Below are 184,529 nucleotides of genomic sequence, written 5' to 3' on the forward strand. Positions count from 1 at the left end.
CCGCAGGCTCTCAGAAATCGATTTCTCGGGCAAGGGTCGGGCGCCGGTGCGATCCGGGTCCGGCTCCGGTGGTGATGCCGCGGCGGGAGGTGGCTACTGTGGGTGAGGTGACACCGACGCCGACGATCAAAACCGTTGCCGAGGCGGCGGGGGTTTCCCCGGCCTCCGTTTCCCGGGCGCTCAACGGCAATCCGACCATCGCGCCGGAGATCGTCGAGCGGGTGATGCGGGCCGCCGACGCGGTGGGATACCGGCCGAACGGAATCGCCAGGAGCCTGCGCACCCGCACCACCAAGGTCATCGCGCTGCTCATCCCCGACATCGGCAACCCGTTCTTCACCGCGGTCGCGCGCGGCGTCACGGACGCCGCAGAGGCGGAGGGCTATACGGTCCTGCTCTGCAACACCGACGAGGACCCCGAGAAGGAGCGCCGCCACCTCGCCGTGGCCGAGCAGGCCCGGGTGGCCGGGGTCGTGCTGTCCCCGCAGGGCCGGGACACCGACATCTCACGGCTGCGGCAGAGCCGGATCCCGGTCGTGGTGATCGACCGCCCGCTGCGCGAGAAGACCGACGCCGTTGTGGTGCCCTCCTTCGTGGGCGCCCGGGACGCCACCCGCCATCTCATCGAGCAGGGCTGGTCCCGCCCGGCCTGCATCACCGGCCCGGCGTCCGCCGACACCGCCCGGGCCCGGCTGCGCGGCTACCGCGCGGCCGTCCGGGAGCACGAGGGCATGCCGGAGATCGTCGCGCACGCCGACTTCCGGCAGGACGGTGCGATGCTCGCCGCCCGTGAGCTGCTGGCCCGGGCCGATCCGCCCGACGCGTTCTTCGTCGCCAACGCCCCGATGGCGCTCGGCACCCTGGCCGCGCTCGCCGAACGGGGCCTGCGCGTCGGCTCCGACATCGGCTTCGTCTCCTTCGACGACGCCCCCTGGGCGCCGTACATGACGCCGCCCATCTCGGTCGTCGCCCAGCCCGCCCACCCCCTGGGGGAGCGCTCGGCGCGGCTGCTGCTGGAATCGCTCCGCGCCCCCGTGGAGCGGCGCCCGCGCCGCGTCACGCTGTCGCCCACCCTCATCGTCCGCGCCAGCTCGCTGCGGCCGGAACCGCCGCAGGCGTGAGCCTCAGGGCGTGGGGATCCCGGCCGGGCGGGCCGGACGGCCGAGCCGGACCGGAACGCCCGGCGAGTACAACACGCTGACGGGATCCCCGGCCGGGGCGGGCAGCCCGGCCGCCGTGACGAGGTCCTCCTCGCAGGAGACGAGCCGCGCCCGGTGGAGCGGCCACCGGGGGTGATGGTTCGGCAGATACGTCACCCCGCCGAAGAAGGCGTTGTGCATGCCCCACCGGGCGGTCAGAAAGTGTTCCAGCGCCGTCGGCTCCCCGACGCGCTCCCCGGGCCGCAGGGTGATCCGGCAGCGCGCCCCGCGCGGCCCCGGCCACCGCCGTGAGCTGGTGTACGTGAGGGTGTCGCCCTCGGCGCGGACGGCCATCTTCGACCACACGTAGGGCAGCCGGAAGAGGCCCCGCCCCATGATCACCGGCACCAGCCGGGAGGCGTCCAGCGAGCGGAACGCCACCCCGCGCCGCCCGTGCGCGTCCACCGTGTACAACCGCACATTGGTCTCCGGAAACGTGCCGAAGTACGGGATCCCGGGCAGCCGTAGCCAGCCCACCCGATGCATCCGGAACGCCACCAGGCCCACATAGGTGGCCCCGTCGAAGAGGTCCGGCACGGTCCCGGCCGGGAGCAGCCCCGCCACCTCCGACGGGTCCACGGCCCAGTGGAGGAAGGCGAGGTCCAGCCACCCCTGGGTGAGCAGCGGATCGGATATGGCCGCCGGGGCGTCGGGGGTGACGGGCTCCGGGGTCGTGGGCGTGAACGTCACGGTCGCCAGCATCGCAGACCCCCGGCATGCCGATGCGCCGCCCGCGCACCGGAACAACTACTAGGGAATTTCGCAGTTTGGTACGGACCAAAACGAGCAGGCGCGCCGGGTACGGGCCGAGAGGGCCCATCACACCAAGGAGGTGTCCGTATGGCATTACGGACGACACCCAGCCGGCTCGCCGGGGCCACCGTCGCCGCCGTCACCGGGCTGCTGTGCGGCCCGTGGGCGCAGACCGCCTCGGCCGCCGCGCCCGACGCGACCTCGGCCGCGCGCCACTGCGTGGTCGACGCGCGCACCGGGCAGCAGAACTGCTTCGGTACGTTCACCGAGGCGGTCGGGAGCGCCACCGGCGGCCGGATCACCGACGCCCCCGCCACCCCGCAGGCGGCCGCCGCCTCGAAGTCCTTCCGGACCGAGGCGGCGGAGGCCGACGTGGGTGCGCAGGGGGACGTCATCCAGGGGACGTTCTTCGACGAAAAGGGCTTCACCGGCGCCTCGCTCACCGTGACCGGACCCGAGCTGTGCGAGAAGGACGGCTGGGTCAACTGGCAGTTCGACCTCGGCGACGACTGGAAGAACCGCATCTCCTCGGTACAGCCGTGGGGCAACTGCGCCATCTGGCTCTACCCGGAGCCGAACCTCGGCGGCGACCGTGACGGTCCGTTCGACGAGAACACCGACGACGTGGGTCAGGCGCTGAACGACCGCACCCAGTCGATCGGCTTCAGCTGATCCCCCTTCCGCCGCGGTCCGCACGGACCGTGGAATTCCCCCCACAGAAAGCACTCGACATGAGTCGTATCCGCACGTCCCGGACCCGTAGCGCCGCCTTACTGGCGGCGCTGGTCACCGTGGGCGGCATGGCCCTCGCCGCGCCCGCGCAGGCCGAGGAGACCCCCACCAACCGCGAACTGCTCGACAAGTGCGACAACGGCACCGACTCCTGCGTCTTCCACCCCGAGGGCGCGCCCACGGACACCGTGGGGGAGTCGCACCAGGTCGGCGACAGCGCCTACAACTGCACCCAGGACCTCCAGCGCTCCAGCATCGCCTGGGCCGACACGACCGGGGAGACCAACAGCCTCGGGGTCTCGCTCAGCGCCGAGTACGGCTTCTCGGAGGTCTTCAAGGTGAGCGTCGAGACGTCGTACGGGCACACCTGGGAGAGCTCCCACACCGAGACCGACACCACCAACGTGGACGTCCGCCCCGGTGAGGTGGGCTGGGTCACCCGCGCGCCCCAGATGCAGCGCGTGAAGGGCACGTACGAACTGCACTTCGAGGACAAGTTCTACGGCCACTACATCTGGTACGTGCCGTTCGACGCGACCGGCCCCAAGCCGGACGCGCCCAGCACCAAGACCCAGCACACCCGTCCCATGACGGACCAGGAGAAGGCCGAGCACTGCGGCTAGCCTGTGCTCCCCGGGCTCGTGGCCACCCCCGGGCCCGGGGTCAGGTCCGGCTCGCCGGTGCGCTGGGCGGGCAGCGGCGCCTGGCCCGGCTGGTGGAGGACGACGGTACGCATCGGCAGCGGGATCTCGATGCCCTCGGCCTGGTAGCGCCGGTGCAGCCGCTTCATGAACTCGTGCTTGATCAGGTACTGGTCGCTGAACTCCAGCGCCCCCAGGAAGACCGAGAAGTCGATGCCGGACTCGCCGAAGGTGTGAAAGCGGATACTCGGCTCGAAATCGACCACGCCGCCCGAGACATCGGCCATCACCTTCGCGCCCACCTCGGTCGTCACCCGCTCCACATGTTCGAGATCACTGCGGTAGCCGACCCGCACCTGCACCATCACCGACATCTCCTGCCCCGGCTGGTGGTAGTTGGTGGTGATGGTGCCGGCCAGCTTGGCGTTGGGGATGATGACGAGGTTGTCGGACAGCTGACGGATCGTGGTGTTACGCCAGTTGATGTCCACGACGTACCCCTCCTCCCCGCTGCTGAGCCGGATGTAGTGCCCGGGCTGCACCGTCTTGGACGCCAGGATGTGCACGCCCGCGAACAGGTTGGCCAGGGTGTCCTGAAGGGCCAGCGCGACCGCCAGACCGCCCACGCCCAGCGCGGTGAGCAGCGGCGCGATCGAGATGCCGAGCGTCTGGAGCAGGATCAGCACGCCCATCATCAGCACCGCGATACGGGTGATGTTGACGAAGATGGTGGCCGTGCCCGCGACCCCGGACCGGGACAGCGCCAGCGTCTGCACCAGACCGGCGACGACCCGCGCCGCCGTGACCGTGGTCGCCAGGATCAGCGCCGCGATCACCAGCTGGTTGACGGTGTGACCGGCGGTACGGGTCAGCGGCAGCGCCGCGGCCGCTGACGACACGCCGACGGACATGGCCGCCCAGGGGGCCAGGGTGCGCAGGGTGGCGACGATGACGTCGTCCCCGCTCCACCGGGTCCGGCGGGCCCGCTCGCCCAGCCAGCGCAGCGCTATCCGTGCCAGCAGTCCGGCCGCCGCGGCGGCGAGGAGCGCGGCGCCCACGACGAGGACGTCGTGCAGCGTCAGTGCCCGGTTCACCGCCCACCTCCCGAAGTGCCGCCCGCCGCCCTCGGGGCGGCGGCCCGCGTCGTCGCCGGAGCGGAGTCCTGTCTGCTGCTCACCTGGTCACCTGTTCGTGGGGAGGATGTGCCGATGTCGTCGCGGCACATACACATGGCCTCGACGTGACCTGCCATCTTGCCGTATCCCGTCAACCTCCTGATGACCGCCCGGCCATGACCGTGAAGCGGCGATTGGCCCATCGTCACAGCTCGGAGCGCATGGAGCACGTGGGGCACATGGACAACACAGTCGATGTGGGGACCATGGATGACATGGATCTCACTCCACACCGCCCGGCCGACGACGACCCCAACCCGCTGAACCGGCTCACCCTCGACCAACTGCGGCTCCGGACCAGCATGAAGTGGCGCACCTACCCCGACGACGTGCTGCCGCTGTGGGTGGCCGAGATGGACGTACCCCTCGCCGAGCCGGTGGTGCGGGCGGTCACGGACGCGATCGCCCTCGGCGACACCGGCTATCCGGCCGGTACGGCGTACGCCGAGGCGCTGGCGGGCTTCGCCCGGGAGCGCTGGGGCTGGGACGGGCTCGCCGTGGAACGGACGGCGATCGTGCCCGATGTGATGCTGGGCGTCGTCGAGATGCTCAAGCTGGTCAGCGGCCCGGGTGACGCGGTGGTGGTCAACCCTCCGGTCTATCCGCCCTTCTGCCCGTTCGTGGAGCACATGGACCGCCGGGTCGTGGAGGCGCCGCTCGGCACGGACCTGCGGCTCGACCTCGACGCGCTGGAGGACGCCTTCCGGCGTGCCGTCGCGGGCGGCCGACGGGCCGCCTATCTGCTGTGCAGCCCGCACAATCCGACCGGAACCGTGCACACCGCCGACGAACTGGCCGCCGTCGCCGCGCTCGCCGACCGCCATGGCGTACGGGTCGTGGCCGACGAGATCCACGCTCCCCTGGTCGCCCCGGGGACCGTCTTCACTCCGTATCTCAGCGTGCCCGGCGCGGAGGGCGGGCTGTCGCTGATGTCGGCCTCCAAGGGCTGGAACCTCGCGGGACTCAAGGCCGCGCTGGCCATCGCCGGTCCCGCGGCCGCCGACGACCTGGCGCGCCTGCCCGAAGAGGTCGGCCACGGTCCCAGCCACATCGGCGTCATCGCCCACACCGCCGCGCTGCGCGACGGCGGGGACTGGCTGGACGCCCTGCTGGGCGGGCTCGACGACAACCGGGCGCTGCTCGCCGGGCTATTGGCCCGGGACCTGCCCGGGGTCCGCTACCGGCCGGGCCCGGCGACCTTCCTCGCCTGGCTCGACTGCCGCGCCCTGGGCCTGGGGGACGACCCCGCCGCCGTCTTCCTCGACCGCGGCCGGGTGGCCCTCAACTCCGGACTGCCCTTCGGTACGGGCGGGGTGGGCCATGTGCGGCTCAACCTGGGCACCTCGCCTGAGGTGCTCGCCGAGGCGGTACGGCGGATGTCCGCCGCCCTCACCTGACACGCGCCCCCGGGCTGGGGGCCCGGGGGGCAGGGGGGGAGACCTGTCGGCGTCAGCCGGTCAGATCGGTGATCCACCAGGCCGCGGCGCTGCCCGGCAGCGTCCCGGGCGGGCAGGAGGTGCTGGCCAGGATGGGCGCACCGGTGACCGGGGCCGGGACCGGGTGGTCGCTGAAGTTGATCGCGCACACCAGCCCGTCGCCGCGCAGGAACGCCAGCACCTCGGGCGGCGACTCCATCCACACCAGCGGGCCCTCACCCATCTGCGGGAGGCTGCGCCGCAGATACAGCCCCTCGCGGTACAGGTGCCAGAACGAGTCGGTGTCGGCCAGCGCCCGGTCGGTGGCGTGCTCGGCGAACCACTCGGGCTGCGGCAGCCACGGCTGGGCCACCGCCTCGCCGGTGGTGAAGCCGAACGGCGAGGCGTGCCCCGACCACGGCAGCGGCACCCGGCAGCCGTCGCGGATGTGCTGACGGCTGCCGGTGCGGTGGAAGATGGGGTCGGTCAGCACCTCGTCCGGCAGGTCGACCACCTCGGGCAGGCCCAGTTCCTCGCCCTGGTAGACGTACGCGGCGCCGGGCAGGGCCAGCATCAGCAGGGCGGCGGCGCGGGCCCGGGCCGGGCCGAGGCACGCCACCTCGCCGGTGGCCGGCTCGCCCGCGTACCGGGTCACCGTGCGGACCTGGTCGTGGTTGTTGAGGACCCAGGTGACGGTGGAGCCGGTGTCGGCGATGTCCCGCATCGCCTCGCTGATCACCTTGCGGAAGACGTCCGGGTTCCAGGGCGCGGTCAGCAGGTGGAAGAAGAACGCCTGGTGGAGTTCGTCGGACCGCACGTACTTGGCCTGCTCCAGCGGCGTCGGCACGGAGACCTCGCCGACGAGCAGCCGGTCGTTCCCGTCGCGGGCCGCGTACTCGTCGCAGATCGCGCGCCAGCGGCGCCACTCCTCGTGGATCTCCGGCTGGTTCCAGGCCAGGGGGTTGACGGAGTCGCGGGTGCGCTCGTCGATGGTGGGGTCGTCGGAGTCGGGCAGTTCGGGGTGCTTGAACAGGCCCGCCGCCACATCGATGCGGAACCCGTCGACGCCCCGGTCGAGCCAGAACCGCAGCACCTCGTGGAAGTGCTCGCCGACCGACGGCTCGCGCCAGTTGAGGTCGGGCTGTTCGGGGGTGAACAGGTGCAGGTACCACTGGCCGGGGGTGCCGTCGGGCTCGGTGACCCGGCTCCAGGCGGGGCCGCCGAACATGGCGTGCCAGTTGTTGGGCGGCAGCTCACCGTCCGCACCCCGGCCGTCCGCGAAGTGGAAGCGGGCCCGGGCCGGTCCGCCGGGTCCCTCGGCGAGGGCCGCCTTGAACCAGGCGTGTTCGCTGGAGCAGTGGTTGGGGACGATGTCCATGAGGACCTTCAGCCCGAGCCGGTGGGCGTCGTGCACCAGCCGGTCGAACTCTTCCAGGTCGCCGAAGATCGGGTCGACGTCGAGGTAGTCGGCGACGTCGTACCCGTGGTCGTGCTGCGGCGACGGGTAGAACGGGCTGAGCCAGATCCCGTCCACGCCCAGCTTCTTGAGGTACGGCAGCCCCAGCCGGGCCCCGGCGAGGTCGCCGATGCCGTCCCCGGTGCTGTCGAGGAAGCTGCGCAGGTAGATCTGGTAGATCACCGCGTCGCGCCACCAGGCGTGCGGCGAGCCCTCCGTGCGGTGCGCGGAGGGGCGGGGCGCCGTGGTGGCCGTGGCGAGGCCCGATGCCTCGTCACTCGCCGGTATCGAGGTCGTCCGGCGCTCATCCGGGGCTGTCATGCGTCCATCCCAGTGCTGGTTCGTGCTGGCTTGCTGATGCGATTGCTGGCTTGAGGAGTCGGCCGGGCAGGGGCGGTCCGGCGCCATGCGACAGGTGGTCGCGGGTCGGCGCGTTCGCCGGTGAGGGGCGGTGCGGACGGCGCTCGTGGCGCCCCGGGCCGTGTGGTGCGTTTTCAGATGCCGCGCGGGGCGGGGGCCTTGCGGTGGAAGGCCGGGCCCTCGAGGGGCGTACGGCTGAGGTGCCTACGGCCGGGGGCCGTGGCCGGGCGCGGCGCGTCGGCGGCGGGGGCGGCGTACGGCTCCCCGGCGAGCATGCGATGCCTCTGACTGCTCACGGACAGGCCCTCTCGTGCGGCACATCACCGTTGATGTATCGATAAAGCACAGTGGCATAAGATGGGGGTGAGCGGCAAGCGATCACGAGAAGCCGGAGCAAACCGGGGAGAGCGGATGGCGACGCTGAAGGATGTGGCCCGCACGGCGGGGGTCTCGGTGATGAGCGTCTCCAACGTCCTCAACGACACCGGCCGTTTCTCCGCCACGATGCGCGAACGCGTGCTCCGGGCCGCCGAGGAGGTCGGTTACGCGGGCCCCGACCCGGCCGCCGCCTCGCTCCGGCGCGGCCGCACCGGCACCGTCGGGGTGGTGCTGCCCCTCCCGCTGGCGACGGCCTTCGCCGACCCGGCGGCCACCGCCTTCCTGGAGGGCGTGGCCCGTGAGTTCCAGCGGCGCCGCACCACCATGACCCTGCTCGCCCTGCCGCCCGCCGTCGGGCCGCTCGCCCGGCACGCCACCGCCCCCGTCCAGCAGGTGGCCGACGCGCCGCTCGCGGCGCTGGAGAAGGCGGTGATCGACGCGGCCCTGCTGTACAGCGTGGAGGAGGACCACCCCGGTCTCGACATCCTGGTCAAGCGCGAACTGCCGGTGCTGGCCGTGGACTCGCCCGGCCATGGCACCGGGCGGGACCGCTTCGGCGACGCCTGGGCGGGCTTCGTCACCGTCGACGACTTCGGCGGCGCCCGGCGCGCCGCCCGCCATCTGATCGGCCTCGGCCACCGGCGGGCCGTGATCCTGGTGGACAAGCTCGCCGTCCAGCCCCGGCTGGGCCCGGCCACCTGGCCGCAGGCGCTCGCCACCACCAGCGCGATCCTGCGCCGCCGGCTGCTGGGCTACCGCGACGCGTGGGCCGAGGCGGGGCTGCCGTTCACGGACCTGACCGTCATCGAATGCGGCAGGAACGACCTCGCGGCGATCCGCACCGCCGTGCACACCCTGCTCACCGCGCCGGGCCCGCGCCCCACCGCGCTGCTCGCCGTCTCCGACACCCTCGCGCTCGGCGCGTGCGCGGCCGTCCGGGACCATGGCCTCGCCGTGCCCGGTGACCTGGCCGTCATCGGATACGACGACATTCCCGCGGCCGCCACCGCCGTCGTCCCCCTCACCACGGTCCATCAGCCCACCGTGGAGAAGGGTGAATCGGCGGCGCGGCTGCTCCTCGACCACACCGACCACCACATCGACCACCGCTCCGACCACGGCGCGTCCACCGCCCCGCCCGCCCCGGTGGCCGGGGCGGCACCGCCGGAACTCCCCACCCGTCTGGTCATCCGCGCCAGCACACCGGCCTGACGCTTCGCAGGCTCCGTACGTAGTCGTCGAGGGTCCACCGGGGTACCCAGCCCTGTTCCCGGGCCCGGGTGGTGTCGAGGACGACGGTGTGTGCGAGCTGGTCCACCGCGTGGCGGGTCAGCACCGGCCGGGCGGCCGTCCGGTGGCGCGCGGCGGCCTCCAGCGCCCGGGCCGCTAGGTGGCCTGCGGGGCGAGCCGGGCGAGCCGCCGGGCGAGGACGCGCGGCGTACGGGCGGGCAGCGCGACCGGGGCGCCCTGCGCCGGCGAGGGCAGCAGCACGAAGAACGTGCCGCCGAGCACGGGCGCGTCCGGCCGGAGCCGGACCAGGCCACCGACCGCATCCCGGCGGCGAGCCCGGCCCGGGAGTGCACCACGGCGCGCGGCCGGGACGTCGTACCGGAGGTGAACACGATGACCGCGTCCGCCGCCGCGTCGTCGTCGCCCGCCTCGGGCAGCGCCACCCGCGAGGCGGACAGGTCCAGCGCCGGGGCGCACCCCGGCAGCCGCCGCCCCAGCGTGGCCACCGGCCCCAGCGTGGCGAGGTCGGGCGATGGGCCCGCAGCGTGTGCGCGAGACGGTCCAGCATCAGCGCGGATCCTCCCCGTGGCGCCCGCTGCCCTTGTCGAGGTACCAGCGGGCGGTGCCGACGACGCCGTAGGCGCGCAGCCGTCGCGTGGAGTTCTCCACGATCATCCCTTCGCAGCGGGTGATGGCGGTGGTGTGGCGGCGCACCCGGTTGAGGAACGCCCGGTCGGTGGGGGAAGGGCGCCGTGGCATGCGCTGTTGATCCCCGCAGATTCCCGTACAACCATCCTGGGCCTCCACATGTCACCTAGACGACGCAAAAAGCGTTCTAGGGTTACAAGGGGGAAATATGAAGATTTCGCGCTATGTTGCCGCGACCGCGGTCCTGGCGTCCGCCGTCGCGGGTTCCGTGGTCCTCGCGCCGTCCGCCTCGGCGGCGGCCAGGGCCGCGTACAATGGGGCCTGCGGCAGCGGGTACAAGGTGGTGAACTCGGCGCCGATCGGCACCCAGGGCACCGTCTTCCTGACGTACAACTCCGCCAAGGGCAAGAACTGTGTCGTCACCGTCCGCAACTCGACGGGCGCGGCGAAGAACATGTTCGCCTACCTCTACGTGAACGGATCGGAAGAGTCGCAGCTGGACGAAGGCCTGTACACGTCCTACGCCGGCCCGATCTACGACTACGGGCGCGGGAAGTGCGTCGACTGGGCCGGGGGCATCGACAACCAGTCGACCTTCACCTACGGGTCGAACTGCGCGTCCCTCAAGGAGCACCGGGTGACCAAGGGCTGGTAATCCACACGGCCCTGCTCACCGCATCACCTGACGTACCACCCCCCCCACGGGTCGCCGCCGCTGCCCTTCAGCGGCGGCGACGCCGTGTCACGAACACCCCGGCGGCCGTCAGGACCGCGGCCGCCGACCCGCCCGCGACCAGCGGCATCGCGGTGCCACCGCCCTCGGCCTCATCGGCACGGTCGGCTGCGGAGGCCGTGTCAGCCGAGCCGTCAGTGGTGTCGGCGGGCATCCGCACGCCTCTGTCCTTCGCCCCGGCGGAGAGCACCACGTCCGAGCAGGAGTAATACGTGTCCGGCGTACTGGAGTTGCGCCAGATCGTGTACAGCAGCTGACGGCCGGTGCGGTCCGACGGCAGCTTCGCCTTGAGGTGGTACGCACCGTCGGTCAGCTCCGGGTCCTTGATCTTCGCGAACGGCTTCGCGTCGAGATCGGACCACTTCAGCGGCCGGGTCGGATCGTAGCCCGGCTTGGTGAGATACAGCTCGAACGTCCCGGTGTGCGGAATCGTCGAGCTGTAGTCGAGCGTGAGCTCGGCCCCGGGGGCGAGGCGTGTCGAGGGCCAGTCCGCACGCGGCAGATCCAGCCCCCGGTAACCGTCGAGGCCCGCGCTGCACAGCTTTCCGTCCGGGATCCGCTGCCGGTCCTTGCCGTTCACATCGGCGATGCGCAGGTTGTCCCACTCCTCGAACGCCGCGCCCCCGGCCGCCTTCGCCGCCTTGCAGGCCGCCGACCGCGCCTCCCGCCCGCCCTCCGGTGAGCACGCCGCCGTCCGGCTGATCGGATCCACCGGCGCCCCGTGGGCCAGAGCGGGTCCGGCGCCCACCGCGGTGAGCAGCAGCGAGACGGTTCCGGCGAAGGCGGCCGAGGCGGCGATGCGATGCACGGTCATGCCGGGGAGTACGAGGGGGAGGGGCGGTGTGTTCAACCGGTCTTCAGCCGGCCGCCGGTGGGAGTGTCACTTCCCCAGCGTGCGCTCGAAGAGCGCCAGCAGCTCCCGCCAGTGCCGGTCCTCCGCCGCGGCGTCGTACATGGCGGTGTCGACCTGCGTGAACCCGTGGTGGGCGCCCTCGTACACCTCGCTGCGGTAGCGCACCCCGGCCGCGTCCAGCGCCCGCTCCAGCACGGCGATCTGATCCGCCGGAATCGACGGGTCCTGGTCGGCGTGGCCGAAGTACAGCTCCGCCGACACCCGGTCGACGAGCCGGTGCGGGCTGTCCGGGGCATCCGTGACCAGATGGCCGCCGTGGAAGCTGGCCGCGGCCGCGACCCGCTCGGGGTGGGCCGCCGCGGTGCGCACCGCCAGCACGCCGCCCATGCAGTAACCGACGCTGCCCACGGGGCCGTCCGTGACCAGGGGAGAGGCGGCCAGCCAGTCGAGGTACGCTCCGGCGTCCCGCGTCGCCAGCTCCGGCGTGTGGGCCTTCATCAGCGGGCCGAGTTGGTCGAAGAGGTCCGAGCGCTGCGAGGGGTCGATGAACTCCGGCAGATCCACCACGGGCGCGCGCCCCGCCCGGTAGAGGACGTTGGGCACCAGCACGGTGTAGCCGTGTCCGGCGAGGCGCTTCGCCGCGTCCTCGACCGAGGCGCGCGGCCCGAAGGCGTCCGGGTACAGCAGGACGCCGGGGTGCGGATGACCGTCGTCGGGGTGGGCCAGGTAGGCGTCGGCGACCCCGTCGGGGGTGGGGACGTCCAGGGAGGTGCCGTGCGCGGAAGCCATTGCCGCACCTTTCTCTCGCGTCGTGGGGGCGGCCCCACCGTATCGCTGGTGAATTGTCCGAAGGACACCGACCAGGCGGTATGCCGATGATGCAATAGCGGGAGAGGTCTGGCCCCCGAGCGGACCGGGCCTCATGATGCCGCGTTGAGCGGCACATCGCACGTCAGAGGTGGAGGAACGTCATGCACCCAGTCACCGGCTCCCGCGCCGCCGGCCCCGCCGCCGCGCGCTCCGCCAGCCGACTGTCTGCCGACAGGGCCCGGGGGCTGCCCCGGATGCCCGCCGCCCGCCCGCCCATACGCTCGCGGGCCGACCCCGAGGCCATCGCGCTGCTGCACCGGACCGCCCGCGTCCTCATCGACGAACTGCCGCGGCTGACCGATGAGGTGGTCGCCCTGATGCGGGAGCGAGAACCCGTCTACAACTCGGCCTCCATCGATCCGCAGGAGTTGTGGCGGGACGTCAACGACTCGCTGTCCAACAACGTCCGCTCCCTGCTGTACCCGAAGGAGACCAGGGAGCCCGCCCGCTCCGTCTCCTGGCGGATCGGCGCCGACCGCGCGGCCCAGGGCCTCCCGCTGGACGCGCTGCTGCACGGCTTCCGCATCGGATGCACCGTCGTCTGGGACGAACTGGTCGAGACCGCCTCGCGCGAGGACCCGGTCGGCGCCCGGGGGCTGGTGCACGTGGCGTCCGACATCTGGCACTTCGTCGACGAGCACTGCACGCTCGTCTCCGAGGCGTACCACGAGGTCGGACGGCAGCTCGCCTGGCACCGCGAGAACCGGTTCCGGATCATCATCGAGGCGCTGCTGGACGGCACCGCCCGGGTGAGCGACTTCCCCGAGGCGGAGGAGGTGCTGGGCCTTCCCGAGCAGGGTCGTTACGCGGTCGTCGCGCTGGACCACACGGGCTCCGGCCCCGGCGCGCCGCGCCCGCCGGAGATCCACGGCGGCGGCCGTACGGTGTGGCACACGGGGGAGACCACCGCCCACGCGATCGTCCTCCTCGGGGACGTCCACCCCCGGGAGATGGCCCGGGCCCTCACCGTCCCGCCCGGCGCCCGGGCCGGAGTCAGCCCCGCCGTCACCGGCCTGGCCTCGGTGAACGCGGCCCGCCTGCTCGCCGATACGGCGCTGCGCGCATGCCCCGCCACCGGCGAGGCGGCGCTGCTGGAGGAGCACTACCCGGAGGCCCTGGTGGTGTCCTCCCCGGACCTGGCCACCGCGCTCGCCGACCGGATGCTCGGCCCCGTCCTGGCCCTCGAACCCGCCGACCGGGACGTCCTGCTGACGACCCTGACGGCCTGGCTGGACGCCGACGGATCGGCGCGCGAGGCGGGGCGGGCGCTGTTCTGCCACCGCAATACGGTGCTCAACCGGCTGCGCCGCTACGAGCAGCTGACCGGGCATACGCTGCACCGCCCGCGCGACGTCGTCGAGTTGTCGCTCGCCCTCGCGGCGCACGGGCTGCTGTCCTCCTGACCGGGGCCGCGAAGGACCCGGCGCGAAGGACCCGGCGCGAAGGATCCGGTATGGACCTTTGCGGCGCCGGAAGCCGGTGACGGATCCTCACGGCCAGGAAGAGTGTGGGCGTGCACAACGGCCGCGAGTGGATCATGTGCCTCTGCCACGCGGTCCCCCGACGGGCTGTACGGGGGTCCCGGTGAGCTGCTGTCGTGGCGGTCCCGTCCCACCCGTACCGGACGGTTCCGCCACGAGGAGCACGACATGTCCGAACACGCATGGGGGCAGACCACGCATCCGCGCCCGGTGCGCACCGCCGAGGTCATGCCACCGCGGCCGCCGGAGACGAGGGGCCCGCGCCCCGGCCCGAGCCCCGACTCCCCTCCGGACCACCGGGGGGAGCGCCGGGCGCGGCGCTCGTCGCCGTGGCGGCGGCCGTGGCCGTGGACGGCACGGGCCGCGTGCGCCGCGCTGGCCTGCCACTTGGCCGCCGTGGTGGTCAACTGCACGGCCGGCGGGGGGATCGACCTCGGAGCGGGCGGCGGATTCACGGTGGGCGCCCTGCTGGTGGGCGCCGACGCGGCGGTCCTGGTCACCGTCCTCGTCAGAGCCGAGCGGCGCGCCCCCGCCGAGGACGCCTCGGAGAGAGAGCGATGAGCGACTTCGAGCCGAGAACCCTGGCGTTCGTGCTGTTCGCCTGCTTCATCGCCGTATCGTTCCTGCTCTGCATCCTCGCGGCCACCGACAGCGACGACCCCTCCGAGTTCTACATCGGCACCGGTGCGCTCGGCCCGATGCAGAACGGCCTGGCCATCGCGGGCGACTACATCTCGGCCGCCACCGTCCTCAGCACCACCGGCACCATCGCCATCGCCGGACTCGACGGTGTCCTCATCACCCTGTCCACCGTGGTCTCGATCCTGGTGTTCATGCTGGTGATGGCGGGACCCCTGTGCGGACGCGGCCGCTACACCCTGGGCGACGTGCTGTCCGAGCGGCTGAGCGAGCGCCCGGCCCGGATCGGCACCGCCGTCCTGGTGCTGGTGGTCACCATGCCGCTGCTCACCGTCCAGCTCAACGGCGCGGGCGACATGATGTCCCTGCTGATCGGCATTCCCGGCACCGCGTCGGTCACCGGCTGCACCATCTTCATCGGCTCCCTCATGGTCTGCTACGCCGCCCTCGGCGGGATGAAGGGCACCGGCTTCATCCAGATCCTCAAGACCGTCATCCTGCTCGGCGCGTTCATCCTGCTCGCCGTGCTGGTCGTCAAGCGCTTCGACTGGAACCCGGCGAGCCTGTTCGGAGCGGCGGCCGACAAGAGCGGCTACGGTGACGCCTTCTGGGAGTCCGGCCGCCAGTTCGGCGATTCGTTCACCGGCAAGCTGGAGGTCATCAGCGTCCAGCTCACCCTGGCCGTGGGCGCGGCGTGTCTGCCGCACATCACCATGCGGCTCCACCCGATCCGCGGTGCGCGGGCCGCCCGCGCCGCGACCACCTGGGCCGTCGGGGCGGTCGCCGTGCTGGGCGGGCTGATCGTGATCGTCGGCGCGGGCGCCACGGCCATCGTCGGCGTCCCGGCGCTGCGCGCCGCCGACCCCACCGGCACCAACTCCCTGCTGCTGCTCACCCGCGCGCTCGACCCGGGGGCCGAGGCGGCCCACCGCAGCCTGCTGTTCACCCTCGTCGCCTGCGCGGTCGTCGTCACCACGCTCGCGGCCGTCGCGGGGCTCACCCTCGCCGCCGCGGCCTCCCTCGCCCACGATGTGCTGGCCAAGGTCGTGCTCCCGGAACGGCTCACCCCGGCCCGCGAACTCGCCGCGGCCCGCGCGGCGATCGTGTGCGTCGGCGTGGTGGCCGTCAGCGTCGCCATGGTGACCCAGCACTGGAACCGCCAGATCCTGATCTCCTTCACCTTCACGGCCGCCGCCTCCGCGCTGCTGCCGGTCCTGCTGTACGGGACGATGTGGCGCGGCTTCACGGTGACCGGAATGCGCTGGGCGATGTACGGCGGCCTCGGCCTCACCTTCCTCACGATCGTCTTCTCCCCGGCCGTCTCGGGCGGGGCCCTCGCCGTCTTCCCCGACCGTGACTTCCACTGGTTCCCGCTGCGCAATCCGGGCCTGATCACCATCCCGGTGGGCTTCCTGCTGGGCTGGGCGGGCTCCCGCCTCGGCGGGCGAACGCAACCCCAGGACCCCTCGCCACCTGGGGCGCAGGGCGAGGATGCGAAGATTTCGCGCCATGGACGAACTGATAGATCTGCTACCGGTCGCGTGCGTGCGGCTCGACGCGAGGGCGGCGGACTGGCGTGAGGCGATCGCGGTCGCCGGCGGACTCATGGTGGACGCGGGTTTCACCACCGCCGAGTACACCGCCGAGATGATCGCGGGCGTCGAGGAGAACGGGCCGTACATCGTCGTCGCCCCCGGTGTGGCGTTCGCCCACGCCCGGCCCTCTCCCGCCGTCCGCGCGACCGGCATGTCCTGGGTGCGCCTGGCCGAGCCCGTCGCGTTCGGCCACGAGACCAACGATCCGGTCACCCTGGTCGTGGCCCTCGCCGCCCGGGACTCCGGCGCGCACACCTCCGCCATGGCGAGCCTGGCCCGTCTGCTCGGCGACCCCGGCGCCGCGGCGGCCCTCGCCGCGGCGCCCACCCCCGAGGCGCTGCGCGCCGTGCTGAGCGGCGACGAAGAACAGCCGGGCCCCGCCGCAGCGAAGCCGCGGGCGGCCGGGCCGTCCCTGCACAAGATCCTCACGGTGTGCGGCAACGGCGTGGGCACGAGCCTCTTCCTCAAGAACACCCTGGAGCAGGTCCTCGACCGCTGGGGGTGGTCGGCGTACGTCACCGTGGAAGCCACCGACACCATCTCCGCGAAGGGCAAGGCGTCCGAGGCCGTCGCCCTGCTCACCTCCCGTGAGATCGCCAGGACCCTGGGCGATGTGGGACGGCCGGTGAAGGTGGTTCAGGACTTCACGAGCACCGCCGAGATCGACGCGGTGCTCCGGGACACGTACGACGTCTGACGACGGGAACAGAAGTACATCATGGGCTGGCTGGTAACTCCCGCGAAGTTTCTCGTGAACGAGATCCTGAGCGAACCCGCGTATCTGATCGGCATCATCACCGCCATCGGGCTCATCGCGATGAAGAAGACCGCCGGGCAGATCATCGGCGGTGCCATCAAGGCGACCCTGGGCTTTCTGCTCATCGGGGCGGGCGCGGGGTTGGTCACCAACTCCCTCGCCCCGCTGGGCACGATGATCCAGGGCGTCACGGGCGCGCACGGCGTCATCCCGACGAACGAGGCCATCGTCGGCATCGCCCAGGCGCAGTTCGGGTCGCGCGTCGCCTGGCTGATGATCCTGGGCTTCACGGTCAGCCTGCTGCTGGCCCGGTTCACCCCGCTGCGCTATGTGTTCCTGACCGGACACCACATGCTGTTCATGGCCACGCTGCTGACCGTGGTGCTGGCGGGCGCCGGTCACTCCACCGTCGTCGTGGTGGCGGTCGGCGGTGTGCTGCTCGGCATCATGCTGGTGGCGAGCCCTGCGTTCGCCCACCCCTGGACCAAGCGGGTCACGGGGAGCGACACCGTCGCCATCGGCCACTTCGGCACGGCCGGTTACGTGGTGGCGGGCGCGGCCGGGAAGGTGGTCGGCAAGCGCAGCCGCAGCACCGAGGAGATGAAGCTCCCCGAGGGGCTGCGCTTCCTGCGCGACTCGATGGTGGCCACGGCCCTGTCCATGCTGGCCATCTATGTGGTGATGGCGGTGCTCTTCCTCCTCAAGGCGGGCGAACGGACGGCCTTCAAGGCGTTCGCCACCGGCACCGGGGCCACGACCGCGGCCACCGACACCGGCAACTACGTGATGCAGTCGGTGATGCAGGGCCTCCAGTTCGGCATCGCGGTCGCGGTCATCCTCTTCGGTGTGCGGACGATCCTCGGCGAACTCGTGCCCGCCTTCCAGGGCATCGCGAGCAAGGTCGTGCCGGGCGCGCTGCCCGCGCTGGACGCGCCGATCGTCTTCCCGTACGCGCAGAATGCCGTGCTCATCGGCTTCCTCTCCAGCTTCACCGGCGGCCTGGTCAGCCTCGCCCTGCTCACCTGGGGGTTCAACCCGGCGTTCGGTCTCGCGCTGGTCCTGCCGGGCCTGGTGCCGCACTTCTTCACCGGTGGCGCGGCGGGCGTCTACGGCAACGCGACCGGCGGCCGGCGCGGCGCCGCCGTGGGCGCGTTCCTCAACGGTGTGCTCATCACCTTCCTGCCCGCCCTGCTGCTCAAGGTGCTCGGCGCGTTCGGGGAGCAGAACACCACCTTCGGCGACGCCGACTTCGGCTGGTTCGGCGCGCTCGTCGGCAACGCGGGCAAGGCCGGTGGCGGGGTCGGCGTCGCCCTCATCCTGCTCATCGGCCTGGCCGTCCTGGGCGCCGCCGTCCTGGTGCAGAAGCGCGTGGTCGACACGGGCTGGGACCCCGGCGCGGCTCGCGACGCCCTGATGCCCAGGGACGACACGGCAGCGGGGGCAGCGGAGGCCGGGGACGCGGCGGGGCCGGACGACCCGGGCCGTACCGCGTCGTACCCGAAGATCGCCCCGCCCGCGGGCGCCCCCGCACCCCCGCCACCGCCCCGGTGACACACCCGCCTACGCGCCGACGTACTCCCGCAGATGCGTGGCCGTCAGCGACGTACCCGAGGCCACCAGGTCGGCCGGTGTCCCGGTGAACACCACCCGGCCGCCGTCATGGCCCGCCCCCGGGCCCATGTCGACGAGCCAGTCCGCGTGAGCCATCACCGCCTGGTGGTGCTCGATGACGACGACCGTGTTGCCGTCGTCCACCAGCCGGTCGAGCAGCGCGAGCAACTGGTCCACATCGGCCAGATGCAGCCCGGTCGTCGGCTCGTCCAGCACGTACGTCGTACCGTTCCTCGCCATGTGGATGGCGAGCTTGAGCCGCTGCCGCTCACCGCCCGAGAGGGTGGTGAGCGGCTGGCCGAGCCCCAGATAGCCGAGGCCCACCGCCATCAGCCGGTCGAGGATCACCCGTGGCTGACCGGTGGTGAAGAACTCCCGGGCCTCGGCCACCGGCATGGCGAGCACCTCGCCGATGCTGCGCCCGCGCAGCCGGTACGCCAGCACCTCCGCCTTGAACCGCCTCCCCTCGCACTCCTCGCACACCGACGCCACCTCGGCCATCATCGCGAGATCGGTGTAGGTCAGCCCGATGCCCTTGCAACGGGGGCACGCCCCCTCCGAGTTGGCGCTGAACAGCCCCGGCTTCACCCCGTTGGCCTTCGCGAACGCCGACCGGATCGGGTCCAGCAGCCCCGTATAGGTGGCCGGGTTGCTGCGGCGCGAGCCACGGATCGCCGACTGGTCGGCGACGATCACCCCATCCCGTCCGCCGAGCGAGCCATGGATCAGGGAACTCTTGCCGGACCCGGCGACCCCGGTGACGACGGTGAGCACCCCGAGGGGGATGTCCACGCTGACGTCCCGCAGATTGTGCAGCCGGGCGCCGGTGATCGGCAGCCGGCCGCGGGGCTCGCGCACCTTGTCGCGCAGGCTCACCCGGTGGCCGAGACAGTCGCCCGTCAGGGTGCCGGACGCGCGCAGCCCGGCCAGATCGCCCGCGTAGACGATCCGCCCGCCCGCCGCACCGGCGCCGGGCCCCAGGTCCACCACATGGTCGGCGATACCGATCGTCTCCGGCTTGTGCTCCACCACCAGCACCGTGTTGCCCTTGTCGCGCAGCTGGAGCAGCAGGGTGTTCATGCGCCGGATGTCATGCGGATGCAAGCCCACCGTGGGTTCGTCGAAGACGTACGTCACATCCGACAGACTCGAACCGAGGTGGCGGACCATCCGCACACGCTGCGCCTCGCCACCGGAGAGCGTGCCGGACTCCCGGTCCAGGCTCAGATACCCGAGACCGATCTCCACCAGCGATTCCAGCGTGCCGCGGAGGGTCTCCAGGACCGGCCCGACCGTGTCGTCCCGGATGCCCCGGACGAACGCGGCCAGGTCGCTGATCTGCATCGCCGAGCACTCCGCGAGGGTGCGCCCTTCGACCGTGCAGGACCGGGCGACCTCGTTCAGCCGGGAGCCGTCACAGTCGGGGCAGCGGGCGAGCGCGACCGCCCGGTCCGCGAACGCGCGCACCTGGGACTGCATCGCCTCCCGGTCCTTGGCCAGGTACAGCCGCCGGACCTTGGTGACCAGCCCCTCGTAGGTCAGGTTGTTCTTGCCCACCTTGATCTTGGTCGGGGGCTTGTGCAGGAAGTCCTCCCACTGCTCGGGGGTATAGTCCCTCAGCCGGGCATCGGGGTCGAAAAGGCCGGAGTGCGCAAAGAGCTGCCAGTACCACGTGTCCACCCCGAATCCGGGAACGGTGATCGCCCCCTCGTTCAACGACCGCTCCCGGTCGACCAGTTGGCCGACGTCGATCTCCGACACCCGGCCCAGCCCCTCACACCGCGGGCACATGCCCTCGGCCGTGTTGAAGCTGAAGGCGAGCGGCGGCCCCACATACGGGGTGCCGATCCGGCTGAACAGGATCCGCAGCAGGGTGTGGGCGTCCGTGGCGGTGCCCACGGTGGAACGGGAGTTGGCTCCCATCCGCTCCTGGTCGACGATGATCGCCGCGCTGAGGTTGCGCAGCGCGTCGACATCCGGGCGGCCGAGCGTCGGCATGAAGTTCTGGACGAACGCCGTGTAGGTCTCGTTGATCAGCCGCTGCGACTCCGCGGCGACCGTGTCGAAGACGAGCGAGGACTTGCCGGATCCGGAGACTCCGGTGAAGACGGTGAGCCGCCGCTTGGGTATGTCGAGAGAAACCTCCCGCAGATTGTTCTCCCTGGCCCCGCGGACCTGAATCACATCGTGGCCGTCCGCGGCATGGTGGTGCCGTACGTCGTCCCTGTCACTGACATCCATGCCTTCAAGTGTTTCATTGAAGTACCGCGTAGAGACTTTTCTCCATCACGGCCCAGCTCGACGGGACATGGGGGCGGAAAACCCTCAACTCGCCGTGAACACCATCCGGGTAGGGTCTCCCCATGAGCCGTCCCACGAGCAGCCCCGAGACACCGCTGCGCCCCATCGACCTGGCACGCTCGGCCGGAATCTCGACCCAGCAGATCCGCAACTACGTCGACGCGGGCATCCTGCCCCCGGCGTCCCGCACCCCGGCCGGTTACCGCAGGCTCGACACCCGCCACCGCCGGGCGCTGGCCACGTACGACGCGCTCGTCCCGGGGTACGGGCAGCACACCGCCCGGGCGGTCATGCGGGCCGTGCACGCCGGGGACGTACCGCTGGCGCTCAGCCTCGTGGACGCCGCCCACGCGGCCCTGCACGAACAGCGGCTGTCCCTGCGGGCCGCGGGCGAGGCGCTCGAAGCGGTCGCCGGGCAGACCCCCGAGACCCTGGACGTGCCGCGGGCGGCCTTGCGCATCGGCGAAGTGGCCGCGTACCTCGGCGTCCGCACCTCCGCGCTCAGGGTGTGGGAGTCGGCCGGGCTGCTGGTCCCGAAGCGGGAACGCGGCACCAGGTACCGCACCTTCGGCCCGGCCGACGTCCGGGACGCCCGGATGATCCACATGCTGCGGCAGGACCGCTACCCGCTGGACCGGATCCGGCCCGTCCTGGAGGGGCTGCGCCGCACGGGCAGCAGCGCCGCGCTGCGCGAGGTCATCGCCGAGCGCCGGGAGGGGCTGACCCGGCGCACCATGGCCATGCTCGAAGGCGCCGGGCAGCTGCACGGATATCTCACCGGACATCGGTGTGCCGAGGAGCGATGAGTTTGCCGCGCGGCGCCGGTCGGTACAGGTAAACACTCCCATCTCCAGGAGGCACCGATGGCCAGCGACGGATTCACCACCTGCCTGTGGTTCGACGGCCAGGCCGAAGAGGCGGCGCAGCACTACGTCTCGATCTTCAAGGACGGCAAGCTCGGCCGTACCGTCCGCCACACCGAGGCCGGCCCCGGCACCCCCGGCTCGGTGCTGACCGTGGACTTCGAGATCAACGGCCAGAAGTTCGTCGGACTCAACGGCGGGCCGGAGTTCACCTTCAACGAGGCCATCTCGTTCCAGATCCACTGCGCGGACCAGGCGGAGGTCGACTACTACTGGAACCGGCTCCTGGAGGGCGGTGGCCAGGAGATCCAGTGCGGCTGGGTGAAGGACAAGTTCGGGGTGTCCTGGCAGGTCGTCCCCGAGGTGCTCATGGAGATGATCGCCGACTCCGATACGGCGAAGGCGAAGCGCGCCATGGATGCCATGATGCAGATGGTCAAGCTCGACATCGCCGCACTTCAGAAGGCGTACGCGGGGGAGTAGACGACCGCCGGTCCCACCCGCCAGGGGGAGTCGACGACAGCCGGTCCCACCCGCCCCTCCCCGCGTCGGAGAGAGGGGCGGGCCGGGCGTTCACCGGGGGCGCGTCAGGTCGCCCGGGTCGGTGTTGGCCCCGCACAGCAGCACCGCCACCTTCTCGCCCGGCCGGGTCTCGTACGCCCCCGACCGCACCGCCGCGAGCGCCGTCGCCGCCGCGTGCTCCACCGCGATCCGGCGGTCGTCCCACAGGGCCTGCCGCGCCGAGACGATCTCCTGGTCGGACACGAGCACCGACCGCACCCCGTCCTTGCGCGCCCACTCCAGCGCCATCGGCGCCGCACGGCGCGCCCCCAGCGAGTCCGCCGCCACCGAATCCACCGGCACGTCGACCACCGCCCCGGCCTCCAGCGCCGCGTTCAGCGCGCGCGAGCCGTGCGGCTCCACGGCCACCACCCGGACGCCGTGCTCCAGTGCGGACACCGCGACCCCGGTGAACAGCCCGCCGCCCCCGACCGACACCACCACCGTGTCCAGGTCCGGGCGGCACCGCAGGATCTCCTCCATCACCGTCCCGGCACCGGCCGCGATCAGCGGATGGTCGTAGGCGTGCGACTCCAGCGCACCGGTCTCGGCGGCGTGCTTGCGCGAGGCGTCCAGCGCCTCGGCGTACTCCCGGCCGGCCTGGCGCACGTCCGCCCCGAGCGCCCGCAGCCTGTCGACCTTGACCGCGGGAGCCGTCTCGGGCACGAACACCGTGGCGGTCACGGAGTGCCGGGCCGCCGCCCAGGCGCAGGCCAGCCCGGCGTTGCCGCCCGAGGCGATGACGACACCCGCGTCCGGAACGGTGCCCGCCTCGACATGGCTGCCGATGAAGTTGAACGCCCCGCGCGCCTTGAAGGAGCCGGTGTGCTGGAGGAATTCCAGCGCCAGCCATCCCTCGGCCCCGCCGAAGGCCCCCTCGTCCACCGGGGCGAGCGCGACGGGCCGGATATGCCCCGCGGAGCGCCGCGCGGCGGCCTGTACGTCTTGATGAGTAACCACGTGAAACACTGTATCAACCACTGTTACGCTGTGCCTGTGAGAAAGGCTGCGTCCATGAGAAAGAATGCGGCCGTGAGGAAGAAGCGGACCGCGGCCGAACCACCCGCCCTGGACACCATCGCGGTGGCAGCGCTGTCGGTCATCGACGAGGAGGGCCCCGAGGCCCTGAGCTTCCGGGCGGTGGCACAGCGGCTCGACGTCTCGCACGCCACGGTCTTCCGCCGCTGCGGCGACTTCGACGGCCTGCTCAACGCCTGCGCCGACCACCTGGCCACGCTGCTGCCCCGCGTACCGCAGGACACCGACTGGGCCGCCGCCACCGAGGCCCGCTTCACCGCGCTCTACGAGGTGCTCGTCCGGCACCCGGGTCTGGCGGCGCTGCGCGCGGGCCACGCCTGGTGGGGCCCGCAGCTGCTGAGCCGTCTGGTGGAGCCGCAGCTCGCCCAGAGCATCGCCGCCGGGATGGCACCGGCGGCGGCTGTCCGGGTATACCGCCGGCTGTACCTGCTCACCCTCGGCGCCGTCGCCTTCGTCGACCACCGTGACGAGCAGCGGGCCCTGACCACGGCGCGCACGGCGCTCGCCGCGCTGGACCCCGAGGAGTTCCCGGTGCTGACGGGGCAGTGGGACGTGGTGCTGCCCGCCCTGACCGACCACCGTGTCTACCACGACGCGCTGCGCCAGCTGATCCGCGCCGCGGCCGCCGAACACCTCAGCTGAAGCACGCCTATGCGGAGGTGCCTCGGTCGAGCGCCCGCAGCCATGCGATCAGCAGCCGGTTGACCTCCTCGGGACGCTCCTGCTGCACCCAGTGGCCACAGCCGTCGAGGAGGTGCGAGGACACCAGGCCGGGCAGGGTGGTGGGGTACGCCGCGACGGCGTCGGCCAGCCAGCCGAGCGAGGCGTCACGCTCCCCGGCCAGGAACAGCGAGGGCTGGGTGAGCGGCGCCCCGTCCCACGCCGCGAGATCCTCCCAGTCGCGGTCGGCGTTGCGGTAGCGGTTCAGCGCCCCGGTCAGCCCGGTCCGCTCGAACTCCGCGGCGCAGACGTCCAGATCCGCCTCGGTGAGCCAGGACGGCAGCGGGCCGTCCGGGAAGCGGTCGCGCATCCGCCCGCCGCGGGGGACGAAGAACGGGCTGCCGCCGTCGGGGGAGGGCTTCGCGTCGCCCGAGAGCGCGGCGTAGAACCCCGCGAGCCAGCCGCGCACATCGGGTTCGATCTCTGCCTCGGCCCGGCCGGGCTGCTGGAAGTAGCCGACGTAGAACTCCTCGTCCCCGCCGATCCGCGCGAAGACCTCGCTGGGCCGCGGACCGCCCCGGGGCGCGTACGGCACGCCGAGCAGCCCGGCGGCGGTGAAGACATCGGGCCGGAGCAGCGCGGAGTTCGCGGCGATGGGGGAGCCCCAGTCGTGGCCCACGACCACCGCGGTCTCCTCACCGAGGGCGCGGACCACGCCCACGTTGTCGGCGACATGGGCGAGCATGCGGTACGCCGCCACGTCGCGGGGCTTGGAGGAGCGGCCGTAGCCGCGGACGTCGATGGCCGCCGCGCGGTATCCGGCCGCGGCGAGCGCGGGGAGCTGGTGACGCCAGGAGTGCCACGTCTCGGGGAAGCCGTGGAGCAGGAGGACCAGCGGGCCGGAGCCCTCCTCCACCACATGGATACGGGCATCCGGAACGTCGACCAGCCGGTGGTGCATGGATCCTCCCTGAGCAGCCGGGGCCGCGCGGTCCACAACGCCACGCGGCCGACAACGCCACGATCATGCGGCAGCGGCCCGGGGGAGGGGGAGGGAAGTTGCCGGTTCGGCAAAAACCCCCGGGCGGGCCGTGGCGCGGGCCCGCCCGGGGGCGCGGATCACAGCGTCTGCTCCAGGCGGCCCGCCATCAGCTTGATGAAGCGCGACGGGTCGCTCAGTTCCCCGCCCTCGGCGAGCAGCGCCATCCCGTAGAGCAGTTCGGCCGTCTCCGCGAGGCCCGAGTCCAACGGGCGCTCACCATGGGCCGTGCGCAGGCCGCTGACCAGCGGATGCGTGGGATTCAGCTCCAGGATGCGCTTGATCTGGGGCACGTTCTGCCCCATCGCGCGGTAGATGTTCTCCAGGGCCGGAGTGACATCGTGGGTGTCGCCGACGATGCAGGCGGGGGAGGTGGTGAGGCGGGAGGACAGCCGCACCTCCTTGACCTGCTCGCTCAGCGTCGTGGTCATCCAGGACAGCAGATCGGCGAAGTCCTTCTTCTGCTGCTCGCGCTCGGGCTCGCCCTCGCTCGACTCGTCCTCGCCGTCGAGGTCGACCTGCCCCTTGGCGACCGACCGCAGCTGCTTGCCCTCGAACTCGGGGACGGCGTCGACCCACAGCTCGTCGATGGGGTCGGTGAGGACCAGCACCTCGTACCCCTTGGCCTGGAAGGCCTCCATGTGGGGCGAGTTCTCCACGATCGAGCGCGACTCGCCCGTGGCGTAGTAGATGTGCTCCTGCCCCTCCTTCATGCGCTCCACGTAACTCCGGAGCGTGGTCGGCTGCTCCGCGTCGTGCGTCGAGGCGAAGGAGGAGACCTCCAGGATCGCGTCCCGGTTCTCGAAGTCGCCCAGCAGCCCTTCCTTGAGGACGCGGCCGAACTCCTTCCAGAACGTCGCGTACCGCTCGGCGTTGTCGGACATCATGTCCTTGACCGTCGACAGCACCTTCTTGACCAGCCGACGGCGCATCAACTGGATCTGACGGTCCTGCTGAAGGGCCTCGCGCGAGACATTCAGCGAAAGGTCCGCGGCGTCCACGACACCCTTGACGAAGCGCAGATATTCCGGCATGAGCGCTTCGCAGTCGTCCATGATGAAGACGCGCTTGACGTAGAGCTGCACGCCCCGCTTACGGTCCTGCATATACAGGTCCTGCGGCGCCCGGGACGGAATGAACAGCAGCGACTGGTATTCGAACGTGCCCTCCGCCTGCATGCGGATGGTCTCGAGCGGGTCGGTCCAGTCGTGGCTGATGTGCTTGTAGAACTCGCTGTATTCCTCGTCGGTGACCTCGCCCCGCGGGCGGGCCCACAACGCCTTCATCGAGTTGATGGTCTCGAGTTCGGGGGTGCCGCCGTCTTCCGGAGTGCTGTCGTCATCCGAAGAGCTGGTGGCGCCTTCCCCGGCCATCCGGATCGGCCACGTGATGAAGTCCGAGTACCGCTTGACGATTTCCCGGATCTTCCACGGGGAGCTGTAGTCGAAGAGATGGTCCTCGGCGTCCTCGGGCTTGAGCCGCAGCGTGACCGCGGTGCCCTGGGGCGCGTCCTCGACCTGCTCGATGGTGTAGGTGCCCTCGCCGCTGGACACCCAGCGGGTGCCCTGGCCCTCGCCCGCGCGCCGGGTCAGCAGCGTCACCTCGTCGGCGACCATGAAGCTGGAGTAGAAACCGACCCCGAACTGCCCGATGAGGTCCTGGGAGGCGGCCGCGTCCTGCGACTCCTTCAGCTCCTTGAGGAATTTCGCGGTGCCGGAGTTCGCGATCGTCCCGATGAGCTGCACCACGTCATCGTGCGACATCCCGATGCCGTTGTCGCGCACGGTCAGCGTGCGCTGCTCCTTGTCGACCTCCAACGCGATATGGAGATCCGAGGTGTCCGCCTCCAGATCCCCGTCCCGGAGGGCTTCCAGCCGCAGCTTGTCCAGGGCATCGGAGGAGTTGGAGATGAGCTCCCGCAGAAAGACATCCTTGTTCGAGTAGATCGAATGGATCATCAGCTGCAAGAGCTGGCGCGCCTCGACCTGAAACTCGAATGTCTCTACCCCTGTAGTCACCTGATTCCCCTCATGCGATAAGTGTTCGACGCCATCAAATCCGGTGCGTCGCCGGGATCTTATCGAAGAGGGAGGTCACTGCGCGGGGTGGTCCGGCGGCTTCGCGCGGTTTGCGTGGCCCGACGGCCGGAGCCCCGGGCCGCGCTTGGTGTCGTTGTCGTATCCGGAGAACCCGCTGGGGGTGAGGCGATACGGACCCCGCGTCACTCGCCCTGCTGGTGCGGGTGGGAGCCCTGGGCGGGACGGATCCGGCTCCAGTCGAGGGCCTCGGCGGCCTCCCGCTGAATCTCTTCGGCCGCTTCCCGTGCCTCGGCGGGAACGTCGCCCTGTTCCGCTATGAGACTGTCGTAGATCGGGGACAGGTCGCCCTTGTTCGCGGTGGTCATGCTGAGGTACTTCCTTCGTGCCGTGGTGCAGGTGTGCCACCCGAGCCTAACCTTCGGTTTCCCTTGTCGCGAGGACACATATCACCATGATCCCGCGGGGCCCGGTTCCGTGAAGGTTGTGTGAGGCCCGGGTGGAGGCCGTCACGTGATGAGCGGCTCGGCCGCCGGGCCGGGCCGCTCATCGCGTCAGGGGGTTCAGTGCGGCGCGGCCGCGGGCTCCAGGACGAAGACGGGGATCTCGCGCGTGGTCTTCTCCTGGTAGTCGGCGTAGTCCGGGTACGCCTCGACCGCGCGCCGCCACCACTGCGCCTTCTCCTCGCCGGTGACCTCGCGGGCGTTCATGTCCCGCAGCTCCGTCCCGTCGCGCAGCTCGACGCGGGGGTCGGCCAGCACGTTGAAGTACCAGACGGGGTGCTTGGGGGCGCCGCCGAGCGAGGCCACCGCCGCGTACCTGCCCTCGTGCTCCACCCGCATCAGCGGAGTCTTGCGGATCTTCCCGCTCTTCGCCCCGCGCGTGGTCAGCAGGATGACGGGCATGCCCCGCATCGTCGTGCCCTTGGTGCCTCCGGAACTCTCGATCAGTTCGACCTGATTGCGCACCCACTGGGTCGGGCTCGGCTCGTACTCGCCCTGAAGAGGCATGTCATCCGTTCCCATCGTCGTCGACAACGCTTACCGCACCGCATAACGCGCCGGGCCCGCCCGATCATCCCGGGGAATCAGGCGGGCAGCAGGGCGGCGATCAGGAGACGGTGTGCAAGCGGTGGAGGGCGTGCTGACGTGCCCTCGGCACCGCCACCGCCGGAAGCGGCGGCATGCCGAGCGCGGCCAGCCGGTCCAGCAGGACCCCCTCGCGCAGCGCCCAGGGGCAGATGGTGACCCGCTGCACGTCCAGCAGCTCCATGGCGGCCTCCGCCACGATCGCCCCGGCGAGCGACTGATGGGCCCGGGACCGGGAGATGCCCGACAGCCGGGCGCGCTCGGCATCGGATCTGGCCGCCAGCCGGGGAATCCACTTCCGCAGATCGGAGCGGGTGAGGGTGCTGCGGCCGGGTGCCCCGGCCGTCGGCTTGGGCGCGCCGGTGAGCCGTGCCAGCTGGGTGAAGGTCTTCGACGTGGCGATCGCGGACACGGGGACCGGCTGGTCGCGCAGCTCGGCCGTGGCCTCCGTGAGGACGGAACGCACGTACGTGCGCAGCCGCGCCACGTCCCGCTTGTGCACCGGCGCCTCGTCGGGCAGGTGGTGGCGGGTGAGCCGACCGGCCCCGAGCGGCAGTGAGAGCGCCACCGCGGGTTCCGTACGGCTGCCGCAGGCCAGCTCCATCGAGCCGCCGCCGATGTCGAGCAGCAGCATCTGCCCGGCCGACCAGCCGTGCCAGCCGCGCGCGGCCAGGAAGGTCAGACGCGCCTCTTCCTCGCCGCTGAAGAAGCGCACGCGCAGGCCGGTGGCGTCCTCGATCGCGGCGAGGACGGTCTTCCGGTTGGCTGCGTCGCGCACCGCGGAGGTCGCCAGGGGCACCAGGTCGTCGACCTGGTGTGCGGCCACGACCGCTTCGCTCTCGGTCACGGCACCGACCAGGCGCCGGATGGCGTCCTGGCTGATCACCCCGTGGCGATCGGTCGCCTCGGCCAGATGGACCGACCGCTTGAGCGTGGCCACCGGCTCGGGCGGTCCGCCCGGAACGAGGTCGGCAATCTTCAGGTGAACGGAACGTGAACCTATGTCGAGCACTGCGAGACGCATGCCTGCTGAGTGCCCGAGTTGCCGGGCTTTACGCCGCGAGAGGCCGCTGCTGGGGGGTGGAGGAGGGCGCGGGGGATTCCTTTTCGCCGTTCCGCTCCGCCGGGCCCGGGGACTTCTCGGTGCGACGTCCGCTGGGGAACGTCAGATCCGGCACGTCGACCACGGGCGGCAGATCGGGCGTGAGCAAGGGCTGCTCGTTTGTGTCCATGACCCGATGGGTACCCTCGCGCATCGCACTCATCCGTGGTGGGACGGATTCTTCCCTGCGATACCGGTCACACCTGGACCATATCGGGCGATGAGCGATCGGAATCGTGCGAAAAAGTGTGCCAAGCGGTCCCGGGCACAACGGCCGGATTGCGCCGGTGCCGCGCCCGAAGCTGTTAGGGGAATGTCCGCGCGATCGGCGAGACATCCCCTGGGTGGTTGATGCCGGTATGCGGCTAATCAGCCGGAGACGTTTCCCTGGCCGTCGGGCTGCCGGTGGCCACGACCGCCGAGCGCGCCGGGCGCGGACGGCGACGGGAGACCGCGACCCCGGCCAGGCACAACGCGCCGCCTGCGAGCGTCAGCGCGCCCGGCACCTCGTCCAGCACCAGCCAGGACATCAGCACCACCAGGGCCGGAACCACATAGGTGGTGGCTCCCATCCGGCCCGCGGTGGTGCGGGCCAGGGCGAAGGCCCAGGTGGTGAAGGCGAGCGCGGTCGGGAACAGGCCCAGGTAGACCATGTTGAGCGTCGCGGACAGCGGGGCGTGCGCGGCCTCCGACACCAGCGTCCCGGCGAAGGGAAGACAGGTCACCGTCCCGATCAGACAGCCGAACGTGGTCACCTGGAGCGCGCCGCCGTGCCGCAGCGCGGGTTTCTGGGAGACGACACCGCTCGCGTACGTCACCGCGGCCACCACGCACAGCAGTACACCGAGCACGGAGGAGCGGCCCGAGCCGGACATCGAGAGCCCGACGACCACCGCGCCGCCGAAGGACACCGCCATCCCCCACAGCAGCGGACGCGGCAGCCCCTCGCCCAGCAGCCTGCTGCTCAGCAGCGCGATGAGGATCGGGCCGATGTTGACGACCATCGCGGCCGTACCCGCGTCGACCTGCTGCTCACCCCAGTTGAGCGCCACCATGTAGACGCCGAACCACAGAAAACCCGAGCAGGCGATTCCCGGCCAGGCCGCGCGGGGTGGCCACCCCACCCGCCGTATCAGGCTGATCGCGCCCAGTGCCAGCGTCCCGGCGGCCAGCCGCCCGAGGGCCAGGGCGCCGGGTGAATAGGCCGAGCCCGCACTGCGGATGGAGACGAAGGCCGAGGCCCACAGCACGACGGTGACGGCTGCCGCCGCCACGGCGGGCCATTCCTTTTGGTAACCGGTGTCCGGCGCTTTGGTCATGACGCCGACACTATGCCGCGCTCATTTCGCTGATCAACGAAGTTTCGGCGCGCGGTCAGCCACGGACCGCGGGCTGCCCGAACCGGCCGACATAGCGGCGCTGCCAGGGCGTTTCCACGGCGCGCGCCGCGTAGTGCTCACGTACGTACCGCACCGCGTCCCCGGGCGGTACGCCGTCCAGCACCGCGACGCAGGCCAGCGCCGTGCCGGTCCGGCCCCGGCCACCGCCGCAGGCGACCTCGACCCTCTCGCCCGCGGCCCGCTCCCACACCTCGCGCAGCGCGGCGGCGGCCTCAGCGCGGTCGGACGGCAGCCGGAAGTCGGGCCAGCGCAGCCAGCGGGCCTCCCACGCGACCGAGGGCGGCTCATGGCCCAGCAGATACAGCGCGAAAGCGGGCGCGGGCCCCTCCGGAAGGGGGTGGCGCAACCCCCGGCCGCGGATGAGCCGTCCCGACGGCAGTCGCATCACTCCTGGCGCGGAAGCGTTCCACGTGGCGTCCATGGAGCGAGAGTAGCGGCGCGCGCGGCATGCGCGGCAGGGAACCGGCCGATGTACCTCGGCATCATGATCACTGCCTAGGGTGATCCCATGGAAATAGGAGTCAACGTCCCGAACTTCGGCCCGGGCGCCCGGCCGGATGTGCTGCGCCAGTGGGCACGGACCGTGGAGGGGCTGGGGTTCGACCTGCTGATGGTCTCGGACCACGTCGCGGTCACCCCCGATGTGGCGGAGCAGTACCCCGCCCCGTTCTACGAGCCCTTCACCACCCTGTCCTGGCTGGCCGGGATCACCGAGCGGGTGCGGCTGGGCACCACCGTGCTGGTCGTCCCGTACCGTCATCCGCTGCTCATCGCCCGCATGGCCGCCAACCTCAACCAGCTCAGCGGGGGACGCCTGGTCCTCGGCGTCGGCGTGGGATGGGCGAAGCAGGAGTACGAGGCGCTCGGCGTGGAGTTCGAGCAGCGCGGAAAGCTGGCCGACGAACACCTCCACGCGATCCGCACCGCCTGGGAGGACGACGCGGACTACCGCAGTGGCGACATCCCGGTCTGGGTGGGCGGCATGAGCGACGCCGCGCTGCGCCGGGCGGTACGGCACGGCCAGGCGTGGCATCCCATCTGGTTCACCCTCGACTGGCTGCGGGAGGCGCTGGACCGGTTGAAGGGCATCGCGGAGGAGCTGGGCCGACCGGTGCCCGGGCTCGCCCCGCGCGTGGTGCTGAAGCTCACCGACGAGCCGGTCACCGGCCCCGAACGCCCGGCCGGTGAGGGCACGATCGACCAGGTCATGGACGACATCGAGGAACTGCGCCGACTGGGCGCGGAGTCCGTGCTGCTCGATCCGTTCAACGGCGACCCGGAGGAGACCCTCCACCCGGAGGCCGCCTGGCAGGCGCTCGCGGCCGTGGCCGCCCGCCGGGGCAAGGCCACCGACCAGGCGGGTTGACCAGTCGCCGGGGGCCGGTGGCTTCGTTTCCCGGCCCCCGGTGCGTCGTCCGCTCAGCCCACGCGCTCGATGCGCGCGTTGCGGATCAGGTTCTTGCCGGGCTCCCGGACCTGCTCGAAGGCGGCGTTGTTGAGCAGGGCGCAACTGCCCGAGGTCGAGGTCACGGAGACGGTCGTGGACTTGTCGTTGTCCAGGTTGGTCACCTTGAGCTCGGTGCCGACCGGGAACTGGTTGCTGGACGCGGCCGGTGCCCCGTCCTCGCCCGACAGGGTGACCGTCGAGCCCGCGCAGACGACTTCGCCGCCGGCGGCGTCCCCGGAGGCCGCCGTGTCATCGGCCGCCGCGGTGTCCTCGGCCGCGCCTCCGCCCTCCGGGGCGGAAGAGGCGGCGGGGGAGGCCGCGGTGTCCTCGGAGCCCACCGCACAGCCGGACGCCTGCTGCTTCCGCTTGATCTCCTCGATGACCGCCTCCCGGTTCGCTATCCGGGCGTCCGACTGGGCATCCGGATTCGCTCGCTGGTCGGCGATGAACTTCTCGTTGTTGGCCAGTGCCTGAGCCAGTCCGTCGCACGCGGTGGACTCCGCCTTGACCGTGTTCGGGGAACCGGGGGTGCCGGCGTTGCTGCTGGTCGCCATCACTCCGGCCCCGGTACCGGCCAGCGCCACCGCGCCGACCAGCAGCATCAGCTTCTTCGGACCGCCGAGGGTTCTTCTGCGCGCCATGTGTGACTCCTTCGCTGGGTTCATGAACCCATACGCGCCGGAGCCCCGCTCGTCTCATGGATTCTCACACCGCGTGGCACGCAGTTCGTGGCCGTCGGCCGTCAGACAGCGCCCGGTGGTCAGGTCGTAGCGCCAGCCGTGGAGCGTGCAGGTGAGCACATCGCCCTCGATCTTCCCGAACCGGCCCAGGTCGGCCCGGAGATGGGGGCAGCGGCGCTGGATCCGCCAGCCGTCGAGTTCGATGTCCTGGCCGTCGTCCTCGCCGGAGGCGTAGTAGTTCTCGACGTACTCGATGCGCTCCATGGACAGGCACTTGAAGAACACGTACAGGAACTCGTTGTACGGCCCGATGCGGCTCGCGGTGAACCGCATCGACAGCAGCAGGCTGTTGGACCAGTCGACCTCGCGCTTGGCGACGTTGGTGGCCACCAGGTCGCCCGTGGTGGACAGCGTGTAGCGGCAGCGCTCGCCGTTCCACTCCCGCACCTCCCGTGCCGGGAAGTCGATCACGATCGGGACCTCGCCCACATCCAGTCGGGCGGGGCCGCCGACGCCCGCGCAGATGTGGTCCGCGCGCGCCAGCAGCGGTTCCCACCACCGCTTCAGCTCACTCAGCAGCCGGTGTCGCGGCAATTGGGGGGAGCGCGAGGCGCGTTCGGCGGCCAGGGCGGGGCGCTGGCGGCGGGCGAAGTCGCGCAGATAGGCGCGCTTGTCGCCGAAGATGTGGTCGATCTCCCTGTCGGTGTGGCGGTGGGTGAGTTTGCAGGCCGTGCCCTCCGGCTCCGCGACCGTGCCCGGCAGCAGCAGATGCGCCGAGACGTCCGGCCGCGCCTCCGCGAGCTGGGCCAGGAACTCCCGCTGGTCGGTGAAGATGGACTCGCCGTCGCGACCGGTGCCGTTGAACTCGAAGAGCGCGTCGTCGAGGAAGCACGGCGGTCCCGCGTTGGGGAACACGTGCGCCGCTTCGACCGCGTCGATGTAGCGCAGCGCGCGGTCGAACTGGCCCTGCCGCTTGCGGGCGGCGAACTCACGCTTCGCGGAGTCCGGCAGCTGGTAGACCATCGGGTACCAGATCGCCCCGGAGAACTGCACGAAGTACGCGTCGACCTCGCCGAACGCACGGATCGCCGGGATGTCCAGCGGATGCGCGTCGTTCTGGTTGAGCAGCACGGTCCTGCCGTCGTCCAGGGAGAGCGCCGAGTCGCCGATGGGGCCGTCGCCGGGGCCGGTGAGCGCGGTGATCATGATGCGCAGGCCGTCCCGCTCGACCGGCTTGCCGCTCTCGGTGCGCAGGAACCGGGTGAACCCGAGCGCCCGCAGCGCGCGCTCCAGTTCATCGGTGGCGAAGGCGGGCAGCAGGACCGTGATGTCCTTGCGCACGTTGCGGCGCAGATTCTGCGCGTCGAAGTGGTCCCGGTGCAGATGGGAGACGTACAGATAGTCGGCGGACCGCCCGTAGTGCGCCCAGTCCAGGTCCGTGTTGTCCGGGAACGGAAACCACGAGCCGAAGAAGGCGGGGTTCACCCAGGGGTCGCACAGGACCGATCCCGCCTCGGTTTCGATGAAGAGTCCCGCATGTCCAAGTCCGGTGATACGCATACCGCAGCACCCCAACCAGCTTGTCGGGTATGTCGGACACGTCCGACTCTCCCGGTGATGCGCGGGGACTGCATCCGCAGGTGCGCTTGGCGGGTGATGCCGCGGCTTCCGGTCACCCGGTTCCGGTCACCTGGTGAGGAAGCGGATGTGCGGGCGCCCGTCGGGGCCGTCCGGGGTGACGGCCGTGCGCACCCCGTAGACGTCGGCGATCAGCTCCTCGGTGAGGACGTCGCCCGGCGTGCCCGCCGCGGCCACCCGCCCTTCCCGCAGCACCAGCAGCGCGTCGCAGTACATCGCCGCCAGGTTGAGATCGTGCAGCGCGATCACGGTGGTGACCGGCAGGTCCGCGACGAGTGCCAGCAGATCGAGCTGGTGCTGGATGTCGAGGTGGTTGGTCGGCTCGTCCAGCAGCAGCTCCCGGGGCGCCTGCGCGAGGGCGCGGGCGATCTGGGCGCGCTGGCGCTCACCGCCGGAGAGGGTGTGCCACGACTGCTCGGCCCGGTCCGCGAGCCCGGTCCGCTCCAAGGCGTGGCGTACGGCCTCCTCGTCCGCCGCCGAGGTGCCCGACCAGGGGCGGCGGTGCGGGATGCGGCCCAGGCCCACCACCTCGCGCACGGTCAGCTCGGACTGGGTGGCGGCATTCTGCTCGACCACCGCGATCCGGCGCGCGACCGCCCTGCGGTGCAGCTCCGGAAGCGGGCGGCCGTCGAGCGTGACCACGCCCGAGGCGGGGGCCAGCACCCCGGCCAGCAGCCGCAGCAGCGTCGACTTGCCCGAGCCGTTCGGCCCGAGCAGCCCGACGCACGACCCCGGCTCCGGGGCGAGGCTCACCCCGTCCACGATCAGCCGCCCGCCCGCGGCGCGCGCCACGCGCCCGGCGCGCAGCCCGACCCCCGCGTCCCCGTCGGTCATGCCGTGCCCGCCTTCCGGGTGCGGTAGAGGACCAGGACGAAGGCCGGTACGCCGATCAGCGAGGTGACCACGCCCACCGGCACCTCCTGCGGGTCGAGCACGGTGCGGGCCAGCGTGTCGACCCACACCAGGAACACCGCCCCGGTCAGCGCCGTCACCGGCAGCAGCCGGGCGTGCCCGGAGCCCACCAGGGCGCGGGCGGCGTGCGGGAGCACCAGCCCGACGAAGCCGATCGCACCCGCCGAGCTGACCAGCGCCGCGGTCAGCAGCGCGGTGACGGTCAGCAGCACGATCCGGGTGCGGGCCACCCGTACGCCCAGCGTGGCCGCCGCGTCCTGCCCGAACGCGAACGCGTCCAGCGCGTGGGCGTGCACCCCGCACACCAGCAGCGTCACGGCCAGCACCGCGAGCCCGGCCCACACCTCGGCCCAGCCGACGCCTCCGAGCGAGCCGAGCAGCCAGAACAGCACGCCGCGGGTCTGCTCCGCGTCCGCCGCCGTCATGACGACGAATGAGGTCAGCGCCGAGAACAGCTGCATCGCGGCCACCCCGGACAGCACCACCCGGTCCGTCGTGGCGCCCAGCACCTGGCTGAGCACCAGCACCAGCGCGAACGAGACCACCGCACCCACGAAGGCGCCGGCCGAGACGGACACCGCCCCGCCACCGGCCCCCAGCACCACCACCGCGACCGCTCCGGTGGACGCGCCCGAGGAGACACCCAGGACGAACGGGTCGGCGAGCGGGTTGCGCAGCAGCGACTGCATCACCACCCCGCACACCGCGAGCCCGGCCCCGCACACCGCGGCGAGCAGGGTCCGCGGCAGCCGCAGATCCCACACGATGCCGTCGCGGATCGGCGTCAGCCCGGTCGCGCCCCAGCCCAGGTGGGACGCGACCGAGGCCCACACGTCGCCGACCCGGATGTCGGCCGGGCCGATGGTGATGGCGAACGCGATCGACAGCGGCAGCACCACCGCCCCGGCCGCCCACAGCGCCGGGTACCGCAGCCGTCGTACGCGTACCGCGGCCGTACGGGGCCCATCGGTCATCGGTCGAGACCGAAGCGGCGCAGCGCGGCGGCCACCTTCTCGATGCCGTCGACCGTACGGATCGACGGATTCATGGCCTGCCCGCTGAGCAGGACGTACCGCTTGTGGCGCACGGCGTCCATCGACCGGGTGACCGGGTTGGACTCCAGGAACGCGATCTTCTTCGCGGCGGTCTCGGCCGACTCCTGCTTCCGGGTGAGGTCGCCGATCACCAGGACGTCGGGGTTCCGCTCCACCACCGTCTCCCAGTTGATCTGCGGCCATTCCTCATGGGCGTCGTCGAAGACGTTCTTCGCGCCCACCGCGTGGGTGATGGCGCCGGGGGCACCGCAACAGCCCGCCATATAGGGGGATTCGGAGTTGGCGAACCAGTAGAGCACCGAGGTGCCGGACGCGTCGACGCCCTGGGTGGCCTTCCCGACCCGGGCCTTGAGCTTGCCGACGAGCGCGTCGCCGCGCTTCTCCACGCCGAAGACCCGGGCCAGGTCGCGGATCTCGCCGTAGACGTCGTCCATGGTCAGCGGGGTGGTGCGGCTGCCGTCGCCGTCCCCGCTGTTGTCCTTCGTGCAGTCGGCGGGGGAGACGTACGTGGGCACGCCGAGCTTCTCGAACTGCTCACGGGTGGCCACCCCGCCCTTGCCCAGCGTGGATTCGAAGGACGCGGACACGAAGTCCGGCTCCTTGTCGAGCACCTTCTCGAAGGAGGGCGCGTTGTCGGCGAGCCGGGGCACGGTGGCGTTCGCCTTGCGCAGCCCGGGCAGGACGGGGTCGGTCCAGGTGGCGGTGGCCGCCATCCGGTCGGCGAGCCCCAGCGAGAGCAGGATCTCCGTCGACCCCTGGTTGAGGGACACCGCTTGCCGGGGCGGTGCGGTGATGCGGACCTTCTGGCCGCAGTTGCCGTACGTTCGCGGATACCCGGGGGCGTCCTCGGAGGATTCGGAGGACGCCCCCGGGCCACCGCCGCATCCGGTCAGCAACAGGGCGCCGGTCAGGGCGCCGGTCAGCCACAGGGTGGCGTAGCGGGCAGGACGTGCTATCGGCACGGGTGGTGTTTCCTCTGGCGACAGGTGCGGATCGGGCGGGCGGGACGGTCAGTGGGCGACGCCCGCCTTCGCCCGGGCGCTCGGCGCCACGGCCGGGCGCGGGACGAGCAGCCGCTCGGCCAGATACCCGAAGAACAGCCCGAAGGATCCCCACAGGGTCGCCTGGACGGCCAGCGCCGACAGCCGGAACTGCCACAGCAGGGTGGCCGGGAAGCCGTGGGGCACCTCGTTGAACGAGGGCAGGAACGCGTACGCGAGCCCGATCGCGGCGAGGAAGGCGACCGAAGCGGCCACGGTGGCGTTCCAGTTGCCCAGCCGCGGCGCCAGCCGCTTGCCGAGGATCACCGCGGCGACCGTCAGCAGCACACTCAGCACCACCATCAGGAAGTACAGCGTGGTGCGCTGGTCGAGGGTCGACGGATCGCCCACGGCCGGAGGATTGGCCGGGTACTTCAGGAACGGCACCACATAGACGGACACCAGCGCGCCGAGCGACATCAGCGCGGCGGTGGCCCGCGGGCCGAACCGGCCGACGCGCCCGAGGGCGTAGGCGATGACGAGGGCGGCGATGCCGCCGAGGGCGACGCCGTAGATCAGCACTCCGGTGGCCAGACCGGCGGTGGACTGCATGGTGCGGCTGACGAGTTCGACGCCGCCGTGTTCATGGCTGTGCGCTTCCTCGTACCCGATGGCCGCGTCCACGCGCGGCTCGCCCAGCAGATACGCCACGACCAGCGCGAGCAGCCCGGCGGCGAGACCCGCGAGCATGCCCCGGACGAGCAGCGCCCGGACGGATATGGAGTTCATGGTGTGTCGATTCCCCTGATGTGCAGCTGAAGCCGAGGCGGTGAGTGCGGTCGGTGTCAGTGGCAGGGGAAACCGAGCAGATGGCGCCCGTCGTGCACCCACTCGTGCACGTTCTCACCGGAGAGGACCGCGGTGGCGCCCTGCTCGGCGCCGACGAAGTACAGGAGGATCAGCATGAGGACGCCGAAGAACAGCGCCCACGGGGCGATCGCCTTCAGCGAGACGGGGGTGATCTCCGGCACCGGCTGCGAGCTGGGTGCGGGAACGGCGGACTGAGCCATGGCGACCTCCTGGGAACACGCGTCCCGTTTGTTGGTACTCGTACGACGGCGCCGGGTCTGACTCGCCCGCCGGGCGGCCCGCTCTCACGGGACGTATCCGCCGGACACACAGTGGCGCGACCGTGCCGGGTTCTCACCGGACTTCCGTCACGCCGTCGTTTTCCATGAGACCGTAGCGCGCGACACCCGGCCAGCGCTACGGCGCGGTCGCCCGAATCGGAGTCCCCACGGGGGCGGATGCCACGGAATAGGGGGACAAGGCGGTGCGTATCACCCTGCTGGCGCCCGCGGTCAACGCGGCCTTGCGGCTGGTGCGTTTCGACGACGCCCCGCCGGACGCGGCCGCCGCGCGGCGGGCCCGGGACGCCGCGGGCGCCCTGCCGCACCACGATGTGACGTTCACCTCACCGTCCGCGCGCTGCCGCGGCACCGCGGAGGCCCTCGCCCTGGACGCGGCGGTGGCGCCCGAGCTGCGCGACCTCGACGTGGGCCGCTGGCGCGGCCGGTCGCTGGACGAGGTGGGACGGGAGGCGCCCGACGACGTCGCCGCCTGGCTGGCCGATCCGGCGGCGGCGCCGCACGGCGGTGAGTCGCTGCGGGAGCTGATCGAACGGACCGGCACCTGGCTGGAGTCGAGGGCCGGGCAGGAGGCGCGGGTGCTGGCCGTCGCCGACCCCGCCGTGATCCGCGCCGCCCTGGTCCACGCACTCGACCTGCCCCCGCGGACCTTCTGGCGGCTGGACGTCGCCCCGCTCACCGCGACCGAGCTGAGCGGCCGGTCCGGCCGGTGGAACCTGCGCTGCGGACTGCCCCTGACGCCCCCGGAGTAGACACGCCGTACGCCGATTCCCCACCGCGTCAAACAGCCGCGCTCCGCGGTGAGCGCGACGCCGATCCCGCCCGTATGAAGAGGGAGGGCCCTCGCCGGCCGAGCCCTGGCTCTGGTTGTCGGCGACGCGCTGGATCGACGTAAGGAGACGTGGTGGTGAAGCACACGCGGCGAGGCGTGCGCCATGCAGTACGGTACGCGGCCGTCGGTGCCATGGTCTGTGGCGGACTGCTGGTCGCCCAGTCCTCACCGGGCGGATCGGCGCACGGGGCGGAGAGCGGCGGCTCCTCGCAGGTACTGGACGGGAAGAACGCTGAAGGAGCCGCGAGAACGGACCTCGGGAGCCGCCTGGTGAACGAGCTGGGGACGTCCCGTACGGCCGGGAACTGGACGGCCGCGGACGGTAAGCCGGTCGTCGCGGTGACCGACGACGAGGCGGCCGACGCGGTCAGCCGGGCCGGGGCACGGGCCAAACGGGTGCGGTTCAGCATGGAGCAGCTGCAATCCGCCACCGAGATGCTGCGTTCGGCGCCCCGGGTGGCCGGCACCGCCTGGATGGTCGACCCGAAGTCCAACAAGGTGATGGTGATGGGCGACAGCACCGTCTCCAGCTCGGACTGGTCGAAGCTGAAGCACATGGCCGAGCCGATGGCCGACGAGGTGAACATGCAGCGCACCACGGGGACGTTCACCACCAAGACCAACGGCGCCGCCCCGATCTTCACCAACGGCAGCCGCTGCTCGGCCGGTTTCAACGTCACCAACGGCCAGACCGGCTTCATCCTGACGGCCGGGCACTGCGGCCCGCCCGGAACGCCCTGGTTCCAGGACACCTCGGGCAGGACGAGCATCGGCACCACCGTGCAGACCAACTTCCCCGGCAACGACTTCTCCCTGGTGCGCTACGACAACACCAAGCTGTCCCGGAACAGCGTCCTGGACGTGGGCAGCAGCCAGCAGGTGAAGATCACGAACGCCGCCGACCCGACCGTGGGCCAGGAGGTGTTCCGCAGCGGCGCCACGTCCGGACTGCGCTCCGGCAAGGTGACGGGGCTGAACGCGACGGTGAACTACCCCGAGGGCAGCGTCAGCGGGCTGATCCAGACCACCGTGTGCGCCGAGCCCGGGGACAGCGGCGGTCCGCTCTTCGTCGGGAACACGGCGCTCGGCGTGACCTCGGGCGGCAGCGGCGACTGCACCAAGGGCGGGGTGACCTTCTTCCAGCCCGTGACCAAGGCGATGACGGCGCTCGGCGTGACCATCCCGGGCACCAGGATCGGTGACGCGGGCGGCTCGGCCGACAACTCCGCCATCGCCTCGGGCACCCAGGCCGCCCAGGACGACGCGACCTCGCTCGACGGCATCATGGAGCGGGTGCGGGCGTTCGGCCCCGGCCTGTGGATCATCGCCGGTGGCGTCGTCGGCTTCGCCATCAGCCTGCGCCCGCGCCGTCGCCGGTACAACAGCTACTACTCCCCGGGCTGGTGAGCCGGGCCCCCGGGGAGGCGGGTCAGGCCTCGGGGACGTCCAGCAGGACGATCCGCTGGGCGCCCTTGGCCTCCCCGGGGTACCGGCTGACCAGGTCCAGACGGAGCCGGGTGGTGCGCACCGGGTCGAAGGTGACGACGGTCGGGGTGTCGGACGCGTCGGCCCAGGTGATGTCCGCCCCGCGGACCGGGGTGAAGCGGTGTCCGTCCCAGGCGGAGACCGTGATCGAGGCGGGGAGGGTGTGGGTCGCGTCGAGGGTGAAGGACACCTCGACGCGGTGCATTCGGCGTTTCCCGGCCCAGGTCACCGAGACCCAGTCGGTCTTCCTGGCCCCGTTGAAGGCGGGCAGCAGTGCCGTGGCGGGCTTGGTGAAGGCGTTGGACCAGCCGGTGGCCGGGTCGCCGTCCAGCATGGCCGCGGGCAGCGTCTGGGGCGATCCCGAGTAGCTGGCGTCGGCCAGCGGGTACGCGGGCGCGGTCGGACCCGGGTCGGGCGCGAACGGCCGGGTGGGGGTGACCCTCGCGGATGTGCCTCCGGTGGCGCGGACGGTGGTGGTGGCCCTGCGCAGCCCCGCCGAGCGGGCGGTGATGGTGAGGTGCCCTGGCTTGGTGCCGGAGCGGACGATGGCCAGGGCCTTGCCGTGGTAGGCGGTGCGGGTGCTGGCCTGGTAGCGCTCGGCGCTTTCCTGGCGTCCGTTGTCGACGCCCGCGAGGGCGCCTCCGGAGACGTCGAAGGAGATCAGGTGGTCCGCGGAGGGCACCAGCACGCCGTGGGCGTCGACGATTTCGGCGGTGATGAAGCACAGTGACCGGCCGTCGGCGTCGACGGTGGTGCGGTCGGGGGTGAGGCGGATGGTGTGGGGGCGTCCGGCGGTGCGGAGTGTGTCGGTGGCGACGACGCGGCCGTTGCGGCGGGCTACGGCTTTGAGCTCTCCGGGGGCGTAGGGGACTTTCCAGGTGAGGTGGAGTTTGCCCGCGCTGTTGTAGGGGCTGGTGTAGCTGCCGGGGTAGGGGCCGGTGGTGACGGTTTTGTCGTCGCCGGTGACTTCGGTGGTTTCCAGGTAGGTGCGGCCGTCGGTGGTCTTCTTGGTGTCGAAGCGGCGAACACCGAGCGAGTCGCCGTTGAGGAAGAGTTCGACGGCGTCCACGTTGGCGTAGGCCCAGACCTCGACCGTCTCGCCCGGCCGGTGGCCGGTCCAGTCCATGGGCAGCAGATGGACCATCGGCTCGTCGGTCCACTGGCTCTTGAACAGGTGGTACATGTCCTTGGGAAACCCGGCCGTGTCGACCGCGCCGAAGAAGGACGCCTTCACCGGGAACACGTCGTACGGGGTGGGCTCGCCGATGTAGTCGATGCCCGACCACAGGAACTGCCCGGTGAAGAACTTCCGGTCGCGGTCCTTCTTCAGCCCGTACTCGCCGCTCATCGTCCACGAGGCGAGGTTGTTGTCGTAGGAGGAGGGCTCGCGCTTGCCGGGCGTGTGGTTCTCCCCGGTGTTGAGGTGCTCGGGCTCCTGGTAGGCCCCGCGGGAGGACGTTTCGGAGGAGGACTCGGACTCGAACAGGAACAGATGCGGATAGCGGGCGTGCAGGGCGTCCACCGAGGCGGCGGTGTTGTAGTTGAGGCCCAGCCCGTCCAGCTTGGCCAACATCAGGTCGGCGGCGGAGCCGGGGGAGGGGAGGGAACGGTACTTGTCGGAGCCGATCACCACCGGCCGGGTGGCGTCGGCCTTCTTGACGGCGTCGATGAGCCGCTCCGCCATGCCGAGCCCGGCGGTGCTGGTGGAATCCGGGATCTCGTTGCCGATGGACCACATGATGACCGCGGGGGAGTTACGGGCGGCCCGCACCATCTCGGTGATGTCCGCCTCGCTGTGCTCGTCGAAGAAGCGCCCGTAGTCATACGGGTTCTTGCCGGTGCGCCAGCAGTCGAACGCCTCCACCAGCATGACGATGCCGAGCCGCTCGCAGATCTCGATCAGCTCTGGTGCGGGCGGATTGTGCGAGGTGCGCAGGGCGTTGACGCCCATGCTCTTCATGATGGTCATCTGGCGCAGCGCGGCATCGGCGTTGAACGCGGCGCCGAGTGCTCCGAGGTCATGGTGGAGGTCGACGCCCTGAAGCTTGGCGTACTCGCCGTTGAGGGTGAGTCCGTGGTCGGGGTCGATGGTGATGTGGCGGATGCCGAAGGAGGTGCGGTAGCGGTCGGTGGTCCTGTCCCCGACCCGTAGTTCGGTTTCCAGGGTGTAGAGCCGGGGTGTGTCGAAGGACCACAGCCGTGGCTTGTCGACGGTGAGTTCCTGGGTGGCGTCGCGGGTGGTGTCCGCGCCGACGGTGACGGTGGTGCGGGCGCGGGTGACCGTCTTCCCGTCGGGGTCCTTGAGGGTGGAGACGATGGTGACGGACTGGTCGTCGCCGGTGGTGTTGACGACGCTGGTGCGGGCCCGCACGGTGGCGTGGCTTTCGTTCGGGGTGGGGGTGGTGATGTAGGTGCCCCAGCGGGCCACGTGGACGGGGTCGGTGATGACGAGGCGGGCGTGGCGGTAGATGCCGCTGCCGGAGTACCAGCGGCTGCTGGGCAGTTGGTTGCGGACCCGGACGGCGAGGACGTTGGGGGTGGTGCCGTCGGTGTGGGCCACGTCGGTGAGGTCGAGGGCGAAGCCGGTGTAGCCGTAGGGGTGGTTGCCGACGAGCTTGCCGTTGCAGTACACGTACGCGTCCATGTACACGCCGTCGAACTCGACGGAGATCCGCTGGCCCGCGAGCGAGGACGGCAGGGTGAAGGACTTGCGGTACCAGCCGAGCCCACCCGGTAAGTAGCCGGTGCCACCGTGGGTGCCGTGGTCGGTGGTCGGCGTGAGTTCGATGCTCCAGTCGTGCGGAATGGCGACCTCGCGCCATGTGGAGTCGTCGTAACCGGGTGCCTGGGCGTCCTCGAAGTCACCGGTCGGGTCGGTGATCCCGCCGGGGTTGACCAGGGCGAAGCGCCAGCCGTCGTCGAGCGGGATGCTCCGCCCGCCGGTCGCCCGGGATGCGGTGGCGGCCGGTGCGGCCGCCTGTGCGGGGATGCCGGTGGCGAGCGTCCCCGCCATGGGCGCGGCGCTGCCGGCGATCAGCAACGATCTACGAGTGACCGCCATGGCGATCCCCTTCTCTTCGATTATGTTGCTTCTTGGGAGGGTTGACGGGCGTCAACTCCTCTTGAGGGAACAGATTCTGACAGTTTCGAACAGGTCGATGTCAAGAGTCCTGCTTCAGTCGCACGTCATCCGTCGAGCAGATCTCGACGTTCATGTTCCGCTCCATCATCCGCAGGGCGGCGTCCGCCAGATCGCCGTGGATGTGTGCCACCGCGTCGTGTGGCACCGCCACGGTCAGATGGCGGATATGGGCGTCGAGGGCGGAGTAGAGCACACACTGCTCGGTGACCTGACCGCACAGGATGATGCGGCTGATGCCGTGCTGCCCCAGCAGATACTCCAGCGGTGTCTGGTAGAAGATCGAGTGCCGGGCCTTGACCACGAAGAGGGAGTCGTCGTCGGGCCTGATGGGCTCCACCAGATCGGCGTGCGGCGACCGCAGCGCGGTGTCCAGGAGTTCATCGTGATGGGAGCGCCAGCGGCCGAAGTTGTCATTGACGTAGATGACCTCGATCCCCGCCTCCCGGGCCCGTGTCACCAGCCGCCGCACCGCGGGCAGCGTCTCGCGGACGGAGGGGAGCAGCAATTCGGCGTCCGCGTGGTCATACGTGTTGATCATGTCGATGACGATGAGCGCGGTGTCGTGCATGCCAGTGCCCCAATGGTGCGTTGATCAGGCCAGCAGGCTTTCGTCGAGGTGGGCCAGCAGGTCCGCCGGACTCTCCCGGATCTCGGCAGCTCCGGCGTCCGCCAGCGCCTCCCGGGGGACGCCACCGGACAGCAGCGCCACACAGGGCACCCCGGCCACTCGGCACGCTTCCACGTCCCAGACGCTGTCGCCGACGAAGACCGCGTCCCCGGGTGGCACCCCGGCGCGCTCCAGGGCCCGTTCGACCAGGTCCGGCGCGGGCTTGCCCTCGCCGACGTCGTCCGAGCTGAGCGCGTCGCGCGTCATGTCGTCGGCACCGATCGCCGCGCGCATGGCCGCCAGTTCGTCCTGACCGGCGGAGCTGGCCAGCACCACATGACGCCCGCGGGCCGCCACCGCGCGCAGCAGCTCCCCGGCGCCTTCGAAGGCGGGCAGCCGGGTGAAGTACGTGGCGTACAGGGTCTTGTGCGCGGAGCTGATGGTCCCGTCCCGCGACCGGTCCCGGTCCTCGCCCAGCAGATGGTCGAGAAGCCGGTCGGAACTCCTGCCGATGGCGAGGTGGATCTGCCGCATCGGCACCGCGTGCCCCGCCTGCCGGAACGCCTCCCACCAGGCCACGGTGTGCAGGTAGTTGGTGTCCACGAGCGTGCCGTCCACGTCGAACAGCGCGGCCTTCCGTACGGTGGCCATCGTCACCTCCCGGGGGTGGGAAAGGGAAGGTGGCCCCCACCCGTGGCGGGGGCCACCTCGTGTGGCAGGGGGTTTTCCGGCCTCAGATCTGGAGCTGGCCTCAGATCTCGTAGTGGTGCCGGTGGTGGTGCGGGTCGGGATCCTCGACCACCGGGGGCGTCGCGGCCGTCGGCGGGATCATCCGGCGGCGCTTGTAGACACTGACGTACGCGGCCATGCCGATGAAGCCGACGGCCATGAGGATCAGGCCCACCAAATGCACATTGAATCCACTGCTGTTCCAGTCCGTCGCGAAGGTGAGGATGCCTCCGATCGCGACCATGAGGATGCAACCGCCCAAGCCCATGAGTATTGCCTCCGAACATCAATTAGCTCTCTTCCGGGCCGGTCCGATCCCGAGTACCCATCAAGGGCACCTCCAATCTCACGGGCGGCCGCCCTCGGCGCCGGTGCCCGCGTCGGCGGCCACGGCCCGGTCGAGCGCCCGGAGGTCCTGGCGGGCCCGGGCGCGGTCCTTGGCGGACGCGTCCGTGACGTCCAGGAAGATCTGGTCGGCGTGCGGCCAGACCTCCGTCATCTTGGCCTTGACCCGCATCAGGACCTCCTCGACCTCTTCGCTGTCGAGCCCGGCGACAAGGTCGATCCGGGCCGCGACCAGCGTGGACTCGGTGCCCAGCCGCATCGTCAGCAGCGTGGTCACCATGTCGATCTCCGGCTGCTCGTCGAGGAAGCGCCGTATCTCCCGCCGCTGCGCCGGATCGATCGCCTCACCGATCAGCCGCCCCCGCGACTCCTTGGCCAGCCGGTAGGCCACGTAGACGAGCAGCGCCCCGATCAGGAACGACGCCACCGCCTCGTACATCCCGTCGCCGGTGAGCATGTGCAGCCACATGCCGAGGAGGGCGAACACCACGCCGAGGCAGGCGGTGGAGTCCTCGGCCAGCACGGTGCGCAGCGTGGGGTCGTCCCCGGCGCGGACCTCGGCGAACATGCCGCGCCCCGCCTTCCGGGCCTTGCCCCGGACCTGGACCAGGGCGCGGACCAGCGAGGAGCCCTCCGCGACGAGGGCCACCCCCAGAACCGCGAGGCCGACCAGATAGCCGGTGTGGTCCTCCGAGCTGCCCGAGTGCAGCGCCTCGGCGCCCTGGAAGAACGAGAAGCAGCCGCCCATGACGAAGATGCCGACGGCGGCGAGCAGCGCCCAGAAGTAGCGCTCCTTGCCGTAGCCGAAGGGGTGCTGGGCGTCCGGGGCGCGTTTGCTGCGTTTGAGGGAGGCGAGCAGGAACACCTCGTTGAGGCTGTCGGCCACCGAGTGGGCGGCCTCCGAGAGCAGCGCGGGGGAGCCCGTGAAGACCCCGCCGATCGCCTTGGCGAGGGCGATGACGAGGTTGGCCCCGAGCGCGACGAGCACGGTGACCGCGGTTCTGGTGTCCTCGCCGGGCCGGGGGCCGGGGGTGCGTGCCGCGGTTTCGCTCATCGTGGGACTCCGATCGGGGGACTCCGTAAACGTCGACTGGTCTGTGTCCCCTCTGGTGTCCCGATACGGCGGTCCTAAGCGTCACGCCCGCCTTCGCGCCCGCGCTCGCGCCCGCCTTCGTGCATGCCCGGAACGCGGCACGCCCCGGGGAGAATCACTCCCTCGGGGCGTGCCGGGTTGTCTCGGTCGGTCGGATCAGCCGGTGGGCGCGCCACCGGGGCTGGCCGGGACCTTGGGCATCGGGGTGAACACGTCCAGCCCCATCACGGCCGCGATCAGCAGGCCGATGACGCCGAGCGCCACCGCGCCCCAGGCCACGGCCGAGACCCAGGTGGTGCCCGAGGCCGACGCGGCGGTGCGCTGCCGCAGCAGCACCACGGCGGCGATGACCACGGCGGCGAGGCCGAACAGCCCGTTGAAGAAGGCCGTGGTGTGCCACGGCGTGCCGTAGACCGCCTCGATCTGGTTGGCGGCGGCTCCGGACTGGGCCTTGATCTGCCCGGTCAGCTGCTCACGCTCCTGGAGCATGGTGCCCAGCCAGGTGCCGGTGAGCGATGCGAGCCCCAGGCCCGCGGCGGCCACCGCGGCCGCGCCGGAGAACACCCCGGAGGAGGCCGCCGGGGCGGCGGCCGGAGCGGTCGCGGGCTCGTCGAGGCGGTCCGCGGAAGAGTCCGTGGCGGTCTCCTCGGCGGGGGCCTCGGTGTGCGATTCCTTTTCGGAAACAGCGTTCGGGACACCCTCCGCCGTTGCTTCTTCGGCTTCTGCGGGCTGCGCTGTGCGGTCGGTCGGTCGGTCCGTCTTGGTGGTGTCCATGGGGCGGACCGTAGGTGCCGAAAATGAGAGTCCGCTGAGAATGGCCGCGGCCTCCGGCCGGGTGCCGCCGACCGGTGCGCGCGGGCCGCTGCGCATACGCTGGCCAGGCAGCCTCACGATGGCTGGAACTCTTCGCCGCATCGAGCCGCCCCGAGCCGCACTGACAGGAGCACACATCGTGACCGGCTCTCCTCACCGCCGGTCCGCCCCCCGGGGCGGACCGCGGCACCGGCTGCGCGCCTGGCTGCTGGAGGGCCTGACCGACATCGCCAAGCGGCAGCCCGGGCCGCACGCCGAACCGGAGAGCCCACACCACGGCCGCCCGTGGTGGCGGGTCATGTGCCTGACCGGCCTCGACTACTTCTCGACCCTCGGCTATCAGCCCGGAATCGCCGCCCTGGCCGCCGGGCTGCTCTCCCCGCTGGCCACGGTCGTGCTGGTGGTGGTGACCCTCGTGGGCGCGCTGCCGGTCTACCGGCGGGTGGCCGCCGAGAGCCCCCACGGACAGGGTTCGGTCGCGATGCTGGAGCGGCTGCTGACGTTCTGGAAGGGCAAGCTCTTCGTCCTCACCCTGCTCGGCTTCGCCGCGACCGACTTCCTGATCACCATCACCCTCTCGGCCGCCGACGCCACCGCCCACCTGGTGGAGAACCCGCACTTCACCGACCTGCTGCACGGCCATGAGGTGGCCATCACCCTCGTCCTCATCGGACTCCTCGGCGCGGTCTTCCTCAAGGGCTTCACCGAGGCCATCGGGCTGGCCGTCGTCCTGGTCGGCGCCTATCTGCTGCTCAACGCCGTGGTGGTGGCGGTGGGGCTGTGGCACGTCTTCACCGCACCGCAGGTGATCACCGACTGGACGGCCGCGCTCACCGCCCAGCGCGGCAACCCCCTGGTCATGGTCGCCGTATCCCTGGTGATCTTCCCCAAGCTGGCGCTCGGGCTCTCCGGGTTCGAGACCGGTGTCGCCGTCATGCCGCACATCGAGGGCAAGCCCGGCGACACCGAGGAGCGCCCCACCGGCCGTATCAAGGGCGCCCGGAAGCTGCTCACCACCGCGGCAGTGATCATGAGCGTGTTTCTGATCACCTCCAGCCTGATCACCACTCTGCTGATCCCGCAGCACGCGTTCCAGCCGGGCGGCGTGGCCAACGGGCGCGCCCTGGCCCACCTCGCCCACGTGTACCTGGGCTCCGCCTTCGGCAGCGTCTACGACGCCGCCACCATCGCCATCCTCTGGTTCGCGGGCGCCTCCGCCATGGCCGGACTGCTCAACCTCATGCCCCGCTACCTTCCGCGCTACGGCATGGCGCCCCACTGGGCGCGCGCCGTGCGGCCGATGGTGCTCGTCTTCACCCTGATCGCGTTCCTGGTGACCTGGCTGTTCAAGGCCGATGTGGACGCCCAGGGCGGGGCGTACGCCACCGGCGTCCTCGTCCTCATCACCTCCGCCGCCATCGCCGTCACCATCGCCGCGCGGCGCGCCCGGCAGCGCGGCTGGACCATCGGCTTCGGGACCATCGCGGTCGTCTTCCTCTACACCACGGCCGCCAACGTCATCGAGCGGCCCGACGGCGTCAAGATCGGCGCCTGCTTCATCGGCGGCATCATGGCGGTGTCCCTGCTGTCCCGGGCGGCCCGCGCCTTCGAGCTGCGGGTGACCAGCGTCACCTTCGACGACATGGCCCAGCGCTTCATCCGCGACACCGCCCATCGCAAGATCCGCTTCATCGCCAATAAGCCGCAGGCCTGTGACCTGGTCGAATACCGCGACAAGCAGCAGCAGATCCGGGCCGACAACGACATCCCGCCCGAGGACGACATCATCTTCGTCGAGGTCACCGTCGCCGACCCGTCCGAGTTCGAAAGCGAGCTGCGGGTGCGCGGAAAGGTGATGCACGACCGCTACCGGGTGCTCACCATGGAGAGCGCCACCGTCGCCAACGCGCTCGCCGCGATGCTGCTGGCGGTGCGCGACGAGGCCGGTCAGCGGCCGCACATCCACTTCGAATGGACCGAGGGCAACCCCCTGGCCCACTTCCTCCGCTTCTTCCTCTTCGGCCAGGGCGAGGTGGCGCCCGTCACCCGCGAGGTCCTCCGCGAGGCCGAACCCGACCGCGACCGGCGCCCCCACATCCACGTCGGCTGATCCGCGCCCCGCGCGGGCCTTTCACACCACGACCGCCCGCCAGCGGACCTCGCCGTCCTGCCGGTGGCCGGTGGGCGCGAGCCCGGCGGTGCGAGCGACGCCCGCCGAGGCCCGGTGGTCGGGGTGGAGGTGCGCGATGACCTGGTTCACGGAACCGCCCGATAGCCACGCCACCAGCGCCCGGGCCGCCTCCGTGGCGTACCCCCGCCCCTGCCACGGCGTGCCCACCACCCAGGCGACCTCGGCGGTGCGGTCGGCCGCGGGGCCGCTCACGGTGGCCTGGACCGTGCCCACCAGGCACCGTTCGGCGCGGGCGTGGGCCACCCAGTTGCACCAGGTCACCTCCGGATCGGGCGAGCCCGCGACCAGGCGTTCGTAGCGGGCGCGCAGGGCCGTGGCGTCCAGCGGGGCGCCGCCGATGAAGGTGTGCAGGCCGGGGTCGGACAGCACCCCGGCCATCTCCGCGGCGTGCTCGATCCGCAGCGGCCGCAGCTCCAGCCGCGCGGTGGGGATGACCGCCGCGCGATCGGGGTGGCTCACTCCGACGCCGCGGCCACGGGCTCGTCGGCCGACAGGCTGTCCATGAACGAGCTGACCGAGAACACCGCCCGCCCGGGCCCGGCCGGGCCGTACCCCGGGGGCGAGGTCAGGCCGTATTCCTCCAGCGTCGCCCGGTAGGTCTCCAGCAGCCGGATGTGGTACTCCAGCGGCGCGCCCTGCGGATTGGCCTTGCCCAGCGGCGTGGTCGGCTCCGGGCACCAGGTGGTGAAGCGGGGGACGACGCCGTTGGACATGAAGAACCGCAGCCCCTCGGCGGTCGAGTCGATGGCCTCGTCCACGCTGGTGAAGCCGAACGGTTCGGCCATCTCCACGCCCGCCACGAAGTTGGGGATCACATTGCGGGCGCCGAACACCTCGGTCGAGTCCAGGATCCGCCGGTGCCACTCGTCCCGGCCGACGTAGCGCTCCTTGCCCGGGCAGTACAGCTCGAACAGCCGCCGGTCCCACACCTCGAAGTTGGGGTGGTAGATGCTGATGCCGTAGTCGTGGAACCGCTGGACGTCGTCGCGCGGCAGCGCCTGCGCCACCACCTTGCCGATCCAGCGGCCCGGGAAGCGCTCCTCGATGGCCTTCGCGTAGTGGCCGTAGAAGTCGGCCTCGTCGCGGCCGCCGACCTGCGAGGTGATCGAGCCGCCGGTGAGGGTGTACGCCTTCGAGGCGCCGGCGGTGTCATGACGGTCGATGATCTCCAGCGCCTCCAGCACCTCCTCGACCGGCTTGACCCCGGTGTACGGGCGGCCCGCCGCCTTGTGCTGGCGCCAGTTGTGGTTGATGTCGCAGTACTGGCACTCCTCCTTGGCACCGAAGTACTGGCACACCCGGAACACCGTCAGATAGACCAGGTAGCCCCACTGGATGGTCGGGGCGACCTCCATCACCGACTTGCCGTTCGACAGCGTGTGCCGGTAGTAGTCCGGCATCGGCGGCAGGCCGACGTCCGCGATCCGGGCCCCGTCCAGATACAGGCCCAGCGCGCCGTCCTCCCCGGCCCGGACCCGGTACGGCGAGTCCGGGTTGACGCGCACCGACACCACGGTGCGCCGCATCCCGTACGGCCCGCCGGTGAGCACGATCTCCTCCGGCGGCCGGTTGAGCGCGGCCGCGCCCAGCTCGGGAAGGGTGCGGTGGTCGAAGGAGAAGATGAAGTACGACTTCGGCTTGACGTCCCCGTCGTCGCCGCCGCTGAGCGCGGAGTCGTCGAAGGCCATGCCGCCGCGCAGCAGGTCCTCCTTGATCACCGCCTCCGGCGGCACCTGCGGGAAGCGCCCCATCAGCTCCTCGACCAGCGCGGTACGGTTCGGGCTCGTCATCTGCTGCACCATCCCTGATTCGATGAGACTCGTCGGCTCCCCCGCAGCTCCGTCATCCCCGCCACCCTAGATCAGCCGCGTGGCCCGCCCGCGGCCGGGCGCCGCGCGCCGGGGCGCTCTACGGTGGGGAGAAGGATGCCTGTCAACCGGCTCGGCCTGGTCGTCCACCAGGCCCGCCCCGCCGCCGTCGCGGCGGCCCGCGCCGCGCATGCCTGGGCCGCCGCGCGGGACATCTCCTGCACCGAGATCGACGTATGGCGCGGGGATCATCCGCGGCGCAGCGCGCAGGAGGAGTCCGCGGCGGCCGGGCATCCCGATCTGATCGTCACCTTCGGTGGTGACGGCACGTTCCTGCGCGGGGCCCGGATCGCCGCCAGGAACGGCGCCGCGGCGCTGGGCGTGAACGTGGGCCGGGTCGGCTTCCTCACCGAGATCACCCCCGACGACGTACGGACGGCCCTGGACGCCGTGCAGGCGGGCCGCACCACCGTCGAGGAGCGCATGATGCTCACGCTCCGGGCGTCGCGGCCGCTGGACATGCCCGCCGGGATGGACGCGCTGCTGCGGTACGGACGCGGGCCGGTGCTGCCCGCGCCGAAGATCCGGCCCGGCAGCCCCGAAGAGCTCGGCTGGGGCGTCGCGCTGGACGTCACCGCCCTCAACGACGTGGTGTTCGAAAAGCTGGCCCGCGACCGCCAGGCCGGACTGGCGGTCTACGTGGCCGGGCAGTTGCTCGCCTCGTACTCGGCCGACGCCATCATCGTGGCCACCCCCACCGGCTCCACCGCCTACAGCTTCGCCGCGGGCGGCCCGGTCGTCTCCCCGCACATGGACGCGGTCGTCTTCACCCCCGTCGCCCCGCACATCGCCTTCGACCGCACCGTGGTGGCCGCGGTGGACGAGGCCGTCGCGATCCGGGTGCTGCCGCACTCCGGGCGGGTGGCCGTCTCCATCGACGGGCAGCGTCGCGGGGTGCTGGACCCGGGCGACTGGGTGGCGGCGTACCGGGCCCCGGCCCGGCTGCGGCTGGTACGGATGCGGCCCACCGAGTTCTACCACCGGCTGCGCGACCGCTTCCGGCTCGCCGACTCGCCCGCCGCCGACCAGGCCCCGCCGTTCTACCGGCCGAGCAGCCCGGTCCCCGACGACCTCGCCCATCTGCGGCTGCCCCCGCCGCAGGACGCGCCCTGAAGGCCCCTACGGAAGATGCGGGGCCTTGAAGATGCGGGGCCCTGAACCCGGTGCCATGGTGAGGGTTGTGACAGCTCAGAGGTTTCACACCGATCTCACGCTGCGTGTCAACGGCACCGACCGGCCCCTCACCCTCGACAACCGGGTGACCCTGCTGGACGCCCTGCGCGAACACCTCGCGCTGACCGGCACCAAGAAGGGCTGCGACCACGGCCAGTGCGGCGCCTGCACCGTCCTGATCGACGGCGAACGGGTGAACAGCTGCCTGGTGTTCGCCGTGACCGCGGCCGGGCACGACATCACCACCATCGAGGGCGTCGCGGACCTCGCCGCCACCGGCGATCTGCACCCGCTCCAGCGGGCGTTCCTGGAACACGACGGCTTCCAGTGCGGCTACTGCACCCCGGGCCAGATCTGCTCCGCCATCGGCGCGCTCGCCGAGGCGGCCCGCGGCTGGCCCAGCCACGTCACGGAGGACGTGGCCGCCGGGGTCCGCGCGCCCGACGCCCTGGACGACGACGAGATCCGGGAGCGGATGAGCGGCAACCTGTGCCGCTGCGCCGCCTACCGGGGCATCGTGGACGCCATCCGCGAGACCGCCGGGGCGAACGGCCAAGGCGTGCCGGGCGTACCGGTCCGGGGAGGTGTGCGATGAAGCCCTTCGCCTTTGAGCGCGCCACCCGCCCCGAGGCCGCCGCCTCCCTCGTCGCGGACTCCACCGAAGCGGTGTACCTGGCCGGGGGAACCAATCTGGTCGACCTGATGAAGCTCGGCGTCACCGAGCCCGCCCTGCTCGTCGACATCACCGGACTGCCGTACGACCGCATCGAGCACCGCGCGGACGGCGGGGTGCTCATCGGGGCCCTGGTGCCGGGCAGCGAACTCTCCGGCGACCGCGGTATCCGGACACGCTTCCCGGCCCTCGCGCAGGCGCTGCTGGCCGGGGCCTCCGGGCAGCTGAGGAACCGCGCGACCACCGGTGGCAATCTGCTCCAGCGGACCCGCTGCGTGTACTTCCAGGACGTCACCAAGCCCTGCAACAAGCGGTCCCCGGGCACGGGTTGCTCGGCCATCCAGGGCAGCCACCGCGACCTCGCCGTCATCGGTACCTCCGACGCCTGCGTGGCCACCAACCCCTCCGACATGGCGGTGGCCCTGGCCGCGCTCGACGCCGTCGTCCATCTGCGGCGCGTCGACGGCACCGCCCGCACCGTGCCGCTCGCCGACTTCTACCTGCTGCCCGGCGACACCCCGCACCGGGAGACGGTGCTCCAGCCCGGCGACCTCATCACCGGCGTCGAACTGCCCCCGCCCCCGCCCGGCGCCACGCACTACCGCAAGGTGCGCGACCGCTGGTCGTACGCGTTCGCCGTGGTGTCCCTCGCCGCCGTGGCCGCCACCGACGGCAGGGGAGCGCTGCGGGAGATCCGGCTCGCGCTCGGCGGAGTGGCGCCCAAGCCGTGGCGCGCGCACAAGGCCGAGCAGCTCTTGGCCGGGCAGCGGCCGACCGAGGACGCGCTGCGGACCGCGGCCCTTGCCGAATTCGCCTCGGCACGCCCGCTGCCGCACAACGCCTTCAAGATCGGCCTCGCCGTGGACCTCATCACGGCCACCGTGCGCGACCTCGTGGCAGGGGAGGGGCGATGACCACACTGGAACGCGCCGTGGGCGCCGAGGTGACCCGGATCGAGGGCCACGACAAGGTCACCGGCACCGCGCTCTACGCGTACGAGTACCCCGTACCGGACGCCCTGTACGGGGTGGCCGTGCAGTCCACCATCGCCCGTGGCCGGGTGCGTTCCGTCGGTGCCGATGCCGCCTTGGCCCTCCCCGGGGTCGTCGCCGTCCTGGACAGCGGCAGCGGCGGTGTGCCGCGGCTGCACCCGACCGACGACCCGGAGCTGTCCGTCCTCCAGTCCGCCGACATCGCCTACCGCGGGCAGATCGTGGCGGCCGTGGTCGCGGACACCTACGAGACGGCGTGTCAGGCCGCGGCCGCGCTGCGCGTCACCTACGAGGAGGAGGCGTACGAGGTCTCACTGCGCGACGGCGATCCGAACATCTTCGTCCCCGACACGGTCAACGCCGGCTACCCGGGCCGCGCGGAGACCGGCGACGTGGACACCGCCCTGGCCACGGCGCCGGTCACCATCGATGCCACGTACACCACACCGCCCGAGCACACCAGCGCCATGGAGCCGCACGCCACCATCGCCGTGTGGGACGGCGACACGCTGACCCTCTACAACGGCGACCAGGGGCCCTGGATGACGGCGAACACGCTCGCCGCCCTGTTCGGGCTCCCCGAGGGCGCGGTGCGGATCGTGGCGGACCACGTGGGCGGTGGCTTCGGCTCCAAGGCGGTGCCCCGGCCGCCCACGGTGCTCGCCGCGCTGGCCGCGCGCGCCGTCGGCCGCCCGGTGAAGGTGGCGGTGACCCGGCAGCAGATGTTCACCATGGTCTCGTACCGGACCCCCACCGTGCAGCGCGTCCGGCTGGGCGCCGAACGCGACGGGCAGCTCACCGCGATCTCGCACAACGCGCTCCAGCAGAGCTCCCGGCTCACCCCGTACTGCGAGCAGACGGTCGCCGCCACCCGCATCATGTACGCGGCGCCCCACCGCCGCACCATCCACCGCCTCTCGCAGCTGGATGTGCCCACGCCGTCGTGGATGCGGGCGCCCGGCGAGGCGCCGGGGATGTTCGCGCTGGAGAGCGCGATGGACGAGCTGGCGTACGCGCTGGACATGGACCCCATCGAGCTGAGGGTGGTCAACGAACCGTCCGTGGACCCCGAGTCGGGGAACCCCTTCAGCAGCCGCAATCTGGTCGCCTGTCTGCGCGAGGGCGCGGCCCGGTTCGGCTGGGCGGGGCGCGACCCCCGGCCCGGGAGCCGCCGCGAGGGGCGGTGGCTGGTGGGCACCGGCGTCGCGGCGGGCAACTATCCCGCCATCACCTGGCCCGCCTCCGCGACCGCCCGCGCGGAACCGGACGGGAGCTTCACGGTACGGATCGCCGCGGTCGACATCGGCACCGGCGCCCGTACCGCGCTGACCCAGGTGGCCGCGGACGAACTCGGCGTGGCCCTGGACCGGGTCACCCTGGAGATCGGCCGCAGCGCTTACGGCTCGGCCCCGTTCGCCGGTGGCTCCATGGGCACCAGCTCATGGGGGTGGGCGGTGAGCAAGGGGTGCCGGGCGCTGGCCAAGCGGCTCGACGAGGTGGCGGGCCAGGTCCCGCCCGGCGGACTGGAGGCCCACGCGGACACCACCGAGGACGTCCGGGCGCGGAAGGACCTCGCGCGCCACGCCTTCGGCGCCCAGTTCGCGGAGGTGCGGGTGGACGCGGACACCGGGCAGGTACGGGTCGACCGGATGCTGGGGATGTTCGCCGCCGGGCGCATCATCAACGCCCGTACGGCCCGCTCGCAGCTGCGCGGCGGCATGTGCATGGGGCTGTCGACGGCGCTGTACGAGAACCTCGAACTCGACCCCAACTTCGGCGACTTCGCCAACCACGACCTGGCCAGTTACCACGTGGCGGCACACGCCGATGTGCGCGATGTCGAGGCGCACTGGATCGAGGAGGAGGACGACCAGCTCAGCCCGATCGGCGCCAAGGGCGTCGGAGAGCTGGGCATCGTCGGGGCGGCCGCGGCCATCGCCAACGCCGTCCATCACGCGACGGGAGTACGGGTGCGCGACCTGCCCATCACCCTGGAGCGGGTGCGCACGGGTCTGAAGCGCTGACCTGCCACAATGAGCGGGGCCCGAAATGGCCCCGCCCGGGTGTCCCGCGGTAACGGCGCGGGACACCCGGAGCGTGAGGGGCAAACGCTCGACGGCGTGACCTTACTGGGCCGCACCGCCACCGGCTCCGCCGTCGCCGATCGTGGCGCCGACCGCCTCCAGCGCGGTGGTCACCGGCTGGAAGAACGTCTCACCGCCCGAGGTGCAGTCGCCACTGCCACCGGAGGTCAGGCCGATGGCCTGGCCGCCCTCGGTGAAGAGGGCGCCGCCGCTGTCGCCCGGCTCGGCGCAGACGTCGGTCTGGATGAGCCCGCTGACCGAGCCCTCCGCGTAGTTGACGGTCGCGTTCAGCCCGGTCACCGAGCCGCCGTTCAGCCCGGTGGTGCTGCCCATGCGCTGGACTTCCTGGCCCACCGACGCCTCGGCCGCCTCGGTGATGTTCACCTTGTTGCCGTCGCCGGTGTTCACCGTGCTCGGGGCTTCGGTGGCGGCGTCGTCGTACGTGGCGAGCGCGAAGTCGCCGGTGCCCGGGAAGGTGGCGTCCTGGACCGTGGCGACCGGGGCGCCGTCCTGGGTCTCCGACCACTCCTTGGCCGCGACACCGCAGTGGCCGGCGGTCAGGAAGCCGGGGTCGCCGCTCTCGGTGGTGACGTTGAAGCCGAGGGAGCAGCGCGAACCGCCGCCGAAGATGGCGTCACCGCCCTCGGCGAAGGTCTTGAACGTGCCCGCGGAACGCTTGACGCTGGCCATGTCCGCACCCAGCGACTTCACGGTGGACTCGAGGGTGTCCCACTTCGCGCCCTTGACGGTGCTGTCCGCCGTGACCTGGAGCTTGTTGGTCTTGGGGTTGATGGCCCAGGCGGTGCCCGCCATGGTGGCCTTCTTCTTGAGCGTCGCCTCGGCGGCCATCAGCGACTTCATGCTGTTCTTGGCGGCCTTGGGGACGGCCCCGGCGCTCTTGACCGCGGCGACCTCGACGTTGTTGTTGTCGCCGATGACATTGACGATGACCTGCTGCTGGTCCTTGTCGTACCAGGCACCGCCGAACGCCTCGCCCAGGCTCGACGCCAGCTGCGCGATCGCGTCCGAGGCGGAATCGGAGTTGAACGCCTTGGGCTTGGCATCGATGGCCTCGGACTTCTTGTCCTGCGAGGCATTGGCGTTGGGCAGCACAATGGCGGCACCCACGACGGCGGCAGCCGCGGCAGCCCCAATGATGATCTTTGTCTTGGGGGCGCGCTTGTGACTCCGGCTCAACTTGTGACCTCCTGTGGGGCGCACGGGGTCGTACGCGGGGGACGGGTTCGCTACGGCAGTGGGTACGCATGGGGCGCCGGTTGTGTTCACACCAATTTCACGGCCGTGCGGTGACAGGTCTCACACCTGGGACGAGGGGCGACAACGTCTGCATCGGTGTCCGTGTGCGGGGTACCGGCCGTTCTGTGTCCCTTTCCGTCCACGGGACCCGCCTACGAGAGAGGAGCGCATCGTGAGTGAGGACAAGCTGCCGGAGGCCCCCGGGGAGCACAGCCCCGCCATCCCCAGGGACCTGCCCGACCAGCAGGCGCAGGGCGGCCCTGACCCCCTGGACATCGACGGCGACACACCGCGGACCGACCCGCCCCACCACCCGGAGGACGTCCCCGACCTGGACGAACCCGGCACCCGTCGGCGCGGAAAGCCACACAGCGGAGGTGTGCACCCCGAGCAGCCGGTGCCGGATGAGCCCTCCGGATGACGATTGATCCGGCACGGCCGGGTACTCGGGCCGGGATACCGATGCCCCCGCTGACCGCTAGATGAGGACGACGAGGACGGTGTTCACGATGGCCATTCCGGAACGGTCCGCCGCGCAGGTCGTGGTGGCCCTCAGCGGACACTCCAGGGAGGACGCCGACGCCGTGTTCGGCGTGCTCCACGCCTGCTACCCCTCCGGCCCGGCCTCCGACGCCCCGCCGCGGGAGGAGGCCGAGGGACACCCCACGGTGTGGAGCGCGACCTTCGAGGTGTCCGGGGCGCGGCAGGAGCCCGCTCCCACCCCCCTGGGAGCGCCCCTCACCGCCGATCTCCAGGGCGGCCCCCGCCAGGTGGAACAGCTGCGCGACGCCCTGGCCACCGCCTTCGCCGTACGGGACGAGGGCCGGGCGGCCGGTGACCAGGAGCGTGAACTGCACCTGCGGCTGGAGAGCCGCTAGGGCTGCTTACTTCCCGTAGGGCTCGCTACTTCGTGTTCCCGGCGCGCCGGAACGCCCACTCCATGCGCGGCTCGACCACTCCGCGGAGGGCCCGCCGCACCGGCGCCGTGCACAGCACCGTGATCATGGCGACGGCCGCGGCGGTCACCGTCAGCTCGCCGAGCGGCGTGTGCAGCCACGGGTAGTCGTACCACCGGCCGAAGCGGGACGCCTTGATGATGAAGCCGTGCAGCAGATAGCCGTACATCGTCCCCGCGCCGAGCACCGTGAACCAGGTGCGCCGCCCCGGCACCCAAGCCAGGAAGCAGGCCGTCAGCACCAGCGCCCCCACGAAGAGGACGGGCGTGGACAGCAGTCCGGCCCACTCCGGTACGCCGTCCAGGGCCGCGACGCTCTTGCGGTGGTAGAACCACTCCGAGTTGAACCACGGCGCCACCACGTACGCCGTGGCCAGCGCCACGAGTGCGACCGGCAGCGCGATCCACCGCGCCCGCCAGGTGCGCAGCCGGGCGAAGTGCTCCTGGCGGAGGGTGAGTCCGAGCACGAAGAACGGCAGGAACGCCAGGGTCCGCTGGAGCGAGAGATCGCCGCCGGTCTCCGGCGAGAGCGAGCCGAGCACGGCCACGGCCAGCGCGACCGGTACCGGATGGCGCAGCGCCAGCCACAGCGGGGTGGTGATCCGCCAGATGAACAGCGCGACCAGGAACCACATCACGTACCACGGGTCGAGCAGGCTGAACGGCTCGTCCGGGTTGTCCTGCGCCCAGCGGGAGAAGAGGGTGTACGCGACCTCGAAGACGACGTACGGCACGACCACCCCGGTGACCAGCCGCTGGAGCCGTTTGGGCGCCATGTCGAAGGTGCGCGAGAAGTAGCCCGATATCAGCGCGAAGGCGGGCATGTGGAACGCATACACCAGGAGGTAGACCGCCATGGAGGCCCGGCTGCCGTACGTCAGTGGTTCCCATGCGTGGCCACAGGCCACGAGGACGATGGTGAGGTACTTCGCGTTGTCGAAGTAAGCGTCGCGGGCCTTGCCTTGGGCCGCGCCCTCACCCCGTGCCGGTCGTTCCGCGGGAACTGGCGGGTTTGTCACACGGGTGGGGGTGTCCTGGTGCACTGCTTCTCCCGGTCACCTTCGATCGAGCCAGCGAGGTTTCCTTTTCGCCTGCCCGACGTGGCCCCGCTCATGACCAGTCACGGTAGTGGCAAAAGACACCGCTTCCGCGCGGAACCGTCCGAATTCGATGAACATTCCTAAAGCCTCAGTATTCTGCGCCCCGATGCTCCGGAAGTTTGCTAACGGTGGTCAGTTCACCATCGGCGGAGGCGAACAGCAGCGCCACCGCCAGGGCACCCGGGTCGGGGACGCCGACCGCGTGGTCCCCGGTGTAGCTGGCCCGCCCGCGCCGGGCGCGCAGATAGGCGGTGGCCCGGGCGCCGCGGTGGGCGGCCACCGCCGCGAGCCGCAGCGAGCGGGACGGGTCGGCGGTCGGCGGGCAGTCGGCGAGCGCCTTCGCGGCCGGGAGAAGGGCGTCGATCATGGTCTTGTCGCCGACCTCGGCCTCGCCGACCCGCTGGATCGCGGCCGTCCCGGCGGCGATCCCGGCGGCCAGTTCGCCGGTGCCGGGCGGGGTGGGGGCGGCCGCGGCGACCGCGTCGGCCAGCTCCTGGAAGAGCAGGCCGAACAGTGGGCCGCTGGTGCCGCCGACCTCGTCGAGGAAGACCCCGGCGGCCGCGGCGAGCGGTGTCGCCGCGGTGTCCTCGCCGACCGTCGGGGTGGCGGACAGGCTCTCCAGGGCGCGGCGCACCCCGTCCATCCCGGTGGCGAGGTTGGCGCCGAAGTCACCGTCGCCCGCCTGCTGGTCGAGGGCGGTCAGCTCGGGCTCGACGGACCGTACGGTGGCGCCGAAGCGCATCAGCCAGGCGGTGACGGTGGCGCGGGTCAGGGTGCGCGGGGCGTGGTTCACGGACATGGCTGCGGAGGCTCCTCGGGGCTCAGGGCGGGCGGGGTCACAGGGGCCAGGCCGGGGTGCGGGCGGGGGCGTCCCACAGCCGCAGGGCCTCGTCGTCGGTGGCGAGCAGGGTCAGCGAGAAGCCACGCATGTCGAGGGCGCTGACGAAGGTGCCGGTCAGCGACCGGTCGAGGGCGGTGCCCCGGGCGTCGAGGGCTTTGGCGAGGATGTGGTGGATCCCGTACAGCTCCAGCGAGGTGACCGACCCCAGCCCGTTGACCAGCGCGAGTACCCGGGGCCGCGGGCCATGGGGGAGGGCGGCCAGCAGCCGGTCCGTCATGGTCTCGACCAGCTTGCTGAGCGGCGCGTGCGGCACCGTCTTGTCGGCGCGCTCACCGTGGATGCCGACGCCGAACTCCAGCACGTCCTCGGGCAGGTCGAACGCCGGGGTCCCGGAGGCCGGGGTGGTGTGCGCGGCCGACGCGACGGCGAGGCTGCGGGAGCGGCGGGTCAGATCGACACCGAGCGCCACCAGCTCGTCCAGGCCGCGCCCCTCGTCCGCGGCGGCGCCGAGGATCTTCTCCACGAGCAGGGTGGCGCCGGTGCCGCGGCGGCCGACGGCGATCTCGTCGGAGTCGGTGGCGAGGTCGTCGTCGATCAGCACCCGCTCGCAGCGGATTCCCTCGTGATGGAGGCGCTCGGCGGCGATGCCGAAGTTGATGCGGTCGCCGGTGTAGTTCTTCACCAGATGCAGCACGCCGTCGTCCCCGGCGACGGCGCGGCTGGCCTCGAAGATCTGCCGGTTGTGCGGCGAGGCGAAGATCCGCCCGGGACACGCGGCGTCCAGCATCCCGGCGCCGACGAATCCGGCGTGCAGTGGTTCATGGCCGGACCCGCCGCCCGAGACCAGCCCGACCCGGCGGGTGGGCGAGGTGACGCGGGAGCGGAAGTACCCGTGGCCGGGATGGTGCTCCACGAGGGCGGCGTGGGCGGTGGCGAAACCGGCGTGCGCGTCCGGCACCAGTGATTCGGACGAGTCGGCGAAGTACAGCGGCATGGTCGCGGCTTCCCTGGAGGAGTGGGGCGGACAGGGACACTGGCTTCGATGGTCCGCCGCGACCCGTGGACCGGGCGCGCCGACCGACCCCGAACGGCCTACACGCATGGGCCGGTCGGGCGACGGGCGGCCACCTGGGCGGGCCCGCCGGCGTCTCCGACCATCCGCTGGGCGGGGCCGGCCACCGCCGAAGGAGGTACGGGAGCGGCGGCCGGGCGATCGACGGCCGCGGAGCGGGTACCCGAGCCCCTGGACAGCACTCGCAGCACCAGGGAGTACAGGTGACGGATCCGAACACCGGCCACGGCGGCGCGCCGCTCGCCGGTTGCGTGGCGCTGGTGACCGGCGCGTCCAGCGGGATCGGGGCGGCCACCGCCCGCCTCCTGGCCCGGCAGGGGGCCGACCTTGCGCTGGTCGCCCGCCGTACCGACCGGCTGGAGGAGCTGGCCTCCGGAATCCGGGACCTGGGCCGCGCCTGTGTGCCGCTGACCGCCGACCTGCGGGACGCGGCCCAGGCGCGGGCTTGCGCCGACGAGGCGGCCGAGCGGTTCGGGCGGCTGGACGTGCTGGTGAACAGCGTGGGGTTCGTGGCGGTCGCCGGGGTCGAGGAGGGCGACCCCGAGAACTGGGAGCGCATGGTCGACCTCAACCTCAAGGCCGTCCTCCACACCTCGCAGCAGGCGCTGCCGCATCTGCTGCGCGCGGCGGCGGAGGGCCCGCGCGGGGTCGCCGACCTGGTGTCCCTCAGCTCGGTCGCGGGCCGGGTCGCGCGGCCGCGCAACAGCATCTACTCGGCGACCAAGCACGCGGTCGGCGCGTTCAGCGAGGCGCTGCGCCAGGAGGTGACCGGGCGCTCCGTACGGGTGGGGCTGGTCGAGCCCGGCATGACCACCACCGAGATGACCGACAACCCCACGACCGGGGCCGTCGCCGCCGGGATGCCACGGCAGGACTGGCTGCACGCCGAGGACGTGGCCCGCTGCATCGGCTTCATGGTCACCCAGCCCGCGCACGCGGCCGTCAACGAGATCCTGGTGCGCCCCACGGCCCAGGAACACTGACGGATCGGTGTTCCCGGGCCGGTGTTTCCCGGGGCTACTTCCCCAGGGCCTTCTTCAGCTGGGACTTGTTCATCTGGGACCGGCCCTCGATGTTCCGGCGCTTGGCCTCGGCGTAGAGCTGGTCCCGCGTGGGGCCCTGCGCCCCGCTGTGCGACCGCTTGCCGCCGCGCCGCGAGGGCGACATGTCCTCGGTGGAGATACGGCTCGCCTGACGGGCCTCCCCGGAGCGGGCGCGCTCCTTGTTCACCGTCCGGGCTGCCATCTCCTCTGCCCGGCGCGCACTCGCGCCGCGCTCCTTCGCGCTCTCCTTGATGTGTTCGTACTGTCTCTCCCGCTTCGGGCTCGATCCCCTGGGCATGGTGTGCACCTTCTCTCCGGAGACACGCACAACAGAGACAAGCACCACCATTTTCGCTCCGGACACCCGGTCCGCAACAGCGCTGCTGCCGCCGTGCGCGAGCGATTGGGCCCATCAGGTGAGATGTGCTCCGGGGGCGGTCGGACCGCCCTGCTGGTGCTCGACCTGCCCCGCCTCTGATGACAGCGTGGGCCGACATGGAGCACAGCCCTGGACCGCAAAACGTGCGCGCGAGGCTGCTGCTGGCCAGCGCCACCATGCTCTTCGTCGAGCTGGCGCTGATCCGGTGGACCGGCGCCAATATCGTCCATCTGAGCTATTTCTCGAACTTCATCCTCCTGGGCTCGTTCCTCGGAATCGGCCTCGGATTCCTCCTCCCCGCCGGCCGCGGGCAGTGGCTCACCCGCTGGGCGCCCCTCCCGCTGGCGGTCCTGGTCGTCCTGGTCCGGGAGTTTCCCGTCCAGGTGCGGCAGAGCAGCGGCGAGGTCATCTACTTCACCGCCGTGAAGACCACCGGCCTGCCGCAGTGGGTCACCCTGCCCGTGCTGTTCGGGCTGACGGCGCTCATCATGATGGCGATCGGCAAGATGACGGCCGACCAGTTCCGGCGGCTGCCGTCGCTGGAGGCGTACCGCTTCGACCTGCTCGGCTCGCTCACCGGCTCGGTGTCCTTCGCGCTGCTGTCCTGGCTGCGCGCCCCGTCGGTGGTGTGGGGTGTGCTCGCGGCGCTGGCGATGCTGGTCCTGGTCGGGCGGCGCAACATCCTCCGGTCCGCGATTCCGCTGGCCGTGATGGTGGCGGTGCTGGCGCTGGAGTCGGCGGCCACCGGCATCTCCTGGTCCCCGTACTACAAGATCGAGGTCAAGAAGTCGCCCTCGGCCGCCCGCGACTACAACATCGCCGCCAACGGTGTTCCGCATCAGTCCATCGCCCCGCTGAAGGCACTGACGAAGCCCGGTTCACCGTACGACCAGCCCTACCGCGAGACCCCGCGCAACTCCCACCGCCGGGTGCTGGTCATCGGCGCGGGCAACGGCAACGACGTCGCCCTCGCCCTCGCCCACGGGGCCCGGCGCGTGGACGCCGTGGAGATCGACCCGAGGCTCCAGGAGATCGGCGCGTCCCTGCACCCGGCCCGGCCGTACGACGACCCCCGGGTGCACGTCCACATCAACGACGGGCGGGCCTTCCTGGAGCAGACCGACGCCCGCTACGACCTGATCGTCCTCGCGCTGCCGGACTCCCTGACCCTGGTGTCCGGGGCCAGCAACCTGCGCCTGGAGAGCTACCTGTTCACCCGGCAGGCGTTCGAGGCGGCCCATCGCCATCTCGCCCCCGGCGGCGCGTTCGCCATGTACAACTACTACCGGCAGAACTGGCTCATCGACCGCTTCGCCGGCACCCTCACCTCCGTCTTCGGGCACGCGCCCTGCATCACCCACTACGGCAACAAGAGGGCCGCGATCCTCGTCGCGGGCACCACCCCGGCCGCCCAGTCCTGCGACGCCACGTGGAAGGCGTCCGGGCCGGTGCCGAAGGCGGCGAGCGACGACCACCCGTTCCCGTACCTGCTGCACCGCACCATCCCCACCTTCTACCTCGGCGTGCTGGGCGCGATCCTGCTGGTGACCCTGGCGTCGGTGCGGCTGACCGGGGTACGGCTGCGGCGGACCTTCGGTTACGCGGACATGTTCCTGCTCGGCGCCGCGTTCATGCTGCTCGAAACCAAGAACGTGATCGGCTTCGCGCTGTACTTCGGCACCACCTGGCTGGTCAACGCCATGGTCTTCGCCGGTGTCCTGCTGGCCGTCCTGTCCGCGGTCGAGGTACGGCGCCGGATCCGCAAGCTCAACCAGGTGGCGCTCCAGCTCCTGCTGTTCGCGACCCTGGCCGTCTCCTGGCTCATTCCGGCCCATCTGGTGCTCGGGCTGCCCTTCGCGGGGCGTCTCGCCGCCGCGATCGCGCTGGCCTTCGCCCCCATCTTCTGCGCCAACCTCATCTTCTCCGACCGGCTGGCCGTGGCCTCCGACCCCACGGCGGCCTTCGGCGCCAACCTGCTCGGCTCGCTGGTCGGCGGCACCCTCGAATACCTCGCGCTGGTCACCGGCTACCAGGCCCTGCTGCTCGTGGTGGCGGTGCTGTACGCGGGCGCCTGCGTCCTGATGCGCTTCGCCCGGCCCGGTGCGGGCGAGCGCGCCGAACACGAGCCGATCACCGTGGCCACCGCGCCCCGCACCTGACCGGTGTCGCCGTCGGGCGCCATGAGGCCGCCCCCGATCTCTCGGACCGGGGGCGGCCTCATGGGTGTCACTCGAACATGACGTACTCCGGGCGCGGCCGCAGGGCCAGCACCTCCTTCGGGGTCATCAGCCGGCTGGTCTCGGCGTCCTCCTCGTAGAACAGCTTGAAGCCGGTGCGCAGCCCCTCCGGCTGGTCCCTGACCAGCTGCCGCCAGGTGTCCCGCTTCATGCCCGGCGAGCCGATGCCGTCCGCGCTCTTGATCATGACGACGCCGGGCTGCTGGCGCAGCGCGGACTGGTCGCGGACCACGGACACCGCCACCTGGTGGAACACGAGCGGCTTCTCCGGCAGATCGTGTTCCTCCACGATCCCGGACAGATAGCGCGCCACGTCGGTCAGCTCCTGTCCGCTGGTGTGGCCGTAGGTGTCGCCCGGCACCTCTCCCGGGCCCATGTCCCACTCGGGGTCCAGCGCTATGCCCACGTCGGGCTTGACGAGCCACTTGCGCAGCGCCTTGACCTCGTCCAGCGCCGATGCCCGGCCGGGCTGGATGTTGAGCAGCAGCAGCGCCTCATGGCGCCGGGCCGCGTCGTGGAAACGGCGGATGGTGTCGTCCGGGACCCGGGTGCGATAGGTGCCGTCCGATCCCGCGGAGCTGTTGGTGACGGTCGCGAGCAGTTCGAGGACCGGCAGTGGCTCCCGGTCGGCGGCGTAGTCGCGCGCGGTCTTCTCGATCTCCTTGACCCGCTGGTTCAGGTCACCGGTACCGAGCCGGCCGAGTGCGGCGGCGCCGGGCAGTCCGCAGTACCCCACCAGGCGGTACCGGGACAGATCGCGGCCTCCGCGCGGGAGTTCGGGCCGTCGCTTCGTCGGCCGCGGTGACGGGGAGCGGCCGGCCTTGTTGTCGGAGCCCGCGGCGGCGGTCTTGCCGTCCTTGGAGGGCGTGGGGCTCCTGGACTGCTTGGCCCACTCGGTGTTCTGCTCGCCGCATCCGGCGAGCAGACCGAGACCGGCCGCCGCCGTCACCGAGAGCACACCCCGCCGGGTCGGCGGGGTGCCCTGCCCTCTGGTGTTCTCCCGGATCCGCTCGGCGTCCGTGCCCTGACCTGGTGTGGTGTGCGCCACGTTCCCCTCCGTCTGCGGTCCGATGGTCTTTCCCCGTCCCTTGCGGCTTTCCGGCCGGAGGGACAGTAAACGGAGCGGTTGCCACCACTTACCTGACGTAACCCAGCTCCTTGTCGACCACGTTGCGCAGCGGACGGCCCTCGGCCCGGCGGAGCAGGTTGTCCAGGAACAGCTCGGCCAGGTCCTGGCGCCAGTGGACCACCTCGCCCGCGGTGTGCGGGGACACGATGACGCCCGGCAGCTCCCACAGCGGGGAGGCGGCGGGCAGCGGCTCCCGGGCGAACACGTCCAGCGCGGCACCCGCCAGCCTGCCGCTGCACAGGGCGTCGACCAGGGCCGGTTCGTCCACGAGCTGGCCGCGCCCCACGTTGACCAGCCGGGCGCCGGGCTTCATGGCCGCCAGCGCCGAGGCGTCCACCATGCCGCGGGTGGCCGGGGTGAGCGGGGCGGCCAGCACCACGTAGTCGGCCTCGCCCAGCCCGGTGCGCAGGGTCGCCGGGCCGTGCACGGGGCCGAAGTCGGGGTCGTCGGCGCGCGGGGTGCGGCCCGCGCCGCTCACCCGCATGCCGACCGCGCGCAGCAGCCGGGCCACGGCCCGGCCGATGGACCCGGTGCCCCACACCAGCACGGTCCGGCCGCCGATCCGCTCGCTGTCGCGCGGCCGCCACTGACGGCCGCGCTGGTGGTCCCACATACCGGGGAAGTCCTTGGCGAGGGACAGGATGAGCCCGAGGACGTATTCGGCGATGGGCTGGTCGTACACGCCGCGCGAGTTGGTGAGCACCACATCCGGGTTGCCGGTCAGCGCGGGGAACAGATACGGGTCCACCCCCGCGGCGGCCACATGCACCCAACGGGGCGCCTTCGCGGGGTCGTCGGGCCACGAGGCGGCCACGGCCGGGCTCAGCGGCCACCACGCGAGCAGGGTGTCCGCCCCGGGGAGTAGCGCGGGCAGCTCCTCCTCGGTCGCGTACACCGTCCGCGCCAGGGACTCGATCCGCTCGCGGTTGTACGGCAGGTGGTCGTTGTACAAGACGATGAGCGGGGCACGCCGGTCACCCACGGCCGCCTCCCGACGGCTCGCTCACGCCGCCCGGAGGCTCACACCGGAGTGTCATGACGGTTCTCCCGAGGTCAGGCAGGGTGCGCAACGGATGCCCACACCCTGACCGCACCCGCGCGGCGGGGCAACGGGCACAGTGTCCGCTCCGGCGGGCCGTTGTGGACGCTGTGTCCCGGCCGACCCACCGCTCCGGGACCAAAGTCCTGCGCATCCCCGGTGCGGAACCGGCATACACAGTGTCCACCACGGGCCCGGCGATGGAACAGGATGGCCGTTGACGGTACCGGACCGCTGAACCATGGTGATGGCCATCCGTCATCCCGTCACCTGCCCGTTCCCGGCAGCGCAGCCCGCGGCCCCCACCGCGCCCCGCACGAATGCTTGACGCCCGATGCCGCACCGATGGGTCGCATCGTCCCGCGCCTCAGCGCCTCCTCCTCGTCCCCAGGAGTCTCAAGCATGTCCTTGTCCAACGCATCGCAGTCCAACGCATCGCAAGAATCCACCGCCAGAGTCCACAGCCTCGACGAAGCCCCCGTCACCGGCTTTCACCGCAGGATGGTCGCCGTCGCCATGGGCGGCCCGTTCTGCGACGGCTACCTGCTGGGCATCATGGGCGTCGCCCTCAGCCTGATCACCCCGGCCCTCAGCCTGAACACCATGTGGGAGGGGCTGATCGCCGCCTCCGTCCTGGTCGGCGTCTTCATCGGAGGCGCGGTCTTCGGCCCGATCACGGACCGCGTCGGCCGCCATCTGATGTATGTGCTCAACCTGATCACCTTCGTGGTCTTCTCGGCCCTCCAGTTCTTCGTCACCGAGGCGTGGCAGCTGCTGGTGCTGAGGCTGCTGATCGGCATCGCGATCGGCGCCGACTACCCGATCGCGTCCGCCCTGACCACCGAGCTGGTGCCGCGCAAGATCCGCGGCCCCGCCCTGTCCGGCCTGGTCCTGGCCTGGTGGGCCGGCTACGGCGTCAGCTTCTGGGCCGGCTGGCTGCTGATGGGCACCGGCGACGACGCCTGGCGCTGGATGCTGGCCTCCGGCGCGGTCCCCGCCGTGATCTTCATCTTCTTCCGGGCCGGAGTGCCCGAGTCGCCCCGCTGGCTCGCCTCCCGCGGCCGGGTGGAGGAGGCCAAGGCGGTCGTACGCCGCCACCTCCACCAGGAGGTCAGTACGGAGGAACTCGTCGCGGAGAGCGGATCGAAGCGCGGCGGCTCGGGCCTGGGCAACCTCGCGGAGATCTTCCGCCGCGGCTATGCGATCCCCGCCCTGTTCTGTTCGGTGTTCTGGATCTGTCAGGTGGCGCCCGCCTTCGCCGTACGGTCCTTCCAGCCGCAGATGCTGGAGTCGTTCGGGGTGGGCAGCACCTTCGGCGCCAGCGCGCTCATCACCACGATCGCGGTGGCGGGCACGGCCGTCGGGCTGCTCGTGGTCAACCGGATCGGCCGGCGGCCGCTGCTCGTCGGCAGCTTCGCCTGCATCAACATCTGCCTCATCGCCCTGATCGTGCTGCCGCTGCACTACGCGTTCCTGGTGGTCGCCCTCTTCGCCGGGTTCCAGTTCTTCGAGGCCGCGGGCAGCGGACTCCAGTTCGTGTATCCGAGCGAGCTGTTCCCCACCGACCTGCGTGCCACCGGCGTCGGCGTGGCCACTGCCATGAGCCGCGTCGGCTCCGCCTCCAGCACCTTCCTGCTGCCGATGCTCACCGCCGACTTCGGCGTGCGCGGCACCCTCGCGATGGGCGTGGGCATCACCCTCATCGGCCTCGTGGCCTCCATCGTCCTCGCCCCCGAAACCAAGGACCTGGGGCTGGCGGAAGCCAGCCGCCGCGCCTGACCCCGCTGAACCCGTCCGCACCCGTCTCGTCCAGACAAGGACCCCTCCATGCGCAAGCTCGTCTCCTTCGACTGTTACCGCACCCTCATCAACTTCGACACCCGCACCGCCACCCACGAGATCGTCAAGGACCGCCTCGCCGCGCTCGGCGTCGACCCCGACCAGTTCCACCACGACGCGTACGTGATGCGGTTCCAGGGCGTCGTGGACCACTACCGCCCGTACCGGGAGACCGTCCGCCGCACCCTCCACAACGTCATGCTGCTGCACGGCCTGGAATACCGCGACGAGGACGGCGAGGCCCTCATCGAGGCCATCAAGAAGTTCAAGCCGTTCCGCGAGGTCCCCGACGCGCTGCGCCGCCTCAAGGGCGAGTACGACATCGCCATCCTCTCCAACAGCGAGGACGACCTGATCTCCTACGCCGTCGACGAGCTGGGCGTGGAGTGGGACTACGTCCTCACCGCCGAGCAGGCCGGGGCGTTCAAGCCGCTGCCGCAGGCCTTCGAATACCTGATGAAGGCCACCGGCCGCGGCCCGGAGGACATCATCCACACCGCCCAGGGCTGGGAGTACGACATCATGCCGACCAAGCGGTACGAGGGCATGCGGCGGATCTGGGTCAACCGGTACGGCTTCCCCGGTTCGGCCGCCTTCCAGCCGTACGAGGAGATCAGGGACCTGTCCGAGCTGCCCGGTCTGCTCGGCGTCTGACCCGGTTCCCCGGCCACCCCCACACCGCGAGAGGACCCCATGTCCGCCACCACGGCACCGGTCAACGGGCGCGTCGCCCACTGGTTCGCCGAACTGCCCTCCCCACGCCCGGCGTTGCCCGGCGACCGCGACGCCGATGTGTGCGTCGTGGGCGCCGGAATGACCGGACTGTGGACCGCCTACTACCTCAAGAAGTCCGACCCGTCCCTGCGGGTCACGGTCCTGGAAGCCGAATTCGCGGGCTTCGGAGCCTCCGGCCGCAACGGCGGCTGGGCCTCCGGACTGATCCCCGGCGCCCGGGACCGGCTGGCCCGCACATACGGCCGCGACGCCGTCCTCGACTGGCAGCAGGCCATGAACGAGGCCGTGGACGAGATCATCGCCGTCGCCGCGCGCGAGGGCATCGACGCCGACATCGTCAAGGGCGGCACCCTGCGGGTCGCCCGCACCCCCGCCCAGGCCACCCGGCTGCGGCACAAGATCGAGCAGGACCACGAGTGGGGCGTGCCGGAGTCCGTCCTGCTCACCCCCGCCGAGTCCGCCCGGCACATCGCCATCGACGGCGTCACCGCCGGGGCGTACACCCCGCACTGCGCCCGGCTCCAGCCCGCCGCCCTGGTCCGGGGGCTCGCCGAGACGGTGGAGCGGCTCGGCGTCACGATCTACGAGAAGTCACCCGTCACCGCCATCGAACCGGGCCGCGCGCTCACCGCACACGGCACGGTCCGCGCCCCCGTGGTGCTCCGCGCCACCGAGGGCTTCACCTCCTCCCTCAAGGGGCTGCGGCGGGCCTGGCTCCCGATGAACAGCTCGATGATCGTCACCGAGCCGCTGCCCGAGGACATCTGGAAGGAGATCGGCTGGGAGGGCCGGGAGACCCTCGGCGACACCGCACACGGCCACATGTACGCCCAGCGCACCCCGGACGACCGGATCGCCATCGGCGGGCGCGGTGTGCCGTACCGCTTCGGCTCCCGCACCGACGACTCGGGCCGGGTCAGCGACCGTACGATCGGCCAGCTCACCCAGACCCTCCAGCGGATGCTGCCGCAGACCACCGGCGTCCGCGTCGACCACGCCTGGTGCGGGGTCCTCGCCGTGCCCCGCGACTGGTCGGCCACCGTCGGCCTGGACCGGGCCACCGGCACCGGCTGGGCCGGGGGCTACGTCGGCCACGGGGTGACCTCCACCAACCTGGCCGCCCGCACCCTCACCGACCTGGTGCTGAAGCGGGACACCCGGCTGACCCGGCTGCCGTGGACCGGACACCGCCCGGGCACCTGGGAGCCGGAGCCGTTCCGCTGGCTCGGGGTGCGCGGACTGTACGTCGCCTACCGGCTGGCGGACCGGCACGAGGCGGGCGGGCGCACCCGTACCTCGCCGATCGCCACCGTCGCCGACCTCATTGCCCGGCGACCCTGAGATCCTGGAGTCCCGGCGCCCCGCCTCCCCGCGCGCCGCCGGGGCTCCGGAGATCCGTCCGCCACGGCGGGCACAGTGCAGGGAGGAACCGGGCCGGATGGCATTGCTCACCGTCGCCGACGTTCTGCGGCTGCCCGTGATCGCCGCGGGACTGCCCCGGGTCATGGCGGGCGAGGACCAGCTGAACCGCCCCGTCCGGTGGGTCCACGTCACCGAACTGCTGGACCCGGCGTCGTTCCTGGAGGGCGGCGAGCTGGTGCTCACCACCGGCATGCCGCAGCCCAACGACCCCACCCGGCTGCGCGGCTACGCCGACCAGCTCGCCGACGTCGGCGCGGCCGGGCTGGTCGTGGAGCTGGGCCGCCGGTACCAGCAGGTGCCCCCGGACCTGGTGGCCGCCTGCCGGGCCCGGGACCTCCCGCTGATCGTGCTCTCCCACGGCATCCGCTTCATCGAGGTCACCCAGACCGTCCACGCGCTGATCCTGGACGCCCAGGGCGAACTGCTGCGCCGCTCCCACCAGGTCCACGAACTCTTCACCGACCTGACGCTGCGCGGCGCCCGGCCGGAAGAGCTGGTCCAGGTCGCGGCCGACCTGATGGGACGGTCGGTGGTGCTGGAGAACCTGGTGCACCACGCCGTGATCGTCTGTACGGCGGGGCGTCCCGGCGGCCCGATCCTGGTGGCGTGGCAGCGCCGCTCCCGCGCCACCCCGACCCCCGACCACGCGGCGCCCAGCGGGCCGGAGGGCTGGCTGGTGGCCCCCGTCGAACACGACGGGCAGCGCTGGGGGCGCCTCGTCGCGCTGCCCGGCCAGACCGGCCCGGCCTCCGGCCCCGAACACACCCTGATCCTCCGGCGCGCCGCGACCGCCCTCACCCTGGCCCGGATGACCGGCCACACCCAGTGGGACCGGGAGGCCCGCGCGTCGGCGCTGCTGGAGCTGCGGCACGGAAAGACCCTCAGCCGCACCGAGTCCCGCATCCGGGTCGAGGCCCTCGGCCTGCCGACCGTCGGCCACCTCTTCATCGCCGTGGCCCTCTGCCACCGGCCCGACGCCGCCGACCGCGCCGACCTGGACAGCCGGGTCGGCGATGACCTGCGCGGCGCCGGGATCCACGCCCTGGTCGGCAGGCTTTCCCCGGACCGCACCGGCGTCCTGCTCACCCTGCCGCTCGCCGCCGCGTGGCAGCCCGTCGTGGAGCGCATCGGCCGGGTCACCGAGGAGACGCTCGGCGAGGAGGCCGTCCTCGCGGTCGGTCCCGGCGTGACCGCGCTCGACCAGGTTCCGCGGTCGTTCCGGCAGGCCGAGGAGGTCGCGGACGCCATCGGCCCCGCCACCCCGCGGCGGCCGTTCCACGTGTCCGCCGACCTCGGGCTGCCGGAACTGCTGTACACGCTGCGCGACGACGTCCGCGTCCAGAACTACGTGGAACGGCAGCTGGGCCGGCTGATGCAGCACGACGAACGGCACGGCGGCGACCTGCTGACCATCCTGCGCCAGTACCTCGACGCGGCGGGCAACAAGTCGGTCGCCGCCAAACAGGCCGGACTGTCGCGGCAGGCCTTCTACCAGCGGCTGCACACCATCGAGCGGCTGGTCGGCGGCAACCTGGAGTCCGGCGCCCAGCGGTCCCGGCTCCATGTCGCCGTCATGGCCCTGGACACCCTGAGCGATGCCCCCTACTGAGCGGTGACCTTTACGGAGCGGTGATCCCTACGGAGCGGTGAGGACACGGACCGGCTCGCCCGCGAGATAGGCGCGGATGTCCTCCACCGCGTCGCGGTAGTAGCCCTCGTAGTTGCCCCGGGTCACATAGCCCAGGTGCGGGGTGCCGAGCAGATTCGGCAGCGTACGGAACGGGTGCTCCGGACCCAGCGGCTCCTCCTCGAACACATCGACCCCCGCGCCCGCGATCCAGCCGCCCCGCAGGGCGTCCGCGAGCGCCGCCTGATCCACGATGGCCGCGCGGGAGGTGTTCACCAGGTACGCCGTGGGGCGCATCCGCCGCAGCTCCGGCGCGCCGAGCAGCCCCCGGGTGCGGTCGCTCAGCACCAGATGCACCGAGACCACATCGCTGGTCTCCAGCAACTCCTCCTTGGAGGAGATGAATCCGACGCCCTCCGCCGCCGCCCGCTCGGGTGTCAGGTTCCGGCTCCAGGCGGCCACGTCCATCCCGAACGCCTGGCCGACCCGCGCCACCTTGGTGCCGATCTTGCCAAGACCCAGCAGGCCGAGCCGACGGCCGTGCAGATCCATGCCGACCGTGCTCTGCCACGGCCCGCCGTCCCGCAGCGCCGTGCTCTCCGCCACCAGGTTGCGGGCGAGACCGAGGATCAGCGCCCAGGTCAGCTCGACGGGCGGCTCGGAGGAGCTGGCCGTGCCGCACACGGTGACCCCGTGCCGGGCGGCCGCCTCCAGATCGACGGACGCGTTGCGCATCCCGGTGGTGATGAGCAGCCTCAGCCGGGGCAGCCGGGCGAACACCTCGGCGGGGAACGGGGTGCGCTCCCGCATGATGACCACGATCTCGCAGTCCCCGATCGCCTCGACCAGCGCGTCCCGGTCGGGGAAGTGGCGCTGGTGCGACACCACGTCCACCGCGTCGCGGACCCCCGACCAGTCGGCCGAGGACAGGGCCACGTCCTGGTAGTCGTCGAGCACGGCACAGCGCAGTTTCATCGTATCCCCTCGGGCTCTTCCAACAGGTCCGTGCAGGTACGTTGTTTCTACCACCCACGGGGAAAGGGTCCTGGTGCGATACATCATCATCGGAGCGGGCGCGGTCGGCGGCACGATCGGCGCCCGGCTCCATCTCGCCGGTCATGACGTCGTCCTGGTGGCGCGCGGCGCGCACTACGAGGCGCTGCGCGACCGTGGACTGCGCTTCACGGCGCCCGAGTCCGTCCACGAGGTCCCGGTGTCCGTCGTCACGGGACCCGAGGACGTCGAACTCGGCCCCGACGACGTGCTCGTCCTCGCCGTGAAGACCCAGGACGGCGCGGCGGCGCTGGACGCGTGGGCCCCGCGCCCGGTCACCGGCGGCGGCACCGCGGGAGAGCGGCTGCCGCTGCTCTGCGCCCAGAACGGGGTGGAGAACGAGCGGTTGGCGCTGCGGCGCTTCCGCCGGGTGTACGGCGTCTGCGTCTGGCTGCCCTCGACCCACCTGGAGCCGGGGGCGGTCGCCGCGCCGTGCGCCCCGTACACCGGGATCCTGAGCCTGGGCCGCTATCCGTCGGGCGCGGACGACACCATCCGGCGGGTGGCCGCGGACCTGGAGGAGTCCGTGTTCCTCGCCCCGGTCGTAGCGGACGTGATGCGCTGGAAGTACGCCAAGCTCATCAACAACCTCGTCAACGCCGTCGAGGCGATCTGCGGGCCCCTCACCGGGGACGAGGCCCAGGCCCTCGCCGCACGGGCGAAGGCGGAGGGGATCGCGGTCCTCGACGCCGCGGGCATCGCCCACGCCGACGCCGCCGAACAGGCCGCACTCCGCTCCGGGAAGGTGGAGATACGGCCGCCCGACGGCGTGGAGCGCGGCGGCGGCTCCTCGTGGCAGAGCCTGACCCGGGGGACCGGCACGATCGAGACGGACTATCTCAACGGGGAGATCGTGCTGCTCGGACGCGAACACGGCGTCCCGACACCGGTCAACGAGACGCTGGGACGGATCGCGGGCGACTGCGCCCGGGAACGCCGCGCACCGGGCAGCATGACCCCCGGCCGGCTCACCGCCCTCATCGACGCGGCAGAATCCCCCTCAACACCTCGGTGAACTCCGCCGGGTGCTCGCTGAGCCCCGTGTGACCGCCGGGGAAGTCCACGACCTCGGTGCCCAGCCGCTCGGCGAGCGCCACCGCCGGGCGGTACAGCAGCAGCCCGTGCGACTCCCGCCCGCCCGCCGGGACCAGCCGCTCCGATACGGCCGCCAGCGCCTCCAGATCCGGGGTGTGGCCGGTGAACGGGCACAGGATGTGCTCCAGGAAGACGGGGAAGTTGGCCATCATCCGGTCGATCACCTCGGCCGGACGCGGCGGGGGCTCCGGCGCGCGAACCTGCTTCTCCGCGGCATCCTCCGCCGGGCCGGTGCCCGCGGACATCACGGCCACCGCCGCCCCGATCCCCTCGCGGCGGTACGCCGCGCGAACCTCGGCGAAGAACGCCCGCTGCTTCTCGGCGTCGGGCAGCAGTTCCACCAGGGGCGGTTCGTGTGCGATCGCCAGCCGCACCCGCTCCGGGTGACGCGCGAGCAGGTCCACCGCGACGATGGCCCCCGAGCTACAGCCGAACACGTATGCCGGTTCGCCGTCCGGTGCCACCGCGTCCAGCAGCAGGAACGCGTCCTCGCTGTGTACGCCTACCCGCTGGTCGCCGGGCGGGCCGTCGAGCGGACTGCGCGACAGGCCGCGCGGATCGTAGGACACCACCGTGTACCGGTCGGCGAGGGCCGACGCCGCGTGGTCGTAGGCGGCGGCGTCACCGGCCCCGCCCGGGATCAGCAGCAGCACCGGGCCGGTGCCGCGCACCTCGTAATGCAGCGTCGCGCCGGGCACCTTCAGGGCGCCGGTCTTCGGTTCGGTCATGGTGTGCACGGTATCCAGGTGGCATGGGGCGCGCGCGGTGTTTTTCGCGCCTGATGCGTCGTCATCACGACGCGCGCCACCACTCCTGCGGATGACACGGCCGGTCTGACAAGGGGGTTCGTGCCACGTGACTTCATGGAAAGTTGGCTGCTCCGTAGCCGTCAAGGCGGGCCGAGTTGTTTTGCGTGGTGGCACACAGGGCACCGCACACACCTAACAGCAGGCATAATCGCAGCAACGATGGGCGCAGACGCCCAGAAAGGGGACGAAGTGATGGTGAACGCGCTGAGTGCCGACAACAGTGTGGGCTCGACGATCGAGGCACTGAAGGCGGAGCTTCCGCAGCTGGAGAAGCAACAGGAGGCCCTCAAGGGTGATTTGGACGCCGTCACCCAGCGGCTGGAGGTGGTCAGCACCGCTCTGAGCAGCCTTCAGGCCCTCTCGGGAGGCTCGCTCCCGCAGTCCGGAAACGGTGACATCGCGGAGGCGAAGGCCGCCGGGAACACTGCCACGGAGGCCGCCACCGAGGCCGAGCCGAAGCTGGCCGCCGAGGCCGCCCCGGCGACCCGGACGCCCGCCGCCACGCGCAAGGCCGCCATCGGCCGCCAGCGCAGCAAGGCCAAGTCCACCACCAGTGGCCGGGCCACGAAGACCGCCACCAAGGCCGCGGGCAAGAAGACCGCCGCGAAGAAGCCCGCCAAGAAGGCGGCGGCCAAGGACACCGCCAAGACCGCCAAGACCGCCACCAAGGCCATCTCGAAGGCCACCACCAAGGCGGCCAAGCCCACCGAGAAGAGCGCCCAGACGAGCGAGAAGGCCACCGCCAAGGGCACCGAGAAGACGGCCAAGGCGGCGGGCACCTCCTCCGAGCGCTCCACCGGGCTGGCCGAGTCGGTGCTCGGCGCCCTGAAGAAGGCGGGCCGTCCGATGCGCGCGTCCGAGGTCAACGACGCCCTGGGCCGCGACGAGACGCGCACCAACGTGAACTCGGTGCGCAACACGCTGGAGCGGTTGCGCACGACGGACCGGGCCAAGCGCTCCGGGCGTGGCCTGTACGAGGCCGCGGCCACCAGCTGACCGCCGCTCTCCCGTCAGTGCGCCGCCACCTCAGCGGTAGCGGGGCGGAAGTGGCGTTTGGGGAGGGTGGGCCCGGATGCGTCGGCGGCTGTGCACGCGCCGAAGCTGTGGTCCACCCACTCCGTTACGAGAAGGGCGTCATGACGCCCGCACCGCCGTCGGCCACCATCTCGGCCAGCCGGGCGGCGACATCGGCGGGGTCGGTGGCGAACAGCCGCCGGCCCGCGGCGATACGGCGTTCCCGCAGCGCCGAGGGCGCGGTGAGCGCGTCGAGCAGGCGCAGCAGCTCCCATGAGTCCGCCGCGTGGTCCGTCAGGCCGAGGGCGGCCATCCGGCGGACCCCTTCGCGACCATGGCCCGGGATGGGGCGGTAGCCCACCACCGGGACTCCGGTGGCCAGTGCTTCCAGTGCGGTCTGTCCGGCCGCGTTGTCCACCAGCGCCCGCGCGGCGGCCAGCAGTCCGGGCAGATTCGGTTCCCAGCCGAGGGCCACCACCCGCGGCCACCGGGACAGCCGGTCGCGCAGCCGTTCGTCCCGGCCGCACAGCGCCACCGGCAGATAGCCCGCGGCGGACAGCATCCGTGCGGTGGCCGTCAGCCGCGTACCGGCGCCCCAGGCCCCGGCGGACAGGACCACCGGCAGTCGGCCGGGGGCGTGCCGGTCGAAGCGGCGCCGCCAGTCCGCCGCCCCGGGCGCCGGGCCGAGGAAGCGCTCCGCCACCAGCGGGCCGGTGGCCACCGCGGGCCGCCCGAGGTCCTGCCGCACCCGTTCGGCGGCCTCCTCGGTGACACACAGGTGCAGATCGTTGCCCGGGTGCAGCCACTGGCGGTGCACCGCGAAATCGGTGACCACCACCGCGCTCGGCACCGTCAGCGCCCCGCGCGCCCGCAACCGGCCGGTGAGCTGCGCGGCGAGGTGGAAGACGGGCACCACCGCGGTCGGCCGCAGCCGCCCGGCCAGTGCCAGCAGCCGATCCTCCGCGAGCGCCGCCAGCGGGGCGGTGCCGGGCCGCGGCCCCACGGCGGGGCCGGGCCGGAAGAACGCCCGGTAGATGCCCGCGTACACCACCGGGGCCCGGCGGACCGCCGTCCGGTAGAAGGCGCGCAGCCCGGGGCCGATCCCGGCGGGCAGCAGCTCCAGCACATCCACCCGGTCCGCCCGGTACCCCGCGCGCTCCAGTCTGCGCACCAGCTCCCCGGCCACCGCGTCATGACCGGCCCCCATGCTGGCGCTCACCACGAGAAAGCGCTGTGACGGCTGGCGCATGCTCACCTCCGATGGTGCGAGGCACGGCCGCTCATGGCTCACTGGAGGTATCCGCTCCGCGTGCCGTCAAACCGCGCGCTCGACGGCCGGTGGCCTCCGGTGCCGCCCGTCGGCAGCGAGACAGGAAGGTGTCATGGCCCGCCCTCTGCCGGACGCACAGCCTCAAGCCGGCGCCGCGCACGCGACGGCCGGTCCCGCCGCCACCGGGGCCGCCCCCACCGAAACCGGGGTCGCGCTGGTGACCGGCGCGTCCTCGGGTATCGGCGCCGCCGTCGCGCACCGGTTCGCGGCGGGCGGCGGATGGCGGCTGCTGGTCAGCGGCCGCCACCGGGAACGTCTCGACCAGGTGGCCGCGCGCACCGCGGCCACCGCCCTACCGGCCGATCTGGCCACCCCCGAGGGCGGCCGTGGCCTGGTCGAGGACGCCTTCCGTACCGCCGGACGGGTGGATCTGCTGGTCGCGGGGGCGGGCATCGGCTGGGCGGGCCCCTTCAGCGCGATGCCGCCCGCCGCCATCGACCGCGTCGTGGGCGTCGACCTGCTCGCCACCATGCGGCTGGTACGGCTGGTCCTGCCGCACATGCTGGCCGAGCGGCGCGGCCACATCGTGCTCGTCGGATCGGTCGCGGGCAGCGTCGGGGTGCGGGGCGAGGCGGTGTACTCCGCGGCCAAGGCGGCGCTCGGCGTCTTCGCCGACGCCCTGCGCCAGGAGCTGCGCCGGGGCGGCGTACGCGTCACCCATGTGGTCCCCGGTGTGGTGGACACCCCGTTCTTCGCCCGCCGCGGCGTCCCGTACACCCGCCGGGTGCCGCGCCCGCTGCCGCCCGAGCGGGTCGCCGACGCCGTGTGGGACGCCGTCGCCCGCGGCAGGGACGAGGTCTACGTACCGGCCTGGCTGCGGCTGCCCGTGCTGGTGCGCGGCGCGGCCCCGGGGCTGTACCACCGGCTGGCCGCCCGCTTCGGGTGAGGGCGGGGGTGACATGGGCGCCCTGACCGTCCTCCTCGCGCTGCTGTCCGCCCTGGGCAACGGCGCTGCGTCGGTACTCCAGCGGCGCGCCGCGATGGACCAGGAGAGGGAGCTTCCGGAGGCCGGACGCGGCGGGGTGGGGCAGGCGCTGCGGCATCTGCTGCGGCTGCTGCGGCGCCCGTACTGGCTGGCCGGGGGCGCGGCGATGGTGGTCTCGGCGGTGGCCCAGGTGGGGGCGCTGGCGGTGGGGCGGCTCTCCGTCGTGCAGCCGCTGCTGGTCAGCGAGCTGCTGTTCACGCTGGTGGTGGGGAGTCTGGTGTTCCGCCGGAGGCCCGGCGGACGGACCTGGCTGGCGTTCGTGATGCTCGCCGCCGGGCTCGCGCTCTTCCTCGGCGCGGCCGACCCCTCGCACGGCCGCGCCACGGCCCGGGACGGGCTCTGGCTGCCCGCCGGTGTGGTGCTGGTGCTCGTCGTGGGGGCCCTGGTGCTGGTGGCGCGGGCGCTGCGGGGCGCGGCCCGGGCCGCGGCGCTCGGCTGCGCGACCGCCATCGGCTTCGCGTACACGGCGGCCCTCATCAAGGAGTTCACCGGGCGCTTCGGCGGGGGAGTCGCCGCGGTGTTCACCGGCTGGCCGCTGTACGCGGTGTGCCTCGTGGGGCTGTTCAGCTTTCTGCTGCTCCAGAGCACCCTGCGCGCGGGCACCCTGGCCGCCTCCCAGCCCGCGCTGACCCTCGGGGACGCGCTGGTGAGCATCGCGCTGGGCTGGGTGCTGTTCGGCGAACGCGTCGAACTGGGGCTGCGGCTGCTGCCCGAGGCGATCGGCATCGCCCTGATGGCGGCCGGGATCGTCGGCCTCACCCGGTCGCCCGCCATGGCCGAGGGCTGGGACGCGGACGCCACCGGCGCGGCGGTACCGCCCACGGCGCGACGGGTGCCGGGCAGCGGGAGCCCGCCGTGAGCCCCGGGCGCCGGACCGGTGTGCTGGCCCGGAACGCGGCGGTGCTGGCCGCGGCCGCGCACCTGGTCCCGGCCGGTACCTGGCTGCCGGGGCCCCGGCGCGTCCTCTTCCCCGCCCTGGCCGGTCAGGGCCGCTCCGACCACATCGCCCTGACCTTCGACGACGGCCCCGACCCCCACTCCACGCCGCGCTTCCTGGACGCCCTGGACGAGTTGGCGGTGACCGCCACGTTCTTCGTCCTGGGCGAGAGCGTGATGCGCTACCCCCGCACGACCCGCGAGATCGCGTTCCGCGGCCATGAACTCGCCGTCCACGGCTGGACCCACACCCGCCCCTGGCTGCCGAGGCTGGTGCGGGACGTCTCCGAGGTCGCGTACGCCGCCCGGGCGGTGCGGCTGGCCACCGGTGCCGAACCGCTGTGGTACCGGCCCCCGTACGGCGTCCTGACCGGTGGCCGCTGGCTCGCTGCCGTACGCGCCGGGCTGCGGCCGGTCCTGTGGTCCGCCTGGGGGCGCGACTGGTCCTCGAACGCCACCCCGGCCTCGGTGCTCGCCACCCTCCGCGGCGGCCTCCGGGGTGGCGCCACGGTCCTGCTGCACGACTCCGACCGGGCGTCGTCGCCCGGCTGCTGGCGCGTCACCCTGGCCGCGCTGCCGCACCTGGTGACCGCGTGCCGCACCGCGGGGCTGGAAGTGGGCCCGCTGTACGACCACGGGGTGCCCCCGCTCCCGGCGCCGCCGGGGTGAACCGGGGGAGCGGCCTGGGCGGTCCCGCCGACTACAGCCCGCTGCGCAGCCTGATCAGCGTGCCGTCCGCGTCCGCCTGCATCTGGACGACGTCGCACAGCATCCGGACGCCCCACAGCCCGAACCCGGCCTCCGAGCCGTCCGGCGGGGTGAAGCCCCACAGGGCGTCCGGGTACCAGTGGCCGGGGCCGGCGATCTCGCAGACCAGATCGCCGTCCTGGGTCCACACCAGCAGCTCCGCCGGGGCGCTGCCGTGGCGGATGGCGGTGTTCGCCACCTCGGCGACGGCGGCGACCATGTTGCGGAAGGCCTCCTGGCCCATGCCGTGCCGACCGGCCCGCTCGGCGATGAAGACGCGCACGGCGTCCAGATCGGCCCCCTCGACCGGCAGCCGCTCGGCCGTCGCCGGGGCGGGCGTCAGCGCCCGGCGGTCGCAGGTGGCGCTGAACGGGCCGGGGGCGGTGTACTCCAGGCTCTGCTCCGGCCCCTGACCGTCGATGATCTCGGGGTGGGTCCGGCGCGCGTACGTGATGATCTCGGGGTGCAGCACCCGGCGGTCGTAACAGCAGATGGCGCGGGCGCCGGAGTGGGCGAACGCCGCGTTCACGATGGACTCGTAGCGCGCCCACTCCACCACCTCCAGCGGAGTGCGGCCCTGCCACACCGGCTCGGCGATCACCCGGACCCGGCGCGGCGACTCGGCCTTCACGAAGGAGTCGTACGCGGCGATGGTCTTCACCGGGTGCTGGTACCAGCTGAGCGCGTCCTCGAACTGCACCGCCGGGGCGTCCTGCCCGAGGGCGTCCCGCAGCGCCGCGATGTTCGACTTGGCCGCCACCACGGCCACCGCGTCGTCGGCCTCCAGACCCTCGCGCAGGAAGGGCACGCAGACATCGACCACTTCCCCCTCGTCCCGGTAGAGGAACCCGCGGTGCACCATGGCCTCGTGGCGGTCCGCGACGGAGCTGGTCGGGCTGGTCATGGGGGCCTCCCTCGGCCGGGCTGGTGCGCGTGACAGCGCGCAGTCTGCCACCCTCGCGGCCACCGCGCAGCCGGATCATCGGGCGGTGAGGAAATCCCCCGATTCCGTACGTGGACGTGTTCCTGACGGTGAATTAGCATCGCTGAGCGTGACACAGGTCAAGAGCATCACCGCAAATGGAATCGAGTTCGGCTATCTCGACGCGGGCCCGGCGGACGCACCGCTGGCGCTCTGCCTGCACGGGTTCCCCGACACCGCACACTCCTGGCGCCATCTGCTGCCCGCCCTCGCGGACGCGGGCTACCACGCCGTCGCCCCGTTCATGCGGGGCTACGCACCCACCGGCATCCCCGACGACGGCGCCTACCAGGCGGGGGCGATAGCCTCCGACGCCAACGCCCTGCACGAGGCCTTCGGAGCCGACGGCGACGCGGTGCTCATCGGCCACGACTGGGGCGCCATCGCCGCCTACGGTGCCACCGCCCACGCCCCCGAGCGCTGGCGGCGTGCCGTGACGATGTCGGTGCCTCCGCTGGGCGGCGTGCTGGCCGACTTCTTCCATTACGACTACGGCCAGTTCAAGCGCTCGTTCTACATCTTCCTGTTCCAGACCCCGCTGGCCGAGGCGGGCGCCGCGGCCCATGACATGGCGCTCATCGACGGTCTGTGGCGCGACTGGTCGCCCGGCTACCACGACTCCGCGCAGGACATCGCGCACGTCAAGGAGAGCCTGAAGGACCCGGCCCACCTCGCCGCCGCGATCGGCTACTACAAGGCCCTGTTCGACCCCACCCGCCAGGTTCCGCGTTACGCGGCGGAGCAGGAGGCGATCACCGCCACCGGCGAGCGGCCGATCCTCTTCCTGCACGGCACCGACGACGGCTGCATCGGCGCCGACGTGGTCCACAGCGCCAAGGACCACCTCCCGGCGGGCTCGAAGGTGGAGCTGGTCGACGGCGCGGGCCACTTCCTGCACCTGGAGCAGCCCGAGCGGATCAACCGCGAGGTGCTGGCCTGGCTCGCCGCCGAGTGACCCGTTCCCGTACGCCCCGCACCTCCCCGTAGGTCCCTGTCGGCCCCGCACGTCCCGGCCGGTATAGCGCCGTGGCATACCGCTTTACCGCCGCTATACCGCCGGTAATCCGTCCTCTCCGATGCTGGACGCATCGCCAAGCCCCGCCGGTGGAGATGCGTCTGGAGAGGGCCCGTGAACGTCGATCAGCAGCAGCAAGCGCAACCGCACACCGAGGACGAACCCCTCTACGCCTGGAGCACCTATCAGGTCTCCGGCGGGGTGGAGGGGTCCGGTCCGAGCGGCACCTGCCGGGCGGAACGGACCGCGCGCGCCTGCCTCGAAGCGGCGCTCCAGGCCGCGGTCGTCCACTCCCACGCGTATTCCTGGGGGCAGCTCAGCCGGGTGTCCGCGGACGTCGACCTGCCGTTCCACCTCTGGTCGCGGGCCCCGGTCGCCTGGGCGGAACCGGGACCCAGTGACACGGTCACCTGGCGTCCCGGCCCGGCACCGCATCCGCGGTGACGGATCCGGCAAGCGGCAGGGCGAGGCAGGATCAAGGGCAGGGGAATCTCGGATGAACAGCAGCGGGCCCGGCATCGGGCTCACCACGGTGGAGTGGCAGCCGGTCGACCACGGTCGCCACACCGGCCGTCAGGCGAACCCGGCGCGGGTCTACAACTATCTCGTCGGCGGCAAGGACAACTACCTCGCCGACTACGAGCAGGCCCAGCACTTCCTGCGGATCGCGCCGGAGATCCGGGACACCGCCCTGGCCAACCGCCGGTTCCTCCAGCGGGCGATGGCGGAGCTGGCCGACGAGGGCATCAGCCAGTTCCTGGACATCGGCTCGGGCCTGCCCACGACCCCGAACGTGCACGAGATCGCCCAGGCGGTGAACCCCCGGGCCCGCGTGGTCTACGCCGACAACGACCCCATCGTGGCCAGCCACGGACAGGCCCGGCTGGCGGTGCCCGGCACCACGATGATCAGCGGTGACCTGCGCGAGCCCGACAAGATCCTGGCCCATGACGAGGTACTCCGACTGCTCGACCCCGGGCAGCCGGTGGCGATCGTGCTCACCTTCATCCTCGACTACCTCGACGCCAAGGACGATCCGTACGGTGTCGTCGCCCGGCTCATGGAATGGGCCGCCCCCGGCAGCTGTCTGATCCTCTCCCATGTCACCGGCGACTTCACCCACGAGACGCCCGACGACCGGGACTGGGCACCGCTCAGCCTCAGCCCGGTGACCGCGGCCCCGCGCGACCACGACGGAATCATGGGCTTCTTCCGCGGGCTCGACCTGCTCGAACCGGGCCTGGTGCAGCTGCCCGCCTGGCGCCCGGGCATCGGCGCCAAAGACGACCCGAGCCGGGTGTGGGCGTACGGCGGGGTGGCCCGCAAGCCGTGACCACCGGGCCCCGGGCGGTCACCACCGGGCCCAGGGCACGCGCCCCCGGCGCCGCCTCAGTGCGGGCCGGGGCCGATCTGTAGCGTCATACAGGCGGGGAACAGCCCGCTCCAGGTGTGCCCGCGCCAGCTCTCGTACGTACCCGGCCGCTGCCACACCGGCAGCGCCTCGTCCAGGTGCGCCCGGCCCTCGGGGAACTTCCCCTGCTCCATGTACGTGATGCCGATCTCGTACATCGCGAAGCCCTGGTGGTGGACGTCGCCGGTCCGCCGGGCGTGCTCCAGGCTCTCCTTGAAGCACGTCAGCGCCTCCTCGGAGCGGCCCAGACCGCGCTGGGCGCGGCCCAGGTTGCCCAGGCCGATCACCTCGGACGCCAGGTCGCCGGTGTCCCGGGCCAGGGCGAGCTGACGCCGCTGCACCCTGATGGCCTCCTCGAACAGCCCCAGTTCGGACAGCGCGTCCGCCAGGTTGCACAGCGAGCGCTGCTCGCCCCGCTGGTGGCCGATGGCGCGCCAGATCTCCAGCGCCGACTCCAGGGTGGCTCGCATCTCCTCGTAACTGTGCTGGAGCCAGTGCGCGCCCGCGAGATGATCCAGCGCCCACGCCTGGCTCTCCAGGTCGCCCAGCCGCCTGGCCGCCCCGATCGCCAGCTCGTTGACCGTCTGGAGATCCTGGGCGTGCGCCCGCGGATACAGGAACCACTGGAGGGCCTGGGCCAGCCGGATCCCGAGCCGGGCGAGCGCGTCGGACTGGGTGACGGCGTGGGCGACGGCGGCCAGCAGATTGCCCGCCTCGGCCTTCAGCCACGCCTCCGCCTCCGCGCGGTCCCGCAGCGGGACCACGGCGCCCTCGACCGGATGCCGGGGCCAGGGCCGCTGCGGGTCGAGCAGGGTGACCGCCCGCTGGGTGGTGGCCACGTAGGCCGACACCGCCCGCTCCAGCGCAGCCTCGGGCGCGGCCTCGGGCTCCTCCTGCTCGGCCCGCTCCGAGGCGAACAGCCGGAGCAGATCGTGCATGTGGTACCGGTCCGAGTCCGGGCTCTCCAGCAGCTGCGCGTCGACCAGTCGCTCCAGCGCGTTCTCGGTGCGGTCGGCCGGATGGTCCAGCAGCGCGGCCGCCACCGGCAGGCTCACGTCCTGCCCGGGCACCGTGCTGAGCAGCCGGAACGCGCGTACCGCGTCCGCGTCGTCGGAGCGCCCGCCGTGCCGGAACGCGTCGTAGCTCACCTCGAAGCTGGTGCGCACGGCCAGGTCGCCGAAGCGCAGTTCGTCCAGCCGGCCGCGGGCGTCGGTCAGCTTGGCCACCAGGGTGCGCAGCGGCCAGGCCGGGCGGGCGGCCAGCCGGGCGCCCGCGATCCGCAGGGCCAGCGGCAGACGGCCGCACAGCCGGGTGATCTCCTCGGCTTCCGCGCGCTCCGCCCGCACCCGCTCCACGCCGACGATCCGCTCCAGCAGCGCCACGGCCTGGTCGTGGGGGAGGACGTCCAGATGCAGATGGGTGGCGCCCTCCAGGGTGGTCAGCATCTCGCGGCTGGTGACCAGCGCGGCGCAGTCGGGCCCGGCGGGCAGCAGCGGGCGGACCTGGTCCACGGAGGCGGCGTTGTCGAGGATGACCAGCAGCCGGCGGCCCGCCACCAGCGAGCGGAACTGGGCCGACGCCTCGTCGGTGTCGCCCGGCACGCTCGACCCGTCCACGCCGAGGGCGCGCAGGAACCGCCCCAGCACTTCGGCCGGTTCCAGGGCCGACAGCCCGGCGGTGGTGCCGTGCAGATCGACGTAGAGCTGGCCGTCCGGGAACCGCTCGGCCAGCTGGTGCGCGGCGTGGATGGCCAGCGTGGACTTGCCGACGCCGCCGGTGCCGTCGATGGCCGCGATCACCACGGGGCGCCCGGACCCGCTCTCGACGTTGTCGTCGTTTTGATCGCGCCGATCGCTTTGCTCGCTTTGTTCCAGAAGCGCCTGGATCACTGCCACTTCGCCATGGCGCCCGGTGAACGCCTGGCTGGCGGGCGGAAGTTGGCGAGGGCCCCGGGCAGCCCGGCGCGCGGCCGGGGCGGCGGGCCGCTCCTCCTTGCCCGGGGCCGGGGGCTCCAGCAGGGAGGCGTCGGCGGTGAGGATCCGCTGCTGGAGCCGCTGGAGCGGCGGGATCGGCTCGACTCCGAGATCCTCGGCCAGCAGCCGGTGCAGATCGCGGTAGGCGGCCAGGGCGTCGGCCTGCCGCCCGGAGCGGTAGAGGGCCAGCATCAGGCGGCCGCGCAGCCCCTCGCGGTACGGATGCTCGGCCGTCAGCGCCTCCAGCTCGCCCAGGACGTCGGCGTGCCGACCGCACCGCAGATCGGCGTCGATACGGGCGTCCACGGCCTGGAGCCGGAGTTCGCCGAGCCGGGTGGTCTCCGCCTCCACGGACGGGGTCGGGGGCACGTCCGCGAACGGCGTGCCGCGCCACAGCACCAGCGCCTCGCGCAGCCGCTCGGCGGCGCGGGCCGGACCGGGAGACTCGGCCTCCCTGTCCAGCCCCCGCCGCCCCTCCTCGACCAGCTGCTCGAACCGGTGCGCGTCGAAGTCGGCCGCCTCCACCACCAGCCGGTAGCCGTGCGCCTTGTAGCCCTGCTTGTCGGTGATCAGGGCTCCGCCGGAGACGTCGCCCAGGGTCTGCCGGAGACGGGAGACATACGTCTGGAGCAGCTTGGCCGCGCTCTGCGGCGCCCGGCCCTCACCCCACAGCTCGTCCAGGAGCCGTTCGGCCGGGACGGTCCGGTTGGCGTGGCAGAGCAGCACCGCGAGCAGCATCCGCCACTTCGCCGGGCCGAGGGACGTCCATTGGTCACCGTCCCACAGCTCGAGCGCACCAAGGACCCGGTATCGCACCCGTTACCTCCGAGGCCCCCTGCCACAGCCCGGCCTCTGTCTCGTGGTCCGCAAGGACCGTCAACTCATACCATCGGTAACGGTATACCTCAGCTTTGGCCATGGCCGCGCCGATATTCCCGCATCCTGATCGGTCCCGAGCAGCGGGGCATCAGTTCCGGGCGACGGGGGCACACGGGCCGGGGGCCCCGCCGCCCGGAAGGGTCCTGACCGGACCGCGTCGGAACGGGCGGCCGCGTCAGAACGGGCGGTCCCCCTCGATGGCCACCCGCTCGGCCACCCGCGGGTGCGGTGCGTAGTCGTTCACCGCGTAGTGCTGGGTGGCGCGGTTGTCCCAGAACGCCACGTCACCCGGTTGCCACCGGAAGCGCACCTGGTACTCCGGAACCTGCGCCTGACGGCACAGATAGCTCAGCAGCCGGTCGCTCTCCTCCCGGTCCATGCCGGTGATCCGGGTGGTGAAGGAGGTGTTCACGAAGAGCAGCCGCCGCCCGGTCTCCGGATGGACGCGCACCACCGGGTGCTCGACAGGCGGGAACGCGTCCTGGAACGGGGCGAGCCGCTCGGGGCCGTAGAAGCGGGAGAAGCCGGGGATGAAGTCGTGCACGGCCGTGGCGCCGTCGATGCGGTCCCGCACCTCCCGGGGCAGGTTGTCGTACGCGGCGGCCATGTCCGCCCACATGGTGTCCCCGCCGACGGGCGGTACCTCGCGCAGCTGGAGCACGGCGCCGAGCGCGGGCCGCTCCCGGAACGTGACATCGGCGTGCCACACGTTCTCGAAGGTGGGGGTGGCGCCCGCGCTCTTGTCGAAGCGGACCACGTCCTGGCTCGAGCCGCTGGCGAGCAGGGGGTTGGTCTCCAGCTCTCCCCAGTTCCGGGCGAAGTCGCGCTGCTGGGCGGAGGTGAGGTGGGCGCCGCGGAAGAAGAGCACCTTCCACTCCAGCAGGGCGCGGTTCAGGTCCTCGCGCAGCCCCGGCGCCAGCGGCCGCGAGAGGTCGGCGCCGCGGATCTCGGCCCCGATGGTGCGCCCCAGGGGCGCCAGCTCGAAGCGCTCGTACGGGCGCTCCTGCCACCCCTCGGGCAACCGGCGCAGCGTGCGCGCCCCCTCGTACAGGCCGCCCGCGGGCACGCGCGCGTCGCGCAGCACCGGCGGGTTCGGCGGGGTGTCGATGACGGTCATGGCGTTCTCCTCATGCGTGACGCGGCGGCGGACGAGCCGCTGGAACGGATGGCAGAGATGCCCTCGCGCCGCGCAGGAGAGACCCGGCGGGATGCGGTGCGGATCATCGCGGACGTGCGCTCGGTGTGGTCAGCGGCGTCCGGAGGCGTCCGAAGCGTCAGTGCGAAGCGTCGATTCGGAGCGTCAGGAGGCGGGCCGGTCAGGGGCCGGGCGGCACGGGACGGCTGTCGCGAGGGCCGGGGAAGGGCGACTAGAGGCCCGAGCGCCCACAGCCGGTCCGATCCGGGGCGCGAAGGTGTCCCGTCGTGTCGAACCGGTTCCTGATCATGGCGTCAATTCTGGGATCCGCCGTTCCCTCTGTCAATGCCGTCTCACGTCCAGAGACGGCAGGGAATGGGTAAGGTGTGTCGTGTCCTTGAGCCTATTACGCAGTGGGGGGATCCGTGGACGCGGAAAAGGTGGACCGGGAGCTGGTGCGTGCGTGGGTCGACGGCTGGATCCTCTCCCGTCAGGCATCGCCGCCGGTCGAGGAGGAGTGGGGGTTCCGCTGCGACGTCGCGCTGCCCAAGCACGTCACCCGGCATGTACTGCCCGAGGCCGACGAGGCGTTGACCGTCAAGCTGATGGCGGCGTTCCCGGCGCCGGGCACCCAGCTCAAGGTGCTGCTGCCGCCGGAGACCGTGCGGCCCTGGCTGCTCCCGGGGTGGATCCTGGACGACCCCGGGTTCCTGATGACGGTCCCGCTGAAGCCGGCCCCCGCGCCGGTGCCCGACGGCTTCCGGCTGCGCACCTGGGCCCGGGGCGGTCTCGTCCGCGCGCTCGTCGTCGACGGCCGGGGGGTCTTCGCCGCCCGCGGGCAGATCGCGATCCCGCCGGGCGCCGACACCGCCGTCGTGGACCAGGTCGAGACCGCGGCCGACCAGCGCCGCAAGGGTCTGGGCGGTCTGGTCATGCGGACGTTGGCGAACGCGGCCGCCGAGGCGGGCGCGTCCACCGCGGTGCTCGGCGCCTCGACCGACGGCCGGGCGCTGTACACCGCGCTCGGCTGGCGCACCGCGTCCCCGCTGACCGGCATCCTCCACCGGCCGGACGCCGCCCCCGTGGTGTGACCGGCGGGCCTATGAGGACGTGGCCGGGTCGCCCAGCGCGCTGCGGGTGCGCTCGAGCAGGGCGGGGCAGGCGCGCGCGACCAGGGCGCGGCCGGCCGGTCCGCTGGGGCCGCCGGCGCGCCAGGCGAACACCAGCCGCCCGCGCATCGCGGGCCGGGTGATCCGGATCGTCCGCAGCCGGTCCGCCCGCGCCTCGGCGAACGAACCGGGCAGGATCGCCGCGCCCAGTCCCCGTTCGGCGAGCTGGGCCAGCACCTCCGGATCGCTCGCCTCGAAGGCGATGTGCGGCGCGAACCCGGCGGCCGCGCACGCCTCGTCGAGCCGGGTGCGCAGCCCCGTACCGGGCGGCAGGCTGATCAGGGCCCGCCCGCGCAGGGTGTCCAGCGAGACGGAGGAGTGGGCGGCCAGCTCGTGGTCGTGACCGACCGCCGCGACGATCGGCTGGTCGGTGAGCACCTGCATCTCGATCCCGGGCGGCGTCTCCCGGCCGACGCTGACGATCGCGGCGTCGAGCTGCCCCGTCCGCAACCCCTCCAGGAGCTGGTCCGAGGTGGCCTCGGACAAGGTGATCTCCACCGCCGGATGGGCGTCGTGGAACTCCGCCAGCAGGTCCGGCAGATCGGCGGTGTGCGAGGTCACCGTCCCCACGGCCACCTTCCCCCGGAGCAGCCCCGTCAGCTCGTCCACGGCCTGCCGCGCGCCCTCCGCCGCGGCGAGCGCCGCCCGTGCGTACGGCAGGACGGCCTCACCCGCCTCGGTCAGCCGCACCGAGCGGCCCGAGCGGTCCAGCAGCTCCTGGCCCAACTCCCGCTCCAGCCGCCGGACCTGGGCGCTCACCCCGGGCTGGGCCACGTGCTCCCGCTCCGCGGCCCGGGTGAAATTCCGCTCCTCGGCCACCGCCACGAAGTAGGCGAGTTGTCGCAGTTCCATAAGCATTCATTCTAGCTATCAGACTCACCATCTCTTGGACTTCTGATCCCGACGGCAGGAGAGTGAAGGCAGGACACGGAAGAGCAGGACACAGGAGGGGCCGACATGACCGGGACCACGCGCGAACGCGCCACCACCCCCGAGGACCTGACCCGGCTGTTCGTCGAGCGCGCCAACGCGGGCGACGCCGAGGGCATGGCCGAGCTGTACGCACCCGACGCGGTGCTCGCGTACCCGCCGGGATCCGCGACCGTCGGCCGGGAGGCCATCCGCGCCGTGTGCCAGGCCCTGCTGGACCACACGACGGAGCCCTTCCGGCAGGAGGAACCGCTTCCCACCGTCCGCTACGGCGACCTCGCCCTCACCTCGACCCCGTCCTCCGACAACACCGGCGGCCGGGTACAGGTGGTCCGCCGGGAGCCGGACGGCACCTGGCTGCGCGTCATCGACCGCCCCGAGGTCCGCCCCGCATCATGAGCGTCGTCATCGCCGGTGCGGGCATCGGCGGGCTGACCGCCGCGCTCAGCCTGCACGCCGCGGGCATCGAGGCCACCGTCGTCGAGAGCGCCCGGGAGATCCGTCCGCTCGGCGTGGGCATCAACCTGCTGCCCCACGCCGTACGCGAGCTGACCGAACTCGGCCTCGGCGACGGCCTCGCCGACCTCGGCGTGGCCACCGCCGAGAACGTCTACGCCGACCGCCACGGCCGCCGGATCTTCAGCGAACCGCGCGGCATGGCGCAGGGCTACCGCTGGCCGCAGTACTCGATCCACCGCGGGGAGCTGCAACTGCTGCTCCTCGCGGCGGTCCGGGAACGGCTGGGCCCCGGCGCCGTCCGCACCGGAGCCCGTGTGACGGGCTTCGCGCACGACCCCGAGGACGCGGACGGCGTCCGGGTGCGGGGGCTCGACCGCGCCACCGGCACGGTCGAGCATCAGGACGCCGAGGCGCTCATCGGCGCCGACGGGCTGCACTCGGCGGTACGCGCCGAACTCCACCCGGACGACGGGCCGTTGCTGTGGTCGGGCATCCGGATGTGGCGCGGTACGGCCAGGGCCGCGCCGTTCCTCACCGGCCGCTCGATGGCCATCGTGAGCGACGGGGACGCCGAGCTGATCGCGTACCCGATCGGCCGCGACCGCATCAACTGGGTGTGCCTGGTGCGGGTGGCGGAGCCGGGCCCGCTCACCGGGGACGCGGGCTGGAACCGCGCCGGGCGGGTGGCCGATGTGCTGCCGTACTACCGGGACTGGGCGCTCGGCTGGCTCGATGTGCCGGCCCTGCTGGCCGGCAGCGGGGAGATCCTGGAGTACCCGATGGTCGACCGGGACCCGCTGCCGTCGTGGGGGAGGGGCCGCGTCACCCTGCTCGGTGACGCCGCGCACCCGATGTACCCGGTGGGTGCCAACGGCGCGTCCCAGGCCGTCGTCGACGCCCGGGTCCTGGCGTACGAGCTGTCCGCGCCGGACGGGCTGCGGAGCGGACCGGCCCGCTACGAGGCCGCGCGCCGCGCCGCGACGGCGGCCGTCGTCCGGGCGAACCGGGCCATGCACCGGGACGGCGGGCGCGGCCCGCGGGAGCTGGCCCGGATCACCGACACCTATCGGCGCGCCACCGGAAGCGAGGTGGAGACGCTGAACACCCGCCCGTCCCTGACCCGCCGCTGAACACGGCGGTCCCGCCTCAGGCGCGCAGATAGGCGAGCACGGCCAGGACCCGCCGGTGGTCGTCGGGGGCGTCGGGCGGCAGGTCGAGCTTCAGCAGGATGCCCGCGATGTGCTTGGCCACGGCCGCCTCGGTGACGACGAGACGGCGGGCGGCCGCCGCGTCGGAACGGCCCTCCGCCGTCAGCGCCAGCACCTCGCGCTCCCGCGGGGTCGGCCGGGCCAGCGGATCGCGGCGGCGGGCGAGGAGGTGGCGCGTCCGGCTGCCCGGCCTGGAGCCGGCGGGCCGCCCGCAGACCCTCGTCCGTGAAGCCGGGCGGCATCCGCACATCGGCGATGACCAGGTCCGGCCGGTGCTCCCGGGCGGCCGCCAGCAGTCCCGGGCCGTCGCCGACGGCAGCCGGGACCCGGTGGCCGAAACGGCCCAGCAGATGGACCAGGCCCTCGCGCAGCAGGACGGCGTCCTCGGCGATCACGATACGGAGGGGCTGTCGCACGGACGGCACGGGATCTCCCCTCTCAGGAGGGTGGGCCCGCCGGGTGGGCTGGACAGCAGCATGCTGCCGTCCCGGTGGCGCTGGAGGTGGCCTGGCCGTGGGTGGCGGCCGCGGCCGGCGGATGTCTGCTGCTCGGGGTGGCGGCGGCGGTGCTCCCGGCCCGGGCGGGCTTGCGCGGACGTGCGCTGGCGGGCGGGTGAACTCGCCCTTAGCGTGGGAAAGGCAGCGAATTCCGGGTCGGTAGCGAATTCTGCGGACGGTTCGGTGCGGCGACGCGCGGACCGCGGGAGGTCCGGATGGGGTCCGTATCCTTCCTGCTCGTCGTAGTGATCATCACGGCGCTGGCCTTCGACTTCACCAACGGCTTCCATGACACGGCCAACTCCATGGCCACCTCCATCGCCACCGGGGCGCTGTCCCCGCGGGTCGCCGTCACCGTCGCCGGAGTGCTGAACCTGGCCGGGGCGTTCCTGTCCACCGAAGTGGCCAAGACGATCTCCAACGGCATCGTGGACGACGGCCGGGTCTCCCTGGCGATGATCTTCGCGGGGCTGGTCGGGGCGATCCTGTGGAATCTCATCACCTGGCTCGTCGGACTGCCCTCCAGCTCGTCGCACGCCCTCTTCGGTGGGCTGATCGGGGCGGTGTGGGTGGGGGCCGGGGGATCCGCTGTGCGGTTCGCCGAGATCTTCGAGAAGATCGTGATTCCGGCGGTCGCCTCCCCGCTGGTGGCCTGCGTGGTGGCCACGTTGGCCACGTATCTGGCGTACGTGATCACCCGCCGCGTGGCGGGCGGGGCGGTCCGCAAGGGGTTCCGCGCGGGCCAGGTCGGCTCGGCCTCCCTGGTGGCGCTGGCCCACGGCACCAATGACGCGCAGAAGACGATGGGCGTCATCACCCTGTCCCTCATCTCCGCCGGGGTGCTCGGCCATGGCACCGGGCCGCCGTGGTGGGTGGTGCTGAGCGCGGGTCTGGCGATCTCCCTGGGGACGTACGCCGGGGGGTGGCGGATCATCCGGACCATGGGCCGCGGGCTGACCGACATCCAGACCCCGCAGGGGTTCGCGGCCGAGACCAGCGCCACCGCGGTCATCCTGGCCTCGTCCCACATAGGCTTCGCGCTGTCCACCACCCAGGTCTGCACGGGCAGCATCCTGGGCGCCGGGCTCGGCCGCAAGCTGGCCCAGGTGCGCTGGGGGATCGCCGGGCGCATCGCGGTGTCCTGGCTGCTCACCCTGCCCGCGGCGGCGGCCGTGGGAGGCGTCGCGGCCTGGGTCGCCGACCGGGGCGACGCGGGCGTGGCCCTGGTGGCGAGCATCGCCGTGGTGGCGGCCGCGGGCTTCTACGCGCTGTCCCGGCGCCGCCCGGTGAACCCGGGCAACGTCAACGAGCTGCCCGCCGCCGAACGCCCGGAGCGCCCCGTGCGCCCGGCGGCGTGACCCCCGGACCCAGAAGACCGCGGGCGGAGGAGGCGGACGCGATGGACATCGAGTGGGGCACCCTCGGAGGGGTCTTCGGAGTCAGCCTGGGGATCACCGTCGTGGTGGTCGTGATGTTCTCGCTCGGCATCGCCGCCTGGGCCCGTGCCGCGGGCGAGCCGCACCGGGGACGTGCCCTGCCGGGGCGGGGCCGGGAGAAGTGGGCCGTGGCCGTCGCGGCGGTGTGCTTCGCCGCCTGCCTGGCGGTCGCCGGATACGGCATCGACCTGATCATCCCGGGATGACGGTCCCCCCGCCGCCCTGGGACCATGGGACTTCGCAGGAGCACCGCCGTGACCAGGGCGGTGCGCGTCCCCCGGGAGAACACCACGATGTCAGCCGGAGCCGAGGCCCCCATATCCGATGCGGCCCGACCCGATCTGCGGTCCGACTGCGGCAGCTGTTTCGGGCTGTGCTGCGTCGCCCTGCCCTTCGCGGCCTCGGCCGACTTCGCCGTCGACAAGCCCGCCGGGCGGCCCTGTCACAACCTGGAGGCCGACTTCCGCTGCGGCATCCACTCCCGGCTGCGCGACAAGGGCTTCGCTGGCTGCACCGTCTTCGACTGCTTCGGCGCCGGGCAGAAGGTCTCCCAAGGCACCTTCGAGGGCCGCGACTGGCGGGCGCACCCAGGGACCGCGTCGAGCATGTTCGCCGTGTTCCCCGTGATGCGGCAGCTCCATGAACTCCTCTGGTACCTCACCGAGGCCCTCGCGCTCCCCGCGGCCCGCCCCGTCCACGACGAGCTGCGCGAGGCGCTGCGTACCACCGAGCGGCTGACCCGGGGCAGCGCCGACGAACTCCTCGCGCTGGACGTGGCCGCCCACCGGGACGGCGTCAACGCGCTGCTGCTGCGTACGAGCGAACTGGCGCGGGCCGGGGTCCGGCCCAGGGGCCGGGGCAAGAAGAAGAACCACCGGGGAGCCGATCTCATCGGGGCCCGCCTCCGGGGCGCCGATCTGCGCGGCGCCAGCCTCCGCGGGGCCCTGCTCATCGCGGCCGACCTCACCGGCGCCGACCTGAGCGGCGCCGATCTGATCGGGGCCGACCTCCGCGACGTCTCCCTCGGCGGGGCCGATCTGACCGGTGCCCTCTTCCTCACCCAGGCCCAGCTGAACGCCGCCCGGGGTGACGCCGCCACCCGGCTCCCGTCCGCCCTCGCCCGCCCCGCGCACTGGTGAACCTGCACGTCGCCGGGCGCGGTGTGAAACGCTGGCTGCCATGTCCGAACCCGCCGACGCGCCCGTGATCCTCTGCGATGAGCCCGGATCGTTCGCCCGGAGTGTGCTGGCCGAGCGGCATCCGGCGCTCATCGAGAAGGTACGGGACGCCTTCCCGTACGACCCCGAACAGCACCGCGCGCTCGACGCCCTGCGCCACGACCACGCCGAGGGCGTCGTCACCCCGCTCGACCCTGGCGCGCACGACCACGACCGATGGCGGAGCTGGGGGCGGGAGTACTTCGGCCGCTCGTGGTTCGAGGTGCCCTTCCTCTGGATCGAGAGCTACTTCTACCGCCGCCTCCTGGGCGCCGTCGGCTACTTCGCCCCCGGCCCCTGGCAGGGCATCGACCCGTTCCGGCCCTTCAAACAGGCCGAGTTGGACACCCCCGAGACCGCCCGGGAACTGACCGCTCTCGACCACCTCCTGGACCGGCCCGCCGACGAGGCCGCGGACGCGCTGCTGCACGGCTCGCTCTGGGGCAACCGCGCGGACCTCGGCTTCCGCATCTCCTCCGGCGGTGCCGCGTCGTCGGACGCGGCACCGCTGGTGGCCGACGACTCGGACGTCCTGTGGCGGCTGCTGCCCGCCGGGGCACCGGCCACGCTGTGCCTGGTCGCCGACAACGCGGGTCGTGAACTCCTCCCCGACCTCGTCCTCATCGACCATCTGCTCCGCCACCGGCGCGCCGAGCGGGTCGTCCTCCAGGTGAAGCCGTATCCGTACTACGTGTCCGACGCCACCACCTCCGACGTCGTCGACTGTCTGCGCCACCTGGCGCGCGCCGAGGGCGCCGCGGGCGAGGCCGGGACGCGGCTGTGGGCGGCGATGGGGGAGGGGCGGCTCACCGTCCGGGCGCACGACTTCTTCTGCGCGCCGCTGCCGTACGCCGAGATGCCGGACGATCTGCGGCGGGAGTTCGCGGACGCCACGCTCACCGTGCTGAAGGGCGACCTGAACTACCGCCGCCTCGTCGGTGACCGGCTGTGGTCCCCGACCACGCCCTTCGCCGACCGCACCGCGTACTTCCCCGGGCCGGTGGCCGCGCTGCGCACCCTGAAGTCGGACGTCATCACCGGCCTCGACGCGGACACCGAGGCCGCGCTGGACGCGGAGGAGCGCCACTGGCGCACCAGTGGCACCCATGCGCTGATCCAGGTGCGGCGCTGACGATCCCCCGCTGACTTCTCCGGGGGCCCTCAGCTGCGCCCGGAGCCCCGGTACAGCTCCAGCTCGCCGTCGAGTTCGACGGCGAGGACGGTCGCGTGGCCGTCCAGATCGGCGGCCCCCGGCGGGTCGATCCACAGCACCCCCGGCACCTCGTGGAGACCACCGATGACCCGGTGCTCCAGCGGGGTGCCGGTGCCCAGCACCCGGACCCCGCGGACCGGGGTGCGCAGGCCCCGTACGCCGATGGGGCCGCGCGGGATGTCGAAGACCGTCAGATAGAGGGTGCGGCGGTCCGCCGCGAGCGTGCTGGGGCCGTAGTGGTGCCCGGCGGGCAGGCCCGCCACCGTGCCGTACACGGCCTCCGCGTGGCGGGCGATCCAGTCGCCCATGCCCTCCAGCCGCTCGATCTGCTCGGCCGGGATCGTGCCGTCCTCCTTCGGGCCCACCGACAGCAGCAGATTGCCACCGGCGCCGATGGTCTCGGTGAAGTAGCGGATCAGCTGCCCGGTCGACTTGTAGTTCTGGTCATGATGCCGGAAACCCCAGGAGTCGTTGAACGTCAGGCACAGCTCCCAGGGCCCGGTGGGCGGCTCGATCGGCACGCCCTGCTCCGGCGTCGCGTAGTCGCCCTCGCTGAGCATGCGCGCGTTCAGCACACAGTCCGGCACCTCCGCGCGGATCCGCGCGGCCAGCTCGCGGATCCGCCACTGCTCCTCGGTGCGCTCCCACTCGCCGTCGAACCAGAGCAGATCGGGGCGGAAGCGGGTGGTCAGCTCGTGCACCTGGGCGTCGCGGTAGGCGAGGTAGCGGGCCCAGGCGTCCAGGTCCGCCTCTTCCTCGGGGACCTCGGCGTACGGATTGTTCTCCTGCTCCGGTGGCCTGCCCGTGTAGCGGGTGGTGGCGTAGTCGGGGTGGTTCCAGTCGTTGTGCGCGTAGTACAGCCCGACCTTCAGCCCCTCCGCGCGCAGCGCGGCCACGTACGGGGCGACCAGGTCGCGGCCCGCCGGGGTGTGCCGGACGACGTTCAGCTCGCCCTCGGCGGTGTCCCACAGGGCGACGCCGTCGTGGTGGCGGCTGGTGAGCACCGCGTAGCGGGCCCCGGCGCGGGCGAACAGCCGTGCCCACGCGGCGGGGTCGTACGCCGAGGCGGTGAACCGGTCGAGCTGCGCCATGTACTGGTCGTGCGGGACGTCGCCCTCGAAGAACGACCACGACTCCTGCACACCGTCGACGGCGTAGATGCCCCAGTGGATGAAGATCCCGAACTTGGCGTCGGGGAACCAGGGTTGCATGGCCACGTCGCTCAGTTCCTGGTGAACCGGAGGGTGAGGATCTCGAAGGGGCGCAAGGACACGGTGACGCCGCCGTCCTCGTGCACGGTGACCGGCTGGGCGTCGGCGAGCGGCCGCTCCAGGAGGTCCACGACCGTGGCACCGGTGTGCGCGAACCCCGGGCGGAGGGTGGTGCGGGTGCGGCCGCCGAGCGATTCGTAGAGCCGCACCACGACATCGCCGGAGCGGTCGTCGGCCGGTTTGACCGCCTCGATCGCGGCGGCCGGGCCGTCCGTGGTGATCAGCGGGGCGGGGGCGGTGCGGGCGTCCGCCACCCGCAGGGGGAGGTTGAGCGCGTAGCCCTCGGCGATCGCGTCCTGCACGGTGGCGCCGGGGAGCAGCGCGTACGTGAAGCGGTGCCTGCCCTGGTCCGCCTCGGGGTCGGGGATGCGCGGGGCGCGCACCAGGCTGAGCCGCACCGTGGTCGTCGTGCCGCCGTCCTCGCGGGTGGTGCGGGACACGTCGTGCCCGTACGTCGCGTCGCCCAGGACCGCGACCCCGTAGCCGGGCTCGCCCACGTGCACCCACCGGTGGCCGTACACCTCGAACCGGGCCGCCTCCCAGCTGGTGTTGGTGTGGGTCGGGCGGTGGACGTGGCCGAACTGGATCTCGGCGGTGGAGCGGTCGGCGTGGATGTCGAAGGGGAAGGCCGCCTTGAGGAGCTTCTCGGACTCGTGCCAGTCGATGTCGGTCTCGATGTCGATACGGCGGCTGCCCGCCCGGACCGTGAGGGTCTGGACGATCCGCGAGCCCTTGCCGAAGGCCCGCTCGACGCGCAGCGCGCCGAGCAGCGGGCCCTTCTCCGCGACGGTGACCGACTCGGCGTCGAGGAGGTCGGTGTAGCGCTGCTGGTAGTGCTTGTCGACGTCCCAGGCGTCCCAGCAGTTGGGGAGGTCGGTGTGCAGCCGGAGCAGGTTCCCGGGGGCGTCCGGGGCGAAGACCTCGCGGTCGGCGGTGAGATCGCGCAGGGAGGCCAGCGTGCCGTCCTCGGCCAGTTCGAGGCGGACGAGGCCGTTGTCGAGCACCCGGTCGCCGACGACGACGGGCCCCGGGACCGAGCCCGTGGCCAGCGGAGCGCTGCCGGACTCGGGGACCTCGGTGGGGACGGCGACCCGGCCGTCGGAGAGCGGCTGCCCGTCGGCGGTGCCCGCGGGCACGGCGATGACCTCGGCGCGGGGGCGCGGGCTGGTGTTGTACACATGCGGGCGGGCGGGACCATCTCCCCCGCTCAGTGCGTCGAACGCCGAGGAGGTGATCTCCGTCAGCTCCGCCGCCACCCTCGCGTACTCCGCCTCCGCCTCCCGGTGCACCCAGGCGATGGACGAGCCCGGCAGGATGTCGTGGAACTGGTGCAGCAGCACCGTCTTCCACAGCCGGTCGAGCCGCTCGTACGGATACGCGTAACCGGGCGCCCGCAGCGCGGCCGCCGTCGCCCACAGCTCCGCCTCGCGCAGCAGGTGTTCGCTGCGCCGGTTGCCCTGCTTGGTGCGTGCCTGGGAGGTGTACGTGGCGCGGTGCAGCTCCAGATACAGCTCGCCGGACCACACGGGAGCGTCCGGATACTCGGCGCGCGCGGCCGCGAAGAAGTCGTCCGGGTGCTCGATGACGACCTTCGCCGAGCCCTCCAGATCGGCCAGCCGACGCGCCCGCTCCAGCATCTCGCGGGTGGGTCCGCCGCCCCCGTCGCCGTGCCCGAACGGCGCCAGCGAGCGCGTACCGCGCCCCTTGTCGGCGTAGTTGCGGACCGCGTGCGCCATCTCCTGGCCGGAGAACTCGGCGTTGTAGGTGTCCACCGGCGGGAAGTGGGTGAAGATCCGGGAGCCGTCGAGCCCCTCCCACCAGAAGGTGTGGTGGGGGAGCTTGTTGGTCTGGTTCCAGGAGAGCTTCTGGGTCAGGAACCACTCGTTTCCGGCGAGCCGCGCCAGCTGCGGGAAGCACGCGTTGTAGCCGAAGGAGTCCGGCAGCCACACGCCCTTGGTCTCGATGCCGAACTCGTCCAGGAAGAAGCGCTTGCCGTGCACGAGCTGGCGGGCCATGGCCTCGCCACCGGGCAGGTTGCCGTCCGCCTCGACCCACATGCCGCCGACCGGCGCCCACTGCCCGGCCCGTACCGCCTCCTGGATCCGCTCCCAGACCCGCGGATATCCCTCCTTCACCCAGGCGTACTGCTGCGCCTGGGAGCAGGCGAAGATGAACTCGGGGTACTCGGCGGCCAGCGCCGTGACATTGGAGAAGGTGCGCGAGGTCTTGCGCTTGGTCTCGCGGATCGGCCACAGCCACGCCGAGTCGATGTGGGCGTGGCCGACGGCCGACACGGTGTGGGCGGAGGCGTGCGCGGGGCGTTCCAGGACACCGCGCAGCGCGTCGCGCACGGCGGAGGCGGTGCCGGACACGTCCTCCAGGTCCAGCCGACCCAGCGCGCGGTCGATGGCGTGGGCGATCTCGTGGCGGCGCGGCTGGTGTTCGTCCAGCTCCAGCATCAGTTCGCGCAGGACCGCGAGGTCCAGGGCGAGGTGCCAGACGTCCTCGTCCAGCACCGCGAGGTCGGCGCGGGCGAAGGTGTACAGCGGGGCGCGGCCCGCGGTGCGCTTGTCGCCCAGCGGGGTCGGGGCGGCGAAGTCGTTCGCCAGGATGTCGGGGTTGGAGGCGGCCTCGATGAGGTACGCGATCTGTTCGCCGCCCTCGGCCGGATGGGCCACGGCCACGTACTGGTTCTGCGGATTGACGGCCTTCAGCGGGCTGCCGTCCAGGGTGTGGACCAGCGCCTCGGCCTGGTTGCCCGGCCAGTCGCCGACGAAGCCCAGATCGAAGACGGCCTCGACCCGCCGCCCCGCCCACGCGGCCGGCACCTCGCCCCGGACCCGGAACCAGGTGGTGCCCCACGGCGGCCCCCAGGGCGTGCCGATGGCGAACGGCTCGTACGGGGCGGCGGCGGCCTCGGCGAACGGCACCGGCTCGTCGGGCACCTGCCACGCCTCGATGGTCAGGGGCACCGACGCGGCGTACACGGCGGGCTGGATGCGCTGCGTCAGGACGCGCTGGACGCGCTCCTCGATACGGCGGCGTTCATCGTGCATGACGGGGGTTCCTACTTCCGGTTCAGATACGCGAGGCCGGGGTGCCCGCTCGCGTAGCCGTCGACGAGACGGCGGGCGACGGCCACCGAGTCCACGAGCGGATGGAGTGCGAACGCCTTGGCCGCGGTGGCGCGCGAACCGCTCTCGGCGGCGGCCATGACCTCGCGTTCGACGGCCTTGACGGCACACACCAGCCCGGTGGCGTGGTGGGGGAGGGGAGCGACGGACACGGGGCGGGCCCCGTTCGCGTCGACCAGGCAGGGCACCTCGATGACCGCGTCCGGGTCCAGCACGCCCAGGGTGGCGCCGTTGCGCACGTTGAGGATCAGCGTGGCGCGCTCGTCGCGGGCGATGGCGCGCATCAGGGCGAGCGCCACCTGCTCGTAGCCGCCGGACTCCCGGTCCTGGGTGTCGCGCTCACCGGCGCCCGCCGCCTCCCGGTTCTCGGCCATGTAGGTGGCCTCGCGCTCGGCGCGGATGTGGTCCCAGGTGGCCAGGGGCGGGGCGGCGGGGTCGCGCATCGCCGCGTAGAACACCGCCTGCTGGTCGCGGAGGAACGCCCCGCGGGTCTGCTCGGCCTCCCGGTGGGCGCGTACCGCCTCGCGGTTGAAGTAGTAGTAGTGCAGGTATTCGTTGGGGATCGCGCCGAGCGCGCGCAGCCACTCGCCGCCGAACAGCCTGCCCTCCTCGAACGCGTCGAGGGCGGTGTCGTCGGCCAGCAGCCGCGGCAGCTCGTCGCGCCCGTCGATCCGCAGGGCCCGCAGCCAGCCGAGGTGGTTCAGCCCGACGTAGTCGATCCACACCCGGTCCGGATCGGCTCCGAGGACGCGGGCGACGCGCCGTCCCAGCCCCACCGGGGTGTCGCAGATGCCCATGACCCGGTCGCCGAGGTGGCGGGACATGGCCTCGGTGACGAGCCCCGCCGGGTTGGTGAAGTTGATGACCCAGGCGTCGGGCGCGAGCCGGGCGATGCGCCGCGCGATCTCCGTGGCGACGGGTACGGTGCGCAGCCCGTACGCGATACCCCCGGCGCCGACCGTCTCCTGACCGAGGACGCCCTCGTCCAGGGCGATCCGCTCATCGGCCGCCCGGCCCTCGAGACCGCCGACGCGGATCGCGGAGAAGACGAAGGCGGCGCCGCGCAGCGCCTCGTCCAGGTCGGTGGTGACGGTGACGGTGGGGGCGTCCGGTATGCCGTCGGCCTGCTCGCCGAGCACCCGGGCGACGGCCGCGAGCCGGGACGGGTCCAGGTCGTGCAGGGTGACCTCGGTGACGCGGCCCTCCGCGTGATCGTCGAGCAGTGCCCCGTACACCAGCGGCACCCGGAATCCGCCGCCGCCGAGGATCGTGAGTTTCATATCCGCACCACTTCCACTCCGGCCTCCTCGAACGCGGCGCAGGCCGGCACGGTCGAGGGGGCATTGGTCACCACGACGTCGAGGTCGCCGGGGTCGCACACCTTGGCCACCCCGGTGCCCGGGAACTTGGCCGCGTCGGCGAGGAGCACCACCCGGTCACAGGCCGCGATCATGGCCCGCTTGACCGGGACCTCGACGACCGTGGTGTCCATGACCTGACCGCCGGGGCGGACGCCGCTGGTGCCCAGGAACAGCCAGTCGGCGTGCAGCTGGCGCAGGTTGTCCTCGGTGAGGAAGCCGACCAGCGAGCGGTACTCGCGCCGGAGCACCCCGCCGAGCAGCACCAGCTCGATGGCGCTGTCGTCGGCCAGCTCCTCGTAGACCACCAGATTGCTGGTGATCACGGTCAGTCTGCGGCCGTGCAGCTGCCGGGCGAGGCGGTAGGCGGTGGTGCCGATGTCCAGCAGCACGGTCTGCCCGTCCTCGACCAGCTCGGCGGCCCGGACCGCTATGGCGTCCTTGTCCGCCACCCGCACCTCGGCGACCTCGGCGAAGGGCTGATCGCCGCCCTCCACGACCGCGCCGCCGTGCACCCGGGTGAGCAGCCCCTCCTCCTCCAGTTTCAGCAGATCGCGGCGGATCGTCGCGGCGCTCACGTTCAGCTGGGCGGAGAGGTCCGCCACAGCGGCCGGTCCACCGGAACGCAGCGCTCGCAAGATCATCTGATGTCGTCGCTCAGCCAGCACGCCGTGCACAGTACTCGTCATTCTCAATCATTTCTATGCTTGCTTCTGCTCAACTATTGCTCTTTCTGATTGAGGAGCGCACGATTCCGTGCCATACCTTGTACATATGTGAAGGGCGGTGGGAGCGGTGCACCTCTCCCGGAGAGGGCTGCTGCGCGCGGGGCTGGCCACCACGGCGGTCGCGACGCTCGGTGGCACCACGGCGGGCTGCTCGGTACCGAGCGGTTCCACGGGCCGCGACATGACCCTCTGGTACTGGACCGGCGGGCTCAGCGACAAGGTCGTCGCCGACGCGAAGACGCGCTTCACGGACGTCTCGCTGAAGCCGGCCCAGATCGGCGGCTACTTCAAGTCCAAGCTGCTGACCACGATGGCCGGACGGTCCTACGTCCCCGACATCACCGGCCTCAAGGGCGAGGACATGGCCTCGTACCTCCCGAACGCCGGGCAGTTCGTCGATCTGCGCACCCTCGGCGCGGAGAAGCTCAAGGGCGAGTACCTGCCCTGGAAGTGGGCCGAGGGCTGCACCCCCGACGGCCGCATGGTCGGCTTCCCCATCGACACCGGCCCGGTCGCCCACTACTACCGGCCCGCCGTGTTCGACCGGGCCGGACTGCCCACGGAGCCCGCCGACGTCGCCAAGGAGATGAACACCTGGGACGCCTACCTCGCGGCGGGCGAACGGCTGAAGCGGAAGATCCGGGGCGCGTATCTCCTCATCGACGCGCTCACCGTCTACCAGTACATGCTCGCGCAGAGCACCGAACGGTACGTCGACAAGGAGGGGCACTTCATCGGCGACCACGAGCATGTGCGCCGCGCCTGGGACACCGCGATCGAGGCGTACCGGCGCGGGCTGTGCTCGAAGTACCAGTCCGGTACGCCGGACTCCAACGCGGCGATCGAGAAGGGCCTGCTGCCCAGCCAGCTCGGCGCCTCCTGGGCGGCCGGGGACCTCAAGCTGACCGTGCCGAAGACCAGCGGCACGTGGCGGGTGGCCGCCATGCCCGGCGGCGCCGCCAACAACGGCGGCTCCTTCCTCGCCATCACCAAGTCCTGCCGGGAACCCGAGCAGGCCTATCAGATCATCACCTGGCTGGTGAACCCCGCCAACCAGGCCCGCGGGTTCACGGACGCCACCCTCTTCCCGTCCACCCCCGCCTCGTACCGGCAGAAGGCGATGCGCGCGCCGGACCCGTTCTTCGGCGGCCAGGTCACCATCGACGTCTTCGGCCCGGCGGCCAAGGAGATCCCGGTCGCTTACCACAGCCCCTATGACTACACCCTGGACCAGGTCGTCTCCGACCAGCTGCGCGCGGTGAACGCGCTCGACAAGAACCCCGACCGGGCATGGAAGGACGCCATGAGCAAGTGCCGACGCATAGCGGAGCACATGGGGGTGCAGATATGACCGCCGTGCCCGGCCTCGGTGCCCCGCCCGCCGCCCAGAGCGGTACGAAGGCCGCCCTCGTGCGCCACAAGCCTCAGTCCATCCTCGGACACTGGCGGCTCTACCTCGCGATCTCCCCGTTCTACCTGCTCTTCCTCGGCTTCGGCCTCATCCCGGTGGGCTACTCCCTCTATCTCTCGTTCCACCGCTGGGACGGCCTGGGGGCGATGGAGTACGCCGGTCTTTCGCAGTACCGCTATCTGCTCGGCGACGCCCAGTTCTGGCACTCCCTCACCAACACCCTGATCATCTGGGCCATGGCCACCCTGCCGATGCTCTTCATCGCCCTGGTGACCGCGGTGATGCTCAACTCGGCGGTGCGCTTCAAGCAGTTCTACCGGGTCGCCTACTTCCTGCCGAACGTCACCTCCGTCGTCGCCGTCGCGATCATCTTCTCCTCGGTGTTCTCCACCAACTTCGGCCTCGCCAACGCCGTGTTGCAGGGCCTCGGACTGGACCAGGTGGCCTGGCTGAACTCCGCGTGGGGCATCAAGATCGCCATCGCCGTGCTGATGACCTGGCAGTGGACCGGCTACAACGCGCTGATCTTCCTCGCCGGGCTCCAGACCATCCCCGGCGAGCTGTACGAGGCCGCCCGCGTGGACGGGGCGGGACCGGTGCAGACCTTCTTCCGGATCACCGTGCCGATGATGCGGCCGATCATCCTCTTCGCCCTCATCGTCTCGACCGTGACCGGTCTCCAGAGCTTCACCGAACCCCAGGTGCTGCTCTCCAACACCAACAACACCTCGACCTTCGCGGGCGGCCCCGGCAACTCCGGCCAGACGATGGTCCTCTACTTCTTCCAGCAGAGCTTCGACAACAACGACTTCGGCTACGGCGCCGCGATCGCCTGGGCCATCTTCCTCGTCGTCGCGCTCTTCTCGATCATCAACTGGCGCCTGGTGCAGCGCAAGGACAACGCGTAGGGAGACCGTCGTGCAGAGTATAAAAGGCGTGAAGGGCATGAAGGGCACACGCGCCCGAGGGCTGACCCTCCACCTCTCGCTCATCGCCGGAGTGCTGGTCTCGCTCTTCCCCTTCTACTGGACCATCGTCATGTCGACCCGCACGTCGACCGAGATCTTCTCCTTCCCGCCGAAGCTGCTGCCCGGCTCGCACTTCCTGGAGAACGTCCGCCATCTCTTCCAGAACATCGCCTTCTTCGGCTCGATGGCCAACACCCTGATCGTCGCGGTCTCCGTGACCTTCCTGGTGCTCTTCTTCGACTCGCTCGCGGCCTTCGTCTTCGCCAAGTACGAATTCCCCGGCCGCAGGCTGCTGTTCGTCCTGATGATGGGCATCTTCATGGTGCCCGCCCAGCTCCAGGCCATCCCGCAGTTCGTCATCATGGCGAAGCTGGGCTGGATCGGCTCCCTCACCGCCCTGGTCGTCCCCGCGGCGGCCAACGCCTTCGGCATCTTCTGGATGCGCCAGTACATGAAGGGCGCCATCCACGACGAGCTGATGGACTCCTCCCGGCTCGACGGCTGCGGCTTCCTGCGGCAGTACTGGCACGTGGCGCTGCCCGTGGTCCGGCCGGGCCTCGCCTTCCTCGGCATCTTCACCTTCATGGGCCAGTGGAACGACTACGCCTGGCCGTTGATCGCACTGATCAACCCCGACCATGTGACGCTCCAGGTCGCGCTGTCCCAGCTCAACAGCGTCCACGGCACCACCGACTACGGCATGGTGATGGCCGGGGCACTGCTCGCGCTGCTCCCCCTGCTCGTGGTGTTCTTCATCGGCGCCCGGCAGATCATGGCGGACCTCGGCAAGGGCGCGATCCGCTGATGTCCGTACCCCCCTCCCCGTGGGGAGAGCTGCGGCCGTGGGAGTCCCCCGAGCTGACCTCCTGGCGCCGGCTGCCGATGCACGCGGTCGACCGCAGGCCGGGCAGCCTCTCCCTGGACGGCCCGTGGCGCTTCCAGCTGCTGCCCGGCCCCGAAGCTCCGCTTGGTGACACCTGGACCCGGCTGGAGGCCCCCGGCCCCTGGACCACCCAGGACACCGGCGACATCCCGCGGTACACCAACTGGCGGATGCCATGGCCGGAATACCCGCCGCACTCGCCCGCCGACAACCCCACCGGAGTGCATGAGCGGGAGTTCCACATCCCCGCCGCATGGGCGGGCCGCCGTATCGTCCTCCAGGTGGGCGCCGCGGAGAGCGTGCTGCTCGCCGAGGTGGGCGGCCGACCGGTGGGCGTCGGCAAGGACTCCCACCTCGCGAGCGAGTTCGACATCAGCCACGCGGTACGCCCCGGGGCGGCCGACACCCTGCGGCTGACCGTGGTGAAGTGGTCCGACGCCTCGCACATCGAGGACCAGGACCAGTGGTGGCACGGCGGCATCACCCGGCCGGTCCTCGTCTACGCCACCGATCCGCTGCACCTGGCCGATGTGCGGGTCACCGCCCCGGCGGACGGGCGGCTGCGGGTCGACGTCCAGGTGCGCTCGGCGGACGGCGCCCTGCCCGCCGGATGGCGGGTCTCGGCCCACCTCGACGGGGTCGGGGAGCTGGCCGTGGACGAGGAGTACGCCGCGCGGTGCGCCGAGGAGGGGCGGGTGTCGGACTTCCTCGGCGAGGCCCGGCTGCGGGCCTCCGTGCCCGGGGTCCGCACCTGGTCCGCCGAGACGCCCGAGCTGTACGGGCTCACCGTGACGCTGCACCGCCCCGACGGGTCGACCGCCGACACCTCGCGCCACCGCGTGGGGTTCCGCACCGTCGCGATCGTGGGCCGGGACCTGCTGGTCAACGGCGAGCGGGTGTTCATCCGGGGCGTCAACCGGCACGATTTCCACCCGCTCACCGGGCGCACGGTCACGCCCGCGGAGATGCGCGCCGACCTGGAGACCATCAAGCGCCACGGCTTCAACGCCGTCCGCACCTCGCACTACCCCAACGACCCCGCGCTCCTCGACCTCGCCGATGAACTCGGCCTCTACCTGGTGGACGAGGCGGACATCGAGAGCCATGACCACGCCCATGAGATCGCCGACGATCCGCGGTACCTGGCCGCCTTCACCGACCGGGTCGCGCGCATGGTGCTCCGGGACAAGAACCACCCGAGCGTCATCATCTGGTCGCTGGGCAACGAGAGCGACTACGGCGCCAACCACGACGCGGCCGCCGGGTGGCTGCGCCGCTACGACCCGACCCGTCCGCTCCAGTACGAGGGCGCGGCCAAGACCGGCTGGGCCCGGGCGGATGTCGCCTCCGACATCGTCTGCCCGATGTACGCCTCGCTGGACGAGATCACCGCGCACGCCACCTCCGGCGAGCAGACCAAACCGCTCATCCTGTGCGAGTACTCGCACGCCATGGGCAACAGCAACGGCACCCTCGCCGACCATTGGGCCGCCATCGAGGCCACCCCGGGCCTCCAGGGCGGCTTCATCTGGGAGTTCTGGGACCACGGACTGCTCCAGCGCACCACCGGCCTGACCGCGGGCCGCCCGGCGGGCCGCGGCGGCGAGGGCGCGTACGCCCACGGGGTGGCCGCCGAGGGCTACCGCTGGGCGTACGGCGGCGACTTCGGCGACACCCCGAACGACGGCGCGTTCTGCGCGGACGGGCTGGTCTTCCCCGACCGCACCCCGAAACCCGCCCTGTACGAACACCGCGAACTCGCGGCGCCCCTGCGGCTGTCGCGCGAGCCGGACGGCTCGGTGCACCTGACCAACGCGCAGCACTTCCGCGATCTGACCTGGCTGAGCGCCGAGTGGCTGCTGTCCCTGGAGGACGCGGGCACCCGCACCGCCCCGGCGGAGCTGCCCGCCGCGCTCCCGCCCGGGGCGTCTGCGCGCCTCGCCCCGCCCCCCGAGCTGGTGGACCGGCTGCCCGCGGACGGCGGCGAGGCATGGCTCACGCTGCGGGTCACCACCCGCGGCGACGAGCCCTGGGCGCCGCGCGGCACCGAGGTGTGCACCCCGCAGATCCGCCTCCGCGAGCGGCCCGCTCCGAAGCCCGTGACCGCGTCCGGCCCGGCCGTTTCCCTCGATGCGGACGGCCTGTTGCGCCACCCGCTACTGACGTCCCCGCCCGTGCTCAGCCTGTGGCGCGCGCCCACCGACAACGATCTGCTGGGCGGCGCCGCCGACCACTGGCACACCCTGGGCCTCGACCGGCTGGAACGGAAACCCGGCTCGGTCGACCGCGACGGCGCCCGGACCCTGGTGCGCAGCGCGTATACGACCGCCGCGGGCACCGTCGAACACCTCCAGGTCTTCACCGCGCTGCCCGACGGCGGCCTGCTGGTGGAGGAGACGGCGGACCTTCCCGAGGGGCTGACCGACGCCGCGCGCGTGGGCACGGTCTTCGAAACGGTGTGCGGCCTCGACCACATGGAGTGGTACGGCCAGGGCCCCTGGGAGACGTACCCGGACCGGTGCGCCGGCGGGCCGGTCGGACACCACAGCGTCCGGGTGGACCGGCTGTTCACCCCGTACCTCCGGCCGCAGGAGAGCGGGGGACGGCACGGGGTGCGCCGCTTCTCGCTGCTGTCGGCGGACGCGGGCGGCGGGCTGACGGTACGGCTGGACGCGCCGCGGCAGGTGTCGGTCACCCGCCACCGTGCGGTCGATCTGGCCGCCGCCACCCACCACGACGAACTGGTGCCCCGACCGCGGTGCGTGGTGCACCTCGACGCCGCGCACCGCGGTCTGGGCACGGCGTCCTGCGGTCCGGACACCCTGCCCCGCTACCGGCTGGGGGCGGGGACGTACCGCTGGTCATGGAGCCTCCACCGGACGTGAAAAGGCCCGTCAGGACTTGACGCTTCCGGCCGTGAGCCCGCCCACGATGAACCGCTGGAGCATCGCGAAGACACACACCACCGGCACGCTGACGATCGTGGCGGCCGCCATCAGCGGCCCCCACGCGGTGCCGGTCTGGCCGACGAACGTGTTGAGCAGCACGGTCACCGGCTGGACCTCGGGGTCGCTGTTCACCGTGATGCCGAACACGAACTCGCCCCAGCCGAGCAGGAAGGAGAAGGCGCCGACCGCGATCAGCCCCGGCCGCATCACCGGCAGCACGATCCGCCACAGCACCCCCGGGAGGCCGCAGCCGTCCACCAGCGCCGCCTCCTCGATCTCGGCGGGCATGGCGCGCACCAGCGGCCGCAGCACGATCACCGCGAAGGGCAGGGTGAGGGTGCTGTCCGCGATCACCAGGCCCAGCAGGGTGTTGTTCAGTCCGGCGTCGCGGAGCACGATGAACAGCGGGGCGGCCAGCACGATGCTCGGCAGCAGCTGCGCCACCAGCAGCGACAGCACCATCGCCGCCGAGCCGCGCATCCGGATGCGGGCCACGGCGTAGGTGAGCGGCACGGCGAGCACCAGGGTCAGCGCCACCACGCCCAGCGAGATGGCGACGCTGTTGAGCAGCGCCTGCCCGAGCATCGGCTTGTCCAGCGCCCGTGCGTAGCTCTCGCCGCTCGGCGGGGTGGGAAACCACTGCGGCGGCGAGCTGAGCACCTCGTCGGGACGCTTCAGCGAGGTGGCGATCATCCAGTACAGCGGCAGCAGGAAGAAGGCGGTGATGACGCCCGCGACCAGGGTGAGCAGCCAGGGGCGGCGGGGGCGGGTCATGCGGCGGCTCCTTCCTTGCGCAGCCTGCGTACGTACAGCACGGCCACCACCAGCGGTACGAGCAGCAGCAGGGTGCCCGCCGCCGCGCCCCGGCCGAGCTGGAAGAGCAGAAACGCCGACTGGTAGACGTAGAGGGGGAGGACGGTCGTGGAGTCGACGGGGCCGCCCCCGGTCAGCACGAAGACCAGGTCGAAGACCTTGAAGGTGTACACCAAGCCGAGCAGCAGCACCGCCGCCGCCACCGGCCGCATCAGCGGCAGCGTCACATGGCGCAGCCGCTGCCAGGGACCGGCGCCGTCGATGGCCGCCGCCTCGTAGAGGGTGGGGTCGATGGACTGGAGCCCGACCAGGAGCAGCAGCATGTTGAAGGGCACGCCCACCCACACATTGGCGGCGATGACACCGGGCAGCGCGGTGTCCGGATCGGTCAGCCAGTTGTGCGCCAGCGCGTCCAGCCCGACGGTGTGCAGCAGTTCGTTGTACGCGCCCGAGTCGGCGTCCAGCATCCAGCGGAACAGGGTGCCGCTGACGATGGGCGGCAGCAGCCACGCCACCAGCATCAGCCCCCGGAACAGCCCGGCCAGCGGGAACTGCCGTACGAACAGCAGCGCCAGCGCGAAGCCGATGGTGAACTGGAAGACCAGCGAACCGGCCGTGAACAGCAGGGAGATCCGGGCGGCGTGCCAGAAGGCGCCCTCGGAGACCACCGCGTCGTAGTTGTCGGCGCCGTTGAACGCCCAGTCGCCGGTGACCAGATCGCCGATCTCGACCTGATGGACCGAGGTCCAGAGGTTGTAGAGGAGCGGGAACAGCATGGTCGCGCCGAGGAAGAGCAGCGCGGGCGCCGACATGCCGTATCCGGCCCGGGTGCGGCGCGTGGCGAGGGAGCCGCCACGGCGCCGCCCGCCGCCCGCCGCCGGGCCGCCGGTGAACACCACCGGCTCCCGGACCTTCACGTGTGCGCTGTGCGTGGTGGGGGTCGTCATCGCGGCCCCCGCTACTTCGACAGCAGGGGAGTGATGGTGCCCGCCGCCTTCTTCGCGGCGGCCCCGGGGGAGGAGCTGCCGGTCAGGGTGGCCTGTAACGCCTCGGCCATGGCCTTGGACATCTGCGGATAGTGCTCGCCGTACGACCGCGGCCGGGCGTTGCCGAACTCCCGCACGAACACCTTCAGGGTGGGGTCGGTGGCCCAGTCGCCGCTGTGCGCCATGTCGCTGCGCGCGGGCAGCAGCCCCACCGACCCCAGATAGGCGGCCAGCGGCTTCTTCCGCTGGCTGTACTCGATCGCCCGCCACGCCTGGTCGGCCTTGCCGCTGGTCTTGAGGATCACCCAGTTCTCCCCGCCGAGGCAGCTCGCGGGCTCCTTGTCCACCGGGATGGGCACCACGCCCCACTTCACCTTGGACTGCTGCTTGAGGCCGGGCAGTTGCCACGGCCCGTTGATCTGCATGGCCGCGCGGCCGGAGGTGAACTGGTTGTTGACGTCCTGCTGGGTCCAGCCCACGCACTGCTTGGACAGCGCGCCCGCCGTCACCAGCTCCCCCAGATAGGACAGCGCCGTGGCGCCGCCGGTGGCGAAGGTGTTCAGATCGCCGCCCGCCGACCACAGGAAGGGCAGGAGCTGGAAGACCCCCTCCTCGGTCTTGATCGCGCTCATCGCCAGCCCGAAGGTGCTGCCCTTGGTGAGCTTGCGGGCCGCGGCCGACAGCTCGTCCCAGGTCTTCGGCGGCGTGACGCCCGCGCTCTCCAGCAGCTCGGTGTTGTAGTAGAGGGCCAGGCAGTTGGCATTGTTGGGGACGGAGTAGGCCTTGCCGTCGACGACCCCGCTGCTCCACGGGCCCTTGTAGTACGCGTCGGCCTGCCCCCACTCCTTCACCCGGTCGGTGAGGTCGGTGAGCAGCCCCTGCGGGGCGAGGGAGTTCATCGAGGTGTTGTCGATGATCGCCAGGTCCGGCAGATCGCCGGAGGCGGCCCCCTTGATGATCGCGGGCTCCAGCTCGGCGTACGGAAAGGTCCGGCGGGTGATCGTCAGCCCGGGGACGCTCTTCTCGATGGCGGCGATCAGGGCCTTGATGCCCGGCTGACGGGCGTCCTCGACGAGGTAGTCCCACCAGACGAGGTCTTTGGACGAGGACCCGCCGCCCCCGCCGCCGCAGGCGGTGAGGGGGCCGGCCAGCCCCGCGGCGAGCAGCCCGGAGCCCGATATCCGCAGGAAGGAGCGGCGGCCGAGGGGACTTCTCCCGGCGGCAGCCGGGGGCCTGTTGGCTCGGTTGGCCATGTGCGTCTCCGAGGGGTGAGTCGGTCAGTTGCGATCCGGTGCCGGTCCCGTGCTGGCACGCGGGGTGAGCGGAGGGGTGAGCAGATGCTGCCGGGGCGCCGCGGCCGGGGCGTCCAGCCGCTCCAGCAGCAGGTCCACGGCGAGCCGGCCCATCAGGTCCGAGGGCACGTCGGCGCCGGTCATCATCGGTGTGACGGCCTCCGCCCAGCGGGCCGCCGCCACTCCGGTCACCGAGAAGTCGCCGGGTACGGAACGCCCCGCGAGGCCGAGCCCCCGGTACAGGCCCACCAGCGCCGCTTCGTTGAGCGTCACGACCGCGGTGGTGCGCGGGTCCCGGTCGAGGAGCCGCGCCACCACGGCCTGGCCCGAGGCGGCGTCGTCACCGCAGTGGTGGACCTCGCCGGTGAGCCCGAGTTCCGAGGTGGCCCGCAGAAAGCCGGTCCGCCCCCGGAGCGCGGGCACGTACCCGGCGTCGTACAGCTCCCGGGGCCGCCCCACCAGCGCGAGGTGGCGATGGCCGAGCCGCCCGAGATGGCGCACGCACGCGGCGGTCAGCTCCGCGAAGTCCAGATCGACCCAGGACAGCGTGGCCGTGTCCGTGTTCTCGGTGCGCCCCATGGAAACGAACGGGAAGCCCGAGCGGACCAGCGGCTCCACCCGCGGGTCCGGCGCCCGGATCTCCATCAGCAGGGCGCCGTCGACCCGCCGTTCGCCGACCAGCCGCCGGAAGGAGTCGTCGCCGTCGCCGTCGCCGCGCGAGAGCAGGATGTCGTGGTCGTGCGCGGCCGCGGCGTCGACCACGCTGTTGATGAAGTCCAGCTGCATATCGGTGTAGCGGCGGCTGACGGTCGGAAACACCAGCCCGAGGGTGCGGGTGCGGCCGTGGGCCAGCGCGCGGGCGCTCGCGTTCGGCTGGAAGCCCCGGTCCTCGATGACCTGCTGGATGCGCTGCCGGGTGCGGTCGGAGATCGGCCGCTTGCCGCTGAGCGCGTAACTGACCGTGCTGCGCGACACCCCGGCGAGACGGGCGATCTCGCCGATGTTGACGGGCGGGGGCTGCTGGTCGAACCGGTTCGACACCACTGACGCATACCTCTCGGGAGATCCACGCGTTCGGAATATCGAAGGGCTGCCGGAGACCCGAACCGGCTTGCCTGAACGTAGGAGTGGCTCACAGTGCATGTCAACGGTCGGGAACGCAGAAGTTGAATGGCACCATCGATCTCGCACACCGCGCGCCCGGGCCGGTGGTGCCCCCGGAAATGAGGTTTCGCCATGTCATCCCCGCGTCAGTTCGCCGACCTGCCGTACGCGAGCCATCTGCGCCCGTTCGACGGCCACTTGACCGTGGACGGCGACTACGACACCGTCCACTTCGACGGCGGGGAGTTCGACGGGGCCGAAGCCGGGCAGGCCCGCTTCCTGGAATCGGCGTTCTCCGCCGTGAGCTTCACCGGGGGCCGCTACCGCGGGGCCCGCTTCAACGACGTCTGGCTCGACGGAGTGCGCTGGGTCGGCTCCGACCTGGCCGACGGCGACTGGCTGGACGGCGAGCTGATCGGCTGCGTACTCGCCGGACTGGAGATGTTCGGCACGGCGATGCACCGTGTGACCTTCCACCGCTGCAAGTTCGAATCGGTCAATCTGCGCACCGCCGAGCTGCGCGAGGTCACCTTCGCGGACTGCCTGCTGCGCGACACCGACCTCGGCGGGGCGAAGCTGACCAACGTCGCCTTCCCGGGATCGACGCTGGACGGGGTGCGGTGCGGCAACGCGCGCATGGCCCGGGTCGATCTGCGCGACGCCACCCGGCTGGGCATCACCGAAGGGATCGACGCGCTGCGCGGGGCCGCCATCACCGGCAGCCAACTCCTCGAATTGGCACCGCAGTTCGCCCAGGCCCTCGGTGTCACGGTGCAGGAGAGCGGGACCGCGCTGACGCCCCGCACCGCCAAGCGGCGACGCCGGGGGGCGTGATGGCGGGCGTGACCACGAAACCCGTTCCGTTATGGGCCCACCGGGACTTCACCATCTTCTGGTGCGGGCAGACCCTGTCCGAACTGGGCAACGCCTTCGCCCTGGTGGCGCTGCCGCTGCTGGTGCTGGACGCCACCGGATCGGTCGCCCAGATGGGGCTGCTGACGGCGGTCGCGGGCGCCGCCTCGATCGTCACCGGGCTGTTCGCGGGCATCCTGGTCGACCGGCTGCCCCGGCGGCAGCTGATGATCGTGTGCGATGTGGTCCGGGTGGTGCTCGTCGCCCTCGTCCCGGTCAGCTGGGCCATGGCCGGGCCGCAGGTCTGGCTGCTCTACGGGGTGATGGCGGTCGTCGCGGTCTTCGACATGGTCTTCAAGGTCACATACGTCGCCGCCGTCCCCAATCTGGTGGACCCCGAGCGGATCATCGAGGCCAACGGGCGGCTGACCACGACGAACGCCATCGCCTTCATCGTCGGGCCGATGCTGGCGGGCGGACTCTCCGGGCTGCTCGGGCCGACGGCGGCGATCGCGGTGAACGCGGCGAGCTTCGCCGCCTCGGCCCTCGCGCTCTCACTGATCAGGCTCCGGAAGGCGGTGGACGAGGCCGCGCCGCCCGCCGCGGCCGCCGGGTGGCGGGGAGCGAAGCGGGAGTTCCTGGCCGGGTTCGTCTTCCTGTGGCGGTCGCCGGTGCTGCGCTGGCTCACCGTGCTGCTCACCGGCGTCTCGCTGCTCAGCCTGGGCATGACCGACGTCTTCATCTACCAGATACGGGAGGGGCTGGACGCGGGCGACCGCACGGTCGGCGTCGTGATGGGCGTGGCGGGCGCCGGGACGGTCCTGGCCGCCGTGCTCATCCCGGTGCTGCGGCGGGCCTGGGGGTTCGGGGTGTGCTGGCTGGGCTCGTACACGCTGTGCGGGCTGGCCCTGGGACTGCTGTCCCGCTCCACCACCGTGCTGGGGACGACGGTGACGGTGCTGTGCTACCAGTTCGGCATGGCGCTCGCGGGAATCTCCTCGATGTCGCTGCGCCAGGCGGTGACCCCCGACCATCTGCTCGGCCGGGTCACCTCCGCCTTCTGGACGCTGCACAACGCGCTCGCCCCGCTCGGCGCCGCCGGGCTCACCGCGCTGGTGGCGCGGTTCGGGGTCCGCGCGCCGCTGCTCGGATCCGCCGCCCTGTTCCTGCTCATCGTGGTGGTCGGGGTGTGCACCCCGATCCGGCAGCGCGCCCCCGGGGTGCCCGCCGGGTGACGGTCGCCCCGGGGCGGGAATCGCTCAGCGCCCCACCAGCCAGGGCTCGCGCGGCAGCGGACTTCCGGTCTCCAGCAGGGACTTGAGGTTGGACAGCACCGCAGCCCAGCCACCGGCAGCTTCCTCGCGCTCGGCCTCGTCGGCCAGGTTCTCGTGGGTCACGGTGAGCCGGACGATCTCCTCGTGCGGCTCGATCGTGAAGGTGACCCGGGACGGGCCTGCGGCGGGCTCCGCACCGGGGGCCGCCCAGGTGGTGACCAGACGCTTCGGCGGCACGCTCTCCACGACGGTGCCGACGACATCGGCGATGCCGCTGCCGTCCGTGCGCCGGTGCTCCCACGCCGAGCCGGGCCGCCAGTCGGACACATTGCTGTGGCCCCAGTACGCGGCCGTGAGGTCGGCGTCGGTCAGTGCGTGCCAGACCTTCTCCGGGGTGCTCTCGATGTAGATGACGTAGCTGTACGTCGGCCTCTCGGCCATGGCGTCCTCCGCTTGCCGTTTCACCGCGCCGAGCGCTCTCAGACGCGGGCGCTCGAACTTGTCGATCCACCGTTCCTGCACCTCATGGACGGGAACGGGGTTGAGGTAGTGCAGTTTTTCCCGCCCCTGGCGCACGACACTGACCAGGTTGGCGGCCTCCAGGACGGCCAGGTGCTGGGTCGCCGACTGCCGCGTCATCGCCAGGTGCTCGCACAGTTCTCCGAGCGTCTGACCGCCCCGCTCGTGCAGGCGGTCCAGCAGATACCGCCGGGTCTGGTCGGCCAGCGCCTTGAAGACCTTGTCCATCTCCGAACTCACGCTTCACGTTATGCAGGTAAACGCCTGCATGTCAACGGTGGCGAAACCCGGCCGCGCGGTCCGCCGTACGGCTCAGCGCCTGCCGAGCGCGCCGCGGATGTACGCCGCCTGTCCCACGTGCTGCATGTCGTCCTCGATGACGCTGATCAGCCGCACCCCGAGGGTCACCGGCGGGGTCCACGCCTCGTCCACGATCCGGTCCAGATCGGCGTTGCGCAGCCCGCGTACGTAATCCACCGTCCGCTCGTACACGGCGTCGTGGTACCCGACGAGCAGATCGGCCGACGCATGGACCTTGGCCACGTCCCGGCTGCGGTGGCCGTAGCCGGTGGCCGCCGGGGGGAACGGCAGCCCGAACCGCTCGTACCAGCCGTCGGTGGTCCAGGACTGTTCGGTACCGGCGGCGTCGGCGATGTGGTCGTCCTGGACGCGGGTCAGGTGCCACACCAGCCAGGCGAGGGAATTCGCGCCGCTGTCCAGACGCACGGCCAGATCGTCCACGGTGAGCCCCTCGACCGCCTCGTGTACGGCGTCCCGCACCCGGCCGAAGGCGTCGGCCAGCAGATCCGCGCTCTTCATGCGTGGCTCCCTCGCTCATCGTCCCCGTTCGTTCATGGTGGCATCCGCGCACCTTTTATGCTCGGTGCGTGACATCAACAGGGAACCAGGCACTCGCCGACATACTCGACCGACAGGCCGCCCGGACCGAAGGGGAACAACTGCTCAACGCCATCGTGGACTTCGGGGTGTATGTGCCCGTGGACGCGAACGGCTCGGTGATGTTCGTAGGCATGGAGGGGAGCGGCCCGAGCCTGCCCGGATACACCAGCGAAGAGTGCTGCCGGGAGCGGCTTCCGCAGGCCGCCGGGGCGGTGCACTGCGATGCGGCGCGGCTGCTGGACATCGAGCGGCAGACCAAGGTGGCGACCCTGTCGGTGTTCTCCCCCGGGGGGTATGCCGGGGTTCCCATGGAGCTGCTGCACCAGCTCCTCCAGCAGCGCGGCCAGCGGCTCCCCGAGGACCGCACGCTCACCCTCAGGTGGTCCACGCATCCGCGCGCGGTGGCCCTGCGCGACGCGCTGCGCGACCGGCTGCTGGACTTCCCCGGTGTCCACGCGGTGTGGATCGGGCACGCCCGGTGGCACGAGACCGGGGCGGAGCAGCTGATGGTGCACATGGCCGTCGGCGCGGAGGCGCCCGAGGGCAGCGCGGACCGGCTGATGAAGTCGCTGCTCGCGCAGCTGCCCGCGTCCGGCGACGCGGACGACGCGGACCTGGCCATCGCCCTGCGGGTGCTGGATCCGGTGGCCGAGGCGGACGCGATCAGCCAGCTCGACACCATGGGGCTCGACACCGTACGCGTCGACCAGAGCACGCGACGCGTCGAGGTCATCTCCCAGCAGTACGACCGGGAGTAACCGGGGGACGCCCGCGTGGTCACACCGGCGGGACGAGGGTGAAGTAGCGGTCGGTCATCGCCGGGTCGCCCCGCACCCCGTCCAGCCGGTCGGCGGGGATCCGCCGCCACAGGAAGAGCATCAGGTCCGAGGCGGTTCCGGTCAGTTCGAGGTCGCACGGCCCGGCGGCGTCCCCGTCGAGGCGCACCTCATCGCCCTCGAAGGACACCGTCCAGACGCCCGGGCCGTCCGTCTGCCGCAGCCGGAACCGCTCGCCGGCGCCCGGGGGCGCCTCCTTCCAGACGCGCCGGGCCGGGGCCATGACCTCGAACGTCTGGGCGATGGCATCCGCCGCGAGGGCGGTCTCGACGGGCCCGGGCGTCCCGAGCGCGCTCTCGGCGTCCCAGCGGTGCAGCGCCGCCTCGATGGTCTGCATCCGCCACCAGAACCCGGCGTTCTGCTCCCGCGACCAGGTCCACACCCGCTGCCCCGGATCGCCGTCGCGGACGTGAGCCGCCAGCGCCCGGGCCCCGTCGGCGAACCACTCGACGAGGCCCGGCGGCACCGGTCCGCGGTGCGGTCCGCCCTCCGGCGCGGGCCAGCCCGAGCGGTCCTCGGGGAAGGCGAAGAGCGCCACGTCCGTGACGTCCGGCGGCTCCGTCAGCCCGTCTTCGACGATCCGGGCGACGAAGCGGTGCACGCCACCCAGATGCAGCACCAGATCGGCCATCGACCAGCCGGGACACGACGGTACGAGCGGCGCCGCGCCCCCGTCGGCGGCCCGGCGGGCGGCGGCCTCGAACGCCAGGATCTCCCGGTGGAACGCGGTGGCGAAGTCCATGCGCTTACTGTGCCAGCGTCAGCCTCGGTCGGCCAAGAGCTCAGGGTGCAGCATCTGATCGTGGCGCCCGAGGACGAGGAACCGGCGGTCGCCGGGTGGCTCGACGCGCTGCTGGGCGACGGGGCCGGAGCGGCGACCATGCCGGGCGGCGGGGTCACCGAAGCCCGCGATGTGCACACCATCATCGGGCTGGCCTCGTGCGGGGTCGGGGTGGGGCTCGGCCCGGCGTGTCTGCGGGTGGCGGCGCGGCCGGGCACCTGGGTGTGCGAGGTGCGGCCGCGCGTGGAACTGCCGGATCTGGTGATGTCCTTCCGCGCCCAGGACCGCTCTCCCGTCCTGGCGGCCTTCCTGGACACGGCGCGGGAGCTGTGCCCCGGGGTGGACGAGCGGCTGGAGCGCCTCGGCCGCCGTTGACGGTCGAGGCGCCCCGGTCGCGATGAGCGCGGTGTCGCGGACCTCAGTCGCGCAGCGTCAGCCAGTCCACCGCGGCCACCTTCCGCGCACCCGTCGCGACGAGGTACACGTCATGCGTGCCCGTCACCGCGCGCGCCAGCCGCACCGACCGCTCCTGCCACTGGTCCGCGCCGCCCGTGTCCCGCACCGGCAGCGCCGCCACCACACGGCCCTTGGGATCGTCCAGCCGCAGTTGCAGTGCACAGCCGCTGCCGCAGCCCGCAGACGCCATCCGCACCGTCAGCCGCTCCGGGGCGTCCGCCCCGAACGACACCTGGCGGAAGCCGACCAGGCCGCCGGAGCCCAGCGTGCCGGTCGCCGCCTCGCCGCGCTCGCCACCGCGCACCACCTGGGCCCGCTCGGCCTGCAACGTACCGGCCGCGTCCGGGCCGTCCGCGTACAGCCGGACCTCGTTCACCGCCCACGGCACATCACCGGCCGCGGTCAGCTCGATCCGCACGTACCGCGCCGTGCGCTGCCCGAAGACCGCGTCCTGGGTGAAGGAGCGGCCCGCGACGCGGGCCACGGGGGCTCCCCAGTCCTGGCCGTCACGGCTGACGGACACCGTGAAGCCGTAGGGGTGGCCCGTGGCGTCCATACCGGCGTCGACCGCCAGCCGGCCGAAGGTCTTCGCCGCGCCCAGGTCGAGGGTCAGCGACTGCCCGGCGGCCTGGTCGGTGCCCGCCTTCCACTGGGTGGTCTGCACCCCGTCGACGGCGGCGGACGCGTCACCGCCCCCGGAGAACGTGGCCTTCCACCCGTCGTTGCGCACCCGCGACTCGCACCCGGCCAGATTGCACCCGGTCGACCAGATCGGCGCCCCGTACTCGTACGCGCCCTGGTCGGGCCCGTCGCCCCGCACCCCGGTGGTCACGCCGTCGACCGTCTCGCCCGCGTCGATGGCCGGGGATCCGGCCCGCGGCCACAGTTCGCCGTTGCGCGCGTCGGTGTACCGCGGATCGGTGGGTGGCACCAGGTTGTTGCGCACCACAGGGGCGGGGTCGCCCGGCCCGGAGATCTCCACCGGGGCGAGCGCCACGTCGTTGCTGACGTACGTGCCGGTGGCGTCCGTCGCGCCGCTCAGCCGCACCGCGGTGCCGACGCCCAGTCCGTACGTCGAGTTGTGGTCGCGGTTGCCGAGGCTGACCCCGCTGTGGCCGTTGAAGAACGTGCCGCGGGTGCCGGTGTTGTACGCCACGTTGTGGTGCAGCAGGAACCGGCTGGAGGAGTTGTCGATGTAGTAGCCGACCTGGCCGTCCGCGTCATGGACGGTGTTGTGGTCGATGCTCGTCCCCGTCGCGTCCAGGTTGCAGCAGACGTAGAAGGGGCTGCCGTCGCGGGAGGTGCGCATCGCCTCGGACAGGTCGTTGTAGGCGATGCGGTTGTCCTTGAAGGGCACCCCGTTGAGCTGCCAGGCGGTGTCGATGCTCGCCCGGCCGGTGCGCCGGACGGTGTTGTGGGTGACGGTGTGCTCGCTGCCGTTGATCTCGATGCCGGGGGTGTAGCTGCCCATCCACCCCACGTCGTGGATGTAGTTGTTGGTGAGGGTGTTGCCACTGCCGCGCAGCAGCACACCGGTCCCCGCGGAGAGGCCGATGTCGCTGTCCCGCAGCGTGTTGCCGGTGCCGAGGATCTGGACGCCGGAGTCGAGCACTCGGGAGGCGACGATGTGGCCCTCGCCCGGCGGGATGGCCAGCTCGTCGTCCCGTGGCATGGGCAGGGTGGAGAACTCGGAGATGTAGCGCGCCCGCAACCCCTCCACCAGCACACCGGTGCTCTTCTCCCCGGTGCGCAGCGAGGTGCCCCTCACGCCGAGCCCGCGGACGGTGACATGGGAGCTGCTCGAAAGGTCCAGGCCCCACTTCTCGTATTTCGCGGTCACCGTGTGGCCCGCCATTCCCCCCTTGGGCGGGACCAGATAGAGCCGCTTCTCGCCCGTGTCGTAATACCACTCACCGGGCTGGTCGAGGGTGGCTTTCGCACCCACGAGGTAATAGTTGCGGTAGTTCTGGTCGCCCATGCACAGCGGGGTGCAGCGGTAATTGCCGCCCTTGAAGTCGAGCTTGCCGTCCGCGGCGGCGGTCACGGTACCGGTCTGCTGGCTCCACGGGTTGGACCCGGCCCACAGATGGACGGTGGCGCCGGTGAGGTCACCGTCCGGCAGGTCGGGGTCGTCGATGTGCTGGTCGGTGGAGCTGCGCTCGGCGACCGCCCAGGACGGATTGAGCGGGTCGGAACCGGAGTTGGGCCAGCGGCCCTCCATGGCGCGGCCGCCGTCGAGGAACAGCGCGTTCTCGTCGCGGGCGAGGGGCAGGTCGACATCGGCGGCGACCAGACCGCCGCCGGCGTCCTCCCATCCGGTCACGGCCCGCGTCCCGTCGACGGTGGCCGGACCGTCCCCGTACGCCGCGAGGGTGACCGGGGCGCCCGCGCGGCCCGAGGGCGGGACGACCCGCTCGCGGTAGGTCCCGCGGTGGATCAGACAGGTGTCCCCGGGCCGGACCAGATCGGTGCAGCGTCCGATGGTGCGCAGGGGATGGCGCGCGCTGCCGCTGTCCCGGTCGGAGCCCGAGGTGGCGACGTAGTACGTACGCCCCTGCTGCTCCTGCCCTCCCTGCGCCGTCGCGGTGCCCGGCAGCGCCGCGGTGAGGACGGCCATGGCCGCGACGGCGGCCATGGAAATGCGCCTGAGCGTGGATCTCATCTACCGCCTCCAGTGTTCAGGGTCGACCGAAACCTAGGAGAAACATCGGATGAGGTCAACGGAAGGAGGCGGATTGGAGGGCGATCACACGGAAATTTCGCTCGACAGATCCGATGTCTCTCTCGCGAAATCGACTTATTGACAAAGAGGTATGAGCTCGCCTCGCCAACGGGCCCCGTTCCCCGCGCGTAGCCGTCCCGCCGGACCCGCTTGAGTTCCTCGCGCAGCTCCTGCGCATATCCACGAGCGCAACGCCGCCACCGCCGTGATCCGCGACCGGGACGGCACCTTCCTGGTGGAGGCGTTGCACGGCACGGTCCGCGCCCAGCAGGTGATGGCCACCGCCTCGCCTTCGGCGGCCGGGCCCGCTTCGCCCCCTCCGACCCGGCCTCGGACCGCCCGCAGCGGGGCGGTGCTGAAGCGCGAAATGGCCAAGATATTCCCGCAGTTGAGCCAGGCGCGCATCGACTATGTGTGGGGCGGGAGCGTCGGGTTCTCCTACGACCGCATCCCGCACGCGGGCCAGGCCGGGGCGTGTACTACTCGATGGGCTCCTGTGGCCACGGTGTCCAGATGGCCACGTAAATGGGCCGCGCCATGGCCGAGGTGATGGACGGCCACCCGGAGGCCCCCCGGGCACCCCGCCGGAGCCGTGCGCCCGGCGGGGTCAGCCGTCCTCGGGGAGGTACGGACCGGCGAGGGTGACCTCGGCCCGGTCGAGGGCGAGGGCCAGCTCACCATTGGGCGGCTGCTCGCTGACCAGCACATCGATGCGGCTGAGCGGGCAGATCCGGGCCAGTGCCCGGCGCTCGAACTTGGCCGAGTCCGCCAGCACCACGACCCGGGAGGCGGAGTCCATCATCTCCTGGATCATCTGGGCCTCCGGGATGTTGGACACCGAAAGCCCCGAGGCGCTGACCCCGCCCACCGCGATGAGGGCGGTGTCCGCGCTCACCCCGGCGGTGTCGGGGAAGCGGATCGGGCCCACGGTCACCAGCGCGGTGGTCCGGCAGCCGCCGCCGAGGACGAACAGATCGCGCAGGGCCTGCGCCGGGACCATCCCCGGCACCCGCAGATTGTTGGTGACGATGGTCAGCCCGCGGTGGCCGCCGAGCGCGGCCACCGCCGAGAGCACCGTGGTGCCGCCGTTGACGAGCAGCGTCTCGTTGTCCCGCACCAGACGGGCGGCGGCGGTCCCGATGGCCTCCTTGGCCTCCCGGCGCTCGTTCATCCGGTCCGCCACCGGGCTGTCGGCCGTGGCCAGCTCGCCGCCCGGCACCGCCCCGCCGTGGGTGCGTGCCACCAGGCCGCGCGCCGCCAGATGGTCCAGGTCACGCCGTACGGTGTCCACCGAGACGGCGAACTCCTTCGCCAGCTCCCCGATGGTGGCCTGGCCGCGCTGCTGGATGAAGGCGGTGAGGTCGGCCCGGCGGCGCGCGGGCAGGTTCGCGGCCCGGGTCCCCTCTGCTGACGTCATCGTGTGGCCCCCTTCTCGACGCTGCGCAACACAGCAGATTCTCGCACCTTACCGCAAGAACTCGCAGCACGACCCTTGACCGGTGGGGGTGGTCGCCGTAGCTTGCAGCAAAGAGCCGCATAAACCAGCGCTTCTTTGTACGTCTTTCTGCGTACCCCTCCCGCATAGCTTCTGTGCCGCGTCAATGGAGTCGCCGTGGAGCCACACCCACCCACCCCACCCGAGCCACCGTGGACCCGCCGTCAGGCACTCTCCACCGGCGCCGCAGCCCTCGGCGCGCTCGCCGCCACGCCGCTGCTCAGCGCCTGCGGGGGTGACGAACCGGCCCGGCGGGTGGGCGGCGGTGGCGGCCGACGGACCCAACTCACCTTCGCCTGCGCGGCGTTCACCGGGGGCGCGGCCGGCATGCAGTCGTTCGCCGACCGCTACAACACCGCCCAGAGCCGCTACCGGGTGACCGTCCGCAATCTGCCGCCGCCCAGCTCCAGCACCGAATGCCATCAGCAGCTCACCCAGCTGCTGGCCCGCAAGGACGGCACGGTCGACGTCTTCGCCCAGGACGTGGTGTGGATCGCCGAGCTGGCCGCCGCGGGCTGGGTGCACCCCCTGGACCAGGACGTCTCCGCAAGTCTGCGGCGCTCCTTCTTCCCCGGTGTGGTCGAGGCGTGCACCTATCGGGGCCGTCTCGTCGCCCTGCCCTGGTACGTCGACGCGGGCGGCCTCTACTACCGCACCGACCTGATGCGCGCGCTCGGCCGCAAGCCGCCGACGGACTGGCACGAACTGGCCGACACCGCGGCCGAGATGCAGCACCGCCGGGTGCCCATGGGCTATCTGTGGCAGGCCAAGCAGGCCGAGATCCTCCTCTGCGACCTGGTCGAGTTCATCGCCTCCAACCGCGGCCGCATCATCGACCCCTCGGGCGCGGTCCGCGTGGACAGCCCCGCGTGCGTCGAGGCCGTCCAGTTCATGCGCGACCTGGTGTACCGCTACAAGGTCAGCCCGTCCGAGGTGTTCTCGTGGGACGAGGAGCCCAGCCGTCGCCCGTTCACCGCGGGCCGGGTCGGGATGATGCGGCACTGGAGCTATGTCTACGGCGTCTCCCAGAACCCGGACCAGTCCAAGGTCGTCGGCAAGGTCGACGTCGCCCCGCTGCCCCGTTTCCCCGGCGGCACGTCCTCCTCCTGCCTCGGCGGCTACCAGCTCGGCGTCGCGGCGGGATCCCGCAACAAGGAAGGTGCCATGGACTTCCTGCACTGGCTGGCCGGGACCGAAGCCCAGCTCGCCTTCGCGCTCGACTTCGGCAACGCCCCCTCCCGCGTCTCGGTCTACGACGAGAAGAAGCTCGCCAAGGGCCAGCCCGCGATGGTCAAGCTGAAGGAGGCGTTCGGCAACGGAGTGCCCCGCCCGGTCACCCCGCACTACTCCCGGGTCAGCCTCGCCCTCCAGTCCGCGGTCTCCCGCGCTCTGGTGTACGGCGATGTGCGCGGCACCCTCCGCTCCGCCCGGCGGGACCTGGAGGCGATCGTCTGATGGGCCACCTCGCCTTCTTCCACAGAACGCCCGGACACACCCCGCTGCGCGGCAAGCACCGCGCCCCCTCCCTGGAGCAGCCGCAGCTCGCACCGGGACAGGACGACCCGCGCCGCCGCGTACCCGGGCGCGCGTCCTCGTCCGCGGGCCCGCGCCTGACCGGCATCGTGCTGCTGGCGCCCGCGCTCGCCGCCGTCCTCGCCGTCTCCCTCTACCCGGTGCTGCGCACCCTGTGGCTGTCCCTGCACGACGCGGGATTCTCCACCGGATCGCACTTCACCGGTACCGCCAACCTGTCCCGGCTGCTCGGCGACGACCTGTTCTGGAACGCCTGGTGGCGCACGGTGGCCTTCGCCTTCGGCACCACCCTGGTGGAGACCGCGCTCGGCATCGGCTTCGCCCTCGTGCTGCACCAGTCCTTCCGCGGCCGCGGCTGGGCCCGCGCCGCCGTGCTCATCCCGTGGGCCATCCCCACCGTCGTCACCTCGCGGATGTTCGGCTGGATCTTCGACGGCCAGTCCGGCGTCGCCAACTACCTGCTGACCCGCCTCCACCTGACCGACGGCTACATCAACTTCCTCGGCGATCCGCACACCGCCCTGGCCACCATCGGGCTCGCCGACATCTGGAAGACCACCCCGTTCATGGCGCTGCTGGTGCTCGCCGCGCTCCAGACCGTGCCGAAGGAACTGGGCGAGTCCGCGAAGATCGACGGCGCCTCGCCCTGGTGCACCTTCCGCTCCGTCACCCTGCCGGTGATCGCGCCCGCCCTGCTGATCGCCGCCCTGATCCGGGTCCTCGACGCCTTCCGGGTCTTCGACCTGCCGTACGTCCTCACCGGCGGCGGACCGGCGGACTCCACCGAGACGCTGTCCACCTTCGGCTACAAGACCCTCTTCTCCGGGCTCGAACTGGGCTACGGCTCGATGATCGCCACCGCCGCGTTCATCACCGAGGTGCTCATCGCCGCGGGCTTCGCCTACTACCTGGGTCGGCGCTACCGCGCCCTGGAGGGCTGAGCCATGACCGCCGTCCCCGCGCCGGTCCCCGCCGCGCCCGCCGCCATCCGGGCCCGCCGCCGGGCGCTGACCCGCCGGGTGCTGTTCCGGGCCGCCGTCACCGCCGTCGTGCTCTGGTCCGTCGCACCGTTCCTGTGGCAGCTCAGCACCTCGTTCCAGCGGGACCGCGATCTGTCCTCGGTGACCCCGCACTGGCTGCCCGTCCCGGGCACGCTGGAGCACTACCGGGCCGTCTTCACCGACTACGAGTTCAGCAAGTACATGATCAACAGCGTCATCGTCACGGTCACCGCGACCGCGATCGGACTGCTGCTGGCGGCGCTGGCCACGTATGCGCTCGCCCGGCTGCCGGTGCCCGGCAAGGGCGTGGTGCTCGCCGTCGTCCTCGGCCTGTCGATGTTCCCGCAGATCTCGATCGTCGTCCCGCTCTATCTGGTGCTCAACTCCCTGGGGCTGCTCGACACCTATACGGGTCTGTCCGGTTCGTACGTGGGGCTCGCCCTGCCGCTGATGATCTTCGTCCTGTACGCCCACTTCCGGTCGCTGCCCACCCAGCTGGACGAGGCCGCGGCCATCGACGGCGCGGGGCTGCTGCGCACCCTGCGCAGCGTGATCCTGCCGCTCGCGCTGCCCGGGATCGCGGCCGCCGGAATGCTCGGCTTCATCACCAACTGGAACGAGTTCATGCTCGCGCTGGCCTTCACCTCCTCGCCCGAGCACCAGACCGTGCCGGTCGGCATCGCGGGCTTCCAGTCCCAGTACTTCGTCCCCTGGGGCGACATGGCCGCCGCGTCCGTCGTGGTCACCCTGCCGCTGGTGCTGATCGTGGTGCTCTTCCAGCGCCGCATCGTCGCCGGTATCACCTCCGGGGCGGTGAAGGAGTGACCTCCCGCACCGGACTCTCCGTCCCGCGCGTCGTCACCCGGGACGAACTGTGGGCCGAGCGGTACCGCGCGCTGGCCGACCGGGTTCGCGCCCGGGCCCGGGAGGCCGCACCCGTACTGGCGGGCTTCAGCGCCTGCGTCGACCACGTGTACCGGATGGACCCCGACCGGATCTCCGCCCTCGCCGCCTGGACCACCGCGGCCGGGCCCGCCGGTGAGGTCGCCGCCGAGGTCGTCGGCCGCATCCGGCACGGCCACGGCGGCGAGATCGCCATGCCGTGGCCCGGCGGCACCGACTGGGTGGGCACGCTGCTCGGCGCGCCCGACCGGACGCAGCTCGGCGGCACCGGACCGCAGGCCGCCTGGGCGCTCGCCGTGCTCGGCGCGCCCGGCGTCGTCCCGCTGGCCGACCGCAGCGCCGAGCAACTCGCGGTGCTCCACCCCGACGTGACGCTGTGCACGGCCGAGGGCACCGCCCCGGCCGGGCGGCTGACCGGCGCCGACGCGCCCACCGCCCACCCCGGCAGGGTGAAACAGCCGCACGGCATCCTGGAGTTCGCCGCGGGCACCCCCGCGCCCGGCCTGCCCGACGGACTGCCCCGCTCCTCGCGGATCATCCTGCGGTTCATGGACGACGGGATCGAGCGCGACGAGTGGTTCGCCGCCCGCTCCGGCGAACTGGCCCGCACCGCCGCGGCGGGGCTGCTGTCCGGCATGAACGGGCTGCCCGAGGACGGCACCGGGCCCGCCGACCGGGCCTGGCTCACCGAGGTCGTCCACGCCTGGCGGGACGGCGGACTGCCGCTGCTCCACCTCGAACTCGCCGAGTTCGCCAGCGTCCGCGCCCTGCGCGCGGGATGCGACGAGTACGCCCCGCTCGCCGACTCCGTCGGCATGAGCCTGTCCGAACTCGCCGCGCTCGCCGGTCCCTCGGCCCGCACCTCACCCGTCACCGCCGCGGCTCATTTCGCCACCGCGTACCGCGTGGACCGGGTATGCGTGCACGCGGACGGCTGGGTGCTCGCCGTCCACCGCGGCGACCCCACCGAACAGCGGACCGCGCTGATGACGGGCAGCCTGCTCGCCGCCGCGCGGGCCGCGCGCGGCGCCCCCGCCGCCGACCTGGAGCCGCCGCCGGCGGCCGACTACACCGAGGACCGCCCGGCCGACGGGCCGCTGAGGGAGGGGCTGCGCGCGGACTGTGTCCCCGCGCCCCACCTCAGCCACCCCGCGGCCACCATCGGCCTCGGTGACACGTTCGTGGGCGGGCTGCTGCTCGCCCGCTCGCTCCACTCCGGCTGTGCCCCGACCCGTATCCGAAAGGACCCCGATGACCACGCCTGACCTGACCACCGACCCGGGCAAACTGCGCGGACTGACCCGTGTGACCAGCGAGGACGGCTTCTTCCTGATCTGCGCCCTCGACCATCTCTCGGACTTCGCCGAACTGCTCGCCCCGGACCCCTCCACGGTGGGCTTCGCGGACGTGGTCCGGGCGAAGGACGCCGTCATCCGCGCCGTCGCGCCCAGCGTGACCGCCGTCCTCCTCGACGCCCATTACGGCGTCGGCCACCTCACCGCGAGCGGCGCCGTGCCGCGCGACGTCGGCCTGATGGCCAGCATCGAGGACGAGGACTACAGCATCCCCGAGGGGCCGCGCCGCACCCGGCACCGCGAGGGCTGGTCCACCCGGCAGATCAAGCTGGCCGGCACCGATGTGGCCAAGCTGCTGTGGTGGTACCGCCCGGACGGCGACCCGGCCACCGCCGAACACCAGCGCCAGGTGGTGCGCGACCTGGTGGACGAGTGCGCGGAGCTGAGCCTGCCGCTGGTCGTCGAGCCCATCTGGTACCCGCTGCCCGGCGAGGACCCGTCCTCGGCGGAGTGGAAGGAGCGCCGGGTCGCGGGCATCATCGAGTCGGCCGTGGAGGCGGACCGGCTCGGGGTCGACATGCTCAAGGTCGAGTTCCCCGGTTACGTCGACACCGAGCAGGGCCACGAGGCGGCCGCCGCGGCGTGCAAGGAGCTGGACTCCTCGGTGCACGTCCCGTGGGTGATCCTGTCCGCGGGCGTCGGCTACGAGGACTTCCGTACCCAGGTGCGGATCTCCGCGCAGGCCGGGGCGTGCGGCTATCTGGCGGGCCGCTCCATCTGGCGCGACGCCGTCTCCACCCATGACCCGGCCGAGCGCGCCCAGGGCATCGAGCAGGCCCGGGGGCGGCTGGACGAGCTGAACGCGGTCATCCGCGAACACGGCCGCCCGTTCCTCCCGGGACGCTCCCTCGACCAGGCGCTGGACCGCCTGCCCGAGGGCTGGTTCCACGACTGGCACCCCGCGGTCTGACATCCGTCGTGGATCCCCGGAGGGGAGCGGCGGGTGCCCCTGACCCGCCCGCCGCTCCCCTCCGGCCCCGACCCCTCCGTACGGCCGTATCCGACCGGGAGAAGGCCCGCATGACCACCGTGCCCGCCGCCGCGCCCGTCCCGTTGACGCCGACGCCGCGCCCGGCGCCGAGGTCCGGCTCGGCTTCGCCCGCGACGTCACCGCCCGCGAGCTGGCGGGGTGGGTCGCGGCCGGTGACGCGGGCGCGATGCTGGACGCCGTCCACCGGGTGCCGGTCGCCGCCGGCGACGCGCTGCTGTGCCCGGCGGGATGCCGCATGCGATCGGCGCCGGGGTGCTGCTGGTGGAACACCGATCGCGCCGCCGAGACCCGCGAGGCGATCATGGTCGCGGCGGAGCGGCTCTACGCCGAACACGGGCTGACCGCGCCGCACCTCGCTGCGTTGTCGGAGTCGTACGAGTACGCCCAGTACGAGGACGATCCTCCGCCTTGCGATGTTCCCCCAGCTACCGCTGGGAGGTGCCCCCTGCACCAGACGCCGAGGCCTGATCCACGAAGATCCGCCGGACAGGACCTAACGTGGAAGTATGCGCGGCGAGGCTGTGACGCTGTTCCTCTGCGGCGATGTGATGCTCGGCCGCGGTGTCGACCAGATCCTGCCCCACCCCGGCGATCCGGCGCTGCGGGAGCCGTACATCCGCGACTCCCGGGCCTATGTCGAGCTGGTGGAGGAGACGAACGGCCCGATCCCGCGGCCGGTCGGCTTCTCGTGGCCGTGGGGAGAGGCGCTGCCGGAACTGGACCGGGCGGCCCCGGACGTCCGGGTGGTGAACCTGGAGACGAGCATCACCCGCGGCGGCGCCTTCGCGCCCGGCAAGGAGATCCACTACCGGATGAACCCCGCCAACCTCCCCGGGCTGGCCGTGGCCCGGCCCGACGTCTGCGTCCTGGCCAACAACCACGTACTCGACGGCGGAAGGACCGGCCTCGACGACACCCTCGACACCCTGGCCACCGCCGGGATCCGGGTGGCGGGCGCGGGCCGGGACATGCGGGAGGCACGCCGCCCCGCGGCCGTCCCGGCCGGTGATCACCGGCGCGTCCTGGTCTTCGCCTGCGGGACCCCCTCCAGCGGCATCCCGGCCGGCTGGGCGGCGCGCGGCGACCGGTCCGGCGTCGACCTGGTGTCCGAGTGCGCGTCCGGTGACGCCGCCGCGCTCGCCCACCGGGTGCGGCAGCTGAAGCGGCCCGGCGACCTCGCGGTGGTCTCGATCCACTGGGGCAGCAACTGGGGGTACGACATCCCCGAGGACCAGATCCGCTTCGCCCACGCCCTGATCGACGGCGGCGTCGACCTCGTACACGGCCACTCCTCCCACCACCCCCGCCCCCTGGAGATCCACCGCGACAAACTGATCCTCTACGGCTGCGGCGACCTCATCGACGACTACGAGGGCATCGGCGGCTACGAGGGGTTCCGGGACGATCTGCGGCTGCTCTACTTCGCCACGCTGCGGCCGGACACCGGTGCGCTCCTGGGCTTGCGGATGGTGGTCCTCCGGGCCCGGCGGATGCGGCTGTGCCACGCCCCGCACGAGGACGCCGTATGGCTCGTCCGCGTCCTCGGCCGCACCGGCTCCGCCCTCGGCACCCGTATCGCGCTCGGCCCCGACGACGTGCTCACCGCCCACAGCGCCGAGCCCCGAGCCGTCTGAGCGATCAGAGGATCTTGGAGCGCACCAGGGCGCCCAGCACCAGCGCGCCCGGGACCAGCGGGAGCCACAGCGTGATGAACCGGTAGGCGAGCACCGTGGAGGTGGCGGCCTCGACCGGGGCACCCGCCGCCACCAGCGCGATCACCAGCGCCGCGTCGACCGAGCCGATGCCACCGGGAGAGGGGACCAGGGCGGCCACCGCCGAGGCGGCCAGATAGGCGAGCATCACATGCGGCGGCCACACCTCCAGCTCCAGCGCGAGGGCCACCGCCACCAGACCGGCCGCCTGGAGCAGCGGGAACGCCAGCGAACCGCCCCACAGGGCCAGCGCCCGGGACGGCCGCAGATGCAGGGAGCGGGCGTCGGCCAGCGCGGTGCGCAGGAAGTCACGGATCACCCGGCGCACCCGGCGGATCAGCAGCAGCCCCGCCACCAGGACAGCCGCCCCCGCGACCGCCGCCCACGCCACCAGTCCGGCGGTCCGCTCCGGCAGCAGCGGGCCGACGTGCAGCGCTTCGGGGAAGGCGGTGAGCAGCACGAGCAGCAGCACGATCCGGGTGACGGCCTCCGCCAGGAAGTACAGGGCGAGCGCGGCCGAGGAGCGGGCGGGCGGTAGTCCGCAGCCCGTCATGAAGCGGATGTTGACCGCGCTCGCCCCGATCCCCGACGGCAGCAGGTGGTTGGCGGCGCCCGCGGCGAACTGGGTGGCGAACAGCCGCCTGGCCGGGAGCCGTTCCAGCACCGTGCCCTGCCGGGCGAACGACACCGCGACCCAGCCGAGACCCGTCGTCGCGACCGCCGTCAGCAGCCACCACGGGTCGGCGGTGAGCATCTGACGGGCGCCGGAACCGATCAGCGACCGGTGCCGCGCCACCCACACGGCGACCGCGACCAGCGGCACCAGGCACAGGATCTGGCGCAGCGGAATCCGCCGGTACAGGGGACGGGACGCGGTGGGTCGGACGGGTGCCGTCTGCCGCACGGGCGCTGTGGGCTGCATCGTTTATCCCGTCGCCGGGCGCCCGGTGGGGGCCGATCGCGGTGCCGGGGCGGGCGCCGGGGCCGTACCGGGCGCCGCCTCCCGCAGGGGCAGCGCCAGCAGCAGCCCGAGGCAGATCCACACATACGCGTTGCTGCCGAGGAAGCCGATCACGCCGGTGGCGTCGAACCGCCACAGCCACACCAGGCTGCTGCACAGGATCACGTAGATCACCGCGGCGCTCCGCAGCAGCGTCCGCCGCCGCTGCGGTGGCGTATCAGGGCGCAGCCCCGACTCGGCGAGCACGATGAGCGCCGGGATCAGCCACACCAGGTGGTGCACCCAGGTGATCGGGCTGACCAGGCAGGCGGCGATCCCGGTGAGGGCGTAGCCCGCCGGTTCGTCGCCCACGGCGGCCGCCTGCCGCACCCGGTACGCCCACACCGCCAGCAGGGCCAGCACCCCGGCCGCCCAGACGGCCCCGCTGGGCTCCACCGGGGCCACCAGCCGCGCCAGCACGCCCTCCCACGACTGGTTCGATACGTACGACAGCACCCCGATGCGGTCGGTGTCCCACAGCGCCTCGGTCCAGTACACCCGGGAAGCGCCGGGCGCCGCGCACACGGCCAGCAGCGTGGCGCCCACCGCGGTGGCCGTGGCGACGGCGGCGGCCCGCCACCGCCGGGTGACCACGAGATAGACGATGAAGATCGCCGGGGTGAGCTTGATGGCGGCGGCCAGGCCGGTCCCGTACCCGGCGAAGCGGCCGTGCCCGGTGGCCAGCAGCCGGGCGTCCAGCAGCACCAGGACCAGCAGCAGCAGATTGACCTGCCCGAAGCTGAAGGTGTCCCGGACCGGCTCCAGCAGCGAGAACAGCGCGGCCGCCACGGTGAGGGCGAACCACATGTTCCAGCCCTGCCGCCGCACCACCGGCCCGATCAGCCAGGTCAGGACGACCGCCGAGGCGGTCACGTTGAGCAGCATGCTGACGCCGACCGCCTCCGGCCAGCTCAGCAGCGTCATCGGCAGCATGCACAGGGCCGCGAACGGCGGATAGGTGAAGCCGTAGTCCGCCCCGTCCGCCCCGGGCGTGGTGAAGTCGTAGATGTGGCCGTCGCGCAGCCACTGGCCGACGGCCCCGTAGTAGACGCCCAGGTCGAACCAGTCCCGGTGCAGCGGAACGTAGGCCAGGAAGAGCGCCACGGCCGTGGTGAGCCCGGCCACCAGCAGCAGCTGTCCGCGGGTCGTGGTGGGCCCCGTCATGCCGAACGCTCCGGCCAGTGCGCGCCCTTCGCCGGGGCCAGCCCCTGCCCGGCGGGGAACCCCGGCGCCCACCGCGCGCACCACAGCACGCAGAGCGCCAGCGCGCCACCGCACACCGCGAAGGTGAACTGCCGGGAGTCCGGGGCGAAGCCGCTGGGCAGCACGGCCAGCGCGAGCACCCCGCTCATCCCGGCCACCGCACGGCGCACCGCGCCGCTCGGCGCGGCCGCGGCGATCAGGAACAGCCCCCACAGCAGATACCACGGCCGGATCGCCGGACCGAGCACGGCCACCGCCGTCAGGCTCAGCCCCAGCGCGTACAGCGGCCCGCGGCGTGGTGGCCGCAGCCAGACGACCACCACCGCGACCGCGGTCGCGAGCAGTCCCAGCGCGTGCCACGCCGGGGTGGCCAGCGGCGCCAGCCCGCTGCCGAGCGCGTGCAGCAGGGCGCCGGTGGCCCGGCCGAGGGCGCTGGTCAGCGCCCAGTTGCCGGCGGACGCGGGGGTGGACAGCGCCCCGATCCAGCCGTAGCCGGTGCCGGTGACGGCCGTGGCCACGCCCGTGGTGACGAGCGCCAGCGCGGCCGTGGCGAGGAAGACGCCGACACGCCGTCCGCGGCCCGTCATCCGGCGCGCCCACAGCGAGGCCACCGCCAGCAGCCCCAGCGCGGCGGGCGCCTTGACCAGGGCGGCGAGCGTGACCAGGACGGCGCCGCAGGCGGGCCACCGGCCGGTCGCGGCCACCAGCCCGGCGCCCAGCAGCCCCAGCATCACCGCGTCGTTGTGCGCCCCGCCCACCAGGTGCAGCAGCAACAGCGGGTTGAGCCCGCCCAGCCACAGCGCGGCGCCCGGGTCGGTGCCGCAGCGGCGGGCCAGCACGGGCAGGGCGAGCACCATCAGCGCCACCCCGAGCAGCGCCATCAGCCGCAACCCGAAGACACCCAGGGGGAGTTCGGCGCGCGAGGCGTGGGCGATCGCGCTCTCGAAGGCCAGCGAGACCGGTCCGTACGGGGTGGGCGTGTGCTGCCACACCGGCGCCACTTCGGCCGCGATCGGCCCGCCGAGCCGTACCGGGCCATGGGTGTAGACGTCGATGTTCGCGTGCACCATCGCCCCCTGGGCGAGGTAGCTGTAGACGTCCCGGCTGAACAGCGGGGGAGTGGGCAGCAGCGGGGCCGCCCAGGTGGCGAGCGTCACCAGCAGGCTGCGGACCCCGGGCGGCCGCGGACCGCGCACCTCGCGCCCCAGCCACCACCAGGCCGCCACCAGCAACACCAGCCCGAAGTAGGTGCTGACCAGGCCGAGCGCGGCTCTTCCGGAGTCCGGGGTGAGGGCATCCCCCACGGGCAGCGCTCCGGCCGTCGCGCCACCCGCGGCGAGGGCGACCGAGCCCGCGAACCCGAGAAGCCGGCAGTGGTGCGGAGCGATGGCGACACCTTGGACGAGAACACGACGGACCAGCACCCGCCCCACACTTGCCGCGACGTATGGCCGAAACGTGACGTCGCGGTCACCGGCGGCCGACCGGGAGGTGTCGGCCGGGTCACCCACCCGCCCCGGCGAGCACGCCCACCGGGGGCGCGTTGCCACCGATCGACGACCACGGCGCCTTGTCGGCCACCAGCTGGCGCAGTTTGAGCACTTCACGCGGGCTGTTCCAGCCCAGCACCCCCACCACCCGCCCCCGGTGGCCGTAGGCGACCACGAAGTGGCGGTTGTCCAGCTCGCCGTGGAGCACGGCGAGTTCGGCGTCGGCCGGAAAGATGCCGTACGCCTGGATGTGGGCGTCGTACTGGTCGGTCCAGAAGTACGGTACGGGGGCGAACGGAACGTCGTCGCCGAGCAGGTTACGGGCGACCGCCTGGGCCTGCTCGGTCGCGTTCAGCCGGTGCTCCAGCCGCATGCGGGCGCCGAAGTGCTCGTTGTACCAGGAGGCGACGTCACCGGCCGCGTAGACGCCCGGCACCGCCCGGCAGGCGGCGTCGCACTCCACGCCGTTGCTCAGGCACAGCCCGGACCCGGTCAGCCAGTCGACCGACGGTTCCGCGCCGATGGCGACCACGACGAGATCGGCGTTGAGCACCGTGCCGTCGGTCAGTTCGAGCCCGGTGACATGGCCGCCGGCCGAGAGGAACCGGGTCACCCCGGTGCCGCAGCGCATGGACACGCCGTTGTCCCGGTGCAGCTGTCCGACGAGCCCCGCGATCCGGTCGCCGAACTGGCGGCGCATCGGCACCGGACGCGGATCGATCATCGTGACGTCCAGCCCCATCCGGCGGGCCGCAGCGGCGGCCTCGGCGCCCAGGAACCCCGCGCCGACCACCGCGACCGTGGGCCTGCGCTGGAGGTCGTCGCGCAGGGCGAGCGCGTCGTCGAGGGTGCGCAGCAGATGCACCCCGGCCAGGTGGTGGGCGTCGGGGAGGCTGCGCGGGGTGACCCCGGTGGCGATGACCAGGCTGTCGTACGGGACGCTGTCGCCGTTGTCCAGCAGGACCCGTTCGGCGAGGGTGTCGAGCCCGGTGGCGGACCTGCCGAAGAGCAGCTCCGCGTCGAGCGCGTCCAGTTCCTCGTCGGTGCGCAGCTTGATCCGGTCGTGTTCCCAGGTGCCCGCCAGGATCTGCTTGGAAAGCGGCGGCCGGTTGTAGGGAGTGTGCGGCTCGTCACCGATCAGGGTGAGCCGCCCGCCGTACCCCAGCGAACGCAGGGTGACGGCGGTGGTGAGCCCCGCCACCGAGGCGCCCACGATGACCACGTTTACCGGGCTGCTCACGACTCGGCCAGGGCGATCGCCAGACCCGGGCAGACGGCGGCGGCCCGGCGCACCTCGCCGTGCAGTCCGCTCGCCGGGAGGTCGTCGAGGAGGACGGCCACACCGTCGTCGTCGCGCTGGTCGAACACCTCCGGGGCGGCGAGCACGCATTGGCCGGAGGCCACGCATCTGTCCTGATCTAACGTCACGTGCACGGAGTTCTCCACGCTTGGGGTGTCGGGTCGGGCGATGCGTAAACGACCGTTCTGGTGGCGGCGACACGGAGGCTAGTTGGCCTTGTGTGCACAGCACAACACGCTGAGTTCAAAGATGGCCAATGAGGGGCACATATGAGCCTGGCATGTGCACGGACGGATCGGTGCCGCGTATAAACCCGGTCAAAATGCGAAATCGGCAGGTCATCGGCGAGTGCCGGAGTCGCGCTTCCGGCCTCGCCGGTTGTCCATCACCCCTGGCTCACATGGCGGAAACACACAGGTTACGAAAGCTCTGCCCGGCTCACGTACCGTCGAAGAGGCCAACCCCACCCCGCCCCGGATCCACGGAGGTTCCTTGCGCGCCCTTCCCGCCCTGCCCGACTGGCTGACGCACCCCCTGCGCGGGGTGCGGGCCCTGCGCGGCCCCGTGCCCTGGCCCGCGGTGCTGCGCGGAGCGCTCGGCGTGGGCCCGGTGGTGGCGGCGGGAGTGGCCACCGGCAACACGCCCGCCGGGGTGACCGCGGGCCTCGGCGCGATGTTCGCGCACATCAACGACCGCCCCGCCACCCGCCGCACCCGCACCGTGCGCATCGGGCTCCCGGCCCTCGCGGGCGCCTTCGGCCTCTTCATGGGAGCCTGGCTCGGCGCGCTCGGGCTCGGCCCGTGGATCGCCCTCGCGCTGGCCACCATCGGGCTCCTCTCCGGCGCTCTCAGCGCCGTCGGTCCTGTGTGCTCGGCGGCCGGAGTGCAGCTGATGGTGCTCGGCGTGGTCGGGGCCGGAATGCCACTGCCGGAACCCCCGCCGATGCGCGCGGCGATGCTGCTCGTCGGCGCCACCTGGGTCATCGTGATGGCCTCCCTGCTGCCCATGGTCCACCGGTTCCGCCCGGCGGCCGCCCCCGGGCCCGACGAACGCGGCGCGGTGGCCGCCGTGTACGACGCGCTCGGCGAGCTGATGACGGTCGTCGGCACCGAGGGTGCCCAGGCCGCGCGGCGCCGGCTGACCTCCGCGTACGACACCGCGTACGAAGCCCTCTACGCCCACCGCATCCCCTGGCAGCGCCCCGACGAGGAGGAACGGCGGCTGCGCGACCGGCTCGCGGTGGCCGGAGGCTTGAGCGAAGCGGTGCTGACCCTGCTGTGGGAGAACGAACCCCTGCCCGCCCGGGTCGCCCGCACCCCCGCTCAACTCGCCCGCTCGGTACGCACCGGACTGCCCCCGGGGCGCCTCCCCGCCCCCGAACCCAGCACCGCGGGCAGCATCGCCGTGCACCGGGCGGTCGTGCTCGCCGCCCGCGTCTTCGACGGCGAACCCGCGCCCCCGGTCGGCGCCGTCGGCCCGGGCCCCCGGCAGCGGCTGCGCCGGATGCTCGGCCCGGCCGGACGGGAGTACGCGGCCCGGGTCGCTCTGTGCGTCGGCGTGGCCACCGTGCTGGCGCGCCTGATGCCCAGCGACCACTGGTACTGGCTCCCGGCCACCGCCACCTTCCTGGTCAAGCCCGACATGGGCCCGCTGGTCTCGCGCGCCCTCTCCCGCGCCTTCGGCACGGCGCTGGGCGTGGCCGTCTTCGGCGTGCTCGCCACGCTGCTCGGCCCGATGACCGGAGTGCTCGGGCTGTGGCCGGTCGCGGTGGCGGCGGTGTGCGCGGCGCTCATCCCCGTCTCCGTACGCCACTTCGCGCTCCAGACCGCGGTGCTCACCCCGCTGCTGCTGTCCCTCGTCTACCTCGGCGGCGACACCGACCCCGGCTACACCAGGCTCACGGACACCCTGCTCGCCTGCGTGGTCGTGCTCGCCGCGGGCGCCCTGCCCGGGCTCGGCGGCCCGCGCGCCCAGGTGTCCGTCCGCCTCTCCCTCGCCGTCCGCGCCACCCGCGACCACCTGGACCGGGTGCTGACCGCCGAAGCGCCCTACGCCGAGCGGCTGCGGCTGCGCCGCGAGGCCTACCGCGCGCTGGCCGACGCGCGCCGCGCGGTGGAGGTGGCGAGCGCCGAACACCCGCCGTTCGGGCGGGACTTGGCGGCGTGGGCGCCGGTGGTCTCCGCGCTGGAGGAGATCGTGGACGCCGCCACGGCGTGCGGGGTCCGGCTCGACCAGGGCGCGCCGTACCCCGACGCGGAACTCACCGCCCGGCTGCGCGCGGGCCTGTCCGACCTCGCCGACGCGGTCGCCGCCCGCCGTCCTCCGACGGACCTGGTCCTGCCCGCGGGGGCGGCGGTGACGGACTGCGCGACCCTCGCGGACGTCACCGCCGGGCTGCGCAGGGCCCGCCGACTGGCCTCGCGCTAGGCACCGCGCCTGTGACACCGCTGTTACGGGAGGCGTGGCTTCCACCACAGCCGGTCGGGTCCGGACCTGGTGGGGTTGCCGGATGAGTACCTCCCCGCTCCGGAGACGGCAGGTGGCGCAGGCGTGATCGTGGGTCTCGGTATCTCCGCAACCTGTGCCCTCGGGGCGCTGATCGCACTGCTCGGGGTCGTCGCGATGGCGTTCCCGGGCCGCCCCGAGCCCTGGCCGGAGCATCTGATGCGGCGTGCCGCGGGGCTGGCCGCCTTCGCGGCGGCATCCATCTACTCCCTCGGGCTCTTCGGCGTTCTCGCGTCCGAGCAGGAGACCGGCAACGGCGCGGACTCAAGTCCCGCTCCGGCATGCCGTGACGGCTTCGCTGCGGACACGGTCCGGCACCTCTCCCACCACCGGTCCTCCTATCTGCCGCTGCGTTTCGACTGCGTCCGCGAGGACGGCACCACCTACGCCGGCGACACCGACTACGTGTGGATGAACTGGACGACCCTCTTGCTCCTGCTGTCCTGTGCGGTGCTGATCGTCGGCGCGGGCTATGTGTCCGAGTTCCGTGCCCGGAAGGGTGCCGGGCCTCGGCGCCACTGACTGTACCTACTAGTATGTACAGTCACCTGCCAGGCCCGACCGAAGGAGAACCGCCCGCCATGCCATTCGTCCGCATCGACGCGCTGAGGGCCGACGGCGAGCGGCTCGACGCGCTCGGCCGCGCCGTGCACGACGCCCTCACCGAGACGATCGGCTTCCCACCCGACGACCGGTTCCAGGTCCTGACCAGCCACGACGGCACCACCAGCACCCTGGCCTACGACGACTACCTCGGCGTGCCCCGCGACGACGGCATCGTGTACATCGCGATCACCATGCGCTCCGGGCGCAGCCCCGACCAGAAGCGGGCCCTGTACCGGCGGATCGCCGAACTCGCCCAGGAGTACGCGGGGACCGAGCCGCGCAACGTGTTCATCACCCTGACCGAGAACACGTCCATCGACTGGTCCTTCGGCTATGGAGCGGCCCAGTACGCGCCTTCGGACTGAGGGTCACGCCAGGGCGGCCGGGGCGGCCTTCGGGACGTTCCAGAAGTGGTGCATGGCGTACGAACGCCACGGCCGCCAGCCCTCGGAGTCCTCCAGGAACGCCCCGGCCCGGCTCGCCCCGGCCCGCACCGCGACATCCCCTTCCAGCAGGACGTCCGGGTCGCCCAGCGCCCGCATCCGGATGTAACCGGCCGTCCACGGACCGATGCCGCGCAGTGCCAGCAGCTCCTTCTCGGTCCGGTCGCGGTCGGCGCCGGTGTCGAGGCGCACCGCGCCGGTGGCGAGCGCGGCGGCCAGGGTGCGCAGGGTCGCGCGCCTGCTCTCCGGCATGCCGAGGTCCGTGAGCGGGCTGTCGGCGAGCGCGTCGGCGTCCGGGAAGAGGTGGGTGAGCCCCCCGCTGGGCTCCGCGAGGGGCGTTCCGTACGCGGCGACCAGCGCGTTGCCCAGCCGCTGCCCCGCGGCGACCGACACCTGCTGGCCGAGTACGGCGCGGACGGCCAGCTCATGCGCGTCGGCGGCGCCCGGCGAGCGCAGCCCGGGCCGGGCCGCGACCAGGGGCGCCAGCGTGGCGTCGGCGCCCAGCCGTTCGGCGACCGCGTACGGATCGGCGTCCAGGTCGAACAGGCGGCGGATGCGCTGGGTGGCGGTGGTCAGATCGCGCAGCTCGGTCAGATGCAGCCGGCACTCCAGCCACCCGTCGCCGGGGCGCTCGTCGACCTCCACGACACCGCTGCCGTGCGGCAGTCGCAGGCTGCGGCGATAGGTGCGCTCGCCCGGGTCGCCCACGACCTCCTCCACGCCGGTGAGGGCGCGACGGGCGAGATAGCCGAACACCTCAGCGGTGGCGTACGGGCCGCGGTAGGCGAGCCGCAGCGGCACCCCGGCCGAGGCGGACGCCTGCGCCCGGCGCCCCACCGGCCCGAACCGGGAGGCCCTGCCCGGGCGGGCGGCGCGCAGCTCGGTCGGGGTGGCGGCGTAGATCTCTCGGATGGTGTCGTTGAACTGCCGCACACTGGCGAACCCCGCCGCGAACGCGATCTCGGCGGCCTGAAGGTCGGTCGTCTGGAGCAGTATCCGCGCGGTGTGGGCCCGCTGGGCGCGGGCCAGCGCGACGGGCCCGGCGCCCAGCTCCGCGCCCAACTGCCGCTGCACCTGCCGGGCGCTGTACCCCAGCCGCGCCGCAAGCCCGGCCACCCCCTCGCGGTCGACCACGCCGTCCCCGATCATCCGCATCGCCCGCCCGACGGCGTCCGCCCGCGCGTTCCACTCGGCGGAGCCGGGCACCGCGTCGGGACGGCAGCGCCGACAGGCCCGGAACCCCCCGCCCTGCGCCGCGGCCGCGGTCGGGAAGAAGCGCACGTTCTTACGGTGGGGCGTGGTCGCCGGGCAGCTCGGGCGGCAGTAGATCCCGGTGGTGGCGACGGCGAAGAAGAACTCCCCGTCGAAGCGCGCATCACGGCTGCATACCGCCTCGTACATGCTGTCTTCGCTCATCACACCCCTACTGTGCGCCATCCCGGGGCGATGCGCTGGCGGAAAACGGACATGACGCTCAGCTCCTCCACAGGCAACCGGAAGCGGGCGCGAGTGTCGAGATGGCGCACCCTGTGCCGCACACTGGTGAGTCATGGAGCTCCAGATCACCGCGACCTCGCCCGAGCATCCGGCATCCCTCCTCGATCTGCCGTGGCACACACCGCTGGAGGAGTGGCCGGACGAGCATCTGGTCGCCCTGCCGCGCGGCATCTCCCGCCACGTCGTGCGGTTCGCGCAGGCGGGCGGCGAGGTGGTCGCCGTCAAGGAGGTCGGGGAGTGGGCAGCGGTGCGCGAGTACGGGCTGCTGCGCGACCTGGACCGGCTCGCCGTTCCGGCCGTGGACGCGCTCGCGATCGTCACGGGGCGGACCGACGGGGACGGTGAACCTCTGGAGCCGGTGCTGGTCACCCGCCATCTGGAGGGCTCGCTGCCGTACCGGTCGATGTTCGAGACGACCATGCGGCCCAGCACCATCAAGCGGCTGCTCGACGCGCTCGCCGTGCTGCTGGTGCGGCTGCACCTCGCCGGTTTCGCCTGGGGTGACTGCTCGCTGTCGAACACCCTCTTCCGGCGCGACGCGGGCGCGTACGCCGCGTATCTGGTGGACGCCGAGACCGGGCAGATCCAGCCGAAGCTCACCAGCGGGCAGCGGGAGTACGACGTGGAGGTGGCCCGGGTGAACATCGCCGGGGAGCTGATGGACCTGGAGGCCAGCGGCTCCCTGCACCCCTCGGTCGACCCGGTGCTGTTCGGCCAGGCCATCGAGGAGCGGTACACCGCGCTGTGGCACGAGCTGACCCGGCAGTCCGTCTATCCGGTGGCCAAGCGCCGCTACATCGACCGGCGGGTGCGGCGCCTGAACGACCTGGGCTTCGACGTGGCCGAGATGCAGATCGAGCGCTCACCGAACGGGGACACGGTCACCTTCCTGCCGAAGGTGGTCGACGCGGGCCACCACCAGCGCCAGCTGCTGCGGCTGACCGGTCTCGACGCGGAGGAGAACCAGGCCCGCAGCCTGCTGAACGACCTGGAGGCGTGGATGGCCACCCAGGACGACTACGCCCCCGGCGATCCGCTGGGCGCCCGCCCGGAGGTGCTGGCCCACCGCTGGGTGCGCGACAAGTTCCGGCCGACGGTGCGGGCCGTACCCCTGGAGCTGCGCGGCTCGGCGGACACCGCGCAGATCTACTACGAGGTGCTGGAACACCGCTGGCTGCTGGCCGAACGGTGCCAGGGCGACGTGGGCCTGGAGGCAGCCGCCGAGGACTACACCCGCAACGTCCTGGGTGGCGGCCGCCCGCCGGGGTGACCGGCGGGCGGAGAGGACGAGCCGTGTGCCGCGGTGCGGGTCAGGGCCGCAGCGCGGACAGGGTCTGCGAGATGGACGCGATGACCCGCGGCGCCTCGTTGTTCAGGTAGAAGTGGCCACCGGGGTACGTGTGCAGCTCGAACCCGCCGCTGGTGTGCTCGCCCCACTTGCGGGCCTCGTCGACCGTCGCCTTGGGGTCGCTGTCGCCCACGTGGACATGGATGGGCGTGGCGAGCTTGGGGCCCGGCGTGTAGCGATAGGTCTCCACGGCCTTGTAGTCGCTGCGGATCGCCGGCAGCACCATCCGCAGCAGCTCCTCGTCCCCGAGGACCTGCGAATCGGTGCCGCTGAGCGCCTGCATCTCGGCAATGAGACCGTCGTCGTCGCGCAGATGGACCGACTCGTCGCGGTGGGTGGACGGCGCGCGCCGCCCGGAGGCGAACAGCGTCACCGGCACCACGCCCTTCTGCTCCAGGCGCAGCGCCACCTCGAAGCCCAGCGTCGCGCCCATGCTGTGCCCGAAGAGCGCGAGCGGCTTGTCCGTGTACGGCAGCAGCTCGGGCACCAGCGCGTCGGCCAGTTCGCCGATGGTGCTGATGCACTCCTCGGTACGGCGGTCCTGTCGGCCCGGGTACTGGATGGCGAGTACGTCCACCGCCGGCGCGAGAGCCTTCGACACGGGGAAGTAGTAGGAGGCCGATCCGCCGGCGTGCGGCAGGCAGACGAGTCGCGTCGTCGCGTCCGGCGCGGGATGGAACTGCCTGATCCACAGACTGGTGCCGGTGGGGTTTGCGGTCACCTGACGTCCTTTCGTGCCCTGATTCTTACCATTGGTTCTTGCCGCTGGTTCGGCAGCGCGCGCTCGCGCGCACACTCGGATACAAGCCTGCCGGGTCCGCCCGAACGGCTACAACCCCTATTTTTCGGACGCGTTGATGAGGTGCTGCCCCTACAGCGGCACCCTTACGGCGGGTCTGCGGCCGGCCGCGCGCACCGTCAGGGCCGCCAGCGCCTCCGGTGCGCCCGCCTGCCCCCGGGCCCCCGGGAACGCGTTGATGTCCACGATCACCGGGCCGTCCGGCCCGCGCAGCACATCCACCCCGTACACCTCCAGCGCGAACACCGAACCCACCCGACGGACTAGATCCAGCCATCCGGGCGGCAGATCGTCCAGGGGCAGCGGCAGGGTCAGGCGGCCGTTTTTGCCGACCGACAGCTCGGAGGTGCGCAGCGCGGCGAACACCGTGTCCGCGACGACCCACAGCTTGTGGTCCCAGCCGTCGTTGGGGGTGAAGTGCTGGACCACCACGGGCTCGTCGGGCCATGCGGCGGCAAGCTCCGCCAGGCGTACGGGGTCGTCCACCCGGGCCACCAGATCGTGGCGGCGGCTGTGGCGGCTCTTGACGACCACGGGGTACCCGAGCCGCGCCGGGTCGAGCCGCCCGAGCGCGGACACCGTACGGGTTTCCGCGAACGGCAGCCCCGCCCGCAGCGCGAGCGCCGCCATCGCCGTCCGGTCCTGGCAGAGTTCCGTGGCCGCGGCGGAGTTCACCACCGCCGCGCCGCGCGCCTCCAGGGACCGGGCCAGCGCCAGCGCCCGCGGCGTACGCGCCTTCAGCAGGTAGACGTCGGACAGCTCGCCGGGGACGTCCGCGGCCTCCGGATCGACCGCGACCACCTCATGACGCGGCCTCAGCAGGGCCGCCGTGTCGGCGAGGAGCTGATGGTCCGGGTCGGCGGTGATGAGACCGACCCTCATCCGGCGCCTCCCACCGTCGCGGGCATCTGCACCGGCACCCGTACGGGAACGGGCACCGCGGCGGTGTCGTTCCCGGGGCCGGTGGCGCCCCGCCGGGCCAGCTCCAGCACCGCGCGCCCCACCCGGGCCGCCGCGTCCGGAACTTCCTTGAAGCTGGGGAAGTCGTTCACGTCGACGACCACCGGGCCGTGCGGCCCGAGCAGGATGTCCACCCCGTACAGGTCGAGTCCGTACACGGCGCCGACCTCGGCGGCGATCGCGGCCACTTCGGGGGACAGCGTGACCCGGCGCCCCCGTACGCCCCGGTCCGGTCCGAGCGGTGAGCCGCGCTCGGTCGCGTACAACTCGCCGCCGACGCAGTACACCTTGAGGTCGATGCCCGAGTTGGGCACATAGGGCTGGGCGATCAGCATGCCCTCGCGGGCCAGTTCGGGGCCGAGCGCCGCCAACTGGCCGGGCGACTCCACCCGCCGCACCGCCCGCCCCGAGCTGCCGTCCGCGGGCTTGACCACCAGCGGGAACTCCGATTCCGGCAGCTCCGCCAGCGCCTCGGGGCAGGCCGCCGCGTAGGTGGTCGGCACCGGCAGGCCGCGGCTGCGGCCGATCGCCGCCGCCAGCGCCTTGTCCCGCACCCCCCGGATGGACCGCGCGTCGTTGACGGTGGTGAGCCCGACCGCGGCCGCGGCCTCCAGCAGCGTCAGACCGGGCCCGCCGGACACGGTCTTGAGCACCCAGGCGTCATGGCTTCCGGCCCGTATCGCGTCGGATATCCGCAGCAGCGAGCGGCCGGGCCGCAGGACGTCCACCTGATGGCCCCAGGCGGTGAGCTGACGGATCACCTCTTGCGGCATTCCGTCATGGCGATAGCGCTCCTCCACCAGAAAGCAGAGTCTCATCGGTCTTCTTCCTCATCACCGGACACATCACCCGGGCTGCCGCCGAGCGGGTCCGGCAAGCCGTGGACCCTCAGGATGTCATCACGCGTTCTCCCGCCATTTCCTGCCCCACCCCGTTGGTCCGGCGACGGGCTCTGTTTATTCGGCTAAAGTTCCTTTATTGTCCTGAGCATGATGCTGACCAGGCGGGAGCGGGAAGTTCTCGCGCTGCTGCGCCGGGACCCCCTATCCGGGGCCCAGGCGATCGCCGACGCCCTCGGCACCACCCGGGCGGCGGTCAACGTCCATCTGTCCAACCTGGGCAAGAAGGGCGCCATCCTGGGGCGCGGCTACATCCTCCGCCAGGAGCACGCGGTGGTGGTCGTCGGCGGCGCCAACGTCGACGTCAAGGTGCGCAGCCTGGCGCCACTCGCGTACCGCACCAGCAATCCGGGCCACGCCCACACCAGCCCCGGCGGGGTGGCCCGCAACGTGGCGGAGAACCTGGCCCGGCTGGGCACCCCGACGCATCTCATCGCCGCCGTCGGCCAGGACCCGGCGGGCGAGCGGCTGCTGAGCGAGACCCAGGCCACCGGGGTGCGGATCGACCACGTCCACCGCGGTGCGCACCCCACCGGCACCTATACGGCGGTGCTGGACGCCGACGGCGAACTGGCCGTGGCCGTCGCCGACATGGCCGCCACGGACGGGCTCGGCCCCGAGCACCTCCAGCCCGCGCGTGAACTCATGGGCAACGCGAGCATGCTGGTGCTCGACGGCAACCTCTCCTCGTCGGCGCTGGCCTACGCGCTGGACATCGCGAGCGCCTCCGGGGTGCAGACGGTGGTCGACCCGGTGAGCGTGCCCAAGGCGGCGCTGCTCGCCCCGCTGCTCGCCGCCGGGCGCCCGGTCTTCGCCGTCACTCCGAACGTGGCCGAATTGGGCGCGCTCACCGGCCGCGACACCTTCCGCGACACCTTCCGCGACACCGGCGACGACCGCCGGGTCACCGAGGCCGTGGCCGTGCTGCACGAGCGCGGCGTCCAGTACGTGTGGGTGCGGCTCGGCGAGCGCGGCTCCCTGCTGAGCGGTGCCGAGGAGGGCGTCACCTTCCTGGACGCGCCGGCGGCCGTGGTCCAGGACGTGACCGGCGCCGGTGACGCGATGCTCGGCGCGTTCGTCCACGCCCTGCTCACCGGCGAGGGCCCCGTGGCCGCCGCCCGCTACGGCCACGCCGCCGCCGCGCTGACGGTGGCGACCACCGCCACCGTACGACCCGATCTGACCCCGCGCCTCGTCGAAGAAGCGCTCACCCCGCGCCTCGTCGAGGACGCAGCGACCGCCCCACCGCGGAGGACGACATGACCACTCCCCACCCCCGGCTGACCCTCAACCAGGAGGTCCGGGAGGCCCTGCGCGACGGACGGCCCGTGGTCGCGCTGGAGTCCACGATCATCAGCCACGGCATGCCGTATCCGCAGAACGTCGAGATGGCCACCGAGGTCGAGGCCATCATCCGCGCCGAGGGCGCGGTCCCGGCCACCATCGCCGTCCTCCACGGCACCCCGCGCATCGGACTGGACCGCACCGATCTGGAACTGCTCGCCACCGACCCCGACGTCGGCAAGGTCAGCGTGCGCGACCTGGCCCATGTCATGGCGCGCGGCGGCCACGGTGCGACCACCGTGGCGAGCACGATGCGGCTCGCCGCGCTCGCCGGGATCCGGGTCTTCGTCACCGGCGGCATCGGCGGGGTGCACCGCGGGGCGCAGCAGTCCTTCGACATCAGCGCGGACCTCACCGAGTTGTCCACCACCGCGGTGGCGGTCATCAGCGCGGGGGTGAAGAGCATCCTCGACATCGGTCTCACCCTGGAGACCCTGGAAACGCTGGGCGTTCCGGTGCTCACCTACGGCACCGACGACTTCCCCGCGTTCTACTCCCGGGTGAGCGGCTTCGCCTCGCCGCTGCGGGCCGACTCCCCGGAGGAGATCGCCGCCGTGATGCGCGCCCAGTGGGACCTGGGCCTCCCGGCCGGGCTGAGCATCGCCAACCCGGTCCCGGAGGCGGACGAGATCCCCGCCGAGCGGATCGACGGCATCATCGAGCAGGCCCTCGCCGAAATGGCGGAGGCGGGCATCGGCGGCAAGGACGCGACGCCCTATCTGCTGGGCCGCATCGTGGAGCTGACGAAGGGCGAGAGCCTGCGCACCAATATCGCGCTCGTCAAGAACAACGCCCGGCTCGGCGCGCGCATCGCCATCAACTACGCGGCGGCAGAGGCGGGTTGACCGCTACGGCCTTGAAGAAGGTGTAGTGGAAGGTGCCGTCCGCGGCCGCGGTCCGGTGCAGATCGGCGATGCCCCGGTCCCAGTCGCCGGCCGTGGACAGGCCCGCGGCCAGCGCGTCCTCCCGGACGGAGGCCACCATGGCGATGAACGTGTTGCGGGTGAAACTCTCGACCAGGCCCGGCCGGGTCCCATCGGCGTAGACGGTCCGCGGCCGGACCGTGACGTCGTGGAATCCGGCACGGGTCAGCAGCGGCTGCAACTCCCGTCCGATCAGGCCGTTTCCGCCCGCTTCGGACTGGAGCCGGTTCAGCACGCCGATCGCCGCCTGGCCGAAGGCGCTGTGCGGGTGGAAGAACGCCGAGCCATGGTCCCCCTCGATGACCGTGACGGTGCCGCCCGGCCGCAGCACCCGCCGCAGCGCGGTCAGCGCCTTCCGCGGGTCCGGCAGGTGTTCCAGCACGAAGCACACGAAGAGATGGTCGAAGGCGGCATCGGGGAACGGCAGATCGAACAGATCGGCCCGATGCCACGCGACATCGGCCCCGGGCACCTGGGCCGCCACCCGCGCGCGGGCCTGCGCGAGCGACGCATCGGAGACGTCGACCGCCACCAGCCGCGCCCCCGGGCTGTTCGCGGCCAGATGTACCGTCTGGGCGCCGACTCCGCACCCCACCTCCAGCACCCGGCTCCCCGGCGGATAGGCCGTGCCGGTGTGCAGCAACTCCGCCAGGACGTCGGCCTGATCGCCCAACCGCTGAGCCTCCCGATCCGAATATCCGTGGACATAGCCCTGGACATCACTCTGAACATCGCCGGTCGCCGTCATCCCGCGCCCCTCACCCGTGGTTCCCGCCATCACGTCGCACGCGTCGATCCTGGCGTCACAATGGTCCGATGGACAGGTCCAATGAAGGCGCCAACGACAGGTCCAAAGCGCCCGGCGCCGACTTCCTCCAGCTGGACCTCGGCGACGCGCCGCCCGGTGGGCTCGCCGACTGGCTGGCCCGGCGGCTCCGGCGCGCGATAGGGGACGGACGGCTCCCGGCCGGGAGCAGGCTTCCGGCCACCCGGGTGCTCGCCGCCGAGCTGCACGTGTCCCGGGGCGTGGTGACCGAGGCGTACCGGAGGCTCACCGAGGACGGACACGTCGCAGGTCGCGGCCGCGGCGGCACCGTCGTGGTCGCCGCTCCCGTGACGGCACGGGCGCCCGTACGGAAGCCCGCCCCCGCCGCGGCGCCGGGCGGCCCGTTCGCCACCGAGCCCGGCGCGGACGTGTTCGACGTGCTGCGCGCTGCCCCGGCCCGGATCGATCTGTCCCCCGGTGTCCCCGACCTCACCGCGTTCCCGCGCGCCGCGTGGCTGCGCGCCGAGCGCACCGTTCTCGCCGCCCTCACCGCCTCCGACTTCGGCTACGGCGACCCGCGCGGCACCCCGGCGCTACGGCTCGCCATCGCCCACTGGCTGGCCCGCAACCGCGGGATCAGGGCCGAGCCCGACGAGATCGTGGTCGTCGCGGGCACCACCCAGGCCCTCGCGCTGCTCGGGCAGGTGCTCGGCGACGACGGCATCCGCGCGATCGCCGTGGAGGACCCCGGATCGCTCGGGGTCCGGCAGCACCTGCGCCACACGGGGCTGGACACCCCGCCGGTCCCGGTCGACGCCGACGGGATCGGGGTCGACGCGCTGCGCGCCCAGGGCGCGCCCGCCGTCCTGGTCACCCCGGCCCACCAGTTCCCCACCGGCGTGGTGCTCGGCGGCCACCGGCGCCGAGAGCTGACGCGCTGGGCCGACGCGGGCGGGCTCATCGTGGAGGACGACTACGACGCCGAGCACCGCTACGACCGGCCCCCGGTCCCGGCCGTGCGCTCGATGCTGCCGGAACGGGTCGCGTATGTCGGAAGCGTGTCCAAGCTGCTGGCCCCCGCCCTGCGCATCGGCTGGATGATCCCGCCGCCCCCGTACCGCGACGCCATCGTCGAGGCCAAGCGCTACGCCGACCTCGGCAACGCCGCACTGCCCCAACTGGTGCTCGCGCACCTGATGGAGTCAGGGGCGATGGAACGTCAGCTGCGACTGCTGCGCACCCGCCACCGCCGCCGCCGGGACGCGATGATCGACGCGGTGCGCACCCGGCTGCCGGACGCGACGGTGCACGGCGCCGCGGCGGGACTGCATCTGATGGTCACCTTCGACGCCGGGTTCGCCGACACCGACCTCGCCGCCGCCGCGCTCGCCCGCGGAGTGAAGGCACAGCCCCTGTCCTGGCACGGTCAGCTCCCGCACCCGCCCGGCCTGGTCCTGGGCTACGCCGCCCGCACGGTCACGGAGATCGCCGAAGGCGTGGCGGTCCTCGGCGACGCACTGCGCACCCTGTCCTGAGGCAGACCGCCGGACGACGACGTTCCGGGTGCGGGGCGCGGCGGCACGCCGATACGCTGCGGGCGGGCCGGACGGCGCAGGGGGCGCCGCACGCCCGGGGGGTGTGCCATGGGCGCGACGAACCACCGGCCCGCACCGGCGCCCGCGCCTTTCGCCGCCGTCCCGGTCCTCGCCGTCGCCGCCACCGTCGCCGCGGTGCTGACCGCGCTCTCCGGGCGCTACGGCTACCACCGTGACGAGCTGTACTTCCTGGCCGCCGGAGACCACCCGGCCCGGGGGTACGTGGACCAGCCCCCGCTGACCCCGCTGCTCGCCAGGGCGGCCACCGCCTTCTTCGGCGACAGCCCGGCCGGGCTGCGCGTGCCCGCCACCCTCGGCTGCGCCGCCGTCGTCGTCCTGGTCGCCGCCCTGGCCCGGGAGCTGGGCGGGGGCCGCGCGGCCCAGCTGCTGGCGGCATGCTGCGCGGCCGCCTCGGGCATCGTCCTGGGCACCGGGCACATGGTCTCCACGACCACCTTCGACCTGCTCTTCTGGGTGCTGATCTGTCTGCTGGTGCTGCGGGCGCTGCGCACCGGGGACGGTCGGTGGTGGCTCGCGGTCGGAGCCGTCGCCGGAATCGGCCTGCTGAACAAGTACCTGGTGGTGCTGCTGATCGCCGTCCTTCTGGCGGCCGTGCTCGCGACCGGGCCGCGACGGACGCTGCGCGACGGCCGGCTGCTGGCGGGCGCCGCCGTCGCGACGGCCGTCGCCCTGCCGAACGTGTGGTGGCAGGCCCAACACGGCTGGCCGCAGCTGACGGTGGCCGAGGGGATCAGCTCCGACGACGGTGCCGAGAACCGGCTGATGTTCGTCCCGCAGCAGATCGTCTATCTCTCCCCGCTGTTCGTCCCCGTCTGGATCGTGGGCTGGCGGCGGCTGCGGCGCGACCCCGCGCTGCGGCCGGCCCGCGCCATGGCCCTCGCGTACCCGCTGCTGTGCGTGGTGGTGCTGCTGACCGGCGGCAAACCGTATTACGCGCTCCCGCTGCTCCTCGTCCTGCTGGCGGCGGGCTGCGAGCCGGTGGCCCGGTGGATGACCCGGACCGCCCGGGTGGCGGTGGTGGCGGCGGCCGTCGCCGTCTCGGCCGCCATGAGCGCAGTGGTGTCCCTTCCCCTGCTGCCGCCCGGCGCGCTGTCCGTGGTGAACGCGGTCAACCGGGAGCAGGGCGAACAGATCGGCTGGCCCGCCCTGGTGGACGCCGTCGAGACCGGCTGGGCCCGCATCCCCGCCGCGCGGCGCGACCGCGCCGTGATCTTCACCGAGAACTACGGCCAGGCGGGCGCCCTCACCCGCTACGGTCCGGGCCGCGGGCTGCCCCGCCCGTACTCCGGCCATATGAGCTACGCCGACTGGGGCCCGCCCCCGGGCTCCGCCGACGGCCCGGTGCTGCTGGTCCACCAGGACGGGAACGACCGCCTCACCCGCCACTTCACCGGCTGCCGCCCGGTGGCCCGGGTCGACAACCACCTCGGCGTGGACAACGAGGAACAGCACGCGGCGGTCGTGCTGTGCACGGGCACCACCCGCCCCTGGCCCGAACTCTGGCCCAGGCTGCGCCACTTCTACTGATGGGCGCTGATGGGCCCTGATGCGTACTGACGCGTACTGATGCGTGCCGACGCGTGCTGACGGGCGAGGGCGCCCCTCAGGTCACAGCGAGCGGACCTCGGCGAGGGCGACCCGGCCGCCGATCTCGATGGAGCCGTCGGGCTGGGGGCTGGTGAGGATCTGGGAGCCCTCGCCCTGGGTGATGTTCAGGGCGCGGCCCAGCTCACCGGAGAGCACCAGGGCTGCGGCGCCGGTGGCCTCGTCCTCCACGATCCCGTCGCCGCGGCGCGGGAAGGCGCGGGCGCGCACCCGCCCCGCCGGTTCGTCCTGCCAGGCCCATGCGTACAGCCAGCCCTCGCCCTCCGGAGGCGAGGGGAGGGCGTCGACCTCGGCGGGGGAGGCGTACCGCTGGGTGCGCCGCCCGGACGCCCATGCGGGGTGGCCGCCGATCCAGGTGAACTCGCCGTCCTGGCGGGCCGGGACCTCGCCGACGGGCGGCAGCAGCTCGGGGAGGTCCAGCAGCCAGGCGACGCCCACCAGCGGATGGCCCGCGAAGGGCAGCCGGACGCTCGGGGTGTAGATGTCGACGACGCCGCGTTCCGGGTCGTCGACGAAGACGGTTTCGCTGAAGCCCAGCCGGGCGGCCAGCTCCTGCCGCGCCCGCTCACCGGTGACGGCGCTGCCGTCGCGTACCACGCCCAGCTCGTTGCCGCCGTGGCCGCGGGGCCCGCAGAAGACCCTGAGGACGTCGAGATCCGTCATGGCCCGGGGTCAGACGGTCAGTTCGTTGTCGATGCGCTTCAGCCCGTGCCGGGCGAGCGCCAGGTTGGCCCGCGACCGGTCCAGGGCCAGGTAGAGGAAGAGCGAGCCATGGCTGCCGGAGATCAGCCGGATGAGGTGGTACTGCGTGCCCAGCGTGATCAGGATGTCCTCGATGCCGTCCGTGATGCCGAGCGTGGCGAGCGTACGGACCTTGGCCCGGACGACCTCGGTGTTGCCCGCCGCGGCGATTTCGAGGTCGAGTTCCTGGCCCCCGCCGATCGTCCCGAGCGACATGCCGCTTTCGTAGTCCACGAGCGCGGCCCCCAGGGCCCCGTCGATGGCCATCGTTTCCTTGAGGGCGCTCTCGATGTTCATGTGCTTCCTTCGCGTGGCTGATCGCCGGGCCCATCGTCCCGTTGGTACCGAAGCTGTCGCCAGACGATAGCTCGGGAACCATAACGAGTAGCCGAGTGGTCCAAGTTGTGCAAGATGATGCTTAAACTAACGTGCCTGATCGTACGCAGCGAAAGGTCACAGGTGAACGCAGCCGAAGCGGCGCTCTCCGGAGCGCTCGCGTCTCCGGGAGTGGTGGGCGTCCGTCTGGTGGACGCGGTCACCGGCCTCCACTACGCCGCGGTGGGGGACGCCTCCGCGGTCGGCCAGGGCGAGGAACTGGCGGAGACGGTCAGTCTGATCGCCGACCGGCTGAACCAGGCCGGTGCGGTGGGCGAGTTGGAGAGCGTGGTCGTCACCAGTACGCGCTCCCACCACATCACCCAGGTGGTGCCGCGGGGCCAGGACCCCCTGCTGCTGTGCGCCTCGGCCGACCGCGACCGCACCAATCTCGCCCTCGCCATGCGGCACATGGCCGATCAGGCGAAGGCCGTGCTGACATGAGCGCTGACATGAGCGACGGCACCGAGCACCAGCGCCACCGCGCGTCGCCGCGCAACGTCCCCGGCCTGCTGCTCTCGCTCCAGCAGGATCGTTTCAGCGGAGCCGTCACCGTCGCCGGGGCGATCGGTGGAACGATCCATCTGCACCGTGGGGCGATCCGCGCGATCGAGACGCCCGGCGCGCCCACCGCGGAGGCGCTGCTGCTGAAGTCCCGGCGGATCGGCGAACCGGAGTGGGACGCCGCCTGCACCGCGGCCGGGCCCGACGGACCGCTCGATGCGACGCTCGTCGAACAGGGCCACATCAGCGCCGCCGAACTCGACATCCTCTGCGTGGGCGCCCTCTACGACGCCGCCTTCGTCATGGCGCTCAGCACCCCCGACAGCTGGCAGGTCGACCGGGAGGCCCCGAGCCCCCGGCTCAGCCACCGGGAGGGCACCGACCCCCGACGGCTCACCGAGGAGACCAGCCGCCGGGTGCGGCAGCTGGCCAAGTCCCTCGGTTCGGTACGGGAGTTCGGCCAGGAGCGGATCCGGCCGTCCGCCCGGGCCACCGCCGGGATCGGGCGGCTCTCCGCCCGCTACCGCGACATCCTCCTCAGCGCCGACGGACGCCGTTCGCCCCGGGACATCGCCTTCGCGCTGGGCCGCGGCGTCTATCCGGTAATGCTCGACATCTCCCGTATGAAGGCGCTCCAGCTCATCCAGCCGGAGCCCCCGCAGCCCCCGGCCACCGCGCCCCGCGTCGCGCCCCGCGACCCCGCGGCGGAGCCGCCGCGCCCCGCGGCCCGCACCGGCGGCGGACTCCCCAGACGCACCCCGGCCGACCGTCGGCCGGAGAGCACCGGCTGATCCCGCGACGGACAGCGACTCCCGCAGTCCACCGCCGCAGCCGACCACGCCGCTCACAGCCGCAGCCCGCAGCCGCCGCTCACAGCCGCAGCGACGGCGAGTCCCCGACGGAGTCCGAGGAGGACCCCCGATGACCAACCCCCCACCTGCCTCCGGTGCGTCCTCCGGCGACCTCGTCAAGGAACTGACCGGTCTGCGCGGGCAGGTTCTGGGCATCTCCGAGAGCATCATCGCCACCACGGACGGACTGCTGGTGGCCGCCGACACCGCCAATGTGCAGCCGGAGTCCCTCGCGGCCCTCTCCGCGGCCTCCCTCGCGCTGGGAAAACGGTCCGCCGCCGAAGTGGGGCTGGGCAGCCTGCGCGAGGTGGTCACCCGGTGCAACGGCGGCTACAGCGTCGTCCTGGCCGTCGGCGAGCAGGCCCTGCTGGTGATCCTCGGCGACGAGGGCCTGGACCTGACCGCGCTGCGCCGGGAAGCCCCGGCCGTCGTGGAACGCCTCGGCGGCCTGCTGTCCTGACGGCGCGGGCGGCCCCGGACCGTCAAGTGACCCCGCCGGTAAAGCAGTTGCGGGTGCCTTCCCCCGGTGCTGGGGTGACCGGATGGACCTTGACTCAGTACGCGAACTGTTCGACCGGCAGCTGAGACAGGGGGCGCAGCCCGACGGCCCCGGGACCCGGATCGAGCGGGTGGACGGGGTGGTACGTCAGACCGGCGACGCCGACGACTGGAACGGCGTCCGCTGGTCGGATCTGGACGCGTCCACGGCGGATGCGGCCATCGCCGCGCAGATACGGCACTTCACCGCCCGGCGGCGCGCCTTCGAGTGGAAGCTGTACGCCCATGACCGGCCCGGCGACCTCGGCGCGCGGCTCGCTGCGGCCGGCTTCGCCGCCGAGCCCGAGGAGACGGTGATGGTCGCCCCGGTGCGGGACCTGCCCACCGCCGTCGAGCTCCCCGAGGGCCTCCGGCTGCTCCGGGTCACCGACGCTGCGGGCGTGGAGCTGATGGTGGACGTCCACGCGCGGGCGTTCGGCGCCGACAGCGGCCACCTCAGGCACCGGCTGCTCAGCCGGTTGCGCGAGGCACCGGACACGGTCGTGCCGGTCGTCGCCATGGCCGGTGACCGGGCGGTGAGCTCCGCGCGCATGGAACTGCCCCCGGATACGGACTTCGCCGGGCTGTGGGGCGGCGGCACCGTGGCGGAGTGGCGCGGCCGGGGCCTGTACCGGACCCTGATCGCCTTCCGCGCCCGGATCGCCGCCGAGCGCGGCTACCGCTATCTCCAGGTCGACGCGTCCGACCAGAGCCGCCCGATCCTGGAGCGGCTCGGCTTCGAGCCGCTGACCACCACCACGCCGTACGTGTACGGAGGCTAGCCGCCCGGCGTTCCCGGTGGCGTTGTCAGTGGTGTGTTCTACGGTCATGCCATGATCACGCCTGACGATGTCCGCCGGATCGCGTTGTCGCTGCCGCAGACCACCGAGAAGATCGCCTGGTCCATGCCCACCTTCCGGGTCGCCGGGAAGATGTTCGCCACGCTCCCGGAGGACGAGACCTCGATGGCCGTGCGATGCCCCAAGGTGGAGCGGGACGAACTCGCGCTCGCCGAGCCGGAGAAGTTCTGGATCGCCGACCACGAGGCGGGCTTCGCCTGGGTGCGGGTGCGGCTCGCCGCCCTGGAGGATCTCGATGAGCTGCGGGACATCCTCGTGGACTCCTGGCGGCAGGCCGCGCCGACCGCGCTGCTCGACGCGCTGCCGGAGTCCGGCGGGGCGGCCTCGGACTGACGCCTCCTCGGCACCCACCTCCTCGAAATGTGCTGGTATGTGCGTTCGAGGAGGTAACCGACACGGGTGAAATGCCTGACTCTTTCGGGCTATCGGAGTGCTGGCTTCCGCTCTTCGCGGTTCTCTGGAAGGAGACCAGTGAGGGAGGCCGCATGGTGCACGGCCGCGAGACGAACCGCCGCTCTGGCCCCGCTCGGCCGTGCACCGTCCTGATGGTCGCACTGCTGGCGATCACCCTGCTGCACGGACTGCTCTCCCTCGGCGCCGTCCATCCGCCGCCGCCCTCCGCGAACCACTGCGGACCCGCCGTCCTGTCCCCTTCCGCATCCTCGGAGGATGACGAGTGGTCCGCTCCGCGTCCGGCTGCCCGCGCGGCCCATGAGCTGGGCCGCCACCCGGCCGGTCATCCCGGGAGCGCCTGCGCCACCTCGGTCCGCTCCCACCGCTCCCTCCCCACGGCGCCCCTGCACCTCGCCGTCGCCGTCGACCGCGCTCGCGCCGCGGACCGTACGGCGGGCACCGCCCCGTCCGGCTCCGCCGACGAGGCCGCGCCCCGCAGGCTCCCCGCCCGGGACGTCGTCCTGCGCTGCTGAGCGGGCCCCGGGCCGTTCCGCATCCCGTAACCCTCCCGCATCCCCCGCATCTCCCGTATGCGCCGCCGCACGGGTGGAGCGCGGGTGCGCCACGGCCTGCCCCGGATCAGCCCATCGCCCCGTCCGCCCCCCGCAGGAGCCCCCACATGCCTATCGACGTCTACGCAGCCATGGGTGCACTGGTGCGCGCCGAAGCCGCGCGCCGGTCCACCGTCCCCACCCAGTCCGCTCAGTCCGACGCCGCCGCCTACCCCGTCGAGCCGCCCGAGGCCGTCCCCGTGTCCACCCCGCGTACGGGCGCGCCGCCCGGTGCCGCCCGGTCGCCCCGTACGGCAGCGCCCGCCCCGGCGCCGCGCCGCACCGGGTTCCTGTGGTCCCTGCGCACCGCATGGCGCAATGTGTGGGGTATGTGTCGTTGACGCCATGACGGGCGGGATCGCAGCCTGAAGGGGTGAACGAGCGACGCATCGCCTTCGTGATCTTCGACGGGTTCCAGTCCCTCGATCTCACCGGCCCCCATGAGGTGTTCCAGTACGCCGACAAGCTCGCGGGCGGCTACCGCCGCCAGATCGTGGCACCCCGCCCGGGGCCCGTGGCGTCGTCCAGCGGACTGCCGGTGCACGCCGCGCACGGCGTGGCCGACCTCGACCCCGGTGGCATCGACACCCTCGTGGTGGCGGGCGGCACCGGGGTCGACCGGGCGTGCCGCGATCCGGAGCTGACCGGGTGGATCGCCGACGCCGCGGCCGGTGCCCGCCGGGTCGCCTCGGTGTGCAGTGGGGTGTTCCTGCTGGCCGCCGCCGGTCTCGTCGACGGGCTCCGGGTGACCACCCACTGGGCGCGCGCGGAGCAACTCGCCCGGGAACACCCCGGCGTGCGGGTCGACTGCGACCCGATCTTCATCCGGGACGGCCGGGTGTGGACCTCGGCCGGGGTGACGGCCGGAATGGATCTCGCGCTCGCCTTGGTGGAGGCGGATCTGGGACGCGAGGTGGCACACGCCGTCGCCCGCGAGCTGGTGCTGTTCCTGCGCCGTCCCGGCGGACAGTCCCAGTTCAGCGTGGGGCTGTGGTCGGCGCAGCCCGCCACCGACTCCCTCCGCGCCGTGGTGTCCGCGATCCACGCCGACCCCGGCGCCCGGCACGGCATCGCCGAGCTGGCCGCCTGCGCCGGGTTGAGCCCCCGCCACCTCCAGCGCAGGTTCACCGCCGAACTCGGCACGCCGCCCGCGACCTATGTGGAGCGGGTGCGCGTGGAGGCGGCGCAGCGCGCGCTCGCCGCAGGCGACGACCCCGTGGAGGCCATCGCCCGGCGGTACGGCTTCGGCACCGCCGAGACCCTGCGCCGCGCGTTCCACCGGCACGTCGGCGTCGCGCCGTCCGACTACCGGGACCGATTCCGATCCACCAAGGAGCAGATATGACGACGTACGGGCTGCTGGTCTTCGAGGGCGCCGAGGAACTCGACTTCACCGGCCCCTGGGAGGTGTTCACCGTCTCCTCGATGCTGCGCGACCACGCCGACACCGCCGTGCTCATCGCCGAACAGCCCGGCGCCGTCCGCTGCAACAAGGGCATGCGGGTGCTGCCGGACCACACGCTGGAGGACCACCCGCCGCTGGACGTCCTGCTGGTGCCGGGCGGCGGGGGAACCCGCCGCGAGGTGTCCAACCCGGCGGTCACCGACTGGATCCGCCGCACCTCCGCCGCCGCCACCTGGACCACCAGCGTCTGCACCGGGGCGCTGCTCCTGCACGAGGCGGGTCCGGCGCGCGGGCGCAGGGTCGCCACCCACCATCTCTTCGAGGACACGTTGGAGGCGCGCGGCGACGTCACGGTCGTGCGCGACGCGCGGTACGTCGTGGACGGTTCCCTGGTCACCAGTCAGGGCGTCTCGGCCGGGATCGACATGGCGCTGTGGCTCGTCGGCCGCCTGCACGGCGTCGACCACGCCCGTGCCGTACGCCGCTACATCCAGTACGAGCCCGCGCCGCCCTACCTCGCCGACGAGCCGGTCGCCGACCGCTGAGGGACGGCCGGTTGATGGCACCGGAGGCTTATTGCGTACGCTACGCAAGTGCATGAATTCAGCATCAGGACCGCGACAGCCGACGACCTCGACGCCGCCCGCGGCGTGATGCTCGACACCGTCTACCGCGACTTCGGGACGGGTTACGTGCCGCGCTGGCACGCCGACATCATCGATCCCGGCGCCGCCTATCTGCGGTCGCCGCGGCACACCCTGCTGGTCGCGGTGGACGAGCGGGACGGAACGGTCGCCGGGACCGCGGCCCTCGACTCCCGGGGGCCGGCCCATCCGCCCAACCCCGCGTGGCTGGCGGAGCGGTACCCGTCGGGGGAGACCGCCCAGCTGCGCCGGGTGTACGTACGGCCGGAGTACCGCCGCCAGGGGCTGGCCCGACGGTTGGTGCGCGCCCTGCTCGACTTCGCCGCGGCCGACGGGGGTTACCGCGCGGTCTATCTGCACACCGACCCGGGTGTGCCCGGTGCCGAGCCGTTCTGGCGGTCGCTGGGGAAGGCCGTGTGCGACGAGCGGGAGGAGCCGGGAGGCAGCCGGGTCCTGCACGTCGAGGTCCCGATGGCCTGACCTCGTCGGAGTGATGGAAATGATTATCATGTAGTCTTGCTGTTCCCGCTCCGCCTTTCCCGCTCCGCGCAGCACCTGGAGAACGTGCCCCATGCCCCGTGTCCGCCGTCGGACGGCCGCCGCCCTGCTGCTCGTCCCGCTGCTCACCGGCTGCTTCGCCTCCCCGAACGGCACGGCGTACGACGCGGCGGGCGGCTCCGGCGCGGGCGGCGGCGGGCGGTTGCGGGTCGCGATGGCGTTCCCGCCCGCCGAGCGTTTCTCCCCGTACGGCGCCGACGCCACCCTGCTCAGCCGGCTCGGCGTCACCGAAGGGCTGACCCGCCTGGACGGCAACGGCTCCGCGTCGCCCGCGCTCGCCGAGTCCTGGTCCAGGGAGGGCCGCCGCGGCTGGCTGTTCACCCTGCGCGAGGCCCGGTTCCAGGACGGCACCGCAGTCACCCCGAAGGCCGTCGCGGGCGCACTGAACCGGGCGGCGCACGCCGACCCGGTGCCCGCCGCGCTCTCCGGGGTGAAGCTCACCGCCAAGCCCGCGGGGGAACGGCGGGTCCGGCTCACCACCGCGGCCGAGTACCCCGCGCTGCCGCTCACCCTCTCCAGTCCGAGCCTGGCCATCCTCTCCCCGAAGGCGTACGGGAAGAAGGCCCCCGATCCGGCGGGCACCGCCACCGGGCCCTTCGCGCTCGGCCGGTCCGCCGGAGCCACTCGGGCCACCTTGAACCGCTTCGACGGCTACTGGGGCGGCCTCGCCCACGCCTCCGGCATCGACGTCCGCTTCATCGCCGACGGCACCGCCCGCACCAACGCCCTGCGCACCGGCGAGGCGGACATCGCCGAGGCCGTCCCGGTCTCCCAGGCGGCCACCCTCGACAAGCCAACCCTCCGGCAAGTGCCCACCGCCCGCACCACCGGCCTCTTCCTCAACACCCGGTCCGGCCCCTTCGCCGACCCGAAGGTCCGCGCCGCCGCCCGCGAGGCCACCGAGCCCGGGGTGTTCGCGCGGGGCGTGTACGAGGGCCACGCCGACCCCGGCCAGGGCGTGTTCGGTCCCGCCCTCTCCTGGGCCAGGGGCGAACAGCCCGCGCCCGCCGGACGCCCCGCGCCCGCCCGCGTCGAGAACACCACGCTCACCCTCGGCACCTACGACAACCGGCCCGAGCTGCCCGAGGCCGCCCAAGTGGTGCAACAACAGCTGGAGAAGGCCGGATTCACGGTGAAGCTGGAGGTCCGGGAGTACTCCCGGCTGGAGGCCGACGCGCTCGCAGGCACGTTCGACGCCGTCGTCGCCGCGCGCAACACCATGCTCGACACCGGCGACCCCGTGTCCTACCTCGCCAGCGACTTCACCTGCCACGGCAGCTACAACCTGGCCGGGCTGTGCGACAAGGCCGTGGACCGGGCCGTCGCCGACGCCGACTCCCGCACCGACAGCGACGAGCGGCACAGCGCCTCGCTCGACGCCCAGACCGCCATCCTCCGCACCGACGCCGTCGTCCCCCTGGTGCACCAGCGCATCATCCACGGCGTCGGCACCTCCGTACGGGGCGTGGAGCTGGACCCGTACGAGCGCACCCTCATCGGCCCCGGTACCCACCGGTGACCGGCATACGCCGCACCGCGGCCACCCCCGCCGACGGACGCACCACCGCGCTGAGCGCGCTGTGGCGCGCCGCGCTCGCCCTCCTGCTGCTGTGCGGCATCGGCCTGCTGCCCTGGCTCTCCCGCACCGACCCCGCCCGCACCGTGCTCAAGGCGCGCGCGGCCGAGCGCGATCCCACCCCCGAGGTGCTGGACGCCATCCGCCGCGAACTCGACCTGGACGCAGGGCCGTTGCATCTCCTCGGCCACTGGCTCGGCGGGCTGGCCCACGGCGACGCCGGGACGTCCTGGCTCTCCGGTACGGCCGTGGCCCCCATGGTCGCCCAGGCCCTCGGCTGCTCGCTGCTGCTGATGGCCGGGGCCCTGACGGTCGCGGTGGCCACCGCCGGTGCGGTGTGCGCACGTACCCTGTGGCGCGGCGCGCGGCGCCGACCGCTGCCACGCGGCGCGGGAAGCGGCGGCGCACTCCTCGCCGCGCTGCCGGAATTCCTCCTCGCCACCGTCCTCGCCGCCGTCATCGGGGTGCGGCTGGGCTGGCTGCCCGCCGTCGGCTGGTACGGATGGCCCTGGCTGCCGCTGCCCGCGCTCGCGCTCGGGCTGCCCGTCGGCGCCGCGCTCGGCCGCATCCTGGACGACGTCCTGCCCGGCGCCCTCGCGGAACCCTGGGTCAAGGCCGCCGCCGCGCGCGGCATCCCCGCCCGGCGCATCGCCCGGCAGGCGCTGCGCCGGGCCGTCCCCTCAAGTCTGCCCAACCTGGGCCTGTTCGTGGTCGGCTTCACCGGCGGCGCGGTCGCCGTCGAGCAGGTCTTCGACATCCCCGGGCTCGGACGGCTCACCCTCCAGGCGGCCCTCGCCCAGGACCTGCCGGTCCTCCAGACCGGAACGCTCGTACTCATCGTGTTCGCCACCGCCGCCGGGGGCCTCGCCCGGCTCGCGGCCCGGCTGCTGCTCGGCCCCGCCCTGCGCGACGGCGACCTGCCCACCCTCCACCGGCCGTCCGGCCCGCCCGCCCGCGCGCTGCCCCTGCTGTACGGGGCCGTTCTGCTGGCCGTCGTCGCCCTCGGCGCGCTCCGGGACCCCATCGCCCTCGACCCCATGGCCCGCCTCGACGGCCCGTCCTGGCAGCACCCGTTCGGTACGGACGCGCTCGGCCGCGATCTGCTGGCCCGGGTGGGACACGGCGCGCTCACCACCCTCGCCCTCGCCCTCGCGGTGAGCGCCTGCGCCCTGGCCGTGGGGCTGCTGCTCGGCATGGTGCCCCGGCTGGCCGGGGGGCTCGTCGAGACCGCCAACGCCGTACCGCCCGTGCTCGCCGGGCTGCTGGTCGCGGGCACGGCCGGGGCCGGCCCGTACACGCCCGCGCTCGCCGTCGGCGCCGTCGCCTGGGCGCCGCTGGCCGCCCACACCGCCGCCCTGCTGGACCAGGAGCGCGCCGCCACCCACCTCGCCGCGACACGCGCCCTCGGCGCGGGCCGCCGCCACCTGTTCCGCCGCCATCTGCTGCCCGCCGTGCTGCCACCCGTCACCCGCCACGCGCTGCTGCGGCTGCCCGCGGTGGCGCTGGCCCTGGCCTCCCTCGGCTTCCTGGGGCTCGGCGCCCAGCCGCCGTCCCCCGAGTGGGGCAGGCTCCTCGCCGAGAACCACCCCTACGCCGAACGCGCGCCCTGGGCCGTGCTCACCCCCGCCGCCGCGCTCGCCCTGCTGGGGGTGGTGGCGGTCACCTCGGCCGGGGGAGTGCGGTGGCCGCGGCGGCCGGCCGCCGTCGATTGACACTTCTCGAAACGTCGGCGGAGACTGGCGCGCACACGTATCTTGAACGCAAGTTCACTGCGCGCACAGGCTGTTCGGCAAGCGACAACGAAGGACACCGGAATGACCATCACCCGCGACCTGCTGATCGGCGGCAAGGACACTCCGGCCGCCTCGGGCCGTACCGCCGACGACCTCAACCCCTACACCGGCGAGGTGTACGCCACCGTGGCGGCGGGCGGGCCCGAGGACGTGGCGCGCGCGGTGGCAGCGGCCGACGCCGCCTTCCCGGACTGGGCCGCGGTGACGCCGTTCGACCGCCGGAAGATCTTCCTCACCGCGGCGGACCTACTGGAGTCCCGCGCCGCGCAGGCCGCGGAGATCATGCGGCACGAGGCGGGCGGCACCGCGCCCTGGGCCCACTTCAACGTGGCGCTGGCCGCCAACATCCTGCGCGAGGCCGCCGCCGCCATCACCGCTCCCCGCGGCGACGTGCTCAGCGCCCAGGAGGCCGGGGCGCTGGGGCTCGCCGTGCGGGAACCCATGGGCGTCGTCGCCGCCTTCGCCCCGTGGAACGCGCCGGTCATCCTCGGTGTCCGCTCGGTCGCGGCCCCGCTCGCGGCGGGCAACACCGTGGTGATGAAGCCGAGCGAGGACGCGCCGCTCGCCTGCGGGCTCTTCGTCGCCGACGTCCTGCGCGACGCCGGGCTGCCCGACGGTGTGCTCAACGTCGTCACCAACGCCCCGGAGGACGCCGCCGAGGTGGCCGAGGCGCTGATCGCCGACGAGCGCGTGCGGATGGTGAACTTCACCGGATCCACCGGCGTCGGCCGTGTCGTCGCCACCCACGCCGCGCGCCATCTCAAGCCCGCCGTCCTGGAGTTGGGCGGCAAGAACGCCGTCATCGTGCTGGACGACGCCGATGTGGACTACGCGGTGGACGCCGCCGCGTTCAGCGTGTTCATGAACTCCGGCCAGATCTGCATGTCGGGCGACCGCATCCTCGTCCACGAAAGCCTCGCCGAGGAGTTCACCGCGAAGTTCACGGCCAAGGTCGCCGCCCTGCCCTGCGGTGACCCCGCCGATCCGTCGACCGTGGTCGGCCCGCTGGTCCGCCCCGAGGCGGCGCGGCGGGTGGCGGCCCTCGTACGGGACGCGGTGGCCAAGGGCGCGACCGTGCTCGCCGGCGGTGGCGCCCCCGAGGGCTCGGTCCACCCGGCCACGGTGCTGAGCGGGGTCACCGAGGACATGGACCTCTACCAGGCCGAGTCGTTCGGCCCGGTGTGCGTGGTCGCCCCCTTCGCCACCGACGACGAGGCCATCGCCCTGGCCAACGCCACCGACCACGGGCTGACCTGCGGCATCATCACCGAGAACGGCACGCACGGGCTGCGGGTCGCCCGCCGTATCCGCACCGGGATCGTGCATGTCAACGACCAGTCGGTGGCGGACGAACCGCAGGCCCCGTTCGGCGGCATCAAGCAGTCGGGATACGGCCGCTTCGGCGGCCGCTGGGGGCTCGAGGCGTTCTCCGACACCCGCTGGATCACCCTGGCCACCCAGCACGCCCACTACCCGTTCTGATCGCCCATCAGCGCATGCCCGGGAGGTGGCCGACGGCGTCCGGGGGCGGGCGGCCAGCCGCAGGACGCGGAGGGTCGAGCGCACCACCTGCTCCTTGACGCGGGCGGCGGTGGCACCCCGCAGGACCAGATCGCGCGGGGTGTCGTCCGCGCGCACGAACTGGACCAGCCCGTCCCGCGGCCCAGGCTGACGCACTGGAGCACATAGCGGAAGGCCAGCGGCTTCGGCTGCCGTCCCCGCGCCTCGGCGATGATCGCGGAGGCGGCGTGCGAGGCGGTCGGCAGGGCGGTGGCGCAGGCCATCCGCAGCGGTCCGGCGAGCGGTGAGGTGATCGCGGCGGCGTCCCCGACGGGGTAGATCCCGGGGCGGGACACGGAGCGCAGGTCGGCGTCCACCAGGATGCGCCCGGCGGGATCGAGGGCGAGCCCCGCGTCCTCGGCGAGCTGGGTGTTCGCGGTCATCGACGCGGCCCATACGACCGTGTCGGCGTCGACGTCCGCGGGGTCCGCCACGCGGTGGCCCTCCTCGATCCGCACCCCCAGCGCGGTGAGGACCGTACGGACATGGGCGCGGCCCCCGGGGGAGAGCCCGCCGCCGACCTCGCCGGTGCTGAGCAGCCGGACCCGCCAGTCGCGGTGGCTCTCGGCGAGTTCGGCGGCCAGCTCGATACCGGTGAGCCCGCCGCCGACGACGGCGAGTTCACCGGGCCCGTCCAGCAGCCGCTTGTGCAGCCCGGCCGCCGATTCCACGGTGAAGGCGCGTTCGCCGACGTCGGCGGTGCGGCTGCCGAGCGCGTACACCAGGCGGTCGTACGGAAGCCGGCGGCCGTCGTCGGTGTCCACCTCGCGCGCGTGAGGGTCGATGCCACCGTGGTCGGATACGCGCGCGGGTCGGCCACCTCGTCCCCGGGCAGCGCCTGCCAGCGCAGCCAGGTCTCCTGCACGGCGTCATCGGCGTCGGCGACCGATCCGGTGATGCGATACGCGACGGCTCACAGCCGATCGCGCTGCTGCTCGAACTCCGCCAGCTCTGCCATGGCCCGATCCTCCCGCGTCCGCTTCCGGGCCCCGGGGACAACGGGCCCGCGAGAGGAGACGCCGCGGCGGCCCGGAGTGTGACATCACGCCGTTTCCAGGCGCTTCATCGCGCGGCGCCGGTTCGGTATCCGCTGGCCCGGGGGCCTGTGACGAAACGGGGGTGGCGCGGGGGGCCGGGAGAGGCGTAAGTAGTAGATGTGGATATTCGGCAGGGTCCCCCGGAGCTCGGCCGGCCAGGGCAGCAGGGGAGACGGGTCCTGGTCGCGATCCCCCTGGCACTCATCGTCCTGATCGTGCTCGGCGATGTGTTCGGCCCCGCGAGCGTCCGCCTCAGCCCGCTCCTCATCGCCGCCCCCGCCATGACCGCGTCCTTCGCCGGGCCGCTGCTCACCGGCAGTATCGGCCTGGTGGCCGTGGGTGCCCAGCTCGGCATCAACGCCGGGCAGGACCGGCTGACCGCGCCCAACCGGATGGCGGAACTCTTCACCCTGGTCCTGGTCTCCGCGCTCATCGTGCTGTTCCGCACCGTGCTCGACCGGCACGCCCGCGAGCTGACCCGGGTCCGGGCGGTGGCCGACGTGGCGCAGAAGGTCCTGCTGCGCCCGCTGCCCGACCGCGTCGGCCCGCTGCGGATCGCCTCCGTCTACCTCGCCGCAGAGCCGGGTGCGGAGATAGGCGGCGACCTGTACGCGGCGGCCCGCACCTCGTACGGCACCCGCCTGATCATCGGCGATGTGCGGGGCAGCGGCCTCACCGCCGTCGCCGACGCCTCACTGGTGCTCGGCGCCTTCCGCGCCATCGCCCACTGGCCCGTACCGCTGCCCGAACTCGTGGCGCACCTGGACGCCGCCCTGTCCGCGGAGCGCACCGAGCCCGCCGACCGGGCGCCGGGGGCTGGGGAGTCGTTCGTCACCGCCGCCGTGCTGGAGATCCCCGACGATCAGCCGGTGGTACGGATGGTCAACTGCGGACACCCGCCGCCCTTCCTGCTGCGCGACTCCACGATCAAGGCCCTCGAAGGGCGCGCCCCCGCACTCCCGCTGGGCCTCGGCCACCTGGCGGCCGGGCGCTACCGGGTCGAGGACTACCCGTTCGAACCGGGCGATCTGCTGCTCCTGTACACCGACGGGGTGATCGAGGCGCGCGACGCCGACGGCACCTTCTACCCGCTCACCGAACGGCTCCACACCTGGGACGGCGAGGGGCCCCGGGGGTTCGTGGACCACCTGCGCCGCGACCTGCTCGCCCACATCGGCGGCCACCAGGGCGACGACGCCGCCCTCGTCGTCCTCGAGCGCCGTCACCCGGAAAGCTGACCGCCGCGCGAACCACCGCTAAAGTGGTGATATGGGCAGCGGGAACGACGGCCCTGACGACTTCGGGCCAGACCCACTCGGCGACTTCCTCGCACGCTTCCTCGGAACCGGGCCCGGCGGGCAGCGGTCGGACCGCCATGTCGACTTCGGCCGACTCATGAGCGAGACCGCACGCCACCTCGTCTCCTCCGCCGCGTCGTACGCGGCCGAGCACGGCAGCACCGACCTCGACACCGAACACCTGCTGCGGGCGGCGCTCAGCGCCGAACCCACGCGCACCATGGTGTCCCGCGCCGGGGCCGACCCCGACCGGCTCGCCGCCGAAATCGACCGGCAGGCGGGGGACGGACCGCCGCGCGGCTCGGTGGCCGTCACGCCCGCCGTCAAGCGGGCGCTGCTCGACGCCCACGAGATCGCCCGGGCCCGCGGCTCCTCGTACATCGGCCCCGAACACGTACTGATCGCCCTCGCCGCCAACCGGGACTCCACCGCCGGGCAGATCCTCCACGCCGCACACTTCGAACCCCGCAGCGCGCCCCCGGCCGGCCGTGCGGCCCCGGTCCCCGGCGCCGACCAGCGGCCCGTGGTGGACCGCCGCGGCACCCCGACCCTCGACCGGTACGGCCGCGACCTGACCGACCTGGCCCGGGAGGGCCGCATCGACCCGGTGATCGGCCGTGACGAGGAGATCGAGCAGAGCATCGAGGTGCTGGCCCGGCGCGGCAAGAACAACCCCGTCCTCATCGGCGAGGCGGGCGTCGGCAAGACCGCCGTCGTCGAGGGGCTGGCGCAGCGCATCGCCGACGCCGACGTGCCGGACATCCTGCTCGGCCGCCGCGTCATCCAGCTCGACTTCGCGGGCGTCGTGGCCGGGACCCGCTACCGCGGCGACTTCGAACAGCGCCTCACCGCCATCATCGACGAGATCCGCGCCCACTCCGACGAACTCATCGTCTTCATCGACGAACTGCACACCGTCGTCGGCGCGGGCGGCGGCTCCGAGGGCGGCACGATGGACGCCAGCAATCTGCTCAAGCCCGCACTCGCCCGCGGCGAGCTGCACGTCATGGGCGCCAGCACGCTCCAGGAGTACCGCCAGTACATCGAGAAGGACGCGGCCCTCGCCCGCCGCTTCCAGCCCATCATGGTCCCCGAACCCACCCCCGCGGCCGCCGTCTCCATCCTGCACGGGCTGCGCGACCGCCACGAGGCACACCACCAGGTCCGCTACACCGACGAGGCGCTGTTCGCGGCCGTCGAACTCGCCGACCGCTACCTCGCCGACCGCTACCTCCCGGACAAGGCCATCGACCTGATGGACCAGGCGGGCGCCCGGGTACGGCTGCGCTCCAGCGCCCGCGGCACCGATCTGCGCGCCCTGGAGCGCGAGGTCGAACAGCTGACCCGCGACAAGGACCAGGCCGTCGCCTCCGAGCAGTACGAGCGCGCCACCGCCCTGCGCGACCGCATCGCCGAACTCGGCGCCCGTATCACCGAGGGATCCGGCACCCAGTTCCACGGCTCCCGGGTCTCCGAGGTCACCGTCGAGGACATCGCCGACATCGTCTCCCGGCAGACCGGCATCCCCGTCAGCAGCCTCACCCAGGAGGAGCGCGAGCGGCTGCTCGGCCTGGAAGAACACCTCCACAAGCGGGTCATCGGCCAGGAAGAGGCCGTCGCCGCCGTCTCCGACGCCGTGCTGCGCTCCCGGGCCGGACTCGCCGACCCCCACCGCCCCAGCGGCAGCTTCCTCTTCCTCGGCCCCACCGGCGTCGGCAAGACCGAACTCGCCCGCGCCCTGGCCGAGGCGCTCTTCGGCAGCGAGGACCGGATGATCCGGCTCGACATGAGCGAATACCAGGAGAAGCACACCGTCAGCCGCCTCGTCGGCGCGCCACCCGGATACGTCGGCCACGAGGAGGCCGGGCAGCTCACCGAGGCGGTGCGCAGGCAGCCGTACGCGCTGCTGCTCATGGACGAGGTGGAAAAGGGCCACGCGGACGTGTTCAACATCCTGCTCCAGGTGCTCGACGACGGCAGACTGACCGACGCCCAGGGCCGCACCGTCGACTTCAAGAACACCGTCATCGTCATGACCAGCAATCTCGGCTCCGAGGCCATCACCGGGCGCGGCGCCGTCCTCGGCTTCGGCGGCGGCGACGCCGAGGCCGACGAGGCGTCCCGCCGCGAGCGGGTGCTGCGCCCGCTGCGCGAACACTTCCGGCCCGAGTTCCTCAACCGCATCGACGAGGTCGTGATCTTCCGTCGGCTGGCCGACGAGCAGCTGCGCCAGATCACCGACGTGCTGCTGGAGGAGACCCGCCGCCGGATGCGCGCCCAGGACATCCCCGTCGACTTCACCCCTGCCGCCGTCGACTGGCTGGCCCGCCACGGCCATCAGCCGGAGTACGGCGCCCGCCCGCTGCGCCGTACGATCCAGCGTGAGGTCGACAACCCGCTCTCCCGGATGCTGCTCGGCGGTGAGCTGCGGCCGCACAGCCCGGTCGAAGTCGACGTGGAGGACGACACGTTGGCGTTCCGCATCGAGCAGGAGCCCGCGGCCACCTGACCCGGCGCCCTGACCGTCAGCGCCCCATGGTCAGGCCGTCCTTCTGCGCGCCCCGGCTGAGGACCGCTTCCCGGATGGTGGACAGGGCGTGGGTGTAGCGGCTGTTGCCGGGGCTCTTCTCCAGCGCCCGGGGGAGGTTGACTACGCTGATCGGGTCGTTGTCCACGGCGTGCGGGATGAACTCCGCCTTCGCCACCTGCCACGGCCTGCCCTGCGCCGTGGGCGGGGTGAACGTGAAGCGGGCCGCCGAGCCCATCTGCCCGCGCTCGTCCGGCATCACGCCCGCGACCTGGTCGCCCATGCCGTAGACCACCCAGGTGCCGTTGACCTTCTCGTACGCCTGGGGGACATGGGCGTGGGTGCCGATGATGAGGTCGATGTCGCGGCGCCCGTGGCTCCGGGAGGCGGTGAGCTTCTTGGCGAGGGACAGCTGGAGCTTGTCCGGCGCCTCCTGCCATTCGGTGCCCCAGTGCGTGGACACCACGACCACATCGGCTCCGGCACGGCGGGCGGCCCGGGCGTCCTCGATGATGCGGTCGGCGTCGATGAGGTTGACGATCCAGGGCTTCCCCTCGGGCACCGGGATGCCGTTGGTGCCGTACGCATAGGCCAGCTGGGCCACCTTCGCGCCACCGGCCTCCATGAGGGCCGGGGTGGTGCTCTCGCGGGCGGACCGGGCCGATCCGGCGTGCCGGACACCGGCCTTGTCCAGGGCGTCGAGGGTGCGGGTCACGCCCTCCGTCCCGGCGTCCAGCGTGTGGTTGGAGGCCGTGGAGCAGGAGTCGTAGCCGAGCCTCTTGATCGCGCCGGCGATCTGCGGCGGGGTCTTGAACGTGGGGTACCCGGTGAAGGGCCCGCCGTTCGCGCCGTACACCGTCTCCATGTGGCAGATCGCCAGATCGGCCTGGGCGACCACGGGCGCGGCACCGATCAGCATGCGGTGGAAGTCGTATCCCTCACCGCCCGAGTCGGCGCGGGCCTGGCGGATGACGGAGGCATGGGCGAGGAGGTCGCCGGTGGCCACCAGCGTGAACTTCTTCTGGGGCTCGGCGCGTGCCACGCGCGCCGTCTCGGAGGGTTTCTGCTCGGCGTGGCCGGTGACGGGGTCGCCGCCGCTGCCGCACGCGGTGGCGGTGGCGAGCAGGGCGGCCACGAATATCGCCGTTCGGTGGCGTCGGTGCTGGAACACGATTCACTCCGCACTCACGAGGGGCAAATGGGTGGTTTGTCGTATTTATGTGCACGACAGAAGATCACCCAGCGGAGCGGTGCCGAGCTTCACCGGAACGGCAGACCGGAAGCACCCGATGGGCCCTCTCGTTCCGGAGGCGTCCGCGGTGGTGTCCGCGGTGGTGTCCGCGGTGGTGTCCGCGGTGGTGTCGGCGGTGGCACGATGGGGCCACGCACAGCGGAGCGCCGTCCCGTGCGCCCGCGGCGGAACCGGGGGAGGGACGCTCCATGCAGGCAGGCGAACCCAGCATCACCGCCCGCGCCGCCGCCTTCCGCGCGGCACACCAGCGGCTGGAGGGCGGCAGAGTGTTCAGCGATCCGCTGGCGCTGCGCACCCTCGGCCCGGACGCCGACAATCCGGTCCTCGCGGCGGCGTTCGCCCCCGAGCGGGTGGCCATCCGGCTGGGCGTGGCCGCCCGCGCCCGCTTCGCCGAGGACGCGGTGGCGGCCGCGGTCGGACGCGGCGTACTGCAGGTGGTGATGCTGGGAGCCGGGCTGGACACCTACGGGTGCCGTGCTCCCCAACGGGCCACCGGATTACGGGTGTTCGAGGTGGACCACCCCGCCGCCCAGGAAGGGGAGCGCGACCGGCTGGCCGCCGCCGGGATCGCCGTACCGCCCTCGCCGACGTTCGCCCCGGTCGACTTCGAACGGCAGGGGCTCGCCGATGGCCTGGCGGCGGCGGGCTTCGACCCGGGCCGCCCCGCGTTCTTCGGCTGGCTCGGCGTCGTCCCGTATCTGACCCGGGCGGCGGTGCTCGACACCCTCGGTTTCATCGCGGCCCTGCCCGGCGGCTCCGGCGTGGTGTTCGACTACGGAGAGCCGCCCGGCGCGCTGCCACCGGAGCAGCGAGCCGTCCACGAGGCCCGCGCCGCCTGGGCCGCCGAGGCGGCGCGGGCCCTTCCTCAGCCACTTCACCCCCGAGGAGATCGCCTCACTGGCGGGCGACCTGGGGCTGACTGTCGCCGAGGACATCCGCTACGGCGAGCTGACCGCCCGGTACGGACGCGGCGCGGCGGGCGCCTCGGGGGACGCGAGCGCCACGGGGGACGCGGGCGCCCATCTCATCCACGCCGTGCGGCCACCGGCACCGTGACCCGGCAGGCCGCCAGATCGACGGTCACCTTCGCCCCGGTGGGGTCCTCGAAGTAGAGGAAGTCGGCGTCGGTGCCGGCGAGGACGAGGCCGATCCGGTGGCCGGGCTCGACCTGGTAGTCGTTCGGCAGTGTCTTCCAGGCGATGCGGTAGGACGTGCCCGGGGTCAGCGGTTCGGGCGTGGTCAGCGAGTGCCGGTTCTGCGCGTCCATCCAGCCCCGGGCGATCACCTCGGAGGGGGCGCGCACCGTCACATTGGCCGTCTTCCGGTAGCACGCGTCGTCCGCGGCCGTGCTCTCACCGTGGCAGGACTCCTCGGCGAGCCCGCGCAGCCCGTCGTGGATGCCGTTCAGCGGATCGTTGCGCGACCAGTCGATCCGTTCGTCCTCGCCGTAGTCGACCAGCAGCGCGGTGAGGTTCGACGTCGGCTTGTCGAGGCTGACCCTGAGGTCCACGGTGGGGGTGCCCGAGATCCGCGCACCGGTGCGCAGCGGCGGGGTGAGGTACGCCAGCCGTCCGGGCCGGGCGGTGGCGGGGTCGGCGGTGAGGTCCGCCTCGCTCAGTTTGAGATCGGTGAAGGACTCCGTGCCGGTGGCGGGACGGAGCGCCAGCGAGCCGTCGGACTTCGGGTGCAGGGACGCCGGAGTGGTGCGGGCGGGCCAGTCGGCCTGGGTGGTCCAGGTGGTGGGGCCGGACTGGAGGTCGACCCGGGGCTCGTCCATGATGCCGTTCCGGATGCCGTACAGCCAGTGATCGAACCACCGGTGCACGGTGTCGACCCAGAGGGCGCGCCGCCCGGGCCAGTCGAACGGGTCGGTGTGGCCGTAGCGCCCGAGCCACAGCTTGCGCGGTACGTCGCGCCCGGCCAGCGGTGCCCACCAGTCGGCGAACTGGTCGATGCGCACGTTGTAGTCGCTGAGGTCGTGGACGGCGAAGACACTCGCCCGCACCTTGCTCACCTGGGGAGCCGGGGGAGCGAGGTAGTCGCGCTCCTTCCAGTGGGCGTTGTAGTTGCCGGTGGCGTCGTCCTCGCCCGCGGCCAGCCGGTCGCGCACCGCCTGGCACTTCGCGGGCGGGTCGGAGTCCAGCGAACCTGCCAGCCAGGGTCCGAACCCGTTCCAGTGCTTGGCGCCGTTCGTCCGGGCGAACTCGTACCAGGAGCTGATCCCGGAGATGGGGACGATCGTCTCCAGCCCCTCCACCCCGGTTCCCGCCACGGCGTTCGCCAGGGTCCCCTCGTAGGAGTGGCCGATCATTCCGGTCCTGCCGCTGGACCAGGTGGCCTTCGCCTCGCTGCCGTCGGCCCGGTAGGCGGTGGCCCGGCCGTTCAGCCAGTCGATCGCCGAGGTGGCGGCGGCGACGTCGGCCTTGCCACCGATGGTCGGACAGCCGTCGGATCTGCCGGTGCCGGTCATGTCGACGTCGACGACGGCGTAGCCGCGGGGCACGAAGTAGTTGTCGTAGAACAGGGGGAATGTGGCGGGGGATCCATGGGCGGCGTAGGTCTTCTTCTCCGCCTCGAAGCCCCGGCCGACCGTGTCGTTGTACGGGCTGGCCAGCATGATGACCGGGACCTTGAGGCCCCGTTCGGTCTCCCGGGGCCGGATGATGTCCACGGCCACGCGGTCCTTGGCGCCGTCACCGTCGCTGTCGACGCGGGTCTGGACCATGAGGTGTTCCCGGACCGCGTCCCCGTAGGAGAACACCGGCTGGGTACGGCCGTGGGTCACCGTGATCGAGGGCCCGGCGGAGGGGCGGGCCGCGGCGGGGCCGGTGGCGAGGGCGGCGAGGGACATCGATAGGGCGACCGCGACGACCGCGGCACCTCGCCATCGTGAAGTGAGCACACGGTCCTCCTGATCGCATGAGTCCTGCTGGGCCGAGGGGGCGCCGGACCGATGGACAAGCGGTCCGGCGCCCCCTCGGCGGAGGTTTTCCGAGCTCCGGGGGCTACTCGGCGATTTTGGTGCGCATGATCCAGCGAAAGACCGCCGGGACCAGATCGCCGTCGACGAGTTCGAAATGCTCGTATCCGTTGCGGTGCTGGATTTTGAGCTTCCGGGTGGCGAGGGACGACCGGCCGGTCCGATGCGCCCGGGGGAGATCGTCCGGTCCCCCTTCGAGGATGACCTCGATCGGGGTGCCGTCGGGAATATATGTGCTCTGTTCCGTCACCTGTTCACCTCTTCACGCGGGAACGTGGAGTTCGAGCCGGTCATCCGAGGTGAGGATGGCCCGCTGCATGTCCTGAAGGGCCCGGCACGGTTCGAGTCCGAGTTCCTCGTTGAGCGTCTTACGGGCCGCCTGATACACATGCAGGGCGTCCGCCCGGCGGCCGCAGCGGTAGAGCGCCAGCATCAGCTGACGGTGCAGCGCCTCCCGCAGCGGATGCTCGGTGGTCAGCTGGTAGAGATCACTCACCAGCTCACGATGGCGACCGAGCATGAGACGCGAGTCGGTCAGCATCTCGACACATTCCAGACGGGCTTCCTTCAGCCAGGTCTGAAAGCCCTCGAGAATCGGCCCGTGGCACACATCGTCCAGCAGTGGGTCGCGCCAGAGTTCGAGCGCGCATTCGAAACTGGCCGTGGCCTGCTTGTAGCGCCGCTCCCTGAGATGGTCACGCCCCTCGCCCACCAGTCGTTCGAAACAGTGGAAGTCGAGATCATCGGATCCCAGGCGCAGGACGTATCCCGGGGGGCGGGTGAGAACCGGGCTTTCGTTCTGGTGGGGCCGGCGCAGGAACTTGCGAATCTGGGAGACGTACACGTGAAGGCCCGCGATCGCCCGGCGCGGCGGACCCTCCCCCCAGATCTCCGTGATGAGCTGGTCGATCGGGACCACCTGATCCGCGCGGACCAGGAGAACGGTCAACAGGACTTCGATCTTCCGTGCCCTGATGGATAATTTGCGACCCTCCTCGACTACGCGGAGGGGCCCCATGATCTCATATCGCACTGCTTGCCCCGTCCGAGTCGCCGATGCGTGCGGTCATGGGACAGTCGGCGCCATTGCCGGAAATCCCCGCGAGATTCTTCGTGTTTTCGTGTCCGCCCGGGGGTGGTGCCTGTCTACTGGAGGCGAACGAATGTGCGGGCCTGTGTCGCGTACATACCGCCGAGCCGCCCGCCTGTGGGAAGTGGACCGGCTGTTTATCGCCGCACGGGGACGGACAGTGCTGCCGGGTCCGCTTACTCACGTCGTTCGCGACTGCCATTACTCACCCCTCTTTATCACGGACCTGCCGGTGATTCGGAATCCGCGAATCCGCAGTTCACTGCCCCGGCAGGCGCCCTTCGTTCTGAGCGAGTCCTATGACTACCCGCCTCACCTAGAATCCGGATACATGCGCCCTTGAGACGCCCCCTCGCGGAATGGCGGCGCAATTCAATACCGTGTGGAAGATCGGAGTCCGGATATCGTGGGCCTCGAGTAGCGCGGTCAGCGAATGAGAATACGCTGATCGAGTCGGCGGGTTCAAGCACGACATGCCGAAACCCGCTTCCCCTCGGGCCCGTTGAGGAGAAGTGGATAATTGCAGGACTTCCGGGGCCGGTTACCCCGTGGAAACCGGCCCCGAAATCCTTGGTCAAAGCTTGTGGGCCACCACGATCGCGCAGCCCGCACTGGGCACCGTGGGCAGCGCCGACTTGGCGGCGTCGAGCACCTCCTGCACGCTGACCCCGTGCCGCTCCTCGAACTCCCGGCGGCACTTCAGAATGCCGTCGATCATTCGGTTGGCGGTGTCCTTGGTGTGCTCGGTGACGTCCGTCAGTTCGTCCAGCACCAGCCCGGCGTCGCTGACCAGGCCGGGCCAGTCCTGGAGCCGGGTCAGCGAGGTGACCACGTCGGGCTCGTTCTCCGGCCGATAGCCGCCCTCGCTCCCGCTCGGCGCGGTCACATCCGTCAGCACCAGCCGGCCGCCGGGCACCAGCACCCGCGCCATCTCGCGCAGTGCCGTGGGCCGGTGCATGTGGTTGATGGATTCGAATGCGAGTACGGCGTCGAACGACGCCTCCCCGAAAGGCATGGCCATGGCATCGGCGTATCGGAACGACACCTGGCCGGACATGTCCTCGGCGAGCGCCGCTTCCGTCGCCTGCTTGACCTGAAGCTCGCTGATGGTGATCCCCAGAACACCGGCCCCGGTCGTCGACGCCACCCGCAGCGCGGGCTTTCCGATGCCACAGCCCACATCGAGAACCCGGTCTCCCGGCCCCACCCGCAGCCGTTCGACGAGCAGATCGGTGAAGCGGTCCGTCGCCTCCCGCACCGAGCGGGTGTCGGAGGGGCCGTCCCAGTAGCCGAAGTGGAAGTTGTCGTCCCACGCCATCTGCAGCAGCGGTCCGAGCGAACTGTAGTAGTCCGACACCTGGCCGCCTGGCGGCGCGGGTGATGGGGATGTCATGGCACTCCTCCTGTGTGCTCGGCGCTTCGATCGGCCGTCAAGTGGCCACAAAGGTCTCCACCTGTTCAGCGATGGTCCGGGGTTCCGGTAACGCGTCTCTAAAGTCACCGGCCGCGGGCTTTTGGTCTGCCTTTAGAACCGCGCCCCACGATGGGCCACGTGCTCGCACCGATCATCAATCCGGAGCGGGAGTGCCTCCCATGACCAACGACATCCCTGCCTACTTCGAGCGCCGTACGTGGTGTGATGGCTAGCGCCCCGCCCACCCGGCCACCTCAGCCCGCGGAGCCCATCGCCGTCGTGGGAATGGCCTGCCGACTGCCCCACGCGCCCAGCCCGGCTGCCTTCTGGCAGCTGCTGCGGCAGGGCCGCCACGCCATCACCGCGATGCCCGCCGACCGGCGTCACCCCGGCGCCCCGGCCGACCCGGTCGCTACAGCCGACCCGGCCGCTTCGGCCACCGGCTGGTCCGGTGGATTCCTGGACCGGGTCGACACGTTCGACGCCGCGTTCTTCGGCATCCCGCCGCGCGAGGCGGTGGCCATGGACCCCCAGCAGCGGCTGATGCTCGAACTCAGCTGGGAGGCCTTCGAGGACGCCGGAATCCGCCCCGAGACGCTGAAGGACACCGCCACCGGTGTGTTCGTCGGCGCGATCTGGGACGAATACGCGGCCGTGCTGCGCCGCCACCGGCCCCTCGCGAGCACCCGGCACGCCATGACCGGTGTGCACCGCAGCATCATCGCCAACCGGATCTCCCACGGCTACGGGCTGCGCGGCCCGAGCCTCACCCTCGACACCGCCCAGTCCTCGTCGCTGGTGGCCGTCCACACCGCCTGCGAGAGCCTGCGCCGCCACGAATGCACCCTGGCGCTGGCCGGTGGCGTCAACCTCATCCTCACCGAGGAGAGCATGGAGGCCGCCGCGGCCCAGTTCGGCGGACTCTCCCCGGACGGCCGCTGCCACACCTTCGACGCCCGCGCCAACGGCTTCGTACGGGGCGAGGGCGGCGGCGCCGTCCTGCTCAAGCCCTTCGCCGCGGCGATGCGCGACGGCGACCCGGTGTACTGCGTGATCCGCGGCAGCGCCCTCAACAACGACGGGGCCGGCGACGACCTGACCACCCCCGACCCGGCGGCGCAGGAAGCCGTGGTGCGGCTCGCCCACCAGCGCGCCGGAACCTCACCCGGTGATGTCCAGTACGTCGAACTGCACGGCACCGGTACGCCCGTCGGCGACCCGGTCGAGGCCACGGCGCTCGGCGCAGCCCTCGGCGGCGCCCGTACGGAGGACAACCCGCTGCCGGTCGGCTCCGCCAAGACCAACGTCGGCCACCTGGAGGGTGCCGCCGGGATCGTCGGACTGCTGAAGTGCGTCCTCAGCATCACCCACCGGCAACTCCCGCCCAGCCTCCACTACACCACCCCGAACCCGCGCATTCCGCTGGCCGGACTCGGGCTGCGCGTCCAGGACGAACTCACCGCGTGGCCACGCCCGGACCGGCCGCTGCTCGCCGGAGTCAGCTCCTTCGGCATGGGGGGCACCAACTGCCATCTGGTGCTCGCCGAACCACCCGCCCCCACGTCAGCCACCCCGCCCCCGGCCCAACCCCCGCCCGTCGTCCTGTGGCCGCTCTCCGCCCGGACTCCCGCCGCGCTGGGCGCCCAGGCCGCACGGCTGCGCGACCACCTCGCCGCCCACCCCGGTGCCGACCCCGCGGACATCGGCCACGCGCTGGCCACCACCCGGACCGCCTTCCCCCACCGCGCCGTACTCCTCGGCGACGGCCACCACCCCGACGAGCTGCTGGGCGGGCTCGACGCGCTCGCGCAGGGCTCCCAGAGCGCCGGACTCGTCCGGGGCCGGGTGGCCGGAGGAGGGCTTGCCCTGCTCTTCAGCGGCCAGGGCAGCCAGCGCCCCGGCATGGGCCGCGACCTGTACGCCGCGCACGCCGTCTTCGCCGACGCCCTGGACGAGGTCTGCGACACCCTGGTCCCGCACCTCGAACTGCCCCTGCGCGACGTCATGTTCGCCGAGCCCGGCACGCCGCGGGCGGCGCTCCTGGACCGGACGGCGTACACCCAGCCCGCGCTGTTCGCCCTCGAAGTCGCCCTCTACCGGCTGGTGGCCTCCTGGGGGCTGAAGCCCGACTATCTGATGGGCCACTCGGTCGGCGAGATCGCCGCGGCACACGTGGCCGGGGCGCGCTCCCTCCCCGACGCCTGTGCGCTGGTGGGCGCCCGCGGCCGGCTCATGCAGGCGATCGCGGCCGACGGGGCCATGGCCGCGTGGCAGGCCACCGTGGACGAGGCCACCGAACTGCTGGCCGGGCAGGAGGACCGGATCGGCATCGCCGCCGTCAACGGACCCTCCTCCGTCGTGGTCTCCGGGGACCGGGACACCGTTCACGACACCACCGCCGCCTTGCGGGAGCGCGGCCGTAAGGCGCGTCTGCTGAAGGTCAGCCACGCGTTCCACTCCCCGCACATGGACGGGATGCTCGACGAACTACGCGCTGTGGCAAACGACTTGGACGTCGCCGTACCGGCCATTCCCGTCGTCTCCAATGTGACCGGCCGCGTCGCCACCGCCGAACAACTCGCCTCCCCGGACCACTGGGCCCGTCACGCCCGCGACGCGGTGCGCTTCGCCTCCGGCATGCACACCCTCCGCGCGGCGGGCGTCACCACGTACCTCGAACTCGGCCCGGACGCCCAGCTGACCGCCATGGCCCGCGAATGCCTCGCCGAGCGCCCAGGCCCCGAAGACGGTCGCGACGACGGACCCGAGGACGGCCCCGACCGGCCGCGCCCCCTCGCAGTGGCCGCTCTGCGGCGCGACCGGCCGGAGGTGCGCACCTTCGCCACCGCCATGGCCGAGGCCCACGTACGCGGCACCCCTCTCGACTGGGAGCAGGTCTTCGGCGGCCACCGCTCCCGTACGGTCAGCCTGCCGACGTACGCCTTCCAGCGGGAGCGCTACTGGCCCGGGGCGCAGCACACGCCCCCGGTCATGGACGGCGCGGCCGCCGAGTCGCCGCCGACCGGGCGGCTGGCGGAGCTGACGGGCCCGGAGCGCGACCGCGCCCTGCTGGAGACGGTGCGCGACGCCGCGGCCATGGTCCTCGGACACCCCGGCCCGGACGCCATCGACCCCGCCCTCAGCTTCAAGGACCTGGGCTTCGACTCCCTCGCGGCCACCGAACTGAGCGACCGGCTGAGCGAGGCCACCGGCCTGCCCCTGCTCGCCACGCTCACCTTCGACCACCCCACACCGCTGGCTGTCCTCGCCCATCTGCGCACCCGCCTCGGCCGGACCCCGATCCCTCCGACTCCGCCACCGGCCACCCCACCCCTCACCGACGACGAGCCCATCGCGGTGGTGTCCATGAGCTGCCGCTACCCCGGTGGCGCCGACACACCGGAAGCACTGTGGCGGCTGCTGGCCGAGGGCGTGGACGCGATCGGTGAATTCCCGGGCGACCGTGGCTGGGACCTGGCGGGGCTCTTCGACCCGGACCCGGACCGCCCCGGCACCAGCTACGCCCGCGAGGGCGGATTCCTGTACGACGCGGCGCGCTTCGATGCCGAGTTCTTCGGCATCAGCCCGCGCGAGGCGCTGGCCACCGACCCCCAGCAGCGGCTGCTGCTGGAGACCGCGTGGGAGGCGTTCGAGCGCGCGGGCATCCGTCCCTCCTCGCTCCAGGGCAGCTCGACCGGTGTGTTCGTCGGGGTGACACCCCAGGACTACGGCCCCCGGCTGCACGAGGCCCCGAAGGGGCTCGACGGCCATCTGCTGACCGGCGGCACGCCCAGCGTGGTGTCCGGACGGATCGCCTTCACCTTCGGCCTGGAGGGGCCCGCGGTGACGGTGGACACCGCGTGCTCGTCGTCGCTGGTGGCCCTCCATCTGGCCGCCCAGGCGCTCCGGCAGGGGGAGTGCGGAATGGCGTTGGCGGGCGGAGTGGCCGTGATGGCCGCCCCGGGCATGTTCACCGGCTTCTCCCGTCAGCGCGGCCTGGCACCCGACGGCCGCTGCAAGCCGTTCGCGGCGGCAGCGGACGGCACGGGCTGGGGCGAGGGCGCGGGACTGGTGCTGCTGGAGCGGCTGTCGGACGCGCGGCGCGACGGCCACCCGGTGTTGGCACTGATCCGCGGCTCGGCGGTGAACCAGGACGGCGCGTCCAACGGACTGACGGCGCCCAACGGGCCGTCGCAAGCGCGCGTGATCCGCCAGGCCCTGGCCGCCGCCCGGCTGTCCCCGTCCGAGGTGGACGCGGTGGAAGCACACGGTACGGGCACCACGCTGGGCGATCCGATCGAGGCGCAGGCCCTGCTCGTCACGTACGGACAGCAGCGGCCCACGAACCGGCCCCTGTGGCTGGGGTCCATGAAGTCGAACATCGGCCACACCCAGGCGGCCGCCGGGGTGGCGGGCGTCATCAAGATGGTGATGGCGATGCGGTACGGACGGTTGCCCGCCACCCTGCACATCGACGAGCCCAGCCCCCACGTCGACTGGACCAGCGGCAGTGTGCGCCTGCTCACCGAAACGGTCGCATGGCCGAACGGCGAACATCCCCGCCGCGCGGGCGTCTCCTCCTTCGGTATCAGCGGAACCAACGCCCATCTGATACTGGAACAGCCCCCCGCACTGGACACCGCGATGGGTACCCCGCCCGAGGACGGGCCCACACCCTGGGTGCTGTCGGCACGTAACGCGGAGGCACTGCGCGGACAGGCCCGTGCGCTGACCGCCACCCTGGAAACCGGTTCCGAAGTGTCCGCCGCGGAGGTGGGCTGGTCGCTGGTCACCACGCGGTCGGTGTTCGCCCACCGGGCGGTGCTGGTCGGCGAGGGCCGTGACACACTGACGGCGGCGGCCCGGGCACTGGCGGCCGGTGAAAGCCACCCGGGCCTCGTGGGCCCCGGGGCGGCGCCTCCCGGAGCCGCGGCGGCCGGCGGCCCCGGGCCTGTGCTGGTGTTCCCGGGGCAGGGATCGCAGTGGCAGGGCATGGGCGCCCAACTCCTCGATACATTACCCGAGTTCGCGGCACGGGTGGCCGCATGCGAACGGGCACTGACGCCGTACGTGGACTGGTCGCTGACGGATGTGCTGCACGGCACCGAGGACGCGGCCGATCTGCGCCGGGTCGATGTGGTGCAGCCCGTGCTGTGGGCCGTGATGGTCTCGCTGGCCGAGGTGTGGGCGCGGTACGGGGTGCGCCCGGACGCCGTCGTGGGCCACAGTCAGGGCGAGATCGCGGCGGCCGTGGTGGCGGGTGCGCTGTCGTTGGAGGACGGCGCGAAGGTGGTGGCCCTGCGCAGCCGGGCGCTGTGCCGACTGGCCGGAGGCGGCGCCATGGCCTCGCTGGGACTGGGCCGGGAGGCGGCGGCCGACCTGCTGATCGAGCTGGGCGACCGGGCCTCCGCGGTCGTGGTGGCGGTCGTCAACGGGCCCGGATCCACGGTCGTGTCCGGACCGCCCGGGCAGGTGGCCGCCGTAGTGGCCGCATGCCAGGAGAGGGACGAACGCGCCCGGCTGATCGAGGTGGACTACGCCTCCCACAGCCCCCAGGTCGACGAGATCGCGCAGGAGCTGACCCAGCTGCTGGACGGCGTCCGCCCGGCCACCTCCGCCGACACCGGTGTGGCGTTCTACTCGACGGTGACCGGCGGCCGCGCCCGGCCATCCGACCTCGACACCGGCTACTGGGTGCGCAACCTGCGGGAGCAGGTGCGGTTCGCCGACGCCGTCGACGCGCTACTGGCCGATGGCCACCGCGTGTTCATCGAGGCCAGCACCCATCCGGTGCTGACCATGGGGATGCGGGAGTGTTTCGAGGAGGCGGATGCCGACGCCGTCGCCGTACCGACACTGCGGCGTGACCACGGGGGCCGCGCGCAGCTCCTGCGCACGCTGGGGCAGGCGTTCACCGCCGGGGTGGACGTCGACTGGGCCGCCCTGTTCCCGGCCGACCCGCCACCCCGTACGGTCGACCTGCCCACCTACGCGTTCCAGCGCGAACGGTACTGGCTGGACACCACCACCTCGCGCGGCGTCGATCCCACCCACCTCGGCCTCACCTCCGCCGAACACCCCCAGTTGGGCGCCACCGTGGAACTCGCCGACGGCAGCGGCCTGATGCTGACCGGGCGCATCTCCCCGCAGGCGCACCCCTGGCTGCCCGAGCACGTGGTGGGCGGTGCGGCGCTGGTGCCGGGCGCCGCACTGGTGGAATGGGTGCTGCGGGCGGGCGACGAAGCCGGTTGCGGTGAGCTCGAAGAGCTGGCGTTCCGGGCCCCTTTGCCGCTGCCCGCCACGGGTGGCCTGTGCGTACAGGTGGCAGTGGGCGGCCCCGCCGACGACGGACGGCGCGACGTACGCGTGTACGCCCGCCCGGACGGCGGCGGCACGACCACGGCGTGGACGTGCCACGCCACGGGCGTCCTGCGCCCGTCCGCACCGGACGAGCAGACGGCCGAGCCCGGGGCATGGCCACCGGCCGGTGCGCGACCGATCGCGACGGACGGGCTGTACGAACGGATAGCCGCCTCGGGCTATGCGTACGGCCCGGCCTTCCGGGGCGTGCGCGCGATGTGGCGTGACGGCGCCGACGTCCTGGCCGAGGTGGAGCTGCCGGAACCGGCCGGAGAACCGGGCGGGTACGGCATCCACCCGGCCCTGCTGGACGCGGCCCTGCAACCGGCTCTGGTGACCGACCAGGAACCGGCCGACGAGCTGCTGTGGTTGCCGTTCACCATGAGCGGCGTGGCGCTCTGGGCGGCCGACGCGACCACCGTACGCGTCCGGCTGTCCCCGCACCGGCGGTGTGCGGACGGCGAGCGCGCGATGCGGGTGGCCGTGTCCGATGCCACGGGCGCGCCGGTGCTCACCATCGACGCGCTCGTGATGCGCCCGGCCGCCCCCGAGCAACTGCGGCCCTCGGACCGCGATGGCGCGCCCGAACGCACGGCGCCGGTGCTACGGGGTGGCGTACGGGGCGGGCGACGGCGCTCTGCGGCCGCCGCAGCCGGTACGCGGTCGGCCGACTGGACCGCACGGCTGAGGGGACTGTCGGCGGCCGAACGGCAGCGGGCGGTGCTCCACCTCGTCCGCCAGCACGCCGCCACCGTGCTGGGACACACCGACCCCGACGCGGTGCACACCGAGGCCAGCTTCAAGGAGTTGGGCTTCGAGTCCCTGACCGCCGTCGAGCTACGCGACCGCCTCGCGGCGGCCACGGGATTGCGTCTGCCCGCGGCCCTCGTCTTCAGATATCCGACGCCGGAGGGCATCGCACGCCATCTGGTGCAGCGGCTTTCTCCCGAAGGAAAGGTCCCGACGCAGAAGCCGACGGATGCGATGAATATCGCGGAAAGGCTGGAGTCCGCGTCCGCGGATCAGGTTCTTGACTTTATTGACAACGAGCTTGGTGTGTCCTGAATGTACCGGGCGCGACGATCGCTGAAGGCCGGGTGACCCCTAGTGGCGAACGAAGAGAAGCTGGTCGAGTATCTCAAGCGGGTCTCCGCTGATCTGCACGATACGCGACAGCGTTTGCGTGCGGCGGAGGAGCGCGTCCAGGAGCCGGTGGCCGTGGTGGGCATGGCCTGTCGCTTCCCCGGTGGGGTCACGTCCCCGGAGGAATTGTGGGACCTGCTCGGCGCGGGTGTGGACGCGATCGGGGACTTCCCCACGGACCGGGGATGGGATCTGGAAAACCTGTACCACCCCGATCCCGAGCATTACGGCACCAGTTGTGTCCGCCAAGGCGGCTTCGTCGAGGCCGACCAATTCGACGCCGCGTTCTTCGGGATCAGCCCGAGGGAGGCGCTGGCGATGGACCCGCAGCAGCGGCTGGTACTGGAAATCGCCTGGGAGGCGCTGGAGCGGGCCGGAATCGATCCCGCCACCCTGAAAGGCACCCGCACCGGCGTCTACACGGGAGTGTCCAGCCAGGACTACCTGGCCCGGGCCCCGCGGATTCCCGAGGGCTACGAGGGATACGCCCTCACGGGCATGCTCACCAGCATCATCTCGGGCCGGGTGGCCTACACCTTCGGTCTGGAGGGACCGGCGGTGACCGTGGACACCGCGTGCTCCGCCTCCCTCGTGGCCATCCACCTCGCCTGCCAGGCGCTGCGCCAGGGCGAATGCACCCTGGCGCTGGGCGGCGGCGTCACCTCGCTCGCCACCCCCGTCATGTTCACCGAGTTCACCCGGCAGCGGGCGCTGTCCCCGGACGGCCGCTGCAAGTCCTTCGCGGCCACCGCGGACGGCACCGGATTCTCCGAGGGCGTCGGCCTGGTGGTGCTGGAACGGCTGTCGGACGCCCAGCGCAACGGACACCGGGTGCTGGCGGTGCTCCGGGGATCGGCGATCAACCAGGACGGTGCCTCGAACGGCCTGACCGCGCCCAACGACGTCGCCCAGGAACGCGTCATCGGCCAGGCGCTCGCAAGCGCCCAGCTGTCGCCGGGCGATGTGGACGCGGTGGAGGCCCACGGCACCGGTACGAAGCTGGGCGACCCGATCGAGGCCGAAGCGCTGATCGCCACGTACGGCCAGGACCGCCCCGCCGATCGGCCGCTGCTGCTCGGGTCGTTGAAGTCCCAGATCGGGCACACTCATGCGGCCGCCGGTGTGGCGGGTGTCATCAAGATGGTGACGGCCCTGCGACATGCGGTCCTGCCCGCCAATCTGCACCTGGACGAGCCGACCCCGCATGTGGAGTGGGAAGGCAGCGGATTACGGCTGCTGACCGAACCCACCGCCTGGCCCGAACTGGACCGGCCCCGCCGGGCGGCCGTGTCCTCCTTCGGGGTCTCCGGCACCAACGCCCACGTGATCATCGAACAGGCCCCGGAGCCGCCCGAGCAGGCCGAGCCGCGGCCCGTTGACGGGGTGGTGCCGTGGGTGGTGTCGGCGCGGAGTGCGGAGGCGTTGCGGGGTCAGGCGGCCGCGTTGGCGGCGCGTGTGGCCGATACGGAGATGGCGCCCGCCGACGTGGGCTGGTCGTTGGTGACGACGCGGTCGGTGTTCGAGCACCGTGCGGTGGTGGTGGGCGAGGAGCGGGCGGAGTTGTTGTCCGGGGTGGAGGCGTTGGCGGCTGGGGAGTCGCATCCCGGCGTGGTGTGTTCCGGTGGTGCTGTGCCGTTGAGCGGTGGTGCGGGTCCGGTGGTGGTGTTTCCGGGGCAGGGTTCGCAGTGGGTGGGCATGGGGGCGGGTTTGCTTGATGGGTCGCCGGTGTTTGCGGCGCGGGTGGCGGAGTGTGAGCGGGCGTTGGCGCCGTATGTGGATTGGTCGCTGACCGATGTTCTGCGCGGCACCGAGGGTGCGGGT

General features: G+C 72.4%; 165 protein-coding genes and 2 pseudogenes. 87 read left to right on the forward strand and 80 right to left on the reverse strand.

Annotated elements, in window-relative coordinates:
* The first annotated feature begins 107 nt into the window (after nucleotides 1-107).
* On the forward strand, nucleotides 108-1,121 hold the full coding sequence (locus LCH29_RS03165; RefSeq protein ID WP_446460120.1) for a LacI family DNA-binding transcriptional regulator: 1,014 nt from the start codon (nucleotides 108-110) through the stop codon (nucleotides 1,119-1,121).
* Nucleotides 1,122-1,124: 3 nt separating this feature from the next.
* Here LCH29_RS03165 and LCH29_RS03170 read toward each other — a convergent pair whose 3' ends face one another.
* On the reverse strand, nucleotides 1,125-1,901 hold the full coding sequence (locus LCH29_RS03170) for a YqjF family protein (RefSeq protein ID WP_446460121.1): 777 nt from the start codon (nucleotides 1,899-1,901) through the stop codon (nucleotides 1,125-1,127).
* A 138-nt stretch (nucleotides 1,902-2,039) separates the two neighbouring features.
* Between LCH29_RS03170 and LCH29_RS03175 the strand changes: the two genes are divergently transcribed.
* Both LCH29_RS03175 and LCH29_RS03180 read left to right on the forward strand, forming a co-directional pair.
* The gene (locus LCH29_RS03175; RefSeq protein WP_446460122.1) at nucleotides 2,040-2,624 is read left to right on the forward strand and encodes a hypothetical protein; all 585 of its coding nucleotides are present in this window, start codon (nucleotides 2,040-2,042) and stop codon (nucleotides 2,622-2,624) included.
* Nucleotides 2,625-2,683: 59 nt separating this feature from the next.
* Nucleotides 2,684-3,307: a hypothetical protein gene (locus tag LCH29_RS03180; RefSeq protein WP_446460123.1), complete on the forward strand. Its 624-nt coding sequence runs from the start codon at nucleotides 2,684-2,686 to the stop codon at nucleotides 3,305-3,307.
* Here LCH29_RS03180 and LCH29_RS03185 read toward each other — a convergent pair.
* A complete protein-coding gene (locus tag LCH29_RS03185) occupies nucleotides 3,304-4,419 on the reverse strand; it encodes a mechanosensitive ion channel family protein (RefSeq protein ID WP_446460124.1) in 1,116 nt (371 codons plus the stop codon). The genes LCH29_RS03180 and LCH29_RS03185 overlap by 4 nt on opposite strands.
* A 296-nt stretch (nucleotides 4,420-4,715) precedes the next feature.
* On the opposite strand from LCH29_RS03185, the gene LCH29_RS03190 reads away from it, so the two are divergent.
* On the forward strand, nucleotides 4,716-5,897 hold the full coding sequence (locus LCH29_RS03190) for a MalY/PatB family protein (protein WP_446460125.1): 1,182 nt from the start codon (nucleotides 4,716-4,718) through the stop codon (nucleotides 5,895-5,897).
* A gap of 52 nt (nucleotides 5,898-5,949) precedes the next feature.
* On the opposite strand, the gene LCH29_RS03195 is transcribed toward LCH29_RS03190, so the two are convergent.
* The gene (locus tag LCH29_RS03195; protein ID WP_446460126.1) at nucleotides 5,950-7,692 is read right to left on the reverse strand and encodes a glycoside hydrolase family 13 protein; all 1,743 of its coding nucleotides are present in this window, start codon (nucleotides 7,690-7,692) and stop codon (nucleotides 5,950-5,952) included.
* Between the two features lie 173 nt (nucleotides 7,693-7,865).
* Nucleotides 7,866-8,027 carry a hypothetical protein gene (locus LCH29_RS03200; protein ID WP_446460127.1) on the reverse strand — a complete coding sequence of 54 codons (162 nt, stop codon included), beginning with the start codon at nucleotides 8,025-8,027 and terminating at the stop codon, nucleotides 7,866-7,868.
* Nucleotides 8,028-8,142: 115 nt separating this feature from the next.
* Here LCH29_RS03200 and LCH29_RS03205 point away from each other — a divergent pair, with 115 nt between their 5' ends.
* Nucleotides 8,143-9,321, forward strand: coding sequence for a LacI family DNA-binding transcriptional regulator (locus LCH29_RS03205; protein ID WP_446460128.1), 1,179 nt, complete (start codon nucleotides 8,143-8,145; stop codon nucleotides 9,319-9,321).
* Between the two features lie 174 nt (nucleotides 9,322-9,495).
* On the opposite strand, the gene LCH29_RS03210 is transcribed toward LCH29_RS03205, so the two are convergent.
* Entirely contained in the window at nucleotides 9,496-9,621 is a 126-nt protein-coding gene (locus LCH29_RS03210; protein WP_446460129.1) for a hypothetical protein, read from the reverse strand.
* A 285-nt stretch (nucleotides 9,622-9,906) separates the two neighbouring features.
* Nucleotides 9,907-10,098, reverse strand: a complete 192-nt coding sequence (locus LCH29_RS03215) for a hypothetical protein (RefSeq protein WP_446460130.1) — start codon at nucleotides 10,096-10,098, stop codon at nucleotides 9,907-9,909.
* 97 nt (nucleotides 10,099-10,195) lie between these two features.
* Here LCH29_RS03215 and LCH29_RS03220 point away from each other — a divergent pair, with 97 nt between their 5' ends.
* Nucleotides 10,196-10,642 carry a spore-associated protein A gene (locus LCH29_RS03220; protein WP_446460131.1) on the forward strand — a complete coding sequence of 149 codons (447 nt, stop codon included), beginning with the start codon at nucleotides 10,196-10,198 and terminating at the stop codon, nucleotides 10,640-10,642.
* A 67-nt stretch (nucleotides 10,643-10,709) separates the two neighbouring features.
* On the opposite strand, the gene LCH29_RS03225 is transcribed toward LCH29_RS03220, so the two are convergent.
* Both LCH29_RS03225 and LCH29_RS03230 read right to left on the reverse strand, forming a co-directional pair.
* Entirely contained in the window at nucleotides 10,710-11,534 is an 825-nt protein-coding gene (locus tag LCH29_RS03225) for a lytic polysaccharide monooxygenase auxiliary activity family 9 protein (RefSeq protein ID WP_446460132.1), read from the reverse strand.
* A 66-nt stretch (nucleotides 11,535-11,600) separates the two neighbouring features.
* A complete protein-coding gene (locus LCH29_RS03230; RefSeq protein WP_446460133.1) occupies nucleotides 11,601-12,362 on the reverse strand; it encodes a dienelactone hydrolase family protein in 762 nt (253 codons plus the stop codon).
* 182 nt (nucleotides 12,363-12,544) lie between these two features.
* On the opposite strand from LCH29_RS03230, the gene LCH29_RS03235 reads away from it, so the two are divergent.
* The 5 genes from LCH29_RS03235 to LCH29_RS03255 all read left to right on the forward strand — a co-directional run bounded on the left by LCH29_RS03235 (nucleotide 12,545) and on the right by LCH29_RS03255 (nucleotide 18,466).
* Nucleotides 12,545-13,846 (forward strand): PucR family transcriptional regulator, encoded by a 1,302-nt coding sequence (locus LCH29_RS03235; RefSeq protein ID WP_446460134.1) that lies wholly within the window; start codon nucleotides 12,545-12,547, stop codon nucleotides 13,844-13,846.
* A gap of 246 nt (nucleotides 13,847-14,092) precedes the next feature.
* On the forward strand, nucleotides 14,093-14,485 hold the full coding sequence (locus tag LCH29_RS03240; RefSeq protein ID WP_446460135.1) for a hypothetical protein: 393 nt from the start codon (nucleotides 14,093-14,095) through the stop codon (nucleotides 14,483-14,485).
* Complete coding sequence (locus LCH29_RS03245) at nucleotides 14,482-16,143, forward strand: sodium/solute symporter (protein ID WP_446460136.1); 1,662 nt, start codon at nucleotides 14,482-14,484, stop codon at nucleotides 16,141-16,143. Before LCH29_RS03240 ends, LCH29_RS03245 begins: the two co-directional genes overlap by 4 nt.
* Entirely contained in the window at nucleotides 16,073-16,855 is a 783-nt protein-coding gene (locus LCH29_RS03250) for a PTS sugar transporter subunit IIA (RefSeq protein WP_446460137.1), read from the forward strand. The genes LCH29_RS03245 and LCH29_RS03250 overlap by 71 nt, the downstream gene beginning before the upstream one ends.
* 21 nt (nucleotides 16,856-16,876) lie before the next feature.
* Nucleotides 16,877-18,466, forward strand: a complete 1,590-nt coding sequence (locus tag LCH29_RS03255; protein WP_446460138.1) for a PTS ascorbate transporter subunit IIC — start codon at nucleotides 16,877-16,879, stop codon at nucleotides 18,464-18,466.
* A gap of 9 nt (nucleotides 18,467-18,475) precedes the next feature.
* On the opposite strand, the gene LCH29_RS03260 is transcribed toward LCH29_RS03255, so the two are convergent.
* Complete coding sequence (locus LCH29_RS03260; protein WP_446460139.1) at nucleotides 18,476-20,767, reverse strand: ATP-binding cassette domain-containing protein; 2,292 nt, start codon at nucleotides 20,765-20,767, stop codon at nucleotides 18,476-18,478.
* 122 nt (nucleotides 20,768-20,889) lie between these two features.
* On the opposite strand from LCH29_RS03260, the gene LCH29_RS03265 reads away from it, so the two are divergent.
* Both LCH29_RS03265 and LCH29_RS03270 read left to right on the forward strand, forming a co-directional pair.
* Nucleotides 20,890-21,633 (forward strand): MerR family transcriptional regulator, encoded by a 744-nt coding sequence (locus LCH29_RS03265; protein WP_446460140.1) that lies wholly within the window; start codon nucleotides 20,890-20,892, stop codon nucleotides 21,631-21,633.
* 57 nt (nucleotides 21,634-21,690) lie between these two features.
* Nucleotides 21,691-22,173 (forward strand): VOC family protein, encoded by a 483-nt coding sequence (locus LCH29_RS03270; RefSeq protein WP_446460141.1) that lies wholly within the window; start codon nucleotides 21,691-21,693, stop codon nucleotides 22,171-22,173.
* A gap of 90 nt (nucleotides 22,174-22,263) precedes the next feature.
* Here the strand turns inward: LCH29_RS03270 and LCH29_RS03275 are convergent, their stop codons facing one another.
* The gene (locus LCH29_RS03275; protein ID WP_446460142.1) at nucleotides 22,264-23,211 is read right to left on the reverse strand and encodes a threonine/serine dehydratase; all 948 of its coding nucleotides are present in this window, start codon (nucleotides 23,209-23,211) and stop codon (nucleotides 22,264-22,266) included.
* Between the two features lie 72 nt (nucleotides 23,212-23,283).
* Here LCH29_RS03275 and LCH29_RS03280 point away from each other — a divergent pair, with 72 nt between their 5' ends.
* On the forward strand, nucleotides 23,284-23,931 hold the full coding sequence (locus LCH29_RS03280; RefSeq protein ID WP_446460143.1) for a TetR/AcrR family transcriptional regulator: 648 nt from the start codon (nucleotides 23,284-23,286) through the stop codon (nucleotides 23,929-23,931).
* 7 nt (nucleotides 23,932-23,938) lie between these two features.
* Here LCH29_RS03280 and LCH29_RS03285 read toward each other — a convergent pair whose 3' ends face one another.
* The 8 genes from LCH29_RS03285 to LCH29_RS03320 all read right to left on the reverse strand — a co-directional run bounded on the left by LCH29_RS03285 (nucleotide 23,939) and on the right by LCH29_RS03320 (nucleotide 31,035).
* Nucleotides 23,939-24,910: an alpha/beta fold hydrolase gene (locus LCH29_RS03285; protein ID WP_446460144.1), complete on the reverse strand. Its 972-nt coding sequence runs from the start codon at nucleotides 24,908-24,910 to the stop codon at nucleotides 23,939-23,941.
* Nucleotides 24,911-25,068: 158 nt separating this feature from the next.
* Complete coding sequence (gene htpG / locus LCH29_RS03290; RefSeq protein WP_446460145.1) at nucleotides 25,069-27,006, reverse strand: molecular chaperone HtpG; 1,938 nt, start codon at nucleotides 27,004-27,006, stop codon at nucleotides 25,069-25,071.
* A 203-nt stretch (nucleotides 27,007-27,209) separates the two neighbouring features.
* On the reverse strand, nucleotides 27,210-27,392 hold the full coding sequence (locus tag LCH29_RS03295; protein WP_123099015.1) for a hypothetical protein: 183 nt from the start codon (nucleotides 27,390-27,392) through the stop codon (nucleotides 27,210-27,212).
* A 195-nt stretch (nucleotides 27,393-27,587) separates the two neighbouring features.
* Nucleotides 27,588-28,034 carry a nitroreductase family deazaflavin-dependent oxidoreductase gene (locus LCH29_RS03300; RefSeq protein WP_446460146.1) on the reverse strand — a complete coding sequence of 149 codons (447 nt, stop codon included), beginning with the start codon at nucleotides 28,032-28,034 and terminating at the stop codon, nucleotides 27,588-27,590.
* 100 nt (nucleotides 28,035-28,134) lie between these two features.
* Nucleotides 28,135-29,136, reverse strand: a complete 1,002-nt coding sequence (locus tag LCH29_RS03305) for a Ppx/GppA phosphatase family protein (protein ID WP_446460147.1) — start codon at nucleotides 29,134-29,136, stop codon at nucleotides 28,135-28,137.
* Nucleotides 29,137-29,164: 28 nt separating this feature from the next.
* Complete coding sequence (locus tag LCH29_RS03310; protein ID WP_148081873.1) at nucleotides 29,165-29,344, reverse strand: hypothetical protein; 180 nt, start codon at nucleotides 29,342-29,344, stop codon at nucleotides 29,165-29,167.
* 235 nt (nucleotides 29,345-29,579) lie between these two features.
* Entirely contained in the window at nucleotides 29,580-30,533 is a 954-nt protein-coding gene (locus LCH29_RS03315) for a DMT family transporter (RefSeq protein ID WP_446460148.1), read from the reverse strand.
* Nucleotides 30,534-30,588: 55 nt separating this feature from the next.
* The gene (locus tag LCH29_RS03320) at nucleotides 30,589-31,035 is read right to left on the reverse strand and encodes a phosphatase domain-containing protein (protein WP_446460149.1); all 447 of its coding nucleotides are present in this window, start codon (nucleotides 31,033-31,035) and stop codon (nucleotides 30,589-30,591) included.
* An 87-nt stretch (nucleotides 31,036-31,122) separates the two neighbouring features.
* On the opposite strand from LCH29_RS03320, the gene LCH29_RS03325 reads away from it, so the two are divergent.
* Complete coding sequence (locus LCH29_RS03325; protein ID WP_446460150.1) at nucleotides 31,123-31,980, forward strand: LLM class flavin-dependent oxidoreductase; 858 nt, start codon at nucleotides 31,123-31,125, stop codon at nucleotides 31,978-31,980.
* A gap of 53 nt (nucleotides 31,981-32,033) precedes the next feature.
* On the opposite strand, the gene LCH29_RS03330 is transcribed toward LCH29_RS03325, so the two are convergent.
* From LCH29_RS03330 to LCH29_RS03360, 7 genes are all read right to left on the reverse strand, one after another.
* Entirely contained in the window at nucleotides 32,034-32,702 is a 669-nt protein-coding gene (locus LCH29_RS03330) for a hypothetical protein (RefSeq protein ID WP_446460151.1), read from the reverse strand.
* A 54-nt stretch (nucleotides 32,703-32,756) separates the two neighbouring features.
* Nucleotides 32,757-34,301: a Rieske 2Fe-2S domain-containing protein gene (locus LCH29_RS03335; protein ID WP_446460152.1), complete on the reverse strand. Its 1,545-nt coding sequence runs from the start codon at nucleotides 34,299-34,301 to the stop codon at nucleotides 32,757-32,759.
* Nucleotides 34,302-34,427: 126 nt separating this feature from the next.
* Entirely contained in the window at nucleotides 34,428-35,213 is a 786-nt protein-coding gene (locus LCH29_RS03340) for an ABC transporter ATP-binding protein (RefSeq protein WP_446460153.1), read from the reverse strand.
* Entirely contained in the window at nucleotides 35,210-36,265 is a 1,056-nt protein-coding gene (locus LCH29_RS03345) for a FecCD family ABC transporter permease (RefSeq protein ID WP_446460154.1), read from the reverse strand. Before LCH29_RS03345 ends, LCH29_RS03340 begins: the two co-directional genes overlap by 4 nt.
* Entirely contained in the window at nucleotides 36,262-37,308 is a 1,047-nt protein-coding gene (locus LCH29_RS03350; RefSeq protein WP_446460155.1) for an ABC transporter substrate-binding protein, read from the reverse strand. Before LCH29_RS03350 ends, LCH29_RS03345 begins: the two co-directional genes overlap by 4 nt.
* A 48-nt stretch (nucleotides 37,309-37,356) precedes the next feature.
* Nucleotides 37,357-38,115: a CbtA family protein gene (locus LCH29_RS03355; RefSeq protein WP_446460156.1), complete on the reverse strand. Its 759-nt coding sequence runs from the start codon at nucleotides 38,113-38,115 to the stop codon at nucleotides 37,357-37,359.
* A 56-nt stretch (nucleotides 38,116-38,171) separates the two neighbouring features.
* Nucleotides 38,172-38,396 (reverse strand): CbtB domain-containing protein, encoded by a 225-nt coding sequence (locus LCH29_RS03360; RefSeq protein WP_446460157.1) that lies wholly within the window; start codon nucleotides 38,394-38,396, stop codon nucleotides 38,172-38,174.
* Between the two features lie 263 nt (nucleotides 38,397-38,659).
* On the opposite strand from LCH29_RS03360, the gene LCH29_RS03365 reads away from it, so the two are divergent.
* On the forward strand, nucleotides 38,660-39,226 hold the full coding sequence (locus tag LCH29_RS03365; protein ID WP_446460158.1) for a histidine phosphatase family protein: 567 nt from the start codon (nucleotides 38,660-38,662) through the stop codon (nucleotides 39,224-39,226).
* A 155-nt stretch (nucleotides 39,227-39,381) separates the two neighbouring features.
* Nucleotides 39,382-40,713 (forward strand): S1 family peptidase, encoded by a 1,332-nt coding sequence (locus LCH29_RS03370; protein WP_446460159.1) that lies wholly within the window; start codon nucleotides 39,382-39,384, stop codon nucleotides 40,711-40,713.
* 22 nt (nucleotides 40,714-40,735) lie between these two features.
* On the opposite strand, the gene LCH29_RS03375 is transcribed toward LCH29_RS03370, so the two are convergent.
* The 6 genes from LCH29_RS03375 to LCH29_RS03400 form a co-directional block, all read right to left on the reverse strand.
* On the reverse strand, nucleotides 40,736-43,852 hold the full coding sequence (locus LCH29_RS03375) for a glycoside hydrolase family 2 TIM barrel-domain containing protein (protein ID WP_446460160.1): 3,117 nt from the start codon (nucleotides 43,850-43,852) through the stop codon (nucleotides 40,736-40,738).
* Between the two features lie 100 nt (nucleotides 43,853-43,952).
* Entirely contained in the window at nucleotides 43,953-44,501 is a 549-nt protein-coding gene (locus LCH29_RS03380) for a cysteine hydrolase family protein (protein WP_446460161.1), read from the reverse strand.
* A gap of 24 nt (nucleotides 44,502-44,525) precedes the next feature.
* Nucleotides 44,526-45,191 (reverse strand): HAD family hydrolase, encoded by a 666-nt coding sequence (locus LCH29_RS03385; RefSeq protein ID WP_446460162.1) that lies wholly within the window; start codon nucleotides 45,189-45,191, stop codon nucleotides 44,526-44,528.
* Nucleotides 45,192-45,291: 100 nt separating this feature from the next.
* On the reverse strand, nucleotides 45,292-45,537 hold the full coding sequence (locus LCH29_RS03390) for a hypothetical protein (RefSeq protein ID WP_123099031.1): 246 nt from the start codon (nucleotides 45,535-45,537) through the stop codon (nucleotides 45,292-45,294).
* A gap of 78 nt (nucleotides 45,538-45,615) precedes the next feature.
* On the reverse strand, nucleotides 45,616-46,668 hold the full coding sequence (locus tag LCH29_RS03395; RefSeq protein ID WP_446460163.1) for a cation diffusion facilitator family transporter: 1,053 nt from the start codon (nucleotides 46,666-46,668) through the stop codon (nucleotides 45,616-45,618).
* Between the two features lie 195 nt (nucleotides 46,669-46,863).
* Nucleotides 46,864-47,481, reverse strand: a complete 618-nt coding sequence (locus LCH29_RS03400) for a hypothetical protein (RefSeq protein WP_446460164.1) — start codon at nucleotides 47,479-47,481, stop codon at nucleotides 46,864-46,866.
* 118 nt (nucleotides 47,482-47,599) lie between these two features.
* Here LCH29_RS03400 and LCH29_RS03405 point away from each other — a divergent pair, with 118 nt between their 5' ends.
* Nucleotides 47,600-49,630 (forward strand): amino acid transporter, encoded by a 2,031-nt coding sequence (locus LCH29_RS03405; RefSeq protein WP_446460165.1) that lies wholly within the window; start codon nucleotides 47,600-47,602, stop codon nucleotides 49,628-49,630.
* A 21-nt stretch (nucleotides 49,631-49,651) separates the two neighbouring features.
* Here LCH29_RS03405 and LCH29_RS03410 read toward each other — a convergent pair whose 3' ends face one another.
* A complete protein-coding gene (locus LCH29_RS03410) occupies nucleotides 49,652-50,170 on the reverse strand; it encodes a GNAT family N-acetyltransferase (RefSeq protein ID WP_446460166.1) in 519 nt (172 codons plus the stop codon).
* Nucleotides 50,167-51,501 carry a radical SAM protein gene (locus LCH29_RS03415; RefSeq protein WP_446460167.1) on the reverse strand — a complete coding sequence of 445 codons (1,335 nt, stop codon included), beginning with the start codon at nucleotides 51,499-51,501 and terminating at the stop codon, nucleotides 50,167-50,169. The genes LCH29_RS03410 and LCH29_RS03415 overlap by 4 nt, the downstream gene beginning before the upstream one ends.
* A 135-nt stretch (nucleotides 51,502-51,636) precedes the next feature.
* On the opposite strand from LCH29_RS03415, the gene LCH29_RS03420 reads away from it, so the two are divergent.
* The 4 genes from LCH29_RS03420 to LCH29_RS03435 are packed head-to-tail and all read left to right on the forward strand — an operon-like array spanning nucleotide 51,637 to nucleotide 56,441.
* On the forward strand, nucleotides 51,637-52,692 hold the full coding sequence (locus LCH29_RS03420; protein WP_446460168.1) for an NAD(+)/NADH kinase: 1,056 nt from the start codon (nucleotides 51,637-51,639) through the stop codon (nucleotides 52,690-52,692).
* Between the two features lie 31 nt (nucleotides 52,693-52,723).
* Nucleotides 52,724-53,347: a 2Fe-2S iron-sulfur cluster-binding protein gene (locus tag LCH29_RS03425; protein WP_446460169.1), complete on the forward strand. Its 624-nt coding sequence runs from the start codon at nucleotides 52,724-52,726 to the stop codon at nucleotides 53,345-53,347.
* Nucleotides 53,344-54,339: an FAD binding domain-containing protein gene (locus tag LCH29_RS03430; protein WP_446460170.1), complete on the forward strand. Its 996-nt coding sequence runs from the start codon at nucleotides 53,344-53,346 to the stop codon at nucleotides 54,337-54,339. Before LCH29_RS03425 ends, LCH29_RS03430 begins: the two co-directional genes overlap by 4 nt.
* Entirely contained in the window at nucleotides 54,336-56,441 is a 2,106-nt protein-coding gene (locus LCH29_RS03435) for a xanthine dehydrogenase family protein molybdopterin-binding subunit (protein ID WP_446460171.1), read from the forward strand. The genes LCH29_RS03430 and LCH29_RS03435 overlap by 4 nt, the downstream gene beginning before the upstream one ends.
* 102 nt (nucleotides 56,442-56,543) lie before the next feature.
* Here the strand turns inward: LCH29_RS03435 and LCH29_RS03440 are convergent, their stop codons facing one another.
* Nucleotides 56,544-57,698 (reverse strand): S1 family peptidase, encoded by a 1,155-nt coding sequence (locus tag LCH29_RS03440; RefSeq protein ID WP_446460172.1) that lies wholly within the window; start codon nucleotides 57,696-57,698, stop codon nucleotides 56,544-56,546.
* A 232-nt stretch (nucleotides 57,699-57,930) separates the two neighbouring features.
* Between LCH29_RS03440 and LCH29_RS03445 the strand changes: the two genes are divergently transcribed.
* Entirely contained in the window at nucleotides 57,931-58,179 is a 249-nt protein-coding gene (locus LCH29_RS03445; RefSeq protein WP_446460173.1) for a hypothetical protein, read from the forward strand.
* Between the two features lie 88 nt (nucleotides 58,180-58,267).
* Complete coding sequence (locus LCH29_RS03450; protein ID WP_446460174.1) at nucleotides 58,268-58,636, forward strand: hypothetical protein; 369 nt, start codon at nucleotides 58,268-58,270, stop codon at nucleotides 58,634-58,636.
* 25 nt (nucleotides 58,637-58,661) lie between these two features.
* On the opposite strand, the gene LCH29_RS03455 is transcribed toward LCH29_RS03450, so the two are convergent.
* The 3 genes from LCH29_RS03455 to LCH29_RS03465 all read right to left on the reverse strand — a co-directional run bounded on the left by LCH29_RS03455 (nucleotide 58,662) and on the right by LCH29_RS03465 (nucleotide 61,648).
* Nucleotides 58,662-59,732, reverse strand: coding sequence for an acyltransferase family protein (locus LCH29_RS03455; RefSeq protein ID WP_446460175.1), 1,071 nt, complete (start codon nucleotides 59,730-59,732; stop codon nucleotides 58,662-58,664).
* A gap of 169 nt (nucleotides 59,733-59,901) precedes the next feature.
* Complete coding sequence (dhaL, locus tag LCH29_RS03460) at nucleotides 59,902-60,612, reverse strand: dihydroxyacetone kinase subunit DhaL (RefSeq protein WP_446460176.1); 711 nt, start codon at nucleotides 60,610-60,612, stop codon at nucleotides 59,902-59,904.
* Nucleotides 60,613-60,649: 37 nt separating this feature from the next.
* Nucleotides 60,650-61,648 carry a dihydroxyacetone kinase subunit DhaK gene (locus LCH29_RS03465; RefSeq protein WP_446460177.1) on the reverse strand — a complete coding sequence of 333 codons (999 nt, stop codon included), beginning with the start codon at nucleotides 61,646-61,648 and terminating at the stop codon, nucleotides 60,650-60,652.
* Nucleotides 61,649-61,929: 281 nt separating this feature from the next.
* Between LCH29_RS03465 and LCH29_RS03470 the strand changes: the two genes are divergently transcribed.
* Nucleotides 61,930-62,709, forward strand: coding sequence for an SDR family oxidoreductase (locus tag LCH29_RS03470; RefSeq protein WP_446460178.1), 780 nt, complete (start codon nucleotides 61,930-61,932; stop codon nucleotides 62,707-62,709).
* 34 nt (nucleotides 62,710-62,743) lie between these two features.
* Here LCH29_RS03470 and LCH29_RS03475 read toward each other — a convergent pair whose 3' ends face one another.
* Nucleotides 62,744-63,067, reverse strand: coding sequence for a plasmid stabilization protein (locus LCH29_RS03475; RefSeq protein ID WP_446460179.1), 324 nt, complete (start codon nucleotides 63,065-63,067; stop codon nucleotides 62,744-62,746).
* Nucleotides 63,068-63,291: 224 nt separating this feature from the next.
* Here LCH29_RS03475 and LCH29_RS03480 point away from each other — a divergent pair, with 224 nt between their 5' ends.
* Entirely contained in the window at nucleotides 63,292-65,307 is a 2,016-nt protein-coding gene (locus LCH29_RS03480; protein WP_446460180.1) for a spermidine synthase, read from the forward strand.
* Nucleotides 65,308-65,374: 67 nt separating this feature from the next.
* On the opposite strand, the gene LCH29_RS03485 is transcribed toward LCH29_RS03480, so the two are convergent.
* Both LCH29_RS03485 and LCH29_RS03490 read right to left on the reverse strand, forming a co-directional pair.
* Nucleotides 65,375-66,433 (reverse strand): hypothetical protein, encoded by a 1,059-nt coding sequence (locus tag LCH29_RS03485; protein WP_446460181.1) that lies wholly within the window; start codon nucleotides 66,431-66,433, stop codon nucleotides 65,375-65,377.
* Between the two features lie 88 nt (nucleotides 66,434-66,521).
* Entirely contained in the window at nucleotides 66,522-67,496 is a 975-nt protein-coding gene (locus LCH29_RS03490; protein ID WP_446460182.1) for a D-2-hydroxyacid dehydrogenase, read from the reverse strand.
* Between the two features lie 459 nt (nucleotides 67,497-67,955).
* Between LCH29_RS03490 and LCH29_RS03495 the strand changes: the two genes are divergently transcribed.
* The 4 genes from LCH29_RS03495 (at nucleotide 67,956) to LCH29_RS03510 (ending at nucleotide 73,158) form a co-directional block, all read left to right on the forward strand.
* The gene (locus tag LCH29_RS03495; protein WP_446460183.1) at nucleotides 67,956-69,332 is read left to right on the forward strand and encodes an MFS transporter; all 1,377 of its coding nucleotides are present in this window, start codon (nucleotides 67,956-67,958) and stop codon (nucleotides 69,330-69,332) included.
* Nucleotides 69,333-69,380: 48 nt separating this feature from the next.
* Complete coding sequence (locus LCH29_RS03500) at nucleotides 69,381-70,046, forward strand: HAD-IA family hydrolase (protein WP_446460184.1); 666 nt, start codon at nucleotides 69,381-69,383, stop codon at nucleotides 70,044-70,046.
* A 39-nt stretch (nucleotides 70,047-70,085) separates the two neighbouring features.
* Nucleotides 70,086-71,468, forward strand: a complete 1,383-nt coding sequence (locus LCH29_RS03505) for an NAD(P)/FAD-dependent oxidoreductase (protein ID WP_446460185.1) — start codon at nucleotides 70,086-70,088, stop codon at nucleotides 71,466-71,468.
* Nucleotides 71,469-71,565: 97 nt separating this feature from the next.
* The gene (locus tag LCH29_RS03510) at nucleotides 71,566-73,158 is read left to right on the forward strand and encodes a PucR family transcriptional regulator (protein ID WP_446460186.1); all 1,593 of its coding nucleotides are present in this window, start codon (nucleotides 71,566-71,568) and stop codon (nucleotides 73,156-73,158) included.
* Nucleotides 73,159-73,185: 27 nt separating this feature from the next.
* Here LCH29_RS03510 and LCH29_RS03515 read toward each other — a convergent pair whose 3' ends face one another.
* Complete coding sequence (locus LCH29_RS03515) at nucleotides 73,186-74,151, reverse strand: D-2-hydroxyacid dehydrogenase family protein (RefSeq protein ID WP_446460187.1); 966 nt, start codon at nucleotides 74,149-74,151, stop codon at nucleotides 73,186-73,188.
* 73 nt (nucleotides 74,152-74,224) lie between these two features.
* Here LCH29_RS03515 and LCH29_RS03520 point away from each other — a divergent pair, with 73 nt between their 5' ends.
* Nucleotides 74,225-75,244: a ketopantoate reductase family protein gene (locus tag LCH29_RS03520; protein ID WP_446460188.1), complete on the forward strand. Its 1,020-nt coding sequence runs from the start codon at nucleotides 74,225-74,227 to the stop codon at nucleotides 75,242-75,244.
* On the opposite strand, the gene LCH29_RS03525 is transcribed toward LCH29_RS03520, so the two are convergent.
* Nucleotides 75,207-76,052, reverse strand: a complete 846-nt coding sequence (locus tag LCH29_RS03525) for an alpha/beta fold hydrolase (RefSeq protein WP_446460189.1) — start codon at nucleotides 76,050-76,052, stop codon at nucleotides 75,207-75,209. The two genes, LCH29_RS03520 and LCH29_RS03525, sit on opposite strands and share 38 nt — an antisense overlap.
* A gap of 273 nt (nucleotides 76,053-76,325) precedes the next feature.
* On the opposite strand from LCH29_RS03525, the gene LCH29_RS03530 reads away from it, so the two are divergent.
* Entirely contained in the window at nucleotides 76,326-77,129 is an 804-nt protein-coding gene (locus LCH29_RS03530) for a prephenate dehydrogenase (protein ID WP_446460190.1), read from the forward strand.
* A 124-nt stretch (nucleotides 77,130-77,253) separates the two neighbouring features.
* On the opposite strand, the gene LCH29_RS03535 is transcribed toward LCH29_RS03530, so the two are convergent.
* Nucleotides 77,254-78,396 carry an MGDG synthase family glycosyltransferase gene (locus tag LCH29_RS03535; protein WP_446460191.1) on the reverse strand — a complete coding sequence of 381 codons (1,143 nt, stop codon included), beginning with the start codon at nucleotides 78,394-78,396 and terminating at the stop codon, nucleotides 77,254-77,256.
* Nucleotides 78,397-78,529: 133 nt separating this feature from the next.
* Between LCH29_RS03535 and LCH29_RS03540 the strand changes: the two genes are divergently transcribed.
* From LCH29_RS03540 to LCH29_RS03550, 3 genes are read left to right on the forward strand one after another with little or no spacing between them, the layout of a single operon-like run.
* A complete protein-coding gene (locus LCH29_RS03540; RefSeq protein WP_446460192.1) occupies nucleotides 78,530-79,363 on the forward strand; it encodes an SDR family NAD(P)-dependent oxidoreductase in 834 nt (277 codons plus the stop codon).
* Between the two features lie 13 nt (nucleotides 79,364-79,376).
* On the forward strand, nucleotides 79,377-80,321 hold the full coding sequence (locus tag LCH29_RS03545) for a DMT family transporter (protein ID WP_446460193.1): 945 nt from the start codon (nucleotides 79,377-79,379) through the stop codon (nucleotides 80,319-80,321).
* A complete protein-coding gene (locus tag LCH29_RS03550; RefSeq protein ID WP_446460194.1) occupies nucleotides 80,318-81,067 on the forward strand; it encodes a polysaccharide deacetylase family protein in 750 nt (249 codons plus the stop codon). Before LCH29_RS03545 ends, LCH29_RS03550 begins: the two co-directional genes overlap by 4 nt.
* 31 nt (nucleotides 81,068-81,098) lie before the next feature.
* Here the strand turns inward: LCH29_RS03550 and LCH29_RS03555 are convergent, their stop codons facing one another.
* Nucleotides 81,099-82,049, reverse strand: coding sequence for an anti-sigma factor RsbA family regulatory protein (locus LCH29_RS03555; protein WP_446460195.1), 951 nt, complete (start codon nucleotides 82,047-82,049; stop codon nucleotides 81,099-81,101).
* A gap of 148 nt (nucleotides 82,050-82,197) precedes the next feature.
* Here LCH29_RS03555 and LCH29_RS03560 point away from each other — a divergent pair, with 148 nt between their 5' ends.
* The 3 genes from LCH29_RS03560 (at nucleotide 82,198) to LCH29_RS03570 (ending at nucleotide 84,475) form a co-directional block, all read left to right on the forward strand.
* Nucleotides 82,198-83,082 carry an alpha/beta fold hydrolase gene (locus LCH29_RS03560; RefSeq protein WP_446460196.1) on the forward strand — a complete coding sequence of 295 codons (885 nt, stop codon included), beginning with the start codon at nucleotides 82,198-82,200 and terminating at the stop codon, nucleotides 83,080-83,082.
* 174 nt (nucleotides 83,083-83,256) lie between these two features.
* Nucleotides 83,257-83,586, forward strand: coding sequence for a hypothetical protein (locus LCH29_RS03565; protein WP_446460197.1), 330 nt, complete (start codon nucleotides 83,257-83,259; stop codon nucleotides 83,584-83,586).
* A 52-nt stretch (nucleotides 83,587-83,638) separates the two neighbouring features.
* Nucleotides 83,639-84,475, forward strand: a complete 837-nt coding sequence (locus LCH29_RS03570; protein ID WP_446460198.1) for an SAM-dependent methyltransferase — start codon at nucleotides 83,639-83,641, stop codon at nucleotides 84,473-84,475.
* A gap of 56 nt (nucleotides 84,476-84,531) precedes the next feature.
* Here LCH29_RS03570 and LCH29_RS03575 read toward each other — a convergent pair whose 3' ends face one another.
* Nucleotides 84,532-87,342, reverse strand: a complete 2,811-nt coding sequence (locus LCH29_RS03575; RefSeq protein ID WP_446460199.1) for an AfsR/SARP family transcriptional regulator — start codon at nucleotides 87,340-87,342, stop codon at nucleotides 84,532-84,534.
* A 238-nt stretch (nucleotides 87,343-87,580) separates the two neighbouring features.
* Nucleotides 87,581-88,522, reverse strand: coding sequence for a TauD/TfdA dioxygenase family protein (locus LCH29_RS03580; RefSeq protein ID WP_446460200.1), 942 nt, complete (start codon nucleotides 88,520-88,522; stop codon nucleotides 87,581-87,583).
* A 443-nt stretch (nucleotides 88,523-88,965) separates the two neighbouring features.
* Between LCH29_RS03580 and LCH29_RS03585 the strand changes: the two genes are divergently transcribed.
* Nucleotides 88,966-89,631, forward strand: coding sequence for a GNAT family N-acetyltransferase (locus tag LCH29_RS03585; RefSeq protein WP_446460201.1), 666 nt, complete (start codon nucleotides 88,966-88,968; stop codon nucleotides 89,629-89,631).
* A gap of 9 nt (nucleotides 89,632-89,640) precedes the next feature.
* On the opposite strand, the gene LCH29_RS03590 is transcribed toward LCH29_RS03585, so the two are convergent.
* Entirely contained in the window at nucleotides 89,641-90,561 is a 921-nt protein-coding gene (locus tag LCH29_RS03590) for a LysR family transcriptional regulator (RefSeq protein ID WP_446460202.1), read from the reverse strand.
* A gap of 105 nt (nucleotides 90,562-90,666) precedes the next feature.
* Between LCH29_RS03590 and LCH29_RS03595 the strand changes: the two genes are divergently transcribed.
* Complete coding sequence (locus tag LCH29_RS03595; protein WP_123105956.1) at nucleotides 90,667-91,038, forward strand: YybH family protein; 372 nt, start codon at nucleotides 90,667-90,669, stop codon at nucleotides 91,036-91,038.
* Nucleotides 91,035-92,228 (forward strand): flavin-dependent oxidoreductase, encoded by a 1,194-nt coding sequence (locus tag LCH29_RS03600; protein ID WP_446460203.1) that lies wholly within the window; start codon nucleotides 91,035-91,037, stop codon nucleotides 92,226-92,228. The genes LCH29_RS03595 and LCH29_RS03600 overlap by 4 nt, the downstream gene beginning before the upstream one ends.
* A gap of 16 nt (nucleotides 92,229-92,244) precedes the next feature.
* On the opposite strand, the pseudogene LCH29_RS03605 reads toward LCH29_RS03600, so the two are convergent.
* A pseudogene (locus tag LCH29_RS03605) lies at nucleotides 92,245-92,701 on the reverse strand (response regulator transcription factor).
* 95 nt (nucleotides 92,702-92,796) lie between these two features.
* Here LCH29_RS03605 and LCH29_RS03610 point away from each other — a divergent pair.
* From LCH29_RS03610 to LCH29_RS03630, 5 genes are all read left to right on the forward strand, one after another.
* Entirely contained in the window at nucleotides 92,797-92,922 is a 126-nt protein-coding gene (locus tag LCH29_RS03610; RefSeq protein ID WP_446460204.1) for a hypothetical protein, read from the forward strand.
* A gap of 96 nt (nucleotides 92,923-93,018) precedes the next feature.
* Nucleotides 93,019-94,161 carry an anion permease gene (locus LCH29_RS03615; RefSeq protein ID WP_446460205.1) on the forward strand — a complete coding sequence of 381 codons (1,143 nt, stop codon included), beginning with the start codon at nucleotides 93,019-93,021 and terminating at the stop codon, nucleotides 94,159-94,161.
* A gap of 41 nt (nucleotides 94,162-94,202) precedes the next feature.
* Nucleotides 94,203-94,445, forward strand: a complete 243-nt coding sequence (locus tag LCH29_RS03620) for a hypothetical protein (protein ID WP_446460206.1) — start codon at nucleotides 94,203-94,205, stop codon at nucleotides 94,443-94,445.
* Nucleotides 94,446-94,532: 87 nt separating this feature from the next.
* Nucleotides 94,533-95,378, forward strand: a complete 846-nt coding sequence (locus LCH29_RS03625; protein ID WP_446460286.1) for a pentapeptide repeat-containing protein — start codon at nucleotides 94,533-94,535, stop codon at nucleotides 95,376-95,378.
* A 40-nt stretch (nucleotides 95,379-95,418) separates the two neighbouring features.
* Nucleotides 95,419-96,588, forward strand: a complete 1,170-nt coding sequence (locus LCH29_RS03630; RefSeq protein ID WP_446460207.1) for a damage-control phosphatase ARMT1 family protein — start codon at nucleotides 95,419-95,421, stop codon at nucleotides 96,586-96,588.
* Between the two features lie 29 nt (nucleotides 96,589-96,617).
* Here LCH29_RS03630 and LCH29_RS03635 read toward each other — a convergent pair whose 3' ends face one another.
* Genes LCH29_RS03635 through LCH29_RS03650 form a run of 4 tightly spaced genes read right to left on the reverse strand, consistent with a single transcriptional unit; the run spans nucleotide 96,618 to nucleotide 103,100 of the window.
* The gene (locus LCH29_RS03635; protein WP_446460208.1) at nucleotides 96,618-97,886 is read right to left on the reverse strand and encodes an alpha-L-fucosidase; all 1,269 of its coding nucleotides are present in this window, start codon (nucleotides 97,884-97,886) and stop codon (nucleotides 96,618-96,620) included.
* Nucleotides 97,887-97,891: 5 nt separating this feature from the next.
* Complete coding sequence (locus LCH29_RS03640) at nucleotides 97,892-100,996, reverse strand: alpha-mannosidase (protein ID WP_446460209.1); 3,105 nt, start codon at nucleotides 100,994-100,996, stop codon at nucleotides 97,892-97,894.
* A gap of 11 nt (nucleotides 100,997-101,007) precedes the next feature.
* Complete coding sequence (locus tag LCH29_RS03645; protein WP_446460210.1) at nucleotides 101,008-102,354, reverse strand: 6-phospho-beta-glucosidase; 1,347 nt, start codon at nucleotides 102,352-102,354, stop codon at nucleotides 101,008-101,010.
* Nucleotides 102,351-103,100 (reverse strand): DeoR/GlpR family DNA-binding transcription regulator, encoded by a 750-nt coding sequence (locus LCH29_RS03650; protein WP_446460287.1) that lies wholly within the window; start codon nucleotides 103,098-103,100, stop codon nucleotides 102,351-102,353. The genes LCH29_RS03645 and LCH29_RS03650 overlap by 4 nt, the downstream gene beginning before the upstream one ends.
* 127 nt (nucleotides 103,101-103,227) lie before the next feature.
* On the opposite strand from LCH29_RS03650, the gene LCH29_RS03655 reads away from it, so the two are divergent.
* From LCH29_RS03655 to LCH29_RS03670, 4 genes are read left to right on the forward strand one after another with little or no spacing between them, the layout of a single operon-like run.
* On the forward strand, nucleotides 103,228-104,511 hold the full coding sequence (locus LCH29_RS03655) for an ABC transporter substrate-binding protein (protein ID WP_446460288.1): 1,284 nt from the start codon (nucleotides 103,228-103,230) through the stop codon (nucleotides 104,509-104,511).
* Nucleotides 104,508-105,479, forward strand: coding sequence for a carbohydrate ABC transporter permease (locus LCH29_RS03660; RefSeq protein WP_446460211.1), 972 nt, complete (start codon nucleotides 104,508-104,510; stop codon nucleotides 105,477-105,479). The genes LCH29_RS03655 and LCH29_RS03660 overlap by 4 nt, the downstream gene beginning before the upstream one ends.
* Nucleotides 105,480-105,516: 37 nt before the next feature.
* Entirely contained in the window at nucleotides 105,517-106,344 is an 828-nt protein-coding gene (locus tag LCH29_RS03665) for a carbohydrate ABC transporter permease (protein ID WP_446460289.1), read from the forward strand.
* Entirely contained in the window at nucleotides 106,344-109,307 is a 2,964-nt protein-coding gene (locus LCH29_RS03670; RefSeq protein WP_446460212.1) for a glycoside hydrolase family 2 TIM barrel-domain containing protein, read from the forward strand. The genes LCH29_RS03665 and LCH29_RS03670 overlap by 1 nt, the downstream gene beginning before the upstream one ends.
* 9 nt (nucleotides 109,308-109,316) lie before the next feature.
* On the opposite strand, the gene LCH29_RS03675 is transcribed toward LCH29_RS03670, so the two are convergent.
* The 4 genes from LCH29_RS03675 to LCH29_RS03690 are packed head-to-tail and all read right to left on the reverse strand — an operon-like array spanning nucleotide 109,317 to nucleotide 113,505.
* Entirely contained in the window at nucleotides 109,317-110,144 is an 828-nt protein-coding gene (locus LCH29_RS03675; protein WP_446460213.1) for a carbohydrate ABC transporter permease, read from the reverse strand.
* On the reverse strand, nucleotides 110,141-111,130 hold the full coding sequence (locus tag LCH29_RS03680) for a carbohydrate ABC transporter permease (protein WP_446460214.1): 990 nt from the start codon (nucleotides 111,128-111,130) through the stop codon (nucleotides 110,141-110,143). The genes LCH29_RS03675 and LCH29_RS03680 overlap by 4 nt, the downstream gene beginning before the upstream one ends.
* A gap of 11 nt (nucleotides 111,131-111,141) precedes the next feature.
* The gene (locus LCH29_RS03685) at nucleotides 111,142-112,422 is read right to left on the reverse strand and encodes an ABC transporter substrate-binding protein (protein WP_446460215.1); all 1,281 of its coding nucleotides are present in this window, start codon (nucleotides 112,420-112,422) and stop codon (nucleotides 111,142-111,144) included.
* Between the two features lie 24 nt (nucleotides 112,423-112,446).
* Nucleotides 112,447-113,505, reverse strand: a complete 1,059-nt coding sequence (locus tag LCH29_RS03690) for a LacI family DNA-binding transcriptional regulator (protein ID WP_446460216.1) — start codon at nucleotides 113,503-113,505, stop codon at nucleotides 112,447-112,449.
* Nucleotides 113,506-113,697: 192 nt separating this feature from the next.
* Between LCH29_RS03690 and LCH29_RS03695 the strand changes: the two genes are divergently transcribed.
* Both LCH29_RS03695 and LCH29_RS03700 read left to right on the forward strand, forming a co-directional pair.
* On the forward strand, nucleotides 113,698-114,399 hold the full coding sequence (locus LCH29_RS03695; RefSeq protein ID WP_446460217.1) for a pentapeptide repeat-containing protein: 702 nt from the start codon (nucleotides 113,698-113,700) through the stop codon (nucleotides 114,397-114,399).
* On the forward strand, nucleotides 114,399-115,652 hold the full coding sequence (locus tag LCH29_RS03700; RefSeq protein WP_446460218.1) for an MFS transporter: 1,254 nt from the start codon (nucleotides 114,399-114,401) through the stop codon (nucleotides 115,650-115,652). The genes LCH29_RS03695 and LCH29_RS03700 overlap by 1 nt, the downstream gene beginning before the upstream one ends.
* A gap of 24 nt (nucleotides 115,653-115,676) precedes the next feature.
* Here the strand turns inward: LCH29_RS03700 and LCH29_RS03705 are convergent, their stop codons facing one another.
* Nucleotides 115,677-116,438: an ArsR/SmtB family transcription factor gene (locus tag LCH29_RS03705; protein WP_446460290.1), complete on the reverse strand. Its 762-nt coding sequence runs from the start codon at nucleotides 116,436-116,438 to the stop codon at nucleotides 115,677-115,679.
* A gap of 84 nt (nucleotides 116,439-116,522) precedes the next feature.
* Nucleotides 116,523-117,029: a mycothiol transferase gene (locus tag LCH29_RS03710; RefSeq protein WP_446460219.1), complete on the reverse strand. Its 507-nt coding sequence runs from the start codon at nucleotides 117,027-117,029 to the stop codon at nucleotides 116,523-116,525.
* Nucleotides 117,030-117,097: 68 nt separating this feature from the next.
* Between LCH29_RS03710 and LCH29_RS03715 the strand changes: the two genes are divergently transcribed.
* Nucleotides 117,098-117,868, forward strand: a complete 771-nt coding sequence (locus tag LCH29_RS03715; RefSeq protein WP_446460220.1) for a hypothetical protein — start codon at nucleotides 117,098-117,100, stop codon at nucleotides 117,866-117,868.
* 19 nt (nucleotides 117,869-117,887) lie between these two features.
* Here LCH29_RS03715 and LCH29_RS03720 read toward each other — a convergent pair whose 3' ends face one another.
* A complete protein-coding gene (locus tag LCH29_RS03720; RefSeq protein WP_446460221.1) occupies nucleotides 117,888-118,688 on the reverse strand; it encodes a maleylpyruvate isomerase family mycothiol-dependent enzyme in 801 nt (266 codons plus the stop codon).
* Nucleotides 118,689-118,733: 45 nt separating this feature from the next.
* Here LCH29_RS03720 and LCH29_RS03725 point away from each other — a divergent pair, with 45 nt between their 5' ends.
* Nucleotides 118,734-119,102, forward strand: a complete 369-nt coding sequence (locus tag LCH29_RS03725) for a hypothetical protein (RefSeq protein WP_446460222.1) — start codon at nucleotides 118,734-118,736, stop codon at nucleotides 119,100-119,102.
* A gap of 43 nt (nucleotides 119,103-119,145) precedes the next feature.
* On the opposite strand, the gene LCH29_RS03730 is transcribed toward LCH29_RS03725, so the two are convergent.
* On the reverse strand, nucleotides 119,146-121,845 hold the full coding sequence (locus LCH29_RS03730; RefSeq protein ID WP_446460223.1) for a carbohydrate-binding protein: 2,700 nt from the start codon (nucleotides 121,843-121,845) through the stop codon (nucleotides 119,146-119,148).
* A gap of 265 nt (nucleotides 121,846-122,110) precedes the next feature.
* Between LCH29_RS03730 and LCH29_RS03735 the strand changes: the two genes are divergently transcribed.
* Nucleotides 122,111-122,455 carry a hypothetical protein gene (locus LCH29_RS03735; RefSeq protein ID WP_446460224.1) on the forward strand — a complete coding sequence of 115 codons (345 nt, stop codon included), beginning with the start codon at nucleotides 122,111-122,113 and terminating at the stop codon, nucleotides 122,453-122,455.
* 57 nt (nucleotides 122,456-122,512) lie between these two features.
* Here LCH29_RS03735 and LCH29_RS03740 read toward each other — a convergent pair whose 3' ends face one another.
* Nucleotides 122,513-123,322, reverse strand: a complete 810-nt coding sequence (locus LCH29_RS03740; protein ID WP_446460225.1) for a DeoR/GlpR family DNA-binding transcription regulator — start codon at nucleotides 123,320-123,322, stop codon at nucleotides 122,513-122,515.
* Nucleotides 123,323-123,517: 195 nt separating this feature from the next.
* On the opposite strand from LCH29_RS03740, the gene LCH29_RS03745 reads away from it, so the two are divergent.
* The 6 genes from LCH29_RS03745 (at nucleotide 123,518) to LCH29_RS03770 (ending at nucleotide 130,817) form a co-directional block, all read left to right on the forward strand.
* On the forward strand, nucleotides 123,518-124,855 hold the full coding sequence (locus LCH29_RS03745) for an ABC transporter substrate-binding protein (RefSeq protein WP_446460226.1): 1,338 nt from the start codon (nucleotides 123,518-123,520) through the stop codon (nucleotides 124,853-124,855).
* On the forward strand, nucleotides 124,855-125,874 hold the full coding sequence (locus LCH29_RS03750; protein WP_446460227.1) for a carbohydrate ABC transporter permease: 1,020 nt from the start codon (nucleotides 124,855-124,857) through the stop codon (nucleotides 125,872-125,874). The genes LCH29_RS03745 and LCH29_RS03750 overlap by 1 nt, the downstream gene beginning before the upstream one ends.
* Before the next feature lie 3 nt (nucleotides 125,875-125,877).
* On the forward strand, nucleotides 125,878-126,759 hold the full coding sequence (locus LCH29_RS03755) for a carbohydrate ABC transporter permease (RefSeq protein ID WP_446460228.1): 882 nt from the start codon (nucleotides 125,878-125,880) through the stop codon (nucleotides 126,757-126,759).
* On the forward strand, nucleotides 126,756-128,102 hold the full coding sequence (locus LCH29_RS03760; protein ID WP_446460229.1) for an ADP-dependent glucokinase/phosphofructokinase: 1,347 nt from the start codon (nucleotides 126,756-126,758) through the stop codon (nucleotides 128,100-128,102). Before LCH29_RS03755 ends, LCH29_RS03760 begins: the two co-directional genes overlap by 4 nt.
* Nucleotides 128,089-129,102, forward strand: a complete 1,014-nt coding sequence (locus LCH29_RS03765) for a tagatose 1,6-diphosphate aldolase (protein ID WP_446460230.1) — start codon at nucleotides 128,089-128,091, stop codon at nucleotides 129,100-129,102. Before LCH29_RS03760 ends, LCH29_RS03765 begins: the two co-directional genes overlap by 14 nt.
* Before the next feature lie 587 nt (nucleotides 129,103-129,689).
* On the forward strand, nucleotides 129,690-130,817 hold the full coding sequence (locus LCH29_RS03770; protein WP_446460231.1) for a CapA family protein: 1,128 nt from the start codon (nucleotides 129,690-129,692) through the stop codon (nucleotides 130,815-130,817).
* Nucleotides 130,818-130,821: 4 nt separating this feature from the next.
* Here the strand turns inward: LCH29_RS03770 and LCH29_RS03775 are convergent, their stop codons facing one another.
* From LCH29_RS03775 to LCH29_RS03795, 5 genes are all read right to left on the reverse strand, one after another.
* On the reverse strand, nucleotides 130,822-131,817 hold the full coding sequence (locus tag LCH29_RS03775) for a lysylphosphatidylglycerol synthase transmembrane domain-containing protein (protein WP_446460232.1): 996 nt from the start codon (nucleotides 131,815-131,817) through the stop codon (nucleotides 130,822-130,824).
* A gap of 3 nt (nucleotides 131,818-131,820) precedes the next feature.
* A complete protein-coding gene (locus LCH29_RS03780) occupies nucleotides 131,821-133,059 on the reverse strand; it encodes a glycosyltransferase 87 family protein (RefSeq protein ID WP_446460233.1) in 1,239 nt (412 codons plus the stop codon).
* A complete protein-coding gene (mptB, locus tag LCH29_RS03785; protein WP_446460234.1) occupies nucleotides 133,056-134,522 on the reverse strand; it encodes a polyprenol phosphomannose-dependent alpha 1,6 mannosyltransferase MptB in 1,467 nt (488 codons plus the stop codon). Before mptB ends, LCH29_RS03780 begins: the two co-directional genes overlap by 4 nt.
* A gap of 79 nt (nucleotides 134,523-134,601) precedes the next feature.
* Entirely contained in the window at nucleotides 134,602-135,828 is a 1,227-nt protein-coding gene (locus LCH29_RS03790) for an NAD(P)/FAD-dependent oxidoreductase (RefSeq protein WP_446460235.1), read from the reverse strand.
* Nucleotides 135,825-136,022 carry a ferredoxin gene (locus LCH29_RS03795; RefSeq protein WP_039940054.1) on the reverse strand — a complete coding sequence of 66 codons (198 nt, stop codon included), beginning with the start codon at nucleotides 136,020-136,022 and terminating at the stop codon, nucleotides 135,825-135,827. The genes LCH29_RS03790 and LCH29_RS03795 overlap by 4 nt, the downstream gene beginning before the upstream one ends.
* Nucleotides 136,023-136,380: 358 nt before the next feature.
* Between LCH29_RS03795 and LCH29_RS03800 the strand changes: the two genes are divergently transcribed.
* From LCH29_RS03800 to LCH29_RS03810, 3 genes are all read left to right on the forward strand, one after another.
* Nucleotides 136,381-138,315, forward strand: a complete 1,935-nt coding sequence (locus LCH29_RS03800; RefSeq protein WP_446460236.1) for an FUSC family protein — start codon at nucleotides 136,381-136,383, stop codon at nucleotides 138,313-138,315.
* Nucleotides 138,316-138,438: 123 nt separating this feature from the next.
* Nucleotides 138,439-138,915: a hypothetical protein gene (locus tag LCH29_RS03805; protein WP_446460237.1), complete on the forward strand. Its 477-nt coding sequence runs from the start codon at nucleotides 138,439-138,441 to the stop codon at nucleotides 138,913-138,915.
* A 59-nt stretch (nucleotides 138,916-138,974) separates the two neighbouring features.
* Nucleotides 138,975-139,364, forward strand: a complete 390-nt coding sequence (locus tag LCH29_RS03810; protein WP_446460238.1) for a tautomerase family protein — start codon at nucleotides 138,975-138,977, stop codon at nucleotides 139,362-139,364.
* A gap of 3 nt (nucleotides 139,365-139,367) precedes the next feature.
* Here LCH29_RS03810 and LCH29_RS03815 read toward each other — a convergent pair whose 3' ends face one another.
* The gene (locus LCH29_RS03815; RefSeq protein WP_446460239.1) at nucleotides 139,368-140,858 is read right to left on the reverse strand and encodes an AlkA N-terminal domain-containing protein; all 1,491 of its coding nucleotides are present in this window, start codon (nucleotides 140,856-140,858) and stop codon (nucleotides 139,368-139,370) included.
* 133 nt (nucleotides 140,859-140,991) lie between these two features.
* Here LCH29_RS03815 and LCH29_RS03820 point away from each other — a divergent pair, with 133 nt between their 5' ends.
* Nucleotides 140,992-142,209: a DUF4032 domain-containing protein gene (locus LCH29_RS03820; RefSeq protein WP_446460240.1), complete on the forward strand. Its 1,218-nt coding sequence runs from the start codon at nucleotides 140,992-140,994 to the stop codon at nucleotides 142,207-142,209.
* Nucleotides 142,210-142,249: 40 nt separating this feature from the next.
* On the opposite strand, the gene LCH29_RS03825 is transcribed toward LCH29_RS03820, so the two are convergent.
* From LCH29_RS03825 to LCH29_RS03835, 3 genes are all read right to left on the reverse strand, one after another.
* Nucleotides 142,250-143,008 carry a thioesterase II family protein gene (locus tag LCH29_RS03825; protein WP_446460241.1) on the reverse strand — a complete coding sequence of 253 codons (759 nt, stop codon included), beginning with the start codon at nucleotides 143,006-143,008 and terminating at the stop codon, nucleotides 142,250-142,252.
* 150 nt (nucleotides 143,009-143,158) lie between these two features.
* Nucleotides 143,159-143,968 (reverse strand): ATP-grasp domain-containing protein, encoded by an 810-nt coding sequence (locus LCH29_RS03830; RefSeq protein WP_446460242.1) that lies wholly within the window; start codon nucleotides 143,966-143,968, stop codon nucleotides 143,159-143,161.
* Nucleotides 143,965-144,864 (reverse strand): ATP-grasp domain-containing protein, encoded by a 900-nt coding sequence (locus LCH29_RS03835; RefSeq protein ID WP_446460243.1) that lies wholly within the window; start codon nucleotides 144,862-144,864, stop codon nucleotides 143,965-143,967. Before LCH29_RS03835 ends, LCH29_RS03830 begins: the two co-directional genes overlap by 4 nt.
* 171 nt (nucleotides 144,865-145,035) lie before the next feature.
* Between LCH29_RS03835 and LCH29_RS03840 the strand changes: the two genes are divergently transcribed.
* Both LCH29_RS03840 and LCH29_RS03845 read left to right on the forward strand, forming a co-directional pair.
* Nucleotides 145,036-146,208, forward strand: a complete 1,173-nt coding sequence (locus LCH29_RS03840; protein WP_446460244.1) for a PfkB family carbohydrate kinase — start codon at nucleotides 145,036-145,038, stop codon at nucleotides 146,206-146,208.
* Complete coding sequence (locus tag LCH29_RS03845; RefSeq protein WP_446460245.1) at nucleotides 146,205-147,134, forward strand: pseudouridine-5'-phosphate glycosidase; 930 nt, start codon at nucleotides 146,205-146,207, stop codon at nucleotides 147,132-147,134. The genes LCH29_RS03840 and LCH29_RS03845 overlap by 4 nt, the downstream gene beginning before the upstream one ends.
* Here the strand turns inward: LCH29_RS03845 and LCH29_RS03850 are convergent.
* The gene (locus LCH29_RS03850) at nucleotides 147,106-147,885 is read right to left on the reverse strand and encodes a methyltransferase domain-containing protein (protein WP_446460246.1); all 780 of its coding nucleotides are present in this window, start codon (nucleotides 147,883-147,885) and stop codon (nucleotides 147,106-147,108) included. The two genes, LCH29_RS03845 and LCH29_RS03850, sit on opposite strands and share 29 nt — an antisense overlap.
* A 143-nt stretch (nucleotides 147,886-148,028) precedes the next feature.
* Here LCH29_RS03850 and pdxR point away from each other — a divergent pair, with 143 nt between their 5' ends.
* Nucleotides 148,029-149,513, forward strand: a complete 1,485-nt coding sequence (gene pdxR, locus LCH29_RS03855) for a MocR-like pyridoxine biosynthesis transcription factor PdxR (protein WP_446460247.1) — start codon at nucleotides 148,029-148,031, stop codon at nucleotides 149,511-149,513.
* A 108-nt stretch (nucleotides 149,514-149,621) separates the two neighbouring features.
* Nucleotides 149,622-151,121, forward strand: a complete 1,500-nt coding sequence (locus tag LCH29_RS03860) for a glycosyltransferase family 39 protein (RefSeq protein WP_446460248.1) — start codon at nucleotides 149,622-149,624, stop codon at nucleotides 151,119-151,121.
* Between the two features lie 81 nt (nucleotides 151,122-151,202).
* Here the strand turns inward: LCH29_RS03860 and LCH29_RS03865 are convergent, their stop codons facing one another.
* Together LCH29_RS03865 and LCH29_RS03870 are read right to left on the reverse strand one after the other, a co-directional pair.
* A complete protein-coding gene (locus tag LCH29_RS03865) occupies nucleotides 151,203-151,862 on the reverse strand; it encodes a PhzF family phenazine biosynthesis protein (protein WP_446460249.1) in 660 nt (219 codons plus the stop codon).
* Between the two features lie 9 nt (nucleotides 151,863-151,871).
* Nucleotides 151,872-152,237: a hypothetical protein gene (locus LCH29_RS03870; protein WP_123107710.1), complete on the reverse strand. Its 366-nt coding sequence runs from the start codon at nucleotides 152,235-152,237 to the stop codon at nucleotides 151,872-151,874.
* A 162-nt stretch (nucleotides 152,238-152,399) separates the two neighbouring features.
* On the opposite strand from LCH29_RS03870, the gene LCH29_RS03875 reads away from it, so the two are divergent.
* The 13 genes from LCH29_RS03875 (at nucleotide 152,400) to LCH29_RS03935 (ending at nucleotide 163,529) form a co-directional block, all read left to right on the forward strand.
* A complete protein-coding gene (locus LCH29_RS03875; RefSeq protein WP_446460250.1) occupies nucleotides 152,400-152,759 on the forward strand; it encodes a hypothetical protein in 360 nt (119 codons plus the stop codon).
* An 8-nt stretch (nucleotides 152,760-152,767) separates the two neighbouring features.
* Nucleotides 152,768-153,610 (forward strand): hypothetical protein, encoded by an 843-nt coding sequence (locus tag LCH29_RS03880; RefSeq protein ID WP_446460251.1) that lies wholly within the window; start codon nucleotides 152,768-152,770, stop codon nucleotides 153,608-153,610.
* Nucleotides 153,611-153,740: 130 nt separating this feature from the next.
* Nucleotides 153,741-154,130: a roadblock/LC7 domain-containing protein gene (locus LCH29_RS03885; protein ID WP_446460252.1), complete on the forward strand. Its 390-nt coding sequence runs from the start codon at nucleotides 153,741-153,743 to the stop codon at nucleotides 154,128-154,130.
* A gap of 82 nt (nucleotides 154,131-154,212) precedes the next feature.
* Complete coding sequence (locus LCH29_RS03890; RefSeq protein WP_446460253.1) at nucleotides 154,213-154,989, forward strand: GNAT family N-acetyltransferase; 777 nt, start codon at nucleotides 154,213-154,215, stop codon at nucleotides 154,987-154,989.
* Nucleotides 154,990-155,040: 51 nt separating this feature from the next.
* On the forward strand, nucleotides 155,041-155,400 hold the full coding sequence (locus LCH29_RS03895) for an MmcQ/YjbR family DNA-binding protein (protein ID WP_446460254.1): 360 nt from the start codon (nucleotides 155,041-155,043) through the stop codon (nucleotides 155,398-155,400).
* A 152-nt stretch (nucleotides 155,401-155,552) separates the two neighbouring features.
* Nucleotides 155,553-155,993: a hypothetical protein gene (locus LCH29_RS03900; RefSeq protein ID WP_446460255.1), complete on the forward strand. Its 441-nt coding sequence runs from the start codon at nucleotides 155,553-155,555 to the stop codon at nucleotides 155,991-155,993.
* Nucleotides 155,994-156,139: 146 nt separating this feature from the next.
* Nucleotides 156,140-156,412 (forward strand): hypothetical protein, encoded by a 273-nt coding sequence (locus tag LCH29_RS03905; protein WP_446460256.1) that lies wholly within the window; start codon nucleotides 156,140-156,142, stop codon nucleotides 156,410-156,412.
* A 32-nt stretch (nucleotides 156,413-156,444) separates the two neighbouring features.
* On the forward strand, nucleotides 156,445-157,416 hold the full coding sequence (locus tag LCH29_RS03910; protein ID WP_446460257.1) for a GlxA family transcriptional regulator: 972 nt from the start codon (nucleotides 156,445-156,447) through the stop codon (nucleotides 157,414-157,416).
* Nucleotides 157,413-158,021 (forward strand): DJ-1/PfpI family protein, encoded by a 609-nt coding sequence (locus LCH29_RS03915; RefSeq protein ID WP_446460258.1) that lies wholly within the window; start codon nucleotides 157,413-157,415, stop codon nucleotides 158,019-158,021. Before LCH29_RS03910 ends, LCH29_RS03915 begins: the two co-directional genes overlap by 4 nt.
* Before the next feature lie 48 nt (nucleotides 158,022-158,069).
* Nucleotides 158,070-158,600 carry a GNAT family N-acetyltransferase gene (locus tag LCH29_RS03920; RefSeq protein ID WP_446460259.1) on the forward strand — a complete coding sequence of 177 codons (531 nt, stop codon included), beginning with the start codon at nucleotides 158,070-158,072 and terminating at the stop codon, nucleotides 158,598-158,600.
* Between the two features lie 91 nt (nucleotides 158,601-158,691).
* A complete protein-coding gene (locus LCH29_RS03925; protein WP_446460260.1) occupies nucleotides 158,692-160,197 on the forward strand; it encodes an ABC transporter substrate-binding protein in 1,506 nt (501 codons plus the stop codon).
* Nucleotides 160,194-161,966, forward strand: a complete 1,773-nt coding sequence (locus LCH29_RS03930) for an ABC transporter permease subunit (RefSeq protein WP_446460261.1) — start codon at nucleotides 160,194-160,196, stop codon at nucleotides 161,964-161,966. Before LCH29_RS03925 ends, LCH29_RS03930 begins: the two co-directional genes overlap by 4 nt.
* Nucleotides 161,967-162,068: 102 nt before the next feature.
* Complete coding sequence (locus LCH29_RS03935) at nucleotides 162,069-163,529, forward strand: aldehyde dehydrogenase family protein (RefSeq protein WP_446460262.1); 1,461 nt, start codon at nucleotides 162,069-162,071, stop codon at nucleotides 163,527-163,529.
* On the opposite strand, the gene LCH29_RS03940 is transcribed toward LCH29_RS03935, so the two are convergent.
* Both LCH29_RS03940 and LCH29_RS03945 read right to left on the reverse strand, forming a co-directional pair.
* Complete coding sequence (locus tag LCH29_RS03940) at nucleotides 163,517-164,371, reverse strand: NAD(P)/FAD-dependent oxidoreductase (RefSeq protein ID WP_446460263.1); 855 nt, start codon at nucleotides 164,369-164,371, stop codon at nucleotides 163,517-163,519. The two genes, LCH29_RS03935 and LCH29_RS03940, sit on opposite strands and share 13 nt — an antisense overlap.
* Before the next feature lie 11 nt (nucleotides 164,372-164,382).
* Nucleotides 164,383-164,505 (reverse strand): annotated as a pseudogene (locus tag LCH29_RS03945) (sigma factor); the annotation flags it as partial.
* Nucleotides 164,506-164,763: 258 nt separating this feature from the next.
* On the opposite strand from LCH29_RS03945, the gene LCH29_RS03950 reads away from it, so the two are divergent.
* Both LCH29_RS03950 and LCH29_RS03955 read left to right on the forward strand, forming a co-directional pair.
* The gene (locus LCH29_RS03950; protein ID WP_446460264.1) at nucleotides 164,764-165,882 is read left to right on the forward strand and encodes a PP2C family protein-serine/threonine phosphatase; all 1,119 of its coding nucleotides are present in this window, start codon (nucleotides 164,764-164,766) and stop codon (nucleotides 165,880-165,882) included.
* A 31-nt stretch (nucleotides 165,883-165,913) separates the two neighbouring features.
* Entirely contained in the window at nucleotides 165,914-168,451 is a 2,538-nt protein-coding gene (locus LCH29_RS03955) for an ATP-dependent Clp protease ATP-binding subunit (RefSeq protein WP_446460265.1), read from the forward strand.
* A gap of 16 nt (nucleotides 168,452-168,467) precedes the next feature.
* Here LCH29_RS03955 and LCH29_RS03960 read toward each other — a convergent pair whose 3' ends face one another.
* Nucleotides 168,468-169,640, reverse strand: a complete 1,173-nt coding sequence (locus LCH29_RS03960; RefSeq protein ID WP_446460266.1) for a CapA family protein — start codon at nucleotides 169,638-169,640, stop codon at nucleotides 168,468-168,470.
* Between the two features lie 269 nt (nucleotides 169,641-169,909).
* On the opposite strand from LCH29_RS03960, the gene LCH29_RS03965 reads away from it, so the two are divergent.
* Nucleotides 169,910-170,833 carry a class I SAM-dependent methyltransferase gene (locus LCH29_RS03965; RefSeq protein WP_446460267.1) on the forward strand — a complete coding sequence of 308 codons (924 nt, stop codon included), beginning with the start codon at nucleotides 169,910-169,912 and terminating at the stop codon, nucleotides 170,831-170,833.
* Here LCH29_RS03965 and LCH29_RS03970 read toward each other — a convergent pair.
* From LCH29_RS03970 to LCH29_RS03985, 4 genes are all read right to left on the reverse strand, one after another.
* Entirely contained in the window at nucleotides 170,746-172,623 is a 1,878-nt protein-coding gene (locus LCH29_RS03970) for a Xaa-Pro dipeptidyl-peptidase (RefSeq protein ID WP_446460268.1), read from the reverse strand. The genes LCH29_RS03965 and LCH29_RS03970 overlap by 88 nt on opposite strands.
* A 103-nt stretch (nucleotides 172,624-172,726) precedes the next feature.
* Nucleotides 172,727-172,951 (reverse strand): DUF5988 family protein, encoded by a 225-nt coding sequence (locus LCH29_RS03975; protein WP_446460269.1) that lies wholly within the window; start codon nucleotides 172,949-172,951, stop codon nucleotides 172,727-172,729.
* A 12-nt stretch (nucleotides 172,952-172,963) separates the two neighbouring features.
* Nucleotides 172,964-173,650, reverse strand: a complete 687-nt coding sequence (locus LCH29_RS03980; RefSeq protein ID WP_446460270.1) for an AfsR/SARP family transcriptional regulator — start codon at nucleotides 173,648-173,650, stop codon at nucleotides 172,964-172,966.
* A 715-nt stretch (nucleotides 173,651-174,365) separates the two neighbouring features.
* Nucleotides 174,366-175,184, reverse strand: coding sequence for an SAM-dependent methyltransferase (locus LCH29_RS03985; RefSeq protein WP_446460271.1), 819 nt, complete (start codon nucleotides 175,182-175,184; stop codon nucleotides 174,366-174,368).
* 246 nt (nucleotides 175,185-175,430) lie between these two features.
* Here LCH29_RS03985 and LCH29_RS03990 point away from each other — a divergent pair, with 246 nt between their 5' ends.
* A complete protein-coding gene (locus tag LCH29_RS03990; RefSeq protein ID WP_446460272.1) occupies nucleotides 175,431-182,630 on the forward strand; it encodes a type I polyketide synthase in 7,200 nt (2,399 codons plus the stop codon).
* Between the two features lie 42 nt (nucleotides 182,631-182,672).
* The coding region (locus tag LCH29_RS03995) for a type I polyketide synthase (RefSeq protein WP_446460273.1) at nucleotides 182,673-184,529 on the forward strand (1,857 nt) is incomplete at its 3' end.

Source organism: Streptomyces sp. BRA346, assembly GCF_052851135.1.

What these genes read in the sequence shown, in the direction of transcription:
- LCH29_RS03830 (WP_446460242.1), bottom strand. Translation starts at nt 143,968, where the DNA reads ATGAGGGTCGGTCTCATCACCGCCGACCCGGACCATCAGCTCCTCGCC.
- LCH29_RS03935 (WP_446460262.1), top strand. Translation starts at nt 162,069, where the DNA reads ATGACCATCACCCGCGACCTGCTGATCGGCGGCAAGGACACTCCGGCC.
- LCH29_RS03660 (WP_446460211.1), top strand. Translation starts at nt 104,508, where the DNA reads ATGACCGCCGTGCCCGGCCTCGGTGCCCCGCCCGCCGCCCAGAGCGGT.
- LCH29_RS03905 (WP_446460256.1), top strand. Translation starts at nt 156,140, where the DNA reads ATGCCTATCGACGTCTACGCAGCCATGGGTGCACTGGTGCGCGCCGAA.
- LCH29_RS03580 (WP_446460200.1), bottom strand. Translation starts at nt 88,522, where the DNA reads ATGACCGTCATCGACACCCCGCCGAACCCGCCGGTGCTGCGCGACGCG.
- LCH29_RS03325 (WP_446460150.1), top strand. Translation starts at nt 31,123, where the DNA reads ATGGAAATAGGAGTCAACGTCCCGAACTTCGGCCCGGGCGCCCGGCCG.
- LCH29_RS03820 (WP_446460240.1), top strand. Translation starts at nt 140,992, where the DNA reads ATGGAGCTCCAGATCACCGCGACCTCGCCCGAGCATCCGGCATCCCTC.
- LCH29_RS03225 (WP_446460132.1), bottom strand. Translation starts at nt 11,534, where the DNA reads ATGACCGTGCATCGCATCGCCGCCTCGGCCGCCTTCGCCGGAACCGTC.
- pdxR (WP_446460247.1), top strand. Translation starts at nt 148,029, where the DNA reads ATGGACAGGTCCAATGAAGGCGCCAACGACAGGTCCAAAGCGCCCGGC.
- LCH29_RS03230 (WP_446460133.1), bottom strand. Translation starts at nt 12,362, where the DNA reads ATGGCTTCCGCGCACGGCACCTCCCTGGACGTCCCCACCCCCGACGGG.
- LCH29_RS03495 (WP_446460183.1), top strand. Translation starts at nt 67,956, where the DNA reads ATGTCCTTGTCCAACGCATCGCAGTCCAACGCATCGCAAGAATCCACC.
- LCH29_RS03815 (WP_446460239.1), bottom strand. Translation starts at nt 140,858, where the DNA reads ATGAGCGAAGACAGCATGTACGAGGCGGTATGCAGCCGTGATGCGCGC.
- LCH29_RS03340 (WP_446460153.1), bottom strand. Translation starts at nt 35,213, where the DNA reads ATGACCGACGGGGACGCGGGGGTCGGGCTGCGCGCCGGGCGCGTGGCG.
- LCH29_RS03505 (WP_446460185.1), top strand. Translation starts at nt 70,086, where the DNA reads ATGTCCGCCACCACGGCACCGGTCAACGGGCGCGTCGCCCACTGGTTC.
- LCH29_RS03415 (WP_446460167.1), bottom strand. Translation starts at nt 51,501, where the DNA reads ATGACGAGCCCGAACCGTACCGCGCTGGTCGAGGAGCTGATGGGGCGC.
- LCH29_RS03860 (WP_446460248.1), top strand. Translation starts at nt 149,622, where the DNA reads ATGGGCGCGACGAACCACCGGCCCGCACCGGCGCCCGCGCCTTTCGCC.
- LCH29_RS03900 (WP_446460255.1), top strand. Translation starts at nt 155,553, where the DNA reads ATGGTGCACGGCCGCGAGACGAACCGCCGCTCTGGCCCCGCTCGGCCG.
- LCH29_RS03175 (WP_446460122.1), top strand. Translation starts at nt 2,040, where the DNA reads ATGGCATTACGGACGACACCCAGCCGGCTCGCCGGGGCCACCGTCGCC.
- LCH29_RS03640 (WP_446460209.1), bottom strand. Translation starts at nt 100,996, where the DNA reads ATGCACGATGAACGCCGCCGTATCGAGGAGCGCGTCCAGCGCGTCCTG.
- LCH29_RS03880 (WP_446460251.1), top strand. Translation starts at nt 152,768, where the DNA reads ATGAGCGACGGCACCGAGCACCAGCGCCACCGCGCGTCGCCGCGCAAC.
- LCH29_RS03870 (WP_123107710.1), bottom strand. Translation starts at nt 152,237, where the DNA reads ATGAACATCGAGAGCGCCCTCAAGGAAACGATGGCCATCGACGGGGCC.
- LCH29_RS03400 (WP_446460164.1), bottom strand. Translation starts at nt 47,481, where the DNA reads ATGGACACCACCAAGACGGACCGACCGACCGACCGCACAGCGCAGCCC.
- LCH29_RS03220 (WP_446460131.1), top strand. Translation starts at nt 10,196, where the DNA reads ATGAAGATTTCGCGCTATGTTGCCGCGACCGCGGTCCTGGCGTCCGCC.
- LCH29_RS03865 (WP_446460249.1), bottom strand. Translation starts at nt 151,862, where the DNA reads ATGACGGATCTCGACGTCCTCAGGGTCTTCTGCGGGCCCCGCGGCCAC.
- LCH29_RS03530 (WP_446460190.1), top strand. Translation starts at nt 76,326, where the DNA reads ATGGTGAACGCGCTGAGTGCCGACAACAGTGTGGGCTCGACGATCGAG.
- LCH29_RS03810 (WP_446460238.1), top strand. Translation starts at nt 138,975, where the DNA reads ATGCCATTCGTCCGCATCGACGCGCTGAGGGCCGACGGCGAGCGGCTC.
- LCH29_RS03380 (WP_446460161.1), bottom strand. Translation starts at nt 44,501, where the DNA reads ATGCACGACACCGCGCTCATCGTCATCGACATGATCAACACGTATGAC.
- LCH29_RS03385 (WP_446460162.1), bottom strand. Translation starts at nt 45,191, where the DNA reads ATGGCCACCGTACGGAAGGCCGCGCTGTTCGACGTGGACGGCACGCTC.
- LCH29_RS03420 (WP_446460168.1), top strand. Translation starts at nt 51,637, where the DNA reads ATGCCTGTCAACCGGCTCGGCCTGGTCGTCCACCAGGCCCGCCCCGCC.
- LCH29_RS03335 (WP_446460152.1), bottom strand. Translation starts at nt 34,301, where the DNA reads ATGCGTATCACCGGACTTGGACATGCGGGACTCTTCATCGAAACCGAG.
- LCH29_RS03525 (WP_446460189.1), bottom strand. Translation starts at nt 76,052, where the DNA reads ATGACCGAACCGAAGACCGGCGCCCTGAAGGTGCCCGGCGCGACGCTG.
- LCH29_RS03740 (WP_446460225.1), bottom strand. Translation starts at nt 123,322, where the DNA reads ATGACGTCAGCAGAGGGGACCCGGGCCGCGAACCTGCCCGCGCGCCGC.
- LCH29_RS03320 (WP_446460149.1), bottom strand. Translation starts at nt 31,035, where the DNA reads ATGGACGCCACGTGGAACGCTTCCGCGCCAGGAGTGATGCGACTGCCG.
- LCH29_RS03630 (WP_446460207.1), top strand. Translation starts at nt 95,419, where the DNA reads ATGTCCGAACCCGCCGACGCGCCCGTGATCCTCTGCGATGAGCCCGGA.
- LCH29_RS03250 (WP_446460137.1), top strand. Translation starts at nt 16,073, where the DNA reads ATGGACGAACTGATAGATCTGCTACCGGTCGCGTGCGTGCGGCTCGAC.
- LCH29_RS03510 (WP_446460186.1), top strand. Translation starts at nt 71,566, where the DNA reads ATGGCATTGCTCACCGTCGCCGACGTTCTGCGGCTGCCCGTGATCGCC.
- LCH29_RS03260 (WP_446460139.1), bottom strand. Translation starts at nt 20,767, where the DNA reads ATGGATGTCAGTGACAGGGACGACGTACGGCACCACCATGCCGCGGAC.
- LCH29_RS03405 (WP_446460165.1), top strand. Translation starts at nt 47,600, where the DNA reads ATGGCTGGAACTCTTCGCCGCATCGAGCCGCCCCGAGCCGCACTGACA.
- LCH29_RS03345 (WP_446460154.1), bottom strand. Translation starts at nt 36,265, where the DNA reads ATGACCGATGGGCCCCGTACGGCCGCGGTACGCGTACGACGGCTGCGG.
- LCH29_RS03300 (WP_446460146.1), bottom strand. Translation starts at nt 28,034, where the DNA reads ATGCCTCTTCAGGGCGAGTACGAGCCGAGCCCGACCCAGTGGGTGCGC.
- LCH29_RS03270 (WP_446460141.1), top strand. Translation starts at nt 21,691, where the DNA reads ATGGCCAGCGACGGATTCACCACCTGCCTGTGGTTCGACGGCCAGGCC.
- LCH29_RS03215 (WP_446460130.1), bottom strand. Translation starts at nt 10,098, where the DNA reads ATGCCACGGCGCCCTTCCCCCACCGACCGGGCGTTCCTCAACCGGGTG.
- LCH29_RS03170 (WP_446460121.1), bottom strand. Translation starts at nt 1,901, where the DNA reads ATGCTGGCGACCGTGACGTTCACGCCCACGACCCCGGAGCCCGTCACC.
- LCH29_RS03500 (WP_446460184.1), top strand. Translation starts at nt 69,381, where the DNA reads ATGCGCAAGCTCGTCTCCTTCGACTGTTACCGCACCCTCATCAACTTC.
- LCH29_RS03665 (WP_446460289.1), top strand. Translation starts at nt 105,517, where the DNA reads ATGAAGGGCACACGCGCCCGAGGGCTGACCCTCCACCTCTCGCTCATC.
- LCH29_RS03595 (WP_123105956.1), top strand. Translation starts at nt 90,667, where the DNA reads ATGACCGGGACCACGCGCGAACGCGCCACCACCCCCGAGGACCTGACC.
- LCH29_RS03840 (WP_446460244.1), top strand. Translation starts at nt 145,036, where the DNA reads ATGATGCTGACCAGGCGGGAGCGGGAAGTTCTCGCGCTGCTGCGCCGG.
- LCH29_RS03390 (WP_123099031.1), bottom strand. Translation starts at nt 45,537, where the DNA reads ATGGGCTTGGGCGGTTGCATCCTCATGGTCGCGATCGGAGGCATCCTC.
- LCH29_RS03770 (WP_446460231.1), top strand. Translation starts at nt 129,690, where the DNA reads ATGCGCGGCGAGGCTGTGACGCTGTTCCTCTGCGGCGATGTGATGCTC.
- LCH29_RS03240 (WP_446460135.1), top strand. Translation starts at nt 14,093, where the DNA reads ATGTCCGAACACGCATGGGGGCAGACCACGCATCCGCGCCCGGTGCGC.
- LCH29_RS03695 (WP_446460217.1), top strand. Translation starts at nt 113,698, where the DNA reads ATGTCATCCCCGCGTCAGTTCGCCGACCTGCCGTACGCGAGCCATCTG.
- LCH29_RS03965 (WP_446460267.1), top strand. Translation starts at nt 169,910, where the DNA reads ATGCAGGCAGGCGAACCCAGCATCACCGCCCGCGCCGCCGCCTTCCGC.
- LCH29_RS03750 (WP_446460227.1), top strand. Translation starts at nt 124,855, where the DNA reads ATGGGCCACCTCGCCTTCTTCCACAGAACGCCCGGACACACCCCGCTG.
- LCH29_RS03705 (WP_446460290.1), bottom strand. Translation starts at nt 116,438, where the DNA reads ATGGACAAGGTCTTCAAGGCGCTGGCCGACCAGACCCGGCGGTATCTG.
- LCH29_RS03355 (WP_446460156.1), bottom strand. Translation starts at nt 38,115, where the DNA reads ATGAACTCCATATCCGTCCGGGCGCTGCTCGTCCGGGGCATGCTCGCG.
- LCH29_RS03885 (WP_446460252.1), top strand. Translation starts at nt 153,741, where the DNA reads ATGACCAACCCCCCACCTGCCTCCGGTGCGTCCTCCGGCGACCTCGTC.
- LCH29_RS03255 (WP_446460138.1), top strand. Translation starts at nt 16,877, where the DNA reads ATGGGCTGGCTGGTAACTCCCGCGAAGTTTCTCGTGAACGAGATCCTG.
- LCH29_RS03450 (WP_446460174.1), top strand. Translation starts at nt 58,268, where the DNA reads ATGGCCATTCCGGAACGGTCCGCCGCGCAGGTCGTGGTGGCCCTCAGC.
- LCH29_RS03915 (WP_446460258.1), top strand. Translation starts at nt 157,413, where the DNA reads ATGACGACGTACGGGCTGCTGGTCTTCGAGGGCGCCGAGGAACTCGAC.
- LCH29_RS03780 (WP_446460233.1), bottom strand. Translation starts at nt 133,059, where the DNA reads ATGACGGGGCCCACCACGACCCGCGGACAGCTGCTGCTGGTGGCCGGG.
- LCH29_RS03890 (WP_446460253.1), top strand. Translation starts at nt 154,213, where the DNA reads ATGGACCTTGACTCAGTACGCGAACTGTTCGACCGGCAGCTGAGACAG.
- LCH29_RS03360 (WP_446460157.1), bottom strand. Translation starts at nt 38,396, where the DNA reads ATGGCTCAGTCCGCCGTTCCCGCACCCAGCTCGCAGCCGGTGCCGGAG.
- LCH29_RS03985 (WP_446460271.1), bottom strand. Translation starts at nt 175,184, where the DNA reads ATGACATCCCCATCACCCGCGCCGCCAGGCGGCCAGGTGTCGGACTAC.
- LCH29_RS03615 (WP_446460205.1), top strand. Translation starts at nt 93,019, where the DNA reads ATGGGGTCCGTATCCTTCCTGCTCGTCGTAGTGATCATCACGGCGCTG.
- LCH29_RS03205 (WP_446460128.1), top strand. Translation starts at nt 8,143, where the DNA reads ATGGCGACGCTGAAGGATGTGGCCCGCACGGCGGGGGTCTCGGTGATG.
- LCH29_RS03265 (WP_446460140.1), top strand. Translation starts at nt 20,890, where the DNA reads ATGAGCCGTCCCACGAGCAGCCCCGAGACACCGCTGCGCCCCATCGAC.
- LCH29_RS03435 (WP_446460171.1), top strand. Translation starts at nt 54,336, where the DNA reads ATGACCACACTGGAACGCGCCGTGGGCGCCGAGGTGACCCGGATCGAG.
- LCH29_RS03305 (WP_446460147.1), bottom strand. Translation starts at nt 29,136, where the DNA reads ATGCGTCTCGCAGTGCTCGACATAGGTTCACGTTCCGTTCACCTGAAG.
- LCH29_RS03775 (WP_446460232.1), bottom strand. Translation starts at nt 131,817, where the DNA reads ATGCAGCCCACAGCGCCCGTGCGGCAGACGGCACCCGTCCGACCCACC.
- LCH29_RS03675 (WP_446460213.1), bottom strand. Translation starts at nt 110,144, where the DNA reads ATGACCCGCCCCCGCCGCCCCTGGCTGCTCACCCTGGTCGCGGGCGTC.
- LCH29_RS03645 (WP_446460210.1), bottom strand. Translation starts at nt 102,354, where the DNA reads ATGAAACTCACGATCCTCGGCGGCGGCGGATTCCGGGTGCCGCTGGTG.
- LCH29_RS03620 (WP_446460206.1), top strand. Translation starts at nt 94,203, where the DNA reads ATGGACATCGAGTGGGGCACCCTCGGAGGGGTCTTCGGAGTCAGCCTG.
- LCH29_RS03925 (WP_446460260.1), top strand. Translation starts at nt 158,692, where the DNA reads ATGCCCCGTGTCCGCCGTCGGACGGCCGCCGCCCTGCTGCTCGTCCCG.
- LCH29_RS03600 (WP_446460203.1), top strand. Translation starts at nt 91,035, where the DNA reads ATGAGCGTCGTCATCGCCGGTGCGGGCATCGGCGGGCTGACCGCCGCG.
- LCH29_RS03535 (WP_446460191.1), bottom strand. Translation starts at nt 78,396, where the DNA reads ATGCGCCAGCCGTCACAGCGCTTTCTCGTGGTGAGCGCCAGCATGGGG.
- LCH29_RS03835 (WP_446460243.1), bottom strand. Translation starts at nt 144,864, where the DNA reads ATGAGACTCTGCTTTCTGGTGGAGGAGCGCTATCGCCATGACGGAATG.
- LCH29_RS03680 (WP_446460214.1), bottom strand. Translation starts at nt 111,130, where the DNA reads ATGACGACCCCCACCACGCACAGCGCACACGTGAAGGTCCGGGAGCCG.
- LCH29_RS03590 (WP_446460202.1), bottom strand. Translation starts at nt 90,561, where the DNA reads ATGGAACTGCGACAACTCGCCTACTTCGTGGCGGTGGCCGAGGAGCGG.
- LCH29_RS03465 (WP_446460177.1), bottom strand. Translation starts at nt 61,648, where the DNA reads ATGCCGCTGTACTTCGCCGACTCGTCCGAATCACTGGTGCCGGACGCG.
- LCH29_RS03720 (WP_446460221.1), bottom strand. Translation starts at nt 118,688, where the DNA reads ATGGACTTCGCCACCGCGTTCCACCGGGAGATCCTGGCGTTCGAGGCC.
- LCH29_RS03310 (WP_148081873.1), bottom strand. Translation starts at nt 29,344, where the DNA reads ATGGACACAAACGAGCAGCCCTTGCTCACGCCCGATCTGCCGCCCGTG.
- LCH29_RS03425 (WP_446460169.1), top strand. Translation starts at nt 52,724, where the DNA reads ATGCGGGGCCCTGAACCCGGTGCCATGGTGAGGGTTGTGACAGCTCAG.
- LCH29_RS03180 (WP_446460123.1), top strand. Translation starts at nt 2,684, where the DNA reads ATGAGTCGTATCCGCACGTCCCGGACCCGTAGCGCCGCCTTACTGGCG.
- LCH29_RS03330 (WP_446460151.1), bottom strand. Translation starts at nt 32,702, where the DNA reads ATGGCGCGCAGAAGAACCCTCGGCGGTCCGAAGAAGCTGATGCTGCTG.
- LCH29_RS03430 (WP_446460170.1), top strand. Translation starts at nt 53,344, where the DNA reads ATGAAGCCCTTCGCCTTTGAGCGCGCCACCCGCCCCGAGGCCGCCGCC.
- LCH29_RS03755 (WP_446460228.1), top strand. Translation starts at nt 125,878, where the DNA reads ATGACCGCCGTCCCCGCGCCGGTCCCCGCCGCGCCCGCCGCCATCCGG.
- LCH29_RS03190 (WP_446460125.1), top strand. Translation starts at nt 4,716, where the DNA reads ATGGATCTCACTCCACACCGCCCGGCCGACGACGACCCCAACCCGCTG.
- LCH29_RS03845 (WP_446460245.1), top strand. Translation starts at nt 146,205, where the DNA reads ATGACCACTCCCCACCCCCGGCTGACCCTCAACCAGGAGGTCCGGGAG.
- LCH29_RS03765 (WP_446460230.1), top strand. Translation starts at nt 128,089, where the DNA reads ATGACCACGCCTGACCTGACCACCGACCCGGGCAAACTGCGCGGACTG.
- LCH29_RS03625 (WP_446460286.1), top strand. Translation starts at nt 94,533, where the DNA reads ATGTCAGCCGGAGCCGAGGCCCCCATATCCGATGCGGCCCGACCCGAT.
- LCH29_RS03990 (WP_446460272.1), top strand. Translation starts at nt 175,431, where the DNA reads ATGGCTAGCGCCCCGCCCACCCGGCCACCTCAGCCCGCGGAGCCCATC.
- LCH29_RS03245 (WP_446460136.1), top strand. Translation starts at nt 14,482, where the DNA reads ATGAGCGACTTCGAGCCGAGAACCCTGGCGTTCGTGCTGTTCGCCTGC.
- LCH29_RS03895 (WP_446460254.1), top strand. Translation starts at nt 155,041, where the DNA reads ATGATCACGCCTGACGATGTCCGCCGGATCGCGTTGTCGCTGCCGCAG.
- LCH29_RS03295 (WP_123099015.1), bottom strand. Translation starts at nt 27,392, where the DNA reads ATGACCACCGCGAACAAGGGCGACCTGTCCCCGATCTACGACAGTCTC.
- LCH29_RS03235 (WP_446460134.1), top strand. Translation starts at nt 12,545, where the DNA reads ATGCACCCAGTCACCGGCTCCCGCGCCGCCGGCCCCGCCGCCGCGCGC.
- LCH29_RS03700 (WP_446460218.1), top strand. Translation starts at nt 114,399, where the DNA reads ATGGCGGGCGTGACCACGAAACCCGTTCCGTTATGGGCCCACCGGGAC.
- LCH29_RS03395 (WP_446460163.1), bottom strand. Translation starts at nt 46,668, where the DNA reads ATGAGCGAAACCGCGGCACGCACCCCCGGCCCCCGGCCCGGCGAGGAC.
- LCH29_RS03545 (WP_446460193.1), top strand. Translation starts at nt 79,377, where the DNA reads ATGGGCGCCCTGACCGTCCTCCTCGCGCTGCTGTCCGCCCTGGGCAAC.
- LCH29_RS03195 (WP_446460126.1), bottom strand. Translation starts at nt 7,692, where the DNA reads ATGACAGCCCCGGATGAGCGCCGGACGACCTCGATACCGGCGAGTGAC.
- LCH29_RS03515 (WP_446460187.1), bottom strand. Translation starts at nt 74,151, where the DNA reads ATGAAACTGCGCTGTGCCGTGCTCGACGACTACCAGGACGTGGCCCTG.
- LCH29_RS03285 (WP_446460144.1), bottom strand. Translation starts at nt 24,910, where the DNA reads ATGCACCACCGGCTGGTCGACGTTCCGGATGCCCGTATCCATGTGGTG.
- LCH29_RS03570 (WP_446460198.1), top strand. Translation starts at nt 83,639, where the DNA reads ATGAACAGCAGCGGGCCCGGCATCGGGCTCACCACGGTGGAGTGGCAG.
- LCH29_RS03670 (WP_446460212.1), top strand. Translation starts at nt 106,344, where the DNA reads ATGTCCGTACCCCCCTCCCCGTGGGGAGAGCTGCGGCCGTGGGAGTCC.
- LCH29_RS03730 (WP_446460223.1), bottom strand. Translation starts at nt 121,845, where the DNA reads ATGAGATCCACGCTCAGGCGCATTTCCATGGCCGCCGTCGCGGCCATG.
- LCH29_RS03475 (WP_446460179.1), bottom strand. Translation starts at nt 63,067, where the DNA reads ATGCCCAGGGGATCGAGCCCGAAGCGGGAGAGACAGTACGAACACATC.
- dhaL (WP_446460176.1), bottom strand. Translation starts at nt 60,612, where the DNA reads ATGTCCGTGAACCACGCCCCGCGCACCCTGACCCGCGCCACCGTCACC.
- LCH29_RS03540 (WP_446460192.1), top strand. Translation starts at nt 78,530, where the DNA reads ATGGCCCGCCCTCTGCCGGACGCACAGCCTCAAGCCGGCGCCGCGCAC.
- LCH29_RS03955 (WP_446460265.1), top strand. Translation starts at nt 165,914, where the DNA reads ATGGGCAGCGGGAACGACGGCCCTGACGACTTCGGGCCAGACCCACTC.
- LCH29_RS03375 (WP_446460160.1), bottom strand. Translation starts at nt 43,852, where the DNA reads ATGGCGGTCACTCGTAGATCGTTGCTGATCGCCGGCAGCGCCGCGCCC.
- LCH29_RS03685 (WP_446460215.1), bottom strand. Translation starts at nt 112,422, where the DNA reads ATGGCCAACCGAGCCAACAGGCCCCCGGCTGCCGCCGGGAGAAGTCCC.
- LCH29_RS03710 (WP_446460219.1), bottom strand. Translation starts at nt 117,029, where the DNA reads ATGAAGAGCGCGGATCTGCTGGCCGACGCCTTCGGCCGGGTGCGGGAC.
- LCH29_RS03315 (WP_446460148.1), bottom strand. Translation starts at nt 30,533, where the DNA reads ATGACCAAAGCGCCGGACACCGGTTACCAAAAGGAATGGCCCGCCGTG.
- LCH29_RS03555 (WP_446460195.1), bottom strand. Translation starts at nt 82,049, where the DNA reads ATGACCAGCCCGACCAGCTCCGTCGCGGACCGCCACGAGGCCATGGTG.